The sequence below is a fragment of the Pseudomonas sp. LB3P31 genome, from assembly GCF_054897945.1.
Genome location: NZ_CM142710.1, coordinates 2,746,591 through 2,977,276, shown reverse-complemented (window position 1 = coordinate 2,977,276; position 230,686 = coordinate 2,746,591). Strand labels below are relative to the sequence as shown.

The window sequence follows — 230,686 nt, the reverse complement described above, 5'->3', positions numbered from 1 at the left end:
GCACCTGTGGCGTCGGCAGGGTTTTTTCCGGCACGGCGTCGGCAGGCACGATGACTTCCGATTCCGGCAGCAAGGTATAGAAGTCGTATTTCGGCTTCACCGGTTGCGTCGGGCTCGGCGGGGTCTTGTTGGCTTCGGCCATGCGGGTGGCCTTCTGCTGTTCGATCTTCTCGCGCTTGACGCTTTCGCTGCCTTTGCCAGGCTCCAGCTTCATCAGGAAGACGATGAAAGCCCCGACCGTCAGGCCGATCGCCATCCATAGCCATCCCGGGATCGGTTGCTTGGCAGGTGCTTGGTAACGGCTGGCGCCACGCTTGGGTGCAGGTTTTTTCTTGGCAGCCAACTTACATACGCTCCAGAGTTTCCAGACCCAAGAGTTCCAGGCCTTGCTTGAGAGTGCGGCCGGTCAGCGCGGCGAGGCGCAGGCGGCTCTGCATTTGCGCCGGGGTGTCGGCGCTGAGGATCGGGCAGTTCTCGTAGAAGCTGGAGAACAGACCGGCGACATCGTACAGGTACGTGCACAGGATGTGCGGCGTGCCTTTCTCGCAAACGTTATTGAGTACTTCGCCGAACTGCGCCAGCTTGGCCGCGAGCTCGTGCTCGTGGACCGCTTCGAGGGTGATCTGGCCTTCGACTTCGCTGAAGTCCTTGCCCAGCTTGCGGAACACGCCGGCCACTCGGGTGTAGGCGTACAGCAAGTACGGCGCGGTGTTGCCTTCAAAGTTGAGCATCAGGTCGAAGTTGAAGCTGTAGTCGCTGGTGCGGTGCTTGGACAGGTCGGCGTATTTGACCGCGCCGATGCCCACGACCTTGGCGATGTTGCGCAGCTCGGCCTCGGCCAGCTCCGGGTTCTTGTCCTTCACCAGGGTGTAGGCGCGCTCCTGGGCTTCGTTCAGCAGGTCGATCAGCTTTACGGTGCCGCCGTCACGGGTCTTGAACGGACGGCCATCTGCGCCGTTCATGGTGCCGAAGCCCATGTGTTCCATTTCCATCGGGTGCGTCACGAAGCCGGCCTTGCGCGCAACGGCGAACACTTGCTGGAAGTGCAGGGCCTGGCGCTGGTCGACGAAGTACAGCGCACGATCAGCCTTGAGCGTGCCGCTGCGGTAGCGCACGGCCGCGAGGTCGGTGGTGGCGTAGAGGTAACCGCCGTCGGCTTTGACGATGATCACCGGCAGCGGGTCGCCGTCGGCGTTCTTGAACTCGTCGAGAAACACGCACTGGGCGCCGTTGCTCTCCACCAGCATGCCGGCGGCCTTGAGGTCGTTGACCACATTGATCAGGTCGTCGTTGTAGGCGCTTTCGCCCATTACGTCAGCCATGGTCAGTTTGACGTTGAGCAGTTCGTAGATTTTCTGGCAATGGGACAGCGAGATGTCCTTGAACTTGGTCCACAGAGCCAGGCAGTCCGGGTCGCCGGCTTGCAGCTTGACCACCAGACCGCGGGCACGGTCGGCGAATTCTTCGGATTCGTCGAAGCGTCCCTTGGCGGCGCGATAGAAGTTTTCCAGGTCTGACAGCTCGTCGCTGGTGATCGGGTTTTCCTGCAGGTACGCCATCAGCATGCCGAACTGGGTGCCCCAGTCGCCGACGTGGTTCTGGCGAATGACGGTGTCGCCGAGGAATTCGAGGACGCGGGCTACGCCGTCGCCAATGATGGTCGAGCGCAAGTGGCCGACGTGCATTTCCTTGGCGAGGTTGGGCGCGGACAGGTCGACCACGGTGCGCTGGGCGGGGCCGGCCTTGCGCACGCCGATATGTTCGTCGGCCAGGGCGGCGTCCAGGCGCGAGGCCAGGGCCTGGGTGTTCTGGAAGAAATTGAGGAAGCCTGGGCCGGCGATTTCGGTCTTGGTAACGTTTTCGTCGGACGGCAGCGCGGCGATGATTTTTTCCGCCAGGTCGCGCGGTTTCATGCCGGCAGGTTTGGCCAGCATCATGGCGATGTTGCTGGCGAAGTCGCCGTTTTTCTTGTCGCGGGAGTTCTCCACCTGGATCGCCGGCGACAGGCCTTCAGGCAACACACCTTCGTTGACGAGTTGGGTGATGGCTTGTTGGATCAGCTGGCGAATGGTGTCTTTCATGATGCTCTCTTTCGACCGCAAGCGCGGCAGCGCCTGGATGCGCGGGTGGAAAAACTGGGCATTATCCGTGGCAGAGACGGGCTTGCCAACTATAGCGGGCAGGTTATGGATATGTGGTGATAAATCCGCCGCTATCGCGAGCAGGCTCACTCCTACATTGGACTGGCGGTGTTAATGCGCTATTTGCCCCACCATCACTCCTGTAGGAGTGAGCCTGCTCGCGATAGCTATCTTGCATTCAATACAAATCCACGGGATCCACATCCAGCGACCAACGCACCGCCCGCCCACTCGGCATCTGCTCCAGCGCCAGCAACCAGCTGCTCAGCAACCGATGCAGCGGTGCCCGCGCCGTTGCCTGTAATAATAGCTGCGCCCGATACCGGCCTGCGCGGCGCTCCATTGGCGCTGGCACCGGCCCGAGCAACTCGATGCCACTGGAATTCTGTTCCGCCAGGAGGCGCTCGGCCTCGCTGCACGCTTCATCCAGAAAACCTTCAGCCTGCCCGGGCTTATGTGCTTCAGCCCGCAGCAGCGCCAAATGGGCAAACGGTGGCAACCCTGCCGAGCGACGTTCGCTCAACGCCTGCTCGGCAAAGGCGAAATAACCCTGCTCGGTCAACTGCACCAGCAGCGGATGATCCGCCAGGTGAGTCTGGATGATCACTCTGCCCGGCTCTTCAGCCCGTCCCGCACGCCCGGCAACCTGCACGATCAGCTGCGCCATGCGCTCGCTGGCGCGGAAGTCACCGGAAAACAAGCCGCCGTCGGCATCCAGGATCGACACCAGCGTCACCCGGGGAAAGTGATGACCTTTGGCAAGCATCTGCGTGCCCACCAGAATGCATGGCTGGCCCTTCTGGATGGTTGCAAACAACTGATTCATAGCATCCTTGCGCGAGGTGCTGTCGCGGTCGACCCGCAGCACCGGGACATCCGGGAACAGGATCGCCAGGCGTTCCTCCGCACGCTCGGTGCCGGCGCCTACCGGGCGCAAATCCACTTTGCCGCACTTCGGGCAATGCCGGGGCACGCGCTCGACATACCCGCAATGGTGACAGCGCAGTTCGCCGGAGCGCTGGTGCACGGTCATCCGGGCGTCACAACGCTGGCATTCGGACATCCAGCCGCAGTCATGGCACAGCAGGGTCGGGGCAAAGCCACGGCGGTTGAGGAACACCAATACCTGTTGGCCTGCGGCCAGGGTCTGGCCAATGGCCTGTTGCATCGGGCCGGAAATGCCGCTGTCCAGTGGACGGCTTTTAACGTCCAGGCGCAGGAAGCGTGGTTGTTTGGCGCCACCAGCCCGCTCGTTCAGGCGCAACAGTCCATAACGACCGGTGTAGGCGTTGTGCAGGCTTTCCAGCGAAGGCGTGGCCGAGCCAAGGACGATCGGGATGTTTTCCTGGCGGGCGCGCACCAGCGCCAGGTCACGAGCGTGATAACGCAGACCTTCCTGCTGTTTATAGGAGCCATCGTGCTCTTCATCAATGATGATCAGACCAGGATTTTTCATCGGCGTGAACAGTGCCGAACGGGTGCCGATAATGATGTCGGCATCGCCGTCCCGCGCCGCCAGCCAGGCTTCGAGGCGTTCGCGGTCGTTCACGCCCGAATGGATCAGCGCGATGCGCGCATTGAAGCGTTGCTCGAAGCGCGCGAGGGTTTGTGGTCCCAGGTTGATTTCCGGGATCAGTACCAGGGCCTGCTTGCCGGCCTCGAGGGTCTCGCGGATCAGTTGCAGATAGACTTCGGTCTTGCCACTGCCGGTAACACCAGCCAGCAGGAAGGCGTGGTAACTGTCGAAGCCGGCACGAATGGCCTCATAGGCCGCGCGCTGTTCAGGGTTGAGCGGCAGCTCCGGCTGGGCCAGCCAGTGTTCGTGACGGGCTCCCGGGGCGTGCTTGCGGATTTCTACCTGCACCAGGTCCTTGGCCAGCAGCAGGTCCAGGCTGTCCTTGCTCAACATCAGTTTGCTCAGCAACTGATGGGCGACGCCGTGGGGATGCTGGGCGAGGGTGGCCAGGGCTTCGCGCTGACGCGGAGCGCGGGCGATGCGCGGGTCGTCGAGGCTGGCCTCGGGTGCGGCGGACCAGAAACGCTCCTGGCGCGCTTCGGCCAGCTCGCCCTGGCGCAGCAGCACCGGCAGTGCCCAGCTCAGGGTGTCGCCGAGGCTGTGCTGGTAGTATTGCGAGGTCCAGAGGCACAGCTTGAACAGCGCCGGTGGCAGCGGCGCGGTGGCGTCGAGCAGGGCCAGGGCCGGCTTGAGCTTTGCTACTGGCACTTCGCTGGTGTCGGTGACCTCGACCAGGATCCCGATCATCTCCCGCCGGCCGAACGGCACCCGCAGGCGCATGCCCGGTTGCAACTGGGCACGCAGGACCCCGGCCGGAGCACGGTAATCGAACAGGCGGCGCAGGGGCGAAGGCAGGGCTAGGCGCAGAATGGCGTCGGGCACGCGGGGATTCTCTGTGGACGAGCAATAACATAACCTGTGGGAGCGGGCTTGCTCGCGAAAGTGGTGTGTCAGGCGACATTAATGCTGACTGAAACACCGCTTTCGCGAGCAAGCCCGCTCCCACAGGGAGGGTGCTTTGGGTCGGGAGCCTAGCAGACGGTCGGTAGAAGCGACAGCTTGCGTGATTGCGATTGTCTGTTAGAATCCGCGGCCTAATTACGTGCGGTATTCAACAATAGTGTTGAGTGGCGGCACGCTAGCCTGAGGAATACACCATGAAAGCCGATATCCATCCAGCATACGAAACCATCCTGGTAACTTGCAGCTGCGGTAACAAGTTCGAAACTCGTTCGAACCTGTGCAAGCCACTGGGCACTGACGTATGCAACGAGTGCCACCCGTTCTACACCGGTAAGCAGAAGACTCTGGATACTGGCGGCCGTGTACAGCGCTTCGCAGACCGTTTCGGCGCTTTCGGCAAGAAAGCTCCAGCTGCTGCAGAGTAAGGTTGAAGAGCCCCTTGGGCTTTTCCTTGCTGTTGAAAAAGGCGTCCCTCGCGGGCGCCTTTTTTGTGTCCGCGATTTGGCTTCCAGGTGCCCAGGCCTTCTGCCCAGCACCTGCTGGCCTGGCGTCGGCCATGGTGCAGCGGGTGGTGGACGGTGACACATTACGGCTGAGCGACGGCCGTAGTGTGCGGATGATCGGCTTGAATACCCCGGAGCTGGGCAAGCAGGGTCGCACTGACGAGCCATTTGCCGTCGCCGCGCGTAAGCGCCTGGAAGCCCTGGTGGCTGCCAGCGACGGACAGGTCCGCCTGCTTCCCGGTCAGGAAAGCCAGGACCGCTATGGCCGCACCCTCGCCCACGTCTATGGCGCCGATGGTGCCAACCTTGAAGCGCAGATGCTTGCCGAAGGCCTGGGTTTCCAGGTGGCAGTGGCGCCAAATGTTGATTTAGCGGGCTGCCAGCAAGCTGCTGAGCGCAGTGCCCGCGAAGCCCGGCTCGGGGTCTGGCGCCAGTCTCCGGTCGTGGAAGCAGGGCAAATCAGCGCTTCAGGGTTTGTCGTGCTCAGTGGCCATGTGAGCAAGGTTCAGCGCAATGGTGGCGGGGTTTGGATCGAGTTGCAGGATTCGGTTGTACTGCGGGTTGCGCCCAATCTGTTGCGCCAGTTCGATCTGCCGGCGCTGGACAAGCTGCAGGGCAAGCAGGTTGAAGCCCGTGGCTGGGTAGTCGATCGCTCGCGACGTGGCGGACTGAAAAATGGACAAGCACGCTGGTTATTGCCATTAACCGATCCAGCGATGCTGCAGATGGCGCCCTGAGAAAAAATTGTAGACATTTTTCCTGCCGATTGTGAACAGTGTACCCCTTGTGTTCCGTGGCTCTTGGCCCAAAGTCGTAGGGCGGGGCGCTTGACAGGGGTGACCGGTCAGTCTTGTGGGGACTTTACGAGGCGCGTATCCTCGCTGACCAGTCTGTCCAACAGTAAAAGCGGAATGCCCCCATGTCTGATCTGAAAACTGCCGCTCTCGAATATCACGCCCATCCTCGTCCAGGGAAGCTGAGTGTCGAGCTCACCAAGGCCACCGCTACCGCCCGCGACCTGTCGCTGGCCTACAGCCCCGGCGTAGCCGAACCAGTACGCGAAATCGCCCGCGATCCTGAACTGGCCTACAAATACACCGGTAAAGGCAACCTGGTTGCAGTCATTTCCGATGGCACCGCGATTCTCGGCCTGGGTAACCTCGGCCCATTGGCCTCCAAGCCAGTGATGGAAGGTAAAGGCGTGCTGTTCAAGCGTTTCGCCGGCATCGACGTGTTCGACATCGAAGTCGACTCCGAAAGCCCGCAAGCCTTCATCGACACCGTCAAGCGCATCTCCATCACTTTCGGTGGCATCAACCTGGAAGACATCAAGGCGCCTGAGTGCTTTGAAATCGAGCGCGCGCTGATCGAACAGTGCGACATTCCGGTATTCCACGATGACCAGCACGGCACCGCGATCGTTACCGCGGCCGGCATGATCAACGCCCTGGAAATCGCCGGCAAGACCCTGGCCGAAGCCAAGATCGTCTGCCTGGGCGCCGGTGCTGCTGCCATCTCCTGCATGAAATTGCTGGTGAGCATGGGCGCCAACATCGAAAACATCTACATGGTTGACCGTACTGGCGTGATCCACTCCGGCCGTGACGACCTGAACCAGTACAAGGCTGTGTTCGCTCACGCAACCGAGAAGCGCACCCTGGCTGACGCCCTGCAAGGTGCTGACGTGTTCGTCGGCCTGTCCGGCCCGAACCTGCTGAGCGCTGAAGGCCTGCTGTCGATGGCGCCTAACCCGATCGTGTTCGCCTGCTCGAACCCGGACCCGGAGATCTCCCCGGAACTGGCGCACGCCACTCGTGATGACGTGATCATGGCCACTGGCCGCTCGGACTACCCGAACCAGGTCAACAACGTGCTGGGCTTCCCGTTCATCTTCCGCGGTGCCCTGGACGTTCGCGCCAAGCGCATCAACGAAGAAATGAAAGTGGCTGCGGCCAACGCCCTGCGTGAACTGGCCAAACTGCCAGTGCCTCAGGAAGTGTGCGACGCCTATGGCGGCATCAAGCTGGAATTCGGTCGTGAGTACATCATCCCGAAACCAATGGATGCTCGCCTGATCACCCTGATCTCCGATGCCGTGGCCAAGGCCGCGATCGAGACTGGCGTAGCGACCCTGCCGTATCCGAAGAACTACCCGCTGAAAAGCGTGGATGATGTGTTTAACGGCTAAGCCGTAGCGCACAGAAAAACCCGGCCATTGGCCGGGTTTTTTATTGTCTGAAAGTCAAAAGATCGCAGCCTTCGGCAGCTCCTACAGAGAAACGCGTTCCCATGTAGGAGCTGCCGAAGGCTGCGATCTTTTGATCTTCGCTGTAACAAAAAGCCCCGCGCTTCTCTCGAAGGCGGGGCTTTTGTTTGCATTGCCCGATCAGAACAAATCGATCGGCGCCGCTTCATCTGCCGGCAGCGGGCTGCCTGGAGCAGAGCCGCTTCCCAGCTCGCTGCCCGATGGCGGCGTGTCTTCGGCCTTGAACAGCTCGAAGTAGGCGCCAGGTGTGCCTGGGGAGGCTGCGCGGCCGGTGACCGGGTCAACCCGCAGGCTCAGGATGCCTTCAGGCTCGGGCAGGGTATGCGGTGGCTTGTCCTTGAGCGCGGCGGCCATGTAGTTCATCCAGATCGGCAGCGCGACGGTGCCGCCGAATTCCTTGCGGCCGAGGCTTTCAGGCTGGTCGAAGCCGGTCCACACGGTGGTCACGTAATCGGCGTTGTAGCCGGAGAACCAGGCGTCCTTGGATTCGTTGGTGGTACCGGTTTTCCCGGCGATGTCGCTACGGCCCAGGGCCAATGCACGGCGGCCGGTACCGCGCTTGATCACGTCCTCAAGCATGCTGTTGAGAATGTAGGTGGTGCGGCCGTCGACGATGCGTTCAGCCACTGCCGGTGTTTGTGCGGGCTGGGCGCTGGAAGCGTCCGCAGGCGTTGCGTTGACCGTGATGGCGCTGGCCGCAGGCGCTGCGATGCCATCGCTGGCGACCTCACCCTTGGGCACGCTCGGCGGGTTGGCGGCGAACAGCAGGTCACCGTTGCGGCTCTCGACTTTTTCGATCCAGTACGGGACGACTTTGTAACCGCCGTTGGCGAAAGTGCTCCAGCCGGTAGCGATTTCCATCGGCGTCAAAGTTGCGGTGCCGAGGGCCAGAGAAAGGTTGCGCGGCAGGTCCTCTTTTTTGAAGCCGAACTTGCTGATGTAGTCGATGGTGCGGTCGATGCCCAGCGCTTGCACCAGGCGGATCGACACCAGATTGCGCGACTTGTACAAGCCTTCGCGCAGGCGAATCGGGCCGAGGAAGGTGTTGGTGTCGTTCTTCGGACGCCAGACCTTGTCCAGGTACTCGTCGACGAACACGATCGGTGCGTCGTTCACCAGGCTGGCTGCGGTATAGCCATTATCCAGCGCTGCGCTGTAGACGAATGGCTTGAAGCTCGAACCCGGCTGGCGCTTGGCCTGCATGGCGCGGTTGTAATTGCTCTGCTCGAAAGCAAAACCACCCACGAGCGAGCGAATGGCGCCGTTTTGCGGATCGAGGGACACCAGCGCGCCCTGGGCCTGGGGGATCTGACTGAATTTCAACGAGTTGTCAGGTTGGCGCTGCACGCGAATCAGATCGCCGACCTGGGCAACATCGGCTGGCTGCTTCGGGTTGGCGCCCATGCTGTTGGTGTTGAGGAATGGTCGCGCCCATTTCATCGTGTCCCAGCTGACGGTTTCCTCGCCGGTGCGCGTCAGCACCTGCAGGCCATTTTTGTCGACCTGGGTGACGATGGCGGGCTCCAGGCTGCTGATGGTGCGTTGCTTGGTCAGTTCGGTAGCCCAGGCCTCGCGGGTCTTGCCTGGCAGGCGCGATTCGGGGCCGCGATACCCGTGGCGCTGATCGTAAGTCATCAAGCCTTCGTGCAGCGCCGTGTTGGCCATTTCCTGCAGGTTGCTCGGCACCGTGGTGGTCACGCGGAAACCTTCGGTATAGGCGTCGCTGCCATAACGGCCGACCATTTCAGCACGGGCCATCTCGGCAATGTAGGGCGCGTTCACTTCCGGCGTCGGTACGTGATAGCTGGCGTTCAGCGGCTCATTGATCGCGGCGGTGTAGTCGGCCTCGTTGATCTTGCCGAGCTTGTACATGCGCCCCAGGATCCAGTCGCGACGTTCCTTGCTGCGGGCCGGGTTGGCCAGCGGGTTGAAGCGTGAGGGGGCTTTTGGCAGGCCGGCAATCATCGCCATCTGCGCCAGGCTGACGTCACGAATCGACTTGCCGTAGTACACCTGCGCAGCGGCTTCGATGCCGTAGGCGCGGTTGCCCAGGTAAATCTTGTTAACGTACAGCTCGAGGATTTCGTCTTTGGTCAGCTGGCGTTCAATCTCCAGGGCCAACAGGATTTCGGTGGTTTTGCGCGAGAAACTGCGCTCGCTGGTGAGGAAGAAGTTCTTCGCTACCTGCATGGTGATGGTGCTGCCGCCGGACTGGATATGGCCACTTTTCACCAGTTGGGTCGCGGCACGCATCAAGCTGCTCGGGTCGACGCCGTAATGGTGGGCAAAATTGTCGTCTTCAGCACTTAGTAACGCATTGATGAAATTCGGCGGAATGTCGGCGAAACGGATCGGAGTCCGGCGCATTTCGCCAAACTCTGCAATTAACTTGTCGTCGCTGCTGTATACCCGTAGTGGAATCTGCAACTGGATGCTTCTCAGTGCCTCCACAGACGGCAAACCGGGACTAAGGTAAAGATAGGCGCCGCTCAGACTCAGGAGCAGTCCGCAGAAAACGGCGACGATGGACCAACCGAAAAATTTCAGCAGACGAATCAAGGCTTTTGGACATCCAGGGCAAAGAATGAGTTTGGCATCAGGGGCACTGAAAAAGGTGACGCCCCGAGCTTGGAGAAAAACTGGTAAAAAATCGCTGGGCATTATAAGCATTTTTCAGTCGCGGGGCGTCATTTGCGCTGTTGTCAAGACGGGCGGGTTGAACGCAATGGACATTACAGAGTCCGTAACTCACGGATAGTCATAGGGAATGGGTAGTGCTGGGACTCTTCAATAAAAAGGCCAATACGCTACTGGGGATCGACATCAGCTCCACGTCGGTGAAGCTTCTGGAGTTAAGTCGTCAAGGCGAGCGCTACCGGGTTGAGGCCTATGCGGTCGAGCCGCTGCCCGCCAATGCAGTCATTGAAAAAAATATCGCTGAACTCGAAGGCGTCGGGCAGGCGTTGTCGCGCGTGCTGCTCAAGGCCAAGACCAATCTGCGCAACGTTGCCGTAGCGGTCGCCGGCTCGGCCGTGATTACCAAGACGATCGAGATGGATGCCGGGCTGTCCGACGACGAGATGGAAAACCAGCTCAAGATCGAAGCCGATCAATACATTCCCTATCCATTGGACGAAGTCGCCATCGACTTCGAAGTCCAGGGTCCTTCGGTGCGCAATCCCGCACGAGTCAATGTGCTGCTGGCAGCCTGCCGCAAGGAAAACGTCGAAGTGCGTGAAGCAGCCCTGGCGCTGGCTGGCCTGACTGCTCGTGTGGTCGATGTCGAGGCCTATGCGCTGGAACGCTCGTTCGGCTTGTTGACCGGGCATCTGACCGCCACCCAGGGGCAGTTGACCGTCGCCGTGGTCGATATCGGTGCGACCATGACCACCCTCAGCGTGTTGCACAAAGGGCGGATCATCTACACCCGCGAGCAACTGTTCGGTGGCCGCCAGCTGACTGAGGAAATCCAGCGCCGTTATGGCCTGACCCTCGAACAGGCAGGCCTGGCGAAAAAGCAGGGTGGTCTGCCGGACGATTACGTCACTGAGGTATTGCAGCCGTTTCGCGACGCGCTGGTGCAGCAGGTCTCCCGCTCATTGCAATTTTTCTTCGCGTCCGGCCAATACAACTCGGTAGACCACATTCTTCTGGCGGGAGGGACTGCCTCGGTCCCAGGCTTGGACCGCTTGATCGAAAAGCGCCTGAACACGCCGACCCAGGTCGCCAACCCCTTCTCCGACATGATCCTGAGCAGCAAGGTCAACGCCGGCGCCCTGGCGAGTGATGCGCCGGCGCTGATGATCGCTTGCGGGCTGGCGCTCAGGAGTTTTGACTGATGGCACGGATCAATCTTTTACCCTGGCGCGAAGAGTTGCGCGAAGAGCGGCGCAAGCGCTTCCTGTTGACCCTCGTCGGAGTGCTGGTGGGCTCGGTGGGCGCGGTTCTGATCGCCGATCAGGTCATCAGCGCCGCTATCGACCGGCAAGTCGCGCGCAACGATTACATCGGCAAACAGATTGCCGTAGTCGATGGGCGAATCAAGCAGATCAGCGAGTTGAAGGCGCGCCGCCAGCAGTTGGTCGAGCGCATGCGCATCATCCAGGACCTTCAGGGAAATCGGCCGATCAGCGGGCGGATCTTCGATCAACTGGCGCGCACGTTGCCGGACGGCGTGTATTTCACCGAAGTGAAAATGGTCGGCAACACCTTGTCCATCACCGGCGCTGCGGAGTCCAACAATCGCGTGTCTGACCTGATGCGCAATCTCGACGGCTCCGACTGGTTTGATGCTCCCAGCCTCACCGAGGTCAAGGCCACTACAGCAGGTCAGCTCGACCAGGCGAATATCTTCCAGTTGACGGTGCGCCAGACCCAGCCGGCCGCCGTGGAGGACGCTAAATGAGTCCTTCCGAATGGTTCGCCGGCTTGCGTAATGTCGATATCAACGACCTGGACACCAATAACATCGGCTCCTGGCCGCCGGCAATCAAGGCGATCGCGGCCGGGCTGCTGATGGCGCTGGTACTGGCTCTGGGGTATCACTTCTACCTCAGCGACCTGGAAGGCCAGCTGGACAGCAAGCGCGAGGAAGAGCTGACGCTCAAGGAGCAGTTCGCAACCAAGGCCCGCCTGGCGGCAAACCTTGAGCTGTACACCCAGCAGATGAAAGAGATGGAGAACTCCTTCGGCGTATTGCTGCGCCAGTTGCCCAGCGACACCGAGGTGCCGGGACTGCTGGAGGACATCACGCGTACCGGGCTCGGCAGCGGACTCGAGTTCGAAGAGATCAAGCTGCTGCCGGAGGTCACCCAACAGTTCTACATCGAGCTGCCGATACAGATTACGGTCACCGGTGCTTATCACGACCTGGCCACATTCGTCAGCGGCGTGGCCGGTTTGCCCCGGATCGTCACGCTGCACGACTTCGACATCGCTGCAGGCAATCCGGAAGGCGGACCCAGGTTACGCATGAGCATCCTGGCCAAGACCTACCGCTATAACGACAAGGGGGCGCCGAAATGAGCCCGGTTCGTTATGGCGCAATGCTGATCGTTTTGCTCGGGTTGGCAGGTTGTGGCAAAGGCGACGACGTCAGCGACCTCGATGCCTATATGAATGAAGTGCGCCTGCGGCCGCCCGGCAAGATAGAGCCGGCGCCGACATTTCAGTCCTACCCGACGTTCACCTACAGCGCCGCCAATCTTCGGAGTCCGTTTTCCCGGCAGATCAAGGTTGACCTGGCAGGTCAGAAACAGGGTGCACGCAACGTCAAGCCTGACCTCGCCCGGGTCAAGCAGTACCTGGAAGGTTTCAATATCGAGCAGTTTGAAATGGTTGGCACCATCTCCAACGCAGCGGGCTCCTTCGCGCTGTTGCGCGGGGCAGGCGGCGTGCATCGGCTGAAAGTCGGTGACTATCTGGGGCGCAACGATGGACGGATTGTCGCGATCAGCGGCTCGCAAGTCGAAGTGGTGGAAATCGTTCCCGACGGCCAAGGCGCCTGGCTGGAACGGCCGCGGACCATACCTTTGAAAGAGCACTCATAGTGGGACTCGAATAATGAACAGGATTTTCTCAGCCCTCGGTATTTCGCTATGGATAGCGTTGCTTTCGCCGATGGTACAAGCGGCCAATCTCAAAGCGCTGGATGTAGCGGCGCTGCCCGGGGATCGCATCGAGTTGAAGCTGTCCTTCGATAGCGCTCCCCCTGCGCCCAAAGGCTATACCACCGAGTCACCGGCGCGGATTGCGCTCGACCTGCCCGGCGTAGTCAGTCAGCTGACAAGCAAAACCCGCGACCTGGGCGGCGGCAATGCGCGCACTGCCACGGTAGTGGAAGCCACGGATCGCACACGGCTGATCATCAACCTGACGCAGTTAGCCCCCTATTCCTCGCGGGTTGAAGGCAACAACTTGTTTGTCGTGGTCGGCCAGGGCGCGAGCAAGCCTGCCTCCAGGCCTGCCGACAGCACTCCGCGTGCGGTCACTTCGCCAGCCCCGGCAAAGGCCTACGCGCCGGTAGCCAAGGCGATTCGTGGAGTTGATTTCCAGCGCGGCACCCAAGGTGAAGGCAATGTGGTGATTGACCTCTCCGATCCTTCCATTGCCCCGGACATTCAAGAGCGCGAGGGCAAGGTCATCCTCAGCTTCGCCCGCACCCAGTTGCCTGAGTCCCTGCGAGTGCGCCTGGACGTCAAGGACTTCGCCACCCCGGTGCAGTTCGTCAACGCCAGTGCCACCGGCGATCGCGCGACGATCAGCATTGAGCCCAGCGGCGCGTTCGACTACTCGACCTACCAGACCGACAACAAGCTGACCGTCAGCATTCGGCCAATGACTGTCGACGACCTGCAAAAACGCAACGCCGAGCGATTCGCCTACAGCGGCGAAAAGCTCTCGCTGAATTTCCAGGACATTGACGTGCGCTCGGTACTGCAGCTGATCGCCGACTTCACCAATCTCAACCTGGTGGCCAGTGACACGGTGCAGGGAGGGATCACCTTGCGCCTGCAGAACGTGCCGTGGGACCAGGCGCTGGACCTGGTGCTCAAGACCAAGGGCCTGGACAAACGCATGATCGGCAACGTCCTGCTGGTGGCGCCGGCGGAAGAAATTTCCGCCCGCGAGCGCCAGGAATTGGAGTCGCAGAAGCAGATTGCCGAACTGGCGCCCCTGCGTCGTGAGCTGCTGCAGGTCAACTACGCCAAGGCTGCGGACATCGCCAAACTGTTCCAGTCGGTGACCAGCGCCGAAGCGAAGACCGACGAGCGTGGCTCGATCACCGTCGATGAACGTACCAACAACATCATCGCCTACCAGACCCAGGACCGCCTCGACGAGCTGCGCCGGATCGTTGCCCAGCTGGATATCCCCGTGCGCCAGGTGATGATCGAGGCGCGAATCGTCGAAGCCAACGTCGACTATGACAAGAGTCTCGGGGTGCGCTGGGGCGGTTCGGTGCAGAAGGGCAACTGGAATTCGTCTGGCGTCAACGGCTCGTCCACCACGATCGGTACGCCGGGAAGTACCGGGACCAATTCGCCGTTCGTCGACATGGGCACTTCGGCCAGTACCTCGGGAATCGGGATCGCCTTTATCACCGATAATGTATTGCTCGACCTGGAACTGTCAGCGATGGAAAAAACCGGCAACGGTGAAATCGTCTCGCAACCCAAGGTCGTTACGTCCGACAAGGAAACCGCAAAAATCCTCAAGGGCACCGAGATTCCCTATCAGGAAGCCAGCTCCAGCGGTGCTACGTCGGTGGCGTTCAAAGAGGCTTCGCTGTCGCTGGAAGTGACCCCGCAGATCACCCCGGATAACCGGATCATCATGGAGGTCAAGGTCACCAAGGACGAGCCGGATTACCTGAACAAGGTGCAGGATGTACCGCCGATCAAGAAAAACGAAGTCAACGCCAAGGTCCTGGTCAACGACGGCGAGACCATCGTCATTGGGGGGGTTTTCTCAAATACTCAGAGCAAGGTTGTAGATAAGGTGCCATTTCTTGGCGATGTGCCGTATCTTGGCCGCCTTTTCCGGCGTGACGTGGTTTCGGAGAAAAAATCCGAGCTGTTGGTGTTTCTCACACCGCGTATCATGAATAACCAGGCGATTGCTGTGAGTCGTTGATTCTGTGCGAAATTTGATTCTTGTAGGACCGATGGGTGCTGGCAAAAGCACCATCGGCCGGTTGCTGGCCAAAGAGCTGCGCCTGCCATTCAAAGATTCCGATAAGGAAATTGAATTGCGCACGGGCGCCAATATCCCATGGATTTTCGATAAGGAAGGCGAGCCGGGCTTTCGCGACCGCGAGCAGGCGATGATTGCCGAGCTGTGCGCGTGCGATGGCGTGGTGCTGGCGACCGGTGGTGGCGCAGTCATGCGCGAAGCCAATCGTCGGGCGTTGCACGCCGGCGGGCGAGTGGTCTATCTGCACGCATCGGTTGAGCAGCAGGTGGGGCGCACGGCCCGCGACCGTAATCGGCCACTGTTGCGCACGGCGGACCCGGCCAAGACCCTGCGGGATCTGCTGGCGATCCGCGATCCGCTTTATCGGGAAATCGCCGATCTGGTGGTGGAAACCGATGAGCGGCCGCCGCGCATGGTGGTGCTTGATATCCTCGAACGCTTGCAGCAACTGCCTCCCCGTTAAAGCGCGGCGCGAAATGCGCTATCCTCGGCGTCCTGTCATCGTCGCTGGGGAATGTGGCAGATGGCTACCGAACGGCGTCACACCAGCAGATGCCGCGCAATTGATAATTCAAGGCAAAGGCGCCTGATTTCATCTTCACTGTGGGGACACATGCAGACACTCAAGGTCGATCTAGGCGAGCGCAGCTACCCGATTCATATTGGCGAAGGTTTGTTGGATCAGCCTGAGCTGCTGGCCCCGCACATTCGCGGACGGCAAGTGGCGATCATTTCCAATGAGACCGTCGCGCCGCTCTATCTCGAACGTCTGACCCGCAGCCTCGCGCAGTTCTCGGTGATTTCCGTGGTGCTGCCGGACGGTGAAGCCTTCAAGACCTGGGAAACCCTGCAACTGATCTTCGACGGGCTGCTGAACGCACGCCACGATCGCCGCACCACTGTCATCGCTCTGGGTGGCGGGGTTATCGGCGATATGGCCGGCTTTGCGGCTGCCTGCTATCAGCGCGGCGTCGATTTCATCCAGGTGCCTACCACGTTGCTGTCGCAGGTCGATTCGTCGGTTGGCGGCAAGACCGGCATCAACCATCCGCTGGGCAAGAACATGGTCGGCGCCTTCTACCAGCCGAACGTGGTGCTGATTGACACGACTTCCCTGAACACCTTGCCGCCCCGCGAACTCTCCGCCGGGCTGGCCGAGGTTATCAAGTACGGGCTGATCTGCGACGAGCCGTTCCTCACCTGGCTCGAAGATAACGTCGATAGCCTGCGCGCCCTCGACCAGACAGCCCTGACTTACGCAATCCAGCGCTCCTGCGCGGCCAAGGCCGCCGTGGTCGGTGCCGACGAGAAGGAAACCGGCGTGCGTGCCACGTTGAACCTCGGGCACACCTTCGGCCACGCCATCGAAACGCATATGGGCTATGGTGTCTGGCTACATGGTGAGGCGGTGGCTGCTGGCACCGTAATGGCGTTGGAAATGTCCTCGCGCCTGGGCTGGATCAGCGAGCAGGAACGCGATCGTGGCATCCGCCTGTTCCAGCGTGCCGGCCTGCCGGTCATCCCACCTGAAGTGATGACTGAAGCCGATTTTCTCGAACATATGGCAATTGACAAGAAAGTGATCGACGGTCGTTTGCGCCTGGTGCTGCTGCGCCACATGGGCGAAGCGGTGGTGACCGACGATTATCCGAAAGAGGTTCTACAGGCCACGCTGGGAGCGGATTACCGCGCCCTGGCTCAGCTTAAAGGTTAATAAGATCCCGATGACTAGTTTGCACGCCGACGAGGCTTTCCTCGGCCATTACCAGTTGAGTCACGACCCTTTCGCTCCGCGGGTGCCTGGCTTCAAATTCTTCCCTGCCCAGCGCAAGCCGGTGTTGGGTCAACTGCATCATCTGGCGCGCTACAGCCAGTTGCTGCTGGTCGTGACTGGCCCGCAAGGCAGTGGCAAGACCCTGTTGCGCCAGGCTCTGGTGGCCAGTACCAACAAGCAGTCGGTGCAGAGCGTGGTGGTTTCCGCCCGTGGCGCTGGCGATGCTGCCGGTGTGCTGCGTCAGGTGGCCCAGGCACTGAATGTTGCCCAGGCGGAACCTGGCGCGATTCTGTCGCAAGTGGTGCAGTTGGCACTTACCGGGCAGGAAGTCTATCTGCTGGTGGACGACGCCGAGCAGCTCGACGAGTCTGCGCTGGACGCCTTGCTGGCTCTGGCCGCTGGCGCGCCTGAAGGTCGCCCGCATGTGTTTCTGTTCGGCGAGTCGTCGTTGATCGCGCAACTCGATGCGTTGAGCCTGGAAGAAGAGCGTTTCCACGTCATCGAGTTGCAGCCGTACAGTGAGGAAGAAACCCGCGAATATCTCGAGCAGCGGCTTGAAGGCGCTGGTCGGGGTATCGAACTTTTCACTGCTAATCAGATCTCTGATATTCACGAAAGCTCGGACGGCTGGCCTGGCAACATCAACCAGGTCGCCCGCGATGCGATGATCGAAGCCATGATTGCCAGCCGCTCAGCGGTGAAGCGTCCAAGTATGGGGTTCAACATGCCGAAGAAACACGTATTGGCGATTTCCGCCGTAGTCGTGGTCGCGGTAGCCGCCGCCTGGTTGATGCCGGGTCGCAGCAAAGCACCGACCACTGGCGCTCCTGCCAATGAACAAGCGCAATTGCCGCTCGGCCAGGGCGCACCGCAACCCAACGGCAGCGGCGCTCCAGCCGTCGAGTTCGCCGGTAACTCGCAACCGATGCCTTTGCCGCTGGTCGGCAACTCGCAACCGGTCATGCGCGGGCCGTTGGCCGAAGCTGCAGGTGGCATCACCGAAGGCGACGATGGCGTGCCGGTTGAAGGCTCCAGTGCTTCGCCGCCGACCGTAACCACGACTGCGCCGCCAGCCGGCGTCCAGCCAGGCCCGGCGCCGACTGCGGCCGCCAAGCCAGCTCCGGCCCCGACCCAGATCGCGACTGCCAAGCCTGCTCCGGTGCCTGCTGCCAAGCCAGCTCCAGCGCCAGTCAAGCCTGCCGTGGTCGCTACCGCCAAACCCGCCGAGAAGCCAGCTGCCGCGCCTGCAAAAGCTGCCGGTGGCACCTGGTACGCCGGGCAGCCTACGAGCAACTACGTGGTGCAGATCCTCGGCACCAGCTCCGAAGCGTCCGCGCAAAACTTCGTGAAAGAGCAGGGCGGCGAGTACCGTTATTTCAAGAAAGTGCTGAACGGCAAGCCGCTCTATGTGATCACCTACGGCAACTTCGCCAACCGTGATGCAGCCCTATCCGCCATCAAGGCCTTGCCAGCGAAGGTTCAGGCTGGTAAACCTTGGCCTCGCACTGTCGCCAGCGTCCAACAGGAACTGGCAACAACTCGCTGAAGATTCGGCGGCCTTACCCAGGCCGCCTCTCCCGGCACCTCAAAATTTCCGCTTGTGCGCGCCGTCTCTAAAGACTGCGTGCCTTGTGGTGTCTGCGTCACAGTAGTCTTTGAGTCGTAGCGGTCAAAAATCAAAAAAGTTTTGACTAGCACAGCATATCGCTTTAAACCTTTCACAAATGCGACATAGATTTGCGACAGTTCGTCGTCAAATTTGTGAGCCTCTGTGTCGGTGTGTACAATGACCTCCCTTTTGCCCCCGCAAAGCTGGCGTACGTTCGGCGCGGATGGCAAGTGGTTGAATTGAAAAGAAATTTGCCTCGAAAAGAGGCAGCCTGGTGAGAAAGTGTCTATGAAAGCAGGTCTGTACCAACCAGATGAATTCAAGGATAACTGTGGTTTCGGCCTGATAGCCCATATGCAGGGCGAACCCAGTCATACCCTTTTGCAAACGGCCATCGAGGCCCTGACCTGCATGACCCACCGCGGTGGGATCAACGCCGACGGCAAGACCGGTGACGGTTGCGGTCTGCTGATTCAAAAACCGGATGTGTTCCTGCGAGCCATCGCCCAGGAAACCTTCGGCGTCGAACTGCCCAAGCAATACGCTGTGGGCATGGTCTTCTTTAACCAGGACCCGGTCAAAGCCGAAGCCGCTCGCGAGAACATGAACCGCGAGATCCTGGCCGCCGGTCTGCAACTGGTCGGCTGGCGCAAAGTGCCAATCGACACCAGCGTCCTCGGCCGCCTGGCCCTGGAGCGTTTGCCGCAGATCGAACAAGTGTTCATCGGCGGTGAGGGCCTGAGCGATCAGGACATGGCGATCAAGCTGTTCAGCTCCCGTCGTCGCTCGTCCGTGGCCAACGCCGCCGACGCCGATCACTACATCTGCAGTTTTTCGCACAAGACCATCATTTATAAAGGCCTGATGATGCCGGCGGATCTCACCGCCTTCTATCCAGACCTGAGCGACCAGCGCCTGCAAACCGCGATCTGCGTGTTCCACCAGCGCTTTTCCACCAACACCCTGCCCAAATGGCCGCTGGCTCAACCGTTCCGCTTCCTGGCGCACAACGGCGAGATCAACACCATCACCGGCAACCGCAACTGGGCCGTGGCCCGTCGCACCAAGTTTGCCAACGACCTGATGCCTGATCTCGAAGAACTCGGCCCGCTGGTCAACCGTGTGGGTTCCGACTCCTCCAGCATGGACAACATGCTCGAGCTGATGGTCACCGGTGGTATCGACCTGTTCCGTGGCGTGCGGATGATCATTCCGCCTGCGTGGCAGAACGTCGAGACCATGGACCCGGATCTGCGTGCATTCTACGAATACAACTCGATGCACATGGAGCCGTGGGACGGCCCGGCGGGCGTGGTAATGACCGATGGTCGCTACGCGGTGTGCCTGCTCGACCGTAACGGCCTGCGTCCGGCGCGTTGGGTTACCACCAAGAACGGCTTCATTACCCTGGCCTCGGAAATCGGCGTCTGGAACTACCAGCCTGAAGATGTGATCGCCAAGGGCCGTGTGGGCCCGGGCCAGATCTTTGCCGTGGACACCGAAACCGGTCAGATCCTCGACACCGACGCCATCGACAACCGCTTGAAATCGCGTCATCCGTACAAGCAATGGCTGCGCAAGAATGCCCTGCGCATCCAGGCGACCATGGAAGACAACGACCACGGTTCGGCTTTCTACGACGTCGATCAGCTCAAGCAGTACATGAAGATGTACCAGGTCACTTTCGAAGAACGTGATCAGGTGCTGCGTCCGCTCGGCGAGCAAGGCTACGAAGCCGTCGGTTCGATGGGCGACGATACGCCGATGGCCGTGCTGTCCCAGCGCGTGCGCACGCCGTACGACTATTTCCGCCAGCAGTTCGCGCAGGTCACCAACCCGCCGATCGACCCGCTGCGTGAAGCCATCGTCATGTCGCTGGAGATCTGCCTCGGTGCCGAGCGCAACATCTTCCAGGAGTCGCCGGACCACGCTTCGCGCGTGATCCTCAGCTCGCCGGTCATTTCCCCGGCCAAGTGGCGCTCGCTGATGAACCTCGATCGTCCGGGCTTCGAACGCCAGATCATCGACCTTAACTACGACGAAAGCGTCGGCCTCGAAGCGGCCATCCGCAACGTCGCCGATCAGGCGGAAGAAGCCGTACGCTCCGGTCGCACCCAAGTGGTGCTGACTGACCGTCACATCGGCCCGGGCAAATTGCCGATCCACGCTTCCCTGGCCACTGGCGCCGTCCACCACCGCCTGACCGAAAAGGGCCTGCGTTGCGACTCCAACATCCTCGTGGAAACTGCCACCGCTCGCGACCCGCATCACTTCGCGGTGCTGATCGGTTTCGGCGCCTCGGCGGTCTATCCGTTCCTGGCCTACGAAGTGTTGGGCGACCTGATCCGCACCGGTGAAGTGTTGGGCGACCTCTACGAGGTGTTCAAGAATTACCGCAAAGGCATCACCAAAGGTCTGCTGAAGATCCTGTCGAAGATGGGCATTTCGACCATCACCTCGTACCGCGGTGCGCAGCTGTTCGAAGCTATCGGCCTGTCCGAAGAAGTCTGCGAGCTGAGCTTCCGTGGTGTGCCGAGCCGCATCAAGGGTGCGCGTTTTGTCGACATCGAAGCCGAGCAGAAAGCCCTTGCGGCCGAAGCCTGGAGCCCGCGCAAGCCGATCCAGCAGGGCGGTCTGCTGAAATTCGTCCACGGTGGCGAGTATCACGCCTACAACCCGGACGTGGTCAACACCCTGCAAGCCGCTGTGCAGCAGGGCGACTACAGCAAGTTCAAGGAATACACGGCACTGGTCGACAACCGTCCGGTGTCGATGATCCGCGACCTGTTCAAGGTAAAAACCCTCGACACCGCGCTGGACATCAGCGAGATCGAGCCGCTGGAATCGGTGCTCAAGCGCTTTGACTCCGCGGGTATCTCCCTGGGCGCGCTGTCGCCGGAAGCTCACGAAGCCCTGGCCGAAGCCATGAACCGCCTTGGCGCGCGTTCGAACTCCGGCGAAGGCGGCGAAGACCCGGCGCGCTACGGCACCATCAAGAGCTCGAAAATCAAGCAGGTCGCGACTGGCCGCTTCGGGGTGACACCGGAGTACCTGGTCAACGCAGAAGTGCTGCAGATCAAAGTCGCTCAGGGCGCCAAGCCCGGCGAAGGGGGTCAACTGCCAGGCGGCAAGGTCAACGGTCTGATCGCCAAGCTGCGTTACGCAGTGCCGGGCGTGACCCTGATTTCGCCGCCGCCGCACCACGACATCTATTCGATCGAAGACTTGTCGCAGCTGATTTTCGACCTGAAACAAGTCAACCCGAAGGCGCTGGTCTCGGTGAAGCTGGTAGCAGAAGCAGGCGTCGGCACCATCGCCGCCGGTGTGGCCAAGGCCTATGCGGACTTGATCACCATCTCCGGCTACGACGGCGGCACCGGCGCATCGCCGCTGACCTCGATCAAATACGCAGGCGCTCCGTGGGAACTCGGCCTGGCCGAAACCCACCAGACCCTGCGCGGCAACGATCTGCGCGGCAAAGTCCGGGTACAGACCGACGGTGGCCTGAAAACCGGCCTCGACGTGATCAAGGCAGCCATCCTCGGCGCTGAAAGCTTCGGCTTCGGCACTGCGCCAATGATCGCCCTGGGCTGCAAATACCTGCGTATTTGCCACCTGAACAACTGCGCCACTGGCGTCGCGACTCAAAACGAGAAGCTGCGCAAGGATCACTACATCGGCACCGTCGACATGGTGGTGAATTTCTTCACCTACGTCGCCGAAGAAACCCGTGAGTGGCTGGCCAAGCTGGGCGTGCGCTCCCTCGAAGAGCTGATCGGTCGTACCGATTTGCTGGAAATCCTCGAAGGCCAGACCGCCAAGCAGAACCACCTGGACTTGACCCCGTTGCTCGGCAGCGATCACATCCCGGCAGACAAGCCGCAGTTCTGCCAGGTTGAGCGCAACCCGCCTTTCGACAAGGGCTTGCTGGCCGAGAAAATGGTCGGCATGGCCACCTCGGCGATCAACGACATGAGCGGAGCCGACTTCGCCCTGGATATCTGCAACTGCGACCGTTCGATCGGTGCGCGGATCTCCGGTGAAATCGCACGCAAGCACGGCAACCAAGGCATGGCGAACGCGCCGATCACCTTCCGCTTCAACGGGACGGCCGGTCAGAGCTTCGGTGTGTGGAACGCTGGCGGCCTGCACATGTACCTGGAAGGCGACGCCAACGACTACGTCGGCAAGGGCATGACCGGCGGCAAGCTGGTCATCGTTCCGCCGAAGGGCAGCATCTACAAGACTCAGGACAGTGCGATCATCGGCAACACCTGTCTGTACGGCGCCACCGGTGGCAAGCTGTTTGCCGCTGGCACTGCGGGCGAGCGTTTCGCGGTGCGTAACTCCGGTGCTCACACCGTGGTGGAAGGCACAGGCGATCACTGCTGCGAGTACATGACCGGTGGTTTCGTCTGCGTTCTGGGCAAGACCGGTTACAACTTTGGCTCAGGCATGACCGGCGGTTTCGCCTACGTGCTCGACCAGGACAACAGCTTCGTTGACCGGGTCAACCACGAACTGGTGGAAATCCAGCGGATCAGCGGCGAAGCGATGGAAGCCTATCGCAGCCACCTGCAACGCGTGCTGGACGAATACGTCGCGGAAACCGACAGCGAATGGGGGCGTAACCTCGCTGAAAACCTCGATGACTATCTGCGTCGTTTCTGGCTGGTCAAGCCCAAGGCTGCCAACCTGAAATCGTTGCTTTCCAGCACCCGTGCCAATCCGCAGTGATATGCGCCTGAAGAGTTTGATGAGGTTTTAACAATGGCTGAACGTCTGAATAACGACTTCCAGTTCATCGATGTCGGGCGCAAAGATCCGAAGAAGAAACTGTTGCGTCAACGCAAGAAAGAGTTCGTGGAGATCTACGAACCCTTCAAACCCCAGCATTCGGCCGATCAGGCCCACCGCTGCCTGGGTTGCGGTAACCCGTATTGCGAATGGAAGTGCCCGGTGCACAACTTCATTCCGAACTGGCTGAAGCTGGTGGCCGAGGGCAACATCCTTCAGGCCGCCGAGCTGTCGCACCAGACCAACACCCTGCCGGAAGTGTGCGGCCGGGTGTGCCCGCAGGATCGTCTGTGCGAGGGTGCCTGCACCCTTAACGACGGCTTCGGCGCGGTGACCATCGGTTCGGTGGAGAAGTACATCACCGATACCGCGTTCGCCATGGGCTGGCGTCCGGACATGTCCAAGGTCAAGCCGACCGGCAAACGTGTCGCGATCATCGGCGCAGGCCCGGCGGGCCTGGGTTGTGCCGACGTGCTGGTGCGCGGCGGTGTGACCCCGGTGGTGTTCGACAAGAACCCGGAAATCGGTGGTCTGCTGACCTTCGGCATCCCCGAGTTCAAGCTGGAAAAGACCGTGCTGAGCAATCGCCGCGAAGTCTTCACCGGCATGGGCATCGAGTTCCGCCTGAACACCGAAGTGGGCAAGGACGTGACCGTCGAGCAACTGCTCGAAGAATACGATGCCGTGTTCATGGGCATGGGCACCTACACCTACATGAAAGGCGGCTTTGCCGGTGAGGACCTGCCGGGCGTGCATGACGCGCTCGACTTCCTGATTGCCAACGTCAACCGCAACCTGGGCTTTGAAAAGTCGCCGGAAGATTTCGTCGACATGAAGGGCAAAAGAGTTGTCGTGTTGGGCGGTGGTGACACGGCGATGGACTGCAACCGGACGTCGATCCGCCAGGGTGCCAAGTCGGTGACCTGTGCTTATCGTCGCGACGAAGCGAACATGCCGGGCTCGCGCAAAGAGGTGAAGAACGCCAAGGAAGAAGGGGTGAAATTCCTCTACAACCGCCAGCCGATCGCCATCGTGGGTGAGGATCGTGTCGAAGGCGTGAAAGTGGTCGAGACCCGTCTCGGCGAACCGGACGCGCGCGGCCGTCGCAGCCCCGAGCCAATCCCGGGTTCCGAAGAGATCATCCCGGCCGACGCCGTGGTCATCGCTTTCGGTTTCCGTCCAAGCCCGGCGTCGTGGTTCGAACAGCACAGCATCCAGACTGACAGCCAGGGCCGTGTAGTGGCTCCGGAACAAGGTCAATACAAGCACCAGACCAGCAACCCGAAAATCTTCGCCGGTGGCGATATGGTTCGCGGTTCCGACCTGGTGGTGACGGCGATCTTCGAAGGCCGCAATGCCGCCGAAGGGATCCTGGATTACCTGGGCGTCTGATCACTTTCTAAAACTGGAATGCGATCAAAATGTGGGAGCGGGCTTGCTCGCGAAGGCGGTGTAACAGTCAATATTAATGTTGCCTGACACACCGCTTTCGCGAGCAAGCCCGCTCCCACATTGGTTTTTCGGTGTTGCGAAAACTGCGATTCCACCGCGACAAATTGACCCGATAGACAAAAGGCTGACCTGCAACCGTGCCTTTTCCCTCGCGCTCTGAGAAAATGCCCGCACTTTTTTTGCGGATGCCGACATGACTGCCCTGAAGAACGACCGTTTCCTTCGCGCCCTGCTCAAGCAACCTGTAGACGTCACGCCTGTCTGGATGATGCGTCAGGCCGGTCGCTACCTGCCGGAATACCGCGCCAGCCGTGCCAAGGCCGGTGATTTCATGAGCCTGTGCATGAACCCGGAGTTCGCTTGCGAAGTCACCATGCAGCCGCTCGACCGCTATCCACAACTGGACGCGGCGATCCTGTTCTCCGACATCCTGACCATCCCCGATGCCATGGGCCAGGGCCTGTACTTCGAAACCGGTGAAGGTCCGCGCTTCAAGAAAGTCGTCAGCACCCTGGCTGACATCGAGGCCTTGCCGATCCCTGATCCGCACAAGGACCTCGGTTATGTCATGGACGCCGTCAGCACCATCCGCCGCGAACTGAACGGCCGTGTACCGCTGATCGGCTTCTCCGGCAGCCCATGGACCCTGGCCACCTACATGGTCGAAGGCGGTTCGTCGAAAGACTTCCGCAAGACCAAGGCCATGCTTTACGACAACCCGCAAGCCATGCACCTGCTGCTGGACAAGCTCGCGCAGTCGGTCACCAGCTACCTCAACGGCCAGATCATGGCTGGCGCGCAAGCGGTGCAGATCTTCGACACCTGGGGCGGCAACCTTTCGGCGGCGGCGTACCAGGAGTTCTCCCTGGCCTACATGCGCAAGATCGTCAGCGGCCTGATCCGTGAACACGACGGGCGCAAGGTGCCAGTCATCCTGTTCACCAAGAACGGTGGCCTGTGGCTTGAAAGCATTGCCGATGCAGGCGCTGATGCGTTGGGCCTGGACTGGACTTGCGACATCGGCAATGCCCGTGATCGCGTTGGCGACAAAGTCGCGCTGCAAGGCAACATGGACCCGACCGTTCTGTACGCCAAGCCTGAGGCGATCCGCAGCGAGGTCGGGCGGATTCTCGCCAGCTACGGCAAAGGTAGCGGCCACGTGTTCAACCTCGGCCATGGCATCACGCCGGAAGTTGATCCGGAACACGCTGGCGCATTCCTGCGCGCAGTGCACGACCTGTCGGCGCAGTACCACGAATAATTTGCTTTTTCTGAAGTATCGAAGCCTGTCCGGGTTGCTCCGGTCAGGCTTTTTTTGTGCGGTTTGAAATGCCCCTTGTACCAGAAGCTTCAATTTGTAGGAGTCGCTTACATGCATCGTCTGAACGATGAACGCAGTGACTTTTCCTAATGTGTTTGCGGATTAGTCCTACATAGAAATTTCCCGCATCCCCGTAATGTTTCAGCCCCTTGCTCAGTGCGTCGACAAGCGCACCTACTTCGATAAGCGGTCTGGAATACATCATGAAAGTAAACTTCGAAAAAAGAAGCGTCCTCACTGCCGGCGCTTCTTCAATGATTCTGTTATCGGCAATGCTGGCCTCCCAAACTGTTTCAGCGCACGGCTACCTCGAAGTGCCGCCATCGCGGGCACTGCTGTGCCAAAAAGGCGCGAACACCAACTGTGGTGGCGCGCAATATGAACCACAAAGCGTGGGCGAAACCTTCAAGGGTTTTCCGGCGGGCTTCGGCGGTGCTCCACTGCAAGGGCCGGTTGACGGCAAGATTGCCAGCGGCGGCCACTCGCTGTTCTCCGCATTGGACGCCCAGGCTGCCAATCGTTGGACCCTGAACGAAATCAAAGACCGCAATGTTGATTTCCAATGGCGCTACACCGCTGTGCACCCTGCAACCAAACACGAGTATTTCATTACCCGTAACGGATGGAATCCGAACGAGGCGTTGACCCGCGCCACATTCGAAAGCACGCCGTTCTGCGCCATCGACGGTGGCAACCAGAAGCCGGGAAATAGCGACAAACACAACTGCACCATCCCGGACGACAAGAACGGCCATCATGTGATCCTGGCGATCTGGACTGTGGGTGACACCGACGCGGCGTTCTACAACCCTACTGATGTAAACATCCTCGCAGAAGCGGCCCTGCCAGGTGGCTGGTCTTCCGTGGGTGGCATCGCACCGTCAACTGCCTTGCTGGTGGGTGACAAGGTCAAGGCTCGTGCGTTCTCGGCCGAGGGCGAGAAGCCTGAATACAGCGTCGAAATCAGCATCGACAACGCCGAACAAGGCGTGCCGAACAACTGGTCGTTCAAGCTGGCGGAAAAAATCAATGCGACCCACACCCTGGTACGCGCTGGTGTCCGTGATGAACAGGGCAACATCGAACCGGTGAAAGGCAATAACAGCCTCTACGCGCAGAAGGACAGCGGTGTTAGCCGTTATGAAGTGCAGCTGGACATGAAGGACGATGCGGCGGCACGCCTGTCGATCTCCTCACTGCAACCTGAGTTTGTGCTGGACAAAGGCCTGGCCAAAGTCGAGTTCAACGTCCTGACCAACCGCAAGATGGACCTCGTCGCGACCCTGTTCGATCAGAACAACAAGCAAGTGGGCACCACATCGATTCAGGCGGATAGCGGTCCTGCATGGCTCTCGATGGATGTTCGCAGCAACCCTGGTGCACATACCCTGACCCTGGTCGGCACCACGCTGGACGGTCGCACAACCCGTCAGGACACCCAGCTCACCACCATGACCGGTGAGGGCGCAGGCGTCGAACATGACTTCGTCTTCCCTGAAGGCATCAGCGAATACACCGACGGCACCAAGGTCTTGCAGCCCAAGACCAATGAAGTCTTCCAGTGCAAGCCGTTCCCCGAGTCCGGTTACTGCAAGCAGTACAGCCCGAGCGCCAACGGTTTTGAACCGGCTATCGGTGCTCACTGGCACATGGCCTGGGACAAACTCTAAACACCCTTCGTAGTACTTCAGGCGATCGCTGTTCGGTCGCCTGAAGGTTCATTTCACAATTGAAAGTGAGTCGAAGATGTCGGTTTCGGGTTACTCCAGACTGCGCGTATGGCTGCACTGGCTGTCGGCGGCGGTGATTTTATGGACTCTGGTATCGGGTTTTTATGTAGCCAATATCCAGGTGCCTGCGGGCATCAAGGAATCGATCGCTTTCCTCAATGTTTCCCTGACCACAGTGTTCATACCGATCTTCGTATGGCGTCTGGTACTCGTTGTTTATCACGCCGGTTGTTCGCGAGTGAGGTTCCCCTCTTTCCCCGACGCTCTGGCGATGTTTGCCCACGCGTTGATTTACCTGGCCACGGGCACTGTGCTGGTGACCGGGGTGTTGATGATGGACCGACCAATTAATGTATTCGGGGTGTTCGAGATTGCGCAGGTGCTGAGTGATCCTCAAAGGATCGCGCAGTTCTTCACGCTGCACATCGCGGCGTGCATCGCACTGTCGATCCTGGTCGGATTGCATATCGGTGCAGTGATATTTCATGAGCTGTGTAACCGACCTGTGCTGCGACGCATGTCTTTTTGCAGCAAACGTCGAAATGAGCAATTCGAGTGAGCCTGCGATGAAATTCCTGGCCGAACGTTTTGCTGGGCTGTCAGGCATTGTCGGCAAGGCTTTGCTGCTGGTCATGCCGCTGACCTATGGGGCAGTCCTGATGTGGCAGGAGTGGAGTTTTCGCCAAAGCATCGCGTTGATGCCGCTCCCTGCTCCAGCGCAAAAAACGACGCCTGCCCGTGAAACGCTGGACGCCACGGCCGTGGCCACCGTGCTGGGTTTCACCGCTGCCACGACACTGCAGGCCAGTGCTGAACCTTTGACCCTGCAGGCCAGCTTTGTAAATGCCAGCGGTTTGTCCAGGGCGCTGCTGGCCGACTCCCAAGGCTCGCGTATCTACCAGGTAGGCGACCGCTTGCCGGGTGGCAGCGTATTGCGGCGGGTTGAGCCTGGTCAGGTGGTGCTGTGGAACAAAGGGCGCGAGGAACTACTGACGTTGCAGTCCTCTGCTGCGCGTTTCCTGCGTCCGTTCGAGTTGCAGGAGGCACCCCACGCTACGCCTGCGCGTTTTCTACGCCCGATTTCCGGGCCGTCAGAGTGATGAATCCGATGAACAGCTTCACCGGCGCGCAGGCCTTGCGCGCCATGTTTTTTCTGGCAGTCCTGGTCGCGACGAGCCTTCCTGGAGTGCTGCATGCCGAGGGCGAAAAATGGCAGCTGGCGATGAACAATGCCGAGCTGCGCGATATCGTCGAAGAGATATCGGGCATCCTCGGCACTACGGTAGTGCTGGACCCACGGGTGACCGGGCGCATCACCGTGATGTCCCGACAGGCGCTGGATCGCGAAGGTGTTCGGCGGTTGTTCTATTCGGTGCTCGACGCGCACAACTTCACCGTGATCGACGAAGGTGACCGGATCCTGATTACCCCGGTGACTGACGCCAAAACCCGGGCCGGGCAGACCACGGCACAGACGCCGACGTCGTCGCAGTTCGTCACCCGGGTCCTCGAACTGAATACCAGCAGTGCTGCCGACATTGCCGGGTTGGTCCGACCGCTGGTGTCGGCCAATGGTTATGTCGGCCCTTCGGTATCGGCCAATGCCTTGGTGATCACCGACACGGCCGCTAACGTGCAGCGTGTCACCAAGGTCGTGCGTGATCTGGACGCCGGGCTGAATCACCAGCATGCCATGGTGCTGCTGCGCCACACGCAGGCCGCCGATGTGGCGCAGGTGATCGAAGCAACCTTGGGCAAGCGCAATGCCGATACGACTATTCAGGTGCTGGCGGATACCCGTACCAATCGCCTGATCTTTATCGGCCCCGCAGCAGTGCGCAAACGCCTGGTCGAACTGGCCAGCAGCCTCGACACGCCCACCACCGCGACACTCGATAATGCCAGGGTGATCCGCTTGCGCTACAGCGATGCCCAGCAATTGTCCGAGGTCCTGGAAGCCCTGGGCCAGGGCCGCAAGCCGGTAACTGCGGTGGGTGGCGCGCGCGAGCCCGCCGCCGGTCCCACCTTCATGATCAAGGCCGATACCAGCCAGAATGCGCTGGTACTGGTGGGCGAGCCTGCGCAGATTCGGACCATCGAGAACATCGTGCGGCAGTTGGACCAGCCCCGCGCGCAGGTGTTGATCCATGCTGCGATCGTCGAGATCTCCGGGGACATCGCCGAGGCCGTGGGCGTCCAATGGGGGATCCGCACCGGCGACGCAAAGGGCTTTCTCAACTTTCCCGGCACTGACATCCCGATTATTGGCGGGCTGACCTTTGACGAAACCAAATCGGCACCCGAAGGCGCCATCCTGCAGCTGGGCAGTGACCGCTTCGGCGCCCTGATCTCAGCCCTGGCCAGCAGCACCCGCAGCAACCTGCTGTCGACGCCGAGCCTGCTCACGCTGGACAACCAGGAGGCTGAAATAATCGTTGGCCAGAACGTGCCATTCAAGACCGGGTCCTACGCGACCAACAGTAATGGCGCGGATAATCCGTTCACCACGGTCGAGCGCAAGGACGTGGGCATCAGCCTGAAGATCAAGCCCTACATCAACGAGGGTTCGACTCTGCGCCTGGAGGTGGAACAAGAGGTATCGGACATTGCCCCGACCCTGTCGGGCGTTGACTCCTCGGACCTGATCACCAACAAACGAGCACTCAAGAGCACCATCCTGGCCGACGATGGCGAAATTATCGTGATCGGCGGGCTGATCAGGGACAGCGTTCGCACCCAGCAGAGCGGTGTGCCCCTGCTACGGGACATTCCTTACCTCGGAGCGCTGTTTCGCTGGAAACGCGACACCCAGACCAAAAGCAACCTGATGGTGTTTCTGCGCCCGACCATCGTGCGCAGCAAGGAAGATCTGTCCGAGGTCAGCGAGCAGCGCTACAACGCGCTGCGTGACCTGAGCAAGCCAGGGGCGCGCGGCAACAACTCGCTGTTGCTGCCGGCGGATGCACGCCAACTGTTCGAACCCACAGGCGATGCACCAGTGTTCGATTTGCGGCAATCAGCGCCGGTGAAACCGTGAACGAGCAGTCATTGCCGTTCGGTTTCGCCCGGCGCTTTGGTGTGCTGATCGATCCGCAGGGCATGGTCCTGCGCGCGGACACGCCGCTCACCGCAATGGCCGAGGCGCGCCGGTTCTGCGGTGGTGAACTGTCCTTGCGCATCCTGGGCGCCGATGAGTTTGCCCTGCGCCTGGCGTCGACTTATCGCGAAGGCCAGAGCGCGGCGGAGCAGGTAGCCCTGGGTCTGGACGACGAGCTGGACCTGCTCAGCCTGGTCGATCAAGTGCCGCAAACTGCGGATCTGCTGGAGCAGCAGGGTGATGCGCCGATCATCCGGCTGATCAACGCGCTGCTCAGTGAAGCAGTACGCGAGCATGCCTCGGATGTGCACCTGGAAACCTTCGAGCAGTACCTGTCGGTGCGCATGCGCATCGATGGCCAACTGCGCGAGATGCTGCGGCCGCGCCGAGAGCTGGCGACCCTGCTGGTGTCGCGAATCAAGGTCATGGCACGCCTGGATATCGCCGAGAAGCGTGTCCCGCAAGATGGCCGGATGGCCCTGCGCCTGGCCGGTCATGAAGTGGATGTGCGGGTCTCCACATTGCCCTCGGCGCATGGCGAGCGGGTGGTGCTGCGCCTGCTGGATAAACAGGCCGGACGACTGGAGTTGCAGCGCCTCGGCATGCCGGACGACACCCTCGCGGCCCTGCGCCTGTTGCTGGGTAAACCCCACGGCATCCTGTTGGTCACCGGGCCTACCGGATCGGGCAAGACCACCAGTCTGTACGCGGCCCTGAGCAGCCTGAATGACCAGACGCGGAACATTCTCACGGTCGAAGACCCCATCGAGTATCACCTGCCAGGGGTAGGACAGATGCCGGTCAATCCGAAGGTGGACATGACTTTTGCCCGAGGTCTGCGAGCCATCCTGCGTCAGGACCCGGACGTGGTGATGGTCGGGGAGATCCGCGACCGCGAGACGGCCGAAATCGCTGTCCAGGCTCATTGACCGGTCACCTGGTGCTCTCGACGTTGCACACCAATAGCGCGGTCGGCGCGGTGACGCGGCTGGTGGACATGGGCGTCGATGCCTACCTGCTGGCATCTTCGCTGGTGGGGATTTTGGCCCAGCGCCTGCTGCGCACCCTTTGCCCGCACTGCAAGTCACCGTATACCGCTGATGCACCGGCCTGTGAACGTCTCGGGGTAGATATCGCAGTGCCGCTGCAGTTATTCAAAGCCACGGGCTGCGAGCAGTGCCAGCACGGCTACCGTGGGCGTATCGGCATCTACGAGCTGCTGACAGTAACGCCCGCCATCGCGGTACTGATCCACCAGAACGCCAGCGAGCAGGCATTGATGACTGAGACCCGCAAGGCTTCGCGCAGTCTGTTTCAGGACGGCCGGCAGCGGGTGCTGGATGGTCTCACCAGTCTGGACGAGTTGCTGCGCGTGACTCAGGAGGACTAGCCGGTGCCGACGTTCGATTACCGCGCCCACGATGCCCACGGTCGCAGCTGCAAGGGCCGCCTGGAAGCCGATGGCCCCCGGCATGCCCGGCAACTATTGCGTGAGCGCGGATTATGGCCGCTCAGGTTAAACGAGCTGAAAACCCAGGAGGGCGCTCATTCTCATCTACGCGGGGGACGCCTGAGTGCGGCAGAACTGGCGTTGCTGACATTGCAACTGTCGACACTGGTTCAGGCCGGTTTGCCCCTGGAAGAAGCACTGGAGGCGGTGGCGCAGCAGAGTGCCCGCCGCAAAGTCGCCGGCTTGCTGTCGGCGGTCAGGAGCCGGGTGATGGAGGGGCATGCGCTGGCCACGGCGCTGGGCATGTTCCCTCGGGCATTTCCCGAGCTGTTCCGCGCCACGGTCGCGGCAGGCGAGCGGTCCGGACACCTGGGCCAGGTGCTGGAGCAACTGGCGGCCTACACCCAGGCGCGCCAGGCCTCTCGGCAGAAAATCCAGATGGCGCTGGTCTACCCCATGATCCTGATGCTGGCCAGCGTGGCGATTGTTGGATTCCTGCTCGGCTTCGTGGTGCCGGACGTGGTGAAGATCTTCGTCGACAGCGGCCAGTCATTGCCCTTTTTGACCCAGGCACTCATCGGTCTGAGTAACGGCCTGCGAGAGCATTTCCTGTGGTTGATTACCGCATTGGTAACACTGATCGGACTGTGGCGCTGGAGCTTGCGCAAGTCGACCTGGCGCTTGCGCTGGCATCGATTGGCCCTGCACGTGCCGGTCATGGGCGACGTGCTGCGGGCGATGGAAGCTGCGCGGTTCGCCAGCACCCTGGCGATCCTCGGCAGAAGCGCCGTACCCCTGGTGGATGCGCTGGAGATCGCCGCTGCGGTCATCGGCAACCTGACGATTCGCGCACGAATGGTCGATGTCGCCCGCTCGGTAAGGGAAGGCGGAACCCTGTCCCGTGGTCTCGAAATGAGCGGCGATATCCCGCCAATGATGCTGCACATGATTGCCAGCGGCGAACGCGCCGGCGAACTCGATCGCATGCTGGCGCGGGCCGCCGAGCAACAGGAAAGCAGCCTGGCGGCGCGCATTGCCCTGGTTGTCGGCCTATTTGAACCGGCCATGCTGGTGCTGATGGGTGGCATCGTGCTGCTGATCGTCATGGCCATCCTGCTCCCCATTCTCAGTCTCAACCAATTGGTGAATTGATTCATGCAAGCACTACATACAAGCGGCTCCCGCGCCCAGCGTGGTTTTACCCTGATCGAAATCATGGTGGTGGTGGTCATCATCGGCGTGCTGGGCGCGATCGTGGTCCCGCAGTTCATGAGTCGTCCTGACCAGGCCAAGGTCACTGCGGCCAAAATAGACATCCAGGCGATCGCCACCGCGCTGGAAATGTATCGCCTCGACAACCACCACTATCCCTCGACCCAGCAGAACCTGGAAGCCTTGATCAAACGGCCCTCGGGAACGCCGGTAGCCCGCAACTGGAACCCCCAGGGCTATTTGAAGAGCATGCCGGTTGATCCATGGGGCACGCCTTATCAGTACCTCAATCCGGGTGTGCATTCGATGGACGGTGGCTATGACCTGTTCTCTCTGGGCTCCGATGGCGCTGTCGGTGGCGAAGGTCACGCGGCCGATATCGGCAACTGGGGACCCTGACTCATGCCCCACCGCAGCGCGGGCTTCACCTTGCTTGAGCTGATGATCGTCATCGTGCTGATCGGCATCCTGCTGGGCATGGTGAGCCTTGCCATGGGCCAGAATCCGGCACGCCAGGCCCGGCAGGAGGCAGGCAACATCGTCAGTTTGATTCATCAGCTGCGTGAACGGGCGGTGCTCGAGGGTCAGGAGTACGGGCTGCGGCTGAGTGCGGACGGCTACCGGGGGATGCGTCTGGATGCTCAGGGCTGGGAATCGACAACGGTGTTCTACCCCTGGCCGGAAAACCTGCGTTTGCATCTGGAGCTGGACGGCGCAATCACCAGTCTGGGTGCCGACGAAGGTCCCCCCCAGTTACTGATGCTCAGCAGTGACGAAACCAGTGCTTTTACCCTGACATTCATGACTGCCGACACGACCTGGTTGAGCATTTCCAGTGACGGTATCGGTGAGGTGCTGATCGATGGCTAGACACTTGGGCCCGTCCCGCGAGCGGGGGTTTACCCTGCTGGAAATCATGGTCGCCCTGGCGATTTTCGCGACGCTGGCCGCTGCCGTTCTGTCTGCCAGTCAATACGTGGTGAAGCAGACGAGCCGGATCGAGGAGCGGGTGTTCTCGGCCTGGGTGGCGGATAACCGCTTGAACGAAATGCAGCTGCAGCCAGCGCTGACCATCGGTCAGCACCAGCAGACCGTGCGCATGGGGCGGCGCGTCTGGAACCTGCGCGAACAAGTCAGCCCTGCCGGTGATCCGCGCCTGTTCCGGCTGGATGTCGACGTCAGCCTTAATGCTCGCGGGCCAACCCTGCATCGCGCCAGTGGCTGGATGGTTCGCCATGAAGAATAAACAAAAGGGCTTCACCCTGCTGGAGCTGGTGATCGCCATGGCGATCTTCGCTTTGCTCGGGCTGGCGAGCTGGAAACTGTTCGATAGCGTGCTGCGGGTGCAGCAGGGCACGGCAGCCCATGAACGTGAACTGCGCAGTTTGCAACGGGCCATGGCGGTGATCGAGCGCGATGTGCTGCACGTCACCGAACAGCCCGTGCTGCTCAAGCAGACCGTATTGCAGTTGCAGCGCAGCAACTGGCGCAATCCGCTGGATCAGCCGCGTAGCGGGCGACAGATGCTTACCTATCGTCTGGACAATGGCGTGCTCTGGCGCGAAAGCCAGGCGGAGGGTGCGCAGTCGGTGCAGCGGCAGAGGTTGCTCGATGATGTCCGACAGTTGCGCTGGCGGGTGTTCGACAGCCAATCCGGCTGGAGCCGCGACTGGGCCAGCGATCTCGGTAGAAAGACATCGATGGCCCTGGAGCTGCAGGTCTCGGTCGGACGCTTCGGAGCGATCCATCGAGTACTGCTGTTGCCGGGGGCGCAGCGGTGAGCCAGCGTCCAGGTGGCTTCGCGTTGATCAGTGTATTGCTCGTCATGAGCCTTGCATTGCTCATCACCAGTGCCTTGCTGCGCAGTCATCAGCTAATGCTGCAAAGCAGCGGTCAACAGGTTCAGCAGATCGACCTGCACCAGCTCGCATTGGGTGCACAAACCCGGGCGCTGCTGGTGTTGCAGGATGCAGTGCAGGCTTCAAGTAAAACGGTCGACCGGACGCAGGAATGGGCTCTGCTGCCCGCTGACTTCGACAGCGAAGACGCACAGATCCGTGTCGAAATCACTGATCTGGGCGGGCGGTTCAACCTCAATGCATTGTTGGTGGCGGGGCAGATCGATCAGGTCACCCTCAACCGCTGGGAGCGCCTGCAGGACTTGCTCGATCTTCCTCACCTGCAGTTGAGCCAGGTCGGTGCGTTGCGCGAACTGAGCCAGTTGCGCCTGTTGCCGGGCGTCGACGATCAGCGCCTGCGTCTGCTGGAACCCTGGGTAGCACTGCTGCCCAAGGAGGCTGCGCTGAACATCAATACCGCGCCGGCGCTGCTGTTGAGCATGCTCGGAGACCTCAGTCCTGCAACTGCCGACTCACTGATTGCGCAGGCTTCGAGTGCGGCCTGGGGCAGTGTTCAAGCGTTCACCCAGGACTCGTTGATCTCCGGGTTGGGCCTCAGCAGCCACGGACTCGGGGTCACCAGCCGCTGGTTCCGGATCACCGTGGAAGTGACTCGTGCAGGACGAGTTCTGCGCATGGCCACGGACGTCGAGCGCGATGCCAGGACTGATCAATGGAAGGTCCTGCAACGGCGTTTTCTTTCTGTGCTTGCCCATGAGGTTGCGCGATGAACAGCTGGCTTTATCTGACGGCCGAAGGCCTGGCAGCGTCCGGGTCCAACTGGCCGTGTCGCGTCTGGTCTGCTGAGCACCAAGGCCAACCCATGTCGTTGACGCACGCCGCACAGGCGCTGGCGGGGCAGACGGTTGATCTGTTATTGCCCATGGAGTTGTGTAGTTGGGTACGCAGCGAGCCGTGGCCTTCGCGGCGCCGGCCCGACGCCCAAGCCATCGCGTTCGCGGTGGAGGACCAACTGAGCGAACCGCTGGAACACCTGCACTTGAGCGCGGGTACGCGCGATCGTGAAGGGCGCTACGCCGTCATGGTCATCAGCCGAGAACGGATGTCCGGGATCCTGGCGTTACTGGCTGAGGCTGGCGTCGTGCTGCGCAGCGCCAACGTGGATGCGGATATGCTGCCCTATGATCAGCCGCGATGCGTCTGGTTCTGCGGTCGCTGGCTGCTGGGGGGCGCGCTGCCCGTTCGTATGGCGTTGTCGGACGAGGGGCTGGAGACCTTGCACCCGATCTTGCCCGCAGGCATTCAATGGCTCGATGACCGTCTAGAAGATGGGTTCTTCGAACGATGGCTGAAGGTCCATCCGGTATACGCCATCGATCTGCTGCAAGGTACCTTTGCCCCCCGACGCAGACCCCTGCCATGGCGCGTTGGCGGACTCGCTCTGTTGGCGTCGTTACTGTTGACCTGGGGCGCCAGCGAAAGCCGCGTCCGTTTTCTAGATCTGGAAACCAGCCGGCTCACACAGCACAACGAGCAACAGTTCAAAGTCCTGTTTCCCGATCAGACCCGCAACCTGGACATGGCGATGCAATTCAAGGTGCTGCAAAGCCAACCGACGCAATCGCAGGACACCCGCATCAGCGGCTTGCTTAAACTGGTCGAGCAGGTCATCGGAGCCAGCCCCGTCGAAGTGCGGCGTATTGAGTATCGTGTGGGGGAAGGCTGGAAAATCCAGCTGACTGCCAGCAGCTTTGTCGAGCTTGAGCAACTGCGTGAACGAGGGCGGCAGCAAGGCATGCCGGTCAGGCTGGACAGCGCCAACAAGGTCGAAGATCGGGTGCACGCTACGCTCACCGTCGAGGACGACGCATGAAACAGACCTGGCAGCGCATCAGTATCCGAGAGCGGCGGTTATTGCTGGCGATGGGTGCGGTTCTACTGGCCTTCGCCGGTTACAGCCTGATCTGGCAACCAACCCGCGTGCGCCTGGAAAACGCCGAGCGGCACTACCAGCAACAGCTTGGATTGCGCGCGCAACTGCAGTCCGCGCAACCGCGCAGTGACGTGTCCAGCGTCACCGACCAGCCACTGTCGCTGCGAGTCAGCGATGAAGCCATGGCGGCGGGGCTGGACATCCATCAGATGGACAGCGACAACGAGTTGTTGCGCCTGACCCTCAGCGGCGAGCCAAGAGGCCTGCTGCGCTGGCTGGACAGTGTCGAGCGTGACGGTGTCACCCTGCAGTCACTGACCCTGGAAAAACGCGCCGCCGTCCTGGAGGCGCGGCTGGTGCTCAGATAGTCGCGCCGTTGCCAGGCAGCAGCGGCAACTTCGCCAACTTCAGTGCTACCAGTAGAGCGATCACCAGCAGCGTGCCAATGAACAAGCCGATGCCGTTCCAGCCACCCAGATGCCAGAACACGCCGCCCGCGGTACCGGCGATGCTGGATCCGGCGTAGTAGCTGAACAGGTACAGCGACGACGCCTGGCCCTTGGCCTTGAGCGCACGGCGGCCGATCCAGCTACTCGCCACCGAGTGCGCGCCGAAGAAACCGAAGGTGAAAATCAGCATGCCGATGATTACCAGCGGCAATGGCGTGAACATCGTCAGCGCGAGCCCGCCGAGCATCACGACGATGGTCGACCAGAGTACTTTGCGTCGACCCAGCCGATCCGCCAGGGCGCCGATTTTCGCCGAGCTGTAGATGCCCGACAGGTACACCACCGAGAGCAGGCCGACAAACACTTGGTCCATGTTGTATGGCGCTGCCAGCAGGCGATAACCGATGTAGTTGAACAGGGTGACGAAGGCGCCCATCAATACGAAGGCTTCAAGGAACAGCAGGGGCAAACCGGCGTCGCGAAAGTGCATGGTGAAGCCGTCGATCAGGCTGCGCGGGTGCAACGAGCGTGGACGGAAGTTGCGCGACTCGGGAAGGATTTTCCAGAACAGCGCCGCCGCAATCAATGCCAAGCCGCCGATCACCAGCATCGCTGCGTGCCAGCTGATGAAGTCGATCAACACCCCGGTGATCAAGCGTCCGCTCATCCCGCCAATCGCGTTGCCGCCGATGTACAGGCCCATGGCGAGGCCGATGTGCTGCGGGTGGATCTCTTCGCTTAGATAGGTCATGGCCACCGCAGCCAGGCCACTCAAGGACAAGCCGATCAGCGCGCGCATCAGCAACACGCCGTGCCAGCTCGGCATCATCGAACTGGCGATGGTGCACAAGCCCGCCGCGAACAACGCGGCAACCATTACCGGTTTACGGCCAACCCGGTCCGAGAGGGGACCAGTGATCAGCAGGCCGATGGCGAGCATGCCGGTGGCCACCGAGAGGATCAGGCTGCTCTGGGCCGCATTGATCGAATACTCGTGGGACAGCAACGGCATCATCGGCTGCACGCAGTACAGCAAGGCGAAGGTCGCAAAGCCGCCGCAGAACAGCGCCAGTACCGTGCGCATGAACATCGGCGTGCCTTTCTCGATGTAGATCTCCTTGAGCTCGGCAGCGACATCGTGCGTGGCAGGCGGGACTTCATGGGCGAGTGGAGCGACAACAGTTTTCACTTCGGACCTCGGGAGCGGGTAGCCGGTCAGGCAATGAAAAAAGCATATAGCTGCCTAATGATTCAATCCAATATATTGTTCGACCTGTTTGAGAGGTTTTACGACCTAATGAGGTTTTCATGGAATTGCGTCACCTGCGTTACTTCATTGCCGTCGCCGAAGAATTGCATTTCGGCCGCGCCGCACAGGTGCTTGGTATCTCCCAGCCGCCCTTGAGCCAGCAGATTCAGGCGCTGGAACAAGAGGTCGGGGCGCGGTTGTTTGAGCGTACCAATCGTCGGGTCGAGCTCAGTGAGGCAGGCCGGCTGTTCCTGCAGGAGGCGCGGCTGGTGTTGGCGCAGGTCGACAAGGCCGCCGATGTCGCCCGTCGTGCGCAGCTCGGCGAGCTGGGAGAACTGAAAATCGGCTTTACCTCGTCGGCACCCTTCAACTCGACGATCCCCCAGGCAATTTTTTCGTTCCGCCAGCGCTTTCCGGCGGTGCACCTGAACCTGCGGGAAATGAGCAGCACTCAAGTGGCCGATGCGCTGGTGGATGAATCGATCGAAGTCGGCATCATGCGCCCGCTGGGGCTACCGGACTCACTCAGCGTGGTCGAGCTGATGAGCGAACCTCTGGTGGCGGTGCTCAGCTCGAAACATCCGCTGGTGAGCGGCAGTGAGGAAGGCCTGTTCCTGTCAGCGTTGGCGCTGGAACCCTTCGTGTTTTTCCCGCGCAGCTACGGCAGCGGTCTGTACGCCCAACTGCTAAGCCTGGCCCGCGATTCCGGCTTCAGCCCGCACTTCGCCCAAGAGGCCGGTGAGGCAATGACCATCATCGGCCTGGTGGCGGCGGGGCTGGGCGTCTCGGTGCTGCCAGCGTCCTATCAACGGATGCGCATTGACGGCGTTGTGTATCGGCCGTTGCTGGACCCGGCGGCTGTATCGGCGGTGTGGCTGGTGCAGCGCAAGGATCAGAAATCACCGATGGCCAGGGCGTTTGTGGAGTTGTTGACGAGGAAGGTGGAGCCGCTCAAAGCGTGACTACCTATAGGAGCCTGGCTTGCCAGCGATGGCGGCTTAACATGCACCATCACTCTGGAAACCTCCGACATCCCGAAGCTACGCAACCAGAAGCCTTTCCCTACAACAATGTCGGAATCCGCTGACTTGTGGGTTTAGGGGGCGGTCGATAATTTGGTCTGGTCACTGATTTTCAGTGGCCAGGATTGGTCGCCCGGGGTTGTTGGCAGCTGCAGGGCTTCCATTGAGTCAGGTATTCCCCATCCTTGGACTTGATGGCGGTCATGCTGTTGTTGACTGCCCCGGTTGACTGACCTGTATCAAAAGCAAAAGCAAAAGCAAAAGCAAAGATCGCAGCCTTCGGCAGCTCCTACGGGGTGAACACCAGCCCCATGTACGAAATGCCAAATACGGGGTGAACACCAGCCCCATGTACGAAATGCCGAATACGGGGTGAACACCAGCCCCATGTACGAAATGCCAAATACGGGGTGAACACCAGCCCCATGTACGAAATGCCAAATACGGGGTGAACACCAGCCCCATGTACGAAATGCCAAATACGGGGTGAACACCAGCCCCATGTACGAAATGCCGAATACGGGGTGAACACCAGCCCCATGTACGAAATGCCAAATACGGGGTGAACACCAGACCCTTGGACGCACCGCCAAATTTGGGGTGAACACTGATCCCGTGTAGGAGCTGCCGAAGGCTGCGATCTTTTGATCTTGACTCGTTACCAGCCGCTCAAGACCACCGCCGAAAAATCAACGAAGTATTCACCCCGCCAAACGCAAAATTATTGTTCATCACATACTGATTACTCATCTGCCGGAACTCGCCGCGCAGGTAATCCAGCTTGCCGCAGTGCGGGTCGACTTCGTCTAGATTGAAGGTGTGGGCATACAGGTCGCGGTTCATCATTTCGATGCTGAACCAGGACTCCAGTGCGCCACAGGCGCCAAGGGTATGGCCGAGGAAGCTCTTCTGCGAGCTGATTGGCATGTGTTCGCCAAACAGCGCGCTGGTCGCCAGGGTTTCGGCGATGTCACCCTGTTCCGTCGCGGTGCCGTGGCCGTTGACGTAGCCGATGTCAGCGGGTTGCAAGCCGGCATCTTCCAGTGCCAGCTCCATGGCCCGGCGCATGGTGACCTGCTCCGGCCGGGTGGTGTGCTGACCGTCGGCATTGCTGCCGAAACCGACCAGCTCGGCATGAATGCGCGCGCCGCGCGCCAGTGCGTGTTCCAGCTCCTCAAGCACCAGCATGCCGCCCCCTTCGCCGATCACCAGGCCATCGCGGTTTTTGTCGTAGGGCCGTGGAGTGGACTGCGGGGCATCGTTCTTCAGGCTGGTGGCGTAGAGCGCGTCGAACACCATGGCTTCGGTAGGACACAGCTCTTCGGCACCGCCGGCAAGCATCAGTGGCAGGCGGCCGAACTTGATCGATTCGTAGGCGTAGCCGATGCCCTGGCTGCCGCTGGTGCAGGCGCTGGAGGTGGGGATCAGGCGTCCGGTCAGGCCGAAGAAAATGCTGATATTGGCCGCTGTGGTGTGCGGCATCATGCGCACATAGGAGTTGGCGTTCAAGCCCTCGGCCACCGAGTTAAGCAGCATGTTGCCGAACGCCTTGATCTCGTCCGTGCTGCCGGTGGACGAGCCACAAGCGACGCCCATGCGTCCGTCCTTGATCGACTCGTCGCCGAGCAAACCGGCATCGGCCAGCGCCTGTTCCGCGGCACCGACGGCCAGACGCGACACCCGGCCCATGCTGCGCAGCTGCTTGCGGGTCCAGTGGCTCGGCACCTTGAAGTCATCGATCGGCCCGGCCAGGCGCGTGTTGAGCTCGGTAAACCGATCCCACTCGTCCATCCGGCGGATGCCGCTGCGGTTGGCCGCGAAGTTGCCAGCGATGGTCTCCCAATCGCTGCCCAAAGAGGTAATGCCGGCCATGCCGGTGACGACGACGCGCTTCATCAGCACAGGCCTCCGTTGACAGCCAGAACCTGGCGGGTGATGTACGACGCTTCCGCCGACATCAAGAAATTCACCGCGCCGGCCACCTCTTGCGGGGTGCCCATGCGTTGTGCAGGGATCATTTTCATCAGTTCTTCCACCGGCACGTTTTCATCGAGCATTGCCGTGTCGATCAGGCCGGGCGCGACACAGTTGACGGTGATCTTGCGTTTACCCAGCTCGATTGCCAGGGCTTTCGCCGCGCCGATCAAGCCCGCCTTGGAGGCGCTGTAGTTGACCTGGCCACGGTTGCCGATCAACCCGGACACCGAGGTGATGCAGACAATTCGCCCGGCCGCGCGACGGCGGATCATCGGCATCATCACCGGATGCAGCACGTTGTAGAAACCGTCGAGGTTGGTGCGCATCACCACATCCCAATCATCCTCGCTCAGCGCCGGAAATGCACCGTCGCGGGTCAGCCCGGCATTGAGCACCACGCCGTAATAGGCGCCGTGGGTCTCTACATCGGCTTCGAGGAGGGTCTTGCAGCTGGCGCGGTCGGACACATCGAACTGCAGGATGCGGGCGTTGCGCCCCAGGGCCTCGATTTCAGCCTGCACCGCGCCGGCTTCCGCCAAGCCACTGCGACAATGCAGCACTATGTCGTGCCCTGCCTGGGCCAGGCGCAAGGCGATGGCGCGGCCGATGCCACGGCTGGAGCCGGTGACCAGTACGGATTCAGTCATGACTGGACTCCTTCGATTCATCAAGATATTGCGCGGCCTGAGGCGGACGAAACACGTTCAGACGAGCGGTGGCGTGGATGCCGGGGGCATTGATATGGCACTCGAATACGCCCATGCCGTTGTCATCTTCCAGCGAGCGCAGCCCGTGGATGGTCAGTTCGGTACCCACCGGAAAGTGCTCGACGTTGCATTCGAATTTGCGCGTGCCGAGCAGGAACCCCAGCTCGACCGCATCGCCGCGCTGGCGGGCATGACAACCCGCATAGGCGGCGACGCTCTGGGCCATCAGCTCAACGCCGACCCAGGCCGGCAAGCTGCCGTCGGGGCGACTGAACAACCCGTCGGGCCTGACGGTCAGGCGGGTATGGATCTGTTCCTCATCGAACGACAGGATCTGCTCGATCAGGATCATGTCGCCAGCGTGCGGCAGCAGTTCGGCGAGCGGCCAGTCGATCATGGTGCGTCTCCGATTATCAGGCTGACGTTGTTGCCACCAAAGGCAAAGGAATTGCTCATCAGGTAGCGGGGTGCAATGGACGACAGGCGATCGGCCGTGGTCACCCATTGCAGCGTGGGCAGTTCGGGGTCGGGCTGGTCATCCCAGACATGCGGTGGCAAGGCGTGTTGCTGATTGGCCGGGCTCAGGCTCAACCAGCAGAACGCCGCTTCCAGGGCACCAGCGGCGCCGAGGGTGTGGCCGGTCAGCGGTTTGGTCGAAGAGCAAGGCACGCCCGCCGGGAATAGTGTTGTCACCGCCAGGCTTTCCATCGAGTCGTTGTGCTGGGTGGCGGTGCCGTGCAGGTTCAGGTAGGCAATCTGCCCTGGTTGCAGGCTCGCGCGATCCAGCGCCTTGCGCATGGCTTGCAGGGCGCCTCGGCCGGTGGGTTCTGGTGCCGAGATATGGTGCGCATCAGAACTGGCGCCGCTGCCCAGCAGGGCAATCGACGCGCCGTTGCCGGTCTCGCGGGTCATCAGGAACAGCACGGCCGCTTCGCCGATGTTGATGCCGTTGCGATTGACTGAAAACGGATTACAGCGCTGGCCGGACACCGCTTCCAGCGCGGAGAATCCGTTGAGAGTCAGCTTGCACAGGCTGTCGACTCCGCCGCACAGCACCGCGTCGCACAATCCCATGTTCAACAGGCGCTGGGCACTCATCAGGGCTCGGGCACTTGAGGTGCACGCGGTGGAAATCACATAGGCCGGGCCGCTCAATTGCAACCAGTCGGCGAGGAAGTTCGCGGGGGCACCGAGTTCCTGCTGCTGATAGTTGTAGTCAGCAGGAAACGCGTCTTCGCGGATGTAATGGGCCAGGCCACGGCTCGCTTCGTCTATGCCGGAAGTGCTGGTGCCCAAGACTACGGCAATACGGTTGTGTCCGTACTGTTGGATGGCCTGGTCGATGTCCTCGCGGATCTGCAGGGCGGCGTCCAGCAGCAGCTGATTATTGCGACTGGCTTGCTCCGCCAGCTCGGCGGGAATCGCTGGGAGTTCACCCCTCACTGCCGCCACGGGCAATGTGCGATCGACGACCCAGCCAGCTTCGTCACGCATCCCCGAACAGTCGCCGGCGAACAGGTTACGGCTGACTTGTTCCTTGCCGTGACCCAACGCACAGATTACCCCGAGGGCATTCAGATAAGCGGTCATGGTACGTCTCCGCTCAGGGGCGTGACCTGGTACTTCGGACCCTTGGGCAGGGTCACATCGAAATTTTGCAGTTGCGCATAGCGCACGTCCCAACGCTCGGGCAGCGAGCGTTGCGCACCGTGTTGCCAGGCCGTCGGGTAGTTGTCTCGCAGCTGAGTTTCGGGTGTCAGCGCAAACAGCAGGGCGGCAAACAATTCCCGCGCCTCCGGGTTGGGTGGCAGCAGGCCGTCGGCGTGCCATTCGCCGTCCACCAGTTTCTGCCGTGCCTGGGGTATGCCCAGCAGGTCCATCATCGACCAGCGAATGCCAGCCCCTTCCCGCTGGATCACCAGTACCCAGTCCAGACGCTGGTCCGCCTGCAGGCGCTGGATGTGCAGTTGCAAGGGCAACGGCAGGTCAGGTACTTGCTCGGGCAGCGGCGCCCGGCTGGCGCAGGCGCTCAGCAGCAGAACCGTGCCAAGCAGCAAAAATCGCATCAAACCGGCTACCCCTGTAGGAGTGAGCCTGCTCGCGATGGCGGCAGTGTATTCAAAAAGCAGGTTGCCTGACGCACCGCTATCGCGAGCAGGCTCACTCCTACAGGTTTTCACCAGAGCACACATCACACAGCACCTTCGAGCGGTTTGCGCGCGACCACATTGACCAGAGTTTCTTCCCGTTGGCCAACGGCTTTCGGCCGTTGCAGGCCCAGGCGTTCCAGCAGGCCGAAATCCCTGGCGCGACTCCACCACAGGTACGGGTATGAGACGTTCTGCGGGCCAAACTCGAAACCCTGCTGGCGAATCATCTGCAAATATCCGCCGGCGCTTTTTTGCACGTGCATCGGATGGCGAAACAGCCAGCGAATCACCCAGGTATCGATGTAGGCCTCGGTGGATTCGGCGAACAGCAGATACCCCCCGGGCTTGAGCACCCGATAGAACTCGGCCAGGGCTTTTTCCTGCTCCACCAGGTGGTGGAATGTCTGGTGGCAAAACAGCAGGTCGACACTGGCGTCGGGCAGCTGGATGCTCGCGCAATCACTGCCGATCAGCTCCACTTCGATGCACTGGCGGGCCGCTTCTTCACGGCTGAGGCGCAGGCTGTGCGGGTCGGCATCCAGGCCGGTCAGGCGCTGCGGCGCAAAGGTCCGGTGCAACAGCTGGAATGACTTGCCCTGACCGCAACCGGCATCCAGCAGCACTGGATTGCCCGGCGGTAGTTCGCTGAACAGGCTGCGCAGGTCGTTGATCGCCACCCGCAACACGTGATGCTGCCAGGTGTGGCTGCGCAGGAACCAGAAGCCGAAGCGGGTTTCTTCGACGTAGTTGTCACTCAAATAACTCATGTGGCATCCCTGGCGCACAACTCCGACAGCATCCTCAGTCGGCGTTTGGGTTCGGCAACAAACGGGTTGCGCTCGTCCCAGGCGTAACCGGCGAGGATCGCGCTGATCATCCGGCGAATGTCCGGTGAACTGCCCGGATGGTAGATCACATCCTGGAAGGTCCCGGCGTACCAGCCTTCGACATAGCAGCGGAAGGTATCGACGCCGCGCTTGAGCGGGTCGGCGAACTCGGCTTGCCAGTCGACGCTTTCGCCCTGCAATTGGCGGTGCAGAACGGCAGCAGCCATGCTCGCCGAGCGCATGGCGATGGTTACCCCGGAGGAAAATACCGGGTCGAGAAATTCCGCCGCGTTGCCCAGCAGCGCGAAGCCAGGCCCGTGCAGGCTTTTGACGTTGGCCGAATAACCGCCGATGGTCCGCGCCGGAGTATCCCAGACTGCGTTGTCGAGCACCCCGCAGAGGCTCGGGGTTTCAGCGATGAAACCGCGCAGGCATTCGTCGAGATCGTCCGCGCGACCGGCGAAATGTTCGGCTGCCGCGACCACGCCGACCGAGCACCGGCCATTGCTGAACGGGATGGTCCAGAACCAGATATCGCGCTGGGTCGGGTGGGTGGTGACGAGAATTTTAGTGCGGTCGAAGGCGGGGTTGTCGATGTGATCCTCGACATGGGTGAACACCGCCTGGCGTACCGGAAAGTTCGACGGCGCCTCAAGGTCGAGCAGGCGCGGCAGCACCCGGCCGTAGCCGCTGGCGTCGAGCATGAAGTCGGCTTCGATGCGGTACTCGCTGCCATCTTCGCGCTGCACGCCGAGCTGCGGTTTCGCCTGGTCGATGTCCACGCTGACGATGGTTTCGCCGTAGCGGATTTCTACCCCTTGCAGCGCGGCCTGGTCGGCCAGCAGCTTGTCGAAATCGGCTCGTAGGACCTGGAAGGTGGTCGGCTTGCCGTTGCTGAAAGTGTCGCCAAAATCGAACGCGCTGTACTGCTCGCCCCAGGCGAAGGCAGCGCCGGTTTTCAGCTGGAAGCCGGCGGCGTTGACCGCCTCGAGCATGCCCGCTTCCTCGACGAAATCCAGGCAGTGGGACAACAGGCTTTCACCGATGGAAAATCTCGGGAAATGCTGGCGCTCGATCATCAGCACATCATGCCCTTTGCGTTTCAACAGGGCGGCGGCGATGGCTCCAGAAGGGCCTGCGCCAATGACAACCACCTGGCTACGTTCCATTTCAACTATTGGCATGGGGGTTCCTTGCCGGGGCGGCGATATTCATGGGAATTCGGTGCATGCCGACCAGCGCCGGCAGCAGTGTCGCGATCAGGCCCATCAGCATCAGCGCAAAGTACAGCGCCGGGCTGATGAGCTGTTGTTGCAGCAGCAGGTTGAGAAAGACGATCTCGCTCAGCCCGCGAATATTCAGCAGGACACTTTCCCGCCAGCGGCTGGCGCCTTCGAACGACGCACCGGCCCAACCCAGGCCCAGCCAGTTGCCCAGCAACTTGCTGGCGATCGGTAATAACAGCAGCGCTGCCAGCTGCACCCAGCCGAGGTCGGCCATGGCGCTATGGACATCGATCTGCACGATGCCGAACGTGAGGATCAACGGAATCGCGACGCCGGTCTGCAATCGATTCATCCACACTGCGGGCAGCGGTAGCACCAATGGCACTTTCAGGGCCGCCATGCACAACAGGTAACCGATGCCCAGTATCAGCGCATTGAGCTTGAAGTGCTCGGCAACCACCAGCAGCGCGAAGAAACACCCACTGTGCAGCAGCGGTTTGCGCATGCCGAGCAGGCTCAGCAGCAACGGCAGGCAGGCCCCCGCAAGTGGCAGCAGCAGGCTGCTCAGGTGCAGGCTGCCCTGGGCGATGGCAAACAGGGTCCAGCATGTCAGGTCGATAAGGATGGCGGTCTGCACCAGGCGCCGGGTAGCTGCGCTCGGGTAGTTGATATGGCGCAGGTACAGGTACAGCACCGGAATCGCGGTGATGGCGAACAGCAAACCGACTGCCAGCGAACTGATCCACGGTTGCGCCGGCAATAGCCACACCGCAGTAGCCAGCCCGCAGGCGAAGGGGATGCAGAAACTCGGCAGGGCAATTTTCAGGCTTTGGCGATCGAGACGCAGGTCTATCACGTCGCTGAGAATGTGTCCCAGCAACAAGGCGAAACTGAGGCTGTAGAGGTTTTTCAGCCAAGTGGGCGAGATCAGTTGGGCGCCGCTCAGCTGCCAGCCCGGTTCGACCCAGAAATACATCAGCAGCGGCAAGCCAACGGTCGCCAGCAGCAACTGGCTGACGATCGGGATCAGGCCGAAGCGGCGCCCCACGTGGGTGGCCAGCGCAAACAAGGCCAGGGCCATAAGCCAGAACAGGGCGATCATCATACGACCGACTCCGCTACCGGAGTCGCATGGCGTTGGCGTCCTGCCCAAGGTGCGAGCATGAAACTGAACGCCAGGCCCAGGCTCACCGACAGGCCGAAATTACTTACCGCCGGAGTGCTCGATACCGCCAGCAAACCGAACGACAGCCAGGTGGTGAGCGCCGCGAGCAAGGTGCCCAGCAGGCTCACTGCGGCACCGCCGACCTGCTCGCGCATGAGGATCGCGTAATCGACGCTGATGGCGGTGACCAGCAGCAGGCCGAACAGACTGAACAATGTCAGCGGCTGCCCCAGCCAGCCCAGGCTGGCCAGGCTGCACAGTGCGGCCAGCAGCGGCAGAGTGACGATGCGCAATGCGCCACCGAGACCGAACGGCAGGATCAGCACCAGTACGATCAGCACACAGGAGCCCAGTTTTAATTCGGCGGCACTGATCTGGGTCGCGGCAAACACACTGTTCAATTCGCCCAGGCGATCGACCAGTTCGACACCCGGCAGGTCCAGCGCTTGAACCTGCAGCAACGACGGATTATTTAACCCTTGCAAGCTGACCATGGCCGCTACGCCGCCGTCCTCGGTCGAGCCGAGCCACAACGGGCGGTAGGGTTCTGCCAAGGGGCCGAGCAGTGCCGAGTCGATGTCCTGGATCGGCAACGCGCGCAAGGTTTGAAGCTCGGTTTGCAGAGCGGCGACTGGAACCCCGAGGTCGAGCAACGGCTGCCAGAATTGCGCCAGCTTGCTCATTGCGTCGCGCACCTGGCGCTGCTCGTCGGGCGGGCCGACCAGTTGGTTGAGGGACAGATAGCCCTGGAGTTTGTCCAGGTTCACCAGCTGGTCCAGGCGTTCGCTCAGGGCAGTCTGGCGTTCCAGCAGTTGCTGTTGATCCGTCGCCCGCACCAGAAAAAACTGGCTGGTGGGCTGATAACCGGTGATGCGCGCGATGGTCTGTGCTTCGTCCGTCAGTTGCTGCGGGGCGCCGACCCATTGGCGAATATCGTTTTTGCTGTCGAGTTGCAGCAAGCCTGCTACGCAAAAGGCGATCAGCAGCGCCAGCAACATCGGCGTGCTCGCCCGCTTGAGCAGCGCTTCACGGCAATGCAGCAAGTTTTCGCAAACACTCAGCGGCCATTGCGCTGGGCGCAAATCCACGCCCTTGAGCAGCGCCGGCAGCAGACACACAGCGGACAGGTAGGCGCCGACCAGGCCGGCTGCGGAGAACACGGCGATCTGGGTCAGCGCTGGAAACGGCGTCCAGGCCAGGGCGAGGTAGCCGATGCAACTGGTGATCAGGCTCAGCGTCAGGCCGGGGAGCGTGAGGCGCAGGGCTGGCCAACTGCGCCAGGGTTTCAGGCTCCAGCTTTTGGACAGGTAATGCAGCGGGTAGTCGACTGCGACTCCGATCAGGCTTGAACCGAGCACCAGCGTCATCACGTGCATATGGCCGAACAAGGCGACGCACGCCACCGCACCAAAGAGCATGCCCACCAGCACCGGGACAAAGGCGAGCAACACCCGCCAGCGCCGGAAAGCCAGAAGCAGCAGTAAGAGAATCCCAATGGTGGCGCCACCGCCGACCCAGGTCATTTCGCGGGTGGCTTGTTGCTGGCCGTTAGCCGCGTACAGCAGCCCGCTGGCCGCCAGCAGTTGCACCTTGGCCTGGGCAGCTTCGGCGCGGCTGCTTTCGAGCAGGTCGGCAACCTGCAGCGGCAGCTTCATGTCGAATGCATTGCCGGTGGTGCGCGCGCGCAGTAACACCCAGCTCTTGCCGTCGGCATCGGCGACCAGCGCGCCGCTGCCTATGTCCAGTTGTACGGCGCCGTGCTGCGGCTGGCTGTTCTGGATGCGCCCGGTCAAACCCAACCAGTCTTCCTGGCTCGGTACCAGGCTGAAGCCGGTGAAGGGGTCGAACAGCGCTTGCACGCGCTGCTGGATGAACGCATCGGGGTGCTCGATCAGTAGCTGGCGATCCTCGCTCGAGAGCATCGCCAAGCGCCCCTGCAGCAGCTGCGTGCGCAGCGCTGGCAAGTCGGCTTGCAGGCTCCATTGGACCTTTTCGAACAGTCCGCTGGCCTGCCATTGCTCGGCGAGTTTCTGCGCCATGGACACCGCCTGCTGGCGATCGGTGTGGCCGACCAGCACCAGCATCTCGCGGTTCAACGGCTCCTGCATGCGCTGTTCGGCGCGCAACTCCAGTGCGTCCGGTGCGGTACCCGGCACCAGTTCCATCAGGTTGGCCGACAGCGGCGGGCCGTCGCGCCATTGCCAGCCGGCAAGCGCCAGCACCAGCACCAGCAGGATCAGGAAAATCTGCGGCAGCCTGCGTTCACTCGGCAAAGTCATGTTGCTCCGCGACGCTCAACGGTTGTGCGCTCGTGCTGTCCTGCATGCGCAGAAGGGTGCTGTCGCCCTGGGTTTCCAGCAGTTCGATGCTGCGCACCAACTCGGCCCCGGTGATATTGATCTGGTTGAACACCTGCTTGAGCAGCATCGAGCGCGGGATCAGGGTCAGTTTCCAGTCCTGTGCGTCGCCACTGAGCGATAGCTCAAAGTCCCGTTGCAGCCCGCTGCTGTCGCCTTGCAGCACCGCGAGAAACAGGCGGTTCTGCTCGGCCCCGGCACTCTTGCCCGGGAGCATTTGCCAGCCATTGGCATCCCGCCGGGCGATGCCCTTGGCGGTGATCCGGTAATCCTGTTGCAGCGGCGTTTTCAGCAGCCACAGCAGCCCGTTATGTTTCGCCAGGACGAAGGTGCCTTTGCTGGTCAACGGCTGGGGCAGGGCACGCAGGTGTTTTTCCTGGATGAAGCTGCCGTGGATCACATCAGGCTTGGCCAGTTGCTCGCTGAGCTGTTGCAGATCAAAAGCCTGCGCCAGCGAGGAACCCAGTACCAGGATGCCGGCCAGCAAAAATTTGCCGAAAGTCGTGCACACGTTCATGCCAGCACCTTTGCCACTGCGTCGGTAAATACCTTGGGTGAAGCGAGCTGCATCTCGCGGTTGCTCATGTCGACGGCGACCTGTACCGACACGGCGCGGGTCAGGCGTTCGCCGGTTGCCAGATCGCTGATCAGGTAGTTGATCTTCAATCGGTTCTCCCATTCCACCAGATTGGCGCGCACGTTGAGCTTCTGCCCGAACACTGCGCCGCGCACATAGCGCAGCTGCAGGTCGATCACCGGCCAGGCGTATCCCGACTCCACCATGGCGGTGTAGTTGTGGCCGATCCGGTCCAGCAGCGCACAGCGGGCGACCTCGAGGTATTTGACGTAGTGGCCGTGCCAGACGACGTTCATGGTGTCGACGTCAAAGAACGGCACGAGGATTTCCGTATCTGTATGAAGCACGCCCTTGCTACGCATGCAGCCTCCAGTGTTGTTCGGCGATACGCTTGAGGCACAGGCGCAACTCGCTCTCCAGGGCCCGGTCTTCGATGACTGGCGGAAAGTCCTCGCCCAGCGCCGTGTGCATGGCGGCGAGGGCCGGTGGCAATGGGCGTGCGTCCACGGCTTTGCTGCGCAGCCAAACGCCCTGGTTGGCGGCCAGCAGCGTGGCGGCGGCCACCTGTTCGGTGAGCTCAAGCACGCGGATGGCATCCCGTGCAGCGATGGTGCCCATGCTTACCTTGTCCTGATTATGGCACTCGGTCGACCGGGAAAAGACACTGGCCGGCATGGTGTTTTTCAAGGCTTCGGCGGTCCAGGCGCTGGTGCCGATCTGCACCGCCTTGAAGCCGTGATTGAGCATCGCCCGGTCTGCCGTGGCGCCGGACAGATTGCTCGGCAAGCCATGGTTGTAGCGCTCGTCTACCAGCAGCGCGAGCTGCCGATCGAGCAGGTCAGCGACGTTGGCGACCAGGGTCTTGAGGCTGTCCATGGCGAACGCGATGTGCCCGCCGTAGAAATGCCCGCCGTGCAGCACACGCTCGGCTTCGGCATCGATGATCGGGTTGTCGTTGGCACTGTTGAGTTCGATCTCGATGAACGAGCGCAACCAGTTCAGGCTGTCGGCCAGCACGCCGAGGACGTGGGGCGCACAACGCAGGGAATAGCGGTCTTGCAGGCGATGCAGCGGCGCGGTGGGTGCGTCTATCGCCAGGTCCTTGCGCAGCCACGCGGCGACCTGCATCTGCCCCGGGTGTGGTTTGGCGGCGAACAGGCGCTCGTCGAAATGTTCCGGATTGCCCTGCAGTGCCACCACGTTCATCGCGGTGATGCGGGTGGCCAGCTGCAGCAGATAGTCGGCGCGCGCGTAGGCCAGGCAGGCCAGGCCGGTCATGACGGCGGTTCCGTTCATCAGCGCCAGGGCTTCCTTGGGCCTGAGCACCAATGGCTCCCAGCCAAGTTCGCGATGCACTTCAGCGGCGGGTCGGCGGTCGCCACGGAACATCACTTCGCGCTCGCCGGACAAGGTCGCGGCGACGTACGACAGCGGAGTCAGGTCGCCGCTGGCGCCCACCGAACCTTCTTCCGGTATCAGCGGCAGGATGTCGTGTTCGAGAAAGGCCTGGAGGCGTTCCAGCAGTTCCACGCGTACTCCGGAGACGCCCTGGCACAGCGACTGCAGACGCGCAGCGAGCACGGCGCGGGTCGCCTGGGCGTCGAGCAGCTTGCCCAGGCCACAACCGTGGAACGTGTACAGATGACGCGGCAGCGCCTCGACGTGATGCAGCGGTACCGCGACCACGCAGGAGTCGCCATAGCCGGTGGTCACGCCATAAATCACCCCTTCCTTGTCCAGCAGCGAGTCGAGGAACTGCGCGCCCTTGGCGATGCGCTGGCGAAAGTCGGCGTCGCCCTGCAATTGCATGGGCACCTGACGGTTGGCCAGGGCCAGCACGTCCTCGATACGCAGCGGGAGTTCGCCGAAGGTTACCGGCTCAAGCGTTGGCGTCGTCATCGGTCTTCCAGAAAGGGTAAAAGTTGAACCATTGTTGAGGCGCTTCAAGGCAATAGTGACCCAGGCGTTCGGCGTAGCGGGTCGCCCACTGATGAATGACCTGTTCGCGATCGCTACGCTTCCAGACCACGGCCTCGGCGAACGGTTCGAGGGTCAGTCGATAATCGCCCGTGGGCTTCTTCAGGCACAGCATCAGGTTGACTGGGCATTTGAGCAAGCCAGCCAGCAGCCAGGGTCCCTGAGGGAATGCGGCCTGATGGCCGAGGAAGTCGACCGTGACGCTGCGCCCGCCATGCAGCGGCACTCGGTCGCCGGCAATCGCCAGCCATTCGCCCCGCTCCAGGCGCTCGTGCAGCTGCAGCATGATCACCGGGTCCAGCTCGCTGACTTGAATCAGGCGCAGGTTGGTCGCGCCGGCTTCTCCCAGCAAGCGGTTGAACTGCTCGGCGTGCTTGGTGTGCACCAGCACGTTCATGGTGACCTTTTCGCCAATTTCCGCCAATGCGCGGCACACCTCGAGATTACCCAGGTGTGCGCCCACGAGCATCTGCCCGCGAGTGCCGCGCAATTGAGCGCGCAGCAGGGCCGGGTCGATGATTTCGATCTGTTCGATGCTCAGCTTACCGTTCCAGACGTCGAGCTTGTCGAGCATCGAATCGGCAAATGCCATGAACTGGCCGAACACCCGCCAATGGGTCGGGCGCAAATCGCCGCGAGCGCTCCAGTCCGCGAGTCGTTGCTGATATTGCCAGGCGCTGCGGCGAGCGCTTCGACCGAAGAGGAAAAAGTACAGGACGATCCCGTACAACAGCGGGCTCAACAGGCGCCGACCCAACACTCGGGCACCGAATGCGGTGAGCTTCATCAGCCAGAAACTGCCGCGTTCCTCGCGGTCGGCCCAGTGCTCCTTGTTGGTATTGCTGCTCATGTTCGCCACCGCTGCCAGAGAATCACCGGCGCCCGCAGCAACATGCCGAAGAATAGCCGGGTGTGCATGCTCGAAATCAGCACGTTGTCGTGGAACAGGCGAAAATGTGAAACGCCATCCAGTGGATAATGAACCCTGGTGGGCAGCCACTGCATCGGCTGATTGCGCCAGGCCAGGCGCACGAGGATGTCGGAGTCGAAGTCCATGCGCTTGCCGATTCTCGCCGAGTCGATCAACGCCAATGTTGGCGGCAGGGGATATACGCGAAAGCCACACATCGAGTCGCGGATCTGCAGTGACAGGGTGTTGATCCAGACCATCACGTGCGTCAGGTAACGGGCGTACAGGCGGCCTTTGGGTACGCTGGCATCGTATTGCGGATAACCGCAGATTACCGCCGCGGGATGCGCGCGTGATTGCTCGATGAAGGTGCCAATGTCCTGCAAGTCGTGCTGGCCATCGGCGTCTACTTGCAGGGCATGACTGAACCCCAGGCGCGCGGCTTCACGCAGGCCGGTCATGACTGCGCCGCCCTTGCCCTGATTGGCGGCCAGTCGGATAAGGAACACGTTTTCACGCAGGGCCAACTGGTCGAGCACTTTTGCACACGAGGGGGCGCTGGCGTCGTCCACCAGAATGCAGGGCAGACCGCTACCAAGCACCGCCTCGACCACGGTGGTGATCGCGGTCTCGTGGTTGTAGACCGGGATGATCGCGCAAGGGTTATGCATCGCTCGCGGCCTCCAGCACAATCCGTCCACTTGAGCAGGTCGCAGTTTCATTGCGATAGGCGAAGTACAACTTGCTGCGCACCGGGTCAAAGCGCAGATGCAGCTGGACCTGATCGCCGGGGCGTACCAGTTGCTGGAATTTCAGCACTTCCATGCCGGCGAATTTCTCCGGCAGGTTCATCAATTGCTGGCCGAGGGCGAGGGCCCAATCAACCTGCACCACGCCGGGCAACACCGGTGCCTTGGGGAAATGACCGCTGAAGTACGCGAGGTCCGGCGGCACTGCGAGCTGCAGGCTCCACTCGCCATCGGTCTGGACTTGCTCCAACACCTCCGGCAACTTTGGCCGCGGCGCCAGCAGCAAGGCGTCGACCTCAGCTTGAGGCAGCTTGCCTTGGGTGTTCAGCGGCAGTTGTCGCAGCAGCCGCCAGCGTCGCGGTAGCGCCAGGCTTTCGCAATGCTCACCAAGATGCTTGCGCAGCGCTTCGGTGACGCTGCGTCGGCCCTGATTGCGCAACGCGTGCAACCCGCCCGCGCTTAGCACCAGCAAGGCGCCTAGCGAAGCGCGGTTTTCCTGGATCACGCCGAGGCGCGCTTCGGCGACCCAGGCATGTGTACTCAACGCCTGTTCGAGCAACGGTAGCGAGATACGTTTTTCTTCCAGTTTGACGATCCGGTCCAGCCGGCCCAGCAGCTCGAATCGACCGTCGGCGGCGATCAACGCAGCATCCGCGGTGTGTTCGATATGGCCCGGTGGCAGGTAGGGCGAAGCGATGAGCAACGCGCCGTCACTGTCCAGGGTCAGTTCGACATCGGCAAACGGCTGCCACAGCTCGTCGGCCTGGCGCCAGGCAATGCCGCCGGTTTCCGAGCTGCCGAGGATTTCCGTTGGCCATTGATGCAGGCGCCGATGCAGGCTCTGCGCGGCTTCGACCGGCAACGCGCCGCCGGATGAAAACACCCGACGTACGGCGCTCAAGGCCGGCCAGTCGAGATTGTCACCCATGCGCTTGAGCAACGCCGGGCTGGCGACCCAGGCGAACGCCGGATACTCGCGGCTGGCACGCTGCAGGTCTTCCGGGAAAGCCAGCTGCTTGCGTACGAACGGCCGACCGGCACACAGCGGCCACAGCACCCGAAACAGCAATCCGTAGATGTGCTGGGTGGCGACGCTGCCGATGATGCAGGCTGCGCCGAGGTCGGCGCCCCATAGGGTCTCCAGTGCCTGAACTTCATCGGCCAGCTGGCGCAGGGTCTTGTCGATGCGCTTGGGTTCGCCGCTGGAACCGGAGGTGCACAGGCTCAGGTGACACAGATCGAGGTTGAGCTCGATGGCGCTCAACGGCGCGGTGCGGTAGTCGTTCAGCTGAGCGTCGTCGGCCAGGTCGGTCAGCCACAGGTCGACGTGCGTGGACCAGCGCTGGCGAGTGCCGGGTTGCAGATCGGCCGGTAGCAGCACACTGACGCCAGCGCGCCAGGCGCCCAGTAGGGCGATTGCCAGATCCGCGGCGTCTTCCAGGTGCACGGCGATGCGCCGCACTCCCTGGTTTTCAAGGCCGGCAGCCAGCGTCAGCGCGCGTTCGCACAGCTGCGCATGGTTCAGCGGCGGCGCGGCCGTCACGGCGCGCTCTGGCTGGGCCTTGAGCAACAGATGCTCAAGTTTTATCCAGTTCATGGGTGGCCTCGTACCCGTTGTCGTATCAGCCATTCAATGGCAAACATCAGGCCCATCAATCCATAGGAGATCAGGCCGGTGTACAACATCCACCAACTCAGCGGCGCCCAAAGTGTCAGGGCAGTCGCAAGCAGGCCGTTACAGAGAAAAAACACACTCCAGGCAATGGTCACCTGGCGGGTGTAGACGATGGCCTTGGCCGGCAGGCGTGGTTCACGCAAGCGCGCCAGGCGCTCGACCATCGGCGGACCGTAGATCAGGCTCAGGCCAAACAATCCGAGCATGAACGCGCTGATCAGCACCGGGTACCAGCGCAGCAACAGCGGGCTGTCGAACAGCGCCAGCAGCAGGCAAAAAATGATCGCGCTCACGGCCATCCACTGGCTGCCGGGCTTGCGCGGGCCAAGCAGCGCTCGCGCCAGCCACAAGCTTCCCAGCAGCAGGCCGAATTGCCAGGGGGCGAAGTGTTCCATGCCGAAATACACCGCGAAGGGGTACAGCAGGCCCGCCAGTAGCAGGCCGAGGCCGATCAGTCGCCTCATGCCGCCGGTTGAACCAGGCGGTAGACCGCCTCAACCACGTCACTGACGGTACGCACCGATTTGAACTCCTCGGCGGCGATTTTCTTGCCGGTCTGACGTTTGATGTGATCGATCAGGTCGACTGCGTCGATGCTGTCGATTTCCAGGTCCTGGTACAGGTTGGATTCGAGGCTGACGCGCTCGGGGTCCAGCTCGAAGAGTTCGACCAAGGCATCGCGCAAGGTGTTGAAAATGTCGTCACGAGTTTGCATGGTCCGGTCTCAAGCTGCCTGTTTTGCAGTAACGAACGCCGCAAGGCTCGCCACGTTGCTGAAATGATTGCGCGTGTCTTTGGCGTCAGCGTCGATCTTGATGCCGTATTTCTTCTGGACCGCCAGGCCGAGTTCCAGGGCATCGACCGAATCCAGGCCCAGGCCTTCGCCGAACAGGGTCTGGTCGTCGCCGATGTCTTGCACGCTGATGTCCTCAAGGCCCAGGGCGTCGATGATCAGTTGTTTGATTTCACGGTGTAGATCGCTCATCTTCGGCGAGCTCCTTGATGTAGTAGGAATGCAAATAATCGTTGAGCTTGCGCGAGGCTTGCGGGGCCGGGCCACACGCGGCAAAGACCTGTGGGTCTATATCGGCCCCCACGTGGAAACTGAAGTGCACGCGGCGCTTGGGGATCCGATACCAGGGTTCGGCCTTGGTCAGGGTCGTGGGACTGACCTTGATGGTCACCGGGGTGAGGATTTTCGCACCCCGCAGGGCAATTGCCGCAGCCCCCCGATGAAAGGCCGGCGATTCGCCAGGCTGAGTGCGCGTGCCTTCGGGAAATATGATCAGTGTCTGGCCACTTTTCAGGGCGTCAGCGGCAGCGTCAAGCATATCCATGCTGCCATCGTTGCTGATGTATTCGGTGCTGCGCAGCGGGCCGCGAGTGAAGGGGTTTTCCCACAGGCTTTGCTTGACCACGCAATTGGCATGACGCACCAGGCCGATCAGGAACACCACGTCGATCAGCGACGGGTGATTGGCAATAATCATCTGCCCCGGTCGACCGAGTTTTTCCGCGCCCTGGATGTCGTAGGTCAGCACCCCCGCCCGAGCCATGAAACGCACGAAAAACCAGAAGCAGCGGCTGACTGTTTGCCGCGCGCGCAGCCGGTGGACCTGTGAGTCACCCGGCAGACAGGCAAGCACCGGGAACACCACTAAACGCAGGCACAGCCCGCCCAACCCGAAAAGGGTAAAGCTCGCGGCGGTTGCCAGCAGGCGCCAGTAATAGGCGTCGCGGCTCTTTTCGGTCAAAGGTTGCGTTGCCAGGTCCATACACGATTTTTCCAGGCATGTTGGCAGGTAGTCTGCTGGCCGAGCAGGGTACGCAAGAGATTCAGGGCATGGGGCCAGTGAGATTTGGACAATGTATCCGCCGCACTGTTCAGGGACAGCTGCCAATCGTTGCCGGGTGTGATCAGCAGACCCAGTGCATAGGGGAATGGCACGTCGTCAATCCACTGTGAATAGGCTTGCGGCGGCGTTTCTTCAGTAATCACCAGCAGCACGGCGGGCGCGCCTTCGTCGATCAGTGCCACAGCCTCAAGCATGCCGTGTTCAAGTCCGTCGCCGGCTGCCGCCAGGGCGGTCATTTCGCTGGTCTCACCGCGCATGATCGACCACAGGCCAATGATCGCGTTGTGTACCGACAGGCTGAATTGGGTCGGTGATAGCGGCTGGTCGGCGGCCAGGTCACTTAGAATGTCGAAGGTGCGCGGTGTTTCGCCGTGGCGGGAAATAAAGACCAGTGGCAGGTCGTGTCGACCATCGGCCAGTGGCCAGCCAACACTGAAAGCCATGCGGGCGAGGCGGCTGAGCCGGCGGCGCTGCATGGCGGGCAAAAATGAGACGTCCGGGGCCGCATCGCTTGCCTGAAGCACTACCGGTTGGCGACTCCAGGCCTGCCAATCGTCCACGCTTTCGAGCCCAGGGGCCCATGCGCGCCATTGGGCGATGTTGAAATTGATCACAGACATTCATCCCGCCCTGAGGGCTTTTTTGACGCGGTGAGTCACGAAACCAGCGACAAACATGGCGCGGCGTCAAGCGCCAGGTGGCGCGCATTATCCCGGTGCAGCCAGTGGGTAGCAAATGCTGGTTACATTTTGCTCAGGGAAAATGTACTGGCTGGTTCGTACGTGGATATCATTCGGCCATTATCCACATCTGGGTAAGCCTGTCTGTCGGCTCGATCCGGCCACTCTGCCTGTACTTGCCGCTTTTTTATGAAGAGATTTCTGCTGACCCTGTAGTCCTCTTCCTAACAAGGTAGCGAAGCAATGCTCGAGACCACTACACTCGATCACTCATTGATACACGGAGGTTTTGACATGCGGCGCGTGGTGTTTAATCAAAAAGGTGGCGTAGGCAAATCCAGCATTGCCTGCAATCTGGCAGCGGTCAGCGCCAGCGAGGGCTATCGCACCCTATTGGTGGATCTCGATGCCCAGGCCAACTCCACTCAATACCTGACAGGGCTGACCGGGAATGATATCCCGATGGGCATTGCCGACTTCTTCAAGCAGACGTTGTCCTCGGGGCCTTTCTCCAAGAAAAACCGGGTCGATATCTACGAAACTCCCTTTGATAACCTTCATGTCATCACCGCTACCGCCGAATTGGCTGACCTGCAGCCCAAGCTCGAGGCGAAACACAAGATCAACAAGCTGCGCAAACTGCTCGATGAATTGTCCGAGGATTACGACAGGATTTATCTGGATACTCCGCCAGCGCTGAATTTTTATGCGGTTTCGGCGTTGATTGCCGCCGATCGAGTGCTGATCCCCTTCGATTGCGACAGCTTTTCGCGACAAGCCCTGTATGGCTTGCTGGCAGAAATCGAAGAATTGAAGGAAGACCACAACGAAGGTCTGGAAGTGGAGGGCATTGTGGTCAACCAGTTCCAGGCGCGGGCGAGTCTGCCCCAGCAGATTCTTGATGAGTTGATTGCCGAAGGGTTGCCAGTGTTACCGGTTTACCTGAGCACATCGGTGCGGATGCGTGAGTCGCATCAGGCCAATACGCCGCTGATTCAGCTCGATCCGCGGCACAAGCTGACGCAGCAGTTTGTCGAGTTGCATAACCTCCTCGAGAACGCCTGAAGATCAAAAGATCGCAGCCTGCGGCAGCTCCTACAAGGTGCAGGGAAATCGCAAGATCCCTGTAGGAGCTGCCGCAGGCTGCGATCTTTTGAGGTTGTCAGATTCCCTGACTACGCAACCAGCTCATCAACTGCGGCAACGGAAACGCGCCGCTCTGGCGCGCCACCTCCCGGCCGTTCTTGAACAGAATCAGGCTAGGGATCGAGCGAATTCCCAGCTGCGCTGACAACTGCTGATTCGCTTCACTGTCCAGCTTGGCCAGCCGGCATTTCCCCGCCAACTGCACCGCCGCCTGCTCAAACACCGGCGCAAATGACTTGCACGGGCCACACCAGTCAGCCCAGACATCTACCAGCAACGGCAGATCACCCTTGATCTGACTGGCGTAATCACCTTGCTTCAGTTCAAACGGAGTCTTTAACAACACCTGAACCTTGCAGCGGCCACATTTAGGCTGATCAACGAGGCGCTCGGCCGGGATACGGTTGAGGCCGTTGCAGTGGGGGCAGGGAATAAGGAGTGGGTCGGTCATGAGCGAAGGTCCTGAGAAGAAGCCGATAACCACTATTTGGAGACGTTTACTCATATTTTCAATCGTGCAGCGTGCGTCGATGAAACTAGGCTGAGTCGAACCGAGCGAGACCGTTGGTCTGCTCGCGATTATCGCAACTTGCGATATTTTTAGACTGTGATTAACTTCCCATAGCAGAATGCGATAAGGATATTGCATGCATGTCATTACTGAAAAACGCATACGTGAAGCCAAGTCCAAATGGCCAATGGCAGCCTCCGCACTGGACCAGTGGTATCAGTTGGCCAGAAGAAATCAGCCGGCAGATTTTGCCGCGATGAAGGGGCTGTTTCCTGCAGTCGACAAGGTGGGCGACCTGCACGTTTTCGATATTGGTGGCAACAAACTGCGGCTAATCGCCTACGTCAGGTACCGGGCTCAGAAGCTGTACATCAAGCACGTGCTGGATCACCGCGAGTATGACCGCGGTAAATGGAAGGAGATTTGAACATGAGTATTTTGATAAAGAGAGCCGCAGAACATTGGGAGTTCGTCTCGCCACTGCTGCGCAAGCCAAAAAACGAAGATGACTATGACTCGTTGGTGCGGGCGCTGGATGAGTTGCTTGCGATGACCGGCGGGGACGAGTCGCATCCGCTGATGAGCCTGGTGGATATCATCGGTGACTGGATCGAGGAGTGGGATCACAAGCACCACCCGATGCCCAAGCCCAGCGGTGTCGAGATGCTCGGCTACCTGATGCGCGAACATGGTTTGAGTCAAAGCGACCTCCCCGGCGTGGGAGCGCAGTCCGTGGTATCGGAATTGTTGGGTGGCAAACGTCAGCTCAACCTGCGGCAGATCCGCTGGCTGGCTGAACGCTTCGGGGTATCGGTGGAGACGTTTATCTGACAGCCATCACGATGAACAACTGATCTCCAGATGTTTACCCCATTCCGGCGGTCGTTCGGCGTAAGCCTCCATGCCTGGCTGCTGCTTGAATGGATTACTCAGCGCCGCATGCAGCCGGCGAACCTCGGCATAGTCGCCGCTTTCAGCCGCATCGATAGCTTTCTGCGCCAGGTAATTGCGCAAGATATACAGCGGGTTCACCGCATGCATGCGCTGGCGGCGCTGCTGTTGATCTGTCTCGCCGTTGCGGATTACCCGGGCCACGTAGAGCTCGGCCCAGGCATCGAAGCCCTTGATGTCGACGAAGTCGTCGCGCAGGCGGGCGACTGCCTCTGGTGCTGAATCTTCTCCGAGGCGGCGGAAGAACAGGGTGTAGTCGACGGCGCTGTTTTGCATTAGTTGCAGCAAGTGTTCGAGCAGCTTCTGGTCGTCGTCTTCAGCGGTGGTAAAACCGAGGCGGCGGCGCATCAGGTCCAGGTAATGCGCCTGGTACAGCGGCAGGTACAGGCCAAGGGTTTCGCGCAGTGCCTCGACGCTGATGAAAGGTGTCAGCGCCTGGGCGAGGGCGCTGAGGTTCCATTGGCCGATCGGCACCTGGTTGCTGAACGAGTAGCGGCCCTGGTCATCGGAATGGTTGCAGATGAAGTTGGCGTCGAAGTCATCGAGGAACGCGAACGGCCCGAAGTCGAAGGTGATGCCCAGGATCGACATGTTGTCGGTGTTCATCACTCCGTGGCAGAAGCCGTAGGCCTGCCACTTGGCGATCAGCTCGGCGTTGCGTTCGACGATTTCGCGGAACATCCCCAGGTACGGCTCCGGTTGTTCCAGGCATTCCGGGAAGTGCATCGCCAGGACGTGCTGGCCGAGTTCGCTCTGCTGTTCGGGACGTTTGGTGTAGTAGAAATACTCGAAATGCCCGAAGCGGATATGGCTGGGTGCCAGGCGCAGGACCATGGCTGCGCGCTCCTGCTTCTCGCGCCACACCGGTGTGTCGGAACCGATTACGCACAGTGCGCGAGTAGTCGGGATGTTCAGGGCGTTCAGCGCTTCGGACGCCAGAAATTCGCGGATCGACGAGCGCAGCACTGCACGGCCATCGCCCATGCGCGAGAAAGGCGTCTGGCCGGCACCCTTGAGGTGCAGGTCCCAGTGTTCGCCAGCCTGGTTGTAGACCTCACCCAGCAACAAGCCGCGACCGTCGCCCAGCTGCGGGTTGTAGGAACCGAACTGATGGCCGGAATACACCATCGCCCGCGGTACCGCGTCGGCCCAGAGCTTGTGGCCACTGAACAGCTCGGCGAACTCCGGGGTTTGTGCCACGGCCGGGTCGAGGTCGAGCAGCGCCATGGCCGCGGGGCTGGCCACCACCAGGCGCGGATTGTCGATCGGCTCGGGCAGCACATGAGCGGAAAACGCGTCGCCCAAACGGGCGAAGCGGTTATCGAAGGTCAGTTCGTCGAGGGCTTTCACCGGCCATCTCCAGCAGAATGTCCGAGCATTCTGCTAGGGATAAGCGGGTTAGTCGAGTTTGGCAGCCGGCGGTTCCTGCGCGGGTTTGCCATCGACCAGCGGGACGATGGTTTTGTTTTCCGGTTCGACCGGCACCATCTTGTATTCCTGGCCATGCAGGTTCTTGAGGTAGACCTCCATCTGCCGGAACGAGATGTTGATGTGCTGCTTCTTGAATTCGCGGTTAATGAAGCGGTTGACCTCGTCCAGCACCGGGTTGCGGTCGCCGAGGTCGCGCACGTGCATGCGCAGCTCGTGGTCCAGGGTACTTTCGCCGAAGTTGAGGAAGAACACATGAGGTTCCGGATCTTTCAGGACCCGTGGGTTTTCCCGGGCGGCCTTGAGCAGCAGCTCTTTCACCAGGTCCAGGTCGGAACCATAGTCGACGCCAAGCTTCAGCGTGACCCGGGTGATGGTATCGGTCAGCGACCAGTTGATCAGTTGCCCGGTAATGAACGTCTTGTTTGGGACGATGATGTCCTTGCGGTCGAAATCGGTGATGGTCGTGGCGCGGATGCGGATCTTGCTGACCGTGCCCGACAGGTTGCCGATGGTGATGGTATCGCCGATCCGCACCGGACGCTCGAACAGGATCATGATGCCGGAGATGAAGTTGGCGAATATCTCCTGCATGCCAAAACCCAGGCCGACCGATAGCGCTGCCACCAGCCATTGCAGCTTGTCCCAGCTAACGCCGAGGGTCGACAGGGTCGAAACGAACCCGACGCCGGCAATCACGTACGACAATAGCGTAGTCGTGGCGTAGGCGCTGCCCTGCGCCAGGTTCAGTTTGGACAGCACCAGCACTTCCAATAGCCCCGGCAAGTTGCGGGCGAGGGCGAAAGTGATGCCGATAATGATCAGCGCGCCGAGCATGTCGCCAATGCTTATCGGCACCATGCTCATGTTGGCACCGGTACCGCTGGTGTATTCGTAGAGGGTGATGTTGTCCAGGTACGAGAACACGCTGATCAGGTCCGACCAGACCCAGTACAGCGCCGCCATGAAACCACCCAGCAACGCCAGGCGAATCAGGCGCAGCGACTGTTCGTTGACCTTCTCGATATCCAGTGTCGGCTCTTCGATCACCGCTTCGCCGTCACCGGCCTCTTTCGCGGCCTGGCGTTTGGCCAGGGCGCGCTGGTAGGCCAAACGTCGTGCGGCAACGCTGAGGCCGCGCACGAAGGTGGCTTCGATCACCAGCCAGAACATCAGCAGGTACAGCGTGTTGATCAGCCGGTCGCTGAGTTTCAGTGCCGTGTAGTAATAACCGAAGCACACCGCGACGAACAGTGCGATGGGCAGCGCGGTGAACATGACGCCCACGGCCTTGCGGAACAGCGAGGCGTTCTGGTGGGTCGGGCTGCTGATCAGCAGGCGGCTAAGCAGCCAGGCCATCAAGGCGTAGCAGGTCAGCACCACCGGCATGCCGAGGACGTCGTCGGCCAGTGCGGCGGGTTGCAGCTCGGCGACTGCCACCACGGCGACTAGCGCCATGACAACCAGGCCCAGGCGCCGTACCCAGCCTTGCAGGAACTCGACCTGGGGTTTTTCCCAGCGGAAATGCAGTTCGGCAACGCCGCCCGGCGCGAGGATGCGGTAGGCGGTGTAGAACACCAGCCAGGCTTGCGCCATCTGCAACAGCGCCGCGCCCATGTTGGCATTTTGCCCGCGGGCGTCGATCTGCAGCGCTAGGCCGCACAATGCCAGTCCCAGGGACACCGGCATCGCCAGTAGAATATTGATCAGAATCGCCTGGGGTGTGTGCAACTGACTGTCACGCTTGAAGTGGCCGATGTCCTGGTGAACCTTGTTCAAGCGCGCGTACAGGCTTTTGCGGCGCCACAGCAGCGCGCCGATTACCAACGCCAACGGCAGGAACAGCAGCGGACGCTGGGTCAGTCCATCGGACAGTTCGCTCAGGCTTGAAGCTACCGGCAATGTGGCGACTTGACGCTTCAAACGCTCCGGCACGTCGTGCATCCACTCGAAATCCAGCGGCTTGTTGCTGGGAATCCAGAACATCTGTTCGTCGAGGGTTGCGCGCAGGCTCTGCGCGGTGCTCAGCAGTTGTTTCTGGTTGAGCTGCAGGGTGATGGATTCATTGAGTACGGCGCTCAGCTCGCGGTTCAACCGTTCCAGCAGGTCGGCCCGGGTATTGGCCAGTTCCAGCAGGCTCTTGCGCAGTTGCGGGGTAACCTGTTCCGGCGGTTGGGTGGACAGCAGGTTGTCGACGTAGGTGGCCGGGTTGCTCAGTTGCTCGCGTTGCTGGCTGACATCGAACTGGTACAGGCGAATGTCGGCAATTTGGTCCGCCAGGTCGCGATCGAGCTTCAGCCGGGGCAGGGCCTGCTTCTGTTTGTAGAGGATTTTCGACAGCAGCAGGCTGCCCTTGAGCACGTTGATCTGCTCGTCCAGGGCCGAGTCGCTCTGGGTGACGCTGTCCAGTTGTTGCTTGGTCTGCAGGTTCTGCTGGGTGACAACGTTGAGGCGGTCTGTGCTCTTGAGCAGGTAGTCGGACAGCTTCAGGTTGATCGTGCTTTCCGTGGCCAGCAGGCTGCTGCCCCCAGACTTCTGAGCCTCGATGGACTGCTGCGTTACGGTTTCCTGGGACTGCGCCAGGCGCTTCTGGTTGATCAGGTTTTGCAGCTCCTGGATTTCCTGATCCAGGCGATCGGATTTTTCCGTGAGCAAGTCATGTTGGCTGTTGCCCAGGTCCTGCAGCTGGCTGTTGCCGGCCAGCTCCTGACGCCGTAGCGGGATCAGCGCATTGAGTGCGGCGAGCTCGGCGTTGAGCTGGTCGCGCTGTTCGCCGCTCAAGGTCTTGCCGGCGTCCTTGCCGGCCTTGAGGATGTTGTTGATCTGTTGAATGCGTGTCTGGCTAGCGGAGATCTCCGCCTGGGCACGCTCGGGACGGGTCTGGGCGGTGATCACCAGGCTGTTGGCATCCGCCAGGGCTTTTTGCAGGTCGCTCTGTTGGGTCGAGCGCTCGGTGAGCATCTGTTCCAGCTGCTGGATCGACAGGTTGGCGAAGCGTTGCTCCACCGGTAGCACCTTGGTGCCTTTGAGGCGCGCCAGCTCGCGCTGGTTCTCGATGTTCTGCTTGGGTGCGGTGGCCAGCTGCTGCTTGAGGGCCGCGAGCTTCTGCTCGTAATCACGCTGGTTGTCGAGCTGGGTCAGGGTGTTTTGCAGGATGCTTTGCAGGGCTTTCTGATCGGCTTCCGGCAATTTGCGCTCGGCAATCTTGTCCAGGCTCGCCTGCACGGTCTCGCTGGTGGGCGGTTCGGCAGCTTGCAAGGTGCCGACAGAGAGGCTCAAGCCCAGCAGGGCCATGAAAAAATAGGTGCGCAGGGTTGACATAGAGACCGATCGAAAGCTGACGAAGTGTGGAGTTTAGAGGAAGAGTCCCGGACCCGGGCGACTTCCTTCGGGGAATCTGACGCCGACTTTGCCTATCTTGTTCCCGTCCATGACCGCAACTGTCCAGATGGTGCTATTCCATTCCACCTGGTCACCCACTACAGGCGCACCACCGACTTTCTGCGCGATGAAGTGACCCAGGGACATGTCCGGATCGATGTCTTCGACCTTCAACCCATACAGGGCAGCAACCGCAGCCAGCTGGGCGTCTCCTTCGAGCACAAAGTCGCCGAAGAAGCGCAAATCCAGCCCCCTTTGCGGGGCCTGGCTGAAGAGTTTGCCGAGGGCCGGGAGGTTGTGTTCGTGGCCGATAACACACAGCAAATCATCGACTTCGAGCACCGTACTACCCGACGGATGGAGCAGTTGCTGGCCACGAAACAGCGCCGCGATGCGCGTGCCGTCGGGCATTTTCAGCTCGCGCAGGGGCGAACCGATGCACCATTTTTCGGCGCCAAGGCGATAAACGAACAGCTCCCACTCGCTGGTGACGTGTACTTCCAGCGCAGCCCGGGAGATCGGCAAGGGTTCAGGCGGAACGGTGACCTTTAACAGCTTCGCCACCCACGGCAGACTCGTGCCCTGCACCAGCAGCGATACCAGCACGATGAAGAACGCGAGGTTGAAGTACAGCTGGGCATTGGGCAGCCCGGCCATCAGCGGGAACACCGCCAGGATGATCGGTACCGCGCCGCGCAGCCCGACCCAGGAAATAAAGGCTTTCTCGCGGCCATGGAATGCCTTGAACGGCAGCAGGCCGACCATCACCGACAGCGGGCGGGCGAACAGGATCATCCACAGCGCCAGACCCAGGGCGGGCAGGGCGATCGGCAGCAAGTCGTGCGGCGTAACCAGCAAACCCAGCACCAGGAACATGCCGATCTGTGCCAGCCAGGCCATGCCGTCGAGCATATGCAGGATGCCGTGACGGCTGCGCACCGGACGGTTGCCGATCACCAGGCCGCACAGGTACACCGCGAGGAAACCGCTGCCATGCAGGGCGTTGGTCAGGGCAAACACCACCAGGCCGCCGGCGACCACCAGGATCGGGTACAGGCCGTTAGCCAGGTTGATCCGGTTGACCAGCTGCAGCATCACCCAGCCGCCGCCGAGGCCAATCACGCCGCCGATTCCGAATTCACGTACCAGATGCCCCAGCAGGCTCCAATGCAAACCGGTCTCGCCGCTGGCAAGCATGTCGATCAGGGTGACAGTGAGAAATACCGCCATCGGGTCGTTGCTGCCGGATTCGATCTCGAGGCTGGCGCTGACCCGCTCGTTCAGGCCCTTGCCGCCCAGCAGCGAGAACACTGCAGCGGCGTCGGTGGAGCCAACGATGGCGCCGATCAACAGGCCCTGGATCATGTTCAGATTGAACAGCCAGGCAGCGGCCATGCCGGTCAGCCCGGTAGTAATCAGCACGCCCACCGTGGCCAGGGACAGTGCCGGCCATAACGCCACGCGGAAACTGGATACGCGAGTTCGCAGGCCACCGTCGAGCAGGATGACGGCCAGTGCCAGGTTGCCGACCAGATAGGCCGTCGGGTAGTTATCGAAGATGATGCCGCCGCCGTCGACCCCGGCCGCCATGCCCACGGCCAGGATGATTACCAGGATCGGGATGCCGAGGCGCGAGGAAAGTGAACTCACCAGAATGCTTGCACCTACCAGCAACGCGCCGATCAAGAACAGGCTGTTGATGGTCGTCGCATTCAAAGGCAGTACTCCGGAAAGCTGAAAGGCGGGCGCAAACTGACCATGCAGTCTGCGTGCCAGCGATTCTAACCTGTTGAAATGTGATGCTGTCAAAAAGGTTTTGCAGATCAAAAGATCGCAGCCTGCGGCAGCTCCTACGCTCAGTCGGTGTTAACCCCGTAGGAGCTGCCGCAGGCTGCGATCTTTTCGGCATCACCCGATTAAAGGCTGAACCGCCCAACCATCCCGTTCAAATCCACCGCCAGCCGCGACAGTTCATTGCTGGCTGCACTCGTCTGGCTGGCCCCGGTCGCTGATTGCACCGACAGGTCCCGGATGTTCACCAGGTTGCGATCCACTTCGCGCGCCACCTGCGCCTGCTCCTCGGCGGCACTGGCGATCACCAGGTTGCGTTCGTTGATTTCGACGATGGCAGTGTTGATTGTGTCCAGCGACAGGCCGGCACCGCGGGCGATGTTCAGGGTCGATTCGGCGCGCTCGGTGCTGTTGCGCATCGAATTCACCGCATGCTCGGTGCCGCTCTGGATACTGCCGATCATGCGTTCGATCTCGCTGGTCGACTGCTGGGTGCGATGCGCCAGGGCCCGGACTTCGTCCGCTACCACGGCAAAACCGCGCCCGGCTTCACCGGCTCGCGCGGCTTCGATCGCTGCGTTCAATGCCAGCAGGTTGGTCTGGTCAGCCAGGCCGCGGATCACATCAAGGACCTTGCCGATATCCCTGGATTCGTTGGCCAGGTCGCCGATCAGGGTTGCCGTGCTCTGCACATCGGCGCTCATGCGTTCGATGGCGCTGACGGTTTCCTGCACCAGGTCGCGACCGTCACCGGCAGAAGTAGTGGCATTTTTCGAGGCTTCGGAGGTGCTGACCGCGTTGCGCGCAACTTCTTCCACGGCGCTGGTCATCTCATTGACCGCCGTGGCGGCCTGCTCGATTTCGTTGTTCTGCTGGGTCAGGCCGCGGGCACTTTCATCAGTGACGCTGTTGAGCTCTTCGGCGGCAGAGGCCAATTGGGTGGCAGAACCGGAGATCCGCTGCAGCGTGTCGCGCAGTTTTTCCTGCATTTTCGACATCGCCAGCAACAGGCGGCCGGCTTCGTCTTCACCATCAACGGTAATCGGGCGAGTCAGGTTGCCCTCGGCGATGGCTTCGGCGGCGCTCAAAGCGTTGGCGATTGGCTTGGTGATGCTGTTGGTCAATAACCAGGCGAACAGCAGCGTCAGGCCCGAGGCCAGGACCAGCAGCGCGACGACCAGGTTGAACGCCGAGGAATACTGATCCGCAGCTTCCTGGCTGGTTTCGGCGATCTGCTGGGTGTTGATCTCCAGCAGCTTGGCCAGTGCCGTGTTGACCGCCTCAGAGTTGGCGAGCAACTCGGTGTTGAGCATCTTGCGCAGCTCTTCGACCTGATTGTTACGCGACAGACTCTTCATCTGGTCTTCAAGCTGACGGTATTGCCCCAGTAATTGCAGGTACTGGTCGTAGGCCGCCCGTTCGACCGGGCCGTTAATCAGCGGTTCGTAAATTTTCTGTGTGTCGCGGATCTGCTGATTGCGCGTCTCGAACAGTTCAAAGGTCTTTTGCTGGACGTCGGGTTCGCGGTTGGTCAGCAAGCGGTAAGACAGGACCCGCAGGCGCAGGGTAAGTTGGGTGAACTCATCGATGCTTTTTACGCTGGGTACACTGGCGGAGGCGATATCTTCGCCGGCCGCGCGGATCTTGCTCATCTGGTTCAAGGCAAACACACCCAGAACCAGCATCAACCCGCCAATCATGGCGAAACCGAGGAACGCCCTTGGGGCGATATTCATATTGCGAAGGGACATGGTGTTTTCCGGGAGAGGCGCATCCATGCGGCGCTAAGGCTGTCGTATGAAGGGCTTATCGGTCATACGACTAAAGTCTTGAGTGACTGCGCGTTTTTGTCGCAGTACAGGTCCGGCGACGAATTGCAGGAACCAGATGGAACAATCACAGTCTTTTAAGCTCGCGAGGAAGGTTGCCCGCCTGGAAAATCAAGGCCTTGCGCCTGAATAACCCTGGCTTGCGTGGTGACTTTTCTTTATCGTACGCGCCCTTTGAAATTGCTTGGAAAATCATTATGTTGGAAGCATCCCTTAGCCAATTGGAACAGCTGGTCAGCGACCTGGTTCAACAGAACCAGACCCTGCTCGCGACTAACCAGACCCTGAGCACAGAATTGGCCCAGGCCAAGGATGAAAACGAAAGCCTGCAACTGAACCTGATGGAGCAGGAAGAGAAACTCGGCGCTACCGCAGCGCGCATCCAGGCCCTGGTTGAGCGCGTCAGCGCCGGCCCAGTCAGCGCATGAGCGAGGGCGCCGCAGGGGTGAAAGTCGTCTCGATCCTGGGGGAGGACTATTCGATCAGGGCGCCGGCCGGGGAAGAGCAAACCCTGCTGGACGCTGCATTGATGTTGAAAGCTGCACTGGCTGATACCAAAAAGAAGTACCCGACGCTGATCGGCGACCGGTTGCTGGTGCTGGCCGCGATGAACCTGTGCTCTCAGCAGATCGAGATGCGCAAGCAACACAAGCTCGAACTCGACCGTTACCAAGAGCAAGTCAGCGCCACGGTTGAAGTGATCGCCAAGACCATCAATCAAGCCTGATCGGCTGATCGGCTGATCTGGCGCGGCAGGTGGGTGGGTTTAAGCTGAATTAAGATCAAAAGATCGCAGCCTGCGGCAGCTCCTACGGTTGGAATGCATTCCCCTGTAGGAGCTGCCGAAGGCTGCGATCTATTTTGCGGCTGTCACGCCGATTTACGACAGATCAGAACCACTCATCCTGCATCCCAAGACACACATCATCCCGCGCCTCAAGAATCGCCAGTTCATGGTGGCAACCCGGCACTTCCCATGTCAGGAAATACCGCGCTGCCTGCAGCTTGCCTTTATAGAAGCTGACATCTGCCGCATTCCCCTTGGCCAGCCCTTCCTCAGCACGAATCGCCTGTTCCAGCCAGCGCCAGCCGATTACTGTGTGCCCGAACACCTTCAGGTACAGCGCAGAGTTCGCCAGACTGCTGTTGACCTTGCCCTGCCCCAGATCGGTCAGCAGGCCAATGGTTACGGTCTGCAGGCGCTCCACCAGCTTCTCCAGAGGTTCACGCAGCGCTGTTAGCGACCCATGGGCCTGCGCGCGCTCGGCGGTGCCGGCGATCAAACGGATCAACTGCTTGAGCCCTGCACCCCCGTTCTGCGCCAGCTTGCGCCCCAGCAGGTCCAGCGACTGAATGCCGTGAGTGCCTTCGTGGATCGGGTTCAGGCGGTTATCGCGGTAATACTGCTCCACCGGGTACTCGCGGGTGTAACCGTGGCCGCCGAGGATCTGGATTGCCAGTTCGTTGGCCTTGAGGCAGAACTCCGACGGCCAGGATTTGACGATCGGGGTCAGCAGGTCCAGCAGCTCATGCGCTTGCTTGCGCTCGGCTTCGGTCTCAAGCGTGGTAGTGTCATCAAACAATCGCGCCGCGTATAACCCCAGGTCAAACGAGCCTTCGACGTACGCTTTTTGCGTCAGCAGCATGCGCCTGACGTCGGCGTGCTGAATGATTGCCACCGGTGCGGTGTTCGGGTCCTTGCTGTCTGGCACTCGCCCCTGTGGCCGCTCGCGTGCGTATTCCAGGGAGTACAGGTAGCCGGCGTAGCCGAGCATGACCGCGCCCATGCCGACGCCGATCCGCGCCTCGTTCATCATCTGGAACATGTAGCTCAGGCCCTGATGCGGCTTGCCCACCAGATAGCCCACGCAGGCACCATTGTCGCCAAAGTTCAGCGCTGTAGAAGTGGTGCCGCGCCAGCCCATCTTGTGAAACAGCCCGGCTAGCAATACGTCATTACGCGGGCCCAGGCTGCCGTCATCGTTGACCAGGAACTTGGGCACGATAAACAGCGAAATGCCCTTCACTCCGGCCGGAGCGTCCGGCAGCTTGGCCAGCACCATGTGCACGATGTTCTCCGACAGCGGGTGATCGCCGCCGGAGATGAAGATCTTGTTGCCTTTGAGGCGATAGGTGCCGTCGGACGCAGGCTCGGCGCGGGTACGAATATCCGACAGCGAGGACCCGGCGTGAGGTTCGGTCAGGGCCATGGTGCCAAAGAAACGGCCGTCGATCATCGGCTGCAGGAAACGCTGCTTCTGCTCTTCAGTGCCGAAACTTTCGATCAGGTTGGCCGCGCCCATGGTCAGGAACGGGTACGAAGTCGACGCCGCGTTGGCGGACTGGAAGTGCGCAAAGCAGGCCTGGGACAGCAGTGTTGGCAGCTGCATGCCACCCGCCTCGAAACTGCGCGCGGCATTGAGGAATCCGGCTTCGAGAAAGGCGTCCACAGCCGGTTTTACTTCCGGAATCAGAATCGCCTGGCCGTCCTCGTAACGTGGCTCGTTCTCGTCGCCCTTGCGGTTGTGCGGGGCGAAGAACTTCTCGGCAATGTTGCGGGCAGTGCCAAGTGCGGCATCGAAGGTCTCACGATTGTGCTCGGCAAAACGCTCGCGCTGGGTCAGGCCTTCGGCATCGAGGACTTCATACAGCTCGAAAGCCAGATTGCGGGAACTGAGCAACGTCTCGGACATGGCGGCCTACCTTTTTTTGGGTTGGACCGAGTTTAGGCGTGGGGAGGGTGGGGTGAACAGGATGATTGATGAGCGTGATGGTGTGTTGCGGCCACCGCTAATCAAATGTGGGAGCGGGCTTGCTCGCGAAAGCGCTGTATCAGTCAAAGTTTATGTCGACTGACACTCCGCATTCGCGAGCAAGCCCGCTCCCACAAGGGATTTTGCATACCGGGCAGCCATTGCGGCTGCCCGGCCTTGTTGCTGTTTAGCCGATTGTCATCAAGCTGGCATTACCACCCGCAGCAGCAGTGTTAACACTCAACGCCCGCTCAATCACCAGACGCTCCAGCGCAATATTGGTCTCGCCCTGGGACAACCCATGAACCCCGACAATCGCACCAGCCCGCTTGGCTACCTGCTGGCAGACCGCACGCAGCTGATCGGAATGGCCGTGATGCAGGACCGCATCAAATACCACCTCGTCCTTGCTCCAGTCGGAAACCAGCTTGATGCGGGCCTGAACATCCTTCGGCAGGCGTGCATACAAAGCCTTGGTCAATTCAGCTTCCGGCCACACCGCCGAACCGCCAACTGCCAGCACGGCAGCCAGTTGGGTCAGCAGGTCGCCCTCGACTTCCGCCAGGCACAGCACGTGTTCACGCGGCAGAATGGCGTAGCTGTTGCGTTCGCCGGTCGGGCCTGCCAGAAGGCGGGTGATCCCGCTTTGCGATTGCGCTGCGAACTGCGCACACAAGGTCGCCAGGTCGGCGAGCTTGTTGCTGTCGGCCCAGGCTTTCAAGGCAGTCAGCGGCTTGCTCATGGCGTCACGCAGACGAACATCCGGTGCTGCGATAGCGTCACCGCGAGCGAAGGATTGTTCGATCGCATCAGTAGGACGAGTCGACAGCAGGCGGTACAGGTACAGCGGACCACCAGCTTTCGGACCAGTGCCCGACAGGCCTTCGCCGCCGAACGGTTGCACGCCGACCACTGCGCCGACAATGTTGCGGTTTACGTAGACGTTACCGGCATTGACGTTGTCGATCACCTTGGCGATGGTCTCGTCGATACGGGTGTGCACGCCCAGGGTCAGGCCGTAGCCGGACGCATTGATCTGCGCAATCAGCTGGTCGATGTCCTTGCGCTTGTAGCGAACCACGTGCAGCACCGGACCGAAGATCTCCCGTTGCAACTCGTCGAAGCTTTCCAGCTCGATCAGGGTCGGCATCACGAAGGTGCCGCGCTTGACCTCTTCGCTGTTGGCAATGGCCACCTGGTACACGTTGCGACCTTTGTCGCGCATGCCCTGGATGTGCTTCTCGATACCGGCCTTGGCTTCAGCGTCGATCACCGGGCCGATGTCCACGGACAGACGCTCCGGGTTACCCAGGCGGCATTCAGCCATGGCACCTTTGAGCATTTCGATGACACGGTCAGCGGAATCTTCCTGCAAGCAAAGTACACGCAGAGCCGAGCAGCGCTGACCTGCGCTGTCGAAGGCCGAGGACACTACGTCGATCACAACCTGTTCGGTCAGTGCCGAGGAATCGACGATCATCGCGTTCTGGCCGCCAGTCTCGGCGATCAGTGGAATCGGACGGCCTTGGGCATCCAGGCGACCGGCGACGTTGCGTTGCAGCAGACGAGCGACTTCGGTGGAACCGGTGAACATCACGCCTTTGACCCGATCGTCACCGACCAGACGGGCGCCTACGGTTTCGCCACGGCCCGGCAGCAATTGCAGCACGCCTTCCGGGATTCCGGCTTCGAGCAGCAGGCGCACGGCCTGGGCGGCCACCAGCGGAGTCTGTTCTGCAGGCTTGGCCAGTACCGGGTTGCCGGCGGCCAAAGCAGCAGCAACCTGGCCGCTGAAAATCGCCAACGGGAAGTTCCACGGGCTGATGCAGACCACAGGGCCCAGCGGACGATGCGCGTCATTGGTGAAATCGTTGCGCGCCTGCACTGCGTAGTAACGCAGGAAGTCCACGGCTTCGCGTACTTCGGCGATGGCGTTGGCGAAGGTCTTGCCGGCTTCGCGAGCCAGCAGGCCCATCAGCGGCTGGATCTCGCCTTCCATCAGGTCAGCGGCACGTTCCAGGATCGCGGCACGTTCGGCCGGCGGGGTAGCCTGCCAGATCGGCGCAGCGTTCAAGGCGCACTGGATCGCGTTGTCGACGTCTTCGACGGTCGCTTCCTGTACATGGCCGACCACGTCACGCTGATCCGATGGGTTCAGCACAGGTGCTGGGGTTTCGGTGCTGGAAGCGCAGCCGAGCATCGGCGCGGCTTTCCAGTCGTTGTGAGCGGTGGCCAGCAGGGCGCAGGACAGTGAAGCCAGACGATGTTCGTTGGCCATGTCGATGCCGCTGGAGTTGGCGCGCTCGGCACCGTACAGGTCACGCGGCAGCGGGATACGCGGGTGTGGCAGGCCGAAGCCGCCTTCCTGCGTCGCCATCTGCTCGATGGTGGCCACTGGATCGGCCACCAGCTCCTGAATCGAGATGGATTGATCGGCGATACGGTTGACGAATGAAGTATTCGCGCCGTTTTCCAGCAGGCGACGCACCAGGTACGCCAGCAGTGTCTCGTGGGTGCCAACCGGAGCGTACACGCGGCACGGACGGTTCAGCTTGCCCTCGGACACCTTGCCTACAACCTGTTCGTACAGCGGTTCACCCATGCCGTGCAGGCACTGGAACTCATACTGGCCGGGGTAATAGTTCTGACCGGCGATGTGGTAGATGGCCGACAGGGTGTGGGCGTTGTGCGTGGCGAACTGCGGATAGATGACTTCCGGCACCGACAGCAGTTTGCGTGCGCAAGCGATGTAGGACACGTCGGTGTACACCTTGCGGGTGTACACCGGATAGCCTTCCAGGCCTTCGACCTGAGCGCGCTTGATCTCGCTGTCCCAGTACGCGCCTTTCACCAGGCGGATCATCAGGCGATGACGGCTGCGACGAGCCAGGTCGATCACGTAGTCGATCACGTACGGGCAACGCTTCTGGTAAGCCTGGATCACGAAACCGATGCCGTTCCAGCCGGTCAGTTGCGGCTCGAAGCACAGGCGTTCCAGCAGGTCCAGCGACAGCTCCAGGCGGTCGGCTTCTTCAGCGTCGATGTTCAGGCCAATGTCGTATTGCTTGGCCAGCAAGGTCAGCGACAGCAGGCGCGGGTACAGCTCTTCCATCACGCGCTCGTACTGCGCACGGCTGTAACGCGGGTGCAGTGCCGACAACTTGATGGAAATGCCTGGACCTTCATAGATCCCACGACCGTGGGACGCTTTGCCGATCGAGTGGATGGCTTGTTCGTACGAGGCCAGGTATTTCTGCGCGTCGTGCTCGGTGAGTGCCGCTTCACCCAGCATGTCGTAAGAGTACCGGAAGCCCTTGGCTTCGAATTTGCTCGCGTTGGCCAGGGCTTCGGCGATGGTTTCACCGGTGACGAACTGCTCACCCATCAGGCGCATGGCCATGTCGACGCCCTTGCGGATCATCGGCTCGCCGCTCTTGCCGATGATGCGGCTCAGGGACGAAGTCAGGCCGGCTTCATTGTGCGTGGCGACCAGTTTGCCGGTCAGCAGCAGACCCCAGGTGGCAGCGTTAACGAACAGCGAAGGGCTGTTGCCCAGGTGCGGGTGCCAGTTGCCGGTGCTGATCTTGTCGCGGATCAGCGCGTCACGGGTGCCCTTGTCCGGAATGCGCAGCAGCGCTTCGGCCAGGCACATCAGGGCCACGCCTTCCTGGGACGAAAGAGAGAATTCCTGCAGCAGGCCCTGGACAATCCCGGCACGGCCGCCAGCGCTCTTCTGATTGCGCAGTTTTTCGGCAATCGAGGCGGCGAGTTTGTTGGTGGCTTCGGCCATGACCGCTGGCAGACGCGCCTGCTCGATCAGCATCGGCACCACTTCCGGCTCAGGGCGGCGGTAAGCGGCGGTGATCGATGCACGCAGCACCGATTGCGGCAGGATGCTTTCTGCGAATTCGAGGAAGCACTGATGGGCGTGATCCAGAGGCGCGTCGACCGAATCGTCGGAATCCTTGGTCAAGCCGTTCAGCTCGGTCAGGGTTGCACCACCCTCGAGTTTTTCCAGGTAATTGAAGATTGCCTGTTTGATCAGCCAGTGCGGCGTGCGATCAATCGAGGTCGCGGCGGCCTTGAGGCGTTCGCGGGTCGGGTCGTCAAGTTTGACCCCAAGAGTGGTGGTAGCCATATTTTTATCCTCATGTTTGCCACAACTGCGTGGCATCAGCTGGCGGCAAGATTAGCCCTGCGCTGATCGAGGTGCAACCGGGTGCAACCCTTTTTTTGTCGGAATTAGCGGCAGCTCGTCAGGAAAAAAATTCCGGTTCGAAGGTCCCGCGCCTGCTTGGTGCTTTTACTTATAGCAAACCGCCAGAACTGCCCTAAAAAGGAGCAAAAAACGGCATTTGCATGATAATTCCGACTAGGTGCAACTTATTCGAAAGAAACTGGTTGCACCTTATTTGCTTTGTTGAATAGCATTCGCCGCGAAGGTGCAACCGGCTCCAACGTCAGGTGCACCGGCTGATGGCTTTCCTGGGGAAACATCAGTCATAAATGCGCGGGATCCACAATCGTCTGTCAAACGTCGTCGTTTGCGAGCGGTTACCTAATACCGCCGCTACATAAAAACAAAGCCAGGGCGTAACTTAATGAGCGTTAGCAATCCAACCCTGATCACGTTCGTGATCTACATCGCAGCAATGGTGCTGATCGGCTTCATGGCCTATCGCTCCACCAACAACCTATCCGATTACATTCTGGGCGGTCGTAGCCTGGGCAGCGTCGTGACTGCATTGTCCGCCGGCGCCTCCGACATGAGCGGCTGGTTGTTGATGGGCTTGCCGGGCGCAATCTACATGTCCGGTCTGTCCGAGAGCTGGATCGCCATCGGCCTGATCATCGGTGCCTACCTGAACTGGCTGTTCGTCGCCGGCCGTCTGCGTGTACAGACCGAGCACAACGGTGATGCGCTGACTCTGCCGGACTACTTCTCCAGCCGGTTCGAAGACAAAAGCGGCCTGCTGCGGATCATCTCTGCGGTAGTGATCCTGGTGTTCTTCACCATTTATTGCGCATCCGGCATCGTGGCTGGCGCCCGTCTGTTCGAAAGCACCTTCGGCATGTCCTACGAGACTGCGCTGTGGGCCGGTGCTGCGGCGACGATTGCCTACACCTTTGTGGGTGGTTTCCTGGCAGTGAGCTGGACCGATACCGTTCAAGCCACGCTGATGATCTTCGCCCTGTTGCTGACGCCGATCATCGTGCTGCTGGCTACGGGCGGCGTTGACACCACGTTCCTGGCCATCGAAGCGCAAGATCCAAGCAACTTCGACATGCTGAAAAACACCACTTTCATCGGCATTATCTCGCTGATGGGCTGGGGCCTGGGCTACTTCGGCCAGCCGCACATCCTCGCGCGTTTCATGGCGGCGGATTCGGTCAAGTCGATCGCTAACGCTCGCCGCATCTCCATGACCTGGATGATCCTGTGCCTGGGCGGCACCGTCGCTGTAGGTTTCTTCGGTATCGCTTACTTCTCGGCGCACCCGGAGCTGGCCGGTCCTGTGACCGAAAACCATGAGCGTGTGTTCATCGAACTGGCGAAAATCCTGTTCAACCCATGGATCGCCGGTGTGCTGCTGTCGGCCATCCTGGCTGCCGTAATGAGCACCCTGAGCTGCCAATTGCTGGTGTGCTCGAGTGCCCTGACCGAAGACTTCTACAAGACCTTCCTGCGTAAATCCGCATCTCAGGTCGAGTTGGTCTGGGTTGGCCGCGCCATGGTGCTGCTGGTTGCCCTGATCGCCATCGCGATGGCCGCCAACCCGGAGAACCGCGTACTGGGTCTGGTCAGCTACGCCTGGGCCGGTTTTGGTGCTGCATTCGGTCCGGTCGTGCTGATCTCCGTGATTTGGAAAGACATGACCCGCAACGGCGCACTGGCCGGCATCCTGGTCGGCGCGATCACCGTGATCGTGTGGAAACACTTCGAACTGCTGGGCCTGTACGAAATCATCCCGGGCTTCATCTTCGCCAGCCTGGCGATCTACATCGTCAGCAAACTCGGCGCGCCGACTGCTGGCATGCTGCAGCGTTTCGAGGCAGCCGAGGCAGATTTCCGCCTGAACAAGTAATCGCGATGAGCTGATGCTCTGAGCTTTTGCTGAACAAAAGAACGGCCCGCTTCCTCTGGAGGCGGGCCGTTTTTTTTCATGTCTGGAGGGCAGGTTGGCCCGCTCGGCCGCGAAGCCCTGACGTTGCGCTCGGTACAGGGTAAACTTGCCGACCTGCGCAGGAGCAATCATGAATTATCGTCACGCCTTCCATGCCGGCAATCACGCCGACGTGTTCAAACACCTGACTTTGACCCGCCTCATCGCCCTGATGTCGCGCAAGGAGCAGCCGTTCGCCTATCTCGATACCCATGCCGGCATCGGCCTGTATGACCTGCAGGGTGATCAGGCCAGCCGCACCGGTGAATACCTGGAAGGCATTGCGCGTTTGTGGGATCAGCCGGACCTGCCGATGTTGACCGCCGATTACATGCAGGTGCTGCACGAGATGAACCCGGATGGCCAGTTGCGCTATTACCCGGGCTCACCGGAGCTGGCGCGACGCCTGACCCGGCCCCAGGATCGGCTGATGCTCAACGAGAAGCACCCGCAAGATGGCCTGTTGCTCAAGGACAATATGGCCGGCGACAGGCGCGTCAAGGTGCAACTGGGCGAAGGCTGGCACGTGCCCCGGGCGATGTTGCCGGTGCAGGAGAAGCGCGCGGTGATGTTGATTGATCCGCCGTTCGAGCAGCTCGATGAGATGCAGCGTTGTGCGGCCTCGCTGAAAGAAGCGATCGGCCGGATGCGCCAGACTGTGGCGGCGATCTGGTACCCAGTGAAAGACCAGCGTATGTTGCGTCGGTTTTATCAGGACCTGGCCGGCACGGGTGCGCCGAAGTTGTTGCGCGTGGAATTGCTGGTGCATCCGCTGGACACGCCGAACAGCTTGAACGGGTCGGGGTTGGCGATTGCCAATCCGCCGTGGGGGCTGGAGGAGGAGTTGCGCGAGTTGCTGCCGTGGTTGTCGCAGAAGCTTGGGCAGACTCAGGGTGGGTGGCAGATGGATTGGTTGATTGCTGAATGAGGTAGGTCAAAAGCAAGATCAAAAGATCGCAGCCTGCGGCAGCTCCTACAGAGGTACACCTTACACACTGTAGGAGCTGCCGCAGGCTGCGATCTTTTGCTTTACGGCGTTAGATCGGGCAGGTCACGCCTGTACCGCCAATCCCGCAATACCCTTCTGGATTTTTCGCCAGGTACTGCTGGTGATACGCCTCGGCGAAGTACACCGTCGGCGCTTCGTCGATTTCGGTGGTGATGGTGCCTTTGCCGGCCTTGGTCAACTCGGCCTGAAACACTTGCGCGCTGGCTTTGGCCGCTTCCAGTTGAGTCGGGTTGGTGGCATAGATCACCGAGCGATACTGCGTGCCGATGTCATTACCCTGGCGCATGCCCTGGGTTGGGTTGTGCAGTTCCCAGAACATTTTCAGCAGCGCTTCGTAGCTGACCTTTGCCGGCTCATAGACCACCAGTACCACTTCGCTGTGGCCAGTCAGGCCTGAGCAGACTTCTTCATAGGTAGGGTTCGGCGTGAAGCCGCCGGCGTAACCCACTACCGTGCTGACCACGCCTTCGCGCTGCCAGAATTTGCGTTCCGCACCCCAGAAGCAGCCCAGGCCGAAGATCGCGAAATCCACGTCAGTGACGAACGGGCCCAACAGCGGGGCGTCGTGCACGAAGTGTTTTTCCGGCAGGGACATCGGAGTTTCGCGGCCAGGCAGAGCTTGTTCTTTAGTCGGGAGCACGTTTTTGTTCACCAGAATTTCCGAGCGCAGAACCATCATCAGTCCCCTCAGTCAGGTTGGATGTAAATAGGTAGACCGCCAGTGTGCCGAATAATGCCAGTAGGTGCGAGCAATGTGGATTGAGCCTGCTCGTGATGACTGCTTAACATTCAACATGGGTGGAGACTGACACACCGCTATCGCGAGCAGGCTCGCTCCTACAGGGGCGGGACCTGTCAGGCGATGGGGCCACGCGGATAGCGTCTGAGCTTTTCGATCAGATCGCTGCCCGGAATCGGGCGGTCGAACAGGTAGCCCTGGCCGACGTCGCAGCGATGGCGGCGCAGGAACGCCAGCTGCTCGGCGGTCTCGATACCTTCCGCCACCACCTTGAGTTTAAGGTTGTGGGCCATGGCGATCACGGCAGAGGTGATTTCCATGTCGTCCTGGTTGTCCGGGATTTCGTGGATGAAGCTTCGATCGATCTTGAGGATATCAATCGGGAATTTCTTCAGGTAGCTCAGCGACGAGTAACCGGTGCCGAAGTCGTCCATGGCCAGGGTCAGGCCCAGGCGTTTCAGCTGGTCGAGTTGCAAGTGGGTGTCTTCGGTGGCTTCGAGCAGCAGGCCTTCGGTCAGTTCAAGTTCCAGCAGGCTCCCCGGCAGTGCTTCTTCCTTGAGGATGTTGGCGATGGACGCCACCAGGTCGGGGTCGGAGAACTGTTTGGGCGACAGGTTGATTGCCACCTGCAGGTTGCCCAGGCCAGCGGCGGTCAGGTGCTTGCTCATGCGGCAGGCCTGGCGGGCGATCCATTTGCCAATCGGGATGATCAGGCCGGTTTCCTCGGCGACACTGATGAACTGGTCCGGACGGATCATGCCTTTTTCCGGATGGTTCCAGCGCAACAGGGCCTCCATCCCCAGCAGGCGCCCGCTGCGCAGGCACAGCTTGGGCTGGTAAAAGACGTCCAGCTCATTCTGGGTCAGGGCGCGACGCAGGTTGTTTTCCACGAACAGTTTGTAGCTGGCCTCGGCGTTCAGCGCTTCGGTGAACACCTGAACCTGGTGCTTGCCGTTGGCCTTGGCTTTGTGCAGCGCCAGGCCGGCGTTGCGCATCAGTGTTTGTGGATCGCGCCCGTGCAGCGGCGCGCAGGCCAGGCCGACGGAGCCGGTGACGCTGATCAGCTGGTTGTCGACGAACATCGGCTTGTCCAGCGTTGCCAGCAGTTGGTTGGCGACTTGCTGGCCGGTGCAGAGGTCGGTGTTGTCCAGCAACACGGCGAACTCATTACTGGCAAAACGCGCCAGGCTGCCGCTTGGGCTGAGGCTGTTGCGCAGGCGGCGCGCCAGGCTGATCAGCAGCTTGTCGCCGGTCTGATGGCCCAGGCTGTCGTTGATCCGCTTGAAATTATCGATGTCCACCAGCAGCAGGCTGATGGGTGTATCAGTGTCGCGGGAAAAGCGTTCATCGAGGTTGCGGATGAAGGCCGGTCGGTTGCCCAGGTTGGTCAGGTTGTCGGTGTAGGCCAGGCGCTCAATGCGCTGCTGGGCCAGTTTGGTCTGGGTGATGTCTTCATAGATGCCGATGTAATGCGTCAGCTCGCGGTTGTCGCCGTACACCTTGGAAATCGACAACTGGCCCCAGTAGGGTTCGAGGTTTTTTCGTCGGCTCTTGAACTCACCCTGCCAGCTGTTGCTCTTGCCCAGCGCCGAAGTGGCGTCGAACAGCAGTTCGCTGAGGTTCTCCAGTGCCGGCAGTTCCGACAGCCGCTGGCCGTGGACTTCTTCGGTGCTGTACTGGGTAATCGCCGTGAAACTGGGGTTGACGTATTCCACCACGCCATCGCAGTTGACCAGCAGAAAGGCATTGGCGCTCTGTTCCACGGCCCGCTGGAACAGGTGCAGGGCACTGGTGGCGGTGCGGCGATTATGGTTGCTGATCACTTGGGCAAACTGGTCGGCCAGCTCGCCGGCGAAGGCTATTTCGTCCGATTGCCAGGCGCGAGAGGCACCGCTCTGCTCCAGGCAAAGCACCCCGACTACCTGGCCATCGACCCGAACGCTGGCATCGAGCATGGCGATGACATCCCGCGGTCGCAGGCATTCCACCAGCTCCCGGGTGCGCGGATCGCGCATGACATTGTGCGCATCAATGGCGCGGCCGGTGTGCAGGGCTTCCAGATAATCAGGATAGCCGCTGACATCGATCGGCTCGGGCAGCTGGTGTTCCTGGCTCGCGCGGTGATAGGCGGAGATCGGCACCAGCATCGAATCTTCAAGATTCCACAGGCTGGCGCAGTCGACCTGGTAGATGTCACAGGCGCTGCGGGTGATCAGCTCGGCCGCTTCCTGCAGCGAATTGTTGCTGGTATAGCGCTGGCGCGTCAGCAGCAGGATCAGGTCCTGCTGCGCCCGCACGCGATCCAGGTGCAACAGCTGTTCCTGCTGGGCGCGCTGATTGAGTTCAAGGGCGATTTGCAGGCGCGAGTTCTGATTTTCCAGGTCCAGCGCGGCCAGCACCGGGTTGCTCTCGATCAAGTCGTCGACCACCAGCAGGTAGCCGCGCAACAGTTGTCGATTGTGCTGTTTGAATGCTTCGCCCAGTTCCAGCAGCTTCAAGGCGCCGGCGGGCGTGTGCAGGGTGTAGCGGATCAGGTAACTGGACGCTTCAGTGAGTTGCTGCTGGATCGCGTCATGCAGCTGATGACGCGCCTGTGGCTCCATCAGGCTGGCGTAGGGCGAGCTGATCAGTGAGCAGAGCTCCACAGCGGCCAGGCCGAAGGGTCGTTCGCAGTTGGGGTCGAGAAACAACATGGCCCAGCTGGCTTCATTCAGCCGCTCGAAACGCAGCATGCCGAGCCGCGAGGGCACAGGCAATTGCGTCACTACCTCGGCCGCCATACGGCTGGCGGCATCGGGTTGGCTTTTCATGAAGGGAAACTCGCTTCGAAAGTGCTGGTCGCGCCGGGCTCGCGCCCTCTTTTCTGTTGCGTGTCGCAAGGTTGCATCATTGCGATACCGACTGACAAGAGAGATGAAGGCCAAGTGCTATAAGAATATGTCGGCAGGCAAGTCTAATTCTTCAGTAGTAGTGCGAAAGTATTGTGTTGAGCTGAAAGGATCGCCGCCCCCCGCCCCGGTTGCGACCCGGAATTTTTTCAGCGCAGCGGGATTTCAATTTTTTGCAACAGATTGCCTGTCCTGTCGTGATAACTGATGCGGATCTGTGCTGTATCAATCAGCAGATGGGCAAAGTTGTCCTGGCTGATCACCTCGCCGACCAGTTCGTGCCGATACTCGCCGGCTTCGGTTGTAGCCAATGGCTGATTGAGGATGAAGCTGGAAGCTTTTGCGTAGGGCAGCATTCTGCTGTTGCTCAGCGGCGATGACACCAGGGTGTGAATCTCGAATTCCGGGTCCTCGCTGTGGGTCAGGCGGCTGACCAGCGAGCCATGCACGTCGCCGGAAACTATCACCACGTTCCTGAGGCGATGTTTGCGGATGGTCTCCAACAGGCGCAGGCGCTGTTCGGGGAAGCCTTTCCAGCCGTCGTCGCCGTCTCTGATCAGGTCGGGGTACAGCATGACACCGGTGATCACCATCTTGACCCGGGCCGTGCTGTTGATTAGCCAGTCGCACAGTGCCTTTTCCTGCTCTTGATCAAGCATGCGCCGGTCGTTGGTCGCAAGATTACGCCGGGTGCGGCAATCGACGACGAACCACTCAATATCGCCCTCCGAGAACTGATACCAATATCGGTCGGAGGCCGGATTGATCTGGCCATTATCGAGTAGTTCATGAGTGGGGCTGTGGCTGGCTTGATACAATTCGTAAGCGATCATTGCATTGTTACACATGTAATCGTCATCACGCTTTCTTTTAGTCGGCCAGTTGTCTTCAATTTCATGATCATCAAGGATCATGTAAGTAGGGAGGCTGGACATTAACTTGCTGATATTGGGTTGGGAAAAAGCCGTGCGATATTTAACCAGCATTTCATTGAGCTCGCGGTCGGGCGCAATGGCATTCAGGTCATCCAGATAAACCTGATCACCCGTCATCAGCATCGCGCTGATGGGTGGGTCACTTTGCTCTGCAAGCTGGCTGATCGAGGCGAAAATCCGGTCGCTGAGGTGTGGCAGGATCGGCACCCCACCCGTCAGTTGCAGGTAGCGGCACGAGCCGAAGATATAGGCGCGTGGTTGAGTAACTCGGTCCGAAGGCGTGCGGAAACGGTAAATATCATCGGGCCATTGCAGTGGCAACTCTGCCACCGTCTCCACGTTATGCGCCGGGCTCGTCAGGCTGAACCAGCCGGCCTGGTATTCGTATTCAGTGTTGGCAGCCAGATCATTCAGGGCAATGACCTGGGACATGTCGCGTACGGATTCGAGTGTGCTGAAAGTGCTGTTCAACCAACTTTCGTCGCCCCGTCGTCGATAGCGAATCCCGGCAAAGGCCTGGGCGTTCATCTGAAACTTGCCGCGCACTAAAATGCGCGCGTGATTAATTGTCGTGTGGCCAATGATAGGCCCGACCGTTGGCTTGAACATGTTTGAGTCCATTCAGTATTGCGCTCAATCAAGTATTGATATCAGCGCGTGAAGTTAGAGTCGCCAGATCAGACTATTGATTGGACCCTAAAAAATACCGGGCAGAAATGGACTGGAGTTGTGGGCGTTATCAGCCACAACTGTAGGAAGGTGCAGGTAAACCGCAGGCAAAAAAAGCCCCGCCAAATTGGCGGGGTTGAGGTACGAGCGTGGCGCTCGGAAAACGTGGAACGCAGCTGGCCCTCCGGTGAAGGAGGGCCGACTGTCTTACAGCAGGATGGTGCGGATGTCGGCCAGCAGATCGCTCAGACGCTTGGTGAAGCGTGCAGCAGCGGCGCCGTTGATCACGCGGTGATCGTAGGACAGCGACAGCGGCAGCATCAGCTTCGGCTGGAAGGCTTTGCCGTCCCAGACTGGCTGGATGGTTGCCTTGGAAACGCCGAGGATCGCCACTTCCGGCGCGTTGACGATCGGCGTGAAGCCGGTGCCGCCAATGTGGCCGAGGCTGGAAATGGTGAAGCAGGCGCCTTGCATGTCGTCAGCGGTAAGCTTCTTGTCGCGCGCTTTGGCGGCCAGAGCAGCTGCCTCAGCGGCCAGCTGCAGCAGGCTCTTCTGGTCAACGTTCTTGATGACCGGAACCAGCAGGCCTTCAGGCGTATCCACTGCGAAGCCGATGTTCACGTACTTCTTGCGGATGATCGCCTTGCCACTTGGGGCCAGCGAACTGTTGAAGTCCGGCAGTTCCTTGAGCAGGTGCGCGCAGGATTTGAGCAGCAGCGGCAGGATGGTCAGCTTGACGCCGGCCTTCTCTGCAACAGCTTTCTGGGCGATACGGAACGCTTCCAGCTCGGTGATATCAGCCGAGTCGAACTGAGTCACGTGTGGAATGTTCAACCAACTGCGGTGCAGGCTAGACGCGCCGATCTGCATCAGGCGAGTCATCGGCACTTCTTCGGTTTCGCCAAAGCGGCTGAAGTCCACGACCGGAATCGGCGGGATGCCCGCACCACCCGTGGCACCGCCTGCAGCGGCCGGTGCTTCCTTGGCCTTCTGCATCATGGCTTTGACGTAAACCTGCACGTCTTCTTTGAGGATGCGACCGTGTGGACCGCTTGCGCCGACCGCATTCAGCTCGACGCCGAACTCACGGGCCAGCTGGCGAACCGCCGGGCCGGCGTGAACCTTGGCGCCTGGCTTGGCCGGAGCAGCAGCCGGTGCGGCTGGCGCAGCGGCAGCGGGAGCAGCTTCAGCCTTGGTCGCCGCAGGTGCAGCAGCAGGCGCGGCGGCTTGAGCTGGAGCAGCGCCTTTGACTTTCAGCTTGAGAATCAGGTCGCCAGTACCGACTTCGTCGTCCAGCTTGACGGAAATGCTTTCCACCACGCCGGCGGCAGGCGATGGAATTTCCATGCTCGCCTTGTCGGATTCCAGGGTGATCAGCGACTGGTCGGCGGTGACGGTGTCGCCGGCCTTGACCAGTACTTCGATGATCTTGGCCTTGCCCGACGAGCCGATGTCCGGGACATGAATGTCCTGGACGCTGTCGGCAACCGGAGCAGCAGGCGCCGCGGCCGGGGCCGGTGCAGCGGCTTGAGCCGGAGCAGCCGCCTGGGCAGGAGCCGCAGCCGGTGCAGCGGCACCTGCCACTTCCAAATCGAGGATCAGGTCGCCGGTGCCGACTTCGTCATTGAGCTTGACGCTGATGCTCTTGACCACGCCAGCAGCAGGCGATGGGATTTCCATGCTCGCCTTGTCGGACTCCAGGGTGATCAAGGATTGATCAGCCTCGACCGTGTCGCCAACCTTGACCTGGATCTCGATGATCTGGGCTTTGCCTGACGAACCGATGTCCGGCACGTGCACTTGCTGAACCGAAGCGGCAGCCGGTGCCGCAGCAGGCGCGGCCGGAGCAGGTGCAGCAGCCGGAGCCGCTTCAGCCTTCGCAGCCGGCGCAGCGGCAGCCGCAGGAGCGGCCGCAGTCTCACCTTCAACTTCCAGCTCCAGCAGCTCGTCGCCCTCTTTGAGGCGGTCGCCCAGCTTCACTTTGAGGCTTTTGACGATGCCGGCCTTGGGCGCAGGCACTTCCATGCTGGCCTTGTCCGACTCGAGCGTCAGGATGCTCTGCTCGGCTTCGATACGGTCGCCGACCTTCACAAATAGTTCGATTACTTCACCTTCACCGCTGCCGATGTCAGGTACGCGAATGAGTTCGCTCACAGAGTGTCTCCTCAGCAGTCCAGTGGGTTGCGTTTTTCCGGGTCGATGCCGAACTTGGCGATGGCTTCAGCCACCACTTTAGGTTCGATGTCACCACGGTCAGCCAATGCTTCCAGGGCTGCCAACACCACGAATTGACGATCGACTTCGAAGAAGTGACGCAGCTTCTTGCGGCTGTCACTGCGGCCGAAACCGTCGGTGCCCAGGACTTTGAATTCCTTGGACGGGACCCACTGGCGGATTTGCTCAGCGAACATCTTCATGTAGTCGGTAGAAGCGATGACCGGACCTTTACGGCCGTTCAGGCATTCTTCGACGTAGCTCAGTTGCGGCTTCTGGCCCGGGTGCAGACGGTTGCTGCGCTCGACGGCCAGGCCATCGCGACGCAGCTCGTTGAAGCTGGTTACGCTCCAGACGTCGGCGCCGATGTTGAACTCTTCACGCAGGATCTTCGCTGCTTCACGCACTTCACGCAGGATGGTGCCGGAGCCCATCAGCTGAACGTGATGCGCCGCTTCGCGGGTGTCTTCTTCCAGCAGGTACATGCCTTTCTTGATGCCTTCTTCGGCACCGGCCGGCATGGCTGGCTGCTGGTACGACTCGTTCATCACGGTGATGTAGTAGAAAACGTCCTGTTGCTCTTCGGTCATCTTCTTCATGCCGTCCTGGATGATCACCGCCAGCTCATAGCCGTAGGTCGGATCATAGGTGCGGCAGTTTGGGATGGTCGCGGCCAGGATGTGGCTGTGGCCGTCTTCGTGCTGCAGGCCTTCGCCGTTCAGCGTGGTCCGGCCGGCGGTGCCGCCGATCAGGAAGCCACGGGTGCGGCTGTCGCCGGCAGCCCAGGCCAGGTCGCCAATACGCTGGAAGCCGAACATCGAGTAGAAGATGTAGAACGGCAGCATTGGCTGGTTGTGGCTGGAGTACGAAGTACCGGCAGCGATGAACGAGCTCATGGCGCCCGCTTCGTTGATGCCTTCTTCGAGGATCTGGCCCTTTTTGTCTTCCTTGTAGAACATCACCTGGTCTTTATCGACTGGCTCGTAGAGCTGGCCGACGGACGAGTAGATGCCCAACTGACGGAACATGCCTTCCATACCGAAGGTACGGGCTTCGTCCGGAATGATCGGAACGATGCGCGAGCCGATTTCCTTGTCCTTGACCAGCTGCGCAAGGATCCGCACGAAGGCCATGGTGGTGGAGATTTCACGGTCGCCCGAGCCGTCCAGGATAGCCTTGAGGGTATCGAGTGGCGGTGTCGGAATGCTCACGCTCTTGGCGCGGCGCTGCGGCACGAAACCGCCCAGGGCAGTGCGGCGCTCGCTCAGGTAACGGGCTTCGGCGCTGTTTGGCTCCGGCTTGAAGAACGGCAGGTTTTCCAGCTCGTCGTCTTTTACCGGGATGTCGAAACGATCGCGGAACAACTTCAGGCTGTCGACATCGACTTTCTTGGTGTTGTGCGCAGTGTTCTTCGCTTCGCCAGCGCCGGTGCCATAACCCTTGATGGTCTTGGCCAGGATAACGGTAGGTTGTTCTTTGTGGTTGACCGCTTCGTGGTACGCCGCGTAGACCTTGTACGGGTCGTGGCCGCCACGGTTGAGTTTCCAGATCTCATCGTCCGACAGATCGGCAACCATCGCCTTGAGTTCTGGCGAGTTGAAGAAGTGTTCACGGACGAACGCGCCGTCTTTGGCTTTGTAGTTCTGGTACTCGCCGTCGATGACTTCGTCCATGCGACGTTGCAGGATACCGTCGACGTCCTTGGCCAGCAGTGGGTCCCAGAAACGGCCCCAGATGACTTTGGTCACGTTCCACTGAGCACCGCGGAACACGCCTTCGAGTTCCTGGATGATCTTGCCGTTACCGCGAACCGGGCCGTCGAGGCGCTGCAGGTTGCAGTTGATGACGAAGATCAGGTTGTCGAGCTTCTCGCGGCCAGCCAGCGAGATCGCGCCCAAGGATTCCGGCTCGTCGCACTCGCCGTCGCCCAGGAAGCACCAGACTTTTTGCTTGCCTTCCGGAATGAAGCCACGGGCTTCCAGGTACTTCATGAAACGTGCCTGGTAGATCGCCTGGATCGGACCCAGTCCCATGGATACAGTCGGGAACTGCCAGAAATCAGGCATCAGCCAAGGGTGCGGGTAGGACGACAGGCCCTGACCGTCGACTTCCTGGCGGAAGTTGTTCATCTGGTCTTCGGTGATGCGGCCTTCCATGAATGCACGGGCGTAAACGCCTGGCGAGGTGTGGCCCTGGAAGTAGATCAGGTCGCCGCCGTGTTCGTCGGTCGGGGCCTGGAAGAAATAGTTGAAGCCGATGTCATACAGGGTCGCACTGGAAGCGAAGCTGGAGATGTGACCGCCAAGGTCGGAATCTTTCAGGTTCGTACGCATTACCATGGCCATGGCGTTCCAGCGTACCAACGAGCGAATGCGGCGTTCCATGAACAGGTCGCCAGGCATGCGTGCTTCGTGGGTAACGGGAATGGTGTTGCGGTATGGCGTGGTGATGGCGTAAGGCAACTGCGAACCGCTGCGGGTTGCGAGTTCACCCATTCGGGTCATCAGATAGTGAGCGCGGTCTTCGCCTTCTTTATCGAGAACCGATTCCAGGGCGTCCAGCCATTCCTGGGTTTCGACGGGATCGAGGTCTTGCATGGCTTGCTCCAGGGCGGAAAGGCTTCCAGAATCGGTTGCCTGAGTTTGCGACTGGCCTTGTGGGCAGACGATATAAATTCTTGGATTGCCGAGAGGTGTGTTCCGGCGGCGTGTAGTTTTACTACAAATCTTCGGGCATTTCAGCTATTCGAATGTATATACGAGTAGTAAAACTACAGATGAGCGGCTTGTGGCCTCCGGCTGCGTTGTGAGAATAATCGTTAAGGTTGGTCTTTTGCCAACCGAAAAAGGTGAAAGCTTGATGATCGCTGCCAACATTGAAACAATTTCAGCTATTTATAACCTTTGTTCGACAGTCGATCAGGTAGTGGCTTTTCGAAATTCACTACATGCAGCGCGTTCCACGCCGATCAAGGATAGACCATGAGCCTCCCAGCGCTTGCCGAACTGCCCGCCGTTCTCCTGCCATTTGTCACCCGCGCGGAGCAGTCGTTCCGTGCTGCCGTTGAGGCACTCGATGATGAACATGGCCTGTCGGCGTGGACCGCTGAACGCTGGGCGCAGTTTGCCCGCGTAACCGCCGCCAGCGACTTCGTGATTGAACAGAGTGTGCGTGACCCTTTGATGTTGCTGGGGCTGGTGCAGTCAGGTGAACTGGATCGGCATTTCGCCCCGGGCGAATTGTGCGCGCAAATCGCTGCGGCGGTGAACCTGAGCGAAACCGAAGACGAGCTCGGGCGTGCCTTGCGCCGCCAGCGCACCCGCCATCAGGTGCGCATCATCTGGCGCGACCTGACGCGCCAGGCCGATCTGGTGCAGAGCTGCCGCGACCTCTCGGACATGGCCGACGCCAGCATCGATCAAGCCTATCAATGGCTGTACGCGCGCCATTGCCAGCAGTTCGGTGTGCCCACCAGCCGGCGCAGTGGCGAACCGCAGCAGATGGTCATCCTCGGCATGGGCAAGCTCGGTGCGGTGGAGCTGAACCTCTCTTCGGACATCGATCTGATCTTCGCCTATCCCGAGGGCGGGGAAACCGTGGGCGTCAAACGCTCGCTGGATAACCAGGAATTTTTCATCCGCCTGGGCCAGCGCCTGATCAAGGCCCTGGACCCAATGACGGTCGACGGTTTTGTGTTTCGCGTCGATATGCGCCTGCGGCCCTACGGCTCGGCGGGTGCATTGGTGCTGAGCTTCAATGCGCTGGAGCAGTATTATCAGGATCAGGGGCGCGATTGGGAGCGTTACGCGATGATCAAGTCGCGGGTGGTGGCTGGAGATCAGGTCGCTGGTGCGCAACTGCAGGAGATGCTGCGGCCCTTCGTCTACCGTCGATACCTGGATTTCTCGGCAATCGAAGCACTGCGCACGATGAAGCAGCTGATCCAGCAGGAAGTGCGGCGCAAGGGCATGGCCGACAATATCAAGCTCGGCTCCGGTGGGATCCGCGAGGTGGAGTTTATCGCCCAGGCTTTCCAGCTGATCCACGGTGGTCGCGACCTGAGCCTGCAGCAGCGTCCACTGTTAAAGGTGCTGAGCACCCTGGAAGGCCAGGGTTACCTGCCGCCAGCGGTGATCAGCGAACTGCGCGAAGGCTACGAATTCCTGCGTTATACCGAGCATGCTATCCAGGCGATTGCCGACCGTCAGACCCAGATGCTGCCTGATGGCGCGCAAGACCAGGCGCGTATCGCTTTCATGCTGGGCTTTGCCGACTGGCCAGCCTTCCATGAACAGCTGATGCACTGGCGCGATCGGGTGGCCTGGCACTTCGGTCAGGTGATTGCCGATCCGGACGAGGAGGAAGGCACCGAAAGCGAAGTGGTGGTCGGTGGTGAATGGCTGCCGCTCTGGGAGGAAGCCCAAGACGAGGAGGCCGCCTGCCGTCAGCTGGAGGAGGGCGGTTTCGCTGATGCGACCAAGGCCCTGAAAGCCCTCGCCAGTTTGCGCGGCAGTCCGCAGCTGCGCGCCATGCAGCGCCTTGGTCGCGAGCGGCTGGATGCGTTTATTCCACGGTTGTTGGCCCAGGCGGTGGAGCACGCCAACCCGGATCTGGTGCTGGAGCGGGTGCTGCCCTTGGTGGAAGCCGTGGCGCGGCGCTCGGCGTATCTGGTGTTGTTGACGGAGAATCCGGGGGCACTGCGCAGGCTATTGACCCTGTGTGCCGCGAGCCCGTGGATCGCCGAACAGATCACCCGCTTCCCGCTGCTGCTCGACGAGCTGCTCAATGAAGGTCGGCTGTTCAAGCCGCCCTTGGCCCCGGAGCTGGCGGCAGAGTTGCGCGAGCGCCTGACGCGAATTCCCGAGGATGACCTGGAGCAGCAGATGGAGGCCCTACGGCATTTCAAGCTGGCGCACCGCTTGCGGGTTGCCGCCTCGGAAATTGCCGGCAGCCTGCCGCTGATGAAGGTCAGCGACTACCTGACCTGGCTGGCCGAGGCCATCCTCGAGCAGGTGCTGGCCCTGGCCTGGCGCCAGACAGTGGCCAAATACGGCACGCCACTGCGCACCGACGGCACTTTGTGCGATCCCGGCTTCATCATTGTCGGTTATGGGAAAGTCGGCGGGCTGGAACTCGGGCATGGTTCGGACCTGGACCTGGTGTTTATCCACGACGGCGATCCCCAGGCGGAAACCGACGGGGCGAAATCCATCGATGGCGCGCAATTTTTCACCCGGCTGGGCCAGCGGATCATTCACTTGTTGACGACTCAGACCAACTCCGGCCAGCTGTATGAAGTGGATATGCGCCTGCGACCGTCCGGTGCGTCGGGCTTGCTGGTGAGTTCGCTCGGGGCGTTTTCGCGTTATCAGGAAAACGAGGCCTGGACCTGGGAGCATCAGGCGCTGGTGCGGGCCCGGGTGCTGGTAGGCAGCCAGGATGTCGGCCAGGCATTCGAGAAAGTGCGCGCCACGGTGCTGGGCAAGGCCAGGGACCTGCCGACCTTGCGTCAGGAGGTCAGTGAGATGCGTGCGAAGATGCGCGATAACCTTGGCAGCAAGAGCACGGCGGCCGGCACCGGGGCAAATGCCTTCGAGGCCACGGCGCCGTTCGATCTCAAGCAGGACGCCGGAGGTATCGTCGATATTGAATTTATGGTGCAATACGCGGCCCTGGCGTGGTCGCAAACGCACCCGTCATTGCTACGCTGGACCGACAATATACGTATTCTGGAAGGGCTGGAGGAGGAGGGCTTGATGCCCGCCAAAGATGCCAGTCTGTTGCGCGAGGCCTATAAAGCCTACCGCTCCGCCGCCCACCGGCAGGCCTTGCAGAAAGACGCCGGGGTGATTCCCGGCGATCAGTTCGTGGATGAACGACGGCAGGTATTGCGGATCTGGCGCGAGCTGGGGCTAAGCTGATTCACGAGGCGGGGAGGCGTATGCCTCCCCGGTTCGTTTTTGGAAACCACATGAAAATTCTGATCGTTGGGCCCAGTTGGGTCGGTGACATGGTGATGGCGCAGACACTTTTTCAGTGTCTCAAGCAGCGCCACCCGCAATGCGAAATCGACGTCCTGGCGCCCGAGTGGAGCCGGCCAATCCTGGAGCGCATGCCCGAAGTGCGCCAGGCCTTGAGCTTTCCGCTCGGTCATGGCGCGCTTGAACTGGCGACCCGGCGGCGTATCGGCAAATCCCTGGCCGGCCAATACGACCAGGCGATCCTGCTGCCCAACTCATTGAAGTCGGCGCTGGTGCCGTTCTTTGCCGGCATCCCGAAACGCACCGGCTGGCGTGGCGAATTTCGCTACGGCCTGCTCAATGACGTGCGCACGCTCGACAAGGAACGTTATCCGCTGATGATCGAGCGCTTCATGGCCCTTGCGTTCGAGCCCGGCCTGGAGCTGCCCAAGCCTTATCCGCGACCGACCCTGCAGATCGATCCGGTCACCCGCGAAGCGGCGCTGGCCAAGTTCGGCCTGACCCTCGACCGTCCGGTGCTGGCGCTGTGCCCCGGTGCCGAGTTCGGCGAATCCAAGCGCTGGCCCTCCGAGCACTATGCCAAGGTCGCCGAAACCAAGATCCGCGAAGGCTGGCAGGTCTGGCTGTTCGGTTCGAAAAACGACCACGGCGTGGGTGAAGACATCCGCGCCCGGCTGATTCCCGGCTTACGCGAAGAGGCGGTGAACCTCAGTGGCGGTACTTCCCTGGCCGAGGCCATCGACCTGTTGTCCTGCGCCGACTCGGTAGTGTCCAACGACTCTGGCCTGATGCACGTGGCCGCTGCGCTGAACCGTCCGCTGGTGGCGGTCTACGGCTCCACTTCACCGGGATTCACGCCGCCGCTGGCCGAGCACGTCGAAATCGTTCGCCTGGGCATCGAATGCAGCCCGTGCTTCGACCGTACGTGCCGTTTCGGCCATTACAACTGCCTGCGTCAGCTGATGCCGCAAGCCGTGAACGAAGCCTTGCAGCGATTGCAGGGCACTGTGGTCGAGGTCAATTAATTTGCGGGTCCTGCTGATCAAGACTTCTTCGCTCGGCGACGTGATCCATGCGTTGCCGGCGCTGACCGACGCGGCCCGGGCGATTCCCGGCATTCAATTCGACTGGGTGGTAGAAGAAGGCTTCGCGGAAATTCCCACCTGGCACCCGGCGGTGGGCAAGGTGATCCCGGTCGCGATTCGTCGCTGGCGCAAGAACATCTGGCAGACCATCAAGAGCGGCGAGTGGAAGCGCTTCAAGCAAAGCATCCGCGCGGCAAAATATGATCTGGTGATCGACGCCCAGGGCCTGTTGAAAAGTGCCTTGCTGACCCGCTATGTCAAGGCGCCGGTAGCCGGCCTCGACAAAGGCTCGGCCCGCGAGCCGATCGCCGCACGCTTTTACAATCGGCGCCTGGCGGTTGCCCGCGGCCAGCATGCCGTGGAGCGGGTGCGCCAGTTGTTCGCTATCGCCTTGGGCTACGACTTGCCCAAAGGCCTGGGCGACTATGGCCTGAACGTCGAGCGCCTGGTCGAGCTGCCGCGCAAGAATCCCTACGTGCTGTTCCTGCACGGCACCACCTGGGACACCAAGCATTGGCCCGAAGCCTATTGGCGCGAGTTGGCCGAACGCGTGGGTTACCTGGGTGTTGGAGTAAAGCTGGCTTGGGGCAACCCGGCCGAGAAGGCGCGGGCCGAGCGCATCGCCAAAGACATGCGCCACGTTGAAGTCCTGCCCAGGCTGAACCTGGCGGGCGTCGGCAAGGTGCTCGCCGGCGCGCAGGCCTGCGTGGCGGTGGACACCGGCCTTGGTCACCTGGCGGCCGCGCTGGACGTGCCGACATTGTCGTTGTTCGGCCCGACCAACCCGGGCCTGACCGGCGCCTACGGCAAATCGCAGATTCACATCGCCAGCGACTTCCCGTGCGCGCCATGCCTGCAGAAGAAATGCACTTATCAACCGACTGCCGAAGATGCCAGCCGGTTTGACCTGAAACGCGAATGGCCGCTGTGCTTCACGCGTTTGAATCCCGAGCGTGTCGCGACCCGACTGAGCACGTTGTTACTGGCTGAGGAGCTGCGCTGATGCAATTGGCATTCGTCTTGTACAAGTATTTCCCATTCGGCGGCCTGCAGCGCGACTTCATGCGCATCGCGCTGGAATGCCAGCAACGCGGTCATCAGATTCGCGTCTACACGCTTATCTGGGAAGGCGACATTCCCCCGGGCTTCGAAGTGCTGGTGGCGCCGGTCAAGGCGTTCTTCAATCATCGGCGCAACGAGAAACTCAGCGAGTGGATGGAGGCGGACCTGGCCAAGCGTCCGGTGGACCGCCTGATCGGTTTCAACAAGATGCCGGGCCTGGACGTCTACTACGCCGCCGACGGTTGCTTCGAGGATAAGGCGCAGAACCTGCGCAACTCGCTGTACCGTCGCTGGGGCCGCTACCGGCACTTCGCCGAGTACGAGCGCGCCGTGTTCGCCAAGGACGCCAAGACCGAAGTCCTGATGATTTCCGAAGTCCAGCAGCCACTGTTCATCAAGCATTACGGCACGCCGCTGGAGCGCTTCCATCTGCTGCCGCCGGGTATTTCCCAGGACCGTCGCGCACCGGCGAATGCCGCCGAGGTTCGCGCGCAATTCCGTGCTGAATTCAATTTGAAAGACGATGATCTGCTGCTGGTGCAAATCGGCTCCGGGTTCAAGACCAAAGGCGTCGATCGCAGCCTCAAGGCGCTGGCCGCGTTGCCCGCCGATCTGAAGAAGCGCACCCGGCTGTTTGTAATCGGCCAGGACGACCCCAAGTTATTCCAGATGCAAAGCGCAACTTTGGGCCTGGGCGACAACGTGACGTTTCTCAAGGGCCGCAGTGATATTCCGCGTTTCCTGCTCGGGGCCGACCTGTTGATCCACCCCGCTTACAACGAGAACACCGGAACCGTGCTGCTTGAGGCGGTGGTCGCCGGCCTGCCGGTGCTGGTCACCGCGGTCTGTGGTTATGCCCATTACATTGCCGAGGCCGACGCCGGGCGAGTGCTGGACGAACCTTTCGATCAGGCGCAGTTAAACCAATATCTGGCCGACATGTTGAACGACGATCAAGCGCGGGCGGCCTGGAGCCGCAATGGCCTGGCCTTCGCCGAGACGGCCGACCTCTACAGCATGCCGCAGCACGCGGCCGATGTGATTCTGGCGGAGCAGGCTAAATGAAGTTGATACTGGCTGAACCGTTCAAGAGCCTCTGGGCCGGACGCGATCCTTTCACCGAAGTCGAGCGTCTCGAAGGCGAGGTGTACCGCGAGCTTGAAGCGCGTCGCACCTTGCGCACTGAAGTCGACGGCCACGGATTTTTCGTGAAGATCCACCGCGGCGTGGGTTGGGGTGAAATCTTCAAGAACCTGCTCACTGCCAAGATGCCAGTGCTCGGCGCCGGCCAGGAATGGACGGCAATCCAGCGTCTCAAGGAAGTCGGCGTGCCGACCATGACGGCAGTGGCGTACGGGGAAAAGGGCAGCAACCCGGCGGACCAGCATTCGTTCATCGTCACCGAAGAACTGGCGCCGACCGTCAGCCTCGAGGATTTCAGTATCGATTGGGTGAAGAGCCCTCCGCTACCGAAACTCAAGCACGCGCTGATCGCCGAAGTCGCGCGGATGACCGGCATGATGCACCGCGGGGGCGTCAACCACCGCGACTGTTATATCTGCCACTTCCTGCTGCACACCGACAAGCCGGTGACGGCTGACGACTTCAAGCTCTCGGTGATCGATCTGCACCGGGCCCAGACCCGCCCAGCGATCACTCAGCGCTGGCGCAACAAGGACCTGGCCGCGCTGTACTTTTCAGCCCTGGACATCGGCCTGACCCGCCGCGACAAAATGCGCTTCCTGAGAGGTTACTTCCAGCAGCCACTGCGGCAGATCCTGGGTCAGGAAGCTGCTTTGCTCGCCTGGCTCGAGGGCAAGGCCAACAAGCTCTACGATCGTAAACAGCGATACGGGGATGCGCTCTGATGTCGGGTTGGAACCTGGAACCGGCCTACAGCGAACTGGCCGATGATTTTGGCAGTCTTGAGGCAGTTTTTGCGCTGCAGGGCGAGCGCCTGACCCATGATCCACTGTCTGAGGTGATCCGCGTCGAACGCAACGGCGTCAATTACTACGTCAAGCGCTACGTCGGCGCCGGCAAAGGCCTGCGGCGTTACCTGGGCAAACCACGGGTCAAGGCCGAGTGGCAGAACCTCAAGCGCTTCGCCAAATGGGGCATTCCCACGGCCGAAGTGGTGGCGTGGGGCCTGGAGCGGCGCGGCGCGGCGTATGATCGTGGCGCGATGATCACCCGGGAGCTGCCGAACACCGAAGACTTGTCGGTGCTGGCCGAACGGCATGATCCCAAGCTAGCCGATCGCGCCTGGGTCGACCTGGTCAGCCGCCAGTTGGCCGGCTACACCCGGACCATGCACGATCACCGCTTCACCCATAACGATTTGAAGTGGCGCAACCTGTTGATTGACGATCAGGCCCGGCTGTTCCTGATCGATTGCCCGAACGGCGACTTCTGGCGCGGCTTCTGGCTCAAATACCGCATCACCAAGGACCTGGCGTGCCTGGACAAGGTCGCCAAGTATCAGCTGTCGGCCACCCAGCGCCTGCGCTTCTACCTGCAGTATCGCCAGCGTGATCGTTTGAATGACGCAGACAAAAAGCGCATTCGCCACGTCGTGAGATTTTTCGAGGGTCGCGAATGACTGATTTTCTCGCCGCTGAAGACCGTGCGTTACTTGAACGCCACGGTCTGGGCAACTTCGATGCACTTTGGGCCAAGCAGCTGGAAGCGGTGGACGAGCCGAACACCGCGCGCGGCGGCTGGAGCAGTGTGTTTCGCCTGGACCTCGAAGGCCACGGCTATTACCTCAAGCGCCAGAGCAACTACCAGATGCGCACCCTGCATGCGCCCTTTGGCGAGCCGAGTTTTGCCCGCGAGTTTCGTAATATCAGCCGCTACGAAAGCCTGGGCATTCCGGCGTTGAAAGCGGCGTTTTTTGGTCAGCGCAAAGTCGACGGTGAAGTCCGCGCGATTTTGCTGACCCGTGCGCTGGATGGCTGGGATGACCTCGATTCGCTGTTGCAGCGCTGGTCACAACTCAGCGAGCCGGATCATTCGGCGATCATCCGCGCCTGTGGTCTGCTTGCCCGGCGTCTGCACGGCGCACGTCAGGTTCACGGCTGTTTCTACCCCAAGCACATTTTCCTGCAGACCACCGCCAGCGGCTATCAAGCCCAACTGATCGACCTGGAGAAGACCCGGCCATTGCTGTTGGGGCAGCGCGACCGGGTCAAGGATCTCGAGCCACTACTGCGCCGCGCGCCCCAATGGACTGACGCCCAGCTGCGCGAGTTGCTGGCGGTATATCTGGAGCAATCGGTGGACAGTTCGCTGATCGACAACTGGTTACTGCGACTGAACGCACGACGCGGCCACAAGGAGACGCGCTGATGCGTTTGTCCGAATTGAAGAGCGCCGGCCGCAACCCGGGCCTGCCACTGAGCATTTCACTGGCCGATGCCGCCGGGCCTGCCGACTTGCAGTTGCTCAGCTTGCTGCGGGTGCTGCCAGGGCAGCGCTATGTGGGCGCAGGTGTGTGGCGGGGTCGCCCGGTGCTGGCCAAGCTTCTGGTGGGCGGCAAGGCGTCGCGGCACTTCCAGCGCGAACTCAATGGCGTGCGTTTGCTCGCCGATCAAGGCCTGACCACGCCGTTGCTGCTCGCTGATGGCTTGAAGGAAGGCGAGGGCGGCTGGCTGCTGTTCGATTTCCTTGAGGAAGCGCAAAGCCTCGGTGATGCCTGGCAACAGGTCGAGGACTTGCCGATGCTGGCGGATGCGCAGTCGGCGGTGTTGGCCGATGCGCTGGGGGCTATAGGCCAGTTGCACCGCAAAGGCCTGTGGCAGGAAGACCTGCACCTGGACAACCTGCTGCGTCAGCGCGGCCGACTGTATTTGATTGATGGCGCGGGAATCTGCGCCGAGACGCCGGGGCAGCCACTGTCGCGGCAAAAAGTTCTGGAAAACCTTGGGGTGTTTTTCGCCCAGTTGCCTAAATCCCTGGAGCCGTTCACCGAAGAACTGCTGGTGTATTACCTGCTGAGCAATGGTGAGCACGCCTTGCCCATGGAGGCGCTGCAGAAGCAGATCAACAAGGTCCGCGCCTGGCGCCTCAAGGACTATTTGATCAAGGTCGGACGTGAGTGCACGCTGTTCAGCGTACAGCGCGGTGCGTTCGGCTTGCGGGCGATCCGGCGCGAGGAAGAGGCAGCGATGCTGCCGGTGCTGGAAGACGCCGATGCTTTGCTGGATCAAGGTCAGCTGTACAAGACCGGCGGCGCGGCGAGCGTAGGAAAAGTCGAGGTTGACGGTCGCAAGCTGGTTATCAAGCGTTACAACATCAAGGGGTTTGCTCATTGGTTGAAACGCTTCTGGCGCCCGAGCCGTGCCTGGCATTCGTGGCGCGAGGGCAATCGCCTGGCATTTCTCGGTATCGCTACGCCCAAACCGTTAGCAATGCTGGAAAAACGCTTTTTCTGGCTGCGCAGTAAAGCGTACCTGGTGACCGAGTACCTGCCGGGACCGGACATCATCGAGCGGTTTGCCCCCTACGTTGAAAGCGGTGAGGCGCCCGAAGCGGAGTTACTGGCACTGGATCATCTATTTGCCGAGTTGATTGGCGAGCGAATCAGCCATGGCGATTTCAAGGGGCATAACCTGTTCTGGCATGAGGATCGCTGGGCGCTGATTGATCTGGACTCGATGTGCCAGCACGGTTCGCTGGGCAGTTTTGCCCCGGCCTATGCACGGGATCGGGCGCGGTTCATGCGTAACTGGCCTGAGAGCAGTGCGTTGTATCAGGTTATCGATCGGCGGCTGCCCAAAAATATAGTCGGCGCTGCCTGAATTGCTATCGCGAGCAGGCTCACTCCTACAGGGTGAGTTTGTGCGATTCGCCGGACAGGTTCTTGTGAAATGTCCTACATGATCTACAGAGGCCATGAACTGTGCCCTGAGCCGCCGCGATGCTAACTTGCCTGACGTTCACGCAGGGCAGGTTTGATCATGAAAAGGGCTGTTGCAATCGGGGCATTGTCATTCGCTTTATCGGGCTGCGGAACCGCGATGACGGTGTTGCAGGACGATGCCGATGCCGCTCGTAATCTCAGGAAACAGAAAACCAACTGTCAGTCCATTCCACGGGTCTACAGCGGCCTGGCCTATGACTTTTGCGTGTTGAATGCGCCGCCCGACCCTGGTGGCTTTCTTGTGCCGTTCCTGCTGCTGGACTTACCCCTGTCAGGCGTCCTCGACACCATTTCCCTGCCGTACACCATTTACCGGCAGGTGACCGAGGGCAATATCAGTATTTACTGGAGGCCTTAGATGATCAGCGGCCGCAGGGCTTTCCAGTGCTTCATCGTCACGGGCTAATACGCACTGGGTCATTCCCGCCACGTTTACGCTATAATCCCGCCCTTTAGCTGTCTCTCGCCGCTTGCGAGGGCACATCAATTTTTTGAGGCGCATCGCGCCTGAATGCAGACTAAAGAGGCTAGACCCCTGTGGCATTGACGATTCTTGGCCTGTCCGGCGCCCTTAGCCATGATCCTTCCGCAGCCTTGTATATCGACGGCAAGCTGGTCGCGGCGGCTGAGGAAGAGCGCTTTGTACGCGATAAACATGCAAAGAACCGCATGCCCTACGAATCGGCGAAGTTCTGCCTCGAACAGGCCGGCATCAAGCCATCCGATGTCGACGTGGTCGCGATTCCGTTCGCCCCGATCAGCCTGTTTGGCGCGGCCCGCTGGCACTACGCCAAGCGTTACTGGTACGCCCCGGACCGCGCACTCGATGCGATCCTGATGGGCAACCGTCGCTACAAGCGCTATCGCAACAAGATTGTCTGGTGCCTTGAGCAACTGGGTTTCGATCCGAAGAAGATCAAGATCGAGCCGGTCGAGCATCACCTGGCCCATGCATCCAGCGCCTACCACTGCTCCGGCTTCAAGGAGAAGACCGCGATCCTGGGGATCGACGGTAAGGGTGAGTACGCCACAACCTTCTTCGGTTATGGCGAGAACGGCAAGATCCACAAGATCAAGGAATTCTTCGATCCTGATTCGCTCGGCGGCCTGTATGGCGCGATCACCGAGTTCCTTGGTTTCGAGATGCTCGACGGTGAGTTCAAGGTCATGGGCATGGCACCTTACGGGGATGCCAGCAAATACGATTTCTCCCGCCTGGCTTCCTTCGAGAACGGCGAGCTGGTGATCAACACCGACTACGCCAACGTGATCGGCCTGCGTCGTTATAAAGAGAAAGGCAAGGGGTTCTATTTCTCGCCGAAACTGATCGAGTGGCTGGGTCCGAAGCGCGAAGGCGACATCGCCGACGAGCCGTACATCCACTACGCCGCGAGCATGCAGGCGCTGTTCGAGAAAATTTCCCTGCAGATGATCGACCACTACCTGGGTGATGTGCTCAAGGAAACCGGCAAGCTGGCGTTCGCCGGCGGCTGTGCGTTGAACGTCAAGTTGAACCAGAAGATCATTGCCCGCGACGACGTCAAGGAACTCTTCGTGCAGCCGGCGTCCGGCGATGCCGGTACCGCAGTGGGTGCCGCAGCTTATGTGTCCCACGCCCGTGGCGTACCGGTTGAGAAGATGGAGCACGTCTACCTCGGCCCGTCCTACTCCAACGAAGACGTAGTGGCAGCCTGTGCCCGTCACCCGAGCAAGCCGGTGTGGCGCAAGCTCGAGAACATGCCGGAAAACATCGCCAAGATCATGGTTGATGGCAATCCGGTGGCCTGGTTCCAGGGACGTATGGAGTTCGGTCCGCGCGCACTGGGTGGTCGTTCGATCATTGGTTGCCCGAGCGCCACTGGTGTGGCTGACCGCATCAACCACCAAATCAAGTTCCGCGAGCGCTGGAGGCCTTTCTGCCCATCGATGCTCGACACCGTTGCACCGCAGATGATCAAGATCGATCACCCGGCGCCATTCATGACCTTCACCTTTGAAGTGGCTGAAGAGTGGAAGACCCGCGTGCCGGAAGTCGTCCACGAAGACGGTACGTCCCGGGCCCAGGTGCTCAAGCGCGAATACAACCCGCGCTACTACGACATGATGAAGGCGCTGGAAGTGCTGACCGGCAACGGCGTGTCGTTGAACACCTCGCTCAACCGTCGTGGCGAACCGATGATCTGCTCGCCGACCGACGCCTTGAACATGTTCTTCGGTTCCGACCTGCAGTATCTGATCATGGAAGACATTCTGGTGGTCAAAGAGGGCGCGGACGCATATGACACGCTCGGCTGAACGCCATGTGCTGCAGTTCTGTCACGGCTATGACGGGCCGTTTCTGGACTGCGCCCGGCAGTACGCCAGCCTGTTCGCGGGGACCGGATATCGGGTGACCACGGTGTTCCTCACCGGAGTCGCCGATGCCGAGGTGGCCGCGGGCTGTGCTTCCGATGAAGTGTTGTTCATGGAGTACAGCTCGAAGGCCATTCGCGGCCTGAAGCTGGGAGCCATCGGCGATCTGCGCAAGATCGCCGCTTCGCGCAACTTCAGTTTGTGCATCGCGCACCGTTTCAAGCCTATTTATATCGCCTTGCTCGGCACCTCGTTGCCGGTGATTGGGGTGCACCATGCGTTTGGCGACTACAAACGCGGTACCCGCAAACTCTTTGCCCATATTTTCCGCAAACGTTTGAGCCTGCTTGGTGTTTCCGATGCGGTGCGTGACGACATGCGTCAATGCCTGCCGAAATGGCCGGCCGCGCGGATTCAGACGCTCTATAACCGGATCGACGTGCAGGCGTTGCAGGACAGCCAGCTTTCAAGGCAGGTAGCCCGGGAGAGCCTTGGCTTGTCGATGGACGCATGGGTCGTCGGTAACGTCGGGCGCCTGCATCCGGACAAAGACCAGGCCACGCTGTTGCGCGGGTTTGCTGCGGCTTTGCCGGGTTTGCCGGCGAACAGCCAGATGGTCATCCTTGGCACCGGTCGCCTGGAGCACGAACTCAAGGCGCTCGCCCGTGAGTTGGGGATCGGAGACCGGGTATTGTTCCTCGGCCAAGTGCCCGAGGCCCGGCGTTATTTCCGTGCGTTCGATGTGTTTGCCCTGAGTTCCGATCACGAACCTTTCGGCATGGTGTTGCTGGAAGCCATGGCCGCCGGGGTCCCGCTGCTTGCGACTGCGGCAGGCGGGGCCAAGGAAGTGGTCGAAGGAGTCGGCATCCTGTTTCCATTGGGGGATGCCGAGCATTTGGCTCAAGGCCTGCAGCATCTGGCCGCAATGGACGATCAGCAGCGCTGCCAGTGTGCCGAGCTGATGCTCGAGCGCTTGCACGAGCGCTTCTCCGATCGCGCGGTAGGTGACGCCTTCTGGCGTCTGCCGCGTGTTACCGAACTGGCACCGAGGGGCTGATGTTCAACCGACTTCAAGGCTGGCGCGAACGCGGCTGGGCAGTAATCGATGCCCGAGCCTATACCGACGCCTGGCATCGTTATGGCGGCAGCGTCGCCACTCATCCGCTGGTTGTGGAACGGCTGGCTCAGATGGCCGACATCCCGGTGCGCTACCTTGGATGGGAGCAGCAAGGTGAAGTCAAGGCCGCAATTCCCACATGGGGTCGCGACCTGGCGCTGTCCAAGGATGTACTCAAGCGGCGCGGTAAAAAAGGCCTGTTTGATCTGGGCAATGCCGAACTGATCCTGCCGGCCGCAGCCGAAGCCCAGGCGCCGCTGCGCCATCGGGCGCGGTACCTGTCGGCGTTGAGTGAAGGCCGATTTACCGGCATCAAGCTTCAGGCCGAGCAACTGGCCATGGCCCGCACTCCCGAAGAATTGTCGAAGAAATTCCGCTACAACCAGCGCCGCGAACTGCGCCTGCTTGAAGAAGCGGGCGGCGTCGTGCGCCCGGTTGGCGATTTTTCCAGCAGCGAACTGGCAGCGATCTATTGCGATCTGTTCCAGCGGCGCTGGGGTTTTCCGGCCACGGGTGCCAAGCGCATGGCCGAGGTCATTGAGCTGCTGCGCGAGTTGTTGATTGGCTCGGTGATCTTTTTGAATGACGCGCCGATTGCGATTCAGCTGGTGTACCGCGTAGAAGCTCCAGAATGGATCAGCGTCGAGTACATCAACGGCGGCGTCGACCCTCAAACCCGCGAGTTCAGTCCTGGCAGCGTGCTGAGTTTTCTCAACACCCAAAGTGCCTGGGAGCATGCCCGGGCGCTCGACAAACCCTTGCGCTTCTCCTTCGGCCGCGCCGATCGAGAATACAAGGATCGTTGGTGCAACCCCGTACCGGTGTTTACCGTATGAACCAGCCTGTCAGCCGCAAACAGCAATTGCTCAAACGCCACCGACGCAACAAGCGCCTGGGCCTGATCATCGCCTTGCTGGTGTTGCTCGCCATCGGCCTGCTGGTGACCTGGTGGCTGCCGCTGGTGGTTGCGGTGCTGGGCTGGATAGCCCACGAAGCCTGGTTCGCCGACCACCTGTTCTATTCCCCTGGCGACGATTACCAATACAGCTTTCCACCGTACACCCAGCAGCCCAAGGTGCATCTGGACGGTGACCGTCTGCGCCTGGACGAGGGTGTCATGCTGGTTGATGACGCCACGCTGATCCTGGCGCTACGGATAAAAAGCACGTGGCTGGGGCGGTTTTTCGATCCTGTGGTCGAGTTGGCGGGGGGCAGCAATCCCGATCGCCAGGCCTTTGAGCGCGGCGTCGATGGGCTGCGCTATCTCAATCTCAGTGGTCAGGCGGCGGTGCTGTCCCGGGGCGAGCTGCGCCTGCGAGGACACTTCTGTCGATTGCTCGGTGAGCCGGTGCTCTGGGCGTTCGAGTATCCGGACTATCGCAACAAGCGGGTCATGGTCGTCGCCCCCCACGCCGACGACGCCGAGCTGGCGGCTTTCGGCTTGTACAGCAGCGCCGAGCAGAGCTGGATCGTGACCGTGACCGCCGGCGAAATTGAGGCAGGGCATTACCAGCAGATGGGCCTTGACAGTGTCGAAGCAGCCCGCCTCAAGGGTTCGCTACGTGCATGGGACAGCATTGGCGTGCCCTTGTGGGGCGGTGTGCCGCAGGAGCGTTGCATCCAGCTGGGGTATTTCTGCCTGCAATTGCCAGCCATGCAGGATGCGCCGGCCCTTGCGGCGGCGTCCCGTGAAGCGCAACTGGGCGATACCCGCTACTTCCGCCGCTTCAATCCGTTTGCCCTGCGCAGCGACGCCGATGGCGCGCCTACCTGGAACAATCTCCTGGGAGACCTGCACGAGCTGATCGAGCGCATTCAGCCTCAGGTCATCGTCCTGCCGCATCCGCGCTTCGATCCCCATCCGGACCACCAGTGTTCGCAACAAGCCGTGATGGAAGCGCTGGACGCCACCCGCTGGCAGCCTGAAACCTTGTTGTACTACGCCAATCACCTGCACGATAACGATCGCTGGCCAATGGGTGAAGCGGGCACCGGCGTGGCGTTGCCGCCGCAGCTTGCGGCCGACGAACCCATGCGTCCCTGGGCACTTGGCCTGTCAGCCGAGCAACAGTGCCACAAGGCAATGGCGCTGGGCATGATGCATGACCTGCAGCCGCGAATGCCGCTCAAGCGGCTGCTGCGGCGCGCCATCCAGCGCTGCCTGGCGGCCAGGCGCTGGCCTGCTTATGGGGAAAACGAGTTTTTCCGCAAAACTGTGCGCCGTCATGAATTGTTCTGGGTGCAAGAGCCGTCTGGAAAGAGAGAAACCAATTGAAAGTTCTGTTCCTGGTGCAGAAAGAGCAGCGAGCGATCCTGGATCGTCTCTACGACGGTATCGCCGAGCATTGCGACTGCGACAAGCGAGAATTGACCAGCGCGGAGCAGGACGACCTGCGCGGGTATTTCCGCAAGCATGTCGATGTGACCCAATACGACCGCATCGTGTTTTTCCTGCGCTTCAAGAAGGAAATCAGGCAGGTTCGATTTATCCAGACCGTGCCCAACCTGGTGTTCCTGGAGCATGACGCCTACCAGAATTACATTCCGTGCAAGTACACCGGCAAGTTCAGCGCCCATTACCGTAAATTGCCGTGGGTGCGGGTGATCAGCTCGGGATACGTGGTATCCCAGCGTCTGCGCGAGGAAGGTTTTGATGCGGTGTTCGTGCCCAAGGGCTACGACCAGACGCTGTTGCAGGACCAGGGGCGGGAGCGGGACATCGAACTGGCATTCGTCGGCAGTACCAACAGCGTTGCCTACAGCGGGCGCAAAGCCTTGCTGGATGAACTGGGGCGCGTTGAATCGCTGGTAGTGACCCGGACCAAGTCCGGCGAAGAATATTGCGATACGCTCAATCGCATCCGTTTTTTCGTCAGCGCCGACGTGGGCATGGGCGAGTTCATGATCAAGAACTTCGAAGCCATGGCCTGCGGTTGTGTGTTGCTGGCGTATGACCAGGGCGAGGCCGAGAGTCGCGCGCTGGGTTTGCAGGACATGCATAACGTAGTGTTCTACCAGACCATTGCACAGCTGCAGGAAAAGCTGGCGTTGCTTCGCGCCGACCCGGAACGGGCCCGCAATATTGCGCGCAATGGCCGCGAACTGGTGGTCGCCCAGCTCAGCTTTGCGCGTATAGGCCAGCGTATAGTCGAAGAACTCAAGCCGACGTTACGCCCGCGTGCGCCCCTGAGTCTGGTGGAAAAAATGCGCCTGAAGTTGGGCGTTTGACAAGGGCCGGTCAGCCATTGATATTGCTGGCACTTTGACTTAAATCGAGAATCTGGTGCAGTTTTCAACAGAAAGTAACATCACATTGGTGGTCACCAGCTGTGGCCGCCTGGACCTGCTCAAAATTACCCTCGAGAGTTTTGACCGGTTCAATACCGCCCCTATCCGCGAGGTCTTCATCACTGAAGACGCCGGTGACGAAGGAGTGCACTCGGTTATTCCTGCCGGGTGGAAGGATCACTGCACGGTCTTCGTCAATCGCCCGAAGCTCGGCCAGTTGGCTTCCATCGACCTGGCCTACGAGCACGTCACCACGCCGTACATCTTCCATTGTGAAGACGACTGGGAATTCTATCGCCCAGGTTTCGTGGAAGACTCCCTGGCCATTCTGCAATTGCGTCCGGAAATCCTCCAAGTGTGGATGCGCAGCTATATTTATGATCTGTGCGTGCACAGTCCGTACATTCGTCTGGGTACGCGGGAGTTCATTGGCGGCGTGGCGTGTTACCCGCTGATCTCCGACAAACCGGAATGGCAGAGCTTCTCGCTGAACCCGGGGCTGCGCCGGATCAAGGAATATCAGCTGTGCGCGCCCTACGCCTCGCACGACGGGGAAAAGGCACTGTCCAAACGTTACGCGCAGCTGAACCTGACGGCAGTCACGCTGGAAGGCGACGCGGTTCGGCACACGGGCTTCGGCCTGCACGTGCAGACTTCGGTCGAGCGCGAGCGCAAGGCGCGTCGTAGCCGACGCGAACAGATCAAGTTTGCACTGTCTCTACTGTTGGGAGTCTGCATTGGCTGGTTCATCAATTAAGTGCACCAGGACATACCCCACCAGATCCCTGCATCGGCGTGCGACGTTATGAGCATTCTCAACGTCATGTGGTCGGGTGGTGCGCCGTTTGCCTCGATTCACAAGGTTCATCAGCAGATCCTGTCCCAGGCCGGCGAGATGCCGGTCAAGACCTGGCTGTTGCAGGGAGGCGCCTCCGACTGCGGTGTAAACGTAGCCGGCGCCAGGGAGTGGAACCTGTCCTCCGCACAGTTGAAAGGTCGGCACTTCTGGCGGCTGACCAGACCCTGGATGCAGGCCGGCTTTCACAAAGCGCTGGTGGAGAGCCAGGCCGAGCTGTTGCTGCTTGACGGCCTTGGCGTCGCACGCACCTTGTTGCCCCTGCTGAAGAAGCTTCCACATGTACGCGCCATCGTGATTTTTCACGGTTCCACGCGCCTGCGTGCTGAAGACCGGGCGCTGTTTCAACATTTCACGGCCGCTCAGCTGACGTTGGTCGCGGTGTCCGGCACGCTGGCGAACAAGCTGGGCCAGGATCTGCAGTTACCGATCCTGACGCTGCGCTCCGCCTTCGACCCTTTGGCCTTTCGCGCGGAAGTCTTCTCGCGTGAGGATGCCCGGGTGCGCCTGGGGCTGCCGCTGGACGCGACGTCGGTATTGGGTGCGGTTGGTCGGCTGGAAGACAAGAAAGGTTTTGCCTGCCTGCTCGACGCCTTTGCGCTGGCGTTGAAACAACGCGCGGACCTGCGCCTGGTGATTATTGGCGAAGGATCCAACCGCTCAACGCTGCAAGCTCGTATCGACAGTCTGGGTTTGGCCAAGAGTGTTTCGTTGATGGGGCACCTGAACGACGCCGCGCAGCTTTACCGCGCTTTCGACTGGGTCGCGATCCCTTCCTTGAGCGAAGGGCTCGGGCTGATCATGCAGGAGGCGGTGATGGCGGGCGTGCCGGTGATGTCCAGCGAGCTGCCAGTGTTCCGCGAACAGCTGAATGACCACGGCGTGTATGCCGCCGCCGCCGACGTCAACGCCTGGAGCGCGGCAATCTTAAGTGCGTTCAACGAGTCTGCGTCGACGGTCGCGGCGAGTCAGTACCGAGAGCTGGCACCTGATCAGGCCTGGCTGGATTTCAGTCTGGCTGCCCGCACATTGTTGTCATGAAAGTAAAACGGCCCGTTCGAGTGCTTGCATTGGAAAGCTCTCGTTCAGGTTCTCCCGTGCAATATAGCGCGCGAAGTGTTGCAAGTTGCGTTTGACCAGATGCTTTGGTAGCGGCGCACGGACAAAACGCATGTCTGCGACATCAATCAAACCCATGCGGTTGTCTGGCGTCACCACGATATTGCCCAGGTGCAGCGAGCGAAAGTAAATCCCCGATTTGTGCAGGCTGCGTATCAATTCAGCGAGCGCGGGCAAATTCCGCTGCCAGTCGAAGCCCTCTTTTGCCGCAATCTGGCGCAGGGTTTCACCTGGCAGCGGTTCGTAAAGCACTGCGGTCATGCCTGGCGCTTGCAGTCGAAAGAACTGCAGCACCTTGAAGGTCGGCACGCCGAGCTTTTGCAGTTCAAGGGCATTGTCGATGAAACGTTTCGAGTACGGACGAAACATTGCGGAAGAAAATAGTCGCTTGCGCCTGAATAGTTTGAGGATATTCCCATCCTGCAACAGGTAGACTTTCGGACCGTAGCTGTCAGCCTCCAGTACTCGGGCGCCTTCAATCATCTGATTTAAAGCGTCTTGCGGAAGTCGGGAACATTGCATCGTAGAAAGCCTTGTCGGAATAGCGGGGCACCGTGGCGGGCAATGATGCCGAAAAGTTTCAGTTTTAACCATGCCGGGTGAGGCAGGGTGAACTATCCAAGGAGCAAATCGATGCAGGAAACACGCTGGGCGCAACTATGGATGTCCGCAGGGCTGATCTGGTTTTTGCTGGCCATTGCCGTAGCGCCTACCAACAAGGCCTATCAGCAGGGGCTGGTGGTTCTGCTCTGGCTGCCGGCTCTGGTGTTCGCCTGGCCTGCACGGGCTCGACTGAAAGAGCTGGTGTCTGAACAGCGCTGGATCTACCTGCCGCTGCTGGGATTACTGGCCTGGTCGTTGATAAGCCTGATGTGGACCGGCGCCGAGGACCCTGCCCGAGAGGCCAAGCGCCTGCTGTACATCATCGTATTCCTGCTGTTCTTTCCGATATTGGCCAATGGTCGACCGGACCGCGTGGTCCGCCTCATGCAATGGGGAGGCTTCGGGCTGGCGTTGACGGCGCTGGCTGCCGTGATCAGGTTCTACGGCATCAATGGCAACACCTGGATTGCCCGGCTTGAGGGTCTTGGAGAATTGTCGCACCCGATCCTTGGTGGCTACGTCATCGGACTCGCCGCCGTGTGGCTTGTACTTTGGGTGCCGCGCGAGCGCTGGATGCAAGGCATCTGGGTAGTCGCGCTGGGCCTGTTGGGCGCATTTGTAGTGATGAGCCAGAGTCGCGGCGCAGCATTGGCGTTGTTCTTTACCTTGCTCGCCATGCCGATCTGGTGCCGGGATCGGCGCAGTTGTGTTGTCGCAATTTGCGCGCTGGCGGTGGCGGTGCTGGCATTCTGGTCTTTGCAGTCACTGGTGCTGGCACGCGGTGCGTCCTATCGCCCGGAAATCCTGGTGGCCAGCTTGAACATGATCGCCGAGCACCCATGGCGTGGGCTGGGACTGGGAAGTGACTATAAGGTGTTTGCCGAGGGCATATACTTCGACCACGCCCATAATCTGTTCAGCCATGTCGCGATCGAATTGGGCCTGCCAGGCCTGCTTCTGTGGTGTGCGGTCTGGTTCGGAGTTCTGCGACAAGCCTGGAAAGTCCGCGAGACGCTTTACGGCCAAGGGATTCTCGGCATCTGGGTGTTCTCGACCCTGGCGATGCAGTTTGACGCAGCCAGCATGAGTGGAACGCCCCGGGCCGAGTGGTTCATCAGCTGGCTACCGATCGGATTGGCCAGTGTTTTGGTATGGGCTCGGGCCAACACCGGTGCCTGTGATAAAATTTTGCGTTCTACCTAACTAGTGAGCTCTACGATGAGTGACGCACCGCCCAAAGCGGGACAGGACTCCAGCCTGAAAATCTATCTTCGGCTGTTGGGGTACGTGAAACCCTATGTTGGCCTTTTCCTGGTGAGTATCGTCGGCTTCGTGATCTTTGCGTCCACCCAGCCGATGCTGGCGGGGATTCTCAAATATTTCGTCGATGGCCTGAGCAACCCTGAAGCGGTGCTCTTCCCTAACGTGCCTTACCTGCAGGACCTGCAGTTGCTGATGGCCGTGCCGTTGCTGATCATCCTGATCGCTGCCTGGCAGGGACTGGGTTCGTTTTTGGGCAACTACTACCTGGCGAAGGTTTCGCTGGGGTTGGTGCATGACCTGCGCGTCGAGCTTTTCAACAAGCTGTTGGTGTTGCCCAATCGCTACTTTGACACCCACAACTCCGGGCATCTGATCTCGCGCATCACCTTCAACGTGACCATGGTCACCGGTGCGGCCACCGACGCGATCAAGGTCGTGATTCGCGAAGGCCTGACCGTGGTATTCCTGTTTGCCTACCTGTTGTGGATGAACTGGAAACTGACCATCGTGATGCTGGCGATCTTGCCGGTGATCGCGTTCATGGTGGGTAACACCAGCAAGAAATTCCGCAAGCAGAGCAAAAAGATCCAGGTGGCCATGGGGGACGTGACCCACGTGGCGTCCGAAACCATCCAGGGCTATCGCGTGGTACGCAGCTTTGGCGGCGAAAGCTATGAAGAGCGCCGCTTTGCCGAAGCCAGCCAAGGCAACACCGACAAACAGCTGCGCATGACCAAGACCGGTGCGGTTTACACGCCTATGTTGCAGTTGGTCATCTATACCGCCATGGCCGTGTTGATGTTCCTCGTGCTGTTCCTGCGTGGCGACGCTACGGCGGGCGACCTGGTGGCGTACATCACGGCGGCGGGCCTGTTGCCCAAGCCAATTCGCCAACTGTCGGAAGTCAGCTCGACCATTCAGAAAGGCGTGGCCGGTGCCGAGAGCATCTTCGAGCAACTGGACGTCGAGCCCGAGGTTGATAGCGGTACCGTCGAGCGTGATCGCGTTAGCGGTTACCTGGAAGTGCGCAACCTGAGCTTCACCTATCCGAACACCGAACGTGAGGTGTTGAAGAACATCAGCTTCTCGGCCGCACCTGGGCAGATGATCGCCCTGGTAGGGCGCTCCGGCAGCGGCAAGTCGACCCTGGCCAGCCTGATTCCGCGCTTTTATCACCACGATACCGGCGAAATTCTCCTGGATGACGTCGAAATCGAAGACTACCGCCTGCGCAACCTGCGCCGGCATGTGGCGCAGGTTACGCAGCACGTGACCCTGTTCAACGACACCATTGCCAACAACATCGCCTACGGCGATCTAGCCGGCGCCCCGCGTGCCGACATCGAGAAGGCCGCCACTGATGCTTATGCGATGGACTTCATCTCGCAGATGCCGGAAGGCCTGGATACCCAGGTCGGGGAAAACGGCGTGCTGTTGTCCGGTGGTCAGCGCCAGCGCCTGGCGATCGCCCGGGCACTGTTGAAGAACGCACCGTTGTTGATTCTCGATGAGGCGACCTCGGCACTCGATACCGAATCCGAACGCCATATCCAGGCAGCCCTGGATCAGGTCATGAAGGGTCGTACCACGCTGGTGATTGCTCACCGCCTGTCGACGATCGAGAAGGCTGACCTGATCCTGGTCATGGACCATGGGGAAATCGTCGAGCGTGGCACCCACGCGCAGTTGCTCGCGCAAAATGGCTACTACTCGCGCCTGCACGCCATGGGGCTCGATACTCCGGTGGAAAATATCGCCTGAGCCAGACCGGGGGGCGAAAAACGATGTCTCATTCGGTTGCAGCCGTGGCGCAAGCCCACGGCAACCCTGTGTTAATATCGCGCCCCTGTTCATTTTGTATGTGGGTTGCTCCATGAAGTTGTCCATGCCGCGATTCGATCAAGCCCCTGTCTTGGTGGTCGGCGATGTCATGCTCGACCGTTATTGGCATGGTGGTACCTCACGGATCTCTCCGGAGGCGCCGGTACCAGTGGTCAAGGTCGAGCAAATCGAGGACCGCCCGGGCGGTGCCGCCAACGTTGCGTTGAACATTGCCGCTCTCGGTGCCCCAGCCTCCCTGGTCGGCGTCACCGGCGACGATGAAGCCGCCGACAGCCTTGCCAACAGCCTCCAGGGTGCTGGCGTGCGGGCATTGTTCCAGCGCATCGCGCACCAGCCGACCATCGTCAAGCTGCGGGTCATGAGTCGTCACCAGCAATTGCTGCGTATCGACTTCGAAGAACCCTTCGCCACTGACGCCCTGGCGTTGGGTGAGCAGGTCGACGAGCTGCTTGAAGGCATCAAGGTGCTGGTGTTGTCCGACTACGGCAAAGGCGCATTGAAGAACCATCAGGTGCTGATCCAGGCCGCCCGTGCTCGTGGCATTCCAGTGTTGGCCGACCCCAAGGGCAAGGATTTCTCCATTTACCGTGGGGCAAGCCTGATCACGCCGAACCTCAGCGAATTCGAAACCATCGTGGGTAAATGCTCCGATGAGCATGAACTGGTGACCAAGGGCGCGACCCTGATGCAGGAGCTCGATCTGGGCGCTTTGCTGGTGACTCGCGGCGAGCATGGCATGACCTTGTTGCGCCCGGATCATCCGGCGCTGCACCTGCCAGCGCGGGCACGGGAAGTGTTCGACGTGACCGGTGCCGGTGACACGGTGATTTCCACCCTGGCGGCCGCGATCGCGGCGGGCGAAGAACTGCCTCACGCGGTGGCCTTGGCCAACCTGGCCGCGGGTATCGTGGTCGGCAAGCTGGGTACCGCCGCCATCAGCGCCCCGGAACTGCGCCGCGCGATCCAGCGCGAAGAAGGCTCCGAGCGCGGAGTGCTGGGCCTTGAGCAGCTGCTGCTGGCAGTTGACGATGCGCGCGCGCACAAAGAGACGATCGTGTTCACCAATGGCTGCTTCGACATATTGCATGCCGGCCACGTGACTTACCTCGAGCAGGCGCGAGCCCAGGGCGATCGCCTGATCGTCGCGGTCAATGACGATGCTTCGGTGAGCCGTTTGAAAGGACCGGGGCGTCCGATCAACAGCGTCGACCGGCGCATGGCGGTGCTCGCAGGCCTGGGCGCGGTGGACTGGGTGATCAGCTTCTCCGAGGGCACGCCGGAAAACCTGCTGCGCGAGGTCAAGCCGGACGTGCTGGTCAAGGGCGGGGATTACGGGATCGAGCAGGTAGTTGGCGCGGACATCGTCGCTGCCTATGGCGGCACCGTCAAAGTGTTGGGGCTGGTTGAAAACAGCTCTACTACGGCGATTGTCGAGAAGATCCGCAAGTCGTAGGAGCCTGCGATCTTTCATCTTGATCGCAACGTCAAAAGATCGCAGCCTTCGGCAGCTCCTACGGGCTGTCGGTGCTGCGATTTTTTGCTTTCAGGAACTGACTTTCTTGCGCGGCACAATTCTCTTCAGCAGCTGCTTGGCTTTTCCGCGCAGCCGTGCCAAACCTGAATCCTTCCCGGGCGGGCTCAATCCCTGCTGCTTCACCCAGTCCTTCCATTTGATCCGCTCATCGCGCACCAGCCAGCCTTCCTGCAGGGCAAAACTCTCTGCCAGGTACAACCCGCGAGTGCTTGCCGGGTATAGCTGATCCTTCTTCAAGGTGTAGAGCTCGGCCATGGGCTGGCCGTCGTGCAGGGGCATCAGGTACAGGTCTGGCCGCTTGCGATCGAGCCGGGCCACCAGTTGATCGCCTTCGAGTCGCTCATCAACATGGAACAGGCTCAGGGACTTGGCTTCCTTAGGCACGTCGAGGCGCAAGTCGTAGATCAGCTGCAAGGACGCTGTGGGCAAATGCACATAAGCACTTGGCCTTTCGATTAACTGCATGTTGGCGCAGCGCACCGGCCGCGCCGCACCCGACAATGGTGTCAGGCGAAAAGGCAGGGCTTCGCGGTAATGCAGGGCGGACGAGTAGGGCGCAGGCAACCAGGTGTCGTTGAAACGTCCGCCGAGCCAGCCTTCCGGAGTTTCCAGCAGGCACTCTTCAGCGATTTCCTGAATGGCCGTGTGCAACGGCAAGTTCAGCTCATGGGCCGGGACATAACCGGAGATCAGCTTGAGCACAACGTCACCACGATCCTGGCGCCGCTGGCGCACCAGCACCCAGTAATCGCGGTTTTGCCAATGCAGGGTCAGGCGTACCGACACCCCGAGGTTCGCCAGTTCCACGGCGAACCGCTCGGGATCCGCCACGGCCACCGGGCGGCGACGCTGCAAGGTTTGCGAAAAATTCAGCGGCATCCCGACGCTCTGGTAGCTCAGGCCTTCGGGAGTCGCTTCGACGAATAACGGCAGGGTCTTGAAGTTGCTGGGGTTCTTTCTTATGAGCGTACGCGGCATGTCGGCTCCTGCTTAAGGCCGCGTCGGCGGCGTCAGTTTCTACGAAGGACCTGGGCAACGGTCGCGACGTTGTGGGCGAGGTGCAGCGGATTGATGGTCCCGACAATAGCACTGGCAACGCCCGGATGTTCAAACAACAACTCGAAGCTGGCGCGCACCGGATCGACACCGGGGCTCAGGCAGACATGACCGCTGGCCAACGCTTTCTTGACCAGGATGGCTTTGCCGTGAGCAGCAGCATAGTCAATGACGGCTTTCTCGCTCAATTCGTTCAGATTGTAAGTGACCATCGCGCAATCGCCTTGCTCCAGAGCCTTCAGGCCGCCTTCGACGGTTTTCCCGGAAAAGCCGAAACCACGAATCTTGCCCTCACGCTTGAGCTCGGCCAGGGTCGCGTAGACCTCACTGTCATTGAGAATCGCCAGGTCATTGCCGTCGGAGTGCACCAGCACCAGGTCGATAAAATCAGTTTCCAGACGTTGCAGGCTGCGTTCCACCGACAGCCGGGTGTGGGCGGCGCTGAAATCGTGGCTGGACTGGCCATTGGCAAACTCTTCGCCGACCTTGCTGACGATGACCCAGTCCTTGCGCTGGTCGCGCAGCAATGGACCGAGGCGCTCTTCGCTGTGGCCATAGGCCGGGGCGGTGTCGATGAGGTTGATGCCCATGTTTCGTGCGAGGTTGAGCAACATGCGGGCTTCGTCCTCGCCCGGGATCTGGAAACCATTCGGGTATTTTACGCCCTGGTCGCGGCCCAGCTTGACGGTGCCCAGGCCCAACGGCGAAACCATCAGGCCGGTGCTGCCCAGTGGGCGGTGCAGTTCGTGCAGGGTCGGCTGGCTCATGGCAACAGTTGCTCCCAGGCAGGAATGCCCATGGGTGGTTTCGGTAGTTCGGGCAGTGCTGCAGGGGGGCTCGGCTGGATCCCGTCCCGCTGCAGGGAGGCGATTACCCGATCTGCGAAGTCCGGCGCCAGGGCCAGTTTAGTGGGCCAGCCCACCAACAGGCGGCCCTCTTCGGCGAGGAAAGCGTTGTCCGGACGTGTCAGTCCGGACTGCAGGGGCTCGGCACGGTCCACCCGCAAGGTGGCCCATCGTGCGGTGCTCAGGTCGATCCAGGGCAGCAACTGGCCGAGTTCTTTCTGCGCCGTGGCAATCTGCTCTTCGGGTTGGCGCGCGACGCCTTCGGATTCGGCGATGTCACCACCCAGGTACCAGACCCATTGGCCATCGGCCGCCGGATGAGTCGTGACGGTAATGCGCGGTTTGGTCCCGCCGCCCAGGCAGTGGGCGTATAGCGGTTTGAGGCTGGGCCCCTTGGCGATGATCATGTGCAGTGGTCGGCGTTGCATGGCTGGCCGGCTTAGTCCCAATGCTTCTAGCAGCGCTGCGGTGCCGGCGCCGGCGCTGAGGACGATGCGCTGGGCGCGGATATCGCGTCCGTCGACTGTCAGGCCCACCAGTACGCCGCCTTCCAGCAGCGGGGCGATCTCTTGCCCGGCGAGCAGGCCGTCGCCCGCCAGGTCAGCAAGGCGCTGGATCAGGCTGGGAACATCAATCACCAGTTCGGCCAGGCGATAGACTTTGCCTTTGAAGCGCTTGTCCTGCAACGCGGGGGGGAGCTGGTCGCCCTTGACCTGATCGACCCTGCCACGCACGGCTTTGCTGGCGAAGAAACTGGTGAGGTTGCCGGCAAGGGTGCCGGGGGACCAGAGATAGTGAGCTTCGGACAGCAGGCGTACGCCGCTCAGGTCCAGCTCGCCGTCGCCGGCCAGCGCTTCACGCCAGCGTCTTGGCATGTCGGCGATGGCCTCCGAGGCGCCGGTCAGGGCGCCATGCAGCGCATATTTGGCGCCGCCGTGAATGATCCCCTGGGACTTCAGGCTCTGCCCGCCACCGAGGCTGGCGCTTTCCACCAGCACGGTCGAAAACCCTTGGCGGCGCAGGCGCGCGTTCAGCCAGAGGCCGGCGACACCAGCGCCGACGATCAAAACGTCGGTGGAAATAACGGATGGCATGCAGCGACCTCAGTGTTCAAGACGAGGGAGCAGTATACAGACTCGAAGATTGGAGCGGCCGACGGACCTGTAGGAGTGAGCCTGCTCGCGATAGTGTCCGGTCAGTCGACGCATATTTTGCCTGATAAACCGCTATCGCGAGCAGGCTCACTCCTACAATGGATGGCACTTTGAACGTTAATGCCCGGCAGTTTTGGAAAACAGCTGGATAACCACCACGCCCAGGACGATCAGCGCCATTCCCAGCATCGCCGGTACATCCAGCTTCTGCCCATAGATAAACAGCGCAGCCACGCTGACCATCACGATCCCCATGCCTGCCCACACCGCATAGGCCACACCCACCGGCACGCTGCGCACCACCAGGGTGAGCATCCAGAAGGCAATGCCGTAGCCGACAATCACCAGTACCAACGGCAGCGGCGTACTGAAGCCTTTGACGGCCTTCATCGAAACGGTTGCGATCACTTCGGCGCAGATGGCAATGGCCAGGTAGTAGTAAGCGGTCATGGGTGCATCCTCAAGTGAAGTGTTGCTTGTCTGACCGCCATTTTAGAGATCTGCCAGATGCGGTAAAGTCATTACCTATCTGTTTTAGCGATGGGTTGACGATGAACATGCAGTGGAATCTGGAACAGCTTCGGCTGTTTGTCAGCGTAGCCGAACAACGCTCGTTTTCGGCAGTGGCGCGTCAGCAGCGCAAGGCGCAGTCGGCAGTCAGCAGCTCAATCGCGCTGCTTGAAGAAGACCTTGGCGTCAGCCTGTTTGACCGTAGCAGCGGTCGTCAGCCCAAGCTCACTGAAGCCGGCAACGCCTTGCTCGAAGAGGCGAGGGAAGTGCTGCGCCAGTGCGAGCGCCTCAACGGGCGGGCGCTTGCGATGATGCGCGGGCAGGAGGCGCGGTTGCGGGTTGCTCAGGATGAGGCGATGCCCTATCAGGCAGTGGTGGACAGCTTCGAGGCTCTGGCGCAACAATTTCCCAGCCTTGAAGTGCAACTGACCAGCGCCGCTCAAGGCGACGTTGCGCGCAAACTGGTCGAGCGTCGGGCCGACCTGGGGCTGCTGTTTTATCACGACCAGATTCCCGAATCCCTCGAGCGCCGGGTGTTGGGCAGCGTCGAAATGGTCACCGTGTGTGGCATCGGACACCCCCTGGCAGGCAAATCCGCGGTGGACTGCCAGCAACTGGCGCAACATCGGCAACTGTTGATGTCCACCCAATCCAGCGTCTACCCCGGCAGCGAACCCGCCAGCCCGCAGGTCTGGCGCGCCGACAGTTTTTACGTGATGGCCGAATGGCTGGTGCGTGGCCTCGGCTGGGCCTGGTTGCCGCGCCACGTGGTGCAGTACCCGGCTTATCAGGATCAGATGGTCGAACTGGTCAGCGAATGGACGCCGCCCGCCCTGGTGGTAGAACTTGTGTGGCGCCGGGATGAGCCACTGGGCCCGGCCGCGCGCTGGTTGGCGGAACGTTTTGCCGTGCACTTGCGGGCGATCGGCGGCAAAAGCCGATAAACTCCGCCGCCATGAATAGAACTCTCTACACCGCGCTGTTTTACCTGGGGCTGCCATTGGTAGCGATTCGTCTGTGGTTGCGTTCGCGCAAGGCCCCGGCTTATGCCAAACGTATCGGCGAGCGCTTTTCCTGTGGGCTGCCGGTGATGCAGCCCGGCGGTATCTGGGTGCACGCGGTGTCCGTGGGTGAAAGCATTGCTGCGGCGCCGATGATCCGCGCCTTGCTGCAACGTTATCCACAGTTGCCGATCACCGTGACCTGCATGACCCCGACCGGTTCGGAGCGCATCCAGGCCTTGTTCGCCAATGAGCCGCGAATCCAGCACTGCTATCTCCCCTACGACCTGCCTTGCGCGGCAAAGCGATTTCTCGACCGGGTCCAGCCACAACTGGCGGTGATCATGGAGACCGAGCTCTGGCCCAACCATATTCATCAGTGCGCCAAGCGGGGCATTCCCGTGGCGCTGGCCAATGCGCGACTGTCCGAGCGTTCGGCCAGGGGCTATGGGCGTTTTCGCAAATTGACCCAGCCGATGCTCGCCGAAATGAGCCTGTTTGCTGTGCAGACCGAAACCGAAGCCGAGCGTTTTCGCAACCTCGGCGCGCGCCCGAAGACGGTCGAAGTCACCGGCTCGATCAAATTTGACCTGACCATCGATCCGCAGCTGCTCCTGCGTGCCACCGAGTTGCGCGGCCAGTGGCAGGCGCAGGAACGTCCGGTGTGGATCGCCGCCAGCACCCACGAGGGTGAAGACCAGGTGGTGCTGGCGGCCCATCGGCAGTTGCTGGCCAATCATCCGGATGCGCTGCTGATTCTGGTGCCGCGTCACCCGGAGCGATTCAATTCGGTGTTTGAACTGTGCCAGCAGCAGGGCTTTGCCACGGTCCGCCGTTCCACGGGCGAGGCGGTAGGTGCCGCGACTTCCGTGTTGCTGGGCGACACCATGGGGGAATTGCTGTTTCTTTACGCCTTGGCGGATACCGCATTCGTCGGCGGCAGTCTTGTACCGAACGGCGGGCATAACCTGCTGGAGCCGGCGGCATTGGCCAAACCGGTCTTGAGCGGCCCACACCTGTTCAACTTCCTCGAAATAGCCGCGCAGTTACGCAATGCCGGGGCGTTGCAGGAGGTGGAAGATGCCGAAGGCCTGGCGGTGGCCGTGCAGCGCTTGTTCGAATTGCCGCGGGATGCGCAGCGCATGGCCGAGGCGGGATTGAGCGTGATGCGTGCCAATCAGGGGGCGTTGCAGCGGTTACTGGACGGCCTCGGTCGATTGATCGATCGTTAAGCTGCGTCGCGTTTAATAAAAGATCGCAGCCTTCGGCAGCTCCTACTTTGGAATGCATTCCCCTGTAGGAGCTGCCGAAGGCTGCGATCTTTTGCTTTTGCTTCAAGGCCGGGCTTTGAGTTGCTCCGCCGCAGCCTTCGCCAAATCCGGTGGCAGGAAATCCTTGTCCGGGTTGTAGTCAGCCTTCAGGTAGCGCTTCAGATCTTCCAGATCCCCCGGGTTCAACGTTCCTGCCGCCTGCTTCAGACGCAGGTTGTCGAGGATGTAGTCATACCGGGTGTTGTTGTAGTTGCGCACCGAGGTGTACAGCTGGCGCTGGGCATCCAGCACATCAACGATGTTTCGCGTACCCACCTGATAGCCGATTTCGGTAGCTTCCACCGCGCTCTGGTTGGAGATGATCGACTGCTTGCGCGCTTGCACCTGCTCAACGTCGGTATTCACCGCGCGATGCAGGTTGCGGGTGTTCTCGACGATTTGCCGGCGCAGGCTTTCACGCTGTTGTTCGGTCTGGTCCAGCCGTGAGTAGGACTCGCGCACCTGGGAGCTGGTCAGCCCGCCGCTGTAGATCGGGATGTTCAGTTGCAGGGCCAGGGTCTGTTGTTCGACGGGGCCGCCATAGGCCTGGCCGAAGGCATTCGGGTTGCTGAACCCAAAGTTGTCGTTGTCGCCTTTTTCATACTTCGCCACCGCATCCAGTGTTGGTGCGTGGCCGGCCTTGCGCTGCTTGAGCGTCTCTTCAGCGGCGCTGACCGCGTAGTTGCTGGCGAGCAAATTCAGGTTCTGCCTGGCGGCGGTGTCGACCCAGGATTTCGCGTCGTTGGGTGCCGGCGGCAGGATCGGCAAGGAATGCACGATGCCCTGGATCGAGTTGTATTGACGATTGGTCAGGGTGATCAGGGCTTCGAAAGCGTCATCCACCTGGCGCTGCGCGACGATGCGGTTGGCCCGCGCGGTGTCGTAGCTGGCCTGGGATTGCAGCACGTCGGTCTTGTCCGACAGGCCGACATCAAAGCGCTCGTTGGACTGGTCGAGCTGGCGTTTGAAAGCCGCTTCCTCAGCCTTGGTCGAGGCCAGGTTGTCCTGACTGCGCAGCACGTTGAAATAGCTTTCGGCGGTCTGCAGGATCAGGTTCTGTTCGGTAGCCGACAGTTGCAGCGCCGCCTGCTCGTTGACGTCCTTGGCGGCCTGGTACTGGAACCAGCGATCGGCGCGGAACAGTGGCTGGGCAAGGGTCGCCTGATAGGAGTTGGCGCTACGGCTGGCCACGGCGGACGGCTGATTAATGTCGGTACGCACATTGGCGACCTGGGCGCCGCCGGAAAGATTCGGCAACAGCCCGGCACGCGCCTGGGGCACCACTTCTTTCTGCGCGCCATACTGGGCGCGAGCGGCGGCCAGGTCGGCGTTATTGTCCACTGCTTCCTGATAGACGCTCACCAGGTCAGTTTTGGTCGATAAGGGCGCTTCCGCTGCCCAGGCCATTCCATTCGAAGCACAAGACACGGCAAAGGCCAGTGAAAGTTTGCGCAGCATGCGGCCATCCCTAAAAATTACGCTGATAATTTGCGCCAAGTTACGGCGCGGCGTTGTATGTCGTCAATGCTCCGCTTTAACGCGCGGCGCGGCGTAGCGAGTGTAGATGCGCGCACGTTCGGCAACAATCCTGTAATTGCGCCATTCATCACGGTGTTTATCGAGGGTTGGCGTTCCGTGCCGGTTGTGGCTAGACTGGCCGGGTTCTTGTCGGGGTGCCTTGCTATGAGGCTGAGATCGAATAATTTCGGATCCCGTTGAACCTGATCAGGTTAGCGCCTGCGTAGGGAACAAGATTTCTCGTCACCCGGCGAGTCCTCTTGTGCTTCGTCCGGGATGTTGTTCGACAATCGAACACCCCTCGAGCACTGAGCACAGCACCAACAGCATTGTTATCGCTGATTGGTCGCGTCCATTCGTTACAGGTTCGCTCCGACAAAAATCCACTGCCTGGATGCTGTCTGGAGAGCCCGTGATGACGATAAAACTAAAAAACATGACGAACCTGAGTGATTCGGCCCAAGTCGATCAACAGTCGGTTCAACCCTTTACTCGCTCGCAAAAAGTATACGTCCAGGGTTCCCGCCCGGACATCCTCGTGCCAATGCGCGAAATCAGCCTGGATGTGACCCCGACCGACTTCGGCGGCGAGATCAACGCGCCGGTGGTTGTGTATGACACCTCGGGCCCGTACACCGACCCCGACGTCATCATCGACGTGCGCAAAGGCCTGGCCGATGTGCGTTCGCCCTGGATCGAGTCCCGTGGCGACACCGAGCGCCTGCCGGGCTTGAGTTCCAATTTCGGCCAGGAACGCCTGGCCGATGCCGAGCTGACCAAGCTGCGGTTCGCCCACGTGAACAACCCGCGCCGCGCCAAGGCCGGGGCCAACGTCAGCCAGATGCACTACGCCCGCAAAGGCATCATCACCGCCGAGATGGAATACGTCGCCATCCGCGAAAACATGAAGCTCGAAGTGGCTCGCGCCGCCGGGCTGCTGGACCAGCAACACGGCGGGCACAGCTTCGGCGCCAGCGTGCCGAAAATCATCACCCCGGAATTCGTCCGTGACGAGATTGCCCGTGGTCGCGCGATCATTCCGGCCAACATCAACCACACCGAACTGGAACCGATGATCATCGGCCGTAACTTCCTGGTGAAGATCAACGGCAACATCGGTAACAGCGCCCTCGGTTCGTCCATCGAGGAAGAAGTGGCGAAACTGACCTGGGGCATTCGGTGGGGCTCGGACACGGTCATGGACCTTTCCACCGGCAAGCACATTCATGAAACCCGCGAGTGGATCATCCGCAACTCGCCGGTGCCAATTGGTACCGTGCCGATCTACCAGGCCCTGGAAAAAGTCGGCGGCGCCGCCGAAGACCTGACCTGGGAGCTGTTCCGCGACACGTTGATCGAGCAGGCCGAGCAGGGCGTCGACTACTTCACCATCCACGCCGGCGTGCTGTTGCGCTACGTGCCGCTGACTGCCAAGCGCGTGACCGGTATCGTCTCCCGTGGCGGTTCGATCATGGCCAAGTGGTGCCTGGCGCATCACAAAGAGAACTTCCTCTACACCCATTTCGAAGACATCTGCGAAATCATGAAGGCCTATGACGTCAGCTTCTCGCTGGGCGACGGCCTGCGTCCTGGCTCGATTGCCGATGCCAACGATGCCGCGCAATTCGGCGAGCTGGAAACTCTCGGCGAGCTGACCAAGATCGCCTGGAAGCACGACGTGCAGTGCATGATCGAAGGCCCCGGCCACGTGCCGATGCAGTTGATCAAGGAGAACATGGACAAGCAGCTCGAGTGCTGCGACGAGGCGCCGTTCTACACCCTCGGCCCGCTGACCACCGACATTGCGCCGGGCTACGACCACATCACCTCCGGTATCGGTGCGGCGATGATCGGCTGGTTCGGTTGCGCGATGCTCTGCTACGTGACGCCGAAGGAGCACCTGGGCCTGCCGAACAAGGATGACGTGAAGACCGGGATCATCACCTACAAGATCGCCGCACACGCCGCCGATCTGGCGAAGGGGCATCCCGGGGCGCAGATTCGCGACAATGCCTTGAGCAAGGCGCGGTTTGAATTCCGCTGGGAAGATCAGTTTAACCTGGGCCTGGATCCGGACACTGCGCGTTCGTATCACGATGAAACCCTGCCGAAGGACTCGGCCAAGGTCGCGCATTTCTGCTCGATGTGCGGGCCAAAATTCTGCTCGATGAAGATCACCCAGGAAGTCCGTGAATACGCGGCCAACCAGCGGATTGAAACGATTGATGCAGAGGTCGCCCAGGGACTGGCGGAACAGGCTGAGCGGTTCAAGCAGGAAGGCAGTCAGCTGTACAAGAAGGTTTGATCTGACCTGTGATTGACGGCGTCTGTGCGGCCGTCTTCGCGAGCAAGCCCGCTCCCACAGTTGAACGCGTCCGCCAGGACAACTCGGTCAACTGTGGGAGCGGGCTTGCTCGCGAAGGCGCCGGATTAGGCGCCGGATATCTCAATGACACACTTATCCCTCTGAGATAACACCCTTGAGCATTCAACCCAGCACTTACTCCCCCGACATCGCGGTGCCTGCCGACAAACGTGTCTTCGGCGGCCGCGATCTGTTCTCCCTGTGGTTCTCCCTCGGCATCGGCCTGATGGTCCTGCAGACCGGTGCCCTGCTCGCACCCGGCCTGGGCCTTTCCGGTTCGCTGCTGGCGATTTTTCTCGGCACCCTGGTCGGCGTCCTGCTGCTGGCCGCCGTCGGCGTGATCGGCAGTGACACCGGTCTGTCTGCAATGGCCGCGCTCAAACTCAGCCTCGGCATCAAGGGCGCCAGCCTGCCGGCGGTGCTGAACCTGCTGCAACTGATCGGTTGGGGCTCGTTCGAAATCATCGTCATGCGCGACGCCGCCAGCCTGCTGGGCGCCCGCGCTTCCAACGAAGGCAGCCTGCTTTCGAGTCCGCTGTTATGGACGCTGTTTTTCGGTGGCCTGGCCACCCTGCTGGCCGTCAGCGGGCCGCTGACCTTCGTGCGGCAGATCCTGCGCAAATGGGGCATCTGGCTGCTGTTGGCCGCCTGCATCTGGCTGACCTGGAACCTGTTCGCCAAAGCCGACCTGGCAGCGCTGTGGGCACAAGCCGGCGACGGTTCGATGCCGTTTGCGGTGGGTTTCGACATTGCCATTGCGATGCCGTTGTCCTGGCTGCCGCTGATCGCCGACTACTCGCGATTCGGCAAACGCGCGAAAAATGTGTTCGGCGGAACTGCGTTGGGCTTTTTTATCGGCAACTTCTGGCTGATGAGCCTTGGCGTCGCCTACACCCTGGCGTTTGCGCCGAGCGGTGAAGTGAATGCGCTGCTGTTGGCGCTGGCCGGTGCCGGCCTGGGGATTCCGCTGTTGCTGATCCTGCTGGACGAGTCGGAAAATGCCTTTGCCGACATCCACTCGGCGGCAGTTTCCAGCGGAGTGCTGGTGCGCTTTAAAGTCGAGCACCTGGCGTTGGCCATCGGCGTGCTCTGCACCCTGATCGCGTTGCTCGCGCCATTGGCTCAGTACCAGAACTTCCTGCTGCTGATCGGTTCAGTGTTTGCGCCGCTGTTCGGCGTGGTGCTGGTGGATCACTTCATCCTGCGCAAACGCAGTGCCCATGTCGCATCAGCCGCATTGCGCTGGCCGGCGTTGCTCGCCTGGTTGGGCGGGGTGAGCACGTATCATCTGCTGGCCAATCTATACCCGGACATCGGCGCAACCCTGCCGTCGTTGATTCTGGCAGGGTTGCTGCAGCTGGTGCTGGGTCGGGCCTTCAGTTACGGCCAGGAAACAGCTCGGGTCTGAGAATACCGTTCAGGCGCGGGTAGGGGATCTTCAGTTCGACATGGCCCAGCGCGTACGGCGCGATGGTGCTGGTTTCGTACTTGAGGATCACCCCACCGTAGGTCAGTGCCACGTTCTGGGTCTTCTGGAACGGCCAGCTCTTCACGAACTCCGCTTCCTGATCGAGCTTGGTACTGATCAGCCAGCTGTTGTGTGCCACCTGCGCGGTTTTCCAGAAGGCGTCTTCCTGGCCTGGCAGCAACATGTCCGCCAGCGTCAGCACCTTGTGCTGCTGGCGCGAATAGTTGATGAAGCTGCGACCCGGCGTGCCATGGGCGCCGCCCGTATCCAGGTAGCTGGAAAACTCTACGATCACCAAGCCGTCATGCTGCTCACGTACCTTGGCCTGCAGATAGCTGCTGTTGCGCGGGCCGGCGGTGCGCAGAAACTCATCGCGATAGGCCGCCAGCGTTGGCGCCACCGGGGCGTCGGGTGAGGTGCGGGTCATTTGCAAAAGGCGCTTTTCGATGATGCCGTCCAGCGCAGGCTCGGCAGGGAAACGCAGAGTATCGATATTGACCAGTGGGCAATCCGGCGTCGTGCAGCCCGGCTTCAGCTGCTCGGAGGCGTCACGGGTGGTTTCCAGTGGCGTTCGGTAATTGGGCTGGAACAGGCTCTGGCAAGCGGCCAAGGTCAACGCGATTGCGGCCACGGAGGCGATTTTGAAAAGCGACATGGGCGTCCTTCATGAAACAGGGAAAGGCGAAAGTTACCCGCTTCGACTGCCAGCGCAGTAATCAGTTCGCCACTAAGCTAATTAGAGTTGGTTTCGCCCTCACCGTCTATCCCGGCGGCTGGAAAGGGGCTGCATCAAACGTCACGAGCGCGTTAGGATGGCGCGAAGTCGAGGCTGGAGCCTCGGTGCAGATACGAGGATTGTCATGACTGATTTTGCCAACGCCATTCCGACCGCCGTTGAGATCGTTCGGCGCGAAAAGTGCTACGAGGGCTTCTACAAGCTCGAACGTGTGCACTTGCGCCACGAATTGTTCGCCGGAGGCATGAGTCGCGAAATCAATCGGGAACTGTTCGTTCGCCACGATGCGGTATGCGTATTGCCGTACGACCCCCAGCGTGACGAAGTGGTGTTGATCGAGCAATTTCGCGTCGGTGCCATGGGCAAGACCGACAACCCGTGGCTGATTGAACTGGTCGCTGGTCTGATCGACAAGGATGAAGTGCCGGAAGAAGTTGCTCACCGCGAGGCGCAGGAGGAAGCTGGGCTTGTGTTCGGGGCGCTGTGGCCGATGACCAAGTACTTTCCATCGCCGGGCGGCAGCAATGAATTTGTGCATTTGTACCTGGGGCGTTGCGAGACAACCGGGGCCGGCGGCCTGCATGGGCTGGAGGAAGAAGCAGAAGATATCCGCGTTACGGTCTGGGCGTTTGAAGATGCGCTGCAGGCCGTACGCGACGGACGAATTGCCAACGCGGCCAGCATCATTGCCTTGCAATGGTTAGCTTTAAACCGCGCTGAAGTGAGGGGGTTATGGTCGTAAACAAGTTGCGCGATCGCTATCGAGTCGACCTCGTGGGGCTGCAAGCCTCGTGTGAGGCCAACTATGCGCGGCTGATGCGCCTGTTGCCGGACATGCGTAGCGAGCCGGCAGCGCGGCGCATTGCGGTGACCCACGGCGACCAGATGCTCGGCGTGCTGGCGCTGGAGGTGCTGCAGGTCTGCCCGTACACCACCACCTTGCAGGTGCGCCAGGAACACAGCCTGCCGTGGTTGCCGGTGCCGCAGCTGGAAGTTCAGGTCTATCACGACGCCTGTATGGCCGAAGTGGTCAGCGCCGAACATGCACGACGCTTTCGCGGCATCTATCCTTATCCGAACGCCTCGATGCATCAACCGGATGAAAAAGCCCAGCTGAACATGTTCCTGGGGGAGTGGCTGAGCCATTGCCTGGCGTTGGGACACGAGTACGAAGTCGTTCGCTAGTTGTGAACTGCGTTCGGTTCACGGCTTTCCTCTTGCGCTCGTCCCCCAGCATAATTGCGGCACTTGTCCAACCCCGTGATTTCGCCCTGGGAGAACGCCTTGCCGAGCGTATCCACATTGACCACCGCCGATTCGGCGTTGCTGGTGCAACTGTCCGACAGCCACTTGTTCGCCGAAGCGCACGGCACGTTGCTGGGCATGAATACCCGCGACAGCCTGACAAAGGTCATCGAACTGGTGCGCCTGCAGCAGCCGCACATTGACCTGGTGATTGCCAGTGGCGACCTGTCACAGGACGGGACGCTGGAGTCTTACCAGCTGTTTCGCGACCTGATTCGACAGCTCGATGCGCCGGCGCGCTGGATTCCTGGCAATCACGACGAACCTCAGGTCATGGCCGCGGCCGCCGTGCAAAGCGCTCTGCTGGAGCCTGTGGTGGATGTCGGCAACTGGCGCGTCACCCTGCTTGATTCAGCGGTGCCGGGGTCGGTGCCCGGGTATCTGCAGGACGAACAGCTTCAGTTACTTGCCCGATCGCTAAGCGAAGCGCCGGAGCGGCATCACCTGGTGTGTTTCCATCATCATCCGGTGTCGATCGGTTGTGCGTGGATGGAGCCGATCGGCCTGCGCAATCCAGAGGCGCTGTTTGCCGTGCTGGACCGTTTTCCCCAGGTGCGCGCGGTGCTGTGGGGGCATGTGCACCAGGAGATCGACCGTGAGCGCAATGGAGTACGGCTGATGGCGTCGCCGTCGACCTGCATTCAGTTCGAGCCGGGGAGTGAGGATTTTGCGGTGGGGGATCAGGCGCCGGGGTATCGGTGGTTGCGGTTGTTGGCGGATGGGGGGATCGAGACTGGTGTTGAGCGGGTTACTGGTTTCGAGTTTCAGGTTGATTATGGCTCCGGCGGTTATTAGTCATTCCTGAAGGCCGCGTGATGGCCTTCGCGAGCAAGCCCGCTCCCACATGGGATTTGTGGACGACGCAGATCCCATGTGGGAGCGGGCTTGCTCGCGAAGGGGCCGGCACAGGCGCCATCACTTCGACAGATACCCCGATCCTCCCGACACCCTGTAAACTCCGCCTTCCTTACCCAACGCACAGGGAGCTCCAATGTCCGGCTCGATCCTCTATATCCACGGTTTCAACAGCGCGCCGTCCTCGAAAAAGGCCACTCAGCTGGTGGAAGTGATGGATCGCCTGGGCATGAGCGAAAACCTGCGAGTGCCGGCCCTGCATCACCATCCGCGTGAGGCCATCGGTCAGCTTGAGCAGGCGATTGCCGAGCTGGGACGGCCATTACTGGTCGGCAGCTCACTCGGCGGCTACTATGCGACTCACCTGGCCGAGCGCCATGGCCTCAAGGCCCTGCTGGTCAACCCGGCAGTCAGCCCGCACCGGATGTTCGACGGGCACCTGGGGACTCAGAGAAACCTGTATACCGATGAAGCCTGGGAATTGACCCACGACCATGTGACGGCCCTGGCCGAGCTGGAAGTGCCGGCACCGCAAGACCCCCAGCGCTTTCAGGTGTGGCTGCAGACCGGTGACGAAACCCTGGACTACCGCCTCGCCCAGCAGTATTACCGGGCCTGCGCCTTGCGCATCCAGGCCGGTGGCGACCACAGTTTCCAGGGCTTTGCCGCGCAACTTCCGGCCATGCTGAGTTTTGCCGGTATCGGCGCAGATTTGTATCAAAAAATTGATTTCACAGCACTGTGACCGGCCCCTTTTCTACAGAACACTTTTTTCAAAGGACGACGAGACCCCATGGCCACTCCCGGCGCTAGTTCTTATAACGCAGACGCCATCGAAGTCCTCTCGGGCCTCGACCCGGTGCGCAAACGTCCCGGCATGTACACCGACACCAGTCGGCCGAATCACCTCGCCCAGGAAGTCATCGACAACAGCGTCGACGAAGCCTTGGCCGGGCACGCGACCTCGGTGCAGGTCATCCTGCACGCCGATCACTCCCTGGAAGTCAGTGATGACGGCCGTGGCATGCCGGTGGACATTCACCCGGAGGAGGGCGTTTCCGGGGTCGAGCTGATCCTCACCAAGCTCCATGCTGGCGGCAAGTTTTCCAACAAGAACTACCAGTTCTCCGGCGGTCTGCACGGGGTGGGTATTTCCGTGGTCAACGCCCTGTCCACCGAAGTGCGCGTGCGCGTCAAGCGTGACGGCAACGAATACCAGATGACGTTCGCCGACGGTTACAAGAAAACCGAGCTGGAAGTGGTCGGCACCGTCGGCAAGCGCAACACCGGTACCAGCGTGTTCTTCGCGCCGGACCCGAAGTACTTCGATTCGCCAAAATTCTCCATCAGCCGCCTCAAGCACGTGCTCAAGGCCAAGGCCGTGCTGTGCCCGGGGCTGCTGGTCAGCTTTGAAGACAAGGCCTCCGGCGAGAAAGTCGAGTGGCATTACGAAGACGGCCTGCGCTCCTATCTGGTCGATGCGGTGACCGAGTTCGAACGCCTGCCGGACGAGCCGTTCTGCGGCAGCCTGGCCGGTAACAAGGAAGCGGTCGACTGGGCGCTGCTGTGGTTGCCGGAAGGTGGCGACAGCGTGCAGGAAAGTTACGTCAACCTGATCCCGACGGCTCAGGGCGGCACCCACGTCAACGGTCTGCGCCAAGGCTTGCTCGATGCCATGCGCGAGTTCTGCGAATTCCGCAGCCTGCTGCCGCGCGGTGTGAAGCTGGCGCCGGAAGACGTCTGGGAACGCATTGCTTTCGTTCTGTCGATGAAAATGCAGGAGCCGCAATTCTCCGGCCAGACCAAAGAACGCCTGTCGTCCCGTGAGGCAGCGGCGTTTGTTTCCGGTGTGGTCAAGGATGCGTTCAGCCTGTGGCTCAACGCCCATCCGGAAACCGGCATGCTCCTGGCGGAGCTGGCGATCAACAACGCCGGCCGTCGCCTGAAGGCCAGCAAGAAGGTCGAGCGCAAACGCATCACGGCGGGGCCGGCACTGCCGGGCAAGCTCGCCGATTGCGCCGGGCAGGACCCGATGCGTTCCGAGCTGTTCCTGGTCGAAGGTGACTCCGCCGGTGGTTCCGCCAAACAAGCGCGGGACAAAGAGTTTCAAGCGATCCTGCCGTTGCGCGGCAAGATCCTCAACACCTGGGAAGTCGACGGCAGCGAAGTGCTGGCGAGCCAGGAAGTGCACAACATTGCGGTGGCTATCGGTGTCGATCCGGGCTCGGCGGACATCGCTCAGCTGCGCTACGGCAAGATCTGCATCCTCGCCGACGCCGACTCCGACGGCCTGCACATCGCCACCCTGCTGTGCGCATTGTTCGTCCAGCATTTCCGCCCCTTGGTGGATGCCGGTCACGTCTACGTGGCGATGCCGCCGCTGTACCGCATCGACCTTGGCAAGGAGATCTTCTACGCCCTGGACGAAGCCGAGCGCGATGGCATTCTCGATCGCCTGGTGGCCGAGAAAAAACGCGGCAAGCCGCAGGTCACCCGATTCAAGGGCCTGGGTGAAATGAACCCGCCGCAGCTGCGCGAAACCACCATGGACCCGAACACCCGGCGCCTGGTGCAGCTGACGCTGGAAGATTACGACGCGACCGCAGAAATGATGGACATGTTGCTGGCGAAGAAGCGCGCCGGCGATCGCAAGTCCTGGCTGGAGTCCAAAGGCAACCTGGCTGAGGTTCTTGGCTGATGCGGCTTGGCTTCGCCCTGGCGTGTGCGTTACTCCTGAGCTCGGCGGCATTGGCCGAACCGGCTCCGGAGTTGCGCCTGTTGTCCGAGCATGCCGTTGACGGCATGCACGGCGGCAATCTGTCGGGGCTGGCCCAGTGCGGCGAAGAGTTGTGGACGGTTTCCGATCGCGACGACGACCAGATCTACCGCCTCGATACCCGCCGGGAGCCCTGGCAAGCTGAGGCGGTGCCTATCGATGTGCCTGTCGTGCCGGCCAGCGGTCTGCCTTTGAGTCTGAGTTCGCGCAGTTGGGCGGCGTCGTTTGTGCGCGGCGGCGACCTGGATTTTGAAGGCATCACGTGCGACAGCGCCGGCAATCGTTATGTCGTCAGCGAATCTCATGCGGCAGTGTTGCAGGTGCCGGCCAGCGGACCTGTGACCTGGCTCAACATCTCGCCCAGACTGGTGCGCGAGGCTCGGGCGGGCGGAATGCTGATGCGTTTCAATGCATTGTTCGAGGGGCTGGCAATCAATCCGCAAGGTGACCAGCTCTGGCTGGCCGCCGAGCGTGATCGCCGCGGTCTGCTGTTGATCAAGCGTGGGCAAACCCAATGGGACTGTGATGGCAGCTGCGTGTTGCTCAGCGAAGGCGGCAAGCGACCGCAGCCGCCGCAGTTTCACCGGTCCAGGCCGGTGTCCCGGGACTTTGCCGACCTGTCGCTGTTCGACGGCAAACTGTTCACTCTGGAACGCAATGCCTACGAAATCTGCCGCCGCGATGCGGTGACGGCCAAGGTTGAGCGCTGCTGGTCGTATGCTGCCGAATTGCTCCAGGATAACCGTCGTTATCCACAGGGCTACGGGCTGGAAGAAGCACTGATCGTCGACGCCCAGGGCGCGTGGATCGGTGTCGACAACAACACCGGTGCCCGGGTGGATGGCGAAGTTCGTCCGATCATCTGGCGCTTCGCCGCGCCTGAAGGCGGCTGGGGTGCCCAGCCATGAGTCAACAGACGCCGGGAAAACGAGCCGGTCGAGTGCTGATGGTGCTGGCCTGGTGCGCCGCGTTGTTTCTGGCAACACGGTTCTTCGGCGAATGGGAAGCGCGCCAGCAAAATCCCAATGTGGTGGTCAATTCCGAGCAGGGTGAGGGTTTTATCGAGGTCAAACTGGCCAGCAATCGCCAGGGCCACTTCGTCGCCAGCGGCCAGATCAACGGCCAGCCGGTGGATTTCATGCTCGACACCGGGGCGACTGATGTGTCGGTCCCGGCAGCTATGGCCAAGCAGCTGAAACTGGAAGAAGGCTTTGGGGTGACCCTGAGCACCGCCAACGGTTTGAGCCAGGGTTATCGAACCCGTATCGACCGGCTGCAGGTAGGCGACATCGTGCTGCGTGACGTTCGCGCGCTGGTCGCACCCGGGCTGGAAGGCAATCAGGTGCTGCTCGGTATGAGCGCACTGAACAAACTTGAATTTACTCAGCGCGGTGGCACCATGCTGCTGCGCCAGACAACGAACCGATGAGGCCCGCATGAGCGACATCCTTGCAGACAGCTTAGACGGCGTAGAACGCCGATCGCTGGCTGACTTCACCGAAAGTGCCTACCTCAACTACTCCATGTACGTGATCATGGATCGCGCGTTGCCGCATATCGGCGACGGCCTGAAGCCGGTGCAGCGGCGCATCATCTACGCGATGAGCGAGCTGGGGCTGGATGCCGATTCCAAGCACAAGAAATCGGCGCGTACCGTCGGTGACGTGCTCGGTAAATTCCACCCCCACGGCGATTCGGCCTGCTACGAAGCCATGGTCCTGATGGCCCAGCCGTTCAGCTATCGCTACACGCTGGTCGACGGTCAGGGCAACTGGGGTGCGCCGGATGATCCCAAGTCCTTCGCTGCCATGCGTTACACCGAAGCGCGCTTGTCGCGTTATTCCGAAGTGCTGCTCAGCGAACTGGGCCAGGGCACGGCGGACTGGGGCCCGAACTTCGACGGCACCCTCGACGAACCGCTGGTGTTGCCGGCACGTTTGCCGAATATCCTTCTCAATGGCACCACCGGCATCGCCGTGGGCATGGCCACCGACGTGCCGCCGCACAACCTGCGCGAAGTCGCCACCGCTTGCGTACGACTGCTGGATGAGCCGAAAGCCACGGTCGAGCAGCTCTGTGAACACATCCAGGGCCCGGACTACCCGACCGAAGCGGAAATCATCACGCCGCGCGCCGACCTGCTGAAAATGTACGAAACCGGCAAGGGCTCGGTGCGCATGCGCGCCGTTTACCACATCGAAGACGGCGACATCATTGTCACCGCGCTGCCGCATCAGGTCTCGGGCGCCAAGGTGCTGGAGCAGATCGCGGCCATGATGCAAGCCAAGCCATCCAAGGCGCCGCAGATCGCTGACCTGCGCGATGAGTCCGACCACGAAAACCCTTGTCGCATCGTGATCATTCCCGGCGCTCGGAAGAATTTCGACCACGATGCGCTGATGCAGCACCTGTTTGCCAGCACCGAGCTGGAGTCGAGCTACCGGGTCAACATCAACATTATCGGCCTCGACGGCAAGCCGCAGCTGAAGAACCTGCGCGCGCTGCTGGTGGAATGGCTGGAATTCCGCGTGCAGACCGTGCGTCGCCGCCTGCAATTCCGTCTCGACAAGGTCGAGCGTCGCCTGCACCTGTTGGACGGCTTGTTGATTGCCTACCTCAACCTGGATGAAGTGATTCACATCATCCGCACCGAGGAACATCCGAAAGCCGCACTGATCGCGCGTTTTGCCCTCAGCGAGATCCAGGCCGACTACATCCTCGACACCCGCTTGCGTCAACTGGCGCGGCTGGAAGAGATGAAGCTGCGCAGTGAGCAGGATGAACTGCTCAAGGAACAAGCCAAGCTGCAAGCCCTGCTGGGCAGCGAAGCCAAGTTGAAGAAACTGGTGCGCACTGAGCTGATCAAGGACGCCGAAACCTATGGCGACGACCGTCGCTCGCCAATCGTCGAGCGTACCGAAGCCAAGGCCCTGACCGAGCACGACCTGCTGCCGAACGAAAAAGTGACGGTAGTGCTGTCGGAAAAGGGCTGGGTACGTTCGGCCAAGGGCCACGAAATCGACGCTACCGGGCTGTCGTACAAGGCCGGCGATGGCTTCAAGGCCCTGGCGGCCGGGCGATCCAACCAGTTTGCGGTGTTTATCGACTCCACCGGCCGCAGCTACTCGGTCGCTGCGCATACGCTGCCGTCGGCCCGTGGCCAGGGCGAACCCCTGACCGGTCGCCTGACCCCGCCGCCAGGCGCTACCTTCGAATGCGTGCTGATGCCTGAGGACGATGCGCTGTACGTGATCGCGTCGGACGCCGGTTATGGATTCGTGGTCAAGGGTGAAGACCTGCAGGCCAAGAACAAGGCGGGCAAAGCACTGTTGAGCCTGCCGAACAACGCCAAGGTGATCCTGCCGCGCCCGGTGGCTGATCGTGAGCACAACTGGCTGGCGTCGGTGACCACCGAAGGTCGCCTGCTGATCTTCAAGATCAGTGATCTGCCACAATTAGGTAAGGGCAAAGGCAACAAGATCATCGGTATTCCCGGTGAGCGAGTGGCCAGCCGCGAAGAATATGTCACGGACATCGCGGTGCTGCCGGATGGCGCCACACTGGTGCTTCAGGCCGGAAAACGCACCTTGTCACTGAAGGCCGATGACCTCGAACACTACAAAGGTGAGCGTGGACGTCGTGGTAACAAACTGCCACGAGGCTTTCAGAGGGTAGATGCGCTGTTCGTCGAAAACCTCAATTAGGCGTGCTAGAGCGCTCGATCTACGATTTAACGCGTAGATCGACGCTTTGGCGCTGGAGTCGCGGCGCATATTCACGGATGATACGGCCTTTAAAGCGCCGGCGTGGCCGAGCGATCTTCATATTTATTGAGTATTTTCACTGTGGTTAGCCGTGTGGCAGCCACCTGGACGGGACGATGACTGCTCTGCGCCTTCCTTTTATCTTAATGCTCGCTGGCGTTCTTGGCCTGGCGGGTTGCAGCGTTCACCAGCCGGTGTCGCTGTATCAGCTGGACAGCGGCAATCCGGTTCAGCCTGCACAAAGTGCCGGCATGGCCGTATTGCTGGGTCCGGTGACGATTGCCGACTACCTGCAACGTGAAACCCTGCTGCAGCGCCAGCCGGATGGCAGCCTCCAGGCTTCCACCGATGGCCGCTGGGCGGGCAGCCTGTCTTCGGACATCGATCAGTTGCTGCTGCGCCAGGTGTCCGGTCATCTGGACAGCCAGCGCGTGGTGCTGGCGCCAGCGACTCTGGGTTTTACCCCGGACGTGCAGGTGTTGTTGACCATCACGCGCCTGGATTCGGGTGAGTCGCAGCCGGCGATCCTGGATGCGCAATGGCGCTTGATCGACCGTCGTGGTCAGGTGCGTGACAACCGCATCATTCATCTGCAGGAACAGCATGCTGGCGGTACTGCGGCCCAGGTTCAGGCCCAGGGCGTATTGCTGCAGAAGTTGGCTGAGCAGTTGTCGGTGGCACTTAAGCCGCTGGCCAACCAGCCGCCGATTGCTGAAGCTCCGAAGAAGCCGGCGGCCAAGCCGGTCGCTCCGGCGGCGGAAAAGGACAAGCAGCCGAAGATCCCGATGGCTTCGCCGATTCGTACTGATATGGAAGTGTTCAGGTTCTAGAGCCTGGATGAGTCCAGAACAGAGCCCGCCTTGTGCGGGCTTTGTTGTTTATGGCCTGTGGGATTTGCTGTGTTGCTGGTGGCCTCATCGCGAGCAGGCTCACTCCTACAGGGGGAGGCGACACTGATCCAATGTAGGAGTGAGCCTGCTCGCGATGAGGCCAGTACAGGCAACAAAAAAGCCCGCAGACAATCACTTGTCTGCGGGCTTCTTCACGTCAGGGCTCAGGCCCGGCGCTCATGCATCCGTGCCAACTGCCGTTCCAGCATCGACGGATAAGGCTCCATCAACCGCTCCACACAGCAGGCCCCTTCAGGGCTGGCGATCGGGCGGATCCGCGCACGTTGGCGGATCAGCACATCGTCGCCGATCTTGCGCTCCACCAGCAGCAGGTTGCGGCTGTGTTGCGACAAGGCCAGGGCGTCCTGGGCCGATTCGGTCAACAGCAGGTCGATCTGGCTCAGGCCGAACAGCTCGTCACCCAGGGTCAAGCCCAGTTGCAACTGCAGGGTAATGCCCGAGTCGGCCACTTCGATCTGCAACTGATGACCCAGCGCACGTAGCAGCTCGCCGCAGCAGATGGCATTGGTCAGGTAGTCTTCGCCGCTGTCTTCGGTGTGGAACAGCATCAGCGTGCTCCCGTCGTTCAGGGTGTGCAACTCGCTCTGGTAGAGGGAGGCGGCCTGATCGAGGCAATCGCGATAACGCTTGAGCAACTCTTCCAGGCGAGTGCGGGGCAGGCGACGCAACTGGTCCTGGGCGCCCAGCTGCACGGCCAGCACGGCGCTGTGCTGAGGCACGCTGGAGGCTGCAGGCTTCACCAGTGGTTTCGGCGCAGCAGCTTGAGTCTCGTCACGCAGATCGGCGAACGGGTCTTCGTCGTCATCGTCATCTTCGACAGCGCTGACAATTTGCCGTGGCGCCGGCTTCAAGCCCGCGACCGGCTTGCTCTCATCGAAGCTCGGATCACGCAGGTTGCGGACTTCGAAGGTCGGCTCGTTGGCGTCTTCGTCTTCGGTCTCGTCGTACTCCGGCTCTGGTTCAGGCTCGGGTTCCACAGGTTCGGGTGCATAGTTGGCGTGCAGCTGCCGCGCCAGGTCGCCGATCTCGTCCTGACGCTCGGTGCCTGGTGTGTATTCGTCGATGTTGCGCAGCCACACACGAAGTTGCAGCAGCGGCGTGGAGATGTGCCGGCCCAGGCGCAGGCTCAAGGCCAGGGACAAGGCCAGCAGAATTGCGCTGAGAATGCCCATGCTCTGCAGGCTGATGGTCATCGGCTGCTGGAATTGATCCATGTCCAGGCTGATGCGCAGTTGCCCGGCCGTCACGTCCTGGAAAGTGATCTTGCTCTGGTACATGCCCTCGGCTTCGCCCAGCAGGCTGTGCTTGGGCCGCTGACCGGCTTCGGCAAGGATGCGGTTATCCACGCTATAGATGGCGGCGTGGGCCACCAGCTTGTTCTTGGTCAGGTTGTTGAGCAGCACATTGAGGCTGAGGATGTCATTGGACACCAGCAGCTCAGTGGCGGAGGTGGCGGTCTGCGTGGTCAGGCTTTCGCCCAGCGCATCTGCCTGCTCGTGCATGGCCTGCTTGAACTGCAATCCCATCACGCAGGCGTAGATGACCAGGGCCAGAGCGACCAGGATCACGTTATGGCTGGCAATGCGTAATGCGATCGGTACACGGCGATGACGCAGTGCCCGGAAGATCAGCAGAAAGAAGTTATCGGTTTTTACTGGCGTGGGCCGGTTCACTTGCGCTCGGCTCTTTTGTCCGTGAAGTTGACGCGCAGTATAGCGACAGGCCCTAGACCGGCAAAGCGCTGACGGTGCCCGATGGTCACTGAATGTGGGTAGAATGCGGTTTTTTTCCACTTGCGGGGGTGCGCCTTGCGCGAAATCGTCCTGATAAACATCACGGGAGTCGACCGTCCGGGTCTGACTGCGGCCATTACCGGTGTTCTGGCCCAGGGTGGTGTGAACATTCTCGACATCGGCCAGGCCGTCATCCACGACACCCTGTCGTTCGGCATCCTGGTTGAGATTCCCGACACCGAGCAAGGCAAATCGGTACTCAAGGACATCCTGTTCACTGCGTACAAGCTCGATCAGCAGGTGCGTTTCACGCCGGTGTCCGAAGAGGATTACCAGCAGTGGGTCGGCAATCAGGGCAAAAAACGCCATATCGTCACCCTGTTGACCCGCAAAGTGACAGCCGAGCAATTGCAGGCTGTGAGCTCGATCACCGCCAAATATGGACTGAACATCGACCATATCGACCGTTTGTCCGGACGTATGCCGCTGGACACCCCGGCCGACAAGGGCAAGGGCTGCATCGAGTTCTCCGTGCGTGGCGAAGCGGCCGACCCGCAGGCGCTGCGGGCCGAGTTTCTCAGCGTGGCGCAGGATCTGAACGTCGATATCGCCTTCCAGGAAGATTCGCTGTTCCGCCGCAACCGCCGTCTGGCGGTGTTCGACATGGACTCGACGCTGATTGAAGCCGAGGTCATCGACGAGTTGGCCAAGGCGGCCGGTGTCGGCGAGCAGGTCTCGGCGATCACTGAACGGGCGATGGCCGGTGAACTGGATTTCCGCGCCAGCTTCAAGGAACGCCTGGCGTTGCTGCAGGGGCTGGATGTCAGCGTGCTGGATTCGATTGGCGCCTCGCTGCGCCTCACCGAAGGCGCCGAAACCCTGTTCGCCGAACTCAAGCGCCTGGGCTACAAGACCGCGATCCTGTCAGGTGGCTTTACCTACTTCGCCAAGCAATTGCAGGCCAAGCTGGGCATCGACTACGTGTTCGCCAATGAACTGGAAGTAGTGGATGGCAAGGTCACTGGCGTGGCGGTCGAGCCGATTGTCGATGCGCAGCGCAAGGCCGATTTGTTGAAGGAACTGGCGCATAAGGAAGGCCTGCGTCTGGAACAGACCATCGCGGTGGGCGACGGTGCCAACGATCTGCCGATGCTGGCGATTGCGGGGCTGGGCGTGGCGTTCCGTGCCAAACCGCTGGTCAAGCAGTCGGCGAAGCAGGCGATTTCGACCCTGGGGCTGGATGGGGTGCTGTATCTGTTGGGCTTCCGCGATCGTGATGGGCAGCTCTGATTAAAGAGCCAAGATCAAAAGATCGCAGCCTTCGGCAGCTCCTACGGGTGTACGCATGACCCTGTAGGAGCTGCCGAAGGCTGCGATCTTTTGATGGTTACAGCGACTTCCACAACGAATCAAAATCCTCCTCAACGCCGCCCCCTGCGGCGTTGTTGTCCCCGGCCGTCTCCAAAGACCGGTAAGCAAACTGATTAAAACTGTTGGTACTCGACACTCGTCGATCCAGCCCCGCCCGGTGCTCCTCGCCATGGGTGTTGATCATCACCTTCTGTCCTTCCTGAAACGGCAGTCGCGGGGCGAGTAGTGTGGCGGGCACATCCGCTGCGCTGATGGCCGGCAACAACAGGCCGCGCAAATAGTGGCTGTGATCGTCACGGGTGCGCACCAGTTGCAGGCCGCATGGCTCGGCATGGGGCGCAACCTGTTCGATGCCCATCTGCGTACCGCCGCCACGGACCTGACGTATCCAGCGCACCACCGCAATACTCCAGCCCTGACCCGCGACATCCTCAATGCCGACCATCTCGCCGGCTTGAAGCTCGGCAGGCACCTCCGCGGGCCAGGCCAGGCAATAACCCCCTGGGCTGTGGTTGATCACCGGCAGCACATAGGTCGGGAAATGCCGATTGCCGTCGGACGCCTCATTGCTGTCATCGCTCTGCAGCTGTGGGTATTCGATTTCTTCGTAGGGCAGCAGGGCATCGGCGTTGCCATCGGGCGCCGCGTCGAAGGCGTGACTCCACTGATCCTGTCCTTTGCTTGCGGGTGGCAGCGCAGCAAACTTGGCCTGGCGACCGCCATGGTTTTTCAGCAGCTCACTGAATGAGCGTTGCCCGCCGAGGTAGAAGTGCAGGGCGCTCATGCCCACGCACAGAGTCAAGTGGCCCTGGCTGGCGGTGCGCTGAAAACTGCGCTCGGCCGTCTGGCCCCAGGCAGCACTGAGATGCTGCAAGGTGTCGAGGCTCAAGCCCGCAGGCACTAGCAGCGGTTTCGCCGGGTCGGCCTTGTGCAGGTGGGCGTCGATGGCCGCCACCAGTGGTCGAGGGTCGATCGCGAGCAATTCACCCTGCTGTTCCGGCCTGAACTTGGAACGATAACGTGGCCCGGTATCGAGGGAAGGTGCGACGGCGAGCAGGCCCTCGGTCGAGCCGCCCGGTTGCAGCGCGATCAGCCCACTCCAGGTTTCCAGGACTTCGGCCAGGCGCGCGATCTGGTTCTGCCGCAGCTGATTACCGCGTGCAGCGCCCATTAGCAGCGCCGTCACATAGGTTTGTTCGATGCTCAGATTTTGTGTCTGGCTGGCCAGTTCATCGCGCACGCCCAGGCGCTGAAGCTTGTGCGCGCAGGCGATTCGATACAGCTGATGCAGCTCCAGCCACAGCCCTTCCGGCGCCGGACAATAGAGCTGGGTAGCGCGCATCAATGGCCCGTTGAGGCAGTGCATCGCCCGCTGCAATGCTTGAGTCAATAGCGGGGCGCGGTCCTTGCTGAAGCGCGGCGAAATGCGCAGGACGATCTGCTTGTAGCCAATCGCCAGGTGGCTTTGCAGTGCCTGACAAAGGTTGGCGATCTTGCGCGAGCGCTCGTCCAGGACGATTGCCTGATGGAGGAAATGCCGCTCCAGGTGCCTGCAGACGTAGTACACCTCGGGTCGCAACAGTTCGAGCAGTTGCAGGCGATTGTCACTGGGGGTGAGCAATTGGTTGAGTTCGCCCAGGCCTTGATAAAGCAGGCGGGCAGTCTCGCCAATGTTGGCCTTGGGCAGGTTGGCGATCCAGCGCTTGAGGTCGCGCGGGGTCGGCTCGCAGAACGACAGCTTGAGCTGTTCGGGGAGCGGCGCACGTAACAGCAGGAGGGGATTGGTCTCATTCATGCCAAAAACCATAGCAGGAATCAGACCCGGTAGGAGCTGCCGCAGGCTGCGATCTTTTGACACCGGATACCAAAAACAACGCCGCCCCCCGTAGGAGCTGCCGCAGGCTGCGATCTTTTGATCTTCTTTTTAAGACCAAGAGATCGCAGCCTTCGGCAGCTCCTACGGGGGGCGGCGTCAGGTGCGGGTACCGGCGACGTGCTGGCTATCAGGCCTTAGGCAAACCCAACGCCTGACCCATCTGCACCGGCGACAAGGCGCCCAGACCTTCAACCCAGTTCACCTGATCCGGCCCGAACAGCACCACCGCAGTCGAGCCCAGCTTGAAGCGGCCCAATTCCGCACCTTTTTCCAGGTGAATTGGCGCACGCGCCGCTTCGTCGTAGCGGAAGGTCTTAAGTTCGCGCTTCGGCGGAGTCACCAAGCCAGCCCAGACGGTCTCGATCGAGGCAACAATCATCGCCCCCACCAGCACCACGGCCATCGGCCCGCGCTCGGTGTCAAAAATGCACGCCACGCGCTCGTTGCGGGCGAACAGCTCCGGCACGTTTTCGGCAGTGGTCTGGTTCACCGAGAAGATCCGGCCCGGAATGTAGACCATCTCGCGCAGGGTGCCGGCCAGCGGCATGTGCACGCGGTGATAGTCTTTTGGCGACAGGTAGATGGTCGCGAAGTCACCGCCCATGAACGGCGCAGCATTGGCCGCATCCCCGCCCAGCAATTCCAGCACGCTGAAGCTGTGGCCCTTGGCCTGGAACACGCGACCGTGCTCGATCGGGCCGAGCTGGCTGACAGCGCCATCGGCCGGGCTGAGAATTGCCCCCGGCGTTTCATCCAGAGGGCGTGCGCCGTCTTTCAAGGCACGGGTGAAGAACGCATTGAAATGCTCATAGGCAGTCAGGTCTTCGACGAGCGCCTGGGACATGTCCACTTGGTAACGCTTGGCGAACCAGGCGGTGAATGCGTTCTTGAACCAGCGCACGCGGCATTCGGCAACGCAGCCGGCGAGTCGCGAGAGCAAGTGATGGGGCAGCAGGTATTGGCTGAGGATAAACAGACGCTTGTTCATTAACTGTCCTTAAAAACCTTAGATCTCTACGGGGGTGTCGGGATGGTTGCCCCATTCGCCCCAGGAGCCGGCGTAACCCTTGACACGCGGATAACCGAGCGCCTTGGCCACCAGATAAGTGAAGCCAGAGCGATGGTGAGTCTGGCAGTGAGTAATAACTTCTTTGTCCGGGGTAATCCCCAATTGATCCAGGATCTGCGGCATGTCGCTGCGGATGCGCAGGTTGCGCGCCTGATCCATGCCGGCAGTCCATTCAAAGTTGATCGCGCCCGGGATGTGTCCGGCCTTGGCCGCCAGGACTTTTTCGCCGGAATATTCCAGCGGACCGCGCGCGTCCCAGATCGCCAGGTCTGCGGCGCCAATACGGCTTTGCAGGTACTCGCGGGTCGCCGTGGGTTCGTCGTGCAGGGTCAGGCTCACCGGACCGCCAGCGGCCGTCGGGACTTCGGTCGAGACCGGTAGGCCGTCTGCCAGCCAGGACAGCAGGCCGCCATCGAGGTAGTGGTAGTTCTTGTGGCCGATGACGTCGAGCAACCAGATGAAGCGACCGGCCCAGCCGCCGCCTTCGTCGTCGTACACCACATAGATCGCATCCTTGTTGTGGCCCAGTTCGCCGAACAACGCTTCAAGCGCAGCGTGCGGCGGCATCAGGCCCGGCGCCGGAAGCTGGCCGAGTTGCGTGCGCTTGGGATCGACAAAGCGCGCACCGGGGATATGCCCTTGGGCGTAGCGGGCACTGCTGGTGAGGTCCACCAGGATCAGATTGCGCGCGTCGAGCCGGGCGAGCAGGTCGCCAGGCTCGATCACCAGCGCCAAGCCAGAGAAGTCAGACATGTGAGGTCTCCAGAGCACAAAAAGGAGGATTGTAACGCAGCCTCATTGGCCGCGGTGGCTAAAGCTGTGCAGCGCCTTCTCGATGCATTGCGCGGTTTTGCCGAACGCTTGCACGGTGATGTCCGAGAACGGCCCGCCGCCCTGATCCGCGACCACCAGCATGATCACCCGGCCATTGTTGACCAGTGACCGCAGCAGCAAATGTTCACCGGCAAACAGCGAGCGCAGGCTGGCGGGCAGCAGCGCGGAGAACTGTGCATTGTTCTCCGGGGTCAGTCGCACCTGTGCCTGCTGGCCAAGCAGGCGTTGCAGCACGCTGCTTTGGCTGACCTGGAGATTGAGAGTGGCCGCCTCTTTGGGCAGTCCTGCGCTTTGATGCACGCGCAAATTGGCCTGGGTGCGGTCGGCCATCAGGATCATCACCCGCCGCATGCCGCAGGCGAGCAGTGCATCCCGGGCGGACGTGGTCAGGTGCATCGCATTGGCGAAGCGGCTCGGTTCCACTAGCAGCTCGGCACAGGCCGTGCGCCATTTGGCCAGGTCGGCGGCAGTCGGCGGCGGGGCTGGCTGCGAGCCTGCGGGCAGGCGCCCGGTGTGCCACGGCCAGATCAGCGAAACCGCCGGGTGCCAGAGGTCCGGCATCGAGTGATAGCGAGCGCTGTTGGCGGCCTGCTGGTGCAGTTGCTGCTGCACCTCGTCCATCGAAACCTGCAGATAAAGGCTGGTCAGGTACTGCCAGCGCCTGCTGTGAGGACTGTCCCAGGCCTGTTGCGCCGACAGCGCCAGGCCGTTGGCCAGCAAGACGGTGTTGGCCGGCTGATTGAGCCAGCGACGCAGCGTCGGGTCGTCATCGAGACGATTTTGCTGGCGCTGCGGGTGATCGCTGTCGCGGGCAATGCGCAGCACCTTGACCAGTTCCCGCTGCTCTTTTAGTAACAGGCGGTAACCCTGCTGCACCCAGATCGGCAGGCGCCACAGGTCGACCAGGGCCTGGCAGATGTCCAGCAGGCGCACGCCGAACAACTGCTGTTCGACCTTGCGCGCGGATTCGCCTTTATGGATGACGCGCCGTTCCCACTCTTCAAGGAGTTGCGGATGGCTCAGCGCCAGCGGCCACAAGGGAGACAGGAACAGCAGGCTGCCCCAATGAATGTCCTGCCACAGGCGCGCCAGGCGACTGGCGAAAAATCCGTTGGCCTGCTGGGTGGCGTGCTGGCTGATCAGCTGCAATTGGCGCAGGGCGACCGGGATTTCCAGCTGCGGCAACGCGGGCAGGCGGGCGAGCAATTCCTCGGTGCGTTTCAGGCCAAGGCGATTGATCGCCACTTCGAGGTTTTCTGCCGGTTCGCTCATGCCGCTCTGGGCTTGCCGATTGGCTTCGCGAATGACGCTCAAGGCCAGGGCCGGGCTGCCCTGCATCAGCTCGGCGATATCGCGCAGTGAGCTGCGGTTGTTGCGAATCGCCTGGCAGACCCGGTCGTGACTGGCCTGCGGAACCGGCAGCCGTACGCTGTCGAGAAGCTTGATCCAGCCTTCGAGCGTCGTCGGTTTTGGGGTTGGAACGTGCGTTTCATTAGCCATGGTTGGACGTGATCATCGTCTGCATTACCTGCGCGCTGAATGAGCCAAAGTGGCTTTTCGCCTGAACGGGCTATAGTCTGGCGCAGTTTTGCCGATAAGTAGAAGAAGAGATTTTTTAACTTCCGAATATGACCTTGAACCCGACTCAGTAAGTGCTCTCCTACCTATGGCTAAAATAATCGGCATCATCGTCGTGTTCGCGAGCGTGCTCGGCGGATACGTGCTTTCCCACGGCAAAATTGCCGCGCTGATCCAGCCTTTCGAGGTACTGATCATCGGCGGCGCAGCGCTCGGCGCATTCCTGCAGGCCAACCCTGCCTACATGACCATGCACGTGCTCAAGAAATCCCTGAGCATGTTCGGATCGCGCTTCAGCCACGCCTTTTATTTAGAAGTGTTGGGCCTGATCTACGAGATCCTCAACAAGAGCCGCCGTGAAGGCATGATGGCGATCGAAGGCGACATCGAAGATGCGTCCGCCAGCCCGATCTTCGCCAAGTACCCGACCGTGCTCAAAGACGAGCGCATGACCGCTTTCATCTGCGATTACCTGCGCATCATGTCTTCCGGCAACATGGCTCCCCACGAGCTTGAAGGCCTGTTCGACATGGAACTGTACAGCCTCAAGGAGGACCTTGAGCATCCGTCCCATGCGGTCAACGGCATTGCCGACGCCATGCCGGGCTTCGGTATCGTCGCCGCGGTATTGGGCATCGTGGTGACCATGGCCTCCCTCGGTGAGGGCGACCAGAAGGCGATCGGCATGCACGTTGGCGCGGCGCTGGTGGGGACCTTCTTCGGTATCCTCGCAGCCTACGGTTTCTTCGGCCCGCTGGCTCATTCCCTGGCCCACGATGCCAAGGAGGAGCTGAACGTCTACGAGGCCATCAAGGCTTCGCTGGTCGCCTCGGCCTCTGGCATGCCGCCATCGCTGGCGGTGGAGTTCGGTCGCAAGGTCCTGTATCCGGCGCACCGTCCGAGCTTCTCCGAGCTGGAACAAGCGGTTCGCGGACGCTGAGTCATGGAAAACAACCAGCCGATAATCATCAAGCGCGTCAAGCGCATCGCCGCCGGGCATCACGGTGGCGCCTGGAAAATCGCCTTTGCCGACTTCGCGACGGCGATGATGGCGTTCTTCCTGGTGTTGTGGCTGCTGTCCACCGCAACGCCCGAGCAGAAGATCGCTATCGCCGGCTATTTCAAGGACCCGATCGGTTTCTCCGAAAGTGGCACGCCCTACATCATCGATCTCGGCGGCTCGCCGACCCTGGCGCCGGAGAACACGCTCAACCCTGAGGTGAAGTCCCAACCGCAGCCGGACAAGGTCACCATCGATACCGAACAGGTCGAAGGCATGGCCGAACAGGTCGAGAAAGAGCGCCTGGAACTGTTGCTGCAGGAGCTGCAGAACAAGGTCGACGAGAACCCGCAACTGCAGAAATTCAAGGACCAGATCCTGTTCGAGATCACCCCGAACGGCTTGCGCATCCAGATCATGGACGCAGAAAACCGGCCGATGTTCGACTCCGGCAGTGCTCGTCTGAAACCGTATTTTGAAGACATCCTGCTGGCCATGGCCGACACCATCAAGGCGGTGCCGAACAGGATCAGCATCAGCGGCCATACCGATGCCACGCCGTACACCGGCGGTGGCGAGTTCGGTAACTGGGAACTGTCGGCCAACCGTGCCAACGCTGCCCGGCGCGCACTGGTGGCCGGCAGTTATCCGGAATCGCAGGTGGCGCGCGTGGTTGGTTATGCCTCCTCGGCCCTGTTTGATCGGGTGAACCCGTTCAACCCGGTCAATCGCCGAATCGACATTGTGGTGTTGACCAAAAAGGCCCAGGAAGCGATCGAAGGGGCGCAAGGTGCCGATCCTTCGGGCTCGCTACCCCAGGGCCAGGGCGCGCCGGGTGAAGTCCCGGCCCCGCCGGTCGACCCGAATGCCTTGCCGGCAGACAAGCAGCCGATACCGGCGCATGAGATTCGCGAGCGGTTGAATCTGTTCGAGGATGCGGCGCCAAAACCGGCGAAGCAGTAGTGCTACGAAAAAGCCGACAGCAGATGTCGGCCTTTTTGTGGCTGTTCGCTTGCCTCAGATGCCGCGGCGAATCCTGTTCTTGAGGTCGGCGTGGAAGCGCTCGGCGTTGGTTTTATTGTAGCTGCGCGTGGACTGGCTGCCGGTAATCGAATCCAGCGCAGCCGAGCGTTTGAGCATCACTTCGTTTTTGTACGCATCAATGAAGAACTCGATGTCCTTGGCACAGGTCATTTTCGGCCACTTGTCCAGGTACAGCGGCAACTCCGTAGGCCCGGTCTTGAAGGAGCAGATGCGCCGATTGCTGATCGTCGCTTCGCCGATTTCAAACGGCACCCACCACGACTGCGCGGTTCGCTCCGACACGACTGCCAGCAGGTGCGTGGACTCGTTGATATTGCGCGTGATGACCTCGGTAATGTCCTCGGTGGTCTGGGATTCGGGGTCGAGCACGTCCAGATAAGTCTTGATGCCGGCCTGGATCAGGCGCGAATTGATACTCATCGCGTGGACTCGGTCGACGTGGCGGTAGCTGATAAACACTGGCATCAGAAATGTCCCTTGATTGCGAGTTCGCGGTAGTAGGCACCGAGCGCTGTCAGGCGGCAGCCGGTGGAGTGGAGGGCGGCGTAGTACATGTGCTCGGCGTCGACCGGCTCGATCAGGCTGTGGCGGTTGCACTTCTGCAGCTGGGCGAAGACCTCACCATGGGCCGGGTTGAAACTGGACTCGGTGGGTTCGTAGCTCGGGTCCAGGGCAAACACCGACTCCGCCTCGGCAAACCAGTCGGGCAGCTTGCGCAGGATTTCCTTGGGGATCAGCGGCGAGACTTCCCGCAACGAAATGAACTGCGAGACGTTGGTCTTGAACACCGGGCGCTGTTCCCAGGCGTCGAGCGCGTTGTCGACGAACGAGTACAGGCTGCCGGGGGTGATTTTTCCGAGGATGTTAGCCGCGCCGCCGTGTAACGCCTGGAGCAGCAGGCCGGTGAACACGCCATGATTGGCGCCTTCCATGGCCGGCTCCTCTTTCTTGCAGGCGGTGAGAATGGTCATGCCCTCGCCAACCATGCTGGTTTCGCTGCGCAATGCCCGGACTTCTCCCGCAGAGCCGCTCTGGCAACAGTCGAGGATGACCACCTTGTTCTTGATCCTGGTGGCTTTGGACGCCCAGTTGAGGATGTCGCTGATGCGAATCCCGTCCTTGGGAGACTTGTAGTCTTGCGGCACCAGCATGCCCTCATCGGTATCCAGGTCGAAGGCGCCATGGCCGGCGAAGTACAGCAGCGCGACGTTGCAATCACCGGAAAACAGATCGCGAATCTGGTCTTCGATTTTCTCGCGGCTCAAGAAGTCCTCGGCGGAAGTCAGGACGATGTTCTTGAAATTCGGATCGCCGTTGGCGTTAGTCTTGAGCACCGAAGCCATGGCCATCGCATCGTTGTTGCAACCGTTCAATGGGGAGACATGGTCGTAATTGTTAATGCCGATAAACAGGCCCTTGCGCATGATTCAGTCCGCCGTGTGAGTGCGGATGGCACTGATGATGCTGAGGGTGTTCCACGCGCACTCGGCATGCGCCGCCCGGCGTACCACCGTGGAAATCCGTTCGGCACCGAAGGGCTTGATCGCGATGATGACCTTGCCCATTCGTTGGGCGATCGCGATTTCCTTGTTGATCCACTTGCTGTACGTGGAATACATGCCGGCCATGATCAGCACAGCCGAGCAGGGACGAATCTTGTTTTCGATGGCCGCTTCCAGTTGCTGGTCGTTCAGCGCGCCGATGATCGGGTTGTGGGGTGGCACCGAGAAGTTCTTGAAGGTGAATGTCGGGTGCGCGCCGAGCATTTCCACGAGTCGATCGTGTTTGTCGGCGTAGTTCCACGAGTGGCTGATGAACAGGTGATAGGTTTGCATGAAATATCCCTCAGAGTGCAGAGGGTTTGAATGTAGGCAGCGGGAGCGCGCTAACAAGGTCTGGGCGGAGAAACAGAAATGTCCTACAGCGGACGTGCGTAAGTCCTACAGAAATGTCTGACGTTTGTTGGTTTTGGAGGAGGCGGCGAAGATTGGTGTGGCGTCACGAAGTGGAGCTGGCTGATCAATTTCGTGGCGCCACGAAAATGATCAAGGTGGGCAAGCGTGACCAAAAAAACCGCGAGATGATCGCGGTTTTTTTGTTTTCGGCTGAAGCGACTCAGTAAGTGCTTTCAGTCAAGCTGGCAATGATCGAGCGGTAGCTGTTCATCCGTTGCTGCTGCACGCGGCCATCTTCCAGGGCCTTGAGCAGGGCGCAGCCGGGTTCGCGGTCGTGTTTGCAGTCGCGGAAGCGGCAGGTGCCGATCAGGTCGTTGAACTCGATGAAGCCGGCTTCGACGTCGGCGCGGCTGACGTGGCCCAGGCCGAATTCGCGGATGCCCGGGGAGTCGATCAGCTCACCGCCACCGGGGAAGTGGAACAGGCGGGCGGTCGTGGTGGTGTGGGTGCCCTGGCCGGACAGCTCGGAGAGCGGGCCGACGCGGGTTTCGACTTCCGGCAGCAGGCTGTTGACCAGCGAGGACTTGCCGACGCCGGACTGCCCGACGAACACGCTGATGCGCCCGTCCAGTTGTTCCTGCAGCTGCTCCATGCCATTGCCATGGTGCGCCGAGACTTCCAGCACCGGGTAACCCAGGGTGCGGTAGACCGCCAGCAGGGCGTTGAGCGCCGGGGCGTTCTGCTCGTCGATCAGGTCAAATTTGTTCAGCAGCAGCAGCGGACGGATGCCCGCATGTTCGGCTGCAACGAGGTAACGGTCGATCAGGTTGGCGTGGGGCTCGGGCAGCGGGGCGAAGACAATCACGATCATGTCGACGTTGGCGGCTACAGGCTTGAGCTGACCACGGCTGTCCGGACGGCACAGTTCGGTGTTGCGCGGCAGTTGCGCGACGATCACGCCGATGCCCTGGTTGCCGGCACGCCAGACTACCCGATCGCCGGTCACTAGCGCAGGCAGGTTGGCGCGCAAGTGGCAGCGGAATACCTGGCCGGCCAAATCGCCATCAAGGGCCTCGACTTCGACCTGCACACCGAAGTGCGCGATCACCAGGCCGGTCTGTTCCGGACCCAGGTCGCCGCCTTCGAGTGCCTCGACAGCCGAGGACTCGCGTTTGGCGGCGCGGGCAGCGCGCTCGCCCTGAATCTTTTCGATGCGCCAGTTTTGACGACGATTGAGTTGGCGTTTGGCCATGGGTGTTCCGTATCAAGAATGCAGCGATTAGGTAAAGCGGTCGCGAGTTTAGCACGCCCGGCCAGCTCTCTAAGCTAAACTGCGCAGCATTGCCTAGGAGCCGAATTATGCAAAACCCGCAGAATCTGATCTGGATCGACCTGGAAATGACCGGTCTGAACCCTGATACCGACGTCATCATCGAGATGGCCACCATCGTCACCGACAGCGATCTGAACACCTTGGCCGAAGGTCCGGTGATCGCCATCCACCACAGCGATGAAATCCTCGCGGGCATGGATGAGTGGAATACCCGTCAACATGGCGGCTCCGGTCTGACTCAACGGGTTCGTGACAGCCGCATCAGCATGTCTGAAGCTGAAGCCGAGACCATTGCCTTCCTTGAAAAATGGGTGCCCAAGGGCAAGTCGCCGATCTGTGGCAACAGCATCTGCCAGGACCGCCGCTTCCTTTATACGCACATGAAATCTCTGGAAAGCTATTTCCATTACCGCAACCTCGATGTGTCGACCCTCAAGGAACTGGCTGCGCGCTGGGCGCCTGAAGTGCGGGACAGTTTCCAGAAAGGCAGCACGCACCTGGCCTTGGACGATATCCGCGAATCCATCGCCGAGCTGCAGCATTACCGCAAGCATTTCATCAAGTTCTGATATTGCGGCGCCTGTTCTGGCCTCATCGCGGGCAAGCCTTGCTCCCACAGGTCTACACCCACAGGCCTTGCTCCTGCAGGCCTGCTCCAACAGCCTTGCTCAGACGGAAAGGATGTCGGGCGTGCCCTTGTGGGAGCAAGGCTTGCCCGCGATGCAGGCGACGCGGTCTGGCGTAACGATTGCCCTCTTTTGGTGCCGCACCGAAATGGCTAGACTGCGCGCCTTCCTGCAAGGACCGCCACCATGTTGCTGATGCTCTACCTGATCGCCATCACCGCCGAAGCCATGACCGGCGCGTTGTCTGCCGGGCGTCGCGGCATGGACTGGTTTGGCGTGGTGCTGATCGCCTGCGTCACGGCTCTGGGCGGTGGCTCGGTGCGCGATGTGCTGCTGGGCCATTACCCGCTGACCTGGGTCAAGCACCCGGAATACCTGGTGCTGACCTCGGTAGCCGCGATGTTCACCATCTTCGCGGCACGCTGGATGCGCCACCTGCGCTCATTGTTTCTGGTGCTGGATGCGGTCGGCCTGGTGGCATTCACCTTGATCGGCTGCATGACCGCGCTGGAAATGGGCCATGGCATGTTGGTGGCTTCGGTCAGCGGGGTGATTACCGGCGTATTCGGCGGCATCCTGCGCGACATCTTCTGCAACGACATCCCGCTGATTTTCCGCCGCGAGCTATATGCCAGTGTCTCGTTCGCCGCCGCCTGGTGCTACATGCTGTGTATCTACCTGCAACTGCCCGATGAGCAGGCGATCCTGATTACGCTGTTTGGCGGGTTTCTGCTGCGATTGCTGGCGATTCGATTCCACTGGGAAATGCCCAAGTTCGTCTATAACGACGAGGCGTAACGCGGTCCCCTGTAGGAGCTGCCGAAGGCTGCGATCTTTTGATTTTTAAGATCAAAAGATCGCAGCCTGCGGCAGCTCCTACGCCAGACCGTGTTGTTTCAGGGCCCATTCGACGTGTTCGCGCACCAGCTCTGACGGATACTCACGCCGAGCCTTCAGCGCCTCCAGCACCGGAATGCTCGACGGCGCATTGCCCAGGCCCACCGCCAGATTCCGCAACCAACGCTCATAACCCGCCCGGCGTAACGGCGAGCCCTCAGTGCTGCTGAGGAATTTTTCTTCATCCCACATGAACAACTCGGCCAGTTCGGCGTTGTCCAGATTGTGCCGCGGCTTGAAATCGCTTTCACCGGAGGGGCGGGCAAAACGGTTCCACGGACAGACCATCTGGCAGTCGTCGCAGCCGAACACCCGATTGCCGATCAGTGGCCGCAGCTCCTCAGGTATCGCGCTCTTGAGCTCGATGGTCAGGTAGGAAATGCAGCGCCGGGCGTCCAGCACGTAAGGGCCGACAAACGCATTGGTCGGGCAGATATCCAGGCACGCAGTGCAGCGGCCGCAGTGCTCGGTGGAGTGGGGCGGGTCTTCCGGCAGCGGCAGGTCGACAAACAGTTCACTGAGGAAGAAGTAGCTGCCGGCCTTGCGGTTCAATACCAGGGTATTTTTGCCGATCCAGCCGAGGCCGGCCTTTTCGGCAATCGCCTTTTCCAGCACCGGAGCGCTGTCGACAAACGCTCGGTAACCAAAGGGGCCAATCACCGCCTGGATTTTTTCTGCCAGTTGTTGCACACGTTTACGGATCAATTTGTGGTAATCGCGGCCCAAGGCATAACGCGACACGTAGGCTTTTTCCGGTTGAGCCAGGCGTTTGGCCATTTCAGTGTCACCTGGCAGGTAGTCCATACGCAGGGAAACCACGCGCAGGGTGCCAGGTACCAGTTGTTCCGGGTGCGAGCGTTTGCTGCCGTGGGCGCCCATGTATTCCATTTCGCCGTGGTAGCCGGCTGCCAGCCAGCGCTCCAGATGCTGCTCATGCTCGGCCAGGTCAAGGCCGCTGATGCCGACTTGCTGAAAGCCCAGCTCGCGGCCCCAGTCCTTGATGGATTGGGCGAGGGCGGGCAGGTCTGTGGTAATAGCGGGCATGAGGCGAGAGAAACCGGAGCTGAGATGCGTATAATTCTGCCAGACATCGGAGCCCGAAGACGCATGCCGCACACTAAAGATGAATTACCCGACGCGCTGTACAGCGCCGCGCAAGTCCGCGGGCTTGATGCGAGCCTGATTGCGGCAGGCACGCCGGGCTTCGAATTGATGCAGCGTGCTGCGCGGGCGACCTGGCGTGCACTGGTGCGCCAATGGCCGGCGGCGAACGAACTGAGCGTGCTGGCCGGGCATGGCAACAATGCCGGGGATGGTTATCTGGTGGCCGTGCTGGCCCGGCGTGCCGGGTGGTCGGTGCGGGTCTTGGCTGTGGCTGATACCCAACGTCTGCAGGGTGATGCGGCACAGGCCTACGCCGAGGCGGTGGCCGACAAAGTGTCCATCGAAGCCTGGGATGCGCAGTCTTCCTTGCGCGGTGTTGTGCTGGACGCCTTGCTCGGCACCGGGCTCAGCGGTGAAGTGCGCGAGCCCTATGCCAGCGCTATCGCCGCCATCAATGCCAGCGACTTGCCGGTGGCTGCGGTGGATATCCCTTCGGGTCTGTGTGCCGATACGGGGCTAGTCCTTGGTAGCGCGGTTCACGCCGACCTCACGGTCACTTACATCGGCCTGAAGCTGGGGCTGTTCACTGGCGATGCTGCCGATCACGTGGGTGAGTTGGTGTTCAACGATCTGCAGGCTGATCCGCAACTGCTGGCTGACACGGTGGTCAGCGCCCGTCGCTTGAGCGGTGGCAATCTGCCGCGCCTGGCACCCCGGGCTCCTGCGTCCCACAAAGGTAAATTTGGCCACGTGCTGCTGATCGGCGGTGATCGCGGCTTCGGCGGGGCTATTCTCCTCAGTGCACAAAGTGCGCTGCGCAGCGGCGCGGGCATGGTGTCGGTGGCGACCCGCAGCGAACATGTGCCGGCCGCCCTCGCCAGAATTCCCGAAGCCATGGTGCTGGGGACTTCCTCGGCGAATCAGCTGATGGAGTTGCTGGACAAGGTGTCGGTACTGGTCGTCGGTCCGGGCTTGGGCCAGGGCGCCTGGGGACGCAGCCTGTTGTCGGCAGCCGCCAACGCGCCGCTGCCGCAAGTCTGGGATGCCGATGCGCTGAACTTGCTGTCCGAGGCGCAAGTAACTCTGCCTCAGGGCTGCGTGATCACTCCGCATCCGGGCGAAGCGGCGCGTTTGTTGGGTGTGTCGACGGCCGAGGTCCAGGCTGACCGTCCTGCTGCTGCTCACGCGCTGAGCAAAAAATATACAGCCGTTGTCGTTTTGAAAGGCGCCGGCAGCTTGATCGCCAGTCCCTTTGGGCGCCTGGCGTTATGTCATCAGGGCCATCCATCCATGGCCACTGCCGGCTTGGGTGATGTGCTGGCAGGGGTGATCGGCGCGTTGCTGGCCCAGGGCATGGATGCGTTCGACGCGGCCTGCCTGGGGGTGTGGCTGCACGCCAACGCCGGTGCGCATGAAGGTAAATCGGGCCGTGGGCTGGCGGCCAGTGATCTGATTCCAGTCATTCGTCAGTTATTGGAGGAGCAAGCACCGTGTCTGAAGTAACCCTGTACCTGGCCGATGAAGAGGCGATGAGCGCATTTGGTACACGAATCGCACAAACCACTGGCGGGCATGGTCTGATTTTTCTCGAAGGCGACCTGGGGGCGGGCAAGACCACCTTGTCGCGGGGCATCATTCGCGGGCTGGGGCATGTCGGCGCGGTAAAAAGTCCGACATTCACTTTGGTCGAGCCCTACGAGATTGGTGAGGTCCGGGCTTTCCATTTCGACCTGTATCGACTGGTCGATCCCGAAGAACTGGAATACCTCGGCATCCGTGATTATTTCGAGGATGACGCACTGTGTCTTATTGAATGGCCCGAAAAGGGTGCAGGCTTTTTGCCAAAGCCCGACCTGACCATTACCATTGGCCCGCAAGACAGCGGGCGTTCGCTGAAAATTTTGTCCCAGAGCTCGCGTGGCGAGTTGTGGTGTGCCGCTTTGGCATTGGAATCCAATTAGATGATGGGGTCAGGTATGCGCTTTCGCGCGATGGTAGCTGCCGTAGGATTGTTGCTTTTGGCGGTAACCGTCAACGCTGTGGCCGAATCGAAGGTCAACAGCGTTCGCTTGTGGCGAGCGCCGGACAACACACGGCTGGTGTTCGACCTGACAGGGCCGGTGCAGCACAGCGTGTTCACGCTGACAGCCCCGGATCGACTGGTGATTGATATCAATGGCGCATCGCTTGGCGCGCCATTGAACGTTAACTCGGCAAATACGCCGATCACCGCCATGCGTTCGGCCCAGCGCACGCCAACCGACCTGCGGGTGGTCATCGACCTGAAAAAGGCCGTCACCCCGAAAAGCTTTACCCTGGCGCCGAACGCCCAGTACGGCAATCGCCTGGTGGTCGACCTGTTCGATGACGCCGCCGACGCCGCGCCTATTCCCGTGCAGACCAACGTGGCCAAGGTCGCTCCCGTGCCGGTCACGCCGATCGATCCGCCGGTCAAGCTGCCCCCGGCTCCGGCCGGCAAGCGCGACATCATCGTGGTCATCGATGCCGGTCACGGCGGTGAAGACCCGGGTGCCTCGGGCTCTCGTGGCCAGCGCGAAAAAGACGTGGTGCTGGCCATTGCCCGCGAGTTGCAGCGTCAGGTCAACGGCATGAAAGGTTTCCGCGCCGAACTGACTCGTACCGGTGACTACTTCATCCCGTTGCGTGGTCGCACCGAAATCGCCCGCAAGAAGGGCGCCGATCTGTTCGTCTCGATCCACGCCGACGCTGCCCCATCGACGGCTGCGTTCGGTGCCTCGGTGTTTGCCCTGTCCGATCGCGGCGCTACCTCCGAGACCGCTCGTTGGCTGGCCGACAGCGAAAACCGCTCCGACCTGATCGGCGGCGCAGGTAACGTCAGCCTCGACGACAAGGACCGGATGCTCGCCGGCGTATTGCTCGACCTGTCGATGACCGCATCCCTGACTTCCAGTCTAAACGTCGGCCAGAAAGTCCTGACTAACATCGGTCGGGTCACTCCGCTGCACAAGCAGCGCGTGGAGCAAGCCGGGTTCATGGTGTTGAAATCCCCGGATATTCCATCGATCCTGGTGGAAACCGGGTTTATCTCCAACGCCAACGAAGCTTCGAAACTCGCTGCGTCGAGCCACCAGCAGGCGCTGGCCCGCTCGATCAGCAGCGGCGTGCGCCAGTTCTTCCAGCAGAACCCGCCGCCGGGCACCTACATAGCCTGGCTGCGCGATTCCGGCGGTATTGCCCAGGGCCCGCGTGATCACCGGGTCAACCCGGGCGAGACGCTGGCGATGATTGCCGTGCGTTACCAGGTGTCCCCGGCCACCTTGCGCAGCGCAAATAATCTGAAAAGCGACGACCTTAAGGCGGGCCAGCACCTGACCATTCCTGGCACCGAGCTGGCGGCCAAGGAATGAATCAGGTGGTCAGCAACGAAGCGCGCATCGAGCTGCTCAGCCCGCGCCTGGCGAACCAGATTGCCGCCGGCGAGGTGGTCGAGCGCCCGGCTTCGGTGATCAAGGAGCTGCTGGAAAACAGCCTCGACTCTGGCGCCAAGCGCATTGACGTCGATGTCGAACTCGGTGGCATCAAGCTGCTGCGGGTGCGCGACGATGGCCGTGGGATCTCGGCAGATGACTTGCCGCTGGCCCTTGCCCGTCACGCCACCAGCAAGATTCGTAACCTGGAAGACCTTGAACAGGTCATGAGCCTCGGGTTTCGCGGCGAGGCCCTGGCATCGATCAGCTCCGTCGCGCGCCTGACCCTGACCTCGCGCACCCGTGACGCCGATCAAGCGTGGCAGGTTGAGACCGAGGGCCGTGACATGGCGCCGCGCGTGCAGCCAGCGGCGCACCCGGTGGGCACCTCGGTAGAAGTGCGCGACCTGTTCTTCAATACCCCGGCGCGGCGCAAGTTTCTCAAGACCGAAAAAACCGAATTCGATCACCTGCAGGAAGTGATCAAGCGCCTGGCGCTGGCGCGTTTTGACGTGGCATTCCATTTGCGCCACAACGGCAAAACCATCCTCAGCCTGCACGAGGCCCACGATGACGCGGCCCGTGCCCGGCGGGTGGCGGCGATTTGCGGATCGGGTTTCCTCGAACAGGCGCTGCCGATCGAGATCGAGCGCAATGGCCTGCATTTGTGGGGCTGGGTCGGTCTGCCGACGTTCAACCGCAGCCAGGCGGACTTGCAGTATTTCTTCGTCAACGGTCGAGCGGTGCGCGACAAACTGGTGGCTCATGCCGTGCGCCAGGCTTATCGCGACGTGCTGTTCAATGGCCGGCACCCGACATTCGTGCTGTTCTTCGAAGTCGATCCGGCAGGCGTTGACGTCAACGTGCACCCTACCAAGCACGAAGTGCGCTTTCGCGATGGGCGCATGGTCCACGACTTCCTCTACGGCACCCTGCACCGCGCTTTGGGCGATGTGCGTCCGGATGACCATCTGGCAGCGCCGGTGGCGACGGCCATCGTCCGACCGAGCGGTATCGACGCTGGCGAGTTCGGTCCGCAAGGTGAAATGCGCCTGGCGGCCAATGCGCTGCTGGAACAGCCGCAGGCACAACCGACCTTCAATGCGGCAGGCTCCGGCGCGGGCGCCGGTTATCAGTACCAATACTCGCCGCGTCCTCAGTCCGGCGTGCCGGCGGCTGAAGCTCAGGCGGCGTATCGTGAATTTTTTGCGCCGCTGCCGGAAGCCAATGCTGTCGCGCTGCCGGACGGGCAGGACGATATCCCGCCGCTGGGATATGCACTGGCGCAGCTCAAAGGCATCTACATTCTTTCCGAAAACGCCCAGGGCCTGGTGCTGGTGGACATGCACGCCGCGCATGAGCGGATCATGTACGAGCGCTTGAAAGTCGCCATGGCCAGCGAAGGTCTGAGTGGCCAGCCGCTGTTGGTTCCGGAATCCTTGGCCGTGAGTGAGCGCGAAGGCGATTGTGCCGAAGAAAACGTCGCCTGGTTCCAGCGCCTGGGCTTTGAGTTGCAGCGTCTTGGCCCAGAAACCATTGCCATCCGGCAGATCCCGGCCTTGCTCAAGCAGGCCGAGGCCAATCGGCTGGTCAGCGACGTATTGGCGGATCTTATGGAATACGGCACCAGCGACCGCATTCAGGCGCACCTGAACGAATTGCTCGGGACCATGGCCTGTCACGGCGCTATCCGCGCCAACCGGCGCCTGGCGCTGCCTGAAATGAACGGCCTGCTGCGCGACATGGAAAACACCGAGCGCAGCGGTCAATGCAACCATGGCCGACCGACCTGGACCCAACTGGGCCTGGACGATCTGGACAAACTGTTCTTGCGCGGTCGTTGATGAGCCACCTCCCTCCTGCCATTTTCCTCATGGGGCCGACTGCTGCCGGCAAGACCGACCTGGCCATCGAACTGACCAAGGTCCTGCCATGCGAGCTGATCAGCGTCGATTCGGCGCTGGTCTACCGCGGCATGGATATCGGCACTGCCAAGCCTTCCCGGGAATTACTGGCTGAATACCCGCATCGGCTGATCGATATTCTCGATCCAGCCGAGAGCTATTCGGCCGCCGATTTCCGTCGGGACGCCCTGGAGGCCATGGCTGACATAACTGCTCGCGGAAAAATTCCTCTGCTGGTCGGCGGCACAATGCTCTATTACAAGGCTTTGGTGGATGGCCTGGCGGACATGCCTGCAGCCGATGCCGAAGTTCGCGCGCAGATCGAGGAAGAGGCTGCGCGCCTTGGCTGGCAAGCCCTGCATGACCAATTGGCAGTCATCGACCCGGAGTCTGCAGCGCGTATTCATCCGAACGATCCACAGCGCCTCAGTCGAGCATTGGAAGTTTATCGAGTGAGCGGTCAGAGCATGACTGCACTACGCTTGCAACAATCTGCGCAAAGTACTGAAGCAGCCGCTTCGGGGCGTCAACAATTGCCCTATACTGTCGCGAACTTGACCATTGCTCCAGCAAATCGCCAGGTACTGCATGAGCGGATTAAACAAAGATTCACATTAATGTTGGAACAGGGGTTCATTGACGAGGTCGTAGCCCTGCGTAAGCGAAGTGACCTGCATGCCGGGTTGCCGTCTATACGTGCAGTAGGCTACCGACAAGTCTGGGATTACCTGGATGGCAAGCTGACGCAAGCCGAGATGCAGGAGCGTGGAATCATCGCCACGCGCCAGTTGGCGAAGCGCCAGTTCACCTGGCTGCGCAGCTGGGCTGATTTACACTGGTTGGACAGCCTGGATTGCGACAATCTGCCGCGCGCCTTGAAATACCTGGGGACCATCTCCATATTGAGCTGAGTCCTTGCAATTGCCGTCTATCCTTGGGGGTGTGACGGCCACAAGTCATCTGATTACCTATTTTTTATATTGAATCCTTAAAGGAGTGCGGCACATGTCAAAAGGGCATTCGCTACAAGACCCTTACTTGAATACTTTACGTAAAGAGAAAGTGGGGGTTTCCATCTACCTGGTCAACGGGATCAAACTGCAAGGCACGATCGAGTCTTTCGACCAGTTCGTGATCCTGCTGAAGAACACCGTGAGCCAGATGGTTTACAAACACGCTATCTCTACAGTGGTGCCGGTTCGTCCAATTCGTCTGCCTAGTGCAACCGAATCGGAAGCGGGTGACGCTGAGCCAGGTAACGCCTGATAGGAGTCTCCTTTGTTCTTTGAGCGCCACGGTGGTGGTGAGCGAGTGATCCTCGTTCACTTGGATGGACAGGACCCTGAGGCGCGCGAAGATCCGCAGGAGTTTCAGGAATTGGCTAATTCGGCCGGCGCCGAGACCGTTGCGTTTTTTAACGTGCCGCGTCATCGGCCAACCGCCAAATTCCTGATCGGTAGCGGCAAGGTCGAGGAACTGCGCGATCTGGTCCATGCCGAAGAAGCCGATCTGGTGATCTTCAATCACACCCTCACGCCCAGTCAGGAACGTAACCTCGAACGTGTTTTCGAGTGTCGCGTGATCGACCGTACCGGCCTGATTCTCGATATTTTTGCCCAACGCGCCCGTACCCATGAAGGCAAGCTCCAGGTCGAACTGGCCCAGCTTGACCACATGAGCACCCGGCTGGTTCGTGGCTGGACTCACCTTGAGCGTCAAGGTGGCGGTATCGGCATGCGCGGCCCGGGTGAAACCCAGCTCGAGACCGACCGCCGTTTGCTGCGGGTTCGCCTGCGACAGATCAAGGGCCGGCTGGAAAAAGTGCGCAGCCAGCGCGAACAGTCGCGACGTGGCCGTTCCCGTGCGGACATCCCTACCGTGTCTTTGGTGGGATATACCAACGCCGGCAAATCCACGCTCTTCAACAACGTGACGAAATCCGACGTGTACGCGGCTGACCAGCTGTTTGCCACGCTGGACCCGACCTTGCGCCGTCTGGAGCTGGACGACCTGGGGCCGATTGTCCTGGCCGACACCGTGGGTTTCATTCGCCACCTGCCGCACAAGCTGGTCGAGGCATTTCGGTCTACCCTCGAAGAGTCGAGCAACTCCGACCTGCTGTTGCACGTGATCGATGCGGCCGAACCGGATCGCATGTTGCAGATCGAGCAGGTGATGGTGGTATTGGGCGAGATTGGTGCCCAGGACTTGCCGATCCTCGAGGTCTATAACAAACTCGATTTGCTTGAAGGCGTTGAGCCACAAATCCAGCGCGATGCCGATGGCAAACCGCAACGGGTCTGGCTTTCGGCGCGTGATGGCAGTGGCCTGGAATTGCTTGAGCAAGCCATTGCCGAGTTGCTCGGCAGTGAGATGTTCATCGGTACCTTGCGCCTGCCGCAACGATTCGCTCGACTGCGTGCGCAGTTTTTCGAACTCGGAGCGGTGCAGAAAGAAGAACACGACGAAGAAGGTGTCAGCTTGCTGGCCGTTCGATTGCCGCGCTCGGAGCTTAATCGGCTGGTCAGTCGTGAGGGCGTTGTGCCGACAGAGTTCATCGAGCAACACACTTTGCAATAAAAGCCTGAGAAAGCGGTTGTGCCGTGGTGACAGGCATTCTGTAGCATTGGTCGGCGCGCCGTGGGTGCGTCTTTGCTTTATCAGATGGAGAGCGCTATGGCTTGGAATGAGCCGGGTGGCAACTCGAATAATCAGGATCCTTGGGGTGGCAAGCGCCGCAATAACGGCGACCGCAAGGGGCCACCGGATCTCGACGAGGCCTTCCGAAAGCTGCAGGAAAGCCTGAACGGGTTGTTCGGTGGTGGTAAGAAACGTGGTGATGACGGCGGTGGCTCGGGCAAGGGTGGCGGCTTCGGCGGCATTCTTGGCATCGTGCTCGTCGTGCTGGCGGCCGTGTGGCTGTACAGCGCCGTCTACGTCGTCGACGAACAGGAGCAAGCCGTGGTGCTGCGCTTCGGCAAGTACTACGAGACGGTGGGTCCGGGCCTGAATATCTATTTCCCGCCGATCGATCGCAAGTACCTGGAAAACGTGACACGTGAGCGTGCCTACACCAAGCAGGGTCAAATGCTGACTGAAGACGAGAACATCGTCGAAGTGCCGCTGACCGTGCAGTACAAGATCAGCAACCTGCAGGACTTCGTGCTGAGCGTCGATCAGCCGGAAATCAGCCTGCAGCACGCGACCGAAAGCGCCTTGCGCCATGTGGTGGGTTCCACCGCAATGGACCAGGTGCTGACTGAAGGTCGTGAATTGATGGCCAGCGAGATCAAGGAGCGTCTGCAACGCTTCATGGATACCTATCGCACCGGTATCACCGTCACCCAGGTCAACGTACAGAGCGCAGCTGCACCGCGTGAAGTGCAGGAAGCCTTCGATGACGTGATCCGTGCCCGTGAAGACGAGCAGCGTTCGCGCAACCAGGCTGAAACCTATGCCAACGGCGTCGTGCCGGAAGCCCGTGGTCAGGCCCAGCGCATCCTTGAAGATGCCAATGGCTACCGTGACGAAACTGTCTCGCGCGCCAAGGGTGAGGCTGATCGCTTTACCAAACTGGTCAGCGAGTATCGCAAGGCACCTGAAGTTACCCGTGAGCGTCTGTATCTGGACACCATGCAGGAAGTCTTCAGCAATACCAGTAAGGTTCTCGTGACCGGCAACAAGAACGGCCAGAGCAATCTGCTGTACTTGCCGCTGGACAAGATGATCGACAGTGGTCGCAGCACCAGTGCTCCGGTGACCGGCGCAGCAGCCACCAGCAATGAAGCGAATGCACGTGCAGCAGCTGATCTGCAGCAACAGCAAGCACGTACCAGGGAGAGTCGCTGATGAGCAATAAATCGCTGATCGCCCTTATAGTCGTGGTCGTCGTGGCGATCGCTGCCTGGAACTGCTTCTACATCGTGGCTCAGACCGAGCGTGCGGTGTTGCTGCAGTTCGGTCGCGTGGTCCAGGCTGACGTTCAGCCGGGCCTGCATGTGAAAGTGCCTTACGTTAACCAGGTGCGTAAATTCGACGCACGCCTGATGACGCTCGATGCACCGACGCAGCGCTTCCTGACGCTGGAAAAGAAAGCCGTCATGGTCGATGCCTACGCCAAATGGCGCGTGAAAGATGCCGAGCGCTTCTACACTGCGACATCCGGCCTCAAGCAGATCGCTGACGAACGTCTGTCCCGTCGTCTGGAATCGGGTCTTCGTGACCAGTTCGGCAAGCGCACGCTGCACGAGGTTGTGTCTGGCGAGCGTGATGCGTTGATGTCTGACATCACCGCTTCGCTGAACAAAATGGCCGAAAAAGAGCTGGGCATTGAAGTAGTCGATGTTCGGGTCAAGGCCATCGACCTGCCGAAGGAAGTGAACCGCAGCGTGTTCGAGCGCATGAGTTCGGAGCGTGAGCGTGAAGCTCGTGAGCACCGCGCCAAAGGTAACGAGCTGGCTGAAGGCATCCGTGCCGACGCCGATCGTCAGCGTCGCGTGTTGCTGGCTGAAGCCTATCGTGAATCCGAAGAGGTTCGCGGTGACGGTGATGCTCAGGCCGCTGGGATTTACTCCAAGGCCTACGGTCAGGATCAGGAGTTCTATGGTTTCTACCGTAGCCTGCGTGCCTACCGTGAAAGCTTCGCGAACAAATCCGACGTCATGGTCCTCGACCCAAGCAGCGACTTCTTCCGTTACCTGGAAAAAGCCAAGCCTTGATACTGCGTTGACCTGAATCTTCCCCCGCCTGGCGGCTAAAACCTCGGGCGGGGTGATCCTTTGGGAAAACGTGTGTATGATGCGGCAGCCGGGAAATTCCCGGCTTTTTTGCGTCTGCACGTTTGATTGCTGTTTTTTATGCAGGCACCCGAGTTGAACGACTCGACAGGTTTTTCGAGGAAAATGACAGGCGAAGCCGATCGCAGGCTTTTCGCCCTGTTGTTCATGCGCGCTGGTTTGCGCCTGGACCGGTCATTTTCTGCTTCACTCTAGGCTCGCCCCAAGGCTGGCCGCCCGGATCATAGGGGAATGGCGTAATGGCAACGGTAGACCGCTGGCTGCTGCCAGATGGCATCGAAGAAGTACTGCCGCCGGAGGCTGCGCGCATCGAAGTAGCGCGTCGCCAGGTGTTGGATCTGTTCCAGAGCTGGGGTTACGAGTTTGTCGTGACTCCCCATATCGAGTACCTGGAATCCCTGCTGACCGGCGCGGGCCAGGACCTCGATCTGCGTACCTTCAAGGTCATCGACCCGCAGTCGGGCCGGCAGATGGGCTTCCGTGCCGATATCACGCCGCAGGTCGCGCGCATTGATGCGCACACCCTGCGGCGCGAAGGCCCGAGCCGCTTGTGCTATGCCGGCAGCGTCCTGCATGCGCAGCCGCGCGCCTTGTCGTCCTCGCGCAGCCCGATTCAGCTGGGCGCCGAGCTCTACGGCGACGGCAGTCCGAGCAGCGACGTTGAAGTCATCAGCCTGATGCTCGCCATGCTGCAACTGGCCGATGTACCGGACGTGCACATGGACCTCGGGCATGTCGGCATCTACCGTGGCCTGGCGCGCGCCGCCGGCTTGTCCGGTGAAGTCGAGCAGCAGTTGTTCGACGCGTTGCAACGCAAGGCTATCGACGAGGTCATTACCTTGACCGAGGGTTTGCCTGCCGAGCTGTCGGGCATGCTGCGGGCGTTGGTTGACCTGTGTGGCGGTCGTGAAGTGCTCGACGCCGCCCGTGAACGCCTGGCCAAAGCGCCGGCGCCGGTACTGGCGGCACTGGACGACCTGCTGGCGATTGCCGAGCGACTGTCCGCGCGTTTCCCGCAATTGCCGCTTTACTTCGACCTGGGCGAGTTGCGCGGTTACCACTACCACACAGGTGTAGTGTTTGCCGTGTTCGTCCCGGGTGTTGGCCAGTCCATTGCCCAGGGCGGTCGTTACGACGACATCGGCGCCGACTTCGGTCGTGCCCGTCCGGCAACCGGCTTTTCCACCGATTTGAAAACCCTGGTGACCCTGGGGCGTGCTGAGATCGAGCTACCGTCTGGCGGTATCTGGATGCCTGACAGTACGGATGCGGCACTCTGGCAGCAGGTTTGCCAGTTGCGCAGTGAGGGTCAGCGTGTCGTTCAGGCCTTGCCTGGGCAACCTTTGGCCGCCGCCCGTGAAGCGGACTGCGACCGGCAATTGATTCAGCAGAACGGGCTGTGGCAAGTATCGCCACTGGCTTCTTGAGTTTTCCTGTCGGCCCGTGGCCGGCACCAAGTTTGCGCGAAGAGGACAAGTGTTATGGGTAAGAATGTCGTAGTCCTGGGCACCCAATGGGGTGATGAGGGCAAAGGCAAGATCGTTGATCTGCTGACCGAACATGCTGCCGCCGTAGTGCGCTACCAGGGTGGCCACAACGCGGGTCACACCTTGGTGATCGACGGCGAAAAAACCGTCTTGCACCTGATCCCCTCGGGCGTGCTGCGCGAAGGCGTGCAGTGCCTGATCGGCAACGGTGTGGTGGTTGCACCGGACGCCCTGCTGCGTGAGATCACCAAGCTGGAAGAGAAAGGCGTGCCAGTGCGTGAGCGCCTGCGTATCAGCCCATCCTGCCCGCTGATCCTGTCCTTCCACGTTGCGCTGGACCAGGCCCGTGAAAAGGCCCGTGGCGAGCTGAAGATCGGCACCACCGGTCGTGGCATCGGCCCGGCGTACGAAGACAAGGTCGCGCGTCGTGGCCTGCGTGTGGGCGACCTGCTCAACATGCCGCGCTTTGAAGACAAGCTGCGTGAACTGGTGGATTACCACAACTTCATGCTGGTGGGTTACTACAAAGAGCCAGCCATCGAGTTCGACAAGACCCTGGCCGAGTGCAAGGAATACGCTGAGCTGCTCAAGCCGCTGATGCTGGACGTGACTGCCGAGCTGCACGACCTGCGTCGCGCTGGCAAAGACATCATGTTCGAAGGCGCTCAAGGTTCGCTGCTCGACATCGACCACGGTACCTACCCGTACGTGACCAGTTCCAACACCACTGCGGGCGGCGTTGCCACCGGTTCGGGTGTTGGTCCGATGTTCCTGGACTATATCCTGGGCATCACCAAGGCGTACACCACTCGTGTGGGTTCGGGTCCTTTCCCGACTGAGCTGTTCGACGAAGTCGGTGCGCACCTGGCCAAACAAGGCCACGAGTTCGGCGCGACTACCGGCCGTGCCCGTCGTTGTGGCTGGTTCGACGCCGTTATCCTGCGTCGTGCTATCGATGTGAACAGCATCTCGGGCATCTGCCTGACCAAGCTGGACGTGCTCGACGGTCTGCAAACCATCAATATCTGCGTCGGCTACAAAGATGCGGAAGGTAAGGACGTTGCTCCGACTGACGCTGACAGCTACGTGGGCCTGGTGCCTGTGTACGAAGAAGTGCCGGGCTGGACTGAATCGACCGTGGGTGCCAAAACCCTGGAAGAGCTGCCAGCGAATGCCCGTGCCTACATCAAGCGTGTCGAAGAGCTGATCGGCGCGCCGATCGACATTATTTCGACAGGTCCGGACCGCAACGAAACCATCGTTCTGCGTCACCCGTTCGCTTAATAAGCTGTTGATGTAAAACACAAAGGCCCCTCAATGGGGGCCTTTGTCGTTTCTGCCTTGCGGGCGGCATGACCTTTGCTGTGATCTTCATTAAGAGCATCTTTTGTGGGGTGCCATCAATTTAATGGCGTCAAGCAGAGGGATTCCTAGTGTCGGCCGTTCTCTCATTGTTACAAAGCCGTTTGTTGCGGCCCGTGTTCGTTACCCTTGGTATCGCCCTTCTGGTGCAAGTGTTGGTGGCGGTTGCCCTGACACGGAGCACCGTGACCGCGCTGGAAGCTGATTTGGCCATGCGCCTGGGTGCCGACAGTCAAAAGCTGTCCGGCGAACTCGAGCAGGCCGGGCGCGAAGTCACCTCGAGTCTCGACAACCTTTCCACCAGCACGCGCCAGCGTCTTACGGCGGGTTTGTCGTCGAAACTGGAAGAAGAGCAGGCGCAACTGCGCGCCACCCTGGAAAAGGATCTGAAAGATTCCGCCAACGACATGGCGCAACTGCTGGCCTCGGTGGCCCCCCGTGCCATGTGGGACAGTGACGTGCCGACGCTCTCCGAATTTGCCCGTCGGGCCCAGCGCAATCCCAACGTATTGTTCGTGGTGTACGACGACGCCACGGGGCAGCACCTGACGCGTTATCTGAACCGCGAAAATCCGATCAATAAGGCCTTGCTGGAAAAAGGCCAGGGCGAGCGGGCGCTGGACAAGGTGCTGGATGCGGCGAAAAACGATCCGTCGGTCTACTACCTCGAAGCCTCGATCAACCCCAACGGCGTGGAAATCGGCAAGGTGTTGATGGGGGTCTCTACCGCTTCGGTCGAAACCGATCTGGCGGCCCTCGACAAGCGCTTTTCGGCGTTGATCGCCAGCAGTGATCAGCTGGTCGCCGACAGTCTCAAGGGCGCTGCGGCAGACAGTGCCACGGCGATGCGTGCGCGGTTGCAGTCGGCGCAATCCACCGCCTCGGACATGCAAGCCAACACCACCGCCACGGTGCAGGAAGCGGCGGGCACGTTGCGCTGGCGCATCGGTATGAGCCTGGCGTTGGTCGGTCTCGGGGTGCTGCTGTTGCTGGCGATAGTGCTGGGTCGTCGTGTGGTCAATCGCCTGAAGTTGCTGATTGCCGCCATGGATGACCTGGCGGCGGGAGAGGGTGACCTGACCAAGCGTGTGCAGATCAACAGCAAGGACGAAATCGGCGACATGGCCGCGGCGGTCAATCGCTTCGTCGACAAATTGCAGCCAATCGTTCGTGAGGCTGGGGATGTAGCCCAGCGCACCGGCGTGGAAATCGGCGCGATGACCTTGCGCAACGCCGGGGCGGATGCGGCGGCGGGGATGCAGCGCGATGAAGTGGCCGAGAGCTTGCGGGCGCTGTCGCGAATGGCTGACGAGGCGCAATCGGAAAGTCACGCGATGCAGGCTGCTTTGCAGCAGGTGGTGGACATTCGGTCGGCTACCGATGAAAACACCCGGACCTCGGCAAAAGTCGGCAGCCTGATCGAGGCCTTGGCTGGACAAGTTGATACCGGCGCCAAGGTCATCGAGCGCCTGGCGCTGCAAAGCGAGCAGATTGAAGTGGTGTTGACGGTGATCCACGGGATCGCCGAGCAAACCAACCTGCTGGCGCTGAACGCGGCCATCGAGGCGGCGCGCGCGGGTGAGACCGGGCGCGGGTTTGCCGTGGTGGCGGATGAAGTGCGGGCCTTGGCCAGCAAAACCCAGAGCTCCACCGGCGACATTCAGGCGCACATCGTCGCCTTGCAGCAGGGCGCACGCGAGGCCGTGGCTGCCATTGGCCAGGCCGGGCGCCAGGCCAGTGAGGGTTTACTGGTGCTGCGCGATAGTGCGCGGCTGCAGCAGTCGGTGCAGGTGTCAGTCGAGCAGGTGCATGCGGCGATTGGCCTGGCAACCCAGGCGGCAGCGCATCAGGCCCAGGGCGCGCACGCGGTGCGGGGACGGGTTGAAACCATCCACGCGCAGGCGGAGAAAGCTGCTCAGGCGGTGGTGGAAACCACGGCCAGTGGCAAGGTGCTGGATGGGTTGGCGGCGCAGTTGAAGGCGAGCCTGGGGCAGTTCAGGGCCTAGAATTTGGGTTGGCAGGTCTGGCCTCATCGCGAGCAGGCTCACTCCTACAGGGCTGCGGGCGGACACAAGATTTGTGACCGCCTCAAATCCAGTGTAGGAGCGAGCCTGCTCGCGATGGCGGTCTCACCGGCTCAAATACATCCGCGTCGTAAGCAAATAGACCGGCAACCCCGACACCAATATCAACAACGCTGCATAAGGCGCCGCCGCCGCAAACTCCACATTCGCCGTATGCGCCCAAACCTCCGTCGCTAAAGTATTGAGCCCGGTCGGACTCAATAACAGCGTCGCCGTCAACTCCTTCATCGCATCCAGGAACACCAGCGCAAACGCCGCCCCCAGCGCCGGGAATATGATCGGCAAGGTCACCCGGCAAAACGCGCTGAAGGATGACGCGCCCAGAGTACGCGCGGCCTCCTCCAGCTGCGGTGCCGCCTTGTTCAGTGCCGTACGAATCGGCGCCTGGGCCAACGGCAGAAACAGCAGCGCATAAGCGATCAACAGTAACGCCGAGGTCTGATACAGCGCCGGCACATAGTGCAGGGCGAAATACACCAGCGTCAGTGCGATCACCAGGCCCGGCAGCGCATGCAGCAGGTACGGTAAACGCTCGGCCCAGATCGCCAGCTGGCCCTTGTAACGAACCACCAGCAGTCCAACCGGTACTGCCAGCACCAGGCACAACGCGGCGCCGCCCAGTGACAGCGCCAGCGACGACAGCAGCGCCTCGCTGATCGCCGCAACCGGGAACGCCGCTGACGAACCGACAGCCAGCCAGTACGCGAGCATTCCCAGCGGGATTCCGCTGCCGATTACCGCCAGCGCCAGGCAATAAACCTGGCCAAGTGCGGTCCAGTCCCCTAACTGCACCTGTTCGGCCCGGCGTGCGGCACCCTGGCCAGTGCGCACATGCCGACCTTTGCCGCGCACGCGCAACTCCAGCCACAGCAGCATCAGGCACAGCGCCAGCAGAACAGCCGAGAGCATCGCCGCGTTGGCGTTACTGAATTCCAGCTCAAATTGCTGGTAGATGGCGGTGGTGAAGGTTTGCAGCCCGATGATCGACAGCGCGCCGAATTCGACCAGCATGTGCAGGGCAATCAGCAGCGAGCCTGCGAGCAGGGACGGCCACAGCAGCGGCAGCGTGACCCTGAAAAACACGCCCCAGCGATTCTGGCCGAGGGTGCGGGCGGATTCTTCCAGCGACGGGTCCAGATTGCGCAGGGTGGCGGCGACCGGCAGGAAGATCAGCGGATACTTGGACAGGGTCATCACCAGGATCGCCCCGCCCAGGCCTTCAAAACTGGAACTGAGGGACACCCAGGTAAAACTGCTGACGAACGCCGGGACGGCAAACGGCAGGCACAGAATGACCCCCCACAGGCGTCGCCCCGGCAAGTTACTGCGCTCGAGCAGCCAGGCCAGCGACAGGCCGATCACGCCGCAAGCGACCGTCACTCCGATCATCAGTGCCAGCGTGTTGCGCAGCAGCCCGAACACATACGGCCGCCATAGCAGGTGCACTGCCTCGGCCCAGCCGGCCTGCCAGGTTTTCAGCCCGACGTAGAGCAGCGGCAACAGGCTGAGGACCACCAGCAGCAGAACCGGCAGCAGCAGCCAGATCGACGGCCGTTTGCGCCTTGGCACGTACCCCCCGCGCGAGGCGGGGGCGGATAACCATGCGCTCATCAGTTCAGGCCAACGTCACGTTCCAGGTCCAGTGCTTCTTCAGCATTGCCGAGGTCGGCGGGGGTGACTTTGGGTGCTTCCAGTTCGCTGAACGGCTTGAGCCCGCGATCCGATTGCATGCCTTTGTGCAGCGGGTACTCGGCGGTGGTCTGGGTGATCACGCGCTGGCCGTCTTCACTGGCCATGTAAGCGAGCAGTTGCTGGGCTTCTTTGGGGTGCTTGCTGGATTTCAGCACGGCTGCGCTGGAAACGGTGATCAGCCCGCCGACGTCGCCGCCGGTGAAGTAATGCAGTTTCGAGTCGAGCTGGCCTTTTTCGCGCTGCAGGGCGAACCAGTAGTAGTTGTTCACCAGCACGGTGGCGACTTCGCCGTTTTCCACGGCCTTCAGAGCGACCATGTTATTGCTGTAGGTCTTGCCGAATGCGCGCAGGCCGGTCAGCCATTCTTCGGCAGCGTCCATGCCATGCACTTTGATGATTGCCACGGCCTGTTCCTGGAACGCGCCGCTGGTAGGCACGAAGCCGACCTTGCCTTGCCATTTCGGGTCGGAGAATTCCATCACCGATTTCGGCAGGTCCTTCTCGTCGACCAGCTTGGGGTTGTAGGCGACTACGCGAACACGGGCGGTAATACCGATCCAGGTGCCATCGGCGGCGACATATTCCTTGGGCAGCACGGCCAGCGTGGTGGCATCGGTGGGCGCCAGTACACCCTGCTCGCCAAGCTTGTTCAGCGGTGGCGATTCTTCGGTGTAGATCACGTCGGCGGGGGAGCGGTCGCCTTCTTCGACGACCTGGCTGGCGAGCTGGTTGCTGCTGCCCTTGCGTACATTGACGTGAATCCCGGTCTTGGCTTCGAAAGCCTTGGCGACCGCGTCGCCGACTTCCTTGTGCTGACCGTTGTAGAGTGTCAGGGAAACTGGGTCAGCTGCCTGGGTGAGGGGAGTGGTGAGTGCGAGGCCAAGCAGGGTGAAGATCAGGCCGCGGCGCAGGGTATTTCGAAACATCATTCGCAGGGTTCCTCACTGTCGCATTGCAAAAACTTGTAACAATGATAAACGATATTGTTTCTCAAGTGCGCTTTGCGGGGTGGGAATGGCCGTGCTGCAGAAGGGTGGGATGGACGCCCAATCCGTAGGAGCTGCCGAAGGCTGCGATCTTTTGATCTCCGGCGACCTCAATCGCGCCGCAAATCGCGCCGCAATCAAGATCAAAAGATCGCAGCCTTCGGCAGCTCCTACGGGGGGATCGCGGTCATTTGGAGATTTCTGGAAGGCAGAAACGCAAAAACCCGCTTTCGCGGGTTTTTGTGAAATCCAAGGCCGAAACCTTGGATTTGAATTGGTGCCCAGAAGAAGACTCGAACTTCCACGACCTTGCGGTCACCAGCACCTGAAGCTGGCGTGTCTACCAATTTCACCATCTGGGCAGCATCTTCAGCGTTGCCGCTGTTGATGTGGCGCACTATACGGAGCGCTTTTAAATCTGTAAACCCCTGATTTCATTTTAATAAATCAGAGGCTTGAAATGCGAAAAACCCGCTTTCGCGGGTTTTTGTGCGAGCCTTGAAATTGATCTAATCTCAAGCTCAAAATTGGTGCCCAGAAGAAGACTCGAACTTCCACGACCTTGCGGTCACCAGCACCTGAAGCTGGCGTGTCTACCAATTTCACCATCTGGGCAGTATCGGCAACGTCTCCGTCGTCGATGGCGCGCACTATACGGAGCGTCTTTTTAACTGTAAACCCCTGGCATCAAAAAAACCTGGAAAATTTTACCAGCGGCATTTAAATCATCATTCAGGTGTCAATAAAGGGCTTTAGGTAGGCTGTCGCAGCCTGAAATTTCCCGTTTCATTACGCCTATGCCAAACTAACCCACATATAGACAAGGTGAAAACTCTCTAATGGCCGATTGGCAGTCCCTCGATCCCGAGGCCGCTCGTGAAGCGGAAAAATACGATAACCCTATTCCTAGCCGCGAACTGATCCTTCAGCACCTTGCTGATCGGGGTTCGCCTGCTAACCGCGAGCAACTGGTCGAAGAGTTTGGTCTGACCACTGAAGACCAGATCGAAGCCCTGCGCCGCCGCCTGCGCGCCATGGAGCGCGACGCTCAGCTTATCTACACCCGTCGCGGCACCTATGCGCCGGTGGACAAGCTTGACCTGATCCTCGGCCGCATCAGCGGTCACCGGGATGGCTTCGGCTTCCTGGTGCCGGACGACGGTTCCGACGACCTGTTCATGAGCCCGGCGCAAATGCGCCTGGTATTCGACGGTGACCGTGCCCTGGCTCGTGTTTCCGGCCTGGACCGTCGCGGTCGCCGCGAAGGCATGATCGTCGAAGTGGTGTCCCGTGCCCACGAGACCATCGTTGGTCGCTACTTCGAAGAGGGCGGTATCGGCTTCGTGCTCGCGGACAACCCGAAGATCCAGCAGGAAGTGCTGGTGACCCCGGGTCGCAACGGCAACGCCAACATCGGTCAGTTCGTCGAGGTGAAGATCACTCACTGGCCGACGCCACGCTTCCAGCCGCAGGGCGACGTGGTCGAAATTGTGGGCAACTACATGGCGCCAGGCATGGAAATCGATGTCGCCCTGCGCGCGTACGATATCCCGCACGTCTGGCCTGAAGCTGTATTGAAAGAAGCTGCCAAGCTCAAGCCGGAAGTCGAAGAGAAAGACAAAGAGAAGCGCATCGACCTGCGCCATCTGCCGTTCGTCACTATCGACGGTGAAGACGCGCGCGACTTCGATGACGCGGTCTACTGCGAAGCCAAGCCGGGCAAGCTGCGCCTGTTCTCCGGCGGCTGGAAGTTGTACGTGGCGATTGCCGACGTTTCCAGCTACGTGAAGATCGGCTCCGCCCTGGACAATGAGTCCCAGGTGCGTGGCAACTCGGTGTACTTCCCCGAACGCGTGATTCCGATGCTGCCTGAACAGCTGTCGAACGGTCTGTGCTCGCTGAACCCGCACGTCGATCGCCTGGCCATGGTTTGCGAGATGACCATCTCGAAAACCGGCGAGATGACTGACTACTGCTTCTACGAAGCGGTGATTCACTCCCACGCGCGCTTGACCTACAACAAGGTCAGCGCGATGCTGGAGACGCCGAAACTCACCGAGGCGCGTCAGCTTCGCGGCGAGTACACCGATGTCCTGCCGCACCTGAAGCAGCTTTACGCACTCTACAAGGTGCTGTTGGGCGCTCGTCACGTGCGTGGCGCGATCGATTTCGAAACCCAGGAAACCCGGATCATCTTCGGCACCGAGCGTAAAATTGCCGAAATTCGTCCGACCGTCCGTAACGATGCGCACAAACTGATTGAGGAATGCATGCTGGCGGCCAACGTGGCCACTGCTGAATTCCTGAAGAAGCACGAAATCCCTGCCTTGTATCGCGTTCACAACGGTCCGCCACCGGAGCGTCTGGAAAAACTGCGCGCGTTCCTGGGTGAGCTCGGCCTGTCCCTGCACAAAGGCAAGGACGGCCCGTCGCCGAAGGATTACCAGGCATTGCTGGCCAGCATCAAGGACCGTCCGGATTTCCATCTGATCCAGACCGTCATGCTTCGCTCGCTGAGCCAGGCGGTGTACAGCGCCGATAACCAGGGCCACTTCGGCCTGAATTACGAAGCCTATACCCACTTCACTTCGCCGATTCGCCGTTACCCGGACCTGCTCACGCACCGCGCGATCCGCAGCGTGATCCATTCGAAACAGGACACTCCACACGTTCGCCGTGCGGGCGCGATGACCATTCCGAAGGCGCGTATCTATCCGTACGACGAAGCGGCCCTCGAGCAGCTCGGCGAGCAATGCTCGATGAGCGAGCGCCGTGCCGACGAAGCGACCCGCGACGTAGTGAACTGGCTCAAGTGCGAGTTCATGAAAGACCGTGTGGGCGAATCGTTCCCGGGTGTGATCACCGCCGTGACCGGTTTTGGCCTGTTCGTCGAGCTGACCGATATCTACGTCGAAGGCCTGGTGCACGTCACCGCGCTGCCGGGGGATTACTACCACTTCGATCCTGTGCACCATCGCCTCGCCGGCGAACGCACCGGTCGCAGCTTCCGCTTGGGCGATACCGTTGAAGTGCGCGTAATGCGCGTTGACCTCGACGAGCGCAAGATCGACTTCGAGATGGCTGAAAAAACCATCAGCGCGCCGATTGGCCGCAAGAAGCGCGGAACCGAAAAAACCGAGCCAGCTGCCAAGTCGACGGCTAAAACCGCTGCAGAACCGGCGCCGGCCCCCGCGAAAAGCGGTCGTCGTCCTGCGAAGGAAAAGGCTGTCGAAGCCTATCGTCCGAGCGATGCTGCGGCGAAGAATGCCGAGCTGCGTAAAAGCCGTGAACTGAAGCAGGCGTTGCTGTCTGAAGCGAAAAGCGGCGGTAAAGCGGCGTCTGGGGGAAAGACCGGACGGTCGGCGCCTGATAAGGCTCCCGGCGCAAAAGCTCCAGGCAGTAAGCCGAGCAAACACCGTAAAGGCCCGCCAAAAGCGGGTTCGGCCCCAGCTGCGAAAAGCGGCGGGTCGCGTAAACCTAAGGCCAAGCCATGAGTCAGTTGGAAAAAATCTACGGCGTGCATGCGGTAGAAGCGTTGCTGCGTCACCACCCGAAACGGGTCAAGCAGATCTGGCTGGCGGAAGGTCGCAATGATCCGCGTGTGCAAACGCTGATCGAGCTCGCTGCGGAAAATCGCGTGGCCGTGGGCAATGCCGAGCGTCGTGAGCTGGATGCCTGGGTTGAGGGTGTGCACCAGGGCGTGGTGGCGGACGTGAGTCCTAGCCAGGTCTGGGGCGAAGCGATGCTCGACGAGCTGCTCGATCGCACCGACGGCGCACCCCTGCTGCTGGTGCTTGACGGCGTGACCGACCCGCACAACCTTGGCGCCTGCCTGCGCTCGGCGGATGCGGCTGGCGCGCTAGCGGTGATCGTGCCGAAGGACAAGTCGGCTACCTTGACTCCGACAGTGCGCAAGGTCGCCTGCGGCGCCGCGGAAGTGATTCCGCTGGTTGCCGTGACCAACCTCGCGCGTACCCTGGAAAAACTCAAGCAGCGTGGCTTGTGGGTTGTCGGCACAGCGGGCGAGGCAGAGCAGAGCCTGTATCAACATGACATGACCGGGCCGACCATCCTGATCATGGGCGCCGAAGGCAGCGGCATGCGCCGCCTGACTCGCGACCTGTGCGACTACCTGGTGCACCTGCCGATGGCTGGCAGCGTCAGCAGTCTCAACGTTTCCGTAGCAACTGGCGTGTGCCTGTTCGAAGCCCAGCGCCAGCGCAGTGTCAAAGCCGGCACCAAAAAGCCCTGACACAACCTCCCTGTAGGAGCTGTCGAGTGAAACGAGGCTGCGATCTTTTGATTTTCAAGATCAAAAGATCGCAGCCTTCGGCAGCTCCTACAGAAGTTCGGCTTGCGATCGGGTGATTGCTCAAATAATCACCAATTGCCTTGCACCTCTCCTGTCCCTTCTCTACAATTGCGCCCCTTGCTGTGACGGCAGGCACGCATGTGTCTATCGCAAGCAAGTCCATAAGTGTCATTCACTCCTTGTCTGACCGCTTTTGAGCGGCAGGCTACAACCCGTAAGGAGCATTCATGCGTCATTACGAAATCATCTTTTTGGTCCACCCGGATCAAAGCGAGCAAGTCGGCGGCATGGTAGAGCGTTACACCAAGCTGATCGAAGAAGACGGCGGCAAAATCCACCGTCTGGAAGATTGGGGCCGTCGTCAACTGGCCTACGCAATCAACAATGTTCACAAGGCTCACTACGTGATGCTGAACGTTGAATGCACTGGCAAGGCCCTGGCCGAGCTGGAAGACAACTTCCGCTACAACGATGCAGTGATCCGTAACCTGGTCATCCGTCGCGAAGAAGCCGTTACCGGCCAATCCGAGATGCTCAAGGCTGAAGAAAACCGCAGTGAGCGCCGTGAGCGTCGCGACCGTCCTGAGCACGAAGGCGCTGAAAGCGCTGATAGTGATGACAGCGACAACAGCGATAACGCTGACGAGTAATCCACGGACCTTTTGAGGAGCCTATTACATGGCACGTTTCTTCCGTCGTCGTAAATTCTGCCGCTTCACCGCTGAAGACGTGAAAGAGATCGATTACAAAGATCTCAACACCCTGAAAGCATATGTATCCGAGACCGGCAAAATTGTTCCAAGCCGTATCACCGGTACCAAAGCTCGTTATCAGCGTCAGCTGGCCACCGCTATCAAGCGCGCCCGCTTCCTGGCCCTGCTGGCCTACACCGACAGCCACGGCCGCTGAGACCGGGCAGTCGACTCGTAGCAAAGGATTGAATGCATGCGTGCCATAGCTGAGTTCATCATGCGCGGTCGTATGCAGGCCACTCTCGTAGTGGCTGGATGCGCGGCATTGCCGTTGTTGTATTGGTTGGGTGCTGCCGCAGGGTGCTTCGTGCTCCTGCGGCGCGGATTGAAGGACGCCTCGAGCGTCCTTGCCCTGGGACTGCTGCCGGCTTTGATCTGGTGGCTTTACGCCGATGACCCACGCTCACTTCTGGTGTTGCTGGGGTCTTGGAGCCTTGCGTTGGTTTTGCGCGCAAGTGAGTCCTGGAACCGCGTGCTGCTGGTCAGCATAGCGATGGGAGTGGTGTTTGCAGTGGTGCTGGGGACAGTTTTTGCTCCCCAAATCGAGATGCTGGCGCAGGCTTTGATAAAAGTCATGCCGTCGCTACTCGGTGATGTCTACCAGAAGTTGTCGGTAGACGAGCAAGCGCATTTTGCGTCCCTGATTGCACCGGTCCTGACCGGCCTGATTGCGGCCTTGTTGCAAATCGTCAGTGTGCTGAGCCTGCTTGTCGGGCGCTACTGGCAGGCGTTGTTGTACAACCCGGGTGGTTTTGGTCGCGAATTTCGCGCCATCCGCTTCCCGCTTTTACCAGCGATGTTGCTGCTGGCGTGCATGCTTCTGGGGCCGAACATCGGTCCACAGATGGCGATGTTGACGCCGTTGTGCAGCGTACCGCTGGTGTTTGCCGCACTGTCCCTGATGCATGGGCTGGTCGCGCAGAAGCGACTGGCCAGGTTCTGGCTGGTGGGGTTGTACGTCACGCTGTTGCTGTTCATGCAGCTGATCTATCCGTTGCTGGTGGTCTTGGCCATCGTCGACAGCCTGATTGATTTTCGCGGTCGTCTGGCGCCGAAAGACGCCGATAACGCGAACGGTGAAGGTTAAAAGTTAGAGGATTTTCACATGCAACTGATCCTTCTGGAAAAAGTCACCAACCTGGGCAACCTGGGTGACAAAGTAAACGTTAAGGCTGGTTACGGCCGTAACTACCTGCTGCCTTACGGCAAAGCAACCGCCGCGACCCCAGCCAACCTGGCTGCGTTCGAAGAGCGTCGTGCTGAGCTGGAAAAAGCCGCAGCAGACCGTAAAACTTCGGCTGAAAGCCGTGCCGCCCAACTGGCTGAGCTGGAAGTGACTATCACTGCCACCGCTGGTGACGAAGGCAAGCTGTTCGGTTCGATCGGTACTCACGACATCGCTGATGCACTGACCGCCTCTGGCGTTGAAGTGGCAAAAAGCGAAGTTCGTCTGCCGAACGGCACCATCCGCAACGTAGGCGAATTCGACGTAGCCGTGCACCTGCACGCTGAAGTTGAAGCCACCGTACGCGTTGTCGTGGTAGCAGCTTAAGCAGCACTTGTCGGCTGGCACCCTCGGGTGCTTGTCGGTAACATCGGGCACGATCCTGTTTACAGGTCGTGCCCTTTGTCTTTCTGCAGTTCCTGATTTTCCTAACTATCCAAGTGGCCATGAACGAAATCACCGCTCCTGAGCAATACGATCTGCAAACCGCTGCCCTGAAGGTGCCGCCGCATTCCATCGAGGCCGAACAGGCCGTGCTCGGTGGTTTGATGCTGGACAACAACGCCTGGGAACGTGTGTTGGATCAGGTATCGGACGGTGATTTCTATCGACATGACCACCGCCTGATCTTCCGTGCGATCGCCAAACTGGCAGACCAGAACTCGCCGATCGATGTCGTGACCCTGGCCGAGCAACTGGACAAGGAAGGTCAGACTTCGCAGGTCGGCGGCCTCGGTTACCTGGGTGAGCTGGCGAAGAACACGCCGTCCGTCGCCAACATCAAGGCGTATGCGCAGATCGTTCGCGCCCGGGCCACCCTGCGCCAGCTGATCGGCATCGCCACCGAGATCGCCGACAGCGCCTTCAACCCGGAAGGTCGCAGCGCGGAAGAGATTCTCGACGAAGCCGAAAGGCAGATCTTCCAGATCGCCGAGGCCCGGCCTAAAACCGGCGGCCCGGTGAGCGTGAATGACCTGCTGACCAAAGCCATCGACCGCATCGACACCTTGTTCAACACTGACAACGCCATCACCGGCCTGTCCACCGGCTACACCGACCTCGACGGGATGACCAGCGGCCTGCAGCCGTCCGACCTGATCATCGTCGCTGGCCGTCCGTCCATGGGTAAAACCACCTTTGCGATGAACCTGGTGGAAAACGCCGTGTTGCGCAGTGACAAGTGCGTACTGGTCTACTCGCTGGAGATGCCAGGCGAGTCGCTGATCATGCGTATGCTGTCGTCCCTCGGCCGTATCGACCAGACCAAGGTGCGTGCCGGTCGCCTGGAAGACGACGATTGGCCGCGCCTGACCTCGGCGGTCAACCTGCTCAACGATCGCAAGCTGTTCATTGACGATACGGCCGGTATCAGCCCGTCGGAGATGCGGGCGCGAACCCGGCGCCTGGTGCGTGAGCACGGCGATGTCGGCCTGATCATGATCGACTACCTGCAATTGATGCAGATCCCTGGTTCTGGCGGCGACAACCGGACCAACGAGATTTCCGAAATCTCGCGTTCCCTGAAGGCCCTGGCCAAGGAATTCAACTGCCCGGTGGTGGCGCTGTCCCAGCTCAACCGCTCCCTTGAGCAGCGTCCGAACAAACGCCCGATCAACTCCGACCTCCGGGAATCCGGAGCGATCGAGCAGGATGCTGACGTGATCATGTTCGTCTACCGGGATGAGGTCTATCACCCGGAAACCGAGCACAAGGGCATCGCCGAGATCATCATTGGCAAGCAGCGGAACGGCCCGATCGGTACTTCGCGCCTGGCGTTTATCGGCAAGTACACCCGCTTCGAAAACCTTGCGCCGGGCAGTTACAATTTCGACGACGAGTAACAACCTGTGGGAGCGGGCTTGCTCGCGAAGGCGGTGTGCCAATCGACATCTTCGTCAGCTGACACTCCGCCTTCGCGAGCAAGCCCGCTCCCACATTGGTCAGGTGTTGCTGCCTGGCAATTTCCGACCATAGCCGTCGGAATTGGTTAAATTTTGTGCTATATTCCGCGCCCGCGATTTTTCATCTCAACACCGGTCATCGTCATGCAAACAGCCAAGCCGTTATTTGACTATCCCAAGTACTGGGCCGAATGTTTCGGTCCGGCGCCATTCCTGCCGATGAGCAGGGAGGAGATGGATCAGCTTGGCTGGGATTCCTGCGACATCATCATCGTCACCGGCGATGCCTACGTCGACCACCCATCGTTCGGCATGGCAATCATTGGCCGGCTGCTGGAGTCCCAGGGCTTCCGCGTCGGGATCATCGCCCAGCCGAACTGGCAGTCCAAAGACGACTTCATGAAGCTCGGTGAGCCGAACCTGTTCTTCGGCGTCGCGGCCGGCAACATGGATTCGATGATCAACCGCTACACCGCCGACAAGAAAATCCGTTCCGACGACGCCTACACCCCGGGAGGCATGGCTGGTAAGCGTCCGGACCGCGCCAGCCTGGTCTATAGCCAGCGCTGCAAGGAAGCCTACAAGAATGTGCCGATCGTGCTGGGTGGCATCGAAGCCTCCCTGCGCCGCATTGCCCACTACGATTACTGGCAGGACCGGGTACGCAACTCGATCCTGATCGACGCCTGCGCCGACATCCTGCTGTACGGCAACGCCGAGCGTGCGATCGTCGAAGTCGCCCAGCGTCTGTCCTACGGTCACAAGATCGAAGACATCACCGACGTGCGCGGCACCGCGTTCATTCGTCGCGACACGCCTAAAGACTGGTACGAAGTCGATTCCACGCGCATCGACCGTCCGGGCAAGATCGACAAGATCATCAACCCGTACGTGAACACTCAAGATACCCAGGCCTGTGCAATTGAACAGGAAAAGGGGCCGGTCGATGACCCGAGCGAAGCCAAGGTCGTGCAGATCCTGGCCAGCCCGCGCATGACCCGCGACAAGACCGTGATTCGCCTGCCTTCGGTAGAAAAAGTCCGGGGCGACTCGGTCCTGTACGCCCACGCCAACCGCGTGTTGCACCTGGAAACCAACCCAGGCAATGCCCGCGCCTTGGTGCAAAAGCACGGCGAAGTCGACGTCTGGTTCAACCCGCCGCCGATTCCGATGACCACCGAAGAAATGGACTACGTGTTCGGCATGCCTTACGCCCGCGTTCCGCACCCGGCGTACGGCAAGGAAAAGATCCCGGCCTACGACATGATCCGCTTCTCGGTGAATATCATGCGCGGCTGCTTTGGTGGCTGCACCTTCTGCTCGATCACCGAGCACGAAGGCCGGATCATCCAGAACCGGTCTGAAGAGTCGATCATTCGCGAAATCGAAGAGATCCGCGACAAGGTGCCTGGCTTTACCGGCGTGATCTCCGACCTCGGCGGCCCGACTGCGAACATGTATCGCATCGCCTGCAAGACCCCGGAAATCGAATCCGCGTGCCGCAAGCCGTCGTGCGTGTTCCCTGGCATCTGCCCGAACCTGAACACCGATCATTCGTCGTTGATCCAGCTGTATCGCAGTGCCCGTGCTTTACCGGGCGTGAAGAAGATCCTGATCGCTTCCGGCTTGCGCTATGACCTTGCGGTCGAGTCGCCGGAATACGTCAAGGAGCTGGTGACGCACCACGTCGGTGGTTACCTGAAGATCGCCCCGGAACACACCGAGGAAGGTCCGCTCAACCAGATGATGAAGCCGGGCATTGGCAGCTATGACAAGTTCAAGCGAATGTTCGAGAAGTACACCAAGGAAGCCGGGAAAGAGCAGTACCTGATTCCGTACTTCATCGCGGCTCACCCGGGCACCACCGACGAAGACATGATGAACCTGGCGCTGTGGCTCAAGGGCAACGGTTTCCGTGCCGACCAGGTGCAGGCGTTCTATCCGTCGCCGATGGCCACCGCTACCGCGATGTATCACTCGGGCAAAAACCCGCTGCGCAAGGTGACTTACAAGAGCGACGGCGTGACCATCGTCAAGAGCGAAGAGCAGCGTCGCCTGCACAAGGCGTTCTTGCGTTACCACGACCCGAAAGGCTGGCCGATGCTGCGTGAAGCGTTGACCCGCATGGGTCGCGCCGACTTGATCGGGCCGGGCAAGACCCAGTTGATCCCGCTGCATCAGCCGGCGACCGACAGCTACCAGAGCGCGCGTCGCAAGAATTCGACGCCTGCGGGTAGCCATAAGGTGGCCGGTGAGAAGACCACCAAGATCCTCACCCAGCACACTGGCCTGCCACCGCGCGCCAGCGATGGCGGCAACGCGTGGGACAAGCGTGAACAGGCCAAGGCTGCGGCATTCGCCCGCAACCAGCAGGCGGCCAAGGATCGCAAGGACGCGGCCAAAGGCAAAGGTCCCAAGCCTGCGCGCAAGCCGGTTGTGCCGCGCTAAGCGCTGACAGCAGTTAAAAGAACGCCAACCTTCGGGTTGGCTTTTTTTTTGTAGATCAAAAGATCGCAGCCTTCGGCAGCTCCTACAGGTGTACGCGTTCCAATGTAGGAGCTGCCGAAGGCTGCGATCTTTTGATCTTGGCAACATTTTCGTGCATCTGCCCCAAACCAATTTCCCGCATCGCCCGATTTTGGTGCTGTACTGCCTCAAGCAATCACAGAAAGCGCCAACAATGCTGGATGGCATAAGTCTTGCGCGCTTTCCATATACGCTTAGGGCTCGCAGGAGGCACGCCGTGTCGATACATGTCGCATTGCACCACGTCACGCACTACCGCTACGACCGCGCCGTCGAGCTTGGGCCGCAGATTGTTCGCCTGCGCCCGGCCGCCCACAGTCGCACGCGGATCTTGTCCTATGCGCTGAAAGTCTCGCCCGAGCAGCACTTCATCAACTGGCAACAGGACCCCCAGGGCAATTACCTGGCGCGGCTGGTGTTTCCGGAAAAAACCACAGAGCTGCGAATCGAAGTCGATCTGCTGGCCGAAATGGCCGTATTCAACCCCTTCGACTTTTTCCTCGAGCCCTACGCCGAAAAAATCCCGTTCAGCTACGCCGCCGACGAGCGCAAGGAACTGGCGCCGTACCTGGAAACCCTGCCGCTGACACCAAAGTTCCAGGCCTACCTGGACGGCATCGACCGCACCCCCTTGCCCAGCGTGGATTTCCTGGTCGCGCTCAACCAGCGCCTGAGCGAAGACATCGGCTACCTGATTCGCATGGAACCAGGTGTGCAAACCCCCGAACACACGCTTGAACACGCCTCCGGCTCTTGCCGCGACTCCGCGTGGCTGCTGGTGCAGCTGTTGCGTAATCTGGGCCTGGCAGCACGATTTGTGTCCGGCTACCTGATCCAGCTGACCGCCGATGTGAAAAGTCTCGACGGGCCTTCGGGCACCGAGGTGGATTTCACCGACCTGCATGCCTGGTGCGAGGTATATCTGCCGGGTGCCGGCTGGATCGGCCTGGATGCTACCTCCGGGCTGTTTGCCGGCGAAGGCCACATTCCGTTGGCCTGCAGTCCTGATCCGGGCTCTGCGGCACCGATCAGTGGCCTGGTGGAACCTTGCGAGTGCGAGTTTACCCATGAGATGTCCGTAGAACGTATCTGGGAGGCCCCGCGCGTTACCCGGCCTTACACTGACGAGCAGTGGCTGGCGATCCAGGCCCTGGGTCGGCAGATCGACGCGGACCTGCTGGAAGGTGACGTGCGCCTGACTATGGGCGGCGAGCCGACCTTCGTCTCCATCGACGACCCGGACGGCGACGAGTGGAACACCGCCGCGCTCGGCCCGGACAAGCGGCGCCTGTCCGCCGAACTGTTCGAGCGCATGCGCAAGCACTACGCGCCCCACGGCCTGGTGCATTTCGGCCAAGGAAAATGGTACCCGGGAGAGCAACTGCCGCGCTGGTCCCTGAACTGCTACTGGCGCCGCGACGGAGTACCGATCTGGCACAACGGCGCGCTGATTGCCGATGAGCAGGAAGACTATGGCGCTGATGGCGCACTGGCCGGGCGTTTCCTGGCAAGCGTGGCCGAACGCTTGAAAATTCCTACGCGCTTTGTGTTCCCCGCCTACGAAGACAATTTTTACTACCTGTGGCGCGAAGGCACCTTGCCGCAGAACGTCAGCGCCGAAGACTCCCGCCTGGAAGAACCCCTGGAGCGTGAGCGCCTGCGCAAGGTCTTCAGCCAGGGCCTGGATAAAGTCATTGGCCAGGTGCTGCCCCTGGCGCGCACTGCCAAGGGTGATCAGTGGCAAAGCGGTCGTTGGTACCTGCGCGACGAGCACTGCCGTCTGGTGCCGGGTGACTCGCCACTGGGGTATCGCCTACCACTGGGTTCGCAACCCTGGGTCAAGGCTGCGCAATATCCGTTTATCCATCCCCGGGACCCGAATCAGGATTTCCCGCCACTGCCTGACACGGCGCAGTTGCAAAGCCAGGGTGAAGCAGCGGTTGTCGAGGAACGTGCGCCGAAGCTCGACGAATCTGCCGACTGGCTGACCCGTACTGCCTTCTGCGCCGAAGCTCGGGAAGGGCGCCTGTACCTGTTCATGCCGCCGCTGGAGCAGGTCGAGGACTATCTGGAACTGGTCGCCGCCATCGAGGCCACCGCTGAAGAATTGCATTGCCCGGTATTGCTCGAAGGCTATGAGCCGCCGAGCGATCCCCGCCTGAGCAACTTCCGCATCACGCCTGACCCGGGTGTGATCGAGGTCAACGTGCAGCCGTCTGCCACCTGGGACGAGCTGGTCGAGCGTACTGAGTTCCTCTATGATGAGGCGCGCCAGACCCGCCTGACCACCGAGAAATTCATGATCGACGGACGCCACACCGGCACCGGCGGTGGTAACCATTTTGTCCTGGGTGGTGCGACGCCGGCGGACTCGCCTTTCCTGCGCCGTCCGGACTTGCTGCGCAGCCTGATCAGCTACTGGCATAACCATCCATCCTTGTCCTACCTGTTCTCCGGACTGTTCATCGGCCCAACTTCGCAAGCGCCGCGAGTTGATGAGGCGCGCAACGATGCGTTGTACGAACTGGAGATCGCCTTTGCGCAGATGCCTGAGGCTGGCGAAGAATGTGCGCCTTGGCTGGTGGACCGCTTGCTGCGCAACCTGCTGATCGACGTGACCGGCAACACTCATCGCGCCGAGTTCTGCATCGACAAGCTGTATTCACCGGATGGGGCGACCGGTCGCCTGGGCTTGCTGGAACTTCGCGCCTTTGAAATGCCGCCCCATGCACGCATGAGCCTGGTCCAGCAGCTGTTGCTGCGGGCGCTGGTCGCGCGATTCTGGCGCGAACCCTATGCGCCACCAAAACTGGCGCGCTGGGGCACCGAGCTGCATGACCGCTTCCTGTTGCCGCACTTCATCGAACAGGATTTCGCCGACGTCATCGTCGACCTGAATGCTGCGGGCTATGCCGTGCGCGCCGAGTGGTTCGCCGCGCACCTGGAATTCCGCTTTCCCAAGGTCGGCGACTACGCGGTCAGCGGCATCGAACTGGAAGTGCGCCAGGCGCTGGAACCCTGGCATGTGCTGGGCGAGGAGGGCGCGCCCGGTGGCACGGTGCGCTATGTGGATTCGTCCCTGGAACGCCTGCAGGTCAAGCTTAGCGGCTTGCCGCCGCAGCGCTACGTGCTGACCTGCAATGGTATTGCCGTACCGCTGCAACCGACCGGACGAGTCGGTGAATTCGTCGCCGGCGTGCGTTTCCGCGCCTGGCAACCGGCCAACTGCCTGCAACCGACCATCCCGGTGCATGCACCGCTGGTGTTCGACTTGCTCGACACCTGGATGCAGCGCTCCCTGGGCGGTTGCCAGTACCACGTGGCGCACCCGGGTGGGCGCAACTACGACAGCCTGCCGGTGAACGCGAATGAGGCCGAAAGCCGGCGGATGGCGCGGTTCTTCCGCATCGGACACAGTCCCGGAAAGCTCCCGGTGCCCATCCTCGACGTCAACGACGAACTGCCGATGACACTCGATTTACGACGTTTTTGAACCGTCCGCGACGCCCGGGTTTTTCGTCTATCCGGGCGTTATGAGCGTGCGTTAGTCTGACCGTTCCTTGCTGTCTGCCGAGCTTTCCATGCCTGACCTGCTTGACCGCTACCCGCCCACTGCGGGCAATTATCATGAACTGCTCGACGACAGCGGGGCCGTGCGCCCGCACTGGCGCCGGTTGTTCGATCAATTGCAACGCAGCACCCCGGCGCAATTGGTCCAGCGTCAGGCGTTGTTGAGCCGGCAAATCCACGAAAACGGCGTGACTTATAACGTCTATGCCGATCCCAAGGGTGCTGATCGGCCATGGGAGCTGGACCTGCTACCGCACGTAATTGCCGCCGATGAGTGGCAGCAGTTATCGGCGGGGATCGCCCAACGGGCGCGCCTGCTCAATGCCGTGCTGGCAGACCTGTATGGTCCGCAACGTTTGATCGCTGAAGGTCTGTTGCCCGCCGAACTGGTGTTTGGTCACAATAATTTCCTCTGGCCCTGCCAGGGTATCAAGCCGCCTGACGGGGCTTTTCTGCACCTGTACGCCGTCGATCTGGCGCGCACCCCGGATGGCCGCTGGTGGGTGACGGCTGACCGGACCCAGGCGCCGTCGGGTGCGGGTTATGCGCTGGAGAACCGCACCATCGTGTCGCGGGCGTTCCCGGAGCTGTACCACGACCTGAAGGTGCAGCATCTGGCGGGTTTCTTCCGCACGCTGCAGGAAACGCTGGCCCGTCAGGCACCGAGCGATGCCGAAGCGCCGCTGATCGTGCTGCTGACGCCCGGGCGATTTAACGAAAGCTATTTCGAACATCTCTACCTGGCGCGGCAACTTGGTTATCCCTTGGTGGAGGGCGGCGATCTCACCGTGCGCGATGCCACGGTCTATCTGAAGACCCTGAGCGGCCTGCGCCGGGTTCACGCGATCATGCGCCGGCTCGACGACGACTTCTGCGATCCGCTGGAGCTGCGTACCGACTCGGCTCTCGGGGTGCCGGGGTTGCTGGAAGCGGTCAGACAGGGGCGGGTGCTGGTGGCCAATGCTCTCGGCAGTGGAGTGCTGGAGTCGCCGGGGCTGCTGGGCTTTCTGCCGAGGATCAATCAGTTCCTGTTTGGCGAGGAACTGATCCTGCCGTCCATCGCCACTTGGTGGTGCGGCGAGGCCCCGGTGCTGGCCCAGGCGCTGGAAAAACTTCCGGAATTACTGATCAAACCGGCGTTCCCATCGCAGAGCTTTGCCCCGGTATTCGGCCGTGATCTGAGTGAAAAACAGCGCGTTGAGCTCGCTGGGCGCATGCATGCACGGCCTTACGCCTATGTGGCGCAAGAGCTCGCGCAGCTGTCCCAGGCGCCGGTTTGGCAAGCCGAGGACGGACGGCTGCAACCCCGGGCCATCGGCATGCGCATGTATGCAGTGGCCAGCAACGAGGGTTATCGCGTGTTGCCCGGTGCTTTGACCCGGGTCGCCGCCGAAGCGGATGCAGAAGTAGTGTCGATGCAGCGGGGCGGGGCGAGCAAGGACACCTGGGTCCTGGGTGATCGTCCACCGAGCGGCGAACAATGGAAAACCCAGCGTACGATTGGCGTGCATGATCTGGTCCGGCGCGATCCCTACCTGCCCTCGCGGGTGGTGGAAAACCTGTTCTGGTTTGGTCGCTATTGCGAGCGCTGCGATGACAGCGCGCGGTTGCTGCGCATCATGCTCGCCCGTTATGTCGATGGCGATGATCCGCAGGCCCTGCTGGCAGCTGTCGACCTGGGGGAACGGCTGATGCTGTTGCCGGAAGAAGGAGAATTGCCGGAGCGCCTGCTGGCCGCCTTGCTCGGCGACGACTGGTCGTTCAGCCTGCGCTCCAATCTGCAGCGCTTGCAGTGGGCCGCATCGCAGGTGCGCGGAAAGCTCTCGCGGGAAAACTGGCAGGCCTTGGTAGAACTGCAACGCGAAGCCCTGGAGCTGGAAACCGAAGAGCCTGACTTCGGCGAATTGCTGGACTTTCTCAACCGCCTGGTGATGTCCCTGGCGGCGCTCTCGGGTTTTGCCTTGGACGACATGACTCGCGATGAAGGCTGGCGCTTTTTGATGATCGGCCGGCGTATCGAACGGCTGCAGTTTCTCTGTGCCAGTCTTGCGGCGTTCCTGCGCGGCGCCAGCGCGTTTGATCAGGCCGGGCTGGAATGGCTGCTGGAGTTAGGCAACAGCAGCATCACCTACCGCTCGCGCTACCTCGCGGTGGCGCAACTTCTGCCGGTACTGGACCTGTTGCTGCTGGACGAGCAGAACCCCCATGCCGTGCTGTTCCAGTTGAAACTGGTCAATCGCACCCTGAAACGCCTGAACGACGACTTTTCGGCACCGCGCGAAGCGGTATTGCCACAACTGGTCGAGCGCCTGGCGCGGTTCGACCTGGGCTGCCTGGAGAACTCGTTGTTCGGCGAAGCCAGTGTCCGTGCCGCCATCGACGGCCTGGCCAATTTGCTCCAGGAAATCGCCGACGCCAGCGGGCAGGCCTCGGACCGCCTGGCGCTGCGGCACTTCGCTCATGTCGATGATGTCAGCCAGCGCACGGTGTCCGTCTGATGAGCGCCCACTACCAGATACTTCACGACACCCATTATCGCTACGACAGCCCGGTGTCCCTGGCCCAGCAGCTGGCACACCTGTGGCCGCGACCGTGCGCCTGGCAACATTGCTCCGATCAGCGCCTGCAGATCAGTCCGGACCCTACTTCGCGTCGGGACGAGCTGGATGTGTTCGGCAATCCGCTGACGCGGTTGGCGTTCGAGCGGCCTCACGATGAATTGCTGGTCAATGCCAGCCTGACAATTGAAGTGACGGCCCGGCCGGCGCTGGACTTCAACCGTTGCCCCGCTTGGGAAGACACCCGCAACGCGCTGACCTATAGCAGCCAGCCACTGTCTCCGGACATTCTGGAAGCCTGCCGTTACCGGTTCGAATCACCCTATGTGCATTTGAAGCGCAACTTCGTCGAATTCTCGCAAAGCTGTTTTCCGCCGGGAAGGCCACTGCTGCTTGGCGTTCAGGCCTTGATGGAGAAGATTTTCAGCGAATTCACCTTCGACGCCGAGGCGACTCAGGTAGCAACACCTCTAGTCGAGGTGCTGGAGCGCCGGCGTGGGGTCTGCCAGGACTTCGCCCACCTGATGCTCGCCTGCGTGCGCTCCCGAGGGTTGGCGGCGCGTTACATCAGCGGCTACCTGCTGACTCAGCCCCCACCGGGCCAGCCGCGCCTTATTGGCGCCGATGCGTCGCACGCTTGGGTGTCGGTGTTTTGTCCGGTACTGGGCTGGGTTGATTTCGACCCGACCAACAATGTGCAGCCGGCACTGGAGCACATCACCCTGGCCTGGGGCCGGGATTTTTCGGATGTCTCGCCGTTGCGCGGGGTGATTCTGGGCGGAGGCAACCATGACCCCGAAGTCCGGGTCACTGTGATGCCATTGGATTAACCCAGATCCCCTGTAGGAGCGAGCCTGCTCGCGATAGCGGTGTGTCAGAAAAGCAGACGCTGGACGTGCCACCGCTATCGCGAGCAGGCTCACTCCTACAGGGGGCTGTGTGCGTTCTTTAGATAGGGGGAATTCAGAGGGCCCGGTGAGGGTCAGCAGCACTGCTGCCAACCCTGGACACAGATCCGGTGGGCCTGATCAGATCATCCGGCCCTGAGGGTCTCAGGCGTCGGGTGCCTGATCTTTCGGTGCTTCGGTTTCATCTGCAGCCACTTCGCCTTCGGCATCCGGGTTCAGTGCTGCTGCTTCTTCTTCAGCTGTAGCTTTCTTGCGCTGAAGCTTTTCCTCTTTCTTCTGCTCCTTGGCCAAGTCTCTCTGACGTTTGGCGAAGGAATAATTAGGTTTAGCCATGGGCGATCCTCTTGGGTCGAAGGTGAGGTTGAGCGGCGCATATTCTGCCCTGTATCGGTGCCGAGCCGTTAGCTGGGTTTTTGCTCGGCCCATTTTGGCGTGACCACCGGTTGCCAGGCATCCAGGGCATCGAGCAGGATTTGCGGCGATTCGCTCGTTTGCAGCATGTCACGGTGCGCCTCGCGAACGAAGCCTTCGCCGACGATATGATCAAGAAAACCGGTCAATTTGCTGTAGAAACCGTTCACTTCGAGCAAACCGAGGGGTTTTCCGTGGTAACCCAGCTGACCCCAGGTCCAGACTTCGAACAGCTCTTCAAGCGTACCAAGGCCGCCCGGCAGTGCGATAAAGGCGTCGCTCAGTTCGGCCATCCGCGCCTTGCGCGCATGCATGCCATCAACCACTTCCAGGCGAGTCAGGCCGCTGTGGCCGATCTCTTTGTCCTTGAGGCTTTGCGGGATGATGCCGATGACTTCGCCACCGGCTGCCAGGGCCGCGTCCGCGACAATCCCCATTAACCCTACGGCGCCACCGCCATAGACCAGGGTCAGCTTGCGTTCGGCCAGGGCACGCCCGAGGGCGATAGCCGCTTCACGATAAGCCGGGTTGGTGCCGGTGCTGGCGCCGCAAAATACACATACGGATGTTAATGACATGCTTTGCTCCGAGGTCAGGATGACCACAGGGTAAAGGCACGGCGTTAACGATCCAAGATTTAAAGATCCCGGGCAGGGGTTTCGTAACTGCCGCTGGCGCCACAGGCATAGGCGGCGAGCAAGCTGCACAACAGGCTATTGAGGGTCATGACGAGACTCCAGGTGAATGATGATGAACAGATGATAGGGCCGGGCCAGAAATCTGGCTGGTAGATTGTTTCCATCGGTGTCATAGCCCGAAAGTTGTATACAATTTTTGATTCAGGTCATAGGAACTTGCGATGTTTTCAGGCAGTCTTCTGTCCATTCGGACATTTATTAACCCTGCCTTGGAGATTCACCATGTTTGCCAAACTTGTTGCGGTATCCCTGCTGACACTGGCCAGCAGCCAACTGATGGCTGCCGAGTGCAAGACCACCATCGACTCCACCGACCAGATGACCTTCAACACCAAGGCCATCGAAATCGACAAGAGCTGCAAAACCTTCACCGTCGAGCTGACCCACTCCGGCAGCTTGCCGAAGAACGTCATGGGCCATAACTGGGTGCTGAGCAAAGAAGCTGACATGCAGCCAATCGCTACCGACGGCCTGGCTGCCGGTATCGACAAGAACTACCTGAAAGACGGCGACGAACGCATCATCGCCCACACCAAGATCATCGGCGCCAAGGAAACTGATTCAGTGACCTTCGATGTGTCGAAGCTGAAGGCGGATGAGAAATACGGCTTCTTCTGCTCGTTCCCGGGGCACATCTCGATGATGAAGGGCACGATTGCGCTGAAGTAAGCGAATCGGCTTGATCAAAAAAGCGTCCATTGCGGACGCTTTTTTTGTGCCTGGCTTTCAGACCGCGTAATCGTTCATCGCGGGCAAGCCTTGCTCCCACAGAGCCTTGCTCTCACAGAGCTTGGCGTCGTGCCCATCGCCTGAGCACACAACAAAATCTGTGGGAGCAAGGCTTGCCCGCGATGGCGTCGGTTCAGCCGCCACCGCATTCAAGGTGCAAACGGCATCTCACGCTTGTGATGGGTCTTCCTGTACGTATCACAAATAATCCTGAACGCTTCCTCCCGCACCGGCTCACCATGCAGGAATTCATCAATCTCCATAGGTCGGGGCGACGTGTGTTCGGTTCAACGCCCAGTGCGACTCAGCACGGGCCGACAGTAACGCGAGCTATTTGGCGGCGAGAACCAGTCCCGTGCGCAAATCGTTTGCTTTAGCAATTTGTACAGAATCAATAAGTTAGTTATATGTAGGAAGATTCGTTTGTATAAAGAGACTTTTCCTACATGTTTTTTTAATGTTTTAAATGGTTTCAAAGTTGTTTTTTTGTCACGCGCTGTTAGTCTTCGATCAAGCCAAGTCACTGCCTGTGTTAGCCAACAATGTCTACTTGGAGTTTGTCAGTATTCCATAGAGTGGATTGGTGGCGATAATCAAGAGGTTGAGTAATGGAAAACATCATTCTGGAAGACACAACACTCCGTGATGGAGAACAATCGCCCGGCGTGGCATTCTCAAAGAGACGAAAAATCGCCATATTATCTGCTTTAATCGAAGCAGGAATAAAATGGGTAGAGGTCGGAATTCCCGCAATGGGAGGTGACGAATTAGGCGCCTTAGAAGTATTGCTAGAACGTAAGGATGAAGCGGTATTAGTCGCATGGAATCGAGGGGTGGCTGAAGATGTAAATCAGTCGTTGCAACTAGGCTTTGAAGCCGTCCATATAGGCCTGCCAACATCAAATCTTCATTTGGGTGAAAACTTAAAAAAGGATAGAAGTTGGCTACTGAAGACATCCTCAGATCTGATAAAGCTAGCTAAAGACCATGGCGTTTTCGTGTCGATCAGCGCCGAAGACGTAGGGCGATCAGAGTTGGGCTTTGTAGATGAGTACGCCGCCCATGTAGCAGAAGCTGGCGCGGATAGAATACGTCTCTCCGATACAGTCGGAATATTAACACCGGACCGTTATGGAAATATTGTTAGTCGAATTAAACGCGCTTCCGGTATAGCAGTGCAATGCCACGCTCATAATGATTTTGGCCTCGCGACCGCAAATACTTTGGCGGGTATTCAGGCTGGAGCGACTTTTTTTCACGCGACAGTAAATGGGATCGGCGAGCGAGCGGGCATGCCGGATCTAGCGCAATGCGTATTGGCGTTGAAGATTTTATATAATATAAACCTAGGTGTTGACGAGACGAAATTAATAGAGCTAAGCCGGATTGTTGCGCGAGCTACTCATGTGGAATGTTACCCATGGCAACCAATCGTCGGGGACAACGTCTTTGCCCACGAATCAGGTATTCATGCTGCAGGCATTCTGAAAAATGTAAAAAGCTTTGAGCCATTTCTCCCAGAGCTGATAGGCGGTACTCGTCGTATCGTAATTGGCAAACATTCAGGGCGTGCCAGTGTTGATCATGCTCTAAACGCGCTGGGAATTAAACTCACAGAATTTGAGCTGATCGAGTGTTTGCGGTAAGTGCGCGCAAAATCCATGAAAATTGAGAAAGCCTTAAATGAGGCTGAGTTAATGGAAGTCGCATTGTCGGTTGGTGGGTCTTTATCTTGAGCGGATAATTCGCCATGTAGGCGAGAGGACGCAATTATGTTGTTAGATACACATGTTCACTTGTTAGCTTCTAAAGTTTCTAGGCCAGACTGGAGTGAGATCAATCATACATTTAATGTGGCAAAAATAAAGGGAATTGATCTGTTGTGCATTACAGAGCACATAGACGCTGAGGGATTTGAAGAGTTATATCGAGAGATTTTTATTGAGAACAGACTTGGAGGTGATTATGAATCAAGCGGGATGCTGCGCTTAAAGTCTGGAATTGTTATTAGTCCCGGGGCAGAAGTATCATTGGCCGGAGGTGGTGATATGGGGGTGCATACTGGTTTAAATACAATAATGAGCCTGGACTCGCGGAAGGGAACATATTCTGCTGAAATTCTTTTGGATGTTCTAGAGGCAGGTTCTAACGACTATGTGGCTGTGGCTCATCATGTTTTGATAGAGGGTAAATGGTGGAAGGATTTTGACCAGGTTGTAGATCGGTTGGATGCAATAGAAGTGCCCGGCAAACATTCATGCTGCTCGGATGATTATCTAGCGCTTGCGGATAGATACTCCAAGGGGAAGTTGTGTGGAAGCGATGCGCACAATTGGGTACAACTAGGTGCAGGGTTGACTTTTGTGGAATGTGGTGCTGTGGATGGCGGTTCTGAGTACTCATTAAATATTTCAGGCTTAAAGCATTCGCTGTTAAACAATAAAACAATAGCACGTTTAAATGCGACCGCTGATGCGATGGTATCGATAGCAAAACTTTACACTGCCCAAAAAACTGGATACCTAGTGGAGAGATAGATCTATGACTATAAGAATTCGGCTTGAAAGAATACAAGAACTGGCTGAGTCCAGAAAAATGTCGGCTGAAGAGGTTTTGAGAACGGTTAATATTGAGTCTGCTGAATATGTTGAGATTGATACAACTGAAAAGCTGAAAGAGCTTTCCAGTGTGCTGATCATACCCATGTGTGACCTTCTTCAAGGTGTTGATAGCGATCTAGAGAACGGCGTAAAGATTTCGAGAGTTAACGAAGGTTTTTGTAAGACGAGTAGCAGGGGAGGAAAGAAATACTACACGTATCAACATTTAGCAACTTCGAATACAGCTCCCGAACTGATGGCTTTGAAAGTTAGCCTTCATTGTAACGGTGCAGAAGATATCGTTCTTAATGCGGGGCATGTGTCAAAAGAGGTAGTCCTCGTGCTAAAGGGGGTTGTTAGAGTCGATTGGGGTGGCAGTCATAGTGTGAGCTGCTTCAGTGAAGTGCTAGTCGCAGGAGATTCTGTTTATGTAAGTCCAAATGTGCCGCACAGTTTTATCGCGCTCGAAGACGGTTCTGAAATACTCGCTTTCAACTACAAACTGCCTTGATATCATGGTAGTGAATAGAAAGGTAAAACTATGATAGACGTTTCGGTGGTAGGAGCAGGTGTCTTGGGCGCGGCTTTAATTAGCCGATTTATAGAGTGTGGAGTCAACGTAGCTGCTTATAATCGTACTAAGGAAAAACTTGTTCCTCTGATAGCGATAGGAGCCAGGCCGATCGATGATTTGGCCAAAGAAATTATCCTTGAAAGAAAGATATGGTTTTTGTGCTTATGCGACGAATTTAGCATTCTCGAAGTATTCTCCAATTTAAATGTGAGGAGTGCACTAAAGCTACGAAGGATATTAGTGGTTAATATGAGCACAATCGGTCCCAAGGCGTCCGCTAGGCTGGAGGCGTTTTTTACGGAGTTAGGCGTAGATTATGTTGAACTACCTGTTTCTGGTGGAGTGGAGGGCGTGCTTTCTGGTGAGTTAGTAGGTTACGTTGGCAAGAAGCCGAAGTGCTTGGTGTCAGAGTTTGACTCCCTTGTAAGATTACTGCTAAAAAAATACTCGATGATGAGCTCAAATCAAGATGCTCAAGCAATGAAAGTCGTAAATAACTATTGTGAAGCCATAAATTTAATCGTTGCCTCTGAAGCATTGTTACTGGCGCAAGCTTTTGGAATCTCGAAAGAAGTTATAGGGAGGTCGTTGGGGTTAGGCCGGGGGCGGTCAGTCTATCTTGAATTGTTACTTGGGAGGTACATGAACTCTGAAATGTATGTTTCGGTTCCATTAGAAATTCGAATCAAAGATTTAGAACTCGCGCACGTCCTCTTTCGCGATCTAAATATAGAAAGTATTTTATATGAAGGAGCACTTGAGGTTTATCAGGGCACGTTAGATTCTAGTACGTCATCCCTGGATCAGACTGAATGCTTTGCTTATCTGGCTAATCGCTCTGGAAGGGCTGAGCGAAACGTTGTTATCTGAGTTAGAAGCGAGTTGAGAAGCGGTCTTAAAATGTGCGCTTTTTATAGCGGAGATTTTCTAAATGTCGAATATCAATAAGCAATGGGAGTTTAATGTCGGCAAACCGATAATAAGAGGTGCGCCACAAATATTGTATGGCAGCGTTTTTCCAGATAAAAAAGGGCGATTGGCTGATTTTTTAGGAACTAGAAATAACTCGATAAAAGTATATCAGGGAGCAAGTGATTTTTTTTTGGGTCCAGGCGAGGATTTGAAATGCTTAAGAGGTCTGGATCTCGACTTCGAAGTAGAGTTGGCAATTATCATCGATGCTGTGCCAATGGGGGTTTCTGTTGTAGACGCAGATAAGTACATACAATTGTTAACTGCGTGTAGTGACTTTACATACCGAAGTCTTGCAAGCGTAGATAAGACGTCGGGATTTGGTTTTATCCAATCTAAGCCATTAACCAGTTTTTGTAGCTGTGGTGTCTTGCCGCTTGACAATAAAGTTATGTGGAATGATGGTTTTCCAGTGTTAGATGTGAGCGTCTTACTGAACGGAGTTCGTTTTTGTGAGTTTTCGACAGTTGATATGTTGTACAGTTTTCCGGAGCTCATAGCCTATTGCGCTAGAACTCGCGATTTGCCTACTGGCACCGTCATCACCTCCGGCGCTGTTTCAACGTTTAAAAGTGGCTCTTTAAATGATGGTTGTATAGCAGAAAAAATAATGCGTACGTCACTTGGAAGGAGTACATTCACGCCGCGTTTTTTACAGGACAAAGACGTAGTGCAGGTCGATTTCTACAAGCTAGACGCTGGTCGAGGCGCGCGCTCAGAATCCGTATTCGGCTCTCTCGTGAATAGAGTAGTAATGGTATGAGAGTTAAGCAGGATGTCGCGATATATATTAGCCTTCTGTTGAGTGCTGCTAATATCTTAGGTTCTTCCGGTCTGATGGTTTGGATTGACCGTGCGCTACATTACGAGTCTGGAGGTCTGACAGCGTATTACCCTTTACTTTTTTACTTGTTGGGGTTGTCGCTCGGATGTTTTATTTTAGGGGTGATTAGTCAGGTATATAAACACGTTGTATCGGAAAGGTTTTTTCTATTTTTATTAGTTGTGGCTTTGTCTATTTGTACTGCATTGGCCGTTGGTGATGGTTTTTTTGGTGAAGGCCTCGACTTTTTCTTGAGATTTCTGTGGGGTGGGGTAAGTGGTTGCACCGTTATTTTGGGGCGGGCAATGCTGGCCTCTCCACGCAGGAGTAGTGAGGCATATAAAAATTTTTCAGCTTTAAGTTTTTGTTTAGCTAGCATGCCTTTGATTGTGCCCGTTGTTTTCTCGATTTTTTTTCTCCACCAGAAGCCCGTAGCCGCAATTTTCGCAGCGGCAGTGTATGCCCTTACGTTAATTGTGTATTTGGTGGGTGGTGCGCGCCTCGCGATTGAAGATCCGGATCCGGCGAGGAATAATCATGGGTTGAAATCTGGAGTTTTAAATTGTTTGACTCTTATTATTTCAAATGTTGTATTTTTTCTAATTATTATGCTTGTGCCGATGGTGAAGGTTTTGATCAATCCTGGTCTTGAGATATTGCACTTATACGCTATAGTTTTGTGTGTTTGGCTGGTGGTCGGTTGGGTAGTTTTTCGATGTTTTCAGAGAATTTCATCGATGTCGCGGTTGAAAGTTGGCTATTTTTTTCAGCTGTTGATGTTGGGTATTTGTCTCTGGGTAGTGTTCGTCGGAAGGTACTCCGTATTTTATCTTCTTTTCTTCCTGGCTTTCATTTCGAATATGTTGGTGCAACCTACGTTGTTTATGTTTTTGGGGCGTCACTCTTTGAATAAGCTAATGCTGTTTGGTATCCAGTCGGGAGTTTATATCTTTGTAGTTTGCGTGTTGATAGCCGTCTCAGTTTTCGTGGGCTTTTCTATTCGGTCGGTATTTTTACTATTGTCCGTTGTTGTAGCAATTTCACTGGCGTGTCTACATGTATTTTTGCAGGGTTTCCGTAAAATGAACATTTGATTGCGCTGTTGCCAATATAGAGGTGTGTTGACTATGAAAAGAGAGTTAGGGAATGCAACTGCAGAAGTGCGAGGTGCTTCGTTAGGTAAGTTGCTAACGTGCCAGGATGGATTGCGAGTTATGGAGGTGCACAGCCCTCTATCTGCAATGCTAGTTGAAAAAATATTTAATATAAAAAATGGAGTCCGAACTGAATTTGATGCTTTTTGGTCTAGCTCGCTCACTGACTCCACCCTGCTGGGAAAACCAGACATTGAATTGGTCAGTTTTTCCGAGCGTTTTTCAAAAATCGCAGAAATTTTTCAAGTCACGACGAAACCACTAATTTTTGATGCTGATACCGGGGGCGCTCCAGAGCATCTCTGTCACCATGTTCGGACGGCGGAAAAATTAGGCATTTCGGCGTTTATTGTTGAAGATAAAACAGGACTGAAAAAGAATTCGTTGCTTGGTACTGGTGCTCTCCAGGTGCAGGCTAGTGCTATTGATTTCTCAAAAAAAATATCAATGGCAAAGAGTAGTCAGTTCACTTCAAGTTTTTTGTTGATTCCGCGAATTGAGAGCTTGGTGTTGGACGCTGGGATGAACGATGCTATCCACCGTGCCTTGGCCTATGTAGAGGCCGGCGCAGATGGAATAATGATTCATAGTCGAGATGAGTCGGGGTTCAGTGTTTTAGAATTTGCTCGGATTTTCAGAAATCATCATAAAAGAGTTCCTTTGGTTTGCGTGCCTACGACTTTTAACGGGGTCCATTATGACGCTTTGATAGGTAGTGGTTTTAATGTTGTAATTTATGCCAATCATTTACTTCGTGCTGCTTATCCTGCTATGCGTCATGTGGCAACTGAAATATTGAAAAATGGATGTACCTCTAAAGTGGAGAAGCACTGTTTGGCATTAAATGACATTTTAGATCTCGTCCCCGGTACACGTTAGCTGTTAATAATTAGCCCGGTTTGAAAACACACCGTGCTAATTATTAACTCCGAAGCTAGCTCTTGGTGTTGCGCTAGGGTCAAGGGGCAAACGGCATCTCGCGCTTGTGATGGGTCTTCCTGTACGTATCACAGATAATCCGGAACGCTTCCTCCCGCACCGGCTCACCATGCAGAAACGCATCAATCTCGGCATAGGTCACCCCATGGGAAGCCTCATCCGGCTTGCCCGGAGACAGATCCTCAAGATCGGCAGTCGGAATTTTCTCCACCAGCGATTCCGGCGCACCAAAGCTGCGGGCGATGTTGCGGACCTGGTTTTTCACCAGCCCGCTTAATGGCGCGAGGTCGCAGGCGCCGTCACCGAACTTGGTGAAAAACCCCATCACCGCTTCCGCTGCATGATCGGTACCGATCACCAGGCCTTGGGCCGCGCCAGCGATGGTGTACTGGGCGACCATGCGCATGCGCGCCTTGGTGTTGCCGAGCACAAAATCCACGGACGCCGGGTGTTTGCCTTCGAACGCTGCGACTTCGTTGGCCAGGGCCTTGACCGCAGGCCCGATGTTCACGGTGTGGCGCTCATCCGGGTTGATGAAATCCACCGATGCCTGGGCATCGTGTTCATCGAATTGGGTTTCGTAGGGCAGGCGCACGGCGACGAATTTGTAGCTGTCGTCACCGGTGCGAGTGCGCAATTCGCGCATGGCACGCTGGGCCAGCAGGCCGGCCGTGAGGGAATCGACGCCGCCGCTGATCCCCAGCACCATGGCCTTGAGCCCGGAGTTGACCAGGCAATCCTGAATGAACGTGATCCGCCGGGCGACTTCCGCTTCGAGTGCGGCCTCGTTGGCGAACGGTGGTTGAACCTTGAGCTGCTCAGCAATCTCACGCTGTACGGCTTGCATGAATTCACTCCTTGCTAGATGTGCTGGATGGGGCGGCAGGTACTTTGAAAACGTGTCGCAAATAGGCGACGAAATTCGGGTCCTTGCAATGGGTCTTGCCGGGCTCATCGGAAATCTTCGCCACGGGCTGACCGTTACAGGCCGTCATTTTAAGCACGATGCTCATCGGTTCAACCCCCGGAATATCACAGGTCAGGTTGGTACCGATACCGAAGCTGACATTGATCCGCCCGCGCAACGCCCGGAATATTTCCAGGGACTTGGGCAGCGTCAGGCTGTCGGAGAACACCAGGGTCTTGCTCAGCGGGTCGATGCCCAGCTTGTGATAATGGGCAATGGCTTTTTCCGCCCAGACTATCGGATCCCCAGAGTCGTGGCGCAGGCCATCGAAGAGCTTGGCGAAATACAGGTCGAAATCAGTGAGGAAGGCGTCGGTGGTGATGCAATCGGTCAGGGCGATGCCCAGCAGGCCGCGATACTCGCGAACCCAACAATCAAGCGCGGCAATCTGACTGTCGATCAGCCGTGGCCCCAGCTGCTGGTGCGCCATGATCCATTCGTGGGCCATGGTGCCCAAGGGTTTCATGTCCAGCTCACGGGACAGGTGAACGTTACTGGTACCGACGAAACGCCCGGGAAAATCGTGCTTGAGCACGTTCACCACTTCTTCCTGCACCCGGTAGGAAAACCTGCGCCGCGTGCCGAAATCGGCTACCTGCAACTCGGACAATTCGTCGCTGCCGGCATTGGCCGTCAGCCAGTCGAACTTACGATAAAGCTGCTCGCGCGCCTGCTCCAGGACGATTTCCCGGTAGCGATAGCGGTTGCGCACTTCGCTGACGATCGACAGCAGCGGCACCTCGAACAGAATCACATGCAGCCACGGCCCGCGCAGGCGAATGAACAGCTCGCCGTTCTCGATGCCGGTGTGCACGTAACGCAAATTGAAACGAAAAAGGCCGAGGAAGCGCAGGAAGTCGGGTTTCATGAAGCTGATGCGCTCCATGAAACCCAGCTGGTCGGCAGTCAAGCTCAGTTCGGCCAGGCGTTCTATCTGGAAGCGGATCTCCGCCAGGTACGGGCGCAGGTCTTCACTGTTACGGCAACGAAACTCCCATTCCACTTCCACATTCGGGTAGTTGTGCAGCACCGCCTGCATCATCGTCAGTTTGTAGAAGTCGGTGTCGAGCAGGTTCTGCACGATGCGATCGGCAAACACACTCTCGCTCATAACGGGGTTCTCCACTTGGAATACAGGTAGTGGCGCATATCAACGGCAGACAATGCCAGCGATTTCTAATTCTCCCCGTAGGAGCTGTCGAGGGAACCGAGGCTGCGATCTTTTGATGTTGCTTGCGAAAAACAAAGTCAAAAGATCGCAGCCTCGGTTCCCTCGACAGCTCCTACAGGGTCGTCAGGCAGAGTGATCAATCTGCTCCAGCATCCACTTCACAAAATCGCGCACCTTCGGCACGTCCGCCGAATGCTCCGGGTACGCCAGGTAATAAGCGTCGGAGCTGGGCATCGCGTGCTGCCAGGGTATGACCAGTTTGCCGTCAGCCAATTCCTCCTCCACCAGAAACTTCGGTAGCAGCGCTACGCCGCAGCCCACTTGGGCGGCACGAATGCACATATAAAAAGTTTCGAAACGCGGCCCGTGGTAGCTGTGCTCGGTGTGATAACCCTGGCTGTCGAACCAGTCATGCCAGGCCTGTGGTCGGGAGGCGTTTTGCAGCAGCACCAGATCGGCGAGCTGGGTAGGATCGGTGAACGGCGTGTCCGGAAGACTGCCGGGAGCACACACCGGCACCAGTTCCTCGCTGAACAACTTCAGGCATTCAGTGCCGGGACGTGAGCCCTGGCCAAAGTAGAACGCCAGGTCGCTGCGGCCTTGCAGCAGGTCGTCAGCTTCCTGCTCGCTGCACAGGTCCAGGTGGATCGACGGGTGACGCAGGCGCCAGCCCTTCAGGCGCGGCACCAACCAGCGGGCGCCAAAGGTCGGTGGCGTCGAGACGCGCAGGACTTCGGTCTCGCCACCGTAGGAGCGCAGGTAATGGGTCGACATCTCGACCTGGGTGAGGATTTTTCTCACCTCTACCAGGTAGAGATCGCCCGCTGGAGTCATTTGCAGGCGGCGACGTACCCGGCGAAACAGCAGGTGCTGCAGCAATTCCTCGAGTTGCGCCACCTGTTTGCTGACGGCGCTCTGGGTCAGGTTCAGCTCTTCGGCGGCCCGGGTGAAGCTCAAATGCCGGGTTACGGCCTCGAAACACTGCAGCGCAGTGATCGACGGCAGGTAGCGTTTGTTCAGCATGGGCGGTCCTTTCTTCTTGTCTCTTTATTGCCAGCAATGCACAGCATGAATAAACGGAATGATATCTCTCTTAAAGGTCGTTTGTTGAGTAACCTCCGGGAAGCTAAAACTACGGGTCTGATCAGCCGTGATTTTTCCGGCTGCACACGTCCTGTCTTTTGCTTGAGGAGTGACCCATGGTTGCCGCATTGCTTGATCGTCTTGGTGTAAACCCGGCCCTGTACCAGAATGGCAAAGTGGCGGTGCATTCGCCGATTGATGGCAGCCAGATCGCCGCCGTCAACTGGGAAGGCGCGGCTGAAGTCGAGCAGCACATCAGTCGCGCAGATCATGCGTTCGAGTTGTGGCGCAAGGTCCCGGCACCGCGCCGGGGCGAATTGGTGCGTCAGCTGGGCGATATCCTGCGTGAATACAAGGCAGACCTCGGCGAGCTGGTGTCCTGGGAAGCGGGCAAGATCACTCAGGAAGGCCTGGGTGAAGTTCAGGAAATGATCGACATCTGCGACTTCGCCGTCGGCTTGTCCCGTCAGCTGTACGGCCTGACCATCGCCTCCGAGCGTCCTGGCCACCACATGCGCGAAACCTGGCATCCGCTGGGCATCGTCGGAGTGATCAGCGCCTTCAACTTTCCGGTTGCCGTCTGGGCCTGGAACACCACGCTGGCGCTGGTCTGCGGTAACCCGGTGATCTGGAAACCGTCGGAGAAAACGCCGCTGACCGCCCTGGCGTGCCAGGCGCTGTTTGATCGAGTGCTGAAAAACTTCAGCGATGCGCCACCGCACTTGAGCCAGGTGATCATTGGTGGTCGCGATGCGGGCGAAGCCCTGGTCGATGACCCGCGCGTAGCGTTGGTCAGCGCCACTGGCAGTACCCGCATGGGCCGTGAAGTGGCGCCGAAAATCGCGGCGCGCTTTGCTCGCAGCATTCTCGAACTTGGCGGCAACAACGCGATGATCCTTGGCCCAAGCGCCGATCTGGACATGGCTGTGCGCGCGATCCTGTTCAGTGCCGTCGGCACCGCCGGCCAGCGTTGCACCACCCTGCGTCGCCTGATTGCCCATGAGTCGGTGAAAGAAGAAATCGTCACCCGCCTCAAGGCTGCGTACTCGAAAGTGCGCATCGGCAACCCGCTGGAAGGCAACCTGATCGGACCGCTGATCGACAAGCACAGCTTTGAAAACATGCAGGATGCGCTGGAGCAGGCCCTGAGCGAGGGTGGTCGGGTATTCGGCGGCAAGCGCCAGCTGGAAGATAAATACCCGAACGCCTACTACGTGGCACCCGCCATCGTCGAGATGCCGGAGCAAAGCGATGTGGTGTGCAGCGAAACCTTCGCGCCGATTCTCTACGTGGTGGGTTACAAGGATTTCGATGAAGCCCTGCGCCTGAACAACGCAGTGCCACAAGGCCTGTCTTCGTGCATCTTCACCACGGATGTGCGCGAGGCTGAACAGTTCATGTCGGCGATCGGCAGCGATTGCGGGATCGCCAACGTCAACATCGGCCCGAGCGGTGCGGAAATCGGCGGCGCGTTTGGTGGCGAGAAGGAGACGGGTGGTGGTCGCGAGTCGGGCTCGGATGCGTGGCGCGGTTACATGCGGCGCCAGACCAATACCGTGAACTATTCGCTGGAATTGCCGTTGGCTCAGGGCATCACTTTCGACTGACGGAATAGTGGTCGCTTGAAAAGATCGCAGCCTTCGGCAGCTCCTACGGGATCGTGCCTGGCTGCGGTTTTGTAGGAGCTGCCGAAGGCTGCGATCTTTTTGGTGTGTTGGTTAGGTTTCTGTTGGAGTCTGGCAATGCCGCTACGCGAAGAATGTCTATGGGAAATACTGACGCCGCAAAGGCCTGACAATACGGCGCTCAAGGGCGAAGTAAAGGTTGATGTCTGCGTCATCGGCGCCGGCTTCACCGGGTTGTCGGCGGCGGTGCATCTGCTGGAACAGGGCAAGACAGTTTGTGTACTCGAAGCCCATCGGGCCGGTCACGGCGGTTCCGGGCGCAACGTCGGCCTGGTCAATGCCGGGATGTGGATTCCTCCGGATGAGATCGAGGCCGGTTTCGGCAAGGCGGTTGGCAGCCAGCTAAATCGCATGCTCGGTGGCGCTCCGGCCCTGGTGTTCAGCCTGGTCGACAAATACAACATCGATTGCCAGTTGCGCCGCGAGGGTACGTTGCACATGGCGCACAACGGTCGGGGCGAAGCCGACCTGCGCAGTCGTGAAGAACAATGGAAACGTCGCGGCGCACCGGTCGAGTTGTTGACCGGCCAAGCCTGCGAACAAGCCACGGGCACCAAAAAGATTGCCGCGGCGCTGCTGGATCGGCGTGCCGGCACCCTCAATCCAATGGCCTACACCTCGGGCCTGGCCAAGGCGGCCGCTGATCTTGGTGGTCAGGTCTTCGATCACTCCGCGGTCACTCGCCTGGAGCGCCAGGGCCAGAAATGGTCAGTGCAGACCGCGCAGGGTTCGGTGTTGGCCGAACAAGTGGTCATCGCCTCCAACGCCTACACCGAAGGCGACTGGACCGAACTGCGACGCAATTTTTTCCCCGGCTACTACTACCAGGTCGCCTCAGTCCCGCTGACCGAAGAAGCCGCGCAACAGATTCTGCCCGGCGGCCAGGGTTCCTGGGACACCCGCCAGGTGCTCAGCAGTATTCGCCGGGACAAGGACGGCCGACTGCTGCTCGGCAGCCTGGGCAACGGCAATCAGAAACCGGTGTGGTTTCTCAAGGCCTGGGCGGACAGGGTTCAGCAGCACTACTTTCCTTACCTCAAGCCGGTGGAATGGGAATGCACCTGGACGGGTTGCATCGCCTTCACCCCGGACCATCTGATGCGTCTGTTCGAACCAGCGCCCGGAATAGTGGCAGTCACTGGCTATAACGGTCGGGGCGTTACTACCGGAACTGTCGTCGGCAAGGCCTTTGCCGATTACCTGTGCAACGGAAACCCTCAAGCGTTGCCGATTCCCTTCGCGCCCATGCAACCACTGGCAGGTGTGGGGTTGCGTAGCTGCTTGTACGAAGCAGGCTTTTCGCTGTATCACGCGGGTCAGTGCCTGCGAATTGTCATTTGATTGTTGAAAGATGTTACTGAAAAGCGGCGCTTTTTCGAGCAGCGACTAGCCTGTAATGGTGCGGGTTGTAGCAGTCCCGCACCAGTGGTGTGCAGTTCGGTGACGCACGTTGTTACAGGCTGGTTGCACGTCGTTTGGCGCTACGGTTGCAATGATGGCGCGCGTGGGTTGCGCCTTCAGAAATATTTGGTTTTACCTCTCGCGGTTTAGACGGTTGCACGCCCAATGAAGTCGGGCTCAAAACAGTCGGAATAACAATAACTCAGCGACTTTTTCAAGAATAAAAAACCGATGGCACGGCCCTTGCTCTGAGCATTCAGTGAAGTTGCAGTGCCAACTAAAAAAAACCTTGGAGCACCACCTCATGTCCCAGACGTTTTACAAGAAAGGCTTTCTGGCCCTCGCAGTGGCAGCTGCGCTGGGTGTTTCGGCGTTTGCACAGGCTGATGTGAAAATCGGTGTGGCGGGTCCCATGACAGGCGCCAACGCGGCATTTGGCGAGCAGTACATGAAGGGTGCACAGGCAGCCGCCGACGCGGTCAACGCAGCGGGCGGCGTCAACGGGGAAAAAATCGTCCTGGTGAAGGGCGATGACGCCTGCGAACCGAAACAGGCTGTGACGGTCGCCAAGGACCTGACCAACCAGAAAGTGGCAGGCGTGGTCGGCCATTTCTGCTCCTCATCGACCATCCCGGCCTCCGAGATCTACGACGAAGCGGGCATCATCGCAATCACCCCAGGCTCCACCAATCCGCAGGTCACCGAGCGCGGCCTGAGCGCGATGTTCCGTATGTGCGGGCGTGACGACCAGCAGGGCATCGTCGCTGGCGATTACATCGTCGACGTGCTCAAGGGCAAGAAAGTGGTCGTGCTGCACGACAAGGACACCTACGGCCAAGGCCTGGCTGACGCGACCAAGGCTCAACTGGTCAAGCGCGGCGTGACCCCGGTGCTGTATGAAGGCCTGACCCGTGGTGAAAAAGACTTCAGCACCATCGTGACCAAGATCCGCGGCGCTGGCGCCGATGTCGTCTACTTCGGTGGCCTGCATCCGGAAGCCGGTCCTCTGGTTCGCCAACTGCGTGAGCAAGGTCTGAAAGACGTCAAGTTCATGTCCGATGACGGCATCGTTACCGACGAGCTGGTCACCACCGCTGGCGGTCCGCAATTCGTTGATGGCGTGCTGATGACCTTCGGCGCCGACCCGCGCATGTTGCCAGACAGCAAGGCGGTAGTGGATGCATTCCGCAAGGCCGGTACCGAGCCTGAGGGCTACACCCTGTACGCCTACGCGTCAGTGCAGACCCTGGCTGCAGCCTTCAACGGCGCCAAGTCGAACAAGGGCGAAGAAGCTGCTGCCTGGTTGAAGAAGAACCCGGTCAAGACCGTCATGGGCGAGAAGACCTGGGACAGCAAAGGCGACCTGAAAGTCTCCGACTATGTGGTTTACCAGTGGGACAAGGACGGCAAATACCACCAGCTGGAAAAACAGAAGTAAGGGCTGACACGATCAGCTGACCCACAGTTCTCCTGTGGGAGCGAGCCTGCTCGCGATGACGGACTGACAGGCAACACATTCGTTGAATGTTAAACCGCTATCGCGAGCAGGCTCGCTCCTACAGGGGGCGGTGGTGTGTCGGCTGATTCTGGCTGACATTGCTCCCACGTATATCTGTATTTTCCTTAGAAGAACCGCACACCCCGGGTGTGCAGGTTCTCACTGCGTGAGATTGCGTTATGGATGGTATTTTCCTGCAGCAACTGGTCAACGGCCTGACCCTCGGGTCGGTCTATGGCCTGATCGCCATCGGCTACACAATGGTCTATGGCATCATTGGCATGATCAACTTCGCCCACGGCGAGGTTTACATGATTTCCGCTTACCTCGCGGCGATCAGTCTGGCTCTGCTGGCATACTTCGGTATTGAATCCTTCCCGCTTCTGATGCTCGGTACACTGATCTTCACCATCATCGTCACGGCGGTGTACGGCTGGGTCATCGAGCGCGTTGCCTACAAACCCCTGCGTAACTCCACCCGACTGGCACCGCTGATCAGCGCCATCGGCATCTCCCTGATCCTGCAAAACTACGCACAGATCGCCCAGGGCGCCAAGCAACAAGGGGTGCCTACCTTGCTCACCGGAGCCTGGCGTGTCGATATCGGCACAGGTTTCGTGCAACTGACCTACACCAAGGTTTTCATTCTGGTCGCAGCGTTTGCCGGGATGGCCCTGCTGACCTACATCATCAAGTACACCAAGCTCGGCCGCATGTGCCGCGCGACCCAGCAAGACCGCAAGATGGCCTCGATCCTGGGGATCAACACCGATCGGGTGATTTCCTACGTGTTCATTATCGGTGCAGCCATGGCGGCCCTGGCTGGCGTGCTGATCACCATGAACTACGGCACCTTCGACTTCTATGCCGGCTTCATCATCGGGATCAAGGCGTTCACCGCCGCGGTACTCGGCGGCATTGGCTCGCTGCCAGGTGCGATGCTCGGCGGGATCATTCTCGGGATCTCCGAGTCGCTGTTCTCAGGCCTGGTCAACTCGGACTACAAAGACGTCTTCAGCTTCTCGCTGCTCGTTATCGTTCTGGTCTTTCGGCCCCAAGGCCTGCTCGGCCGTCCTCTTGTGTCGAAGGTGTAAGCGATGTCTTCAACCACTAAAAAAACCATTGATCTCAAAAGAAGCCTGGTTGACGCGATTCTTGCCGGCCTCGTTGCCCTGATTGTGTTCGGTCCGATTGTCGGCGTGGTCCTCGACGGCTATGGCTTCAACCTTGAACCCAAACGCGTGGCGTGGATCGTCGCGATCGTCATGGCAGGTCGCTTTGCCCTGAGCCTGTTCCTCCAGACGCCAAAGGGCCTGAAAATCCTCGAAGGTTTCGAAAGCACCGGTTCGGGGGTGCACGTGCTGCCGCCGGACTACAAATCGCGGTTGCGCTGGATCATTCCGATTCTGATTGTCGTGGCCGTGGTGTTTCCGTTTTTCTCCAACTCCTACCTGCTGGGCGTAGTTATCCTTGGCTTGATCTATGTCCTGCTCGGGCTTGGATTGAACATCGTGGTCGGCCTGGCCGGCCTGCTTGACCTGGGTTACGTGGCGTTCTATGCCATCGGCGCCTACGGCCTGGCACTCGGTTACCAATACCTCGGGTTGGGTTTCTGGACGGTACTGCCGCTGGCGGCGATTACGGCGGGGCTGGCCGGTTGCATCCTCGGCTTCCCGGTGCTGCGACTGCACGGTGACTACCTGGCCATCGTGACCCTGGGCTTCGGTGAAATCATCCGCCTGATCCTCAATAACTGGCTGTCGCTGACCGGCGGGCCCAACGGCATGCCGGCTCCGCTGCCGACGTTCTTCGGCCTGGAGTTCGGCAAGCGGGCGAAGGATGGCGGGGTACCGTTCCACGAGTTCTTCGGCATCGCCTACAACCCGGACGTGAAGTACTACTTCATCTATGCGGTGTTGTTCCTGGTGGTACTGGCCGTGTTGTACGTCAAGCATCGGCTGGTCAAGATGCCCGTCGGTCGCGCCTGGGAAGCCTTGCGTGAAGATGAAATCGCCTGTCGCTCGATGGGCCTGAACCACGTACTGGTCAAGCTTTCGGCGTTCACCATTGGTGCGTCGACTGCAGGTCTGGCCGGGGTGTTCTTCGCCACCTACCAGGGCTTCGTCAACCCGACTTCATTTACCTTCTTCGAGTCGGCACTGATCCTCGCCATCGTGGTGCTCGGTGGCATGGGCTCGACCATCGGTGTGGTGATTGCAGCCTTCGTGCTGACCGTCGCGCCAGAGCTGCTGCGCGGCTTTGCCGAGTATCGCGTGCTGCTGTTCGGCATCCTGATGGTGTTGATGATGATCTGGCGCCCGCGTGGTTTGATTCGGATCAGTCGTACGGGTGTGACGCCGCGTAAAGGAGTAGCGCCATGAGCGAAGTCGTTCTCTCGGTCGAAAAACTGATGATGCACTTCGGCGGCATCAAGGCGTTGAGCGATGTCAGCCTGAAAGTGCACCGCAACTCGATCTTCGCCCTGATCGGCCCCAACGGCGCAGGCAAGACCACGGTGTTCAACTGCCTGACCGGCTTCTACAAGGCGTCGGGCGGCAAAATCGAGCTCAACGTACGTGGCCAGCACACCAACGTCATCCAGCTGCTGGGCGAATCGTTCAAGCCCACGGACTTCGTTTCACCGAAATCCTTCCTCAGCCGTATGTATTACAAGATGTTCGGCGGCACCCACTTGGTAAACCGTGCCGGGCTGGCGCGAACTTTCCAGAACATTCGCCTGTTCAAGGAAATGTCGGTGCTGGAAAACCTGCTGGTGGCCCAGCATATGTGGGTCAATCGCAACATGCTGGCGGGCATCCTCAACACCAAGGGTTACCGCAAGGCGGAAAGCGATGCCCTGGATCACGCATTTTACTGGCTGGAGGTGGTGGACCTGGTGGACTGCGCCAACCGCCTGGCCGGCGAGCTGTCGTACGGGCAGCAACGTCGTCTGGAAATAGCCCGGGCCATGTGTACGCGGCCGCAGATCATCTGCCTCGACGAACCCGCCGCCGGTCTCAACCCTCAGGAAACCGAAGCGCTGAGCGCGATGATCCGGCTGCTACGTGACGAGCATGATCTGACCGTGGTGCTGATTGAACACGACATGGGCATGGTTATGAGCATTTCCGACCACATCGTAGTGCTGGACCACGGCATCGTCATTGCCGAGGGCGGACCTGATGCGATTCGCCACGATCCGAAAGTGATTGCCGCCTACCTGGGCGCTGATGAAGAGGAGTTGGTATGACTCAACCGATCCTCGAACTGAAGGAGCTGGACGTGTTCTACGGGCCGATCCAGGCCCTGAAAAAAGTCTCGCTGCACATCAACGAAGGTGAAACCGTGAGCCTGATCGGCTCCAACGGAGCCGGCAAGTCGACCCTGCTGATGTCGATCTTCGGCCAGCCGCGCGCGGCTGACGGGCAGATCATCTATCAGGGCGTCGACATTACCCACAAGTCTTCCCATTACATCGCGTCCCATGGCATCGCGCAGTCGCCGGAAGGCCGCCGCGTGTTCCCCGACATGACCGTCGAGGAAAACCTGCTGATGGGCACCATTCCGATCGGTGACAAGTACGCCACTGAAGACATGCAGCGCATGTTTGAGCTATTTCCACGGCTCAAGGAACGTCGCACCCAGCGCGCCATGACCATGTCCGGGGGCGAGCAACAGATGCTCGCCATCGCGCGTGCGCTGATGAGCCGGCCGAAGCTGCTGCTGCTTGATGAGCCGAGCCTGGGGCTGGCACCGATCGTGGTGAAGCAGATCTTCTCGACCCTGCGCGAACTGGCGAGTACCGGCATGACCATCTTTCTGGTCGAGCAGAACGCCAACCACGCGCTGAAACTGTCGGACCGGGCGTATGTGATGGTCAACGGCGAGATTCGCCTCTCGGGCACTGGCAAGGAGCTGCTGGTGAACGAGGAGGTGCGTAACGCTTATCTGGGTGGGCACTAAACCTTAGCGTCAAATGAAAACGCCCTGACGAAATCAGGGCGTTTTTTTTCGCCCGCGCAGTCCTGTAGGAACTGGTAGGAGCTGTCGAGTGAAACGAGGCTGCGATCTTTTGATCTTGTTTCACAAGAATCAAAATCAAAATCAAAATCAAAAGATCGCAGCCTGCGGCAGCTCCTACAAGAGCGGCGATGTCAGTTAAAGGGAAATTGTGGAAAACAATATTCACGAGCTCTGAAACCGCGACATAAAGCCGCTGCAAATAGTTGTTTTGTCACAGTTTTGACTTGTCCCCGTTTGCTGTGGAACTGACTGTGAATAACGTGGGAGTAGCTGGCTGAGAGCCTCTGATTACGTGGCTTTCGGGGTTGTGGTTGTTTTTTGATCAGGCATTTTTACCGGCCTGCCGCCCGGCTTTGTCAACCTTTTTATTGGCGGTGAAACCCGACTGAAACTGCGCAGCGCAGCCTGTGGATAAGTCTGTGGTTAAACTCTGGAAAGACTGCGCTGAAGGCCGTGGTTACTGGCTTGGAGCCATCGCCGATTACAGCCACCCATCGTGCAAAATGCCTTGAGCTACAACGCCAGCCTTTGGGGGTCAAGCAAAAAACTTTGCTAGCTGCCCGCAAAGCCTTATACACAGCGGCTTCCAGCATTTTTACTTGCCCCCGGAAACTGTGGGCCCGCTTGTGGATAACCTGCGTGTACATGGCTGCGAGCCACAGCCTGTATGGCGTTGCCGCTGCTGATCATTTTTTGCACAGTTTGCGGTGGTTGCCGCTGTGGGCCAGGCCGGGCATGCTGCCTGCTGATTTTCTATTTCACAGGCTGCTCATTAGCCGAAGCAAGGAGAACACGATGTCCAACACCCTGTTTATTACCGGCGCCACGTCCGGTTTTGGCGAAGCCTGTGCCCGTCGTTTTGCCGAGGCTGGCTGGAAACTGGTGCTGACCGGCCGTCGTGAAGAGCGCCTGGATGCCCTGTGCGCCGAATTATCCAAGCAGACTGAAGTGCATGGCCTGGTACTTGATGTACGTGACCGCAAGGCCATGGAAGACGCCATCGCCAACCTGCCGCCAGCGTTCGCCAAACTGCGCGGCCTGATCAACAACGCGGGCCTGGCGTTGGGCGTCGACCCGGCGCCCAAGTGTGATCTCGATGACTGGGACACCATGGTCGATACCAACATCAAGGGCCTGATGTACAGCACGCGCCTGCTGTTGCCTCGGCTGATCGCCCATGGTCGTGGCGCCGGGATCATCAACCTGGGCTCCGTCGCCGGAAATTATCCATACCCGGGCAGCCACGTGTATGGCGCGACCAAGGCCTTTGTCAAACAGTTCTCCCTGAACCTGCGTTGCGACTTGCAGGGCACTGGTGTGCGCGTGAGCAACATCGAGCCGGGCCTGTGTGAAAGCGAATTTTCGCTGGTGCGTTTCTCCGGTGACCAGGAGCGTTACAACGCGACTTATGCTGGCGCCGAGCCGATTCAGCCGCAGGACATTGCCGACACCATTTTCTGGGTGCTGAATGCGCCGGCGCATATCAACATCAATAGCCTGGAGCTGATGCCGGTGAGCCAGACCTGGGCCGGGTTTGCCATTCATCGCGATGGTGGCAAGGCTTAAGACCGGGTTACGGCCATCGCGCGCAAGCTTTGCTCCCACAGGGTTGTGTTTGACCTGTGGGAGCAAAGCTTGCGCGCGATGGGGCCGGGACAGGCGATACACATTCAAAAAGGAGTTCAGGTGACAAACCGAGGTGAGCAGTCACTGCTCAAACAATCGACCATTCTGATGTTGGCCGTGGCGATCGCCGGGATCGTCACCGGTTTTGTTTCGGGTGCCCAATCCATCCTGTTCGATGGTTTTTTTTCGTTGATCGCGACCTTCATCAAGGTTCTGATGCTCATCACCGCCAAGCTGATCGCCAAGGAGAGCAACGAGCGTTTCCAGTTCGGCTTCTGGCACCTTGAACCCATGGTGTTGCTGATCGAAGGCAGCTTCCTGTTCCTGATCGCCATCTACGCCTTTCTCAACGGAGTGTTTGGCATCATCAATGGCGGGCGTGAGATCGAGCTCGGCCTGGTGATCATCTACGCCGCAGTATTTACCGTCGTCGAATTCGCCTATTTCTTCTATGTCCGGCACCGCAATCGCAAGCTCAAGTCCACCCTGATCCAGTTCGATAACATCAGCTGGCTGGTGGACGCCATGCTCTCGGTGGGTTTGCTGGTCAGTTTCCTGATCGCGCTGCTGCTCAAGACCCAGGGTTATGACGAGTGGGCGGTGTACGTCGATCCGTTGATCCTGATCGTGCTGGCGTTGAGCATGCTGCCGGCGGCCTTCAAGATCCTCGCCCCGGCGTTGCGTGACGTACTGGGGATTGCGCCGGATAAACTGGATGACAAGGTGCGCCAGGTGATGGAGGTGGCGAAGGTAGAGCATGGATTCGACGACTACATTTCCTACGTGCAGAAGCACGGGCGGGCGTGTTTTATCGAGATCCACGTGGTGTTGCCAGCGGATTATCCACTGGCGAATGTCGGGCAACTGGATGCCTTGCGCGAAGAAATTTCCGCGAAGCTGGGCAGGGCGGACGCGGCGCGGTGGCTGACTATCAGCTTCACCGGGGACCGCAAGTGGATAGCTTAATGGGCTGAGGGCCTCATCGCGGGCAAGCCTTGCTCCCACAGGATCAGCGTTGATTCTGAATCATGTGCAATGTACCAGCCCTAGGGGCCCACAGATCAGTGTCTATTCTGAATCATGAGCAGTACACCAGTTCTGTGGGAGCAAGGCTTGCCCGCGATGGCGTCCTGGCAGTCAGCGCAAATACTCGACCAGCCCGCGGTAACAGGTCGCCAGATGGTAAGGCGTGGTCGAAGGCATGTCCTTACGACTCACTTCGCCCCGTTCATCCCGACACTCGTACCAGCCCCCCCCATGGAGAAAGTCCTGCTGCAATGCCAGTAGCTGAAGGTGCACGGAGGTTTCGGCATCCGGGCGCAGGGTCAGCGCGCGCAGATACTCCGCCTGGGCCCAGATTCGTTGGGTCGCGTCCTTCGCAGTGCCATCAAGGTTGAGCATGGCTTTTACGGCATGGGACGACTGCTCAACCCCTGATTGCTCGGCGTAGACAAATGCGCGCTCAAGGGAGCCGTGCAGTTCTGAGCCGCGCAGCAGTGACGAAGACTCCAGCAGGAAATACCACTCGAACTGATGCCCCGGTTCATACCAGTTATCCACAGCTCCCAGCGGTTTCTCCATCAGCACACCGTGCTGCGGATCGATGAAGTGTCGCTGCATGGCTGTGCATAACTCGACGAGCTGTTCCTGGACACGAGGCGCAGATCGAAACGACAGAGTGGCAAGAAATGCTTCGGCGAGGTGCATCAGCGGATTCTGCAGGGCGCCACTGTTCAGCGATGACCAGTCGCGCTCAAGGCTGGCTTCATACAGACCGTCGTCCGTGGCAAAGCGCTGGGTGATGACGTCCAGTACGGAACTGAGCACTGATTCCACTGACGTTTGATGGACCTTTTCCCAGTAGTGCGCGCAGGCGAACAGGATGAAAGCGTGGGTATAGAGATCCTTGCGCTGGTCCAGTGGCGCGCCGTGCGGGTCGATGCTGTAGAACCAGCCACCGTGTTCGGCGTCGTGGAAGTGCCGCTGCAGGGAATCGAATAGCTGCGCGCTGCGCTCTTCGGCACCCCGCACGTGGCCCATCAGGCTCGAGAACAGATACAGCTGTCGCGCACACGCCATGGCCCTATAGCGCTGGGGCGGCAGAGGAACATGCTCGCCATCCAGGGCTTCGTAGGGCAGTTCCAGTTCAGCGTTCCAGCCGGGGCCCTGCCACAGGGGCACGATCACTTCCTGGAAATGCTGTTGCACCGAGGCGAACAGTGCGGTCAATTCTGGCTGGGGGGCGGAGCGGGAAACAGGCGGCATTGGCTGGCGTCGTCACGGCAGGGTCGAGTGCGCGACATGTTAGCAGGCCTGAGAGATGTGGTGTCTGTCAGGCCCTCATCGCGGGCAAGCCCGGCTCCCACAGGGTCCGGGCTAGATATTGATTTTGTCTCGGCCAGGCCGCCATCGCGGGCAAGCCTTTCTCCCACACACTGGCACAAATCCTGTGGGAGCTGAGCTTGCTCGCGATGAGGCCCGACCAGGCAATAGAGAACTCAGCCAGCCAGCAACCAGCCCCCAGTCACCGCCGAAGCCGCACCTGCCAATCTGACCAGCGGCGCTGCCGCTTGCGGCATCACCCTAACCAGCGCATATCCCGCGGCATGCAACGCCGCCGTCGCCATCACAAACCCGGCCGCATAGGCCCATGGGCTGGACATGTCCGGCAATTCCAGACCATGTGCCACGCCATGAAACAAGGCGAACAACGCCGTGGCACCAACCGCCATGCTCAACGGCGGACGAACCGCCAGCGCTACCGCCAGACCCAACGCCAACACCGACGCCGCGATCCCGCTTTCCAGCGCCGGAAGATTCAGACCTTCAAAGCCCAACACCCCGCCAAGCAGCATGGTGCCGACAAAGGTGCAAGGCAGCGCCCAGCGCGCGGCGCCTTGCTGCTGCGCAGCCCACAGCCCGACCGCAACCATCGCCAGCAAGTGATCGAGGCCGCCGATCGGGTGGCTGATCCCCGCGATCCAGCCATTATCGCCGTGTCCCGGGTGGGCGAAGGCGATGGCGGGCGTCAGCAGCAGCGCGACGGCGCCGAGAATGCGTTTGAGTGTCATGGATAAAGCTTCCTTGTTGAAGTATTGATTTGATCAGGCCGCCGTCAGCAGGCCCTGGCGCTCGATGAAGGCGATGATTGCTTCCAGGCCCTGGCCGGTTTTCTGGTTGCTGAAGACGAACGGCTTGCCGTTGCGCATGCGCGTGGTATCGCTGTCCATCAAGGTCAGGGAGGCGCCCACCAGCGGCGCGAGGTCGATCTTGTTGATCACCAGCAAATCGGACTTGCAGATGCCCGGACCACCCTTGCGTGGCAGCTTGTCGCCGGCCGATACGTCGATCACATAGATGGTCAGGTCGGACAGCTCCGGGCTGAAGGTCGCCGACAGGTTGTCGCCGCCGGACTCCACCAGAATCAGGTCCAGCCCGGGGAAGCGCCGGTTCAACTGGTCCACGGCTTCAAGATTGATCGAAGCGTCCTCGCGGATCGCCGTGTGCGGGCAGCCCCCGGTTTCCACGCCGATGATGCGCTCCGGTGCCAGCGCTTCGTTACGCACCAGAAAATCGGCGTCTTCGCGGGTATAGATGTCGTTGGTCACCACCGCCAGGTTGTAGCGATCGCGCAGGGCCAGGCACAGCGCCAGGGTCAAGGCGGTTTTGCCGGAGCCGACCGGGCCGCCGATGCCGACGCGCAGGGGTTGTGCATTCATGTGATTCTCCTAGGAACGGAATAGACGGCTGTACTGGCGCTCATGGGCCATGCAGGCCAGGGACAGGCCGAAAGCGGCGCTGCCAAAATGTTCGGGATCGCGCTGCGTCGCGTTCTGCTGGGCCTGCTGCAGCAATGGCAGCAACTGGCTGGTAAGACGCTGGGCGGCTTGTTGACCAAGGGGCAGGGTTTTCATCAGCACCGCCAATTGGTTCTCCAGCCAGCTCCATAACCAGGCGGCCAGGGCATCTTGCGCACTGATCTGCCAGGCGCGAGCAGCCAGCGCCCAGCCGAGGGCCAAGTGTGGTTCGGGGCGTTGTGCCAGGAAAGCGCGAGCCGGCACGTCGAGCTCTGGCAAACCGTTGAGCAATTGCTGCAGGGAGTAGCCCATCTGCCGACTTTCCTGGTGCAATTCGCGGGTTTCCCGACTGGCGCGGTGTTCCTCGCAGCGTTGCAGCAATTCGCCCCAATTCTCTGCGGCAGCCGCCTCGCAATGCGCCAGCAACAACGGCGCCTCGAAACGGGCCAGGTTGAGCAGCAATTGGTCGCTGATCCAGCGACGGGCGCTGTCCGGATCGCTGACCCGGCCGTTTTCCACCGCCATTTCCAGGCCCTGGGAATAGCTGTAGCCACCAATCGGCAACTGCGGACTGGCCAGGCGCAGCAGCGCCCAGGCGGGGTTCATATACGCACGCCAAACTGGTGCAGTTTTGGCGGGTAGTTGAAATCTTCGTCGCCATGGCGCGAGTGATGGTGGCCGCCGCCATAGGCACCATGTTCCGGTTGAAAGGGTGCTTCGATGGCCTCGACCGTGGCATCCAGTTGTTCGAGCATGGCCTTGAGCACATAGTCGTCGAGCAGGCGTAGCCAGCCATTGCCGATCTGCAGGGCAACGTGTCGATTGCCCAAGTGATAAGCCGCGCGAGTCAGTTCGAAAGCGTTGGCGCAAGTCACGTGCAGCAGTTGTTCCGGGCGCGCGCACACCCGCACGATGCGTCCGTCCTCGGCCTGCAGGCATTCACCATCATGCAGCGGTGGTTGTCCGCGTTCGAGGAACAGCCCGACATCTTCAGCCTCGGCACTGAAACAGCGCAGCCGGCTTTTGCTGCGGGCTTCGAAGGTCAGGTGCAACTCGGCGGCCCAGAGGGGTTGAGGGTCGATTCTGCGATGAATCACCAGCATCGAAAGGCTTCCAGCAATGAACGGTGTTCAAGCTAGAGCAAGGGGCTTGCCAGATCGGCGCGGTGTAGGAAATAGCCGTCAGATACGTAGGAAGTTTCCTAGGGTGACGACAATTTTGGATGATACTGGTGCGCCATTTTCATCGCCGCACCATATTGAAGCGCCTTCAGCGAGGCGGGTTATTCGGTGCTGCCCAGTCCTTGCCAGTGCTTGAGCCCGATAAAAATAAAGCGCAGCTGCTGGGTGATCTTCGCCTGCGGGGTGAGGTGATCGGGCAGCGCTTCGGCTGGCGGATCGATGATATCCGGCAGAGTTGCAAATACGCTTTTGACGATCAGGTCGGCCATGACGTGGAGGTCGGCAAGGTCCAGGTGCGCCAGTTTTGGCATCAAGGACAGGTCCGACGCCAGATCGGAGCTGATGTCTTCGCGCAAGCGGCCAATGGCCAGGCGCACCGGCAAAGAACCGCCGTATTGCTCACGTGCGAGAAACAGGAACTGTGAGCGATTGGCCGACACGACATCGAGGAATATGCGCACCGACGCATCGATGATGCCGCCCATGACGAACTCGTTGTGGCGCACCAGGCGGATGGTTTCACGGAAGGTCTGGCCGACTTCACTGACCAGCACCAGGCCCAGTTCATCCATATCGGCGAAATGCCGATAGAAGCCGGTCGGCACGATGCCAGCGGTTTTCGCCACTTCGCGCAGGCTCAGGCTGCCGAATCCTCGGCCGCATTCCATCAGGTGGCGGGCAGCGTCCATCAGGGCATTGCGGGTCTGTTGTTTCTGTTCGGCGCGGGGCAGCATCGGCGGGGATATTTCTGGACAGGGACAGCGACGCACTCTAGCAAATCGGCTTTGCCTGCGTCGAACGACTATCGAGGGGTAATGCGGGATTTTCTGCTTTCAGAAAGTCAAAAGCCCAATCCGAAGACTGGGCTTTTTTTCGAGGCCGCCATGGGCTCAGCTCAGGGCGCTGTTGCGTTCGATTACACGGTCACCACCACCTTCGGCAAGAGTCTGGCCTTGTGGAGTGCGATCGGAACCGTCAGCAGCAAGGGTCTGGCCTTGTGGGGTGCGATCGGAACCGTCAGCGGCCAGGGTTTGACCTTGTGGAGTGCGATCGGAACCGTCAGCGGCCAGGGTTTGACCTTGTGGGGTGCGATCGGAACCGTCAGCGGCGAGGGTCTGGCCTTGTGGAGTGCGATCCGAACCGTCCTGGGTGATCAAGCCCTTTTCTTTCAGGCGATCATTACCACCTTCGGCCAGGGTCTGGCCCTGTGGAGTGCGGTCGGAACCGTCGGCAGCGATGGTCTGGCTGAACACTGACTGGCTGCTTTTGACCTGTGGGGTGGCCTGGTCAGCAGCGGGCAGAGCGAAAGCGGTGCTGGCCAGCATGGAAAGGGTAAGGCTAAGAAGTAATTGGCGTTTCATGATGGGTTGCTCCTTGGGAGGGCGATAAAGTGGGTACGAGGGCAATGCTACTCTCGATAAGTCGATATAAAAGTTCATAAACGCAATGGTAATAATCAACGGAATTGATTGTTCTGCGGAATGGCTCTAAACCGGGCGTTTCCGGGCGGTGTTTTTGCACCGAGGTGGGTATTTTCGACTCACCCGTGCCGCGTAAAAGTGCGGTGTCGGTAACGCCTTATCGAGGGGGCAGTCTGTCGCGCACCGATTATTTGAGGATTAATCAGCTTTGCGGTTAAACCTGCGGGCCGATTTTCAGTCGTAGATGTCATGGCAGGTCGTTTGTGGCCTACGGTTTTCATAGGTGCGTCGCGGTCAGGGCGCTCAGTCGTATCAAGGAGCCCTGTGCAATGACGCGCACTCGTAAAGTAATTGCCTGGACCCTCGCCAGCCTGATAGTCCTGCTGGCAGTGTTGGTCCTGATCATCGTGTTCTTCGACTGGAACCGGATCAAACCCCAGCTCAATGCCAAGGTGTCTGAAGAGCTGTATCGGCCGTTCGCGATCAATGGCAACCTGGCAGTCGTCTGGCGGCGCGAGCTCGAAGAAGGTGGCTGGCGCGCCTGGGTACCATGGCCGCATGTGGTGGCCGAGGATCTGAGCCTGGGCAACCCCGACTGGTCGAAGCAGCCGCAGATGGTCACGCTCAAGCGTGTCGAGTTACGCATCTCGCCCCTGGCCCTGCTGGCCCAGCGCGTGGTGATTCCGCGAATCGACCTCACCGAGCCCAATGCCGACCTGCAGCGCCTGGCCGATGGCCGTGCAAACTGGACATTCAAATTCGACCCGAAAGATCCCAACGCCGAGCCGTCGAGCTGGGTGGTGGATATCGGCGCGATCGGTTTTGACAAGGGCCACGTCACCCTCAACGACCAGAGCCTGAAGACTCAACTGGATGTTCTGATCGACCCGCTGGGAAAACCGATCCCGTACAGCGATATCGTCGGCGCCAAGGCGGCGAAGACCGCGCAGGACAAGGGCGCAGCGCCGCTGGACTACGCGTTCGGGATCAAAGTCAAAGGTCAGTACCATCAGCAGCAACTCGATGGCGAGGGCAAAATCGGCGGTTTGTTGGCGCTGCAGGATGCGAACAGGCCATTCCCGCTGCAGGCCAAGGTCAGGATTGCCGATACTCGCGTTGAACTCGCCGGGACCCTGACCGATCCGTTGAACCTCGGCGCCCTGGATTTGCGCCTGAAGCTGGCAGGCGCGAGCTTGGGCAACCTGTACCCATTGACCGGGGTCACGCTGCCGGACACTCCACCCTATGCCACTGATGGTCACTTGATCGCCAAGCTGCATGAGCCGGGCGGGGCGGTATTCCGCTATAAGGAGTTCAACGGCAAGATCGGCGAAAGCGATATTCATGGCAGCCTTGCCTACGTCGCCAGTCAGCCCCGGCCCAAGCTCAGTGGCGCGCTGGTCTCCAACCAGCTGTTGTTCGCCGACCTCGCGCCGCTGATCGGCGCCGATTCCAACGCCAAGCAAAAGGTTCGCGGCGGCGAAAGCAAGCAGCCGACGGAGAAGGTGCTGCCGGTCGAGGAGTTCAAGACCGAGCGCTGGCGCGACATGGATGCCGACGTCGAATTCACCGGCAAGCGCATCGTCCACAGCGAAAAGCTGCCGTTCAACGACCTGTACACCCACCTGGTGCTGACTGATGGAGTGCTCAGCCTGGAGCCCCTGCGATTCGGCGTGGCGGGAGGCAAGCTGGATGCAATGATTCGCTTGAATGGTCGCACCAACCCCCTTGAGGGCCAGGCAAAGCTGACTGCGCGGGGCTTCAAGCTCAAGCAGCTGTTCCCGACTTTCGAGCCGATGAAAACCAGTTTTGGTGAGCTCAATGGAGATGCGGACATCACTGGTCGTGGTAATTCGGTATCCAAGCTGTTGGCGACCTCCAACGGCAATTTGAAAATGCTGATCAACGATGGCGCCATCAGCCGCGAGTTGATGGAGCTGGCCGGGTTGAACGTGGGCAACTATGTAGTGGGCAAGATCTTTGGCGACAAGGAAGTGAAGATCAACTGCGCCGCTGCCGACTTCGACATCAAGACCGGATTGGCAACCACCCGCCTGTTCGTCTTCGACACCGAGAACGCGATCATCTATATCGATGGCACGGCGAACATGGCGACCGAGCAATTGGACCTGACCATCACCCCTGAATCGAAGGGCTGGCGCTTGATCTCCCTGCGTTCACCACTCTATGTGCGGGGCAAGTTCATCAAGCCGGATGCAGGTGTGAAGGCTGTACCGCTGTTGCTGCGCGGTGCGGGGATGGTCGCCTTGGGCGTCATTGCGGCGCCCGCAGCAGGCTTGCTGGCGCTGATAGCTCCGAGTGGTGGAGAGCCGAATCAGTGTGCGCCGCTGCTGGAGCAGATGAAGGCAGGTAAGGCGCCGAAGACGGTGAAGGGCTGATATTGCGTTGCTAGTAGGGATCGTCGTTCTCGGATTGCAGTCCGAGAACGGCTAATAAAAATACGTTGGGTGTGTCAATTTTCCTGTATCGCATTCTGAACATGAAATAATTCAGTTTCAATTTTCCTGCCCAGTTTTTTGATAATCGCCTCTCGGCTTTCGCTGTACTTTTCTTCCAAAAAATTGGCCGCGAGCACTCGAATGTTGTTTTTTTTATCTTTAATGGGTCGTATTTCCGATTGGCTCCACGTGTCAGTGTCGAAGACGTCAGAAGTCTCGAAGCTAATTTGCACAGTCAAAAGAGTATTATTCTGCCGCACTACAGTGAAAGTGAGGGCGGTGGCTTGTGTTTCCTGCGGGGCAGCGCTGGTTCGTAGTTCGTTGAGGTTTAACCTGTCGATAATTGCCTGGGTCACTGGCGAGTCAGTCGGCAGGTTTTGCAGTTCATCAAACGCTTTGGAGAGCGCTTCTTGTTCATAAATGGATCCGGATTGTTCAGTAATCAGTTGCAGGGTTTTCAAGATGCTGGATTTTTTAAATTCTAGTCGTGATGCTTTACGGGTTTTTACAGTCCAGCTCAAGTTGCCTAAAATGTTGACATAGTTGGACCATGTTGACTCAGGGTCATTGCCAATTTTTTGTGCTAGTAGTTGACTATAAAGAATCGAATAGAGTATGTCTTGCTCTATTTCGTCAGGTCGGTCGCCGAGCAGGAGGGTAATGTTTCCGCTGAGGGTATATAGCTTGGTCGGGATGGAGTTCATACAAAAGTCCGGCGCTGGGCGCTGATTCGGAGAAGGCGGAATCGGTGAAGATCCGATTCCGAACTTTATCAATCTGATTTTCTTAATCAAAAATCCAGGTCAAGATCAGGGAGCTGGCCAATGAATTTTTTTGCATTGGCACTGTATTTGGCTTGAAGTTCGTTCTTTACGTCTGCGAAGCGCGTCAGACTCAAGTATGCGCGCACGGCACCTGTCTTGATAATCGTGGATTGTTTGGTGGATTTCCAAAACAGGATCCCCCTTGTACTTTCCCTGGCATCCAGGGATATGCAGTTCAGGAGCATGTTTGGAGCGCCGCTATTGTCAAGCCATACTGGCGAAATATCAAATTTCCTGTTTTTATTTCCATCACTTCCCCTGTCAAATATGGAAATCATCTGAGGTTGGCCCTGTACCGCGCTAACGGCTTGTTTTCCTATGCTGGAGAGCGCACCAGCAGCGTCTTTTCCGAGGATACTTTTTGCCACATCCAAAGCTACTGCGTCCATTGTCAATCCAAAGCCCCTGACAGTGGTTTCGTGCATATCTTTATTTTGCATAACCCAACCCAGGTTAAACAGTCCGTTGACATAAAACCTATACCAGTCAGAAAGGCGATCTTCTTCCGGGAATTTCTTGGATGCGGCATTTTGCATAACCAATTTGCATAGATCGACGTCGTCGATGATGTCCTGGGAGATGCCAGGTAGATAGGCGTCAATGGTGCCTGGTAAAACAGTAGCTGTGGGCTTATCGACATTGTGCACCGGTGCTGCAGCTGCCGGTGCGTTGAAGAAAGATCGCTGTGGGACAGCTATCTGGGGTAGGGAGTCAATAAATTCTAAACGTTGTTCGATTAACATTGAGCGAATTCCTTCTCGAATTAAGTTGTACAACCATGGGTTGTGCGGTCGAGAATAAATCCTTGACGGAATTTATCAACTTGGGATGTGTGACTTGAAATTTTTATTATGACAGGCCGAGGTCTTGCCGCGCTGGGCTGCGACTAGGTCTCGATGTTGGTTATAGGTCTTTTGCACTATCTGCTCTATCATCTGCATGTTTTTACTCCTGAGCCAGGATGTCTTCAAAAATACGCCGGCTAGTTGGATTCTTCTCACCAATGTATTTAATAGTTTCGTGACAACTATCGATGGCAAGGCGTTCAGGGTAATGGCTCCGGCAAAAAAACTTATGTGATTTACGGTTCCTGGCCAGAAGCGCAGGCCCAGGCAGTACACCGACGAGCGCGTCTGGAATGATGTGCTCGACGGGTCGTCGAGTTGTCATCTTCAATGACGATGCTTGGCTGATGTCTTGCATCCAGCCTTACCTCACCCAACTCAAGGATGTCCGCCCATGACGCAAGGTGCCGCGCCGCGCTATCCACTGGTACTGGTCCCAGGAATGCTCGGGTTTGTCCGGTTGCTGCTGTATCCGTATTGGTACGGGATCATTGCGGCGTTGCGCCGGGGTGGGGCAACTGTATTTGCGGTACAGGTTTCACCCCTTAACTCCTGCGAGGTTCGTGGGGAGCAGTTGCTGGCGCGGATCGACGAGATCCTGCGGGAGACGGGGGCCGATAAAGTCAACTTGATCGGCCACAGCCAAGGCTCACTGACCGCGCGCTATGCCGCGGCCATGCGTCCTGATCGCGTGGCGTCCGTGACCTCGGTGGCGGGGCCCAATCATGGCTCGGAGCTCGCTGACTATTTGGAAAAACACTACCCGGCGAACAGCGTCAAAGGCCGCCTGCTCAGCGTGTTGCTGCGCGGGATTGGCGCGTTGATGAGTCTGCTGGAAACCGGTTATCGCGGGCCCAGGCTACCGGTGGACATCCCGGCCTCCCATCAGTCGCTGACGACCGCTGGCGTGGCGCTGTTCAATCAGCGTTATCCACAGGGCTTGCCGCTGACCTGGGGCGGGCAGGGGCCGGAACTGGTCAATGGGGTGAGGTATTACTCATGGTCGGGCACCTTGCAACCTGGCAAGACCGACCGCGGGCGCAATCTGCTTGATGGGACGAATCGCAGTTGCCGGTTGTTTGCCAGAACCTTCGTCAGGGAAATCGGGCATTGCGACGGGATGGTTGGTCGGTACAGCTCTCATCTGGGAATGGTGATTGGCGATGAGTACCCGCTGGATCACTTCGACATCGTCAACCAGTCGCTAGGCCTGGTGGGGAAGGGGGCTGAACCGATCCGGCTGTTTGTCGAGCATGCGGCGCGGTTGCAGGCGGCAGGGGTTTAGTTTCGGGACCGCGTTATCGTTCATCGCGGGCAAGCCTTGCTCCCACAGTAGGAGCGCCACAGTCTGTTGAGCAAGGGTTGCTCCTACTGTAGGAGCGCCACAGTCTGTGGGAGCAAGGCTTGCCCGCGATGGTGCCAGATCAGGCAATGCTGGTCTTGCGGCCCAGCACCGTAGTCCAACGCTCGGAAAGTATCACCCCACCCAAGGTCAACACCCCGCCCACCAGGTGATACAGCGCCAGTTGCTCATGCAACACCACGGCTGCAATCAAGGCGGTTATCAGTGGCAGCAGATTGAAGAACAACGTAGTCCGGCTCGGCCCCAGGCACACTACGGCCTGCATCCAGGCTAATGGTGCCACCATCGAAGCTAACAGGCAGGCATACAGCACCAGCGGGATATTTTGCAGGTTCGGGCCGATTTTCGGCGAAACCATAAACAGCGGGAACAGCACGACGATCGCCACCAGCACCTGCAAATACAGCAATACCAGCGGTGGCAAACGCAGCTGCCACTTCTTCAGCAGCGTGCTGTAGATCGCATAGGCCAGGGTCGCGATCAGCATCATTGCATCCCCCAGGTTCACCCCGTGTTCCAGCAATGCCCCAAGGCTACCGGACGACACCACCACCAGCACTCCGGCGAAAGACAGAACCGCACCGGCCAATGCTCCGGCGGTCAGGCGCTGGCCGAGGCTGGCCATCGCCATCGCCATCGCCAGGGACATCAACGGCATCAATGACAGGATGATTCCCATGTTGGTAGCGGACGTCAGCGTTGCGGCGAAGTACGCCAGGCTCTGGTAGACGGCCATGCCAAGTACGCCGAGCACGAAGATTTTGCCCAGGTTCGGGCGGATCAACGGCCAGTGGGCGATCACTGATTTGAGCATGAACGGGGTGAACAGCACTCCGGCCAGCAGCCAGCGGTAGAAGCCGATCTCGGCCGGAAATATCGCCCCTACGGCGAGTTTGTTGATCACTGTATTACCGGCCCAGATAAAAATCGCGAGCAGGGGATAAGCGTATTGCATCAGAAACAACCAGAACATAAATGAAGAGAGATTATCCCCTGCCTGGTCGCTGTAGATCCATGTCAGCGGGCGTAGTTTGGCAAATCGGCGCAATCAACTTGAAAACAGGAAGGTGTAACAGGCGTTGTCTACACTCCAGCACAAGGCCGCGTTCATTCGTGCGGCGACCAGGAGAAAACTTCATGAAAATGTTGCGTGTCCCTTTGTTGATGATTGGCTTGCTCCTCTGCTCCCAAGGTTTCGCGGCCACCGCCCAGCAGAACAAAATGACCACCTGCAATGCTGACGCTACTGCAAAAAGCCTGAAGGGGGATGAGCGCAAGACTTACATGAGCACCTGCCTGAAAGCAGCGCCAGCGGCCAACGATGACGCCAAGGCACTGACTCCGCAGCAAGAGAAGATGAAAACCTGTAATGCCACGGCGGCTACCCAGGCGCTGAAGGGTGATGCGCGCAAGGCATTCATGAGCGAGTGCCTGAAGAAGAAATAGTTGTTGACCGCACTGGCCTCATCGCGAGCAGGCTCACTCCTACATAGGTCTCGGTTCGCAGGACGCTTTGTAGAAGTGAGCCTGCTCGCGATTACGGCCGTGCAGGCAACACACATCACTGAGCACCCCGACAAAGGTCGACCCACACATCCCCTAGTGCTGACATCGGAACGCTGGCAGACTGCCAATCCTTTTACGCTGTTCGTTTTGAGGCTGTATGCCAACGTTTTCTCAACGCCAAGTCTTGCTGGTCATCAGTTGGGTCATCATCTTTGGTGGTTTGCTGTTGGTGCTTCCCCTGCGGCTGCTGCCAAGCCTGCTGGCCGGGTTGTTGGTGTTCGAGCTGGTCAACATGCTGACCCCGCAGTTGCAGAGGCTGATCGAAGGTCGGCGTGCGCGCTGGCTGGCGGTGGCATTGCTCGGGACACTGGTGGTCAGTGCGCTGGCGTTGATCTTTGCCGGCGCCATCAGCTTCCTGTTGCATGAAGCGGAAAACCCTGGCGCCTCCCTCGACAAATTCATGGGTGTGGTCGATCGGGCTCGCGGTCAACTGCCGCCGTTCATCGATGCCTATCTGCCTGCCAGCGCTGCCGAATTCCGGGTGGCCATCGGCGAGTGGATGAGCAAGCACCTGAGCGATTTGCAACTGGTGGGCAAGGACGCGGCGCACATGTTCGTGACGTTGCTGATCGGCATGGTACTGGGCGCGATCATCGCCCTGCAGCGCGTGCCAGACCTGACCAAACGCAAACCGCTGGCGGCAGCGCTGTTTGATCGCCTGCACCTGCTGGTCCAGGCCTTCCGCAATATCGTGTTCGCGCAGATCAAGATATCCCTGCTCAACACCTTCTTTACCGGGATATTCCTCGCGGTGGTGCTGCCAATGTTCGGTATCCAGCTGCCGTTGACCAAGACCCTGATCGTCTTGACCTTCCTGCTGGGCTTACTGCCGGTGATCGGAAACCTGATGTCCAATACCCTGATCACCATCGTCGGTTTGTCGTTGTCGATCTGGGTCGCAATGGCGGCGCTGGGATATCTGATTGTTATCCACAAGCTCGAATACTTCCTGAACGCGCGCATCGTCGGCGGGCAGATCAGTGCCAAATCCTGGGAGTTGCTGCTGGCAATGCTGGTGTTCGAGGCCGCATTCGGCCTGCCGGGGGTGGTGGCGGGGCCGATTTATTATGCGTATCTGAAGAGTGAGTTGAAGCAGGTGGGGATGGTTTGATCGGGTAGGTGTTTATTGCCTGATCTACCGCCATCGCGAGCAGGCTCACTCCTACAGGGAGCGCTGATTGACCTGTAGGAGTGAGCCTGCTCGCGATGGGGTGCGCAGCGGTCCCTGTGATCAGTCCATGGAGCCGTAACGCTTGCTGGCCTCAATCGCCAACCCGCTACCAATACTGCCAAAAATATTCCCTTCGACATGCCGCGCATTCGGCAGCATGTCCGCCACGCTGTTGCGCAGCGCCGGAATTACACTCGAACCGCCGGTGAAGAACACCGTGTCCACCTGGTCAACCCGCACATTGGCGTCGTTGAGCATCTGGGTCACGCTGTTGCGCACCCGTTCCAATAGCGCATCAATGGCCGATTCGAACAGCGCCCGGGTCAGTTCCACACTGAGGCCAGGTTCGATGCGGTCCAGTGGCACATGGCGGCGATCGGCATGGGTCAGCTGGATTTTGCTTTCTTCCACTTCCATGGCCAGCCAGTGTCCGGCGCGCTGGTCGATCAGCTTGAACAGGCGATCGATGCCGCCGGTATCCTCGATGTCGTAGCGCATGCTGCCCAAGGCCAGGGTCGATTTTTGCGAGTACACCGAGTTGATGGTGTGCCAGGTCGCCAGGTTCATGTGGTGGCTGGTTGGCATGTAGGCGCCACTCTTCATCCGGCTGCCATAGCCGAACAGCGGCATCAGGCCTTGCAGGCTGAGCTGCTTGTCGAAATCGGTACCGCCGATGTGCACACCGCCGGTCGCCAGGATATCTTCGTGGCGATTGTTCTGCTGACGACGCTCGGGTGACAGGCGCACCAGCGAGAAGTCCGAAGTACCACCGCCGATGTCGACGATCAGTACCAGCTCTTCCTTTTCGATGGTCGACTCATAGTCGAACGCTGCGGCGATCGGTTCGTACTGGAACGACACATCCTTGAAGCCGATGGCACGAGCGACGTCGACCAGGGTGTTTTCAGCTTCCTGGTCGGCCATTTCATCGTCATCGACGAAGAACACCGGACGGCCCAGCACCACTTCGTCGAACTCCCGGCCGGCAGCAGTCTCGGCGCGTTTCTTCAGCTGGCCGATAAACAGGCCGAGCAGGTCCTTGAACGGCATCGCGGTGCCGAGGACGCTGGTGTCGTGCTTGATCAGCTTGGAGCCCAGCAGGCTCTTGAGCGAGCGCATCAGGCGGCCTTCGTAGCCTTCCAGGTACTCGTGCAATGCCAGCCGACCGTACACCGGGCGGCGTTCTTCCATGTTGAAGAAGACCACCGACGGCAGGGTGATCTTGTCGTCCTCCAGCGCGATCAGCGTTTCCATGCCGGGCCGTAGCCAGCCGACGGTGGAGTTGGACGTGCCGAAGTCGATACCACAGGCACGAGCTGGAGATGCGTTTTTCATGTCTTTCGAGTTCCGGTTAAAAAACGGCCGCGCAGTGTATGCCACTGCGGCACAGATTCGAAGGCCGACTATCTGCTAAATCGAAGCGAATAGCGCCTTGAAAGACTATCCTTCGCCCCAAACTTGTCTGCATCGAGCCTGGCAGCGCATGCTGCAGGTGGCACAGCGAATTTGATAACGGATGGTGATCCTTAGATGGACTTCAAAGACTATTACAAGATTCTCGGTGTGGAGCCGACAGCGGACGACAAGGCCATCAAGGCGGCCTATCGCAAGCTGGCGCGCAAATACCACCCCGACGTCAGTAAGGAAAAGGACGCTGAGGCCAAGTTCAAGGACGCCTCGGAAGCCTATGAGGCGCTGAAAAACGCCGACAAACGCGCCGAATATGACGACTTGCGCAAATATGGCCAGCACGGCCAGCCGTTCCAGGGCCCGCCAGGTTGGCAGGGTCGCGGTGGCGGCGGCTTTGGTGGTGGTCAGGACTCGGGCGATTTTTCGGACTTCTTCAGTTCGATCTTCGGCAACCGGGGTCCTGGTTTTGGTGGTGCACAGCCGGGCCGCAGCGCCGGCCGGCGAGGGCAAGACGTGGAAATGGAATTACCGGTTTTTCTGGAAGAAACCCTCTCGAACGAATCGAAGAAGGTCAGCTTCCAGGTGCCGCAGTACAACGCTGCCGGCCAGCACGTCAGCAACACCAGCAAAAGCCTGAACGTGAAGATCCCTGCGGGCGTAACCGACGGCGAGCGCATCCGGCTCAAGGGCCAGGGCGCTCCAGGTGTGGGTGGTGGCGCCAATGGCGACCTGTACCTGATCATCCGGTTCGCGCCGCACCCGAAATATGACGTGGAAGGCGAGAACCTGATCATCACGCTGCCTCTGGCACCGTGGGAGCTGGCGTTGGGTACCGAAGTTGCGGTGCCGACCCTCACCGGCAAGATCAACCTCAAGGTCCCGGCAGGCAGCCAGAACGGCCAGCGCATGCGCGCCAAGGGCCATGGCTTGCTGAACAAGGCAGGCGATCGCGGGTATCTGTTTATCCAGCTCAAGGCCGTGATGCCCAAGACCGCAACCGATGAGGTCAAGGCGCTTTGGCAGGAACTGGCAGAGAAAGCTGCGTTCAACCCCAGAGAGAACTTCTGATTTAAAAGACGGAGTAGCCCAGCATGAGCAACCCCCTGATCGTTCACCTGGACCTGGCCGAATTCTGCGAGGCGACCGATCTGTCGGACGTCTACGTGATCGAGATCGTCGAGCACGGCATCCTCGAACCTCAGGGCTCGGTGCCGAAGGATTGGCGGTTCAACGACTATGAACTGGCCCTGGCCAAACGCGCCGCCAAGCTGCGGCGCGATCTGGAGCTGGAATGGGAGGGGGTGGCGTTGGCGTTGGATCTGTTGGAGGAGGTTCAGCAGCTTCGGGCGGAGAATCGGATGTTGAAGCAAAGGTTGGGGCGGTTGGTGGTGGAGTAGGAGCTGCCGAGCGCAACGAGGCTGCGATCTTTTGATCTTGTTTGTGAAAAAACAACGTCAAAAGATCGCAGCCTCGTTGCACTCGGCAGCTCCTACGGGGTGCCAGTGCGGCGGAACTATCTGATTTTCCGGGGAAGAACTACGGTAAACAGCGTGCCGTCAGCCTCGCTGGAACTGACCTCGATCGTTCCACCATGAGCGCTTACCACTTCCTTGACTATAAACAACCCCAGGCCAAGGCTGGTGGACGGTTCGCCCAACTCCTCATCAGCACTACGTACCAACGGGTCGAAGATCGTGCCAATGGCGTCTTCAGGAATCGGTTTGCCGTAGTTGTGCACCGTCAGGCGAACCGCAGCAGGTTCACCCGTGAGCGTGATCGTCACGTCCCGCTTGTTCAGGCCATGTTGCAACGCATTGCCAATCAAGTTCTGCAATAGTTGACCAATCCGCCCGGCATCCCAGTCGCCTTGAGTAATCCCCGAGATCAGCAGTTTCGGATCACATTCCGGATTCCCTGCGCAGGCTTCGGCGATTGCCATGCGGGCAGCGTCAGCCAGGTCCATGGGCGCCGGCTCAATCGGCAGGCTCTTGCCCAGGCGGCTGCGCACCAGTTCCAGCAAGTCGCTGACCATCACCGCCATGTGCCGGGCGCCACGCTTGATGTTGTTGGCACAGGCCAGCGCGTCGCCATCGAGCGTTACCTTGCGCATCAACAACTCGGTGGACATGCTCACCGCCTGCAATGGAGCGCGCAGGTCATGGCCAAGGATTGCCAGGAAGATATCCCGCGAGCGATTGACCTGTTCGGCATAGGCGGCCGTGGACTCTGCCAAGGCCTCGTCGATGGCTTCGTTGAAGCGGATCATGTCCTGGAAATACGCCAGGTCCGGTGAATCCAGGCTCTCGACCCACAGGCGAATCACGCAGGCGCGCAGGTGACGGAACTCGCTGGTCATCTGCACCAGGTCGAAGCCCACGGTGTGCCGCAGTTCGCCATGACTGGCCCCGGCTTCATCCAGGCTCGGAGTCTTCTCGGGACCCTCGCCCTTGGCCTTGGCCATCTGCTCGCTGGCGCTTTGGGCGGTGGTCATGTCGCGCGCTGCAGCCAGCAGAATGACCTTGGCGTGATCACGCAACGCCACGCTGTCCATGTGCTCGGCGGCGGGGGTGATGGTGCTGGCGAACTGCTCCCACTCATCGACGATTCGGTCTACGTGGTGCCTGATGAATTCGGGTAGGCGCATGGCCGAGAACCTTGGTGGGTAGAAAATTCGGCTAATTGTGGCGCATACGGACGGTTTTGTCGTTCTTCCCTGCAAGCACGAATGACGGAGTTTGCCTCTGGTAAAGACAAAGGTGGTAAATAGTTATTTTTTCCAACGATTATTGTAATGATTAAACCGGTTATCAGGTCGAGATGCGCCCAATTTTAATTGTTTTATTTTGCTCTGCAATGACTAAAATAATTGTTCTATTTAACTGCATACGGATCGTGCAAAATGTCTAGCTCTTCACAAATAGATGTTGCTGGTGATGTCCCCGAAAGCAACGATAAAGGTATTCATTTCGAGTTAATAAAAAACCTCATCCCTGGATGTCTTGTTGCTGCTTCGCCGTCGCGGCGTAAAGTGCTCAAGGACACCAGGCCCGACCTGCCAGATTGGTATGAAAAATGTTCGGCAGAGGAACAGGCGCAGTTAAAGGCTTTGTTGGAGGCCGACTGTCATGCGCAAAACCAGTGGGACAAAGTCCTCAACGATGTGCAGAGCATCACCACCTACGCCAAGCCCCTTTTAACCGCCGCCTTGGCCGAAGCCGGCGTCGTGTTGGATGTCGAAAACACCTGGTTGCGCCTGTATTATCCGGTGGAATACAAGTTTTTCGGCCTCCCGGTAGGTATCAACACAAGTGGCTTTCGCAGCAGAACGTTTTCTTTGCTACAGGCGGCCTTGCATAATTTTGAAGCCTTCGAAGCCGAGCCGGATTACTTTGATGGCGAATCGTTATTTATAACTGAGCCTGATGTCCGGGGGCATTTCGATGTCATTCGGCCGGCACTTCTGAGCGTTCACCAATTCGTCGCCATCTGTCGAAAGCTGGATATAGGTGGACAATATGAAAAGCATATTAAAGATGCCCTCTATGGACCTGGGGGGAAGTTTGAGCCTTTTCGTCAACCCTTCATCGATTGCAAAAAGGCAGCAATCAAGGCCGCCACTTATGCCGCCCTGCTAAAAAAAGATATCGAACGCAAGCATTACGATCTGCTGGTTGAGTTGATCAATGATAACCCCGTCGTCAAGGATGAAGATATACGGCGGCTGATAAGTTATAGCCCGCTCCGGCTGATGGGCTACGAAATTGCCGAGTGTGCGCTGTTCTTCCCGACGCACCAGAATCGATACGACGGTGGTTATGTCATTGTTTACATTCCGGATGATCCCGAACACCCGATAAAAAAATATGGGTCATTTGCCGAGTTCGAAGAGGAGCTCACTCATAAACTGATGCACCGCCCCCAAGGCAGCAGGATCGACAGTGGCAAAGATGCGCTCACCGATTACCAGCGGTTTTTCAGCCGCTTCGTGTCGGAACAGGATCGGGGTCGGTTTTTTCTTCGTTTCTCCGAGAAAGTCAAAGACTTCCCGCCGGGCGCTTATTGGGCCAATGAGTTACGAGCTCACCTGAAGTACCTTGAGCCGGCTTCACGATTGGTCGGTCCCCTGGTTGACCGGCACTGGCGGCGCGATCCACTGGAAAATATCGACCTGCATATGCAGATCTCGCTTAATAGTCAGTGGCGAGGCATGTCCGGGATCTGGATCGAGATGTACCGGCAGAACCGCCGACACATACTCGAGAACGCCCAGGTACTGGCAGTGTCCACAGTGGCCGAGGATAACCTCACCCGCGAACGCAGGCTCTCCAACTACCTGAACATCGGCATGTTCATTGTTGGCATTGCCGCGTTTTTTGTCCCGCCAGCGGGGGCCGCAATGCTGCTGATTACCGCAAACCAGTTGTTGTTCGAGACGATCGAAGGCATTCGAGAGATAAGCCGGGGAGACAAAGAAGCGGGCTGGGCGCACATCACCGACGTGGTGGAGAACCTGGCGACCATGGCGGAGTTGGCTCCGATCTTCC

At 59.9% G+C, this 230,686-nt stretch carries 191 protein-coding genes, 2 tRNA genes, 3 pseudogenes and 1 riboswitch (2 of these 197 running past the window's edge); of the genes and pseudogenes, 119 read left to right on the top strand and 77 right to left on the bottom strand.

The genetic code is table 11. From position 1 onward, the window contains the following. The 3 genes from ACYZTK_RS13480 to ACYZTK_RS13470 all read right to left on the bottom strand — a co-directional run. Window positions 1-343: the beginning of an SPOR domain-containing protein gene (locus tag ACYZTK_RS13480; protein WP_462010354.1), read on the bottom strand. The gene continues 365 nt to the left of window position 1, outside the view; the window shows 343 of its 708 coding nt (coding positions 1-343); it begins with the start codon at window positions 341-343; its stop codon lies off the left edge, out of view. A 1-nt stretch (window position 344) separates the two neighbouring features. Then, window positions 345-2,081 carry an arginine--tRNA ligase gene (gene argS / locus ACYZTK_RS13475; RefSeq protein ID WP_462010353.1) on the bottom strand — a complete coding sequence of 579 codons (1,737 nt, stop codon included), beginning with the start codon at window positions 2,079-2,081 and terminating at the stop codon, window positions 345-347. A 238-nt stretch (window positions 2,082-2,319) separates the two neighbouring features. Beyond that, window positions 2,320-4,539 carry a primosomal protein N' gene (locus ACYZTK_RS13470; RefSeq protein WP_462010352.1) on the bottom strand — a complete coding sequence of 740 codons (2,220 nt, stop codon included), beginning with the start codon at window positions 4,537-4,539 and terminating at the stop codon, window positions 2,320-2,322. A 275-nt stretch (window positions 4,540-4,814) separates the two neighbouring features. Here ACYZTK_RS13470 and rpmE point away from each other — a divergent pair, with 275 nt between their 5' ends. From rpmE to ACYZTK_RS13455, 3 genes are all read left to right on the top strand, one after another. Continuing rightward, a complete protein-coding gene (gene rpmE, locus ACYZTK_RS13465; RefSeq protein ID WP_045061944.1) occupies window positions 4,815-5,045 on the top strand; it encodes a 50S ribosomal protein L31 in 231 nt (76 codons plus the stop codon). Between the two features lie 14 nt (window positions 5,046-5,059). Next, window positions 5,060-5,860 (top strand): thermonuclease family protein, encoded by an 801-nt coding sequence (locus ACYZTK_RS13460; RefSeq protein WP_462010351.1) that lies wholly within the window; start codon window positions 5,060-5,062, stop codon window positions 5,858-5,860. Between the two features lie 182 nt (window positions 5,861-6,042). Continuing rightward, window positions 6,043-7,311, top strand: coding sequence for a malic enzyme-like NAD(P)-binding protein (locus ACYZTK_RS13455; protein ID WP_462010350.1), 1,269 nt, complete (start codon window positions 6,043-6,045; stop codon window positions 7,309-7,311). 198 nt (window positions 7,312-7,509) lie between these two features. On the opposite strand, the gene ACYZTK_RS13450 is transcribed toward ACYZTK_RS13455, so the two are convergent. Then, window positions 7,510-9,945, bottom strand: coding sequence for a penicillin-binding protein 1A (locus tag ACYZTK_RS13450; RefSeq protein ID WP_462014902.1), 2,436 nt, complete (start codon window positions 9,943-9,945; stop codon window positions 7,510-7,512). 218 nt (window positions 9,946-10,163) lie between these two features. Between ACYZTK_RS13450 and ACYZTK_RS13445 the strand changes: the two genes are divergently transcribed. The 24 genes and pseudogenes from ACYZTK_RS13445 to gspM all read left to right on the top strand — a co-directional run bounded on the left by ACYZTK_RS13445 (window position 10,164) and on the right by gspM (window position 37,686). Then, window positions 10,164-11,228: a pilus assembly protein PilM gene (locus ACYZTK_RS13445; RefSeq protein ID WP_462010349.1), complete on the top strand. Its 1,065-nt coding sequence runs from the start codon at window positions 10,164-10,166 to the stop codon at window positions 11,226-11,228. After that, on the top strand, window positions 11,228-11,794 hold the full coding sequence (locus ACYZTK_RS13440) for a PilN domain-containing protein (protein WP_462010348.1): 567 nt from the start codon (window positions 11,228-11,230) through the stop codon (window positions 11,792-11,794). The genes ACYZTK_RS13445 and ACYZTK_RS13440 overlap by 1 nt, the downstream gene beginning before the upstream one ends. Then, complete coding sequence (gene pilO / locus ACYZTK_RS13435) at window positions 11,791-12,414, top strand: type 4a pilus biogenesis protein PilO (RefSeq protein ID WP_462010347.1); 624 nt, start codon at window positions 11,791-11,793, stop codon at window positions 12,412-12,414. Before ACYZTK_RS13440 ends, pilO begins: the two co-directional genes overlap by 4 nt. Next, window positions 12,411-12,938 (top strand): pilus assembly protein PilP, encoded by a 528-nt coding sequence (locus ACYZTK_RS13430; RefSeq protein ID WP_462010346.1) that lies wholly within the window; start codon window positions 12,411-12,413, stop codon window positions 12,936-12,938. The genes pilO and ACYZTK_RS13430 overlap by 4 nt, the downstream gene beginning before the upstream one ends. Window positions 12,939-12,951: 13 nt before the next feature. Beyond that, window positions 12,952-15,024 (top strand): type IV pilus secretin PilQ, encoded by a 2,073-nt coding sequence (gene pilQ / locus ACYZTK_RS13425; protein ID WP_462010345.1) that lies wholly within the window; start codon window positions 12,952-12,954, stop codon window positions 15,022-15,024. Window positions 15,025-15,028: 4 nt separating this feature from the next. Next, entirely contained in the window at window positions 15,029-15,547 is a 519-nt protein-coding gene (gene aroK / locus ACYZTK_RS13420) for a shikimate kinase AroK (protein WP_032830073.1), read from the top strand. 150 nt (window positions 15,548-15,697) lie between these two features. Continuing rightward, window positions 15,698-16,798, top strand: a complete 1,101-nt coding sequence (gene aroB / locus ACYZTK_RS13415) for a 3-dehydroquinate synthase (RefSeq protein ID WP_462010344.1) — start codon at window positions 15,698-15,700, stop codon at window positions 16,796-16,798. A 10-nt stretch (window positions 16,799-16,808) separates the two neighbouring features. Beyond that, window positions 16,809-18,404, top strand: coding sequence for an AAA family ATPase (locus ACYZTK_RS13410; RefSeq protein ID WP_462010343.1), 1,596 nt, complete (start codon window positions 16,809-16,811; stop codon window positions 18,402-18,404). 351 nt (window positions 18,405-18,755) lie between these two features. After that, entirely contained in the window at window positions 18,756-23,204 is a 4,449-nt protein-coding gene (gene gltB, locus ACYZTK_RS13405) for a glutamate synthase large subunit (protein WP_462010342.1), read from the top strand. Window positions 23,205-23,237: 33 nt separating this feature from the next. Further along, the gene (locus ACYZTK_RS13400; protein ID WP_462010341.1) at window positions 23,238-24,656 is read left to right on the top strand and encodes an FAD-dependent oxidoreductase; all 1,419 of its coding nucleotides are present in this window, start codon (window positions 23,238-23,240) and stop codon (window positions 24,654-24,656) included. A 253-nt stretch (window positions 24,657-24,909) separates the two neighbouring features. After that, complete coding sequence (gene hemE / locus ACYZTK_RS13395) at window positions 24,910-25,977, top strand: uroporphyrinogen decarboxylase (RefSeq protein WP_462010340.1); 1,068 nt, start codon at window positions 24,910-24,912, stop codon at window positions 25,975-25,977. 263 nt (window positions 25,978-26,240) lie between these two features. Then, a complete protein-coding gene (gbpA, locus tag ACYZTK_RS13390) occupies window positions 26,241-27,707 on the top strand; it encodes an N-acetylglucosamine-binding protein GbpA (RefSeq protein WP_462010339.1) in 1,467 nt (488 codons plus the stop codon). 76 nt (window positions 27,708-27,783) lie between these two features. Beyond that, window positions 27,784-28,326: a cytochrome b gene (locus ACYZTK_RS13385; protein WP_462010338.1), complete on the top strand. Its 543-nt coding sequence runs from the start codon at window positions 27,784-27,786 to the stop codon at window positions 28,324-28,326. Continuing rightward, window positions 28,310-28,867 (top strand): type II secretion system protein N, encoded by a 558-nt coding sequence (locus ACYZTK_RS13380; protein ID WP_462010337.1) that lies wholly within the window; start codon window positions 28,310-28,312, stop codon window positions 28,865-28,867. Before ACYZTK_RS13385 ends, ACYZTK_RS13380 begins: the two co-directional genes overlap by 17 nt. A gap of 8 nt (window positions 28,868-28,875) precedes the next feature. After that, on the top strand, window positions 28,876-30,804 hold the full coding sequence (gene gspD / locus ACYZTK_RS13375) for a type II secretion system secretin GspD (RefSeq protein WP_462010336.1): 1,929 nt from the start codon (window positions 28,876-28,878) through the stop codon (window positions 30,802-30,804). Between the two features lie 62 nt (window positions 30,805-30,866). Next, window positions 30,867-32,254 (top strand): annotated as a pseudogene (gene gspE, locus ACYZTK_RS13370) (type II secretion system ATPase GspE). A gap of 3 nt (window positions 32,255-32,257) precedes the next feature. Next, window positions 32,258-33,466, top strand: a complete 1,209-nt coding sequence (gene gspF / locus ACYZTK_RS13365) for a type II secretion system inner membrane protein GspF (RefSeq protein ID WP_462010335.1) — start codon at window positions 32,258-32,260, stop codon at window positions 33,464-33,466. A gap of 3 nt (window positions 33,467-33,469) precedes the next feature. Beyond that, entirely contained in the window at window positions 33,470-33,925 is a 456-nt protein-coding gene (gene gspG, locus ACYZTK_RS13360) for a type II secretion system major pseudopilin GspG (protein WP_462010334.1), read from the top strand. 3 nt (window positions 33,926-33,928) lie between these two features. Next, window positions 33,929-34,396, top strand: a complete 468-nt coding sequence (gspH, locus tag ACYZTK_RS13355; protein WP_462010333.1) for a type II secretion system minor pseudopilin GspH — start codon at window positions 33,929-33,931, stop codon at window positions 34,394-34,396. Beyond that, entirely contained in the window at window positions 34,389-34,772 is a 384-nt protein-coding gene (gene gspI / locus ACYZTK_RS13350; RefSeq protein ID WP_462010332.1) for a type II secretion system minor pseudopilin GspI, read from the top strand. The genes gspH and gspI overlap by 8 nt, the downstream gene beginning before the upstream one ends. Beyond that, window positions 34,762-35,307: a type II secretion system protein GspJ gene (locus tag ACYZTK_RS13345; RefSeq protein ID WP_462010331.1), complete on the top strand. Its 546-nt coding sequence runs from the start codon at window positions 34,762-34,764 to the stop codon at window positions 35,305-35,307. The genes gspI and ACYZTK_RS13345 overlap by 11 nt, the downstream gene beginning before the upstream one ends. Then, window positions 35,304-36,155 (top strand): type II secretion system protein GspK, encoded by an 852-nt coding sequence (locus ACYZTK_RS13340; RefSeq protein WP_462010330.1) that lies wholly within the window; start codon window positions 35,304-35,306, stop codon window positions 36,153-36,155. The genes ACYZTK_RS13345 and ACYZTK_RS13340 overlap by 4 nt, the downstream gene beginning before the upstream one ends. After that, window positions 36,152-37,258: a type II secretion system protein GspL gene (gspL, locus tag ACYZTK_RS13335; protein WP_462010329.1), complete on the top strand. Its 1,107-nt coding sequence runs from the start codon at window positions 36,152-36,154 to the stop codon at window positions 37,256-37,258. Before ACYZTK_RS13340 ends, gspL begins: the two co-directional genes overlap by 4 nt. After that, window positions 37,255-37,686, top strand: a complete 432-nt coding sequence (gene gspM, locus ACYZTK_RS13330) for a type II secretion system protein GspM (protein WP_462010328.1) — start codon at window positions 37,255-37,257, stop codon at window positions 37,684-37,686. The genes gspL and gspM overlap by 4 nt, the downstream gene beginning before the upstream one ends. On the opposite strand, the gene ACYZTK_RS13325 is transcribed toward gspM, so the two are convergent. Then, window positions 37,679-38,956 (bottom strand): MFS transporter, encoded by a 1,278-nt coding sequence (locus ACYZTK_RS13325; protein WP_462010327.1) that lies wholly within the window; start codon window positions 38,954-38,956, stop codon window positions 37,679-37,681. The two genes, gspM and ACYZTK_RS13325, sit on opposite strands and share 8 nt — an antisense overlap. A gap of 119 nt (window positions 38,957-39,075) precedes the next feature. Between ACYZTK_RS13325 and ACYZTK_RS13320 the strand changes: the two genes are divergently transcribed. Continuing rightward, window positions 39,076-39,978: a LysR family transcriptional regulator gene (locus ACYZTK_RS13320; RefSeq protein ID WP_462010326.1), complete on the top strand. Its 903-nt coding sequence runs from the start codon at window positions 39,076-39,078 to the stop codon at window positions 39,976-39,978. 729 nt (window positions 39,979-40,707) lie between these two features. Here ACYZTK_RS13320 and ACYZTK_RS13315 read toward each other — a convergent pair. The 20 genes from ACYZTK_RS13315 to ACYZTK_RS13220 are packed head-to-tail and all read right to left on the bottom strand — an operon-like array spanning window position 40,708 to window position 58,811. Further along, the gene (locus ACYZTK_RS13315; protein ID WP_462010325.1) at window positions 40,708-41,934 is read right to left on the bottom strand and encodes a beta-ketoacyl-ACP synthase; all 1,227 of its coding nucleotides are present in this window, start codon (window positions 41,932-41,934) and stop codon (window positions 40,708-40,710) included. Further along, a complete protein-coding gene (gene fabG, locus ACYZTK_RS13310; RefSeq protein WP_462010324.1) occupies window positions 41,934-42,662 on the bottom strand; it encodes a 3-oxoacyl-ACP reductase FabG in 729 nt (242 codons plus the stop codon). Before fabG ends, ACYZTK_RS13315 begins: the two co-directional genes overlap by 1 nt. After that, a complete protein-coding gene (locus ACYZTK_RS13305) occupies window positions 42,655-43,119 on the bottom strand; it encodes a hotdog family protein (protein WP_462010323.1) in 465 nt (154 codons plus the stop codon). The genes fabG and ACYZTK_RS13305 overlap by 8 nt, the downstream gene beginning before the upstream one ends. Continuing rightward, on the bottom strand, window positions 43,116-44,312 hold the full coding sequence (locus ACYZTK_RS13300) for a beta-ketoacyl-[acyl-carrier-protein] synthase family protein (RefSeq protein WP_462010322.1): 1,197 nt from the start codon (window positions 44,310-44,312) through the stop codon (window positions 43,116-43,118). Before ACYZTK_RS13300 ends, ACYZTK_RS13305 begins: the two co-directional genes overlap by 4 nt. Next, complete coding sequence (locus ACYZTK_RS13295; RefSeq protein WP_462010321.1) at window positions 44,309-44,914, bottom strand: hypothetical protein; 606 nt, start codon at window positions 44,912-44,914, stop codon at window positions 44,309-44,311. Before ACYZTK_RS13295 ends, ACYZTK_RS13300 begins: the two co-directional genes overlap by 4 nt. Continuing rightward, window positions 44,914-45,639 (bottom strand): class I SAM-dependent methyltransferase, encoded by a 726-nt coding sequence (locus ACYZTK_RS13290; RefSeq protein ID WP_462010320.1) that lies wholly within the window; start codon window positions 45,637-45,639, stop codon window positions 44,914-44,916. The genes ACYZTK_RS13295 and ACYZTK_RS13290 overlap by 1 nt, the downstream gene beginning before the upstream one ends. Then, window positions 45,636-46,883 (bottom strand): NAD(P)/FAD-dependent oxidoreductase, encoded by a 1,248-nt coding sequence (locus tag ACYZTK_RS13285; RefSeq protein WP_462010319.1) that lies wholly within the window; start codon window positions 46,881-46,883, stop codon window positions 45,636-45,638. The genes ACYZTK_RS13290 and ACYZTK_RS13285 overlap by 4 nt, the downstream gene beginning before the upstream one ends. Continuing rightward, a complete protein-coding gene (locus ACYZTK_RS13280; RefSeq protein WP_462010318.1) occupies window positions 46,870-48,030 on the bottom strand; it encodes a cation:proton antiporter in 1,161 nt (386 codons plus the stop codon). The genes ACYZTK_RS13285 and ACYZTK_RS13280 overlap by 14 nt, the downstream gene beginning before the upstream one ends. Continuing rightward, window positions 48,027-50,369, bottom strand: a complete 2,343-nt coding sequence (locus ACYZTK_RS13275; RefSeq protein ID WP_462010317.1) for an MMPL family transporter — start codon at window positions 50,367-50,369, stop codon at window positions 48,027-48,029. The genes ACYZTK_RS13280 and ACYZTK_RS13275 overlap by 4 nt, the downstream gene beginning before the upstream one ends. After that, complete coding sequence (locus ACYZTK_RS13270; RefSeq protein WP_462010316.1) at window positions 50,353-50,964, bottom strand: outer membrane lipoprotein carrier protein LolA; 612 nt, start codon at window positions 50,962-50,964, stop codon at window positions 50,353-50,355. Before ACYZTK_RS13270 ends, ACYZTK_RS13275 begins: the two co-directional genes overlap by 17 nt. Beyond that, a complete protein-coding gene (locus ACYZTK_RS13265; protein ID WP_462010315.1) occupies window positions 50,961-51,386 on the bottom strand; it encodes an acyl-CoA thioesterase in 426 nt (141 codons plus the stop codon). The genes ACYZTK_RS13270 and ACYZTK_RS13265 overlap by 4 nt, the downstream gene beginning before the upstream one ends. After that, window positions 51,379-52,923 (bottom strand): HAL/PAL/TAL family ammonia-lyase, encoded by a 1,545-nt coding sequence (locus ACYZTK_RS13260; protein WP_462010314.1) that lies wholly within the window; start codon window positions 52,921-52,923, stop codon window positions 51,379-51,381. Before ACYZTK_RS13260 ends, ACYZTK_RS13265 begins: the two co-directional genes overlap by 8 nt. Continuing rightward, entirely contained in the window at window positions 52,904-53,851 is a 948-nt protein-coding gene (locus ACYZTK_RS13255; RefSeq protein ID WP_462010313.1) for an LpxL/LpxP family acyltransferase, read from the bottom strand. Before ACYZTK_RS13255 ends, ACYZTK_RS13260 begins: the two co-directional genes overlap by 20 nt. After that, entirely contained in the window at window positions 53,848-54,582 is a 735-nt protein-coding gene (locus tag ACYZTK_RS13250) for a glycosyltransferase family 2 protein (RefSeq protein WP_462010312.1), read from the bottom strand. Before ACYZTK_RS13250 ends, ACYZTK_RS13255 begins: the two co-directional genes overlap by 4 nt. Next, window positions 54,575-56,257: an AMP-binding protein gene (locus ACYZTK_RS13245; RefSeq protein ID WP_462010311.1), complete on the bottom strand. Its 1,683-nt coding sequence runs from the start codon at window positions 56,255-56,257 to the stop codon at window positions 54,575-54,577. Before ACYZTK_RS13245 ends, ACYZTK_RS13250 begins: the two co-directional genes overlap by 8 nt. Then, window positions 56,254-56,799 (bottom strand): COG4648 family protein, encoded by a 546-nt coding sequence (locus ACYZTK_RS13240; RefSeq protein WP_462010310.1) that lies wholly within the window; start codon window positions 56,797-56,799, stop codon window positions 56,254-56,256. The genes ACYZTK_RS13245 and ACYZTK_RS13240 overlap by 4 nt, the downstream gene beginning before the upstream one ends. Further along, window positions 56,796-57,050 (bottom strand): acyl carrier protein, encoded by a 255-nt coding sequence (locus ACYZTK_RS13235; protein ID WP_007992314.1) that lies wholly within the window; start codon window positions 57,048-57,050, stop codon window positions 56,796-56,798. The genes ACYZTK_RS13240 and ACYZTK_RS13235 overlap by 4 nt, the downstream gene beginning before the upstream one ends. Window positions 57,051-57,059: 9 nt before the next feature. Further along, window positions 57,060-57,320 carry a phosphopantetheine-binding protein gene (locus tag ACYZTK_RS13230; protein WP_462010309.1) on the bottom strand — a complete coding sequence of 87 codons (261 nt, stop codon included), beginning with the start codon at window positions 57,318-57,320 and terminating at the stop codon, window positions 57,060-57,062. Then, window positions 57,301-58,110, bottom strand: coding sequence for a lysophospholipid acyltransferase family protein (locus tag ACYZTK_RS13225; protein ID WP_462010308.1), 810 nt, complete (start codon window positions 58,108-58,110; stop codon window positions 57,301-57,303). The genes ACYZTK_RS13230 and ACYZTK_RS13225 overlap by 20 nt, the downstream gene beginning before the upstream one ends. Continuing rightward, window positions 58,086-58,811 (bottom strand): beta-ketoacyl synthase chain length factor, encoded by a 726-nt coding sequence (locus ACYZTK_RS13220; RefSeq protein WP_462010307.1) that lies wholly within the window; start codon window positions 58,809-58,811, stop codon window positions 58,086-58,088. The genes ACYZTK_RS13225 and ACYZTK_RS13220 overlap by 25 nt, the downstream gene beginning before the upstream one ends. A 354-nt stretch (window positions 58,812-59,165) precedes the next feature. On the opposite strand from ACYZTK_RS13220, the gene ACYZTK_RS13215 reads away from it, so the two are divergent. Next, on the top strand, window positions 59,166-59,936 hold the full coding sequence (locus tag ACYZTK_RS13215; RefSeq protein WP_462014841.1) for a ParA family protein: 771 nt from the start codon (window positions 59,166-59,168) through the stop codon (window positions 59,934-59,936). Between the two features lie 97 nt (window positions 59,937-60,033). Here ACYZTK_RS13215 and trxC read toward each other — a convergent pair whose 3' ends face one another. Continuing rightward, window positions 60,034-60,468, bottom strand: a complete 435-nt coding sequence (gene trxC, locus ACYZTK_RS13210) for a thioredoxin TrxC (RefSeq protein WP_462014840.1) — start codon at window positions 60,466-60,468, stop codon at window positions 60,034-60,036. A gap of 196 nt (window positions 60,469-60,664) precedes the next feature. On the opposite strand from trxC, the gene ACYZTK_RS13205 reads away from it, so the two are divergent. Continuing rightward, entirely contained in the window at window positions 60,665-60,955 is a 291-nt protein-coding gene (locus ACYZTK_RS13205) for a type II toxin-antitoxin system HigB family toxin (protein ID WP_462014839.1), read from the top strand. Between the two features lie 2 nt (window positions 60,956-60,957). Continuing rightward, complete coding sequence (locus tag ACYZTK_RS13200) at window positions 60,958-61,359, top strand: helix-turn-helix domain-containing protein (RefSeq protein WP_462014838.1); 402 nt, start codon at window positions 60,958-60,960, stop codon at window positions 61,357-61,359. Between the two features lie 6 nt (window positions 61,360-61,365). Here the strand turns inward: ACYZTK_RS13200 and selO are convergent, their stop codons facing one another. The 4 genes from selO to ACYZTK_RS13180 all read right to left on the bottom strand — a co-directional run bounded on the left by selO (window position 61,366) and on the right by ACYZTK_RS13180 (window position 69,830). Then, on the bottom strand, window positions 61,366-62,829 hold the full coding sequence (gene selO / locus ACYZTK_RS13195; RefSeq protein ID WP_462014837.1) for a protein adenylyltransferase SelO: 1,464 nt from the start codon (window positions 62,827-62,829) through the stop codon (window positions 61,366-61,368). 48 nt (window positions 62,830-62,877) lie between these two features. Beyond that, window positions 62,878-66,228 (bottom strand): mechanosensitive channel MscK, encoded by a 3,351-nt coding sequence (gene mscK, locus ACYZTK_RS13190; RefSeq protein WP_462014836.1) that lies wholly within the window; start codon window positions 66,226-66,228, stop codon window positions 62,878-62,880. A 33-nt stretch (window positions 66,229-66,261) separates the two neighbouring features. After that, window positions 66,262-68,004 (bottom strand): potassium/proton antiporter, encoded by a 1,743-nt coding sequence (locus ACYZTK_RS13185; RefSeq protein ID WP_462014835.1) that lies wholly within the window; start codon window positions 68,002-68,004, stop codon window positions 66,262-66,264. 200 nt (window positions 68,005-68,204) lie between these two features. Next, window positions 68,205-69,830 carry a methyl-accepting chemotaxis protein gene (locus tag ACYZTK_RS13180; RefSeq protein WP_462014834.1) on the bottom strand — a complete coding sequence of 542 codons (1,626 nt, stop codon included), beginning with the start codon at window positions 69,828-69,830 and terminating at the stop codon, window positions 68,205-68,207. Window positions 69,831-70,105: 275 nt separating this feature from the next. On the opposite strand from ACYZTK_RS13180, the gene ACYZTK_RS13175 reads away from it, so the two are divergent. Together ACYZTK_RS13175 and ACYZTK_RS13170 are read left to right on the top strand one after the other, a co-directional pair. Continuing rightward, complete coding sequence (locus tag ACYZTK_RS13175) at window positions 70,106-70,336, top strand: hypothetical protein (protein ID WP_462014833.1); 231 nt, start codon at window positions 70,106-70,108, stop codon at window positions 70,334-70,336. Next, window positions 70,333-70,635, top strand: coding sequence for a cell division protein ZapA (locus tag ACYZTK_RS13170; protein WP_462014832.1), 303 nt, complete (start codon window positions 70,333-70,335; stop codon window positions 70,633-70,635). Before ACYZTK_RS13175 ends, ACYZTK_RS13170 begins: the two co-directional genes overlap by 4 nt. A gap of 163 nt (window positions 70,636-70,798) precedes the next feature. On the opposite strand, the gene ACYZTK_RS13165 is transcribed toward ACYZTK_RS13170, so the two are convergent. Together ACYZTK_RS13165 and putA are read right to left on the bottom strand one after the other, a co-directional pair. After that, window positions 70,799-72,601, bottom strand: coding sequence for an acyl-CoA dehydrogenase (locus ACYZTK_RS13165; RefSeq protein WP_462014831.1), 1,803 nt, complete (start codon window positions 72,599-72,601; stop codon window positions 70,799-70,801). A 247-nt stretch (window positions 72,602-72,848) separates the two neighbouring features. Beyond that, window positions 72,849-76,799, bottom strand: coding sequence for a trifunctional transcriptional regulator/proline dehydrogenase/L-glutamate gamma-semialdehyde dehydrogenase (putA, locus tag ACYZTK_RS13160; protein ID WP_462014830.1), 3,951 nt, complete (start codon window positions 76,797-76,799; stop codon window positions 72,849-72,851). Between the two features lie 463 nt (window positions 76,800-77,262). Here putA and putP point away from each other — a divergent pair, with 463 nt between their 5' ends. After that, complete coding sequence (gene putP / locus ACYZTK_RS13155) at window positions 77,263-78,747, top strand: sodium/proline symporter PutP (RefSeq protein ID WP_462014829.1); 1,485 nt, start codon at window positions 77,263-77,265, stop codon at window positions 78,745-78,747. A gap of 169 nt (window positions 78,748-78,916) precedes the next feature. Next, on the top strand, window positions 78,917-79,753 hold the full coding sequence (locus ACYZTK_RS13150; protein WP_462014828.1) for a 23S rRNA (adenine(2030)-N(6))-methyltransferase RlmJ: 837 nt from the start codon (window positions 78,917-78,919) through the stop codon (window positions 79,751-79,753). A 109-nt stretch (window positions 79,754-79,862) separates the two neighbouring features. On the opposite strand, the gene msrA is transcribed toward ACYZTK_RS13150, so the two are convergent. The 5 genes from msrA to aceE form a co-directional block, all read right to left on the bottom strand. Continuing rightward, window positions 79,863-80,510: a peptide-methionine (S)-S-oxide reductase MsrA gene (gene msrA / locus ACYZTK_RS13145; protein WP_247293189.1), complete on the bottom strand. Its 648-nt coding sequence runs from the start codon at window positions 80,508-80,510 to the stop codon at window positions 79,863-79,865. 179 nt (window positions 80,511-80,689) lie between these two features. Then, window positions 80,690-83,383 carry a sensor domain-containing phosphodiesterase gene (locus ACYZTK_RS13140; protein WP_462014827.1) on the bottom strand — a complete coding sequence of 898 codons (2,694 nt, stop codon included), beginning with the start codon at window positions 83,381-83,383 and terminating at the stop codon, window positions 80,690-80,692. Window positions 83,384-83,610: 227 nt separating this feature from the next. Next, the gene (locus tag ACYZTK_RS13135) at window positions 83,611-85,005 is read right to left on the bottom strand and encodes an alkaline phosphatase D family protein (protein ID WP_462014826.1); all 1,395 of its coding nucleotides are present in this window, start codon (window positions 85,003-85,005) and stop codon (window positions 83,611-83,613) included. Between the two features lie 267 nt (window positions 85,006-85,272). After that, complete coding sequence (gene aceF / locus ACYZTK_RS13130; protein WP_462014825.1) at window positions 85,273-87,219, bottom strand: dihydrolipoyllysine-residue acetyltransferase; 1,947 nt, start codon at window positions 87,217-87,219, stop codon at window positions 85,273-85,275. Window positions 87,220-87,230: 11 nt separating this feature from the next. Next, the gene (aceE, locus tag ACYZTK_RS13125; RefSeq protein ID WP_462014824.1) at window positions 87,231-89,876 is read right to left on the bottom strand and encodes a pyruvate dehydrogenase (acetyl-transferring), homodimeric type; all 2,646 of its coding nucleotides are present in this window, start codon (window positions 89,874-89,876) and stop codon (window positions 87,231-87,233) included. A 384-nt stretch (window positions 89,877-90,260) separates the two neighbouring features. Here aceE and glnE point away from each other — a divergent pair, with 384 nt between their 5' ends. The 16 genes from glnE (at window position 90,261) to ACYZTK_RS13045 (ending at window position 108,985) form a co-directional block, all read left to right on the top strand. After that, a complete protein-coding gene (gene glnE / locus ACYZTK_RS13120; RefSeq protein ID WP_462014823.1) occupies window positions 90,261-93,200 on the top strand; it encodes a bifunctional [glutamate--ammonia ligase]-adenylyl-L-tyrosine phosphorylase/[glutamate--ammonia-ligase] adenylyltransferase in 2,940 nt (979 codons plus the stop codon). A 50-nt stretch (window positions 93,201-93,250) separates the two neighbouring features. Next, window positions 93,251-94,285, top strand: a complete 1,035-nt coding sequence (waaF, locus tag ACYZTK_RS13115) for a lipopolysaccharide heptosyltransferase II (protein WP_462014822.1) — start codon at window positions 93,251-93,253, stop codon at window positions 94,283-94,285. A 1-nt stretch (window position 94,286) separates the two neighbouring features. After that, complete coding sequence (gene waaC / locus ACYZTK_RS13110; protein WP_462014821.1) at window positions 94,287-95,348, top strand: lipopolysaccharide heptosyltransferase I; 1,062 nt, start codon at window positions 94,287-94,289, stop codon at window positions 95,346-95,348. Then, window positions 95,348-96,472 carry a glycosyltransferase family 4 protein gene (locus tag ACYZTK_RS13105; protein WP_462014820.1) on the top strand — a complete coding sequence of 375 codons (1,125 nt, stop codon included), beginning with the start codon at window positions 95,348-95,350 and terminating at the stop codon, window positions 96,470-96,472. The genes waaC and ACYZTK_RS13105 overlap by 1 nt, the downstream gene beginning before the upstream one ends. After that, entirely contained in the window at window positions 96,469-97,275 is an 807-nt protein-coding gene (gene rfaP, locus ACYZTK_RS13100; protein ID WP_462014819.1) for a lipopolysaccharide core heptose(I) kinase RfaP, read from the top strand. Before ACYZTK_RS13105 ends, rfaP begins: the two co-directional genes overlap by 4 nt. Continuing rightward, window positions 97,275-98,009 (top strand): lipopolysaccharide kinase InaA family protein, encoded by a 735-nt coding sequence (locus tag ACYZTK_RS13095; RefSeq protein ID WP_462014818.1) that lies wholly within the window; start codon window positions 97,275-97,277, stop codon window positions 98,007-98,009. The genes rfaP and ACYZTK_RS13095 overlap by 1 nt, the downstream gene beginning before the upstream one ends. Continuing rightward, window positions 98,006-98,758: a lipopolysaccharide kinase InaA family protein gene (locus tag ACYZTK_RS13090; protein ID WP_462014817.1), complete on the top strand. Its 753-nt coding sequence runs from the start codon at window positions 98,006-98,008 to the stop codon at window positions 98,756-98,758. The genes ACYZTK_RS13095 and ACYZTK_RS13090 overlap by 4 nt, the downstream gene beginning before the upstream one ends. Next, window positions 98,758-100,209, top strand: a complete 1,452-nt coding sequence (locus ACYZTK_RS13085) for a lipopolysaccharide kinase InaA family protein (RefSeq protein ID WP_462014816.1) — start codon at window positions 98,758-98,760, stop codon at window positions 100,207-100,209. Before ACYZTK_RS13090 ends, ACYZTK_RS13085 begins: the two co-directional genes overlap by 1 nt. 153 nt (window positions 100,210-100,362) lie before the next feature. Further along, a complete protein-coding gene (locus ACYZTK_RS13080) occupies window positions 100,363-100,689 on the top strand; it encodes a YceK/YidQ family lipoprotein (protein WP_462014815.1) in 327 nt (108 codons plus the stop codon). A gap of 179 nt (window positions 100,690-100,868) precedes the next feature. Next, the gene (locus tag ACYZTK_RS13075) at window positions 100,869-102,626 is read left to right on the top strand and encodes a carbamoyltransferase family protein (RefSeq protein ID WP_462014814.1); all 1,758 of its coding nucleotides are present in this window, start codon (window positions 100,869-100,871) and stop codon (window positions 102,624-102,626) included. Further along, window positions 102,610-103,740: a glycosyltransferase gene (locus ACYZTK_RS13070; protein ID WP_462014813.1), complete on the top strand. Its 1,131-nt coding sequence runs from the start codon at window positions 102,610-102,612 to the stop codon at window positions 103,738-103,740. The genes ACYZTK_RS13075 and ACYZTK_RS13070 overlap by 17 nt, the downstream gene beginning before the upstream one ends. Further along, window positions 103,740-104,636, top strand: a complete 897-nt coding sequence (locus ACYZTK_RS13065) for an antimicrobial resistance protein Mig-14 (protein WP_462014812.1) — start codon at window positions 103,740-103,742, stop codon at window positions 104,634-104,636. The genes ACYZTK_RS13070 and ACYZTK_RS13065 overlap by 1 nt, the downstream gene beginning before the upstream one ends. Further along, window positions 104,633-106,075, top strand: a complete 1,443-nt coding sequence (locus ACYZTK_RS13060; RefSeq protein WP_462014811.1) for a PIG-L deacetylase family protein — start codon at window positions 104,633-104,635, stop codon at window positions 106,073-106,075. Before ACYZTK_RS13065 ends, ACYZTK_RS13060 begins: the two co-directional genes overlap by 4 nt. Beyond that, entirely contained in the window at window positions 106,072-107,028 is a 957-nt protein-coding gene (locus tag ACYZTK_RS13055; RefSeq protein ID WP_462014810.1) for a glycosyltransferase family protein, read from the top strand. Before ACYZTK_RS13060 ends, ACYZTK_RS13055 begins: the two co-directional genes overlap by 4 nt. Window positions 107,029-107,083: 55 nt before the next feature. Further along, a complete protein-coding gene (locus tag ACYZTK_RS13050; protein ID WP_462014809.1) occupies window positions 107,084-107,845 on the top strand; it encodes a glycosyltransferase family 2 protein in 762 nt (253 codons plus the stop codon). A gap of 48 nt (window positions 107,846-107,893) precedes the next feature. Next, window positions 107,894-108,985, top strand: a complete 1,092-nt coding sequence (locus ACYZTK_RS13045) for a glycosyltransferase (protein ID WP_462014808.1) — start codon at window positions 107,894-107,896, stop codon at window positions 108,983-108,985. Here ACYZTK_RS13045 and ACYZTK_RS13040 read toward each other — a convergent pair. Next, complete coding sequence (locus ACYZTK_RS13040; protein ID WP_462014807.1) at window positions 108,980-109,546, bottom strand: BUD32 family EKC/KEOPS complex subunit; 567 nt, start codon at window positions 109,544-109,546, stop codon at window positions 108,980-108,982. The two genes, ACYZTK_RS13045 and ACYZTK_RS13040, sit on opposite strands and share 6 nt — an antisense overlap. A 150-nt stretch (window positions 109,547-109,696) precedes the next feature. Here ACYZTK_RS13040 and ACYZTK_RS13035 point away from each other — a divergent pair, with 150 nt between their 5' ends. The 3 genes from ACYZTK_RS13035 to hldE all read left to right on the top strand — a co-directional run bounded on the left by ACYZTK_RS13035 (window position 109,697) and on the right by hldE (window position 114,224). Next, window positions 109,697-110,869: an O-antigen ligase family protein gene (locus ACYZTK_RS13035; RefSeq protein ID WP_462014806.1), complete on the top strand. Its 1,173-nt coding sequence runs from the start codon at window positions 109,697-109,699 to the stop codon at window positions 110,867-110,869. Between the two features lie 15 nt (window positions 110,870-110,884). Then, a complete protein-coding gene (gene msbA, locus ACYZTK_RS13030; protein ID WP_462014805.1) occupies window positions 110,885-112,690 on the top strand; it encodes a lipid A export permease/ATP-binding protein MsbA in 1,806 nt (601 codons plus the stop codon). 112 nt (window positions 112,691-112,802) lie between these two features. After that, window positions 112,803-114,224 (top strand): bifunctional D-glycero-beta-D-manno-heptose-7-phosphate kinase/D-glycero-beta-D-manno-heptose 1-phosphate adenylyltransferase HldE, encoded by a 1,422-nt coding sequence (hldE, locus tag ACYZTK_RS13025; RefSeq protein WP_462014804.1) that lies wholly within the window; start codon window positions 112,803-112,805, stop codon window positions 114,222-114,224. Between the two features lie 90 nt (window positions 114,225-114,314). Here the strand turns inward: hldE and ACYZTK_RS13020 are convergent, their stop codons facing one another. From ACYZTK_RS13020 to ACYZTK_RS13005, 4 genes are all read right to left on the bottom strand, one after another. After that, window positions 114,315-115,283 carry a metal ABC transporter ATPase gene (locus ACYZTK_RS13020; RefSeq protein WP_462014803.1) on the bottom strand — a complete coding sequence of 323 codons (969 nt, stop codon included), beginning with the start codon at window positions 115,281-115,283 and terminating at the stop codon, window positions 114,315-114,317. A 32-nt stretch (window positions 115,284-115,315) separates the two neighbouring features. Further along, the gene (locus ACYZTK_RS13015) at window positions 115,316-116,128 is read right to left on the bottom strand and encodes an aldo/keto reductase (protein ID WP_462014802.1); all 813 of its coding nucleotides are present in this window, start codon (window positions 116,126-116,128) and stop codon (window positions 115,316-115,318) included. After that, on the bottom strand, window positions 116,125-117,300 hold the full coding sequence (locus ACYZTK_RS13010) for an NAD(P)/FAD-dependent oxidoreductase (protein ID WP_462014801.1): 1,176 nt from the start codon (window positions 117,298-117,300) through the stop codon (window positions 116,125-116,127). Before ACYZTK_RS13010 ends, ACYZTK_RS13015 begins: the two co-directional genes overlap by 4 nt. Window positions 117,301-117,477: 177 nt before the next feature. Next, window positions 117,478-117,810, bottom strand: coding sequence for a DMT family transporter (locus ACYZTK_RS13005; protein ID WP_015093202.1), 333 nt, complete (start codon window positions 117,808-117,810; stop codon window positions 117,478-117,480). 101 nt (window positions 117,811-117,911) lie between these two features. Between ACYZTK_RS13005 and ACYZTK_RS13000 the strand changes: the two genes are divergently transcribed. Both ACYZTK_RS13000 and waaA read left to right on the top strand, forming a co-directional pair. After that, window positions 117,912-118,814, top strand: a complete 903-nt coding sequence (locus tag ACYZTK_RS13000; protein ID WP_462014800.1) for a LysR family transcriptional regulator — start codon at window positions 117,912-117,914, stop codon at window positions 118,812-118,814. An 11-nt stretch (window positions 118,815-118,825) separates the two neighbouring features. Further along, window positions 118,826-120,103: a lipid IV(A) 3-deoxy-D-manno-octulosonic acid transferase gene (gene waaA / locus ACYZTK_RS12995; protein WP_462014799.1), complete on the top strand. Its 1,278-nt coding sequence runs from the start codon at window positions 118,826-118,828 to the stop codon at window positions 120,101-120,103. Window positions 120,104-120,205: 102 nt separating this feature from the next. Here waaA and ACYZTK_RS12990 read toward each other — a convergent pair whose 3' ends face one another. After that, window positions 120,206-121,639 (bottom strand): TolC family outer membrane protein, encoded by a 1,434-nt coding sequence (locus ACYZTK_RS12990; RefSeq protein ID WP_462014798.1) that lies wholly within the window; start codon window positions 121,637-121,639, stop codon window positions 120,206-120,208. A gap of 201 nt (window positions 121,640-121,840) precedes the next feature. Beyond that, a riboswitch (TPP riboswitch) is annotated at window positions 121,841-121,946 on the top strand. A gap of 168 nt (window positions 121,947-122,114) precedes the next feature. Here ACYZTK_RS12990 and thiC point away from each other — a divergent pair. Together thiC and cytX are read left to right on the top strand one after the other, a co-directional pair. Further along, window positions 122,115-124,004 carry a phosphomethylpyrimidine synthase ThiC gene (gene thiC / locus ACYZTK_RS12985; protein ID WP_462014797.1) on the top strand — a complete coding sequence of 630 codons (1,890 nt, stop codon included), beginning with the start codon at window positions 122,115-122,117 and terminating at the stop codon, window positions 124,002-124,004. A 175-nt stretch (window positions 124,005-124,179) separates the two neighbouring features. Next, window positions 124,180-125,472: a putative hydroxymethylpyrimidine transporter CytX gene (gene cytX / locus ACYZTK_RS12980; protein ID WP_462014796.1), complete on the top strand. Its 1,293-nt coding sequence runs from the start codon at window positions 124,180-124,182 to the stop codon at window positions 125,470-125,472. Here the strand turns inward: cytX and ACYZTK_RS12975 are convergent. Continuing rightward, window positions 125,441-126,187 (bottom strand): RsiV family protein, encoded by a 747-nt coding sequence (locus ACYZTK_RS12975; protein WP_462014795.1) that lies wholly within the window; start codon window positions 126,185-126,187, stop codon window positions 125,441-125,443. The two genes, cytX and ACYZTK_RS12975, sit on opposite strands and share 32 nt — an antisense overlap. Window positions 126,188-126,392: 205 nt before the next feature. On the opposite strand from ACYZTK_RS12975, the gene ACYZTK_RS12970 reads away from it, so the two are divergent. The 9 genes from ACYZTK_RS12970 (at window position 126,393) to ACYZTK_RS12930 (ending at window position 135,798) form a co-directional block, all read left to right on the top strand. Beyond that, window positions 126,393-127,010: an NUDIX domain-containing protein gene (locus ACYZTK_RS12970; protein ID WP_462014794.1), complete on the top strand. Its 618-nt coding sequence runs from the start codon at window positions 126,393-126,395 to the stop codon at window positions 127,008-127,010. Continuing rightward, on the top strand, window positions 127,001-127,453 hold the full coding sequence (locus tag ACYZTK_RS12965) for a DUF1249 domain-containing protein (RefSeq protein ID WP_008063540.1): 453 nt from the start codon (window positions 127,001-127,003) through the stop codon (window positions 127,451-127,453). The genes ACYZTK_RS12970 and ACYZTK_RS12965 overlap by 10 nt, the downstream gene beginning before the upstream one ends. 99 nt (window positions 127,454-127,552) lie before the next feature. Then, the gene (cpdA, locus tag ACYZTK_RS12960; protein WP_462014793.1) at window positions 127,553-128,368 is read left to right on the top strand and encodes a 3',5'-cyclic-AMP phosphodiesterase; all 816 of its coding nucleotides are present in this window, start codon (window positions 127,553-127,555) and stop codon (window positions 128,366-128,368) included. Window positions 128,369-128,564: 196 nt separating this feature from the next. Next, window positions 128,565-129,173, top strand: coding sequence for a YqiA/YcfP family alpha/beta fold hydrolase (locus ACYZTK_RS12955; protein WP_462014792.1), 609 nt, complete (start codon window positions 128,565-128,567; stop codon window positions 129,171-129,173). Window positions 129,174-129,221: 48 nt separating this feature from the next. After that, window positions 129,222-131,126 (top strand): DNA topoisomerase IV subunit B, encoded by a 1,905-nt coding sequence (parE, locus tag ACYZTK_RS12950; RefSeq protein ID WP_462014791.1) that lies wholly within the window; start codon window positions 129,222-129,224, stop codon window positions 131,124-131,126. Beyond that, window positions 131,126-132,112, top strand: a complete 987-nt coding sequence (locus ACYZTK_RS12945; protein WP_462014790.1) for an esterase-like activity of phytase family protein — start codon at window positions 131,126-131,128, stop codon at window positions 132,110-132,112. The genes parE and ACYZTK_RS12945 overlap by 1 nt, the downstream gene beginning before the upstream one ends. Beyond that, window positions 132,109-132,633 (top strand): retropepsin-like aspartic protease family protein, encoded by a 525-nt coding sequence (locus tag ACYZTK_RS12940; RefSeq protein ID WP_462014789.1) that lies wholly within the window; start codon window positions 132,109-132,111, stop codon window positions 132,631-132,633. The genes ACYZTK_RS12945 and ACYZTK_RS12940 overlap by 4 nt, the downstream gene beginning before the upstream one ends. Window positions 132,634-132,640: 7 nt before the next feature. Further along, entirely contained in the window at window positions 132,641-134,908 is a 2,268-nt protein-coding gene (gene parC / locus ACYZTK_RS12935) for a DNA topoisomerase IV subunit A (protein WP_462014788.1), read from the top strand. A 176-nt stretch (window positions 134,909-135,084) separates the two neighbouring features. Beyond that, window positions 135,085-135,798, top strand: a complete 714-nt coding sequence (locus tag ACYZTK_RS12930; protein WP_266010991.1) for a PqiC family protein — start codon at window positions 135,085-135,087, stop codon at window positions 135,796-135,798. Between the two features lie 224 nt (window positions 135,799-136,022). Here ACYZTK_RS12930 and ACYZTK_RS12925 read toward each other — a convergent pair whose 3' ends face one another. Further along, window positions 136,023-137,552 carry an AhpA/YtjB family protein gene (locus ACYZTK_RS12925; protein ID WP_462014787.1) on the bottom strand — a complete coding sequence of 510 codons (1,530 nt, stop codon included), beginning with the start codon at window positions 137,550-137,552 and terminating at the stop codon, window positions 136,023-136,025. 135 nt (window positions 137,553-137,687) lie between these two features. Between ACYZTK_RS12925 and serB the strand changes: the two genes are divergently transcribed. Continuing rightward, entirely contained in the window at window positions 137,688-138,902 is a 1,215-nt protein-coding gene (serB, locus tag ACYZTK_RS12920) for a phosphoserine phosphatase SerB (protein ID WP_162437128.1), read from the top strand. Between the two features lie 97 nt (window positions 138,903-138,999). Here the strand turns inward: serB and ACYZTK_RS12915 are convergent, their stop codons facing one another. The 4 genes from ACYZTK_RS12915 to ACYZTK_RS12900 all read right to left on the bottom strand — a co-directional run bounded on the left by ACYZTK_RS12915 (window position 139,000) and on the right by ACYZTK_RS12900 (window position 144,262). After that, a complete protein-coding gene (locus tag ACYZTK_RS12915) occupies window positions 139,000-140,778 on the bottom strand; it encodes a molecular chaperone (protein WP_462014786.1) in 1,779 nt (592 codons plus the stop codon). A gap of 208 nt (window positions 140,779-140,986) precedes the next feature. Then, complete coding sequence (gene asd, locus ACYZTK_RS12910) at window positions 140,987-141,847, bottom strand: archaetidylserine decarboxylase (RefSeq protein ID WP_462014785.1); 861 nt, start codon at window positions 141,845-141,847, stop codon at window positions 140,987-140,989. 18 nt (window positions 141,848-141,865) lie between these two features. Beyond that, window positions 141,866-142,681: a rhodanese-like domain-containing protein gene (locus ACYZTK_RS12905; protein ID WP_462014784.1), complete on the bottom strand. Its 816-nt coding sequence runs from the start codon at window positions 142,679-142,681 to the stop codon at window positions 141,866-141,868. 42 nt (window positions 142,682-142,723) lie between these two features. Next, window positions 142,724-144,262 carry an HDOD domain-containing protein gene (locus ACYZTK_RS12900; RefSeq protein WP_462014783.1) on the bottom strand — a complete coding sequence of 513 codons (1,539 nt, stop codon included), beginning with the start codon at window positions 144,260-144,262 and terminating at the stop codon, window positions 142,724-142,726. Window positions 144,263-144,428: 166 nt separating this feature from the next. On the opposite strand from ACYZTK_RS12900, the gene motA reads away from it, so the two are divergent. Beyond that, window positions 144,429-145,280, top strand: coding sequence for a flagellar motor stator protein MotA (gene motA, locus ACYZTK_RS12895; protein WP_462014782.1), 852 nt, complete (start codon window positions 144,429-144,431; stop codon window positions 145,278-145,280). A gap of 3 nt (window positions 145,281-145,283) precedes the next feature. After that, a complete protein-coding gene (gene motB, locus ACYZTK_RS12890) occupies window positions 145,284-146,303 on the top strand; it encodes a flagellar motor protein MotB (RefSeq protein WP_462014781.1) in 1,020 nt (339 codons plus the stop codon). Window positions 146,304-146,357: 54 nt separating this feature from the next. Here motB and ACYZTK_RS12885 read toward each other — a convergent pair whose 3' ends face one another. The 4 genes from ACYZTK_RS12885 to rsgA all read right to left on the bottom strand — a co-directional run bounded on the left by ACYZTK_RS12885 (window position 146,358) and on the right by rsgA (window position 149,531). Then, on the bottom strand, window positions 146,358-146,849 hold the full coding sequence (locus tag ACYZTK_RS12885; protein WP_462014780.1) for a toll/interleukin-1 receptor domain-containing protein: 492 nt from the start codon (window positions 146,847-146,849) through the stop codon (window positions 146,358-146,360). Beyond that, window positions 146,849-147,808 (bottom strand): caspase family protein, encoded by a 960-nt coding sequence (locus ACYZTK_RS12880; protein WP_462014779.1) that lies wholly within the window; start codon window positions 147,806-147,808, stop codon window positions 146,849-146,851. Before ACYZTK_RS12880 ends, ACYZTK_RS12885 begins: the two co-directional genes overlap by 1 nt. 3 nt (window positions 147,809-147,811) lie before the next feature. Continuing rightward, window positions 147,812-148,219, bottom strand: coding sequence for a TIR domain-containing protein (locus ACYZTK_RS12875; RefSeq protein ID WP_462014778.1), 408 nt, complete (start codon window positions 148,217-148,219; stop codon window positions 147,812-147,814). A gap of 280 nt (window positions 148,220-148,499) precedes the next feature. Beyond that, a complete protein-coding gene (gene rsgA / locus ACYZTK_RS12870; RefSeq protein ID WP_462014777.1) occupies window positions 148,500-149,531 on the bottom strand; it encodes a small ribosomal subunit biogenesis GTPase RsgA in 1,032 nt (343 codons plus the stop codon). Window positions 149,532-149,638: 107 nt separating this feature from the next. On the opposite strand from rsgA, the gene orn reads away from it, so the two are divergent. Continuing rightward, entirely contained in the window at window positions 149,639-150,181 is a 543-nt protein-coding gene (gene orn, locus ACYZTK_RS12865) for an oligoribonuclease (RefSeq protein WP_462014776.1), read from the top strand. Window positions 150,182-150,424: 243 nt separating this feature from the next. After that, entirely contained in the window at window positions 150,425-151,036 is a 612-nt protein-coding gene (locus ACYZTK_RS12860; protein WP_462014775.1) for a trimeric intracellular cation channel family protein, read from the top strand. A 78-nt stretch (window positions 151,037-151,114) separates the two neighbouring features. On the opposite strand, the gene queG is transcribed toward ACYZTK_RS12860, so the two are convergent. Beyond that, complete coding sequence (gene queG / locus ACYZTK_RS12855; RefSeq protein ID WP_462014774.1) at window positions 151,115-152,179, bottom strand: tRNA epoxyqueuosine(34) reductase QueG; 1,065 nt, start codon at window positions 152,177-152,179, stop codon at window positions 151,115-151,117. Between the two features lie 63 nt (window positions 152,180-152,242). On the opposite strand from queG, the gene ACYZTK_RS12850 reads away from it, so the two are divergent. The 12 genes from ACYZTK_RS12850 to ACYZTK_RS12795 all read left to right on the top strand — a co-directional run bounded on the left by ACYZTK_RS12850 (window position 152,243) and on the right by ACYZTK_RS12795 (window position 167,243). Then, entirely contained in the window at window positions 152,243-153,742 is a 1,500-nt protein-coding gene (locus ACYZTK_RS12850; protein WP_462014773.1) for an NAD(P)H-hydrate dehydratase, read from the top strand. After that, window positions 153,730-154,200: a tRNA (adenosine(37)-N6)-threonylcarbamoyltransferase complex ATPase subunit type 1 TsaE gene (gene tsaE, locus ACYZTK_RS12845; protein WP_462014772.1), complete on the top strand. Its 471-nt coding sequence runs from the start codon at window positions 153,730-153,732 to the stop codon at window positions 154,198-154,200. The genes ACYZTK_RS12850 and tsaE overlap by 13 nt, the downstream gene beginning before the upstream one ends. Further along, complete coding sequence (locus tag ACYZTK_RS12840) at window positions 154,201-155,628, top strand: N-acetylmuramoyl-L-alanine amidase (protein WP_462014771.1); 1,428 nt, start codon at window positions 154,201-154,203, stop codon at window positions 155,626-155,628. It abuts the gene before it with no gap. After that, window positions 155,625-157,532: a DNA mismatch repair endonuclease MutL gene (gene mutL, locus ACYZTK_RS12835; protein ID WP_462014770.1), complete on the top strand. Its 1,908-nt coding sequence runs from the start codon at window positions 155,625-155,627 to the stop codon at window positions 157,530-157,532. Before ACYZTK_RS12840 ends, mutL begins: the two co-directional genes overlap by 4 nt. After that, window positions 157,532-158,503, top strand: coding sequence for a tRNA (adenosine(37)-N6)-dimethylallyltransferase MiaA (gene miaA / locus ACYZTK_RS12830; protein ID WP_462014769.1), 972 nt, complete (start codon window positions 157,532-157,534; stop codon window positions 158,501-158,503). Before mutL ends, miaA begins: the two co-directional genes overlap by 1 nt. Window positions 158,504-158,597: 94 nt before the next feature. Beyond that, the gene (gene hfq, locus ACYZTK_RS12825; protein WP_007902656.1) at window positions 158,598-158,858 is read left to right on the top strand and encodes an RNA chaperone Hfq; all 261 of its coding nucleotides are present in this window, start codon (window positions 158,598-158,600) and stop codon (window positions 158,856-158,858) included. 12 nt (window positions 158,859-158,870) lie between these two features. Beyond that, window positions 158,871-160,172: a ribosome rescue GTPase HflX gene (gene hflX, locus ACYZTK_RS12820; RefSeq protein ID WP_462014768.1), complete on the top strand. Its 1,302-nt coding sequence runs from the start codon at window positions 158,871-158,873 to the stop codon at window positions 160,170-160,172. A gap of 96 nt (window positions 160,173-160,268) precedes the next feature. Further along, window positions 160,269-161,441 carry an FtsH protease activity modulator HflK gene (gene hflK, locus ACYZTK_RS12815; RefSeq protein WP_462014767.1) on the top strand — a complete coding sequence of 391 codons (1,173 nt, stop codon included), beginning with the start codon at window positions 160,269-160,271 and terminating at the stop codon, window positions 161,439-161,441. Further along, complete coding sequence (hflC, locus tag ACYZTK_RS12810) at window positions 161,441-162,310, top strand: protease modulator HflC (RefSeq protein WP_462014766.1); 870 nt, start codon at window positions 161,441-161,443, stop codon at window positions 162,308-162,310. The genes hflK and hflC overlap by 1 nt, the downstream gene beginning before the upstream one ends. Before the next feature lie 317 nt (window positions 162,311-162,627). Then, on the top strand, window positions 162,628-163,815 hold the full coding sequence (locus ACYZTK_RS12805; protein WP_462014765.1) for an ATP phosphoribosyltransferase regulatory subunit: 1,188 nt from the start codon (window positions 162,628-162,630) through the stop codon (window positions 163,813-163,815). A 54-nt stretch (window positions 163,816-163,869) separates the two neighbouring features. Continuing rightward, window positions 163,870-165,159: an adenylosuccinate synthase gene (locus ACYZTK_RS12800; protein ID WP_462014764.1), complete on the top strand. Its 1,290-nt coding sequence runs from the start codon at window positions 163,870-163,872 to the stop codon at window positions 165,157-165,159. Window positions 165,160-165,308: 149 nt separating this feature from the next. Then, the gene (locus ACYZTK_RS12795) at window positions 165,309-167,243 is read left to right on the top strand and encodes a methyl-accepting chemotaxis protein (protein ID WP_462014763.1); all 1,935 of its coding nucleotides are present in this window, start codon (window positions 165,309-165,311) and stop codon (window positions 167,241-167,243) included. 123 nt (window positions 167,244-167,366) lie between these two features. Here the strand turns inward: ACYZTK_RS12795 and ACYZTK_RS12790 are convergent, their stop codons facing one another. The 4 genes from ACYZTK_RS12790 to ACYZTK_RS12775 all read right to left on the bottom strand — a co-directional run bounded on the left by ACYZTK_RS12790 (window position 167,367) and on the right by ACYZTK_RS12775 (window position 170,614). After that, on the bottom strand, window positions 167,367-168,932 hold the full coding sequence (locus ACYZTK_RS12790; RefSeq protein ID WP_462014762.1) for an ABC transporter permease: 1,566 nt from the start codon (window positions 168,930-168,932) through the stop codon (window positions 167,367-167,369). Next, window positions 168,932-169,942 carry an iron ABC transporter substrate-binding protein gene (locus ACYZTK_RS12785; protein WP_462014761.1) on the bottom strand — a complete coding sequence of 337 codons (1,011 nt, stop codon included), beginning with the start codon at window positions 169,940-169,942 and terminating at the stop codon, window positions 168,932-168,934. The genes ACYZTK_RS12790 and ACYZTK_RS12785 overlap by 1 nt, the downstream gene beginning before the upstream one ends. Window positions 169,943-170,274: 332 nt before the next feature. Continuing rightward, window positions 170,275-170,361 (bottom strand) — tRNA-Leu (locus ACYZTK_RS12780). 166 nt (window positions 170,362-170,527) lie between these two features. Then, window positions 170,528-170,614 (bottom strand) — tRNA-Leu (locus ACYZTK_RS12775). Window positions 170,615-170,838: 224 nt separating this feature from the next. Between ACYZTK_RS12775 and rnr the strand changes: the two genes are divergently transcribed. From rnr to ACYZTK_RS12720, 11 genes are all read left to right on the top strand, one after another. Further along, complete coding sequence (gene rnr, locus ACYZTK_RS12770; RefSeq protein WP_462014760.1) at window positions 170,839-173,493, top strand: ribonuclease R; 2,655 nt, start codon at window positions 170,839-170,841, stop codon at window positions 173,491-173,493. After that, a complete protein-coding gene (gene rlmB, locus ACYZTK_RS12765) occupies window positions 173,490-174,251 on the top strand; it encodes a 23S rRNA (guanosine(2251)-2'-O)-methyltransferase RlmB (protein WP_462014759.1) in 762 nt (253 codons plus the stop codon). Before rnr ends, rlmB begins: the two co-directional genes overlap by 4 nt. 287 nt (window positions 174,252-174,538) lie before the next feature. Beyond that, complete coding sequence (gene rpsF / locus ACYZTK_RS12760) at window positions 174,539-174,961, top strand: 30S ribosomal protein S6 (RefSeq protein ID WP_003217491.1); 423 nt, start codon at window positions 174,539-174,541, stop codon at window positions 174,959-174,961. 28 nt (window positions 174,962-174,989) lie between these two features. Then, a complete protein-coding gene (rpsR, locus tag ACYZTK_RS12755; RefSeq protein WP_002551829.1) occupies window positions 174,990-175,220 on the top strand; it encodes a 30S ribosomal protein S18 in 231 nt (76 codons plus the stop codon). Window positions 175,221-175,256: 36 nt separating this feature from the next. Beyond that, complete coding sequence (locus tag ACYZTK_RS12750; RefSeq protein ID WP_462014758.1) at window positions 175,257-176,150, top strand: hypothetical protein; 894 nt, start codon at window positions 175,257-175,259, stop codon at window positions 176,148-176,150. An 18-nt stretch (window positions 176,151-176,168) separates the two neighbouring features. After that, window positions 176,169-176,615, top strand: coding sequence for a 50S ribosomal protein L9 (gene rplI, locus ACYZTK_RS12745; protein WP_008035347.1), 447 nt, complete (start codon window positions 176,169-176,171; stop codon window positions 176,613-176,615). A gap of 119 nt (window positions 176,616-176,734) precedes the next feature. Then, on the top strand, window positions 176,735-178,129 hold the full coding sequence (gene dnaB / locus ACYZTK_RS12740; protein ID WP_462014757.1) for a replicative DNA helicase: 1,395 nt from the start codon (window positions 176,735-176,737) through the stop codon (window positions 178,127-178,129). 204 nt (window positions 178,130-178,333) lie between these two features. After that, a complete protein-coding gene (locus ACYZTK_RS12735; protein ID WP_462014756.1) occupies window positions 178,334-180,637 on the top strand; it encodes a YgiQ family radical SAM protein in 2,304 nt (767 codons plus the stop codon). Window positions 180,638-180,932: 295 nt separating this feature from the next. Next, a complete protein-coding gene (locus ACYZTK_RS12730) occupies window positions 180,933-184,208 on the top strand; it encodes a transglutaminase family protein (RefSeq protein ID WP_462014755.1) in 3,276 nt (1,091 codons plus the stop codon). 88 nt (window positions 184,209-184,296) lie between these two features. Next, on the top strand, window positions 184,297-186,783 hold the full coding sequence (locus ACYZTK_RS12725; RefSeq protein ID WP_462014754.1) for a circularly permuted type 2 ATP-grasp protein: 2,487 nt from the start codon (window positions 184,297-184,299) through the stop codon (window positions 186,781-186,783). After that, window positions 186,783-187,673: a transglutaminase family protein gene (locus ACYZTK_RS12720; RefSeq protein ID WP_462014753.1), complete on the top strand. Its 891-nt coding sequence runs from the start codon at window positions 186,783-186,785 to the stop codon at window positions 187,671-187,673. The genes ACYZTK_RS12725 and ACYZTK_RS12720 overlap by 1 nt, the downstream gene beginning before the upstream one ends. A 222-nt stretch (window positions 187,674-187,895) precedes the next feature. On the opposite strand, the gene ACYZTK_RS12715 is transcribed toward ACYZTK_RS12720, so the two are convergent. Next, entirely contained in the window at window positions 187,896-188,084 is a 189-nt protein-coding gene (locus ACYZTK_RS12715) for a hypothetical protein (RefSeq protein WP_449645022.1), read from the bottom strand. A gap of 68 nt (window positions 188,085-188,152) precedes the next feature. Then, on the bottom strand, window positions 188,153-188,740 hold the full coding sequence (locus ACYZTK_RS12710) for an LOG family protein (protein WP_462014752.1): 588 nt from the start codon (window positions 188,738-188,740) through the stop codon (window positions 188,153-188,155). A 342-nt stretch (window positions 188,741-189,082) separates the two neighbouring features. Here ACYZTK_RS12710 and azu point away from each other — a divergent pair, with 342 nt between their 5' ends. Next, window positions 189,083-189,529: an azurin gene (gene azu, locus ACYZTK_RS12705; RefSeq protein ID WP_462014751.1), complete on the top strand. Its 447-nt coding sequence runs from the start codon at window positions 189,083-189,085 to the stop codon at window positions 189,527-189,529. A 209-nt stretch (window positions 189,530-189,738) separates the two neighbouring features. Here the strand turns inward: azu and nadE (ACYZTK_RS12700) are convergent. Continuing rightward, window positions 189,739-189,849: pseudogene (gene nadE / locus ACYZTK_RS12700) on the bottom strand (ammonia-dependent NAD(+) synthetase); the annotation flags it as partial. Window positions 189,850-190,197: 348 nt separating this feature from the next. Here nadE (ACYZTK_RS12700) and ACYZTK_RS12695 point away from each other — a divergent pair. The 7 genes from ACYZTK_RS12695 to aepX all read left to right on the top strand — a co-directional run bounded on the left by ACYZTK_RS12695 (window position 190,198) and on the right by aepX (window position 196,591). Then, window positions 190,198-191,235, top strand: a complete 1,038-nt coding sequence (locus tag ACYZTK_RS12695) for a homocitrate synthase/isopropylmalate synthase family protein (protein WP_462014750.1) — start codon at window positions 190,198-190,200, stop codon at window positions 191,233-191,235. A 126-nt stretch (window positions 191,236-191,361) separates the two neighbouring features. Further along, window positions 191,362-192,126, top strand: a complete 765-nt coding sequence (locus ACYZTK_RS12690; protein ID WP_462014749.1) for a PHP domain-containing protein — start codon at window positions 191,362-191,364, stop codon at window positions 192,124-192,126. 4 nt (window positions 192,127-192,130) lie between these two features. Then, window positions 192,131-192,700: a hypothetical protein gene (locus tag ACYZTK_RS12685; protein WP_462014748.1), complete on the top strand. Its 570-nt coding sequence runs from the start codon at window positions 192,131-192,133 to the stop codon at window positions 192,698-192,700. A 30-nt stretch (window positions 192,701-192,730) separates the two neighbouring features. Beyond that, window positions 192,731-193,633, top strand: a complete 903-nt coding sequence (locus tag ACYZTK_RS12680) for an NAD(P)-dependent oxidoreductase (protein WP_462014747.1) — start codon at window positions 192,731-192,733, stop codon at window positions 193,631-193,633. 61 nt (window positions 193,634-193,694) lie between these two features. Then, window positions 193,695-194,498, top strand: a complete 804-nt coding sequence (locus ACYZTK_RS12675; protein WP_462014746.1) for a fumarylacetoacetate hydrolase family protein — start codon at window positions 193,695-193,697, stop codon at window positions 194,496-194,498. Further along, window positions 194,495-195,652, top strand: a complete 1,158-nt coding sequence (locus ACYZTK_RS12670; RefSeq protein WP_462014745.1) for a hypothetical protein — start codon at window positions 194,495-194,497, stop codon at window positions 195,650-195,652. The genes ACYZTK_RS12675 and ACYZTK_RS12670 overlap by 4 nt, the downstream gene beginning before the upstream one ends. Window positions 195,653-195,685: 33 nt before the next feature. Continuing rightward, on the top strand, window positions 195,686-196,591 hold the full coding sequence (gene aepX / locus ACYZTK_RS12665; protein WP_462014744.1) for a phosphoenolpyruvate mutase: 906 nt from the start codon (window positions 195,686-195,688) through the stop codon (window positions 196,589-196,591). A 79-nt stretch (window positions 196,592-196,670) separates the two neighbouring features. Here aepX and nadE (ACYZTK_RS12660) read toward each other — a convergent pair whose 3' ends face one another. The 3 genes from nadE (ACYZTK_RS12660) to ACYZTK_RS12650 all read right to left on the bottom strand — a co-directional run bounded on the left by nadE (ACYZTK_RS12660) (window position 196,671) and on the right by ACYZTK_RS12650 (window position 199,812). Next, window positions 196,671-197,498 (bottom strand): ammonia-dependent NAD(+) synthetase, encoded by an 828-nt coding sequence (gene nadE, locus ACYZTK_RS12660; protein WP_462014743.1) that lies wholly within the window; start codon window positions 197,496-197,498, stop codon window positions 196,671-196,673. A 4-nt stretch (window positions 197,499-197,502) separates the two neighbouring features. Next, window positions 197,503-198,729, bottom strand: a complete 1,227-nt coding sequence (pncB, locus tag ACYZTK_RS12655) for a nicotinate phosphoribosyltransferase (protein ID WP_462014742.1) — start codon at window positions 198,727-198,729, stop codon at window positions 197,503-197,505. A 183-nt stretch (window positions 198,730-198,912) separates the two neighbouring features. Further along, window positions 198,913-199,812: a LysR family transcriptional regulator gene (locus ACYZTK_RS12650; RefSeq protein WP_462014741.1), complete on the bottom strand. Its 900-nt coding sequence runs from the start codon at window positions 199,810-199,812 to the stop codon at window positions 198,913-198,915. Window positions 199,813-199,988: 176 nt separating this feature from the next. On the opposite strand from ACYZTK_RS12650, the gene amaB reads away from it, so the two are divergent. The 9 genes from amaB (at window position 199,989) to ACYZTK_RS12605 (ending at window position 211,071) form a co-directional block, all read left to right on the top strand. Next, window positions 199,989-201,479, top strand: a complete 1,491-nt coding sequence (gene amaB / locus ACYZTK_RS12645) for an L-piperidine-6-carboxylate dehydrogenase (RefSeq protein ID WP_462014740.1) — start codon at window positions 199,989-199,991, stop codon at window positions 201,477-201,479. 135 nt (window positions 201,480-201,614) lie between these two features. Further along, window positions 201,615-202,898 carry an L-pipecolate oxidase gene (amaA, locus tag ACYZTK_RS12640; protein ID WP_462014739.1) on the top strand — a complete coding sequence of 428 codons (1,284 nt, stop codon included), beginning with the start codon at window positions 201,615-201,617 and terminating at the stop codon, window positions 202,896-202,898. Window positions 202,899-203,262: 364 nt separating this feature from the next. Continuing rightward, complete coding sequence (locus ACYZTK_RS12635) at window positions 203,263-204,396, top strand: branched-chain amino acid ABC transporter substrate-binding protein (RefSeq protein ID WP_462014738.1); 1,134 nt, start codon at window positions 203,263-203,265, stop codon at window positions 204,394-204,396. Between the two features lie 239 nt (window positions 204,397-204,635). Next, entirely contained in the window at window positions 204,636-205,550 is a 915-nt protein-coding gene (locus ACYZTK_RS12630; protein ID WP_462014737.1) for an ABC transporter permease subunit, read from the top strand. Window positions 205,551-205,553: 3 nt separating this feature from the next. Continuing rightward, a complete protein-coding gene (gene livM, locus ACYZTK_RS12625) occupies window positions 205,554-206,837 on the top strand; it encodes a high-affinity branched-chain amino acid ABC transporter permease LivM (protein ID WP_462014736.1) in 1,284 nt (427 codons plus the stop codon). Then, window positions 206,834-207,706: an ABC transporter ATP-binding protein gene (locus ACYZTK_RS12620; protein WP_462014735.1), complete on the top strand. Its 873-nt coding sequence runs from the start codon at window positions 206,834-206,836 to the stop codon at window positions 207,704-207,706. Before livM ends, ACYZTK_RS12620 begins: the two co-directional genes overlap by 4 nt. Beyond that, entirely contained in the window at window positions 207,703-208,419 is a 717-nt protein-coding gene (locus ACYZTK_RS12615) for an ABC transporter ATP-binding protein (protein ID WP_462014734.1), read from the top strand. The genes ACYZTK_RS12620 and ACYZTK_RS12615 overlap by 4 nt, the downstream gene beginning before the upstream one ends. A gap of 855 nt (window positions 208,420-209,274) precedes the next feature. Continuing rightward, on the top strand, window positions 209,275-210,045 hold the full coding sequence (locus ACYZTK_RS12610; protein ID WP_462014733.1) for an SDR family oxidoreductase: 771 nt from the start codon (window positions 209,275-209,277) through the stop codon (window positions 210,043-210,045). A 120-nt stretch (window positions 210,046-210,165) separates the two neighbouring features. Beyond that, a complete protein-coding gene (locus ACYZTK_RS12605) occupies window positions 210,166-211,071 on the top strand; it encodes a cation diffusion facilitator family transporter (RefSeq protein WP_462014732.1) in 906 nt (301 codons plus the stop codon). A gap of 171 nt (window positions 211,072-211,242) precedes the next feature. Here ACYZTK_RS12605 and ACYZTK_RS12600 read toward each other — a convergent pair whose 3' ends face one another. The 7 genes from ACYZTK_RS12600 to ACYZTK_RS12570 all read right to left on the bottom strand — a co-directional run bounded on the left by ACYZTK_RS12600 (window position 211,243) and on the right by ACYZTK_RS12570 (window position 216,444). After that, window positions 211,243-212,370 (bottom strand): AGE family epimerase/isomerase, encoded by a 1,128-nt coding sequence (locus ACYZTK_RS12600; RefSeq protein ID WP_462014731.1) that lies wholly within the window; start codon window positions 212,368-212,370, stop codon window positions 211,243-211,245. 233 nt (window positions 212,371-212,603) lie between these two features. Continuing rightward, window positions 212,604-213,176, bottom strand: coding sequence for a HupE/UreJ family protein (locus tag ACYZTK_RS12595; protein WP_462014730.1), 573 nt, complete (start codon window positions 213,174-213,176; stop codon window positions 212,604-212,606). Window positions 213,177-213,209: 33 nt separating this feature from the next. After that, complete coding sequence (ureG, locus tag ACYZTK_RS12590) at window positions 213,210-213,824, bottom strand: urease accessory protein UreG (RefSeq protein ID WP_462014729.1); 615 nt, start codon at window positions 213,822-213,824, stop codon at window positions 213,210-213,212. Window positions 213,825-213,833: 9 nt separating this feature from the next. Beyond that, on the bottom strand, window positions 213,834-214,508 hold the full coding sequence (locus ACYZTK_RS12585; protein ID WP_462014728.1) for an urease accessory protein UreF: 675 nt from the start codon (window positions 214,506-214,508) through the stop codon (window positions 213,834-213,836). Beyond that, window positions 214,505-215,005, bottom strand: a complete 501-nt coding sequence (gene ureE / locus ACYZTK_RS12580) for an urease accessory protein UreE (RefSeq protein ID WP_462014727.1) — start codon at window positions 215,003-215,005, stop codon at window positions 214,505-214,507. The genes ACYZTK_RS12585 and ureE overlap by 4 nt, the downstream gene beginning before the upstream one ends. A gap of 179 nt (window positions 215,006-215,184) precedes the next feature. Next, the gene (locus tag ACYZTK_RS12575) at window positions 215,185-215,817 is read right to left on the bottom strand and encodes a TetR family transcriptional regulator (RefSeq protein WP_462014726.1); all 633 of its coding nucleotides are present in this window, start codon (window positions 215,815-215,817) and stop codon (window positions 215,185-215,187) included. Window positions 215,818-215,973: 156 nt separating this feature from the next. Beyond that, window positions 215,974-216,444, bottom strand: a complete 471-nt coding sequence (locus tag ACYZTK_RS12570; RefSeq protein ID WP_462014725.1) for a hypothetical protein — start codon at window positions 216,442-216,444, stop codon at window positions 215,974-215,976. 389 nt (window positions 216,445-216,833) lie between these two features. On the opposite strand from ACYZTK_RS12570, the gene ACYZTK_RS12565 reads away from it, so the two are divergent. Then, entirely contained in the window at window positions 216,834-218,903 is a 2,070-nt protein-coding gene (locus tag ACYZTK_RS12565) for an AsmA family protein (protein ID WP_462014724.1), read from the top strand. A 74-nt stretch (window positions 218,904-218,977) separates the two neighbouring features. Here ACYZTK_RS12565 and ACYZTK_RS12560 read toward each other — a convergent pair whose 3' ends face one another. From ACYZTK_RS12560 to ACYZTK_RS12550, 3 genes and pseudogenes are all read right to left on the bottom strand, one after another. Continuing rightward, window positions 218,978-219,667 carry a hypothetical protein gene (locus ACYZTK_RS12560; protein ID WP_462014723.1) on the bottom strand — a complete coding sequence of 230 codons (690 nt, stop codon included), beginning with the start codon at window positions 219,665-219,667 and terminating at the stop codon, window positions 218,978-218,980. 86 nt (window positions 219,668-219,753) lie between these two features. Next, window positions 219,754-220,530 (bottom strand): hypothetical protein, encoded by a 777-nt coding sequence (locus ACYZTK_RS12555; RefSeq protein ID WP_462014722.1) that lies wholly within the window; start codon window positions 220,528-220,530, stop codon window positions 219,754-219,756. 202 nt (window positions 220,531-220,732) lie between these two features. Then, window positions 220,733-220,834, bottom strand: a pseudogene (locus ACYZTK_RS12550) (bacterioferritin); the annotation flags it as partial. A 192-nt stretch (window positions 220,835-221,026) separates the two neighbouring features. On the opposite strand from ACYZTK_RS12550, the gene ACYZTK_RS12545 reads away from it, so the two are divergent. Next, window positions 221,027-221,917: an alpha/beta fold hydrolase gene (locus ACYZTK_RS12545; protein ID WP_462014721.1), complete on the top strand. Its 891-nt coding sequence runs from the start codon at window positions 221,027-221,029 to the stop codon at window positions 221,915-221,917. Window positions 221,918-222,056: 139 nt separating this feature from the next. Here the strand turns inward: ACYZTK_RS12545 and ACYZTK_RS12540 are convergent, their stop codons facing one another. Continuing rightward, window positions 222,057-222,950 (bottom strand): DMT family transporter, encoded by an 894-nt coding sequence (locus ACYZTK_RS12540; RefSeq protein ID WP_462014720.1) that lies wholly within the window; start codon window positions 222,948-222,950, stop codon window positions 222,057-222,059. 182 nt (window positions 222,951-223,132) lie between these two features. Between ACYZTK_RS12540 and ACYZTK_RS12535 the strand changes: the two genes are divergently transcribed. Continuing rightward, window positions 223,133-223,441 carry a PsiF family protein gene (locus ACYZTK_RS12535; protein ID WP_462014719.1) on the top strand — a complete coding sequence of 103 codons (309 nt, stop codon included), beginning with the start codon at window positions 223,133-223,135 and terminating at the stop codon, window positions 223,439-223,441. Between the two features lie 217 nt (window positions 223,442-223,658). Then, the gene (locus ACYZTK_RS12530; protein WP_462014718.1) at window positions 223,659-224,672 is read left to right on the top strand and encodes an AI-2E family transporter; all 1,014 of its coding nucleotides are present in this window, start codon (window positions 223,659-223,661) and stop codon (window positions 224,670-224,672) included. Window positions 224,673-224,792: 120 nt separating this feature from the next. On the opposite strand, the gene ACYZTK_RS12525 is transcribed toward ACYZTK_RS12530, so the two are convergent. Beyond that, window positions 224,793-226,067 (bottom strand): Hsp70 family protein, encoded by a 1,275-nt coding sequence (locus ACYZTK_RS12525; RefSeq protein WP_462014717.1) that lies wholly within the window; start codon window positions 226,065-226,067, stop codon window positions 224,793-224,795. A gap of 195 nt (window positions 226,068-226,262) precedes the next feature. On the opposite strand from ACYZTK_RS12525, the gene ACYZTK_RS12520 reads away from it, so the two are divergent. Together ACYZTK_RS12520 and ACYZTK_RS12515 are read left to right on the top strand one after the other, a co-directional pair. Beyond that, the gene (locus ACYZTK_RS12520; protein ID WP_462014716.1) at window positions 226,263-227,210 is read left to right on the top strand and encodes a DnaJ C-terminal domain-containing protein; all 948 of its coding nucleotides are present in this window, start codon (window positions 226,263-226,265) and stop codon (window positions 227,208-227,210) included. Window positions 227,211-227,233: 23 nt separating this feature from the next. Next, on the top strand, window positions 227,234-227,539 hold the full coding sequence (locus tag ACYZTK_RS12515) for a chaperone modulator CbpM (protein ID WP_462014715.1): 306 nt from the start codon (window positions 227,234-227,236) through the stop codon (window positions 227,537-227,539). Between the two features lie 116 nt (window positions 227,540-227,655). On the opposite strand, the gene ACYZTK_RS12510 is transcribed toward ACYZTK_RS12515, so the two are convergent. Further along, window positions 227,656-228,786 carry a sensor histidine kinase gene (locus ACYZTK_RS12510; protein WP_462014714.1) on the bottom strand — a complete coding sequence of 377 codons (1,131 nt, stop codon included), beginning with the start codon at window positions 228,784-228,786 and terminating at the stop codon, window positions 227,656-227,658. A gap of 255 nt (window positions 228,787-229,041) precedes the next feature. Between ACYZTK_RS12510 and ACYZTK_RS12505 the strand changes: the two genes are divergently transcribed. Next, on the top strand, window positions 229,042-230,686 hold the 5' portion of the coding sequence (locus tag ACYZTK_RS12505; RefSeq protein ID WP_462014713.1) for an NEL-type E3 ubiquitin ligase domain-containing protein. It continues 3,470 nt past the right edge of the window; 1,645 of the gene's 5,115 nt are visible here — the first part of the coding sequence; the start codon lies at window positions 229,042-229,044; its stop codon lies beyond the right edge, outside the window.

Bases quoted from the DNA above. Each gene is read 5' to 3' on its own strand.
- putA (WP_462014830.1), bottom strand. From the start codon at position 76,799: ATGGCTACCACCACTCTTGGGGTCAAACTTGACGACCCGACCCGCGAA.
- ACYZTK_RS12620 (WP_462014735.1), top strand. From the start codon at position 206,834: ATGAGCGAAGTCGTTCTCTCGGTCGAAAAACTGATGATGCACTTCGGC.
- rpsR (WP_002551829.1), top strand. From the start codon at position 174,990: ATGGCACGTTTCTTCCGTCGTCGTAAATTCTGCCGCTTCACCGCTGAA.
- miaA (WP_462014769.1), top strand. From the start codon at position 157,532: ATGAGCCACCTCCCTCCTGCCATTTTCCTCATGGGGCCGACTGCTGCC.
- ACYZTK_RS13180 (WP_462014834.1), bottom strand. From the start codon at position 69,830: ATGTCCCTTCGCAATATGAATATCGCCCCAAGGGCGTTCCTCGGTTTC.
- ACYZTK_RS12675 (WP_462014746.1), top strand. From the start codon at position 193,695: ATGTCGAATATCAATAAGCAATGGGAGTTTAATGTCGGCAAACCGATA.
- ACYZTK_RS12720 (WP_462014753.1), top strand. From the start codon at position 186,783: ATGAGCGCCCACTACCAGATACTTCACGACACCCATTATCGCTACGAC.
- amaA (WP_462014739.1), top strand. From the start codon at position 201,615: ATGCCGCTACGCGAAGAATGTCTATGGGAAATACTGACGCCGCAAAGG.
- ACYZTK_RS13295 (WP_462010321.1), bottom strand. From the start codon at position 44,914: ATGTGTGCTCTGGTGAAAACCTGTAGGAGTGAGCCTGCTCGCGATAGC.
- pilO (WP_462010347.1), top strand. From the start codon at position 11,791: ATGAGTCCTTCCGAATGGTTCGCCGGCTTGCGTAATGTCGATATCAAC.
- ACYZTK_RS13280 (WP_462010318.1), bottom strand. From the start codon at position 48,030: ATGATGATCGCCCTGTTCTGGCTTATGGCCCTGGCCTTGTTTGCGCTG.
- ACYZTK_RS12885 (WP_462014780.1), bottom strand. From the start codon at position 146,849: ATGCCAGTGTTTATCAGCTACCGCCACGTCGACCGAGTCCACGCGATG.
- msrA (WP_247293189.1), bottom strand. From the start codon at position 80,510: ATGGTTCTGCGCTCGGAAATTCTGGTGAACAAAAACGTGCTCCCGACT.
- ACYZTK_RS13260 (WP_462010314.1), bottom strand. From the start codon at position 52,923: ATGACGACGCCAACGCTTGAGCCGGTAACCTTCGGCGAACTCCCGCTG.
- ACYZTK_RS13285 (WP_462010319.1), bottom strand. From the start codon at position 46,883: ATGCCAATAGTTGAAATGGAACGTAGCCAGGTGGTTGTCATTGGCGCA.
- ACYZTK_RS12520 (WP_462014716.1), top strand. From the start codon at position 226,263: ATGGACTTCAAAGACTATTACAAGATTCTCGGTGTGGAGCCGACAGCG.
- ACYZTK_RS13085 (WP_462014816.1), top strand. From the start codon at position 98,758: ATGCGTTTGTCCGAATTGAAGAGCGCCGGCCGCAACCCGGGCCTGCCA.
- putP (WP_462014829.1), top strand. From the start codon at position 77,263: ATGAGCGTTAGCAATCCAACCCTGATCACGTTCGTGATCTACATCGCA.
- azu (WP_462014751.1), top strand. From the start codon at position 189,083: ATGTTTGCCAAACTTGTTGCGGTATCCCTGCTGACACTGGCCAGCAGC.
- ACYZTK_RS13010 (WP_462014801.1), bottom strand. From the start codon at position 117,300: ATGCCATCCGTTATTTCCACCGACGTTTTGATCGTCGGCGCTGGTGTC.
- gspG (WP_462010334.1), top strand. From the start codon at position 33,470: ATGCAAGCACTACATACAAGCGGCTCCCGCGCCCAGCGTGGTTTTACC.
- ACYZTK_RS13165 (WP_462014831.1), bottom strand. From the start codon at position 72,601: ATGTCCGAGACGTTGCTCAGTTCCCGCAATCTGGCTTTCGAGCTGTAT.
- aepX (WP_462014744.1), top strand. From the start codon at position 195,686: ATGAAAAGAGAGTTAGGGAATGCAACTGCAGAAGTGCGAGGTGCTTCG.
- rnr (WP_462014760.1), top strand. From the start codon at position 170,839: ATGGCCGATTGGCAGTCCCTCGATCCCGAGGCCGCTCGTGAAGCGGAA.
- ACYZTK_RS13455 (WP_462010350.1), top strand. From the start codon at position 6,043: ATGTCTGATCTGAAAACTGCCGCTCTCGAATATCACGCCCATCCTCGT.
- ACYZTK_RS12735 (WP_462014756.1), top strand. From the start codon at position 178,334: ATGCAAACAGCCAAGCCGTTATTTGACTATCCCAAGTACTGGGCCGAA.
- parE (WP_462014791.1), top strand. From the start codon at position 129,222: ATGGCCACTCCCGGCGCTAGTTCTTATAACGCAGACGCCATCGAAGTC.
- gspL (WP_462010329.1), top strand. From the start codon at position 36,152: ATGAACAGCTGGCTTTATCTGACGGCCGAAGGCCTGGCAGCGTCCGGG.
- motB (WP_462014781.1), top strand. From the start codon at position 145,284: ATGGAAAACAACCAGCCGATAATCATCAAGCGCGTCAAGCGCATCGCC.
- ACYZTK_RS13150 (WP_462014828.1), top strand. From the start codon at position 78,917: ATGAATTATCGTCACGCCTTCCATGCCGGCAATCACGCCGACGTGTTC.
- argS (WP_462010353.1), bottom strand. From the start codon at position 2,081: ATGAAAGACACCATTCGCCAGCTGATCCAACAAGCCATCACCCAACTC.
- ACYZTK_RS13135 (WP_462014826.1), bottom strand. From the start codon at position 85,005: ATGTTCAAGCCAACGGTCGGGCCTATCATTGGCCACACGACAATTAAT.
- ACYZTK_RS13265 (WP_462010315.1), bottom strand. From the start codon at position 51,386: ATGCGTAGCAAGGGCGTGCTTCATACAGATACGGAAATCCTCGTGCCG.
- rsgA (WP_462014777.1), bottom strand. From the start codon at position 149,531: ATGGCCAAACGCCAACTCAATCGTCGTCAAAACTGGCGCATCGAAAAG.
- ACYZTK_RS13105 (WP_462014820.1), top strand. From the start codon at position 95,348: ATGCAATTGGCATTCGTCTTGTACAAGTATTTCCCATTCGGCGGCCTG.
- ACYZTK_RS12555 (WP_462014722.1), bottom strand. From the start codon at position 220,530: ATGTTAATCGAACAACGTTTAGAATTTATTGACTCCCTACCCCAGATA.
- aroB (WP_462010344.1), top strand. From the start codon at position 15,698: ATGCAGACACTCAAGGTCGATCTAGGCGAGCGCAGCTACCCGATTCAT.
- ACYZTK_RS12515 (WP_462014715.1), top strand. From the start codon at position 227,234: ATGAGCAACCCCCTGATCGTTCACCTGGACCTGGCCGAATTCTGCGAG.
- ACYZTK_RS12565 (WP_462014724.1), top strand. From the start codon at position 216,834: ATGACGCGCACTCGTAAAGTAATTGCCTGGACCCTCGCCAGCCTGATA.
- ureE (WP_462014727.1), bottom strand. From the start codon at position 215,005: ATGCTGGTGATTCATCGCAGAATCGACCCTCAACCCCTCTGGGCCGCC.
- ACYZTK_RS13090 (WP_462014817.1), top strand. From the start codon at position 98,006: ATGACTGATTTTCTCGCCGCTGAAGACCGTGCGTTACTTGAACGCCAC.
- rfaP (WP_462014819.1), top strand. From the start codon at position 96,469: ATGAAGTTGATACTGGCTGAACCGTTCAAGAGCCTCTGGGCCGGACGC.
- ACYZTK_RS12790 (WP_462014762.1), bottom strand. From the start codon at position 168,932: ATGAGCGCATGGTTATCCGCCCCCGCCTCGCGCGGGGGGTACGTGCCA.
- rpmE (WP_045061944.1), top strand. From the start codon at position 4,815: ATGAAAGCCGATATCCATCCAGCATACGAAACCATCCTGGTAACTTGC.
- mutL (WP_462014770.1), top strand. From the start codon at position 155,625: ATGAATCAGGTGGTCAGCAACGAAGCGCGCATCGAGCTGCTCAGCCCG.
- ACYZTK_RS13045 (WP_462014808.1), top strand. From the start codon at position 107,894: ATGAGCATTCTCAACGTCATGTGGTCGGGTGGTGCGCCGTTTGCCTCG.
- pilQ (WP_462010345.1), top strand. From the start codon at position 12,952: ATGAACAGGATTTTCTCAGCCCTCGGTATTTCGCTATGGATAGCGTTG.
- hflC (WP_462014766.1), top strand. From the start codon at position 161,441: ATGAGCAATAAATCGCTGATCGCCCTTATAGTCGTGGTCGTCGTGGCG.
- ACYZTK_RS13430 (WP_462010346.1), top strand. From the start codon at position 12,411: ATGAGCCCGGTTCGTTATGGCGCAATGCTGATCGTTTTGCTCGGGTTG.
- hldE (WP_462014804.1), top strand. From the start codon at position 112,803: ATGAAGTTGTCCATGCCGCGATTCGATCAAGCCCCTGTCTTGGTGGTC.
- ACYZTK_RS12940 (WP_462014789.1), top strand. From the start codon at position 132,109: ATGAGTCAACAGACGCCGGGAAAACGAGCCGGTCGAGTGCTGATGGTG.
- ACYZTK_RS13255 (WP_462010313.1), bottom strand. From the start codon at position 53,851: ATGAGCAGCAATACCAACAAGGAGCACTGGGCCGACCGCGAGGAACGC.
- ACYZTK_RS13315 (WP_462010325.1), bottom strand. From the start codon at position 41,934: ATGAAGCGCGTCGTCGTCACCGGCATGGCCGGCATTACCTCTTTGGGC.
- ACYZTK_RS13230 (WP_462010309.1), bottom strand. From the start codon at position 57,320: ATGAGCGATCTACACCGTGAAATCAAACAACTGATCATCGACGCCCTG.
- ACYZTK_RS12585 (WP_462014728.1), bottom strand. From the start codon at position 214,508: ATGAACCCCGCCTGGGCGCTGCTGCGCCTGGCCAGTCCGCAGTTGCCG.
- ACYZTK_RS12535 (WP_462014719.1), top strand. From the start codon at position 223,133: ATGAAAATGTTGCGTGTCCCTTTGTTGATGATTGGCTTGCTCCTCTGC.
- ACYZTK_RS13095 (WP_462014818.1), top strand. From the start codon at position 97,275: ATGTCGGGTTGGAACCTGGAACCGGCCTACAGCGAACTGGCCGATGAT.
- ACYZTK_RS12805 (WP_462014765.1), top strand. From the start codon at position 162,628: ATGGCAACGGTAGACCGCTGGCTGCTGCCAGATGGCATCGAAGAAGTA.
- ACYZTK_RS12975 (WP_462014795.1), bottom strand. From the start codon at position 126,187: ATGTCGCTTTTCAAAATCGCCTCCGTGGCCGCAATCGCGTTGACCTTG.
- asd (WP_462014785.1), bottom strand. From the start codon at position 141,847: ATGAACAAGCGTCTGTTTATCCTCAGCCAATACCTGCTGCCCCATCAC.
- ACYZTK_RS12905 (WP_462014784.1), bottom strand. From the start codon at position 142,681: ATGTCTGACTTCTCTGGCTTGGCGCTGGTGATCGAGCCTGGCGACCTG.
- ACYZTK_RS12900 (WP_462014783.1), bottom strand. From the start codon at position 144,262: ATGGCTAATGAAACGCACGTTCCAACCCCAAAACCGACGACGCTCGAA.
- ACYZTK_RS13070 (WP_462014813.1), top strand. From the start codon at position 102,610: ATGACACGCTCGGCTGAACGCCATGTGCTGCAGTTCTGTCACGGCTAT.
- ACYZTK_RS13240 (WP_462010310.1), bottom strand. From the start codon at position 56,799: ATGAGGCGACTGATCGGCCTCGGCCTGCTACTGGCGGGCCTGCTGTAC.
- ACYZTK_RS13005 (WP_015093202.1), bottom strand. From the start codon at position 117,810: ATGACCGCTTACTACTACCTGGCCATTGCCATCTGCGCCGAAGTGATC.
- ACYZTK_RS12560 (WP_462014723.1), bottom strand. From the start codon at position 219,667: ATGAACTCCATCCCGACCAAGCTATATACCCTCAGCGGAAACATTACC.
- ACYZTK_RS12540 (WP_462014720.1), bottom strand. From the start codon at position 222,950: ATGCAATACGCTTATCCCCTGCTCGCGATTTTTATCTGGGCCGGTAAT.
- ACYZTK_RS13320 (WP_462010326.1), top strand. From the start codon at position 39,076: ATGGAATTGCGTCACCTGCGTTACTTCATTGCCGTCGCCGAAGAATTG.
- amaB (WP_462014740.1), top strand. From the start codon at position 199,989: ATGGTTGCCGCATTGCTTGATCGTCTTGGTGTAAACCCGGCCCTGTAC.
- ACYZTK_RS12710 (WP_462014752.1), bottom strand. From the start codon at position 188,740: ATGTCATTAACATCCGTATGTGTATTTTGCGGCGCCAGCACCGGCACC.
- queG (WP_462014774.1), bottom strand. From the start codon at position 152,179: ATGCCCGCTATTACCACAGACCTGCCCGCCCTCGCCCAATCCATCAAG.
- ACYZTK_RS12685 (WP_462014748.1), top strand. From the start codon at position 192,131: ATGACTATAAGAATTCGGCTTGAAAGAATACAAGAACTGGCTGAGTCC.
- gltB (WP_462010342.1), top strand. From the start codon at position 18,756: ATGAAAGCAGGTCTGTACCAACCAGATGAATTCAAGGATAACTGTGGT.
- ACYZTK_RS13175 (WP_462014833.1), top strand. From the start codon at position 70,106: ATGTTGGAAGCATCCCTTAGCCAATTGGAACAGCTGGTCAGCGACCTG.
- rlmB (WP_462014759.1), top strand. From the start codon at position 173,490: ATGAGTCAGTTGGAAAAAATCTACGGCGTGCATGCGGTAGAAGCGTTG.
- ACYZTK_RS12850 (WP_462014773.1), top strand. From the start codon at position 152,243: ATGCCGCACACTAAAGATGAATTACCCGACGCGCTGTACAGCGCCGCG.
- ACYZTK_RS13245 (WP_462010311.1), bottom strand. From the start codon at position 56,257: ATGAACTGGATAAAACTTGAGCATCTGTTGCTCAAGGCCCAGCCAGAG.
- livM (WP_462014736.1), top strand. From the start codon at position 205,554: ATGTCTTCAACCACTAAAAAAACCATTGATCTCAAAAGAAGCCTGGTT.
- ACYZTK_RS12955 (WP_462014792.1), top strand. From the start codon at position 128,565: ATGTCCGGCTCGATCCTCTATATCCACGGTTTCAACAGCGCGCCGTCC.
- ACYZTK_RS13140 (WP_462014827.1), bottom strand. From the start codon at position 83,383: ATGAAAAGCCAACCCGATGCCGCCAGCCGTATGGCGGCCGAGGTAGTG.
- ACYZTK_RS12715 (WP_449645022.1), bottom strand. From the start codon at position 188,084: ATGGCTAAACCTAATTATTCCTTCGCCAAACGTCAGAGAGACTTGGCC.
- ACYZTK_RS12525 (WP_462014717.1), bottom strand. From the start codon at position 226,067: ATGAAAAACGCATCTCCAGCTCGTGCCTGTGGTATCGACTTCGGCACG.
- ACYZTK_RS12650 (WP_462014741.1), bottom strand. From the start codon at position 199,812: ATGCTGAACAAACGCTACCTGCCGTCGATCACTGCGCTGCAGTGTTTC.
- ACYZTK_RS13020 (WP_462014803.1), bottom strand. From the start codon at position 115,283: ATGCCGCGTACGCTCATAAGAAAGAACCCCAGCAACTTCAAGACCCTG.
- ACYZTK_RS12915 (WP_462014786.1), bottom strand. From the start codon at position 140,778: ATGAATGAGACCAATCCCCTCCTGCTGTTACGTGCGCCGCTCCCCGAA.
- ACYZTK_RS12635 (WP_462014738.1), top strand. From the start codon at position 203,263: ATGTCCCAGACGTTTTACAAGAAAGGCTTTCTGGCCCTCGCAGTGGCA.
- ACYZTK_RS12600 (WP_462014731.1), bottom strand. From the start codon at position 212,370: ATGCCGCCTGTTTCCCGCTCCGCCCCCCAGCCAGAATTGACCGCACTG.
- ACYZTK_RS12680 (WP_462014747.1), top strand. From the start codon at position 192,731: ATGATAGACGTTTCGGTGGTAGGAGCAGGTGTCTTGGGCGCGGCTTTA.
- mscK (WP_462014836.1), bottom strand. From the start codon at position 66,228: ATGTCAACCCTGCGCACCTATTTTTTCATGGCCCTGCTGGGCTTGAGC.
- ACYZTK_RS13385 (WP_462010338.1), top strand. From the start codon at position 27,784: ATGTCGGTTTCGGGTTACTCCAGACTGCGCGTATGGCTGCACTGGCTG.
- ACYZTK_RS13250 (WP_462010312.1), bottom strand. From the start codon at position 54,582: ATGCATAACCCTTGCGCGATCATCCCGGTCTACAACCACGAGACCGCG.
- ACYZTK_RS13035 (WP_462014806.1), top strand. From the start codon at position 109,697: ATGCAGGAAACACGCTGGGCGCAACTATGGATGTCCGCAGGGCTGATC.
- ACYZTK_RS13215 (WP_462014841.1), top strand. From the start codon at position 59,166: ATGCGGCGCGTGGTGTTTAATCAAAAAGGTGGCGTAGGCAAATCCAGC.
- ACYZTK_RS13410 (WP_462010343.1), top strand. From the start codon at position 16,809: ATGACTAGTTTGCACGCCGACGAGGCTTTCCTCGGCCATTACCAGTTG.
- ACYZTK_RS13380 (WP_462010337.1), top strand. From the start codon at position 28,310: ATGAGCAATTCGAGTGAGCCTGCGATGAAATTCCTGGCCGAACGTTTT.
- ACYZTK_RS12570 (WP_462014725.1), bottom strand. From the start codon at position 216,444: ATGAAACGCCAATTACTTCTTAGCCTTACCCTTTCCATGCTGGCCAGC.
- ACYZTK_RS13220 (WP_462010307.1), bottom strand. From the start codon at position 58,811: ATGTCTGTGATCAATTTCAACATCGCCCAATGGCGCGCATGGGCCCCT.
- trxC (WP_462014840.1), bottom strand. From the start codon at position 60,468: ATGACCGACCCACTCCTTATTCCCTGCCCCCACTGCAACGGCCTCAAC.
- ACYZTK_RS13270 (WP_462010316.1), bottom strand. From the start codon at position 50,964: ATGAACGTGTGCACGACTTTCGGCAAATTTTTGCTGGCCGGCATCCTG.
- rpsF (WP_003217491.1), top strand. From the start codon at position 174,539: ATGCGTCATTACGAAATCATCTTTTTGGTCCACCCGGATCAAAGCGAG.
- ACYZTK_RS12800 (WP_462014764.1), top strand. From the start codon at position 163,870: ATGGGTAAGAATGTCGTAGTCCTGGGCACCCAATGGGGTGATGAGGGC.
- fabG (WP_462010324.1), bottom strand. From the start codon at position 42,662: ATGACTGAATCCGTACTGGTCACCGGCTCCAGCCGTGGCATCGGCCGC.
- ACYZTK_RS12750 (WP_462014758.1), top strand. From the start codon at position 175,257: ATGCGTGCCATAGCTGAGTTCATCATGCGCGGTCGTATGCAGGCCACT.
- ACYZTK_RS12595 (WP_462014730.1), bottom strand. From the start codon at position 213,176: ATGACACTCAAACGCATTCTCGGCGCCGTCGCGCTGCTGCTGACGCCC.
- ACYZTK_RS12530 (WP_462014718.1), top strand. From the start codon at position 223,659: ATGCCAACGTTTTCTCAACGCCAAGTCTTGCTGGTCATCAGTTGGGTC.
- gspH (WP_462010333.1), top strand. From the start codon at position 33,929: ATGCCCCACCGCAGCGCGGGCTTCACCTTGCTTGAGCTGATGATCGTC.
- ACYZTK_RS13170 (WP_462014832.1), top strand. From the start codon at position 70,333: ATGAGCGAGGGCGCCGCAGGGGTGAAAGTCGTCTCGATCCTGGGGGAG.
- ACYZTK_RS13205 (WP_462014839.1), top strand. From the start codon at position 60,665: ATGCATGTCATTACTGAAAAACGCATACGTGAAGCCAAGTCCAAATGG.
- gspI (WP_462010332.1), top strand. From the start codon at position 34,389: ATGGCTAGACACTTGGGCCCGTCCCGCGAGCGGGGGTTTACCCTGCTG.
- waaF (WP_462014822.1), top strand. From the start codon at position 93,251: ATGAAAATTCTGATCGTTGGGCCCAGTTGGGTCGGTGACATGGTGATG.
- ACYZTK_RS12690 (WP_462014749.1), top strand. From the start codon at position 191,362: ATGTTGTTAGATACACATGTTCACTTGTTAGCTTCTAAAGTTTCTAGG.
- ACYZTK_RS12615 (WP_462014734.1), top strand. From the start codon at position 207,703: ATGACTCAACCGATCCTCGAACTGAAGGAGCTGGACGTGTTCTACGGG.
- ACYZTK_RS12695 (WP_462014750.1), top strand. From the start codon at position 190,198: ATGGAAAACATCATTCTGGAAGACACAACACTCCGTGATGGAGAACAA.
- ACYZTK_RS12575 (WP_462014726.1), bottom strand. From the start codon at position 215,817: ATGCTGCCCCGCGCCGAACAGAAACAACAGACCCGCAATGCCCTGATG.
- ACYZTK_RS13015 (WP_462014802.1), bottom strand. From the start codon at position 116,128: ATGAGCCAGCCGACCCTGCACGAACTGCACCGCCCACTGGGCAGCACC.
- ACYZTK_RS13200 (WP_462014838.1), top strand. From the start codon at position 60,958: ATGAGTATTTTGATAAAGAGAGCCGCAGAACATTGGGAGTTCGTCTCG.
- ACYZTK_RS13000 (WP_462014800.1), top strand. From the start codon at position 117,912: ATGAACATGCAGTGGAATCTGGAACAGCTTCGGCTGTTTGTCAGCGTA.
- hflK (WP_462014767.1), top strand. From the start codon at position 160,269: ATGGCTTGGAATGAGCCGGGTGGCAACTCGAATAATCAGGATCCTTGG.
- ACYZTK_RS13275 (WP_462010317.1), bottom strand. From the start codon at position 50,369: ATGACTTTGCCGAGTGAACGCAGGCTGCCGCAGATTTTCCTGATCCTG.
- ACYZTK_RS13305 (WP_462010323.1), bottom strand. From the start codon at position 43,119: ATGATCGACTGGCCGCTCGCCGAACTGCTGCCGCACGCTGGCGACATG.
- ACYZTK_RS13235 (WP_007992314.1), bottom strand. From the start codon at position 57,050: ATGCAAACTCGTGACGACATTTTCAACACCTTGCGCGATGCCTTGGTC.
- parC (WP_462014788.1), top strand. From the start codon at position 132,641: ATGAGCGACATCCTTGCAGACAGCTTAGACGGCGTAGAACGCCGATCG.
- ACYZTK_RS12930 (WP_266010991.1), top strand. From the start codon at position 135,085: ATGACTGCTCTGCGCCTTCCTTTTATCTTAATGCTCGCTGGCGTTCTT.
- ACYZTK_RS12545 (WP_462014721.1), top strand. From the start codon at position 221,027: ATGACGCAAGGTGCCGCGCCGCGCTATCCACTGGTACTGGTCCCAGGA.
- ACYZTK_RS12785 (WP_462014761.1), bottom strand. From the start codon at position 169,942: ATGATGTTTCGAAATACCCTGCGCCGCGGCCTGATCTTCACCCTGCTT.
- ureG (WP_462014729.1), bottom strand. From the start codon at position 213,824: ATGAATGCACAACCCCTGCGCGTCGGCATCGGCGGCCCGGTCGGCTCC.
- gspM (WP_462010328.1), top strand. From the start codon at position 37,255: ATGAAACAGACCTGGCAGCGCATCAGTATCCGAGAGCGGCGGTTATTG.
- ACYZTK_RS12670 (WP_462014745.1), top strand. From the start codon at position 194,495: ATGAGAGTTAAGCAGGATGTCGCGATATATATTAGCCTTCTGTTGAGT.
- ACYZTK_RS12970 (WP_462014794.1), top strand. From the start codon at position 126,393: ATGACTGATTTTGCCAACGCCATTCCGACCGCCGTTGAGATCGTTCGG.
- ACYZTK_RS13300 (WP_462010322.1), bottom strand. From the start codon at position 44,312: ATGACCGCTTATCTGAATGCCCTCGGGGTAATCTGTGCGTTGGGTCAC.
- ACYZTK_RS12945 (WP_462014790.1), top strand. From the start codon at position 131,126: ATGCGGCTTGGCTTCGCCCTGGCGTGTGCGTTACTCCTGAGCTCGGCG.
- ACYZTK_RS13065 (WP_462014812.1), top strand. From the start codon at position 103,740: ATGTTCAACCGACTTCAAGGCTGGCGCGAACGCGGCTGGGCAGTAATC.
- ACYZTK_RS12725 (WP_462014754.1), top strand. From the start codon at position 184,297: ATGCCTGACCTGCTTGACCGCTACCCGCCCACTGCGGGCAATTATCAT.
- glnE (WP_462014823.1), top strand. From the start codon at position 90,261: ATGAGCCTCCCAGCGCTTGCCGAACTGCCCGCCGTTCTCCTGCCATTT.
- ACYZTK_RS13290 (WP_462010320.1), bottom strand. From the start codon at position 45,639: ATGAGTTATTTGAGTGACAACTACGTCGAAGAAACCCGCTTCGGCTTC.
- aceE (WP_462014824.1), bottom strand. From the start codon at position 89,876: ATGCAAGACCTCGATCCCGTCGAAACCCAGGAATGGCTGGACGCCCTG.
- motA (WP_462014782.1), top strand. From the start codon at position 144,429: ATGGCTAAAATAATCGGCATCATCGTCGTGTTCGCGAGCGTGCTCGGC.
- nadE (WP_462014743.1), bottom strand. From the start codon at position 197,498: ATGCAAGCCGTACAGCGTGAGATTGCTGAGCAGCTCAAGGTTCAACCA.
- ACYZTK_RS12965 (WP_008063540.1), top strand. From the start codon at position 127,001: ATGGTCGTAAACAAGTTGCGCGATCGCTATCGAGTCGACCTCGTGGGG.
- pncB (WP_462014742.1), bottom strand. From the start codon at position 198,729: ATGAGCGAGAGTGTGTTTGCCGATCGCATCGTGCAGAACCTGCTCGAC.
- rplI (WP_008035347.1), top strand. From the start codon at position 176,169: ATGCAACTGATCCTTCTGGAAAAAGTCACCAACCTGGGCAACCTGGGT.
- ACYZTK_RS12860 (WP_462014775.1), top strand. From the start codon at position 150,425: ATGTTGCTGATGCTCTACCTGATCGCCATCACCGCCGAAGCCATGACC.
- ACYZTK_RS13060 (WP_462014811.1), top strand. From the start codon at position 104,633: ATGAACCAGCCTGTCAGCCGCAAACAGCAATTGCTCAAACGCCACCGA.
- msbA (WP_462014805.1), top strand. From the start codon at position 110,885: ATGAGTGACGCACCGCCCAAAGCGGGACAGGACTCCAGCCTGAAAATC.
- ACYZTK_RS13225 (WP_462010308.1), bottom strand. From the start codon at position 58,110: ATGGACCTGGCAACGCAACCTTTGACCGAAAAGAGCCGCGACGCCTAT.
- ACYZTK_RS13440 (WP_462010348.1), top strand. From the start codon at position 11,228: ATGGCACGGATCAATCTTTTACCCTGGCGCGAAGAGTTGCGCGAAGAG.
- ACYZTK_RS12875 (WP_462014778.1), bottom strand. From the start codon at position 148,219: ATGCAAACCTATCACCTGTTCATCAGCCACTCGTGGAACTACGCCGAC.
- ACYZTK_RS12510 (WP_462014714.1), bottom strand. From the start codon at position 228,786: ATGCGCCTACCCGAATTCATCAGGCACCACGTAGACCGAATCGTCGAT.
- waaA (WP_462014799.1), top strand. From the start codon at position 118,826: ATGAATAGAACTCTCTACACCGCGCTGTTTTACCTGGGGCTGCCATTG.
- ACYZTK_RS12840 (WP_462014771.1), top strand. From the start codon at position 154,201: ATGATGGGGTCAGGTATGCGCTTTCGCGCGATGGTAGCTGCCGTAGGA.
- hemE (WP_462010340.1), top strand. From the start codon at position 24,910: ATGACTGCCCTGAAGAACGACCGTTTCCTTCGCGCCCTGCTCAAGCAA.
- ACYZTK_RS12630 (WP_462014737.1), top strand. From the start codon at position 204,636: ATGGATGGTATTTTCCTGCAGCAACTGGTCAACGGCCTGACCCTCGGG.
- gspD (WP_462010336.1), top strand. From the start codon at position 28,876: ATGAACAGCTTCACCGGCGCGCAGGCCTTGCGCGCCATGTTTTTTCTG.
- ACYZTK_RS13400 (WP_462010341.1), top strand. From the start codon at position 23,238: ATGGCTGAACGTCTGAATAACGACTTCCAGTTCATCGATGTCGGGCGC.
- ACYZTK_RS13345 (WP_462010331.1), top strand. From the start codon at position 34,762: ATGAAGAATAAACAAAAGGGCTTCACCCTGCTGGAGCTGGTGATCGCC.
- ACYZTK_RS12610 (WP_462014733.1), top strand. From the start codon at position 209,275: ATGTCCAACACCCTGTTTATTACCGGCGCCACGTCCGGTTTTGGCGAA.
- ACYZTK_RS12880 (WP_462014779.1), bottom strand. From the start codon at position 147,808: ATGCGCAAGGGCCTGTTTATCGGCATTAACAATTACGACCATGTCTCC.
- dnaB (WP_462014757.1), top strand. From the start codon at position 176,735: ATGAACGAAATCACCGCTCCTGAGCAATACGATCTGCAAACCGCTGCC.
- gbpA (WP_462010339.1), top strand. From the start codon at position 26,241: ATGAAAGTAAACTTCGAAAAAAGAAGCGTCCTCACTGCCGGCGCTTCT.
- hfq (WP_007902656.1), top strand. From the start codon at position 158,598: ATGTCAAAAGGGCATTCGCTACAAGACCCTTACTTGAATACTTTACGT.
- orn (WP_462014776.1), top strand. From the start codon at position 149,639: ATGCAAAACCCGCAGAATCTGATCTGGATCGACCTGGAAATGACCGGT.
- ACYZTK_RS13040 (WP_462014807.1), bottom strand. From the start codon at position 109,546: ATGATTGAAGGCGCCCGAGTACTGGAGGCTGACAGCTACGGTCCGAAA.
- ACYZTK_RS12990 (WP_462014798.1), bottom strand. From the start codon at position 121,639: ATGCTGCGCAAACTTTCACTGGCCTTTGCCGTGTCTTGTGCTTCGAAT.
- thiC (WP_462014797.1), top strand. From the start codon at position 122,115: ATGACGATAAAACTAAAAAACATGACGAACCTGAGTGATTCGGCCCAA.